General features: G+C 65.5%; 231 protein-coding genes, 2 tRNA genes and 1 pseudogene. 104 read left to right on the top strand and 130 right to left on the bottom strand.

The window, feature by feature from the left end; translation table 11 throughout:
* Positions 1-26: 26 nt before the first annotated feature.
* A complete protein-coding gene (locus tag ACX0GZ_RS11795) occupies positions 27-374 on the top strand; it encodes a hypothetical protein (RefSeq protein ID WP_458816639.1) in 348 nt (115 codons plus the stop codon).
* On the opposite strand, the gene ACX0GZ_RS11790 is transcribed toward ACX0GZ_RS11795, so the two are convergent.
* Both ACX0GZ_RS11790 and ACX0GZ_RS11785 read right to left on the bottom strand, forming a co-directional pair.
* Positions 351-617: a Txe/YoeB family addiction module toxin gene (locus ACX0GZ_RS11790; protein ID WP_458816637.1), complete on the bottom strand. Its 267-nt coding sequence runs from the start codon at positions 615-617 to the stop codon at positions 351-353. The two genes, ACX0GZ_RS11795 and ACX0GZ_RS11790, sit on opposite strands and share 24 nt — an antisense overlap.
* Complete coding sequence (locus ACX0GZ_RS11785; protein ID WP_458816635.1) at positions 614-868, bottom strand: type II toxin-antitoxin system Phd/YefM family antitoxin; 255 nt, start codon at positions 866-868, stop codon at positions 614-616. The genes ACX0GZ_RS11790 and ACX0GZ_RS11785 overlap by 4 nt, the downstream gene beginning before the upstream one ends.
* A 34-nt stretch (positions 869-902) precedes the next feature.
* On the opposite strand from ACX0GZ_RS11785, the gene ACX0GZ_RS11780 reads away from it, so the two are divergent.
* Positions 903-1649 carry an SOS response-associated peptidase family protein gene (locus tag ACX0GZ_RS11780; RefSeq protein ID WP_458816633.1) on the top strand — a complete coding sequence of 249 codons (747 nt, stop codon included), beginning with the start codon at positions 903-905 and terminating at the stop codon, positions 1647-1649.
* 37 nt (positions 1650-1686) lie between these two features.
* Here ACX0GZ_RS11780 and ACX0GZ_RS11775 read toward each other — a convergent pair whose 3' ends face one another.
* Positions 1687-1959, bottom strand: a complete 273-nt coding sequence (locus ACX0GZ_RS11775; protein WP_458816631.1) for a DUF3253 domain-containing protein — start codon at positions 1957-1959, stop codon at positions 1687-1689.
* A gap of 99 nt (positions 1960-2058) precedes the next feature.
* Here ACX0GZ_RS11775 and ACX0GZ_RS11770 point away from each other — a divergent pair, with 99 nt between their 5' ends.
* Entirely contained in the window at positions 2059-2856 is a 798-nt protein-coding gene (locus ACX0GZ_RS11770; RefSeq protein ID WP_458816629.1) for an exodeoxyribonuclease III, read from the top strand.
* Entirely contained in the window at positions 2853-3914 is a 1062-nt protein-coding gene (gene ribA / locus ACX0GZ_RS11765; protein ID WP_458816627.1) for a GTP cyclohydrolase II, read from the top strand. The genes ACX0GZ_RS11770 and ribA overlap by 4 nt, the downstream gene beginning before the upstream one ends.
* Positions 3915-3917: 3 nt before the next feature.
* Here ribA and ACX0GZ_RS11760 read toward each other — a convergent pair whose 3' ends face one another.
* Genes ACX0GZ_RS11760 through ACX0GZ_RS11750 form a run of 3 tightly spaced genes read right to left on the bottom strand, consistent with a single transcriptional unit; the run spans position 3918 to position 6544 of the window.
* On the bottom strand, positions 3918-5207 hold the full coding sequence (locus tag ACX0GZ_RS11760; RefSeq protein ID WP_458816625.1) for an Hsp70 family protein: 1290 nt from the start codon (positions 5205-5207) through the stop codon (positions 3918-3920).
* 3 nt (positions 5208-5210) lie between these two features.
* Positions 5211-5876 (bottom strand): HAD family hydrolase, encoded by a 666-nt coding sequence (locus tag ACX0GZ_RS11755; protein WP_458816623.1) that lies wholly within the window; start codon positions 5874-5876, stop codon positions 5211-5213.
* Positions 5873-6544 (bottom strand): YggS family pyridoxal phosphate-dependent enzyme, encoded by a 672-nt coding sequence (locus tag ACX0GZ_RS11750; protein ID WP_458816621.1) that lies wholly within the window; start codon positions 6542-6544, stop codon positions 5873-5875. Before ACX0GZ_RS11750 ends, ACX0GZ_RS11755 begins: the two co-directional genes overlap by 4 nt.
* A 58-nt stretch (positions 6545-6602) precedes the next feature.
* Between ACX0GZ_RS11750 and ACX0GZ_RS11745 the strand changes: the two genes are divergently transcribed.
* Positions 6603-7088 (top strand): thiamine phosphate synthase, encoded by a 486-nt coding sequence (locus tag ACX0GZ_RS11745; protein WP_458816619.1) that lies wholly within the window; start codon positions 6603-6605, stop codon positions 7086-7088.
* A gap of 190 nt (positions 7089-7278) precedes the next feature.
* Here ACX0GZ_RS11745 and ACX0GZ_RS11740 read toward each other — a convergent pair whose 3' ends face one another.
* Positions 7279-7986, bottom strand: coding sequence for a hypothetical protein (locus ACX0GZ_RS11740; protein ID WP_458816617.1), 708 nt, complete (start codon positions 7984-7986; stop codon positions 7279-7281).
* Between the two features lie 173 nt (positions 7987-8159).
* Here ACX0GZ_RS11740 and ACX0GZ_RS11735 point away from each other — a divergent pair, with 173 nt between their 5' ends.
* The 4 genes from ACX0GZ_RS11735 to holA all read left to right on the top strand — a co-directional run bounded on the left by ACX0GZ_RS11735 (position 8160) and on the right by holA (position 12791).
* Positions 8160-8594 (top strand): DUF3576 domain-containing protein, encoded by a 435-nt coding sequence (locus ACX0GZ_RS11735; RefSeq protein ID WP_458816615.1) that lies wholly within the window; start codon positions 8160-8162, stop codon positions 8592-8594.
* Between the two features lie 111 nt (positions 8595-8705).
* Positions 8706-11264 (top strand): leucine--tRNA ligase, encoded by a 2559-nt coding sequence (leuS, locus tag ACX0GZ_RS11730; protein ID WP_458816613.1) that lies wholly within the window; start codon positions 8706-8708, stop codon positions 11262-11264.
* The gene (gene lptE, locus ACX0GZ_RS11725; protein ID WP_458816611.1) at positions 11261-11764 is read left to right on the top strand and encodes an LPS assembly lipoprotein LptE; all 504 of its coding nucleotides are present in this window, start codon (positions 11261-11263) and stop codon (positions 11762-11764) included. The genes leuS and lptE overlap by 4 nt, the downstream gene beginning before the upstream one ends.
* A gap of 13 nt (positions 11765-11777) precedes the next feature.
* Positions 11778-12791, top strand: a complete 1014-nt coding sequence (holA, locus tag ACX0GZ_RS11720; RefSeq protein ID WP_458816609.1) for a DNA polymerase III subunit delta — start codon at positions 11778-11780, stop codon at positions 12789-12791.
* 225 nt (positions 12792-13016) lie between these two features.
* Here the strand turns inward: holA and ACX0GZ_RS11715 are convergent, their stop codons facing one another.
* From ACX0GZ_RS11715 to ACX0GZ_RS11690, 6 genes are read right to left on the bottom strand one after another with little or no spacing between them, the layout of a single operon-like run.
* Complete coding sequence (locus tag ACX0GZ_RS11715) at positions 13017-13934, bottom strand: ParB/RepB/Spo0J family partition protein (protein WP_458816607.1); 918 nt, start codon at positions 13932-13934, stop codon at positions 13017-13019.
* The gene (locus ACX0GZ_RS11710) at positions 13931-14710 is read right to left on the bottom strand and encodes a ParA family protein (RefSeq protein WP_458816605.1); all 780 of its coding nucleotides are present in this window, start codon (positions 14708-14710) and stop codon (positions 13931-13933) included. Before ACX0GZ_RS11710 ends, ACX0GZ_RS11715 begins: the two co-directional genes overlap by 4 nt.
* Positions 14707-15324, bottom strand: coding sequence for a 16S rRNA (guanine(527)-N(7))-methyltransferase RsmG (gene rsmG / locus ACX0GZ_RS11705; protein ID WP_458816603.1), 618 nt, complete (start codon positions 15322-15324; stop codon positions 14707-14709). Before rsmG ends, ACX0GZ_RS11710 begins: the two co-directional genes overlap by 4 nt.
* Entirely contained in the window at positions 15321-17156 is a 1836-nt protein-coding gene (gene mnmG, locus ACX0GZ_RS11700) for a tRNA uridine-5-carboxymethylaminomethyl(34) synthesis enzyme MnmG (protein WP_458816601.1), read from the bottom strand. The genes rsmG and mnmG overlap by 4 nt, the downstream gene beginning before the upstream one ends.
* A 57-nt stretch (positions 17157-17213) precedes the next feature.
* On the bottom strand, positions 17214-18509 hold the full coding sequence (gene mnmE / locus ACX0GZ_RS11695) for a tRNA uridine-5-carboxymethylaminomethyl(34) synthesis GTPase MnmE (RefSeq protein WP_458816599.1): 1296 nt from the start codon (positions 18507-18509) through the stop codon (positions 17214-17216).
* A gap of 7 nt (positions 18510-18516) precedes the next feature.
* Positions 18517-18756, bottom strand: a complete 240-nt coding sequence (locus ACX0GZ_RS11690; protein ID WP_458816597.1) for a DUF6489 family protein — start codon at positions 18754-18756, stop codon at positions 18517-18519.
* A gap of 119 nt (positions 18757-18875) precedes the next feature.
* On the opposite strand from ACX0GZ_RS11690, the gene ACX0GZ_RS11685 reads away from it, so the two are divergent.
* A complete protein-coding gene (locus tag ACX0GZ_RS11685) occupies positions 18876-19574 on the top strand; it encodes a dienelactone hydrolase family protein (RefSeq protein WP_458816595.1) in 699 nt (232 codons plus the stop codon).
* Between the two features lie 44 nt (positions 19575-19618).
* Positions 19619-20362, top strand: coding sequence for a carbonic anhydrase (locus ACX0GZ_RS11680; RefSeq protein ID WP_458816593.1), 744 nt, complete (start codon positions 19619-19621; stop codon positions 20360-20362).
* 65 nt (positions 20363-20427) lie between these two features.
* Here the strand turns inward: ACX0GZ_RS11680 and ACX0GZ_RS11675 are convergent, their stop codons facing one another.
* From ACX0GZ_RS11675 to hemE, 4 genes are all read right to left on the bottom strand, one after another.
* Positions 20428-21108 (bottom strand): YjbE family putative metal transport protein, encoded by a 681-nt coding sequence (locus ACX0GZ_RS11675; RefSeq protein WP_458816591.1) that lies wholly within the window; start codon positions 21106-21108, stop codon positions 20428-20430.
* Positions 21109-21317: 209 nt separating this feature from the next.
* Positions 21318-22574 (bottom strand): transcription termination factor Rho, encoded by a 1257-nt coding sequence (rho, locus tag ACX0GZ_RS11670; protein WP_458816589.1) that lies wholly within the window; start codon positions 22572-22574, stop codon positions 21318-21320.
* 176 nt (positions 22575-22750) lie between these two features.
* Positions 22751-23206, bottom strand: a complete 456-nt coding sequence (locus ACX0GZ_RS11665; protein WP_458816587.1) for a CopD family protein — start codon at positions 23204-23206, stop codon at positions 22751-22753.
* 4 nt (positions 23207-23210) lie between these two features.
* On the bottom strand, positions 23211-24290 hold the full coding sequence (hemE, locus tag ACX0GZ_RS11660) for a uroporphyrinogen decarboxylase (protein WP_458816585.1): 1080 nt from the start codon (positions 24288-24290) through the stop codon (positions 23211-23213).
* A 302-nt stretch (positions 24291-24592) separates the two neighbouring features.
* Here hemE and ACX0GZ_RS11655 point away from each other — a divergent pair, with 302 nt between their 5' ends.
* The 11 genes from ACX0GZ_RS11655 (at position 24593) to ACX0GZ_RS11605 (ending at position 31482) form a co-directional block, all read left to right on the top strand.
* Complete coding sequence (locus ACX0GZ_RS11655; RefSeq protein ID WP_458816584.1) at positions 24593-25408, top strand: pyruvate, water dikinase regulatory protein; 816 nt, start codon at positions 24593-24595, stop codon at positions 25406-25408.
* A complete protein-coding gene (locus tag ACX0GZ_RS11650) occupies positions 25405-26001 on the top strand; it encodes a Maf family protein (protein ID WP_458816582.1) in 597 nt (198 codons plus the stop codon). The genes ACX0GZ_RS11655 and ACX0GZ_RS11650 overlap by 4 nt, the downstream gene beginning before the upstream one ends.
* The gene (locus ACX0GZ_RS11645) at positions 25998-26816 is read left to right on the top strand and encodes a shikimate dehydrogenase family protein (protein ID WP_458816580.1); all 819 of its coding nucleotides are present in this window, start codon (positions 25998-26000) and stop codon (positions 26814-26816) included. The genes ACX0GZ_RS11650 and ACX0GZ_RS11645 overlap by 4 nt, the downstream gene beginning before the upstream one ends.
* Positions 26813-27406 carry a dephospho-CoA kinase gene (gene coaE, locus ACX0GZ_RS11640; protein WP_458816579.1) on the top strand — a complete coding sequence of 198 codons (594 nt, stop codon included), beginning with the start codon at positions 26813-26815 and terminating at the stop codon, positions 27404-27406. The genes ACX0GZ_RS11645 and coaE overlap by 4 nt, the downstream gene beginning before the upstream one ends.
* Before the next feature lie 8 nt (positions 27407-27414).
* Positions 27415-28104 (top strand): DNA polymerase III subunit epsilon, encoded by a 690-nt coding sequence (dnaQ, locus tag ACX0GZ_RS11635; RefSeq protein WP_458816577.1) that lies wholly within the window; start codon positions 27415-27417, stop codon positions 28102-28104.
* Between the two features lie 66 nt (positions 28105-28170).
* A complete protein-coding gene (gene hpf / locus ACX0GZ_RS11630; protein ID WP_458816575.1) occupies positions 28171-28746 on the top strand; it encodes a ribosome hibernation-promoting factor, HPF/YfiA family in 576 nt (191 codons plus the stop codon).
* 66 nt (positions 28747-28812) lie between these two features.
* On the top strand, positions 28813-29280 hold the full coding sequence (locus ACX0GZ_RS11625) for a PTS sugar transporter subunit IIA (RefSeq protein WP_458816573.1): 468 nt from the start codon (positions 28813-28815) through the stop codon (positions 29278-29280).
* Positions 29240-29755: a PaaI family thioesterase gene (locus tag ACX0GZ_RS11620; RefSeq protein WP_458816571.1), complete on the top strand. Its 516-nt coding sequence runs from the start codon at positions 29240-29242 to the stop codon at positions 29753-29755. Before ACX0GZ_RS11625 ends, ACX0GZ_RS11620 begins: the two co-directional genes overlap by 41 nt.
* Positions 29752-30093, top strand: a complete 342-nt coding sequence (locus ACX0GZ_RS11615) for a DUF1491 family protein (RefSeq protein ID WP_458816569.1) — start codon at positions 29752-29754, stop codon at positions 30091-30093. Before ACX0GZ_RS11620 ends, ACX0GZ_RS11615 begins: the two co-directional genes overlap by 4 nt.
* Positions 30094-30260: 167 nt before the next feature.
* Complete coding sequence (locus tag ACX0GZ_RS11610) at positions 30261-30929, top strand: cell wall hydrolase (protein WP_458816567.1); 669 nt, start codon at positions 30261-30263, stop codon at positions 30927-30929.
* A gap of 61 nt (positions 30930-30990) precedes the next feature.
* Positions 30991-31482 (top strand): MmcB family DNA repair protein, encoded by a 492-nt coding sequence (locus ACX0GZ_RS11605; protein ID WP_458816565.1) that lies wholly within the window; start codon positions 30991-30993, stop codon positions 31480-31482.
* 181 nt (positions 31483-31663) lie between these two features.
* On the opposite strand, the gene ACX0GZ_RS11600 is transcribed toward ACX0GZ_RS11605, so the two are convergent.
* Entirely contained in the window at positions 31664-32263 is a 600-nt protein-coding gene (locus tag ACX0GZ_RS11600) for an ankyrin repeat domain-containing protein (protein ID WP_458816563.1), read from the bottom strand.
* Positions 32264-32319: 56 nt separating this feature from the next.
* Here ACX0GZ_RS11600 and ACX0GZ_RS11595 point away from each other — a divergent pair, with 56 nt between their 5' ends.
* The 3 genes from ACX0GZ_RS11595 to ACX0GZ_RS11585 are packed head-to-tail and all read left to right on the top strand — an operon-like array spanning position 32320 to position 34048.
* Positions 32320-32940, top strand: a complete 621-nt coding sequence (locus ACX0GZ_RS11595; protein WP_458816561.1) for an SCO family protein — start codon at positions 32320-32322, stop codon at positions 32938-32940.
* Positions 32928-33374: a YcgN family cysteine cluster protein gene (locus tag ACX0GZ_RS11590; protein WP_458816697.1), complete on the top strand. Its 447-nt coding sequence runs from the start codon at positions 32928-32930 to the stop codon at positions 33372-33374. The genes ACX0GZ_RS11595 and ACX0GZ_RS11590 overlap by 13 nt, the downstream gene beginning before the upstream one ends.
* Positions 33371-34048 carry a M48 family metallopeptidase gene (locus ACX0GZ_RS11585; protein ID WP_458816559.1) on the top strand — a complete coding sequence of 226 codons (678 nt, stop codon included), beginning with the start codon at positions 33371-33373 and terminating at the stop codon, positions 34046-34048. Before ACX0GZ_RS11590 ends, ACX0GZ_RS11585 begins: the two co-directional genes overlap by 4 nt.
* Before the next feature lie 59 nt (positions 34049-34107).
* Here the strand turns inward: ACX0GZ_RS11585 and ACX0GZ_RS11580 are convergent, their stop codons facing one another.
* The 3 genes from ACX0GZ_RS11580 to ACX0GZ_RS11570 form a co-directional block, all read right to left on the bottom strand.
* Positions 34108-36219 carry a transglycosylase domain-containing protein gene (locus ACX0GZ_RS11580; RefSeq protein WP_458816557.1) on the bottom strand — a complete coding sequence of 704 codons (2112 nt, stop codon included), beginning with the start codon at positions 36217-36219 and terminating at the stop codon, positions 34108-34110.
* A gap of 179 nt (positions 36220-36398) precedes the next feature.
* Positions 36399-36818, bottom strand: coding sequence for a peptide-methionine (R)-S-oxide reductase MsrB (gene msrB, locus ACX0GZ_RS11575; RefSeq protein WP_458816555.1), 420 nt, complete (start codon positions 36816-36818; stop codon positions 36399-36401).
* A 63-nt stretch (positions 36819-36881) separates the two neighbouring features.
* Entirely contained in the window at positions 36882-37505 is a 624-nt protein-coding gene (locus tag ACX0GZ_RS11570; RefSeq protein ID WP_458816553.1) for a class I SAM-dependent methyltransferase, read from the bottom strand.
* A gap of 265 nt (positions 37506-37770) precedes the next feature.
* Between ACX0GZ_RS11570 and ACX0GZ_RS11565 the strand changes: the two genes are divergently transcribed.
* Positions 37771-38091 carry an antibiotic biosynthesis monooxygenase family protein gene (locus ACX0GZ_RS11565; RefSeq protein WP_458816551.1) on the top strand — a complete coding sequence of 107 codons (321 nt, stop codon included), beginning with the start codon at positions 37771-37773 and terminating at the stop codon, positions 38089-38091.
* Complete coding sequence (locus ACX0GZ_RS11560) at positions 38088-39386, top strand: MFS transporter (protein ID WP_458816549.1); 1299 nt, start codon at positions 38088-38090, stop codon at positions 39384-39386. Before ACX0GZ_RS11565 ends, ACX0GZ_RS11560 begins: the two co-directional genes overlap by 4 nt.
* Here the strand turns inward: ACX0GZ_RS11560 and ACX0GZ_RS11555 are convergent.
* Complete coding sequence (locus ACX0GZ_RS11555) at positions 39340-41625, bottom strand: CDC48 family AAA ATPase (RefSeq protein ID WP_458816548.1); 2286 nt, start codon at positions 41623-41625, stop codon at positions 39340-39342. The genes ACX0GZ_RS11560 and ACX0GZ_RS11555 overlap by 47 nt on opposite strands.
* Positions 41626-42031: 406 nt before the next feature.
* On the opposite strand from ACX0GZ_RS11555, the gene ACX0GZ_RS11550 reads away from it, so the two are divergent.
* Positions 42032-42940: a LysR substrate-binding domain-containing protein gene (locus tag ACX0GZ_RS11550; RefSeq protein ID WP_458816546.1), complete on the top strand. Its 909-nt coding sequence runs from the start codon at positions 42032-42034 to the stop codon at positions 42938-42940.
* Between the two features lie 61 nt (positions 42941-43001).
* On the opposite strand, the gene ACX0GZ_RS11545 is transcribed toward ACX0GZ_RS11550, so the two are convergent.
* A complete protein-coding gene (locus ACX0GZ_RS11545; RefSeq protein WP_458816544.1) occupies positions 43002-43448 on the bottom strand; it encodes a peptidylprolyl isomerase in 447 nt (148 codons plus the stop codon).
* 138 nt (positions 43449-43586) lie between these two features.
* Between ACX0GZ_RS11545 and mgtE the strand changes: the two genes are divergently transcribed.
* Both mgtE and ACX0GZ_RS11535 read left to right on the top strand, forming a co-directional pair.
* Positions 43587-44993, top strand: a complete 1407-nt coding sequence (mgtE, locus tag ACX0GZ_RS11540) for a magnesium transporter (protein WP_458816542.1) — start codon at positions 43587-43589, stop codon at positions 44991-44993.
* Between the two features lie 36 nt (positions 44994-45029).
* On the top strand, positions 45030-45431 hold the full coding sequence (locus tag ACX0GZ_RS11535; protein WP_458816540.1) for a DUF1489 family protein: 402 nt from the start codon (positions 45030-45032) through the stop codon (positions 45429-45431).
* A gap of 204 nt (positions 45432-45635) precedes the next feature.
* Here ACX0GZ_RS11535 and ACX0GZ_RS11530 read toward each other — a convergent pair whose 3' ends face one another.
* The 5 genes from ACX0GZ_RS11530 to recQ all read right to left on the bottom strand — a co-directional run bounded on the left by ACX0GZ_RS11530 (position 45636) and on the right by recQ (position 50783).
* Positions 45636-47219, bottom strand: a complete 1584-nt coding sequence (locus tag ACX0GZ_RS11530) for a GMC family oxidoreductase (protein ID WP_458816538.1) — start codon at positions 47217-47219, stop codon at positions 45636-45638.
* Positions 47153-48112: a sterol desaturase family protein gene (locus ACX0GZ_RS11525; protein ID WP_458816536.1), complete on the bottom strand. Its 960-nt coding sequence runs from the start codon at positions 48110-48112 to the stop codon at positions 47153-47155. The genes ACX0GZ_RS11530 and ACX0GZ_RS11525 overlap by 67 nt, the downstream gene beginning before the upstream one ends.
* 78 nt (positions 48113-48190) lie before the next feature.
* The gene (locus ACX0GZ_RS11520) at positions 48191-48571 is read right to left on the bottom strand and encodes a hypothetical protein (RefSeq protein WP_458816535.1); all 381 of its coding nucleotides are present in this window, start codon (positions 48569-48571) and stop codon (positions 48191-48193) included.
* Positions 48568-48999: a protein tyrosine phosphatase family protein gene (locus ACX0GZ_RS11515; protein WP_458816533.1), complete on the bottom strand. Its 432-nt coding sequence runs from the start codon at positions 48997-48999 to the stop codon at positions 48568-48570. The genes ACX0GZ_RS11520 and ACX0GZ_RS11515 overlap by 4 nt, the downstream gene beginning before the upstream one ends.
* 11 nt (positions 49000-49010) lie before the next feature.
* Positions 49011-50783, bottom strand: coding sequence for a DNA helicase RecQ (gene recQ / locus ACX0GZ_RS11510; RefSeq protein WP_458816531.1), 1773 nt, complete (start codon positions 50781-50783; stop codon positions 49011-49013).
* Positions 50784-50906: 123 nt separating this feature from the next.
* On the opposite strand from recQ, the gene ACX0GZ_RS11505 reads away from it, so the two are divergent.
* From ACX0GZ_RS11505 to ACX0GZ_RS11495, 3 genes are read left to right on the top strand one after another with little or no spacing between them, the layout of a single operon-like run.
* The gene (locus ACX0GZ_RS11505; protein ID WP_458816529.1) at positions 50907-51407 is read left to right on the top strand and encodes a DUF2975 domain-containing protein; all 501 of its coding nucleotides are present in this window, start codon (positions 50907-50909) and stop codon (positions 51405-51407) included.
* Positions 51407-51631, top strand: a complete 225-nt coding sequence (locus tag ACX0GZ_RS11500) for a helix-turn-helix domain-containing protein (protein ID WP_458816527.1) — start codon at positions 51407-51409, stop codon at positions 51629-51631. Before ACX0GZ_RS11505 ends, ACX0GZ_RS11500 begins: the two co-directional genes overlap by 1 nt.
* Entirely contained in the window at positions 51621-52406 is a 786-nt protein-coding gene (locus ACX0GZ_RS11495; RefSeq protein ID WP_458816525.1) for a hypothetical protein, read from the top strand. Before ACX0GZ_RS11500 ends, ACX0GZ_RS11495 begins: the two co-directional genes overlap by 11 nt.
* A gap of 64 nt (positions 52407-52470) precedes the next feature.
* On the opposite strand, the gene katG is transcribed toward ACX0GZ_RS11495, so the two are convergent.
* Both katG and ACX0GZ_RS11485 read right to left on the bottom strand, forming a co-directional pair.
* On the bottom strand, positions 52471-54666 hold the full coding sequence (gene katG / locus ACX0GZ_RS11490; protein ID WP_458816523.1) for a catalase/peroxidase HPI: 2196 nt from the start codon (positions 54664-54666) through the stop codon (positions 52471-52473).
* 202 nt (positions 54667-54868) lie between these two features.
* A complete protein-coding gene (locus tag ACX0GZ_RS11485) occupies positions 54869-56686 on the bottom strand; it encodes an ABCB family ABC transporter ATP-binding protein/permease (RefSeq protein ID WP_458816521.1) in 1818 nt (605 codons plus the stop codon).
* Positions 56687-56783: 97 nt separating this feature from the next.
* Between ACX0GZ_RS11485 and ACX0GZ_RS11480 the strand changes: the two genes are divergently transcribed.
* Together ACX0GZ_RS11480 and ACX0GZ_RS11475 are read left to right on the top strand one after the other, a co-directional pair.
* Positions 56784-57020, top strand: coding sequence for a hypothetical protein (locus ACX0GZ_RS11480; RefSeq protein WP_200532539.1), 237 nt, complete (start codon positions 56784-56786; stop codon positions 57018-57020).
* A gap of 69 nt (positions 57021-57089) precedes the next feature.
* Positions 57090-57494, top strand: coding sequence for a hypothetical protein (locus ACX0GZ_RS11475; RefSeq protein ID WP_458816519.1), 405 nt, complete (start codon positions 57090-57092; stop codon positions 57492-57494).
* Positions 57495-57514: 20 nt separating this feature from the next.
* Here the strand turns inward: ACX0GZ_RS11475 and ACX0GZ_RS11470 are convergent, their stop codons facing one another.
* The 15 genes from ACX0GZ_RS11470 to ACX0GZ_RS11400 all read right to left on the bottom strand — a co-directional run bounded on the left by ACX0GZ_RS11470 (position 57515) and on the right by ACX0GZ_RS11400 (position 74695).
* Positions 57515-58468 (bottom strand): phytoene/squalene synthase family protein, encoded by a 954-nt coding sequence (locus ACX0GZ_RS11470; RefSeq protein WP_458816517.1) that lies wholly within the window; start codon positions 58466-58468, stop codon positions 57515-57517.
* A gap of 105 nt (positions 58469-58573) precedes the next feature.
* Positions 58574-59155, bottom strand: a complete 582-nt coding sequence (locus ACX0GZ_RS11465; RefSeq protein ID WP_458816515.1) for an LOG family protein — start codon at positions 59153-59155, stop codon at positions 58574-58576.
* 139 nt (positions 59156-59294) lie between these two features.
* Entirely contained in the window at positions 59295-60773 is a 1479-nt protein-coding gene (locus ACX0GZ_RS11460) for a phytoene desaturase (protein ID WP_458816513.1), read from the bottom strand.
* Positions 60773-61933 (bottom strand): lycopene beta-cyclase CrtY, encoded by a 1161-nt coding sequence (gene crtY, locus ACX0GZ_RS11455; protein ID WP_458816511.1) that lies wholly within the window; start codon positions 61931-61933, stop codon positions 60773-60775. The genes ACX0GZ_RS11460 and crtY overlap by 1 nt, the downstream gene beginning before the upstream one ends.
* Positions 61934-62246: 313 nt before the next feature.
* Positions 62247-64763, bottom strand: a complete 2517-nt coding sequence (gyrB, locus tag ACX0GZ_RS11450) for a DNA topoisomerase (ATP-hydrolyzing) subunit B (RefSeq protein WP_458816509.1) — start codon at positions 64761-64763, stop codon at positions 62247-62249.
* Between the two features lie 49 nt (positions 64764-64812).
* Positions 64813-65160: a hypothetical protein gene (locus ACX0GZ_RS11445; protein WP_458816507.1), complete on the bottom strand. Its 348-nt coding sequence runs from the start codon at positions 65158-65160 to the stop codon at positions 64813-64815.
* A 16-nt stretch (positions 65161-65176) separates the two neighbouring features.
* A complete protein-coding gene (locus ACX0GZ_RS11440) occupies positions 65177-65785 on the bottom strand; it encodes a thymidine kinase (RefSeq protein ID WP_458816505.1) in 609 nt (202 codons plus the stop codon).
* Positions 65785-66174 carry a type II toxin-antitoxin system VapC family toxin gene (locus ACX0GZ_RS11435; RefSeq protein WP_458816503.1) on the bottom strand — a complete coding sequence of 130 codons (390 nt, stop codon included), beginning with the start codon at positions 66172-66174 and terminating at the stop codon, positions 65785-65787. The genes ACX0GZ_RS11440 and ACX0GZ_RS11435 overlap by 1 nt, the downstream gene beginning before the upstream one ends.
* Positions 66171-66452: an AbrB/MazE/SpoVT family DNA-binding domain-containing protein gene (locus ACX0GZ_RS11430; RefSeq protein WP_458816501.1), complete on the bottom strand. Its 282-nt coding sequence runs from the start codon at positions 66450-66452 to the stop codon at positions 66171-66173. The genes ACX0GZ_RS11435 and ACX0GZ_RS11430 overlap by 4 nt, the downstream gene beginning before the upstream one ends.
* A 31-nt stretch (positions 66453-66483) precedes the next feature.
* A complete protein-coding gene (gene rbfA / locus ACX0GZ_RS11425; protein WP_458816499.1) occupies positions 66484-66876 on the bottom strand; it encodes a 30S ribosome-binding factor RbfA in 393 nt (130 codons plus the stop codon).
* A gap of 119 nt (positions 66877-66995) precedes the next feature.
* Positions 66996-69695, bottom strand: a complete 2700-nt coding sequence (gene infB, locus ACX0GZ_RS11420; protein WP_458816497.1) for a translation initiation factor IF-2 — start codon at positions 69693-69695, stop codon at positions 66996-66998.
* A gap of 4 nt (positions 69696-69699) precedes the next feature.
* On the bottom strand, positions 69700-70407 hold the full coding sequence (locus ACX0GZ_RS11415) for a DUF448 domain-containing protein (protein WP_458816495.1): 708 nt from the start codon (positions 70405-70407) through the stop codon (positions 69700-69702).
* A gap of 213 nt (positions 70408-70620) precedes the next feature.
* Positions 70621-72270 carry a transcription termination factor NusA gene (gene nusA, locus ACX0GZ_RS11410; RefSeq protein ID WP_458816494.1) on the bottom strand — a complete coding sequence of 550 codons (1650 nt, stop codon included), beginning with the start codon at positions 72268-72270 and terminating at the stop codon, positions 70621-70623.
* 8 nt (positions 72271-72278) lie between these two features.
* Positions 72279-72821, bottom strand: coding sequence for a ribosome maturation protein RimP (gene rimP / locus ACX0GZ_RS11405; protein WP_458816492.1), 543 nt, complete (start codon positions 72819-72821; stop codon positions 72279-72281).
* 149 nt (positions 72822-72970) lie between these two features.
* On the bottom strand, positions 72971-74695 hold the full coding sequence (locus tag ACX0GZ_RS11400) for a sulfatase-like hydrolase/transferase (RefSeq protein ID WP_458816490.1): 1725 nt from the start codon (positions 74693-74695) through the stop codon (positions 72971-72973).
* 157 nt (positions 74696-74852) lie between these two features.
* Between ACX0GZ_RS11400 and ACX0GZ_RS11395 the strand changes: the two genes are divergently transcribed.
* Positions 74853-76019 (top strand): PQQ-dependent sugar dehydrogenase, encoded by a 1167-nt coding sequence (locus ACX0GZ_RS11395; protein ID WP_458816488.1) that lies wholly within the window; start codon positions 74853-74855, stop codon positions 76017-76019.
* A gap of 82 nt (positions 76020-76101) precedes the next feature.
* Here the strand turns inward: ACX0GZ_RS11395 and ACX0GZ_RS11390 are convergent, their stop codons facing one another.
* Both ACX0GZ_RS11390 and ACX0GZ_RS11385 read right to left on the bottom strand, forming a co-directional pair.
* On the bottom strand, positions 76102-76482 hold the full coding sequence (locus ACX0GZ_RS11390; protein WP_458816486.1) for a PaaI family thioesterase: 381 nt from the start codon (positions 76480-76482) through the stop codon (positions 76102-76104).
* On the bottom strand, positions 76479-76961 hold the full coding sequence (locus ACX0GZ_RS11385) for a PaaI family thioesterase (protein WP_458816484.1): 483 nt from the start codon (positions 76959-76961) through the stop codon (positions 76479-76481). The genes ACX0GZ_RS11390 and ACX0GZ_RS11385 overlap by 4 nt, the downstream gene beginning before the upstream one ends.
* A gap of 142 nt (positions 76962-77103) precedes the next feature.
* Here ACX0GZ_RS11385 and ACX0GZ_RS11380 point away from each other — a divergent pair, with 142 nt between their 5' ends.
* The 6 genes from ACX0GZ_RS11380 (at position 77104) to ACX0GZ_RS11355 (ending at position 81844) form a co-directional block, all read left to right on the top strand.
* The gene (locus ACX0GZ_RS11380) at positions 77104-77259 is read left to right on the top strand and encodes a hypothetical protein (RefSeq protein ID WP_458816482.1); all 156 of its coding nucleotides are present in this window, start codon (positions 77104-77106) and stop codon (positions 77257-77259) included.
* An 8-nt stretch (positions 77260-77267) separates the two neighbouring features.
* Positions 77268-78173 (top strand): hypothetical protein, encoded by a 906-nt coding sequence (locus ACX0GZ_RS11375; RefSeq protein ID WP_458816480.1) that lies wholly within the window; start codon positions 77268-77270, stop codon positions 78171-78173.
* Positions 78173-79105: a transposase gene (locus tag ACX0GZ_RS11370; protein ID WP_458816478.1), complete on the top strand. Its 933-nt coding sequence runs from the start codon at positions 78173-78175 to the stop codon at positions 79103-79105. The genes ACX0GZ_RS11375 and ACX0GZ_RS11370 overlap by 1 nt, the downstream gene beginning before the upstream one ends.
* A gap of 11 nt (positions 79106-79116) precedes the next feature.
* Positions 79117-79746 (top strand): winged helix-turn-helix transcriptional regulator, encoded by a 630-nt coding sequence (locus tag ACX0GZ_RS11365; protein WP_458816476.1) that lies wholly within the window; start codon positions 79117-79119, stop codon positions 79744-79746.
* 36 nt (positions 79747-79782) lie between these two features.
* Positions 79783-80568, top strand: coding sequence for a crotonase/enoyl-CoA hydratase family protein (locus tag ACX0GZ_RS11360; RefSeq protein WP_458816474.1), 786 nt, complete (start codon positions 79783-79785; stop codon positions 80566-80568).
* Positions 80569-80647: 79 nt separating this feature from the next.
* Complete coding sequence (locus tag ACX0GZ_RS11355; RefSeq protein WP_458816472.1) at positions 80648-81844, top strand: acetyl-CoA C-acyltransferase; 1197 nt, start codon at positions 80648-80650, stop codon at positions 81842-81844.
* 47 nt (positions 81845-81891) lie between these two features.
* On the opposite strand, the gene ACX0GZ_RS11350 is transcribed toward ACX0GZ_RS11355, so the two are convergent.
* Together ACX0GZ_RS11350 and ACX0GZ_RS11345 are read right to left on the bottom strand one after the other, a co-directional pair.
* Positions 81892-83181 carry an adenylosuccinate synthase gene (locus ACX0GZ_RS11350; protein WP_458816470.1) on the bottom strand — a complete coding sequence of 430 codons (1290 nt, stop codon included), beginning with the start codon at positions 83179-83181 and terminating at the stop codon, positions 81892-81894.
* Between the two features lie 200 nt (positions 83182-83381).
* Entirely contained in the window at positions 83382-86783 is a 3402-nt protein-coding gene (locus ACX0GZ_RS11345; RefSeq protein WP_458816468.1) for a PAS domain-containing protein, read from the bottom strand.
* 110 nt (positions 86784-86893) lie between these two features.
* Here ACX0GZ_RS11345 and ACX0GZ_RS11340 point away from each other — a divergent pair, with 110 nt between their 5' ends.
* Both ACX0GZ_RS11340 and era read left to right on the top strand, forming a co-directional pair.
* Positions 86894-87901, top strand: a complete 1008-nt coding sequence (locus ACX0GZ_RS11340; protein WP_458816466.1) for a fumarylacetoacetate hydrolase family protein — start codon at positions 86894-86896, stop codon at positions 87899-87901.
* Positions 87898-88803, top strand: a complete 906-nt coding sequence (gene era / locus ACX0GZ_RS11335; RefSeq protein WP_458816464.1) for a GTPase Era — start codon at positions 87898-87900, stop codon at positions 88801-88803. The genes ACX0GZ_RS11340 and era overlap by 4 nt, the downstream gene beginning before the upstream one ends.
* 125 nt (positions 88804-88928) lie before the next feature.
* Here the strand turns inward: era and ACX0GZ_RS11330 are convergent, their stop codons facing one another.
* The gene (locus ACX0GZ_RS11330) at positions 88929-89993 is read right to left on the bottom strand and encodes a mannose-1-phosphate guanylyltransferase/mannose-6-phosphate isomerase (RefSeq protein WP_458816462.1); all 1065 of its coding nucleotides are present in this window, start codon (positions 89991-89993) and stop codon (positions 88929-88931) included.
* Between the two features lie 159 nt (positions 89994-90152).
* Between ACX0GZ_RS11330 and ACX0GZ_RS11325 the strand changes: the two genes are divergently transcribed.
* The 6 genes from ACX0GZ_RS11325 to ACX0GZ_RS11300 all read left to right on the top strand — a co-directional run bounded on the left by ACX0GZ_RS11325 (position 90153) and on the right by ACX0GZ_RS11300 (position 98475).
* The gene (locus tag ACX0GZ_RS11325; protein WP_458816460.1) at positions 90153-91541 is read left to right on the top strand and encodes a TIGR03013 family XrtA/PEP-CTERM system glycosyltransferase; all 1389 of its coding nucleotides are present in this window, start codon (positions 90153-90155) and stop codon (positions 91539-91541) included.
* A 1-nt stretch (position 91542) separates the two neighbouring features.
* Positions 91543-93585, top strand: coding sequence for an XrtA/PEP-CTERM system histidine kinase PrsK (gene prsK / locus ACX0GZ_RS11320; protein ID WP_458816458.1), 2043 nt, complete (start codon positions 91543-91545; stop codon positions 93583-93585).
* Positions 93582-94940 carry a PEP-CTERM-box response regulator transcription factor gene (prsR, locus tag ACX0GZ_RS11315; protein ID WP_458816457.1) on the top strand — a complete coding sequence of 453 codons (1359 nt, stop codon included), beginning with the start codon at positions 93582-93584 and terminating at the stop codon, positions 94938-94940. Before prsK ends, prsR begins: the two co-directional genes overlap by 4 nt.
* On the top strand, positions 94924-96948 hold the full coding sequence (locus ACX0GZ_RS11310) for a tetratricopeptide repeat protein (RefSeq protein WP_458816455.1): 2025 nt from the start codon (positions 94924-94926) through the stop codon (positions 96946-96948). Before prsR ends, ACX0GZ_RS11310 begins: the two co-directional genes overlap by 17 nt.
* 68 nt (positions 96949-97016) lie before the next feature.
* Positions 97017-97829, top strand: a complete 813-nt coding sequence (locus tag ACX0GZ_RS11305) for a DUF815 domain-containing protein (protein ID WP_458816453.1) — start codon at positions 97017-97019, stop codon at positions 97827-97829.
* Positions 97830-97890: 61 nt separating this feature from the next.
* Positions 97891-98475, top strand: coding sequence for a glutathione binding-like protein (locus tag ACX0GZ_RS11300; RefSeq protein ID WP_458816451.1), 585 nt, complete (start codon positions 97891-97893; stop codon positions 98473-98475).
* Positions 98476-98576: 101 nt separating this feature from the next.
* Here ACX0GZ_RS11300 and ACX0GZ_RS11295 read toward each other — a convergent pair whose 3' ends face one another.
* Entirely contained in the window at positions 98577-100352 is a 1776-nt protein-coding gene (locus tag ACX0GZ_RS11295) for an ABC-F family ATP-binding cassette domain-containing protein (RefSeq protein WP_458816449.1), read from the bottom strand.
* 99 nt (positions 100353-100451) lie between these two features.
* Between ACX0GZ_RS11295 and ACX0GZ_RS11290 the strand changes: the two genes are divergently transcribed.
* The 7 genes from ACX0GZ_RS11290 (at position 100452) to ACX0GZ_RS11260 (ending at position 107038) form a co-directional block, all read left to right on the top strand.
* Positions 100452-100769, top strand: coding sequence for a hypothetical protein (locus ACX0GZ_RS11290; protein WP_458816447.1), 318 nt, complete (start codon positions 100452-100454; stop codon positions 100767-100769).
* Between the two features lie 37 nt (positions 100770-100806).
* Positions 100807-101487, top strand: a complete 681-nt coding sequence (locus tag ACX0GZ_RS11285; RefSeq protein WP_458816445.1) for a response regulator transcription factor — start codon at positions 100807-100809, stop codon at positions 101485-101487.
* Between the two features lie 88 nt (positions 101488-101575).
* The gene (locus tag ACX0GZ_RS11280; RefSeq protein WP_458816695.1) at positions 101576-102883 is read left to right on the top strand and encodes a sensor histidine kinase; all 1308 of its coding nucleotides are present in this window, start codon (positions 101576-101578) and stop codon (positions 102881-102883) included.
* Positions 102884-103113: 230 nt separating this feature from the next.
* Positions 103114-104460, top strand: a complete 1347-nt coding sequence (locus tag ACX0GZ_RS11275; RefSeq protein WP_458816443.1) for a M48 family metalloprotease — start codon at positions 103114-103116, stop codon at positions 104458-104460.
* A 17-nt stretch (positions 104461-104477) separates the two neighbouring features.
* A complete protein-coding gene (locus ACX0GZ_RS11270; protein WP_458816441.1) occupies positions 104478-105218 on the top strand; it encodes a DsbA family protein in 741 nt (246 codons plus the stop codon).
* A 111-nt stretch (positions 105219-105329) separates the two neighbouring features.
* A complete protein-coding gene (locus ACX0GZ_RS11265; protein WP_458816439.1) occupies positions 105330-106265 on the top strand; it encodes an ABC transporter ATP-binding protein in 936 nt (311 codons plus the stop codon).
* Positions 106262-107038: an ABC transporter permease gene (locus ACX0GZ_RS11260; protein WP_458816437.1), complete on the top strand. Its 777-nt coding sequence runs from the start codon at positions 106262-106264 to the stop codon at positions 107036-107038. Before ACX0GZ_RS11265 ends, ACX0GZ_RS11260 begins: the two co-directional genes overlap by 4 nt.
* Here the strand turns inward: ACX0GZ_RS11260 and ACX0GZ_RS11255 are convergent.
* Positions 107010-107735, bottom strand: coding sequence for a CPBP family intramembrane glutamic endopeptidase (locus ACX0GZ_RS11255; RefSeq protein WP_458816435.1), 726 nt, complete (start codon positions 107733-107735; stop codon positions 107010-107012). The genes ACX0GZ_RS11260 and ACX0GZ_RS11255 overlap by 29 nt on opposite strands.
* A gap of 133 nt (positions 107736-107868) precedes the next feature.
* Positions 107869-108840, bottom strand: a complete 972-nt coding sequence (glpX, locus tag ACX0GZ_RS11250) for a class II fructose-bisphosphatase (RefSeq protein WP_458816433.1) — start codon at positions 108838-108840, stop codon at positions 107869-107871.
* 132 nt (positions 108841-108972) lie between these two features.
* On the opposite strand from glpX, the gene ACX0GZ_RS11245 reads away from it, so the two are divergent.
* The gene (locus ACX0GZ_RS11245) at positions 108973-109332 is read left to right on the top strand and encodes a hypothetical protein (RefSeq protein ID WP_458816431.1); all 360 of its coding nucleotides are present in this window, start codon (positions 108973-108975) and stop codon (positions 109330-109332) included.
* Between the two features lie 90 nt (positions 109333-109422).
* On the opposite strand, the gene ACX0GZ_RS11240 is transcribed toward ACX0GZ_RS11245, so the two are convergent.
* From ACX0GZ_RS11240 to ACX0GZ_RS11225, 4 genes are all read right to left on the bottom strand, one after another.
* Positions 109423-110607, bottom strand: coding sequence for a BaiN/RdsA family NAD(P)/FAD-dependent oxidoreductase (locus ACX0GZ_RS11240; RefSeq protein WP_458816429.1), 1185 nt, complete (start codon positions 110605-110607; stop codon positions 109423-109425).
* A 167-nt stretch (positions 110608-110774) separates the two neighbouring features.
* Positions 110775-112064 (bottom strand): homoserine dehydrogenase, encoded by a 1290-nt coding sequence (locus ACX0GZ_RS11235; protein ID WP_458816427.1) that lies wholly within the window; start codon positions 112062-112064, stop codon positions 110775-110777.
* A gap of 133 nt (positions 112065-112197) precedes the next feature.
* Positions 112198-113151, bottom strand: a complete 954-nt coding sequence (locus tag ACX0GZ_RS11230; RefSeq protein WP_458816425.1) for an isopenicillin N synthase family dioxygenase — start codon at positions 113149-113151, stop codon at positions 112198-112200.
* Between the two features lie 168 nt (positions 113152-113319).
* Positions 113320-113802 carry a hypothetical protein gene (locus tag ACX0GZ_RS11225; protein WP_458816424.1) on the bottom strand — a complete coding sequence of 161 codons (483 nt, stop codon included), beginning with the start codon at positions 113800-113802 and terminating at the stop codon, positions 113320-113322.
* Positions 113803-113914: 112 nt separating this feature from the next.
* Between ACX0GZ_RS11225 and ACX0GZ_RS11220 the strand changes: the two genes are divergently transcribed.
* The 4 genes from ACX0GZ_RS11220 to ACX0GZ_RS11205 all read left to right on the top strand — a co-directional run bounded on the left by ACX0GZ_RS11220 (position 113915) and on the right by ACX0GZ_RS11205 (position 116829).
* The gene (locus tag ACX0GZ_RS11220) at positions 113915-115144 is read left to right on the top strand and encodes a multidrug effflux MFS transporter (RefSeq protein ID WP_458816422.1); all 1230 of its coding nucleotides are present in this window, start codon (positions 113915-113917) and stop codon (positions 115142-115144) included.
* 116 nt (positions 115145-115260) lie between these two features.
* Positions 115261-115488 carry a hypothetical protein gene (locus ACX0GZ_RS11215; protein WP_458816420.1) on the top strand — a complete coding sequence of 76 codons (228 nt, stop codon included), beginning with the start codon at positions 115261-115263 and terminating at the stop codon, positions 115486-115488.
* 4 nt (positions 115489-115492) lie between these two features.
* Positions 115493-116374 carry an MliC family protein gene (locus tag ACX0GZ_RS11210; protein ID WP_458816418.1) on the top strand — a complete coding sequence of 294 codons (882 nt, stop codon included), beginning with the start codon at positions 115493-115495 and terminating at the stop codon, positions 116372-116374.
* Positions 116375-116436: 62 nt separating this feature from the next.
* Positions 116437-116829, top strand: coding sequence for an acyl-CoA thioesterase (locus ACX0GZ_RS11205; protein ID WP_458816416.1), 393 nt, complete (start codon positions 116437-116439; stop codon positions 116827-116829).
* Positions 116830-116961: 132 nt separating this feature from the next.
* Here ACX0GZ_RS11205 and ppc read toward each other — a convergent pair whose 3' ends face one another.
* The 5 genes from ppc to ACX0GZ_RS11180 all read right to left on the bottom strand — a co-directional run bounded on the left by ppc (position 116962) and on the right by ACX0GZ_RS11180 (position 122106).
* A complete protein-coding gene (gene ppc, locus ACX0GZ_RS11200; protein ID WP_458816414.1) occupies positions 116962-119637 on the bottom strand; it encodes a phosphoenolpyruvate carboxylase in 2676 nt (891 codons plus the stop codon).
* A gap of 59 nt (positions 119638-119696) precedes the next feature.
* A complete protein-coding gene (locus ACX0GZ_RS11195; protein ID WP_458816412.1) occupies positions 119697-120107 on the bottom strand; it encodes a septal ring lytic transglycosylase RlpA family protein in 411 nt (136 codons plus the stop codon).
* A 136-nt stretch (positions 120108-120243) separates the two neighbouring features.
* Complete coding sequence (locus tag ACX0GZ_RS11190) at positions 120244-120618, bottom strand: PilZ domain-containing protein (protein WP_458816410.1); 375 nt, start codon at positions 120616-120618, stop codon at positions 120244-120246.
* 96 nt (positions 120619-120714) lie between these two features.
* Positions 120715-121215 carry a group I truncated hemoglobin gene (locus tag ACX0GZ_RS11185; RefSeq protein WP_458816408.1) on the bottom strand — a complete coding sequence of 167 codons (501 nt, stop codon included), beginning with the start codon at positions 121213-121215 and terminating at the stop codon, positions 120715-120717.
* Entirely contained in the window at positions 121216-122106 is an 891-nt protein-coding gene (locus tag ACX0GZ_RS11180) for a DUF3034 family protein (protein WP_458816406.1), read from the bottom strand.
* Positions 122107-122213: 107 nt separating this feature from the next.
* Between ACX0GZ_RS11180 and ACX0GZ_RS11175 the strand changes: the two genes are divergently transcribed.
* The 4 genes from ACX0GZ_RS11175 to ACX0GZ_RS11160 all read left to right on the top strand — a co-directional run bounded on the left by ACX0GZ_RS11175 (position 122214) and on the right by ACX0GZ_RS11160 (position 126029).
* Complete coding sequence (locus ACX0GZ_RS11175) at positions 122214-122816, top strand: cupredoxin domain-containing protein (protein WP_458816404.1); 603 nt, start codon at positions 122214-122216, stop codon at positions 122814-122816.
* 5 nt (positions 122817-122821) lie between these two features.
* Positions 122822-125131, top strand: a complete 2310-nt coding sequence (locus ACX0GZ_RS11170; protein WP_458816402.1) for a putative bifunctional diguanylate cyclase/phosphodiesterase — start codon at positions 122822-122824, stop codon at positions 125129-125131.
* Between the two features lie 109 nt (positions 125132-125240).
* Positions 125241-125546 (top strand): HU family DNA-binding protein, encoded by a 306-nt coding sequence (locus tag ACX0GZ_RS11165; RefSeq protein ID WP_458816693.1) that lies wholly within the window; start codon positions 125241-125243, stop codon positions 125544-125546.
* 9 nt (positions 125547-125555) lie between these two features.
* Positions 125556-126029, top strand: coding sequence for a YbaK/EbsC family protein (locus tag ACX0GZ_RS11160; RefSeq protein WP_458816400.1), 474 nt, complete (start codon positions 125556-125558; stop codon positions 126027-126029).
* Positions 126030-126154: 125 nt separating this feature from the next.
* Here the strand turns inward: ACX0GZ_RS11160 and ACX0GZ_RS11155 are convergent, their stop codons facing one another.
* From ACX0GZ_RS11155 to ACX0GZ_RS11100, 12 genes are all read right to left on the bottom strand, one after another.
* A complete protein-coding gene (locus ACX0GZ_RS11155; protein ID WP_458816398.1) occupies positions 126155-126637 on the bottom strand; it encodes a hemerythrin domain-containing protein in 483 nt (160 codons plus the stop codon).
* An 81-nt stretch (positions 126638-126718) separates the two neighbouring features.
* Positions 126719-127114 (bottom strand): hypothetical protein, encoded by a 396-nt coding sequence (locus ACX0GZ_RS11150; protein ID WP_458816396.1) that lies wholly within the window; start codon positions 127112-127114, stop codon positions 126719-126721.
* A 59-nt stretch (positions 127115-127173) separates the two neighbouring features.
* The gene (locus ACX0GZ_RS11145) at positions 127174-127719 is read right to left on the bottom strand and encodes a demethoxyubiquinone hydroxylase family protein (protein WP_458816394.1); all 546 of its coding nucleotides are present in this window, start codon (positions 127717-127719) and stop codon (positions 127174-127176) included.
* Positions 127716-128192, bottom strand: a complete 477-nt coding sequence (locus tag ACX0GZ_RS11140) for a disulfide bond formation protein B (protein ID WP_458816392.1) — start codon at positions 128190-128192, stop codon at positions 127716-127718. Before ACX0GZ_RS11140 ends, ACX0GZ_RS11145 begins: the two co-directional genes overlap by 4 nt.
* Positions 128193-128202: 10 nt before the next feature.
* Positions 128203-129546, bottom strand: a complete 1344-nt coding sequence (locus tag ACX0GZ_RS11135) for a S41 family peptidase (RefSeq protein WP_458816390.1) — start codon at positions 129544-129546, stop codon at positions 128203-128205.
* Between the two features lie 89 nt (positions 129547-129635).
* Positions 129636-130823, bottom strand: a complete 1188-nt coding sequence (locus ACX0GZ_RS11130; protein WP_458816388.1) for a murein hydrolase activator EnvC family protein — start codon at positions 130821-130823, stop codon at positions 129636-129638.
* Between the two features lie 4 nt (positions 130824-130827).
* Positions 130828-131250, bottom strand: a complete 423-nt coding sequence (locus tag ACX0GZ_RS11125; RefSeq protein ID WP_458816386.1) for a 23S rRNA (pseudouridine(1915)-N(3))-methyltransferase RlmH — start codon at positions 131248-131250, stop codon at positions 130828-130830.
* Positions 131251-131397: 147 nt separating this feature from the next.
* Positions 131398-131793, bottom strand: coding sequence for a ribosome silencing factor (gene rsfS / locus ACX0GZ_RS11120; RefSeq protein WP_458816384.1), 396 nt, complete (start codon positions 131791-131793; stop codon positions 131398-131400).
* 7 nt (positions 131794-131800) lie between these two features.
* Positions 131801-132412, bottom strand: coding sequence for a nicotinate-nucleotide adenylyltransferase (locus tag ACX0GZ_RS11115; RefSeq protein ID WP_458816382.1), 612 nt, complete (start codon positions 132410-132412; stop codon positions 131801-131803).
* On the bottom strand, positions 132409-132696 hold the full coding sequence (locus ACX0GZ_RS11110; RefSeq protein ID WP_458816380.1) for a type II toxin-antitoxin system RelE/ParE family toxin: 288 nt from the start codon (positions 132694-132696) through the stop codon (positions 132409-132411). The genes ACX0GZ_RS11115 and ACX0GZ_RS11110 overlap by 4 nt, the downstream gene beginning before the upstream one ends.
* Entirely contained in the window at positions 132684-132947 is a 264-nt protein-coding gene (locus ACX0GZ_RS11105; protein ID WP_458816378.1) for a CopG family ribbon-helix-helix protein, read from the bottom strand. Before ACX0GZ_RS11105 ends, ACX0GZ_RS11110 begins: the two co-directional genes overlap by 13 nt.
* 32 nt (positions 132948-132979) lie before the next feature.
* Positions 132980-134245, bottom strand: coding sequence for a glutamate-5-semialdehyde dehydrogenase (locus ACX0GZ_RS11100; protein WP_458816376.1), 1266 nt, complete (start codon positions 134243-134245; stop codon positions 132980-132982).
* Between the two features lie 92 nt (positions 134246-134337).
* On the opposite strand from ACX0GZ_RS11100, the gene ACX0GZ_RS11095 reads away from it, so the two are divergent.
* The 3 genes from ACX0GZ_RS11095 to ACX0GZ_RS11085 all read left to right on the top strand — a co-directional run bounded on the left by ACX0GZ_RS11095 (position 134338) and on the right by ACX0GZ_RS11085 (position 136031).
* Positions 134338-135396, top strand: a complete 1059-nt coding sequence (locus tag ACX0GZ_RS11095) for a DUF3667 domain-containing protein (protein ID WP_458816374.1) — start codon at positions 134338-134340, stop codon at positions 135394-135396.
* 162 nt (positions 135397-135558) lie between these two features.
* A complete protein-coding gene (locus ACX0GZ_RS11090) occupies positions 135559-135768 on the top strand; it encodes a cold-shock protein (protein ID WP_159709562.1) in 210 nt (69 codons plus the stop codon).
* A gap of 74 nt (positions 135769-135842) precedes the next feature.
* Positions 135843-136031, top strand: coding sequence for a hypothetical protein (locus ACX0GZ_RS11085; RefSeq protein ID WP_458816372.1), 189 nt, complete (start codon positions 135843-135845; stop codon positions 136029-136031).
* Between the two features lie 160 nt (positions 136032-136191).
* On the opposite strand, the gene ACX0GZ_RS11080 is transcribed toward ACX0GZ_RS11085, so the two are convergent.
* The 10 genes from ACX0GZ_RS11080 to ACX0GZ_RS11035 form a co-directional block, all read right to left on the bottom strand.
* A complete protein-coding gene (locus ACX0GZ_RS11080) occupies positions 136192-136566 on the bottom strand; it encodes a hypothetical protein (RefSeq protein ID WP_458816370.1) in 375 nt (124 codons plus the stop codon).
* A gap of 101 nt (positions 136567-136667) precedes the next feature.
* The gene (gene ftsH, locus ACX0GZ_RS11075; protein WP_458816368.1) at positions 136668-138635 is read right to left on the bottom strand and encodes an ATP-dependent zinc metalloprotease FtsH; all 1968 of its coding nucleotides are present in this window, start codon (positions 138633-138635) and stop codon (positions 136668-136670) included.
* 83 nt (positions 138636-138718) lie between these two features.
* Positions 138719-139705, bottom strand: coding sequence for a tRNA lysidine(34) synthetase TilS (gene tilS, locus ACX0GZ_RS11070; protein ID WP_458816366.1), 987 nt, complete (start codon positions 139703-139705; stop codon positions 138719-138721).
* A gap of 154 nt (positions 139706-139859) precedes the next feature.
* Positions 139860-140759 (bottom strand): tetratricopeptide repeat protein, encoded by a 900-nt coding sequence (locus ACX0GZ_RS11065; protein ID WP_458816364.1) that lies wholly within the window; start codon positions 140757-140759, stop codon positions 139860-139862.
* 105 nt (positions 140760-140864) lie between these two features.
* Positions 140865-141674 (bottom strand): helix-turn-helix domain-containing protein, encoded by an 810-nt coding sequence (locus ACX0GZ_RS11060; protein ID WP_458816362.1) that lies wholly within the window; start codon positions 141672-141674, stop codon positions 140865-140867.
* Between the two features lie 103 nt (positions 141675-141777).
* Positions 141778-144054 (bottom strand): phosphoenolpyruvate--protein phosphotransferase, encoded by a 2277-nt coding sequence (gene ptsP, locus ACX0GZ_RS11055; protein WP_458816360.1) that lies wholly within the window; start codon positions 144052-144054, stop codon positions 141778-141780.
* Between the two features lie 128 nt (positions 144055-144182).
* Positions 144183-144938 carry a hypothetical protein gene (locus ACX0GZ_RS11050; protein WP_458816358.1) on the bottom strand — a complete coding sequence of 252 codons (756 nt, stop codon included), beginning with the start codon at positions 144936-144938 and terminating at the stop codon, positions 144183-144185.
* Positions 144939-145008: 70 nt separating this feature from the next.
* Complete coding sequence (locus ACX0GZ_RS11045) at positions 145009-145494, bottom strand: hypothetical protein (RefSeq protein ID WP_458816356.1); 486 nt, start codon at positions 145492-145494, stop codon at positions 145009-145011.
* A gap of 121 nt (positions 145495-145615) precedes the next feature.
* On the bottom strand, positions 145616-146245 hold the full coding sequence (locus ACX0GZ_RS11040) for a DUF3011 domain-containing protein (RefSeq protein ID WP_458816354.1): 630 nt from the start codon (positions 146243-146245) through the stop codon (positions 145616-145618).
* A 119-nt stretch (positions 146246-146364) separates the two neighbouring features.
* Entirely contained in the window at positions 146365-147396 is a 1032-nt protein-coding gene (locus ACX0GZ_RS11035; RefSeq protein ID WP_458816352.1) for an NAD(P)H-dependent flavin oxidoreductase, read from the bottom strand.
* 106 nt (positions 147397-147502) lie between these two features.
* On the opposite strand from ACX0GZ_RS11035, the gene ACX0GZ_RS11030 reads away from it, so the two are divergent.
* The gene (locus ACX0GZ_RS11030) at positions 147503-148312 is read left to right on the top strand and encodes an endonuclease/exonuclease/phosphatase family protein (RefSeq protein WP_458816351.1); all 810 of its coding nucleotides are present in this window, start codon (positions 147503-147505) and stop codon (positions 148310-148312) included.
* A 102-nt stretch (positions 148313-148414) separates the two neighbouring features.
* On the opposite strand, the gene ACX0GZ_RS11025 is transcribed toward ACX0GZ_RS11030, so the two are convergent.
* A complete protein-coding gene (locus ACX0GZ_RS11025) occupies positions 148415-149671 on the bottom strand; it encodes an aspartate kinase (RefSeq protein WP_458816349.1) in 1257 nt (418 codons plus the stop codon).
* A 55-nt stretch (positions 149672-149726) separates the two neighbouring features.
* Between ACX0GZ_RS11025 and ubiG the strand changes: the two genes are divergently transcribed.
* Entirely contained in the window at positions 149727-150491 is a 765-nt protein-coding gene (gene ubiG, locus ACX0GZ_RS11020; RefSeq protein ID WP_458816347.1) for a bifunctional 2-polyprenyl-6-hydroxyphenol methylase/3-demethylubiquinol 3-O-methyltransferase UbiG, read from the top strand.
* Here the strand turns inward: ubiG and metW are convergent.
* Positions 150488-151075 (bottom strand): methionine biosynthesis protein MetW, encoded by a 588-nt coding sequence (metW, locus tag ACX0GZ_RS11015; RefSeq protein ID WP_458816345.1) that lies wholly within the window; start codon positions 151073-151075, stop codon positions 150488-150490. The genes ubiG and metW overlap by 4 nt on opposite strands.
* Positions 151076-151187: 112 nt before the next feature.
* Positions 151188-152315 (bottom strand): homoserine O-acetyltransferase MetX, encoded by a 1128-nt coding sequence (gene metX, locus ACX0GZ_RS11010; RefSeq protein WP_458816691.1) that lies wholly within the window; start codon positions 152313-152315, stop codon positions 151188-151190.
* 163 nt (positions 152316-152478) lie between these two features.
* Here metX and hisC point away from each other — a divergent pair, with 163 nt between their 5' ends.
* Both hisC and ACX0GZ_RS11000 read left to right on the top strand, forming a co-directional pair.
* Positions 152479-153573 (top strand): histidinol-phosphate transaminase, encoded by a 1095-nt coding sequence (gene hisC / locus ACX0GZ_RS11005; protein WP_458816343.1) that lies wholly within the window; start codon positions 152479-152481, stop codon positions 153571-153573.
* Entirely contained in the window at positions 153573-154481 is a 909-nt protein-coding gene (locus ACX0GZ_RS11000; RefSeq protein ID WP_458816341.1) for a prephenate/arogenate dehydrogenase family protein, read from the top strand. The genes hisC and ACX0GZ_RS11000 overlap by 1 nt, the downstream gene beginning before the upstream one ends.
* Before the next feature lie 9 nt (positions 154482-154490).
* On the opposite strand, the gene ACX0GZ_RS10995 is transcribed toward ACX0GZ_RS11000, so the two are convergent.
* Genes ACX0GZ_RS10995 through ftsE form a run of 4 tightly spaced genes read right to left on the bottom strand, consistent with a single transcriptional unit; the run spans position 154491 to position 157346 of the window.
* The gene (locus tag ACX0GZ_RS10995; RefSeq protein ID WP_458816339.1) at positions 154491-155222 is read right to left on the bottom strand and encodes a lysophospholipid acyltransferase family protein; all 732 of its coding nucleotides are present in this window, start codon (positions 155220-155222) and stop codon (positions 154491-154493) included.
* The gene (locus tag ACX0GZ_RS10990) at positions 155219-155755 is read right to left on the bottom strand and encodes a YdcF family protein (protein ID WP_458816337.1); all 537 of its coding nucleotides are present in this window, start codon (positions 155753-155755) and stop codon (positions 155219-155221) included. The genes ACX0GZ_RS10995 and ACX0GZ_RS10990 overlap by 4 nt, the downstream gene beginning before the upstream one ends.
* The gene (locus tag ACX0GZ_RS10985; protein WP_458816335.1) at positions 155752-156639 is read right to left on the bottom strand and encodes a cell division protein FtsX; all 888 of its coding nucleotides are present in this window, start codon (positions 156637-156639) and stop codon (positions 155752-155754) included. Before ACX0GZ_RS10985 ends, ACX0GZ_RS10990 begins: the two co-directional genes overlap by 4 nt.
* Positions 156639-157346: a cell division ATP-binding protein FtsE gene (gene ftsE / locus ACX0GZ_RS10980; RefSeq protein WP_458816333.1), complete on the bottom strand. Its 708-nt coding sequence runs from the start codon at positions 157344-157346 to the stop codon at positions 156639-156641. Before ftsE ends, ACX0GZ_RS10985 begins: the two co-directional genes overlap by 1 nt.
* A 186-nt stretch (positions 157347-157532) precedes the next feature.
* On the opposite strand from ftsE, the gene ACX0GZ_RS10975 reads away from it, so the two are divergent.
* Positions 157533-158318: an MJ0042-type zinc finger domain-containing protein gene (locus ACX0GZ_RS10975; protein WP_458816331.1), complete on the top strand. Its 786-nt coding sequence runs from the start codon at positions 157533-157535 to the stop codon at positions 158316-158318.
* Between the two features lie 44 nt (positions 158319-158362).
* On the opposite strand, the gene ACX0GZ_RS10970 is transcribed toward ACX0GZ_RS10975, so the two are convergent.
* The 8 genes from ACX0GZ_RS10970 to ACX0GZ_RS10935 all read right to left on the bottom strand — a co-directional run bounded on the left by ACX0GZ_RS10970 (position 158363) and on the right by ACX0GZ_RS10935 (position 163226).
* Positions 158363-158488 (bottom strand): hypothetical protein, encoded by a 126-nt coding sequence (locus tag ACX0GZ_RS10970; RefSeq protein ID WP_458816329.1) that lies wholly within the window; start codon positions 158486-158488, stop codon positions 158363-158365.
* 79 nt (positions 158489-158567) lie between these two features.
* The gene (locus tag ACX0GZ_RS10965; protein ID WP_458816327.1) at positions 158568-158870 is read right to left on the bottom strand and encodes an alkylphosphonate utilization protein; all 303 of its coding nucleotides are present in this window, start codon (positions 158868-158870) and stop codon (positions 158568-158570) included.
* Positions 158867-159457: a hypothetical protein gene (locus ACX0GZ_RS10960; protein WP_458816325.1), complete on the bottom strand. Its 591-nt coding sequence runs from the start codon at positions 159455-159457 to the stop codon at positions 158867-158869. Before ACX0GZ_RS10960 ends, ACX0GZ_RS10965 begins: the two co-directional genes overlap by 4 nt.
* A 48-nt stretch (positions 159458-159505) precedes the next feature.
* Positions 159506-160300, bottom strand: a complete 795-nt coding sequence (locus ACX0GZ_RS10955) for a DUF1206 domain-containing protein (RefSeq protein WP_458816323.1) — start codon at positions 160298-160300, stop codon at positions 159506-159508.
* A gap of 51 nt (positions 160301-160351) precedes the next feature.
* Positions 160352-160888: a single-stranded DNA-binding protein gene (gene ssb / locus ACX0GZ_RS10950; RefSeq protein ID WP_458816321.1), complete on the bottom strand. Its 537-nt coding sequence runs from the start codon at positions 160886-160888 to the stop codon at positions 160352-160354.
* Between the two features lie 13 nt (positions 160889-160901).
* Positions 160902-162746 (bottom strand): ferrous iron transporter B, encoded by a 1845-nt coding sequence (gene feoB / locus ACX0GZ_RS10945; RefSeq protein ID WP_458816319.1) that lies wholly within the window; start codon positions 162744-162746, stop codon positions 160902-160904.
* 3 nt (positions 162747-162749) lie between these two features.
* A complete protein-coding gene (locus tag ACX0GZ_RS10940) occupies positions 162750-163010 on the bottom strand; it encodes a FeoA family protein (protein WP_458816317.1) in 261 nt (86 codons plus the stop codon).
* Between the two features lie 140 nt (positions 163011-163150).
* Positions 163151-163226: transfer RNA gene (locus tag ACX0GZ_RS10935), tRNA-Ala, on the bottom strand.
* Positions 163227-163439: 213 nt separating this feature from the next.
* Here ACX0GZ_RS10935 and ACX0GZ_RS10930 point away from each other — a divergent pair.
* The 3 genes from ACX0GZ_RS10930 (at position 163440) to ACX0GZ_RS10920 (ending at position 166844) form a co-directional block, all read left to right on the top strand.
* Positions 163440-164396 (top strand): DUF2171 domain-containing protein, encoded by a 957-nt coding sequence (locus ACX0GZ_RS10930; RefSeq protein ID WP_458816315.1) that lies wholly within the window; start codon positions 163440-163442, stop codon positions 164394-164396.
* 194 nt (positions 164397-164590) lie between these two features.
* A complete protein-coding gene (locus ACX0GZ_RS10925; RefSeq protein WP_458816313.1) occupies positions 164591-165580 on the top strand; it encodes an NADP-dependent oxidoreductase in 990 nt (329 codons plus the stop codon).
* A 55-nt stretch (positions 165581-165635) separates the two neighbouring features.
* Positions 165636-166844: a GGDEF domain-containing protein gene (locus ACX0GZ_RS10920; RefSeq protein WP_458816311.1), complete on the top strand. Its 1209-nt coding sequence runs from the start codon at positions 165636-165638 to the stop codon at positions 166842-166844.
* 26 nt (positions 166845-166870) lie between these two features.
* Here ACX0GZ_RS10920 and ypfJ read toward each other — a convergent pair whose 3' ends face one another.
* Positions 166871-167755, bottom strand: a complete 885-nt coding sequence (gene ypfJ, locus ACX0GZ_RS10915; RefSeq protein WP_458816309.1) for a KPN_02809 family neutral zinc metallopeptidase — start codon at positions 167753-167755, stop codon at positions 166871-166873.
* Positions 167756-167876: 121 nt separating this feature from the next.
* Between ypfJ and ACX0GZ_RS10910 the strand changes: the two genes are divergently transcribed.
* The 4 genes from ACX0GZ_RS10910 to ACX0GZ_RS10895 all read left to right on the top strand — a co-directional run bounded on the left by ACX0GZ_RS10910 (position 167877) and on the right by ACX0GZ_RS10895 (position 172086).
* On the top strand, positions 167877-169025 hold the full coding sequence (locus ACX0GZ_RS10910) for a patatin-like phospholipase family protein (protein WP_458816307.1): 1149 nt from the start codon (positions 167877-167879) through the stop codon (positions 169023-169025).
* A gap of 74 nt (positions 169026-169099) precedes the next feature.
* On the top strand, positions 169100-169885 hold the full coding sequence (locus ACX0GZ_RS10905; protein ID WP_458816305.1) for a 3-hydroxybutyrate dehydrogenase: 786 nt from the start codon (positions 169100-169102) through the stop codon (positions 169883-169885).
* 199 nt (positions 169886-170084) lie between these two features.
* Positions 170085-170699, top strand: coding sequence for a DUF4893 domain-containing protein (locus tag ACX0GZ_RS10900; RefSeq protein ID WP_458816303.1), 615 nt, complete (start codon positions 170085-170087; stop codon positions 170697-170699).
* A gap of 73 nt (positions 170700-170772) precedes the next feature.
* The gene (locus tag ACX0GZ_RS10895) at positions 170773-172086 is read left to right on the top strand and encodes an amidohydrolase (RefSeq protein ID WP_458816301.1); all 1314 of its coding nucleotides are present in this window, start codon (positions 170773-170775) and stop codon (positions 172084-172086) included.
* A 29-nt stretch (positions 172087-172115) separates the two neighbouring features.
* Here ACX0GZ_RS10895 and ACX0GZ_RS10890 read toward each other — a convergent pair whose 3' ends face one another.
* From ACX0GZ_RS10890 to ACX0GZ_RS10880, 3 genes are all read right to left on the bottom strand, one after another.
* Entirely contained in the window at positions 172116-172748 is a 633-nt protein-coding gene (locus ACX0GZ_RS10890; RefSeq protein ID WP_458816299.1) for a hypothetical protein, read from the bottom strand.
* 88 nt (positions 172749-172836) lie between these two features.
* Positions 172837-173076, bottom strand: a complete 240-nt coding sequence (locus ACX0GZ_RS10885; RefSeq protein ID WP_458816297.1) for a hypothetical protein — start codon at positions 173074-173076, stop codon at positions 172837-172839.
* A 132-nt stretch (positions 173077-173208) separates the two neighbouring features.
* A complete protein-coding gene (locus ACX0GZ_RS10880) occupies positions 173209-173955 on the bottom strand; it encodes a Bax inhibitor-1/YccA family protein (protein WP_458816295.1) in 747 nt (248 codons plus the stop codon).
* 235 nt (positions 173956-174190) lie between these two features.
* On the opposite strand from ACX0GZ_RS10880, the gene thpR reads away from it, so the two are divergent.
* The 3 genes from thpR to ACX0GZ_RS10865 all read left to right on the top strand — a co-directional run bounded on the left by thpR (position 174191) and on the right by ACX0GZ_RS10865 (position 177104).
* The gene (thpR, locus tag ACX0GZ_RS10875) at positions 174191-174727 is read left to right on the top strand and encodes an RNA 2',3'-cyclic phosphodiesterase (RefSeq protein ID WP_458816293.1); all 537 of its coding nucleotides are present in this window, start codon (positions 174191-174193) and stop codon (positions 174725-174727) included.
* 286 nt (positions 174728-175013) lie between these two features.
* Positions 175014-175337, top strand: coding sequence for a hypothetical protein (locus ACX0GZ_RS10870; RefSeq protein WP_458816291.1), 324 nt, complete (start codon positions 175014-175016; stop codon positions 175335-175337).
* A 111-nt stretch (positions 175338-175448) separates the two neighbouring features.
* The gene (locus ACX0GZ_RS10865; RefSeq protein ID WP_458816289.1) at positions 175449-177104 is read left to right on the top strand and encodes a cation:proton antiporter domain-containing protein; all 1656 of its coding nucleotides are present in this window, start codon (positions 175449-175451) and stop codon (positions 177102-177104) included.
* A gap of 171 nt (positions 177105-177275) precedes the next feature.
* On the opposite strand, the gene ACX0GZ_RS10860 is transcribed toward ACX0GZ_RS10865, so the two are convergent.
* Both ACX0GZ_RS10860 and ACX0GZ_RS10855 read right to left on the bottom strand, forming a co-directional pair.
* Positions 177276-177902 (bottom strand): COQ9 family protein, encoded by a 627-nt coding sequence (locus ACX0GZ_RS10860; protein WP_458816689.1) that lies wholly within the window; start codon positions 177900-177902, stop codon positions 177276-177278.
* Between the two features lie 32 nt (positions 177903-177934).
* Positions 177935-178864: a DMT family transporter gene (locus ACX0GZ_RS10855; protein ID WP_458816287.1), complete on the bottom strand. Its 930-nt coding sequence runs from the start codon at positions 178862-178864 to the stop codon at positions 177935-177937.
* A 71-nt stretch (positions 178865-178935) separates the two neighbouring features.
* Here ACX0GZ_RS10855 and ACX0GZ_RS10850 point away from each other — a divergent pair, with 71 nt between their 5' ends.
* Positions 178936-180021: an alkene reductase gene (locus ACX0GZ_RS10850; RefSeq protein ID WP_458816285.1), complete on the top strand. Its 1086-nt coding sequence runs from the start codon at positions 178936-178938 to the stop codon at positions 180019-180021.
* Here the strand turns inward: ACX0GZ_RS10850 and ACX0GZ_RS10845 are convergent.
* From ACX0GZ_RS10845 to gltX, 9 genes are all read right to left on the bottom strand, one after another.
* Positions 180018-180530, bottom strand: coding sequence for a hypothetical protein (locus ACX0GZ_RS10845; protein ID WP_458816283.1), 513 nt, complete (start codon positions 180528-180530; stop codon positions 180018-180020). The genes ACX0GZ_RS10850 and ACX0GZ_RS10845 overlap by 4 nt on opposite strands.
* A gap of 82 nt (positions 180531-180612) precedes the next feature.
* A complete protein-coding gene (locus ACX0GZ_RS10840) occupies positions 180613-181158 on the bottom strand; it encodes a GNAT family N-acetyltransferase (protein ID WP_458816281.1) in 546 nt (181 codons plus the stop codon).
* The gene (gene ribH / locus ACX0GZ_RS10835; protein WP_458816279.1) at positions 181158-181577 is read right to left on the bottom strand and encodes a 6,7-dimethyl-8-ribityllumazine synthase; all 420 of its coding nucleotides are present in this window, start codon (positions 181575-181577) and stop codon (positions 181158-181160) included. Before ribH ends, ACX0GZ_RS10840 begins: the two co-directional genes overlap by 1 nt.
* 2 nt (positions 181578-181579) lie before the next feature.
* Positions 181580-182719, bottom strand: coding sequence for a 3,4-dihydroxy-2-butanone-4-phosphate synthase (ribB, locus tag ACX0GZ_RS10830; protein WP_458816277.1), 1140 nt, complete (start codon positions 182717-182719; stop codon positions 181580-181582).
* Positions 182706-183314: a riboflavin synthase gene (locus tag ACX0GZ_RS10825; RefSeq protein ID WP_458816275.1), complete on the bottom strand. Its 609-nt coding sequence runs from the start codon at positions 183312-183314 to the stop codon at positions 182706-182708. Before ACX0GZ_RS10825 ends, ribB begins: the two co-directional genes overlap by 14 nt.
* Before the next feature lie 10 nt (positions 183315-183324).
* The gene (gene ribD / locus ACX0GZ_RS10820) at positions 183325-184275 is read right to left on the bottom strand and encodes a bifunctional diaminohydroxyphosphoribosylaminopyrimidine deaminase/5-amino-6-(5-phosphoribosylamino)uracil reductase RibD (RefSeq protein ID WP_458816687.1); all 951 of its coding nucleotides are present in this window, start codon (positions 184273-184275) and stop codon (positions 183325-183327) included.
* A gap of 17 nt (positions 184276-184292) precedes the next feature.
* The gene (locus ACX0GZ_RS10815; protein ID WP_458816273.1) at positions 184293-184643 is read right to left on the bottom strand and encodes a hypothetical protein; all 351 of its coding nucleotides are present in this window, start codon (positions 184641-184643) and stop codon (positions 184293-184295) included.
* Positions 184644-184728: 85 nt separating this feature from the next.
* The gene (locus ACX0GZ_RS10810; protein WP_458816271.1) at positions 184729-185358 is read right to left on the bottom strand and encodes an energy transducer TonB; all 630 of its coding nucleotides are present in this window, start codon (positions 185356-185358) and stop codon (positions 184729-184731) included.
* A gap of 271 nt (positions 185359-185629) precedes the next feature.
* Complete coding sequence (gene gltX, locus ACX0GZ_RS10805) at positions 185630-186961, bottom strand: glutamate--tRNA ligase (protein WP_458816269.1); 1332 nt, start codon at positions 186959-186961, stop codon at positions 185630-185632.
* A gap of 124 nt (positions 186962-187085) precedes the next feature.
* Between gltX and ACX0GZ_RS10800 the strand changes: the two genes are divergently transcribed.
* Positions 187086-188021 (top strand): ribose-phosphate pyrophosphokinase, encoded by a 936-nt coding sequence (locus tag ACX0GZ_RS10800; protein WP_458816267.1) that lies wholly within the window; start codon positions 187086-187088, stop codon positions 188019-188021.
* 101 nt (positions 188022-188122) lie between these two features.
* On the opposite strand, the gene ACX0GZ_RS10795 is transcribed toward ACX0GZ_RS10800, so the two are convergent.
* Complete coding sequence (locus tag ACX0GZ_RS10795) at positions 188123-188869, bottom strand: sulfite exporter TauE/SafE family protein (RefSeq protein ID WP_458816685.1); 747 nt, start codon at positions 188867-188869, stop codon at positions 188123-188125.
* 87 nt (positions 188870-188956) lie between these two features.
* Here ACX0GZ_RS10795 and ACX0GZ_RS10790 point away from each other — a divergent pair, with 87 nt between their 5' ends.
* On the top strand, positions 188957-189268 hold the full coding sequence (locus tag ACX0GZ_RS10790) for a PilZ domain-containing protein (RefSeq protein WP_458816265.1): 312 nt from the start codon (positions 188957-188959) through the stop codon (positions 189266-189268).
* 27 nt (positions 189269-189295) lie between these two features.
* Here ACX0GZ_RS10790 and ACX0GZ_RS10785 read toward each other — a convergent pair whose 3' ends face one another.
* Positions 189296-189685 carry a hypothetical protein gene (locus ACX0GZ_RS10785; RefSeq protein WP_458816263.1) on the bottom strand — a complete coding sequence of 130 codons (390 nt, stop codon included), beginning with the start codon at positions 189683-189685 and terminating at the stop codon, positions 189296-189298.
* 2 nt (positions 189686-189687) lie between these two features.
* Complete coding sequence (locus tag ACX0GZ_RS10780) at positions 189688-190224, bottom strand: sterol desaturase family protein (protein WP_458816683.1); 537 nt, start codon at positions 190222-190224, stop codon at positions 189688-189690.
* 124 nt (positions 190225-190348) lie between these two features.
* On the opposite strand from ACX0GZ_RS10780, the gene ACX0GZ_RS10775 reads away from it, so the two are divergent.
* From ACX0GZ_RS10775 to ACX0GZ_RS10750, 6 genes are all read left to right on the top strand, one after another.
* Positions 190349-190678, top strand: coding sequence for a hypothetical protein (locus ACX0GZ_RS10775; protein ID WP_458816261.1), 330 nt, complete (start codon positions 190349-190351; stop codon positions 190676-190678).
* A 103-nt stretch (positions 190679-190781) separates the two neighbouring features.
* A complete protein-coding gene (gene sucC / locus ACX0GZ_RS10770; RefSeq protein ID WP_458816259.1) occupies positions 190782-191981 on the top strand; it encodes an ADP-forming succinate--CoA ligase subunit beta in 1200 nt (399 codons plus the stop codon).
* The gene (locus ACX0GZ_RS10765; RefSeq protein WP_458816257.1) at positions 191978-192289 is read left to right on the top strand and encodes a putative quinol monooxygenase; all 312 of its coding nucleotides are present in this window, start codon (positions 191978-191980) and stop codon (positions 192287-192289) included. Before sucC ends, ACX0GZ_RS10765 begins: the two co-directional genes overlap by 4 nt.
* Complete coding sequence (locus tag ACX0GZ_RS10760; RefSeq protein WP_458816255.1) at positions 192286-193035, top strand: electron transfer flavoprotein subunit beta/FixA family protein; 750 nt, start codon at positions 192286-192288, stop codon at positions 193033-193035. Before ACX0GZ_RS10765 ends, ACX0GZ_RS10760 begins: the two co-directional genes overlap by 4 nt.
* Complete coding sequence (locus ACX0GZ_RS10755) at positions 193032-193961, top strand: electron transfer flavoprotein subunit alpha/FixB family protein (protein ID WP_458816254.1); 930 nt, start codon at positions 193032-193034, stop codon at positions 193959-193961. The genes ACX0GZ_RS10760 and ACX0GZ_RS10755 overlap by 4 nt, the downstream gene beginning before the upstream one ends.
* A 182-nt stretch (positions 193962-194143) precedes the next feature.
* Positions 194144-195640, top strand: coding sequence for a DUF389 domain-containing protein (locus tag ACX0GZ_RS10750; protein ID WP_458816252.1), 1497 nt, complete (start codon positions 194144-194146; stop codon positions 195638-195640).
* Between the two features lie 137 nt (positions 195641-195777).
* Here ACX0GZ_RS10750 and ACX0GZ_RS10745 read toward each other — a convergent pair whose 3' ends face one another.
* From ACX0GZ_RS10745 to ACX0GZ_RS10735, 3 genes are all read right to left on the bottom strand, one after another.
* The gene (locus ACX0GZ_RS10745) at positions 195778-197370 is read right to left on the bottom strand and encodes a lysine--tRNA ligase (RefSeq protein WP_458816250.1); all 1593 of its coding nucleotides are present in this window, start codon (positions 197368-197370) and stop codon (positions 195778-195780) included.
* A gap of 69 nt (positions 197371-197439) precedes the next feature.
* Positions 197440-197670 carry a hypothetical protein gene (locus tag ACX0GZ_RS10740; RefSeq protein WP_458816248.1) on the bottom strand — a complete coding sequence of 77 codons (231 nt, stop codon included), beginning with the start codon at positions 197668-197670 and terminating at the stop codon, positions 197440-197442.
* A gap of 66 nt (positions 197671-197736) precedes the next feature.
* Positions 197737-198105 (bottom strand): DUF6481 family protein, encoded by a 369-nt coding sequence (locus ACX0GZ_RS10735; protein ID WP_458816246.1) that lies wholly within the window; start codon positions 198103-198105, stop codon positions 197737-197739.
* A 458-nt stretch (positions 198106-198563) separates the two neighbouring features.
* Here ACX0GZ_RS10735 and ACX0GZ_RS10730 point away from each other — a divergent pair, with 458 nt between their 5' ends.
* From ACX0GZ_RS10730 to ACX0GZ_RS10705, 6 genes are all read left to right on the top strand, one after another.
* Positions 198564-199235, top strand: a complete 672-nt coding sequence (locus ACX0GZ_RS10730; RefSeq protein WP_458816244.1) for a spermidine synthase — start codon at positions 198564-198566, stop codon at positions 199233-199235.
* Positions 199236-199462: 227 nt separating this feature from the next.
* Positions 199463-199642: a 50S ribosomal protein L32 gene (gene rpmF, locus ACX0GZ_RS10725; RefSeq protein ID WP_458816242.1), complete on the top strand. Its 180-nt coding sequence runs from the start codon at positions 199463-199465 to the stop codon at positions 199640-199642.
* Positions 199643-199680: 38 nt separating this feature from the next.
* Positions 199681-200739 (top strand): phosphate acyltransferase PlsX, encoded by a 1059-nt coding sequence (plsX, locus tag ACX0GZ_RS10720; protein ID WP_458816240.1) that lies wholly within the window; start codon positions 199681-199683, stop codon positions 200737-200739.
* Positions 200736-201707, top strand: coding sequence for a beta-ketoacyl-ACP synthase III (locus ACX0GZ_RS10715; RefSeq protein WP_458816238.1), 972 nt, complete (start codon positions 200736-200738; stop codon positions 201705-201707). Before plsX ends, ACX0GZ_RS10715 begins: the two co-directional genes overlap by 4 nt.
* 89 nt (positions 201708-201796) lie before the next feature.
* Positions 201797-202096 carry an integration host factor subunit alpha gene (locus ACX0GZ_RS10710; RefSeq protein WP_458816236.1) on the top strand — a complete coding sequence of 100 codons (300 nt, stop codon included), beginning with the start codon at positions 201797-201799 and terminating at the stop codon, positions 202094-202096.
* A gap of 8 nt (positions 202097-202104) precedes the next feature.
* Positions 202105-202437: a MerR family transcriptional regulator gene (locus tag ACX0GZ_RS10705; protein WP_458816234.1), complete on the top strand. Its 333-nt coding sequence runs from the start codon at positions 202105-202107 to the stop codon at positions 202435-202437.
* Positions 202438-202543: 106 nt separating this feature from the next.
* Here ACX0GZ_RS10705 and ACX0GZ_RS10700 read toward each other — a convergent pair whose 3' ends face one another.
* The 4 genes from ACX0GZ_RS10700 to nadB all read right to left on the bottom strand — a co-directional run bounded on the left by ACX0GZ_RS10700 (position 202544) and on the right by nadB (position 209999).
* The gene (locus ACX0GZ_RS10700) at positions 202544-204070 is read right to left on the bottom strand and encodes a lipopolysaccharide biosynthesis protein (RefSeq protein WP_458816232.1); all 1527 of its coding nucleotides are present in this window, start codon (positions 204068-204070) and stop codon (positions 202544-202546) included.
* Positions 204067-206838, bottom strand: a complete 2772-nt coding sequence (gene polA / locus ACX0GZ_RS10695; protein WP_458816230.1) for a DNA polymerase I — start codon at positions 206836-206838, stop codon at positions 204067-204069. The genes ACX0GZ_RS10700 and polA overlap by 4 nt, the downstream gene beginning before the upstream one ends.
* Positions 206839-207028: 190 nt before the next feature.
* Positions 207029-208249 (bottom strand): serine hydrolase, encoded by a 1221-nt coding sequence (locus ACX0GZ_RS10690; protein ID WP_458816228.1) that lies wholly within the window; start codon positions 208247-208249, stop codon positions 207029-207031.
* Positions 208250-208397: 148 nt separating this feature from the next.
* A complete protein-coding gene (gene nadB / locus ACX0GZ_RS10685; RefSeq protein ID WP_458816226.1) occupies positions 208398-209999 on the bottom strand; it encodes an L-aspartate oxidase in 1602 nt (533 codons plus the stop codon).
* A 251-nt stretch (positions 210000-210250) separates the two neighbouring features.
* Here nadB and ACX0GZ_RS10680 point away from each other — a divergent pair, with 251 nt between their 5' ends.
* Positions 210251-210826, top strand: coding sequence for a LolA family protein (locus ACX0GZ_RS10680; protein WP_458816681.1), 576 nt, complete (start codon positions 210251-210253; stop codon positions 210824-210826).
* A gap of 459 nt (positions 210827-211285) precedes the next feature.
* Positions 211286-211372 (top strand) — tRNA-Leu (locus ACX0GZ_RS10675).
* A 567-nt stretch (positions 211373-211939) separates the two neighbouring features.
* Here the strand turns inward: ACX0GZ_RS10675 and ACX0GZ_RS10670 are convergent.
* Together ACX0GZ_RS10670 and ACX0GZ_RS10665 are read right to left on the bottom strand one after the other, a co-directional pair.
* Positions 211940-212974: pseudogene (locus ACX0GZ_RS10670) on the bottom strand (recombinase family protein); the annotation flags it as partial.
* Positions 212955-213167: a hypothetical protein gene (locus ACX0GZ_RS10665; protein ID WP_458816225.1), complete on the bottom strand. Its 213-nt coding sequence runs from the start codon at positions 213165-213167 to the stop codon at positions 212955-212957. The pseudogene ACX0GZ_RS10670 and the gene ACX0GZ_RS10665, both read right to left, overlap by 20 nt.
* A 104-nt stretch (positions 213168-213271) precedes the next feature.
* On the opposite strand from ACX0GZ_RS10665, the gene ACX0GZ_RS10660 reads away from it, so the two are divergent.
* Entirely contained in the window at positions 213272-213595 is a 324-nt protein-coding gene (locus tag ACX0GZ_RS10660) for a hypothetical protein (RefSeq protein WP_458816223.1), read from the top strand.
* 361 nt (positions 213596-213956) lie between these two features.
* Positions 213957-214811: a hypothetical protein gene (locus ACX0GZ_RS10655; protein ID WP_458816221.1), complete on the top strand. Its 855-nt coding sequence runs from the start codon at positions 213957-213959 to the stop codon at positions 214809-214811.
* Between the two features lie 3 nt (positions 214812-214814).
* On the opposite strand, the gene ACX0GZ_RS10650 is transcribed toward ACX0GZ_RS10655, so the two are convergent.
* The 4 genes from ACX0GZ_RS10650 to ACX0GZ_RS10635 are packed head-to-tail and all read right to left on the bottom strand — an operon-like array spanning position 214815 to position 217418.
* The gene (locus tag ACX0GZ_RS10650) at positions 214815-215573 is read right to left on the bottom strand and encodes a ThiF family adenylyltransferase (protein ID WP_458816219.1); all 759 of its coding nucleotides are present in this window, start codon (positions 215571-215573) and stop codon (positions 214815-214817) included.
* A gap of 10 nt (positions 215574-215583) precedes the next feature.
* Entirely contained in the window at positions 215584-215958 is a 375-nt protein-coding gene (locus ACX0GZ_RS10645) for a hypothetical protein (RefSeq protein WP_458816217.1), read from the bottom strand.
* A complete protein-coding gene (locus tag ACX0GZ_RS10640; RefSeq protein ID WP_458816215.1) occupies positions 215959-216867 on the bottom strand; it encodes a hypothetical protein in 909 nt (302 codons plus the stop codon).
* A complete protein-coding gene (locus ACX0GZ_RS10635) occupies positions 216864-217418 on the bottom strand; it encodes a hypothetical protein (RefSeq protein ID WP_458816213.1) in 555 nt (184 codons plus the stop codon). Before ACX0GZ_RS10635 ends, ACX0GZ_RS10640 begins: the two co-directional genes overlap by 4 nt.
* Before the next feature lie 182 nt (positions 217419-217600).
* Between ACX0GZ_RS10635 and ACX0GZ_RS10630 the strand changes: the two genes are divergently transcribed.
* Positions 217601-218221, top strand: coding sequence for a hypothetical protein (locus tag ACX0GZ_RS10630; RefSeq protein WP_458816211.1), 621 nt, complete (start codon positions 217601-217603; stop codon positions 218219-218221).
* Positions 218222-218350: the final 129 nt, after the last annotated feature.

Here is a 218350-nt window from a genome sequence, read left to right as displayed (position 1 = left end):
CGGGCATCATACTTCTTCCAATGGCGATGATCTTCCCACGCCGTCGCCCAGAACGCGACCTCGCCGCCCTTCAATCACCCGCCGAACCCCGCTACCCTCCCGCCATGTGCAACGAAGCCTATCGCCGCAGCCAGATCGCCAAGCTGATCCGCGACTTCGGCGAAACCCGCGTCGCGCTCGACTTTCCTGAGGGCGTGCCCAATTTCGCGCCCCTCGATTCGATCCGCATCACCGACCGGCTGGAAATCGTCCGCACCCGCGCCGACCGCTCCGACAGCGCCCCCGCCGATCCCGCCGATCCCGCCGCGCCGCTGACTGCCGAAATGAGTTTCGGGGGCCTTATCCGCAATTCAATAATGATACCGACAGCTTAGCACCTCCAGCGCTTGTGCCCCGCCACTGCCGCTGACCCGATACACCAGCCGATGCTCGCTATTGATCCGGCGTGACCACCATCCGCTCAAATTCTGCTTCAATGGTTCCGGCTTACCCATCCCGCGAAACGGATCGCGCAGGCACTCGCCAATCAGCGCATTGATCCGCGCCACTACTTTGGCGTCCTCGGCTTGCCATGCGACATATTCGAGCCAGGCGTCGCGATCCCATACCAGCTTCACGGACGTACCAGCTCGTGCTCCTCGCCCTCACCGGCATCCAGGCGCGCGATCCCGTCCATCAGCCGCTTCGCGTTGGCGGGCGACCGCAGCAGGTATAGCGTCTCTTCGATCGACGCCCATTCGCTTGCGGAAATCAACACTGCCCCCTCACCACGCTGGCGCGTGATGGCCAAGGGCGCGCGGTCTGCGACCACCTTGTCGATCATCGACTTCAGATTTTCGCGGGCTTCGGAATAGCTGACGGTTTGCATGCAGCCAATGTGGACAACGACTTGTCCAATGTCAATGCGGCGTTCTTTCATCGCCGTGTCGATCCAGGGCATCCTTCAATCACGCACCCAACCCCGCTACCCTCCCGCCATGTGCAACGAAGCCTATCGCCGCACTCAGATCGCAAAGCTCATCCGCGACTTTAGCGAAACCCGCATAGCGCTCGACTTTCCCGAAGGCGTGCCCAATTTCGCGCCCCTCGATTCGATCCGCATCACCGACCGGCTGGAAATCGTCCGCACCCGCGCCGACCGATCCGACAGCGCCCCCGCCGATCCCGCCGCGCCGCTGACCGCCGAAATGGTCACGCGCCGCTGGAGCTGGCCCGCGCCCGCACGCGGCGGGGGCGGCGGGCGGCCCGTCTATAATTTCCGCTCCGATGGCCGCACCCTGACCAACAGTGCCACTGGCGGCCGCTGTCTGATCCCCGTCGATGGCTTTTTCGAATTCACCGATCCCCCCGCCCCTGCAGCGGACGCGCCCAAACCGGCGAAGAAGCCGCTCAAATCCAAATGGGCCTTCACGCTTGCGGGCCATGACTGGTTCTGCATCGCCGGGGTGTGGAAAGCGGACGCGACCGTGGGGGAGGCATGGGCGATGCTCACCTGCCCGCCCGGCCCCGACATCGCCCCCTACCATGATCGCCAGGTCGTCGTCCTGACCCCGCCCGATTATGCCCGCTGGCTCGACGGGTCGGCCCCCGCGTCCGAACTCTGCCGCCCGCTCCCCGCCGGATCGCTCACCGTCGAACAGGTCCGCTGACCCCTGGGCGGCGACGCGCTCGCCGCGTTCATCCCGCTCAGCCGTCCTCGTCCCGATTCCCGACACGCCCGATCCGGTACGGCCCACCCCGCGCCGCCATCGCAGCGCCTTTCCAGCTCAACCGCACCGCCCCCGCAGCGACCAGTCCATCGACCGCCGAATGGACCTCCCCCATCCGCGCGCGCCAGTCGCCGTCTTCCCCCGCCAGCGCCCGCGCGACTTCGCTGGGGCATAAAGTCGCGTCCGGCCGCCGCGCCGCTAGCATCTCCGCGATCATCGCCCCGATCTGCCGATCCTCACGCACGCTCATCGCTCGTCCCTTACCTGCACGTCCGCCTCGGCACTGGCGCCTCGACACTGGCGCCTCGCCACTGGCGCTTCCCCGCGCGTCTGGCTACATCGCCGGGCGATGAGCGAGAAGATCAGCATTGCGTCGTGGAACATCAATTCGGTGCGGTTCCGCATGGACATCGTCCAGCAATTCCTGCGCGAAGCCGCCCCCGACGTCCTGTGCCTTCAGGAAACAAAGGTCATCAACGGCGATTTCCCGCACGCGCCGCTTCGCGCGCTCGGCTATGAACACATCGCCATCCATGGCCAGAAAATGCATCACGGCGTCGCCATTCTCAGCCGCATTCCCTTTACCGAGGACGATCGGCTCGACTGGCAGGCCAATGGCGAAGCCCGCCATATCGGCGTCCGCCTCGCCAATGGCCTCCGCCTCGAGAACGTCTATGTCCCCGCGGGCGGCGACATTCCCGACCGCGAGGCGAACCCCAAATTCGGGCAGAAGCTCGATTTTCTGGAGCGCATGACCCGCTGGTCCGAAGGATTGGGCGACCTGCCCGTCATCCTCACCGGCGATTTCAACATCGCACCGCTCGAAAGCGACGTGTGGAGCCACAAGCAACTGCTCGACGTCGTTAGCCATACGCCCGTGGAGGTCGAGGCACTGGCGCAGTTGCAGGCCGCCAACGACTGGGTCGATCTCGGCCGCAAGTTCGTCCCCGCGCCCGAACGGCTCTACACCTGGTGGAGCTACCGCGCGAAGGATTGGGCCGCGTCCGACCGCGGCCGGCGGCTCGACCATATGTGGGCCTCACGCTCGGTCGCGGACAAGGCGGTGGCGCACCGCGTGTACGAGCCGTGCCGCAGCTGGCTCAAACCCTCCGACCACATCCCGATCCTGACCGAGTTCGTCCTGTGAGCGACCCGCGCGCCGTCGCCCGCGCCATCGACGCCGCCCGCCGCGGCTGGCCGATCGCAATCGCGGGCTCCAACGGCGTGCTCGAACTGCTAGCAATCGAAACCGCCGACACGAATCGGCTCGCAGCCTTCGATTCCACCGGCGAAGCGTTCATACTGCTGTCGGCCGGGCGCGCTACCACCCTCAAACTCGCCAACCAGCGCGACGCAGCCGATCCGGTCGCCCCCGTCGCCATCCAGCGCACACCCTGGCTCGATTTCGACGCCGCGACCGCGCTCGCCGATCCGCAGTTCGACCTGGCGACCCCGCTCAAGGGACCATTTCGCAGCGTACCGCTGACGGCACAGGAAGCCGCGCGCGCCGCGCTCGACCTGGCGCGGATCGCGGGCCTCCTTCCCGCCTGGTTCGCGCGGGTCCGCCTTGACACCAGCGACGCGATCACCCCCGCCGACATCGCCGCGCACGAGGATTCGGGCCGCCTCGAAATCGCGGCCCGCGCCCGCTTGCCCGTAGCGGGTGCCGAGGATGCAGAGATCGTCGCCTTCCGCACCCCCGACGCCGCCGGCGAGCACATCGCGTTGCTCATCGGCCAGCCGACAGGCGCGCCACCGCTCGTTCGCCTGCACAGCGAATGTCTGACCGGCGACGTGCTGGGCAGCCTGAAATGCGATTGCGGGCCGCAACTCCACGCCGCGATCCGCAAGATTGCGGCGAGCGGCTGGGGCATCCTCCTCTATCTGCGACAGGAAGGACGCGGGATCGGCCTCGTCAACAAGCTGCGCGCCTATGCGCTTCAGGATCAGGGGTTCGACACGGTGGACGCCAACACCCGGCTGGGCTTCGCGATCGACGCCCGCGATTTCGGGGTGGCCGCACGGATGCTGAAACTACTTGGGCAGGACCGGGTGCGGCTGCTGACCAACAATCCCGAAAAGGTCTACGGGCTGGAGCGTGCGGGCGTTACTGTGATCCAACGCGTGCCCCATCACCTGCCGCCCAATCCACACAACGAACATTATCTGGCGACCAAGCGCGACCGCACCGGGCATCAGCTGTAGCCGCTATGCCGCCCATTCGGTCAGGTCGTCCTGCTCGCCGATCAGCGCGAGGCCGTGGGCGATCGACGTCAGTTCATTGCCGCCAGCGATCCGTTCGCTCCCAAACCGCGCCTCGAAAATCCGGCGGATACGCGGGATCAGCGACGATCCGCCGGTCAGGAACACCCGATCGATGCCCGCAGCCTCAACCCCAGACCGTTCGAGCGCGCGGTCGACCGCCGCTTCGATGCGGACGATGTCGGACGCAATCCAGCGTTCGAAATCGGCGCGGGTCAGCGGGGCTTCGATGCTCAACCCCGCGCCGCTGAACGCGAACCTAGTCTCCTCTGCCGACGATAGCGCCCGCTTGGCCTGGCCCACCGCATCGTAAAGGCGAAACCCCAGTTCCTGCTCGATCACCGCGATCATCCGGGCGATGGAGTCGGGGTCGATCGCTGCGCGGCGCAATTTGTCGAGTTCGCCCAGCGTCCGTCGGTTGCGCATCAGCGCCAGCCGCGACCAGTCGCCGAAGTCGGCGAAATAGCCGCCGGGGATCTCCAGGATCTTGTCGAACGACCGATATTCCCCGCCTTTGCCCAAGAGCGGCAGCACGAGGTGGTCGACGATGCGGTAGTCGAACCGGTCGCCCGCGATGCCGACCCCCGCATGGCCCAGCGGGACGCAGCGCTTGGCCGCCCCCGGCGCCGCGATCCGCACGACGGAAAAATCGCTGGTCCCGCCGCCGAAATCGGCGACCAGGATCGTCGCTGCCGCGTCCAGACTCGACGCATAGCTGAACGCCGCGCCCAACGGTTCGAAGACATAATGCGCCTCAACCCCCAACCCGGCGAACATCGCATCATAGCGTTCGCGCGCCAGCGCTTCGTCGGGCGCATGACCGGCATATTCGACCGGACGGCCGACCACGATCCGCGATACGCCATCGAATGCGCCGCCTGCCCGATCGCGCATCTTGTCGAGCAACAATCGACCCAGTTCCTCGAACCGATACCGCCGCTGAAAGACGCTGGCATGTTCGAAACTGGCCGAGGCGGCGACCGATTTGAACGACTGGATGAACCGGCTGCCTTCGGGATATTCGAGATATTCGGCGATGGCCCACGGCCCGGCTTCCGACGCGATCCCGCCGCGCACGCCCTCATCCTCCCAGAAGCACAGCGCCGATCGGAACACCGCCTCGCGTCCCGCAGGCGATTCGAGCAGCACCATGTCCGACGTCCCGCCCGACGCCAGCGCGGCGACCGAATTGGTGGTCCCGAAATCGAGACCCAGCGATCGCGAAACCTCGGTCATCGGTTACAGCGACAGCAGCCGCGCGACCTCATCGAAATCATGCGCGATCGCCTGCACACCCAGATCGCGCAGCCGCCGGTCGTGCCCCGCCAGGCAATGCGATCCCGCGCACAGCCCGATGACATATGCGCCCGACGCGACCGCGCCCTTGGCGCCAACCGGTGAATCCTCGATCACTGCCAGCCGTTCGATCGGCACGCCGATGCGGTCGGCGGCGTAGAGATAGAGGTCCGGCGCGGGCTTGCCATGTTCGACATGTTCATGACCCGAATAGAGATGATCGCCGAACCAGTCGCGTAGCCCCAGATGACGCAGATGCGCGTCGATCCAATGGGTGCGGCTGGACGAGACGATCGCGCGCGGCAGCACGTCGGGCAGCGATTGGACGAAGGCGACGGCGCCCGCGACGCTGGGCAATCCTTCGGCGACCACGCGCGCATCTTCCGCGGCGCGCGCCTCGGCAAAGCCATCGGGCAGAGGGCCACCGATCCAGCGTTCGATCGCACCGGTGAACGCGCTGCCCGAGAGGCCCATGAAATGGTGCATCGATTCTTCGGGCGTGGTCGGATGGCCGTTATCGGTCAGCCACGCGGCGATTTGCGCGTTCCCGGCATATTCGCTTTCCAGCAGAACGCCGTCGAAATCGAAGAGGATGCCATCGAACCTCATGCCGTGCGCGCGCCGAACAGTGCGGAGCCGATGCGTACATGCGTCGCGCCGATCGTCACCGCGCTTTCGAAATCGTCGGACATGCCCATGCTGAGGCCGAGCAAACCGTGATCGCGCGCGAGCTTGGACAAGAGCGCGAAATAGGGCGCGGGTTCGACCGATACGGGTGGCAGGCACATCAGCCCGGCGACCGGCAAATCGGCAGCGCGCGCTTCGGTCAGCAAAGCGGGCAAGTCGGCGACCGCGCAGCCGCCCTTCTGGTCCTCATCGCCGATATTGACCTGAATGAAGCAGGCTGGGCGCCTGTCCGCCTTATCCATTGCCTTGGCGAGCGCCGCGACGAGCGAGGGGCGATCGACCGAGTGGATCGCGTCGAACAATGCGACGGCCTCGTCCGCCTTGTTCGATTGGAGCTGGCCGATCAGGTGGAGCAAGATTCTGGGTGTCGCTTCGCGCAAGCGCGGCCATTTGTCGGCAGCTTCTTGCACGCGATTCTCGCCGAACACGCGCTGGCCGGCGTCGATCAGCGGCTGGATGCGATCGGCGGAATGAGTCTTCGACACCGCGATCAGCGTGACATCCTCGCCCTTGCGCCGGGCAATGCGCGCGGCGGCGGCGATGCGATCTTGTATGGCGGTCAGGGCGGCGGTGGGGTCGTGCGGTTGCATGGGGCGCGCTATAGAAAGCGCAATGCGTCGCCGCCACCCCCTGCCCCGCATCTGGCTTATGACCGACGACCGCATGGGCGATCGGCTGTGGGACGCGCTGGATCGCCTGCCGCGTGGCGGCGGCGTGGTGTTCCGCCATTATTCGTTGCCGTTGAAGAAGCGGCGGGCGCTGTTGGAACGAGTCGCCCGTTACGCGCGAAGGCGCGGGTTACTGCTGGTGGTTGCGGGCAGCGATCGGCTGGGCCGCGCCGACGGCGTGCACAATCAGTCTCGGCGCGGAAATGGCATCGTCACCCGGTCGGTGCACTCGCCGCGCGAGCTGGTGGCTGCAACAAGACACGGCGCCGATCTGGTGTTCGCGTCTCCGGTCTTTGCCACCCGCTCGCATCCGAATGCGATCGCGCTGGGGCCTGTACGTCTGGGGCTTATGGTCCGGGGCAGCCGGATGCCTGTGGTAGCGTTGGGCGGGATGGATACGGACAGGTTTCGCCGCTTGCGCGGGCTGAGGCTCTACGGCTGGGCGGGGATCGATGCATTTCTCTGAGCCACAGGCTTCGACAAACTCAGCCTGAGCGCAGCTTGAGTCGCAAACGATTGGTTGAGCTTCGGTTCGGGCTGTGGCGAGAAGGATGGTTTTCGAGAACCGGCGCGCAGCGTGCTTCAGGCACGTAAGCCTAGGCAAGCGCAGAAAACCGTTCTTCGCAACCCAGCACGGGCCGAAGATCGGCCAATCGTCAGAAGCGGAAGGCGGTGCCTACGTAAACCGCCTGGCTGTCGCGGCGGTCGTCGGCGATGCGGGGCAGCCGCTCACGTTCGGATTTGTATCGGACGCCTGCGGTGACATCGAGATTGCGGGTCAGCGAATAGCTGCTGCCGACATCGATCGAATAGCTGGGATCGACCGCGACCAGTGCCGGAACGTCGCCGGTCGGGCGCTCGGTCCCCGCCTTGATCCGAGCGGAGGCGCGGTTGCCGGTATAGCTGATGCCGATATCGGCCATTTCGCGGCTGCCGGGTTGGCCGGCCATGTCGATCCTGGCAACGTCGCCGGAGACGGCAAACCGCTTCCACCCAACCGATACGCCGAGATTATAGGCAATGGGGGCGAGCGAGACCGATTCGGTCGCGCTGGCGACGCGATCATCACGCACCGCGCGATTCGAGCGGGCACGCACCGCGACGGTGATGTCGCGCGGCGATCGGCGAGTCGATTCGGACGGCGTGAAGCGGAAACCCGATCCGGTCATCCCCGCACGCGCCAGCACGGCGGCGAGTTTGGGATCGGCGGATGCGGGGGTGAAGGTGCCGATACCGCGCGCAATCGGCGTCGAAAGCCGCTCCGCACCGCGATTTTGCTGGGCGTTGAGCGCGGGCGCAAGCGTGAACGCGGCGGCGACGAGCGCCCCGAGCCCTGCTCCTGCGATCCAGCGTTTGACGTCCATCTATTCCCTCTGCCTTCGTGTTGAGCGTTACCACAGGCGCAGGCGATTGTTCCACAGGTGGAATCCATTTAGTGCGCGACTGTTGCAGCTTGTCCACAGCTGTGCCGACGCTTGCGGGTTATGCTCGACCTTCTATAGATGCGTCCCTGAATGGTATGTTTAAGGAATTGCCGATGATCCGCCGCTTGCGTTTCGCTGTTCTGGGGTCGCTCGCGCTCGGCCTTGCCGCTTGCGCCGGTGGAAACGACCGCCCGGCAGCCGACCTGGCCGCGTCGCAGGTGACGACGATCGGCGTGAATAGCTATCTGTGGCGCGCCAGCCTGGAGACGCTGAGCTTCATGCCGCTGCTCCAGACCGATTCGGCCGGCGGCGTGATCGTCACCGACTGGTACGTCAATCCGGCCACGCCGACCGAACGCATGAAGGTAACGGTGTCGATCCTCGACCAGGATCTGCGTGCCGATGCGCTGCGCGTCGCGACCAGCCGCCAGGTCAACCAGAACGGCCAATGGGTCGAAGCGCCCGTCCAGGCCGCGACCGTGCAGAAGCTGGAAGACATCATCCTGACGCGCGCCCGCGACATCCGCCGCTCGTCGATCCTGAACTGAGCCTAATTTCCGCGGTGCCAGCCCGCTTCTCCTCCTGACCTTCACATAAAATCTGGGAGGTCGGGAGGGGGAGCGGGCTGGCACCGCCTTCACCAACGGAGTTGGTCAAACATGTCGCGCTTCAACGCGCTGAAGGCCGATGCGGCATGGCAGGCGGTCTGGGAAGAACGCCGCACCTTTGCCGCGCGGGACGACAGCCCCAAGCCCAAATCCTATGTGCTCGAGATGTTTCCCTATCCATCGGGGCGCATCCATATGGGCCATGTCCGCAATTACACGATGGGCGACGTGCTCGCGCGATTCCGCCGGATGCGCGGCTTCGAAGTGCTCCATCCGATGGGATGGGATGCGTTTGGGATGCCTGCTGAAAATGCGGCGATGGAAAAGAAGGTCCATCCGGGCGCCTGGACCTATGAGAATATCGCTTCGATGCGCGCGCAGCTCAAGCGGCTGGGCTTTGCGCTCGACTGGACGCGTGAGTTTGCGACCTGCGACCCGGAATATTACGGCCAGGAACAGGCGCTGTTCCTCGACCTGATCGAGGCGGGTCTGGTCTATCGCAAGGAAAGCGCGGTCAACTGGGATCCGGTCGACATGACGGTGCTCGCCAACGAACAGGTGATCGACGGGCGCGGCTGGCGGTCGGGCGCGCTGGTCGAGCGGCGCAAGCTAAACCAGTGGTTTTTGAAGATCACCGATTTCGCCGATGAGTTGCTGGACGGGCTGACGACGCTCGACCAGTGGCCCGACAAGGTGAAGCTGATGCAGGAGAACTGGATCGGCAAATCGGTGGGCTTGCAGTTCAGCTTTGCACTGTCCGACGGTGGCAGCGTCGAAGTGTTCACCACGCGACCGGACACGATCTTTGGTGCAAGCTTCGTCGCGGTCGCGGCGGACCATCCGATCGCCCAAAGCTTAGCCGAAGGTGAGCCAAATGCGGCTTCCTTCATCGAGCGGTGCAAGGCGGGCGGGACCAGCGCGGCGGAGATCGAAACGCAGGAAAAGCTGGGATTCGATACCGGCATCACGGCGACGCATCCCTTTGATAAATCGATAGAATTGCCGGTTTACATCGCTAATTTCGTGTTGATGGAATATGGCACCGGCGCGGTGTTCGGGGTGCCCGCGCACGACCAGCGCGACCTGGACTTTGCGCGCAAATACGAGCTGCCGGTGCGCCGCGTGGTGTCCGAGGGCAGCGAGGATGCGCCGGAGTTTGAGGGCAACGAGGCGTGGACCGGGCCGGGAACGCTGTGCAACTCGCATTTCCTGGACGGCATGGACGTCGCCGATGCAAAGCGTACGGTGATCGAGCGTGCCGAAAGCGAAGGCTGGGGCAAGGGCACGACCGTCTGGCGGCTGCGCGACTGGGGCGTGTCGCGCCAGCGTTACTGGGGCACGCCGATCCCGATCATCCACTGCGAGGCGTGCGGCGTCGTGCCGGTGCCCAAGGACCAATTGCCGGTGGTGCTGCCGCAGGATGTGTCGTTCGACATCCCCGGCAACCCGCTCGACCGCCATCCGACCTGGGGCAAGGTCGATTGCCCGAAATGCGGCCAGCCCGCGCGGCGCGAGACCGACACGCTCGATACCTTCGTCGATTCGAGCTGGTATTTCATCCGCTTCGCCAGCCAGCCCGACGACCAGCCGTTCGATAAGGCGGTGGCCGAACAATGGTTGCCGGTCGGGCAGTATATCGGCGGGGTCGAGCATGCGATCCTCCACCTGCTCTACGCGCGGTTCTGGACGCGGGCATTGAAGCATATCGGACGGCTAGATGTGGCCGAGCCGTTCGCCGGGCTGTTCACGCAAGGGATGGTGACGCACGAAACTTACAGTGCTGAAAAGCCGTTTTCAGCCAGTGTAACCGACGATGGTGTGCGCCAGACTACGGTCCAGACTTATTGGGTAGGACCGGACGATATCGAACGCGTCGATGGACAGCTTCGCGAGCGGTCGACGGGGAACCCCGTCCGCGTTGGCCGCGTCGAGAAGATGTCGAAATCGAAGAAGAATACCGTCGATCCCGGCCCGATCGTCGATCAGTATGGCGCGGACGCGGTGCGGTGGTTCATGCTGTCGGATTCGCCGCCCGAGCGCGATCTGCCGTGGAGCGAAGCGGGGATTGAGGGGGCTTGGCGGTTCGTACAGCGCTTGTGGCGGCTGTTTGATGGGTTGTCTGCAGAGACGAGCGGCGACGACATCGCACTGCGCAAACTCGCGCATCGCACCACGCAGGGCGTTGCCGATGCGATTGAGGCGTTGCAGTTCAACAAGGCCGTGGCGCTGCTCTACACGCTCGCCAATGCGGTGGAAAAGGCGCAGCCCTCTGCCGACCGCAGCGACGCGATCCGTACGCTGCTGAAACTCGTCGCGCCGATGGCGCCGCACATTGCCGAGGAAGCCTGGGCGGCGGCGGGCAATGACGGCCTGATCGCCGATGCCGACTGGCCGATGGTGGACCCTGCCCTGCTGGTCGACGACGAGGTGACCGTCGCGGTGCAGGTCAACGGCAAGCTGCGCGACACGCTGACGCTGGCCAAGGGGCTGGACAAGGAGGCGGCGGAAGCGGCAGCACTGGCATCCGAAAAGATCGTCCGTGCGTTGGACGGCAAGACCCCGCGAAAGGTGATCGTCGTGCCCGACCGTCTGGTGAACATCGTCGCATGAAACGCGCCGCCCTGCTGATTGCGCTTGTCGCCCCTGCCCTTACCGCCTGCGGGCTTCAGCCGCTCTACGGCGGGCCGCAGGGGACAAGCGCGCGCGCGGTGCTGGGCAATGTCGATGTCGCGCCGATCCAGGGGCAATCGGGCTGGCTGGTGACGCAGGCGCTGCGCGACCGGCTGGGTGCGGTGCCGCAAGGATCGGGGCCGCGATACCGGCTGGATATCGTGCTCGACGACCAAATCACCGGGCTGGGCACCCGGCGCGACGACAGTATTTCGCGCGAACGGCGGACGCTTCGCGCACGCTATCAGCTGGTCGATGCGACGAGCGGCGTGGTGCTGATCGACGATACGGCAGGGTCCGACGCCGGGATCGACGTGGTCGATTCGGAATATGCGACGATCGCGGCGGAACGCACCGCGCTCGAACGGTTGTCGGGGATCGTCGCCGACCAGATCGTCGCCCGGCTCGCGCTCTATGCGCGGCGTGTAGAGGTCCAGTGAAAATGGCTGAGGCGTGAAAGCCAAAGCCCACGAAATCCGCGCCCGGCTGCAAAAGCCACCCGAGGATATCCGGCTGTATCTGCTTCACGGGCCTGACGAGGCGGCCGCGAACGAACTCGCCGATTTGCTGGGACGCGCGCTGGGCACCGAGGCGGAGCGCGTCGATCTGGACGGCGCCACGCTCAAGAGCCGCCCCGGCGTGCTGGCCGACGAGGCCGCGTCGATGTCGCTGTTCGGCGAACGCCGCTACATCCGCGTGAGCGCGGCGGGCGAGGAATCGCTGGAGGCGTTCACGCTGCTGCTGAACGCCGACCGCGCGGGCAATCCAGTGGTCGCGATCGCGCCCGCGGTGCGCAACACCGCCAAGATCGTGAAACTGGCGCAGGGCGCGCCGGGGGCGATGGCCGCGGCGCTCTATCTTCCCGAGGGACCGGATGCGGCGAAGCTGGCGGCGGGCATCGCACGTGACCACGGCATTCGCCTGACAACCGACGCCGCCGACGCGCTGGCACGTGGGTGCGGTGCCGATCGGACGATCATTACCCGCGAGGTCGAGAAGCTGGCACTGTATCTGGATGCCGGTCCCGATCGGCCGAAAGAAGCCGATGCGATGGTGCTCGGCGAGATCAGCGCGGTCATAGATGAAGGCGAGTTCGGCGGCGCGATCGAGGCGCTGGTGGCGGGCGATGCGGCGCAGCTGGGCGAGGAAATGCGGATGCTGATTGGTGCGGGCACGTCTCCGGTGCCGCTGCTGCGCCAGATGGGCAAGCGATTGATTTCGCTTGCGGATATGCGGGTTCAGATCGAGGGCGGCGCGTCCGCCGATCAGGTGCTGGCGCGGGTGTTCTGGAAAGAGAAAGAGGCGACCGCGCGGGCAATCCGGCGCTGGGATTCCGCACATCTGGCGCGCGGACTGGAACGGCTGCGCGAGGCCGAACGCGCGGTGATGGCGAGCGGCAATGCCGGGCCGGTGGTCGCCGAACAGGCCGTGGTGATGCTGGCGCGGGCGGTCGCGCGGTTGCGTTAGGGGGTTTGTTGCCCTTCCCCCGTTTTCCCGTTCGTTTCGAGCGAAGTCGAGAAACGTAGCCCGCACGCCACACTCACGTTTCTCGACTTCGCTCGAAACGAATGGAGCTTTTGGCCCGGCAGAGACCCTCGCGCTCAGGCTGAGCCTGTCGTAGCCAGGTTTCAGGGAGCAGCCTCCTAAACATGCTTCGACAGGCTCAGCCTGAGCGCAAGAATCTGGCGAGCCTCAGATAATCTCGCCGCTCAGCCGCTGGCAGACCATGTCGAGCTGGTCGAGCGTAGCGTAGTTCAAGGTCAGCGTGCCGCCCTTGTCGCCGTGCGCGATGCGGACTTTCAGGCCCAGCACGTCGCCCAGCTGCTGTTCGAGCGCGGCAATGTCGGCGTCGCGCGAGAAATCGGCGCGGCCGTGATCGAAACTGGGCTGGCGTTCGCGCCGGTTCGATTCGGGCTTGGCGTTGCGCGCGAGCTTTTCGGTGTCGCGGACGGACAGGCCCTCGTCGCGCACGCGGATCGCAAGGCGCTCGGCATCGGGCGCGCCGATCAGCGCACGCGCATGGCCCATCGAAAGGTCGCCCGTAATCACCATCTCCTGAACCGGGTCTGGAAGATCGAGCAATCTCAACAGGTTGGCGACATGGCTGCGCGATTTGTTGACGATCTTACCCAGCGCTTCCTGGCTGTGATCGAACTCGACGATCAGCTTTTTATAGGCCTGCGCCTCTTCGATCGCATTCAGATCCTGGCGCTGGATATTCTCTACCAGCGCGATTTCCAGCGTTTCGGTATCGGCGAGTTCGCGGACCACCACCGGGACTTCGTGAAGGCGCGCGCGCTGGGCGGCACGCCAGCGCCGCTCGCCCGCAATGATCTGATACCCCTTGCCGCGCGGGCGCACCACAATCGGCTGAATGATGCCGTGCGCGGCGATCGACGCGGCGAGTTCGTTCAGCGCCTCCTCGTCGAAATGGCGGCGCGGCTGTCCAGGGTGCGGAGCGAGCGCACTGACTGGCATGGTGCGGAGATTCTGCGTCGGTTCGTGCCCACGCTCGTTTTCCTCCACCACCCCGCCATCGCCGAGCAATGCGCTCAACCCGCGGCCCAGGCCGGGGCGAGTCTTGGTGCGGGTCTTGTCGGTGTCGCTCATGCCGCCTTCGCAGATTTGGGGAGTCGATGGATGAGTTCGCGGGCCAGCGCGATATAGGCTTCGGAGCCCGCACAACGATGGTCGTAGATCAGCGCGGGCATGCCGTGGCTGGGCGCCTCCGACAGCCGGACGTTGCGCGGGATGACGGTGTCGAACACCACCTTGCCGAGCACCGCGCGAACGTCGTCCGACACCTGATCGGTCAGGCGGTTGCGGCGATCGTACATGGTAAGCACGACGCCCAGGATCGACAGGCCGGGATTGAAGCGGGTGCGGATGCGATCGACGGTGCCGAGGAGTTGGCTCAGCCCCTCAAGCGCGAAAAATTCGCATTGCAGCGGCACGAGCAGCGAGTGCGAGGCGACCATCGCATTGACGGTAAGCAGGCCGAGCGACGGCGGACAGTCGATCAAGACGACATCCCAGCGATCCGCACCGCGCGAAAGCGCGCGATCGAGGCGGTGAGTCCGCGCCTCGAAATCGATCAGCTCGATTTCCGCACCCGAAAGATCGACGGTGGCGGGAACGATGTCGAGGCGGGGCACCTTGGTCGGGATGGCGGCTTCGTCGGCGGTCAAGTCGCTGATGAGCAGCTCGTAGGAGGATTTATCGCGATCCCCGCGAGCCACGCCGAGTCCGGTCGAGGCGTTCCCTTGCGGATCGAGGTCGATCAGCAGCACCCGCGATCCGGTGGCAGCGAGCGCAGTCGCGACGTTAATCGCCGTAGTGGTCTTGCCCACCCCTCCCTTTTGATTGGCGATCGTGACGACGATCATCGGCGGCGCACCCCTTGGGCGACCACGATTTTTGAATCGGGATGGGTGATGCTCTGTTCCACGTGGAACGAACCTTGCCACGCCTTGCGTGCCGCATCCACCTCCGATTGCGCGGTTTGCCCTTTTGGAAGCAACCAGACGGTGTCTTTATCGGACAGATGGTGGGCACTGGCGAACAGCGCCGGAAGCGCAGCGACCGCACGGGCGCTGATGAAGGCGCCTGCGCAAGGTTCGATCGCTTCGGCTTTGGCAAGCGATGTGGTGGCGTGGGTGAGGTGCAATTCTTCGATGCAGCGGTCGAGAAAATCAACGCGCTTTCGGCGCGGCTCGACCATCAGGACGGGGGCATCGCGCAGGATGGCGATGACGATGCCTGGCAAGCCTGCGCCCGTGCCGATGTCGATCCACAAGCCGTCCGATGCCGAATCGGCGAACGCCAGAAGTTGAGCCGAATCGACGATGTGTCGCGCCCAGATTTCGCCGATGCTGGATTTCGAGACGAGGTTCTGATGCTGCGATTCAGCGATCAGCAGGGCGACGAAGGCTGCAAGCTTCGCTTCCCGCGCGACGCCGAACCGATCGACGATCCACTGCCGGGCCTCGGCTTCGGTCATGCGGCGCGCTTGCGGCTGTGGAGCAGGATGGCTGACAGCGCCGCAGGCGTGACACCGCGGACGCGCGCCGCCGCGCCCAGCGTTTCGGGCCGGGCGAGGCCAAGCCGCTCGACCATCTCGCGCGATAGGCCGGGGATCGCCGACCAGTCGTCGATGGCGGCAAGCGAGACGGCATCGTTGGCGCGCAACGCATCGACTTCGCTGGCCTGGCGGTCGAGATAGGGGGCATAGCGCGCGTCCTCGACCACTTCGTCGAGCGCGACGCGGTCGTGGCGGTCGGGGTCGATCAGGTGAGCGGGCTCGACGCCCGGGAAGCGCAGCCAGTCCCAGCCGCTGCGAGTAGCACCGTCGGCGGACACCGATGCGCCTCGCGCGATCAGATCGGCGGCGCCGTGGCGAGTGGCGAAGTCGTCGCGAACCGAATCGAGCGCAGCGGCGTGGCGCTGCTGGTGGGCGCGCCGTGCATCGCCCAGTGCACCAGCGGCTGCAGCAATTTCGCCCAGTCGGGTCTCCGCATTGTTGGCACGCAGGCGAAGGCGGAACTCGGCGCGGGCAGTAAGCATGCGATAGGGTTCGGTGACGCCTTGCAGAATCAGGTCGTCGATCATCACGCCGAGATAGCTGCTGGCGCGGTCAAGGATCATCGGCGCGCGACCCAATGCATACGCGGCGGCGTTGATGCCCGCGATCAGTCCCTGCCCTGCCGCTTCCTCGTAACCGGTGGTGCCGTTGATCTGGCCCGCGCAGAACAGGCCAGGTGTCGCGCCATATTCGAGCGCTGCGGATAGCGCGCGCGGATCGACATGGTCATATTCGACCGCATAGCCGTGGGTGGCGATGACGGCCTGTTCCAGACCGGCAATCGAGCGGATCATCGCGTCCTGCACATCGTCGGGTAGCGACGTGGAAATGCCGTTGGGGTAGACGAGATGGGTGTCGAGCCCCTCGGGTTCGAGGAAGATCTGATGCCCGTCGCGATCGGCGAAGCGGTGAATCTTGTCCTCGATCGAAGGGCAATAGCGCGGCCCCTGTGCGCCGATCGCGCCAGAGAACAAAGGGGAGCGGTCGAGCGATGCACGAATGATGTCGTGCGTCGCCGGATTGGTGCGGGTGATCGCGCAGCGCAATTGCGGCAGGGGACGATGGGTCGTCATCGCCGACATGGTCCAGGGCTCGGTGTCCGAAGGCTGCTCCTCAAGCGCGGCCCAGTCGATCGTCCGGCCATCGATTCGCGGCGGCGTCCCGGTCTTCAATCGCGCGATCGGCAGGCCCAGGTCGCGGAGCTGGACCCCTAGCCGAGTGGCCGCGCGTTCGTTGACGCGCCCGCCCTCGGCCCGGAAGTCGCCACGGAATATGCGCCCCGACAGGAAGGTGCCGGTCGCAAGGATAACCGATGGCGCTTCCAGCGATGTGCCGTCAGAAAGATCGACTCCTGAAACCCGGTCAACCGACAAGCGAAGCGCCGCAGCCTCGCCCTCGACCACCGTCAATTCGGGTTGGGCCGCCAACATCGTCTGAATTGCCGCGGCATAGCGGGTGCGGTCCGCCTGAACGCGCGGACCTTGCACCGCACTACCCTTCGAGCGGTTGAGCATCCGATAATGAATGCCCGCCGCATCGGTAGCGCGTGCCATCAAGCCGTCGAACGCATCGACCTCGCGGACCAGATGCCCCTTGCCCAACCCGCCGATCGCCGGATTGCACGACATCGCGCCGATCTTGCTCGCATCGAAACTGACCAACGCCGTGCGCGCGCCGCACCGCGCCGCAGCCGCAGCCGCTTCGGTTCCAGCGTGGCCGCCGCCGATCACGATCACATCGAATGAGGTCATGGCCCTCGCGCTAATCGAAAGCCGTGCGATCGTCAAAACTGTTCCACGTGGAACGGGCTATTTGCCGATACAGAAGCGCGAAAAGAGCGAATCGAGCATCGCTTCGACATCGGCGCGACCGGTGATGCGGTCGAACGCGGCACGGACGGCGCGGAGCGATTCACCGATCAGGATGACATCGTGCTCGGCGATGCCTGCGTTGAGCCAGTCACGCGCGTCGCCCGCCAGGGCACGCTGGCGAGCGTTGAGGACGGGACGATCGAGCGTCGGCAAACGCGCCGCCGCGGCTTGTTCGATCGCGCGCCACAATGCATCCATCCCCGCACCGGTTTCAGCGGAGAGAACCAGTCTGTCGCCCCCTGCTCCCTTGCGTTCGGTAAGGTCGCTTCGCGCATGGACGGCAATCATCACCGGACCATCGACCGGCGGCGGATCGTCGTCGCCCAGCCACAATACGATGTCCGAAGCCTCGACCGCCTCGCGCGCGCGGTCCATGCCGATCGCCTCGATCGCGTCGTCCCCAGCTTCGCGCAAGCCCGCCGTGTCGGTAAAAAGATAAGCGATGCCATCGCGCGCGACCGGCGCCTCGATCCGGTCGCGCGTCGTGCCCGCAATTGGTGACACGATTGCCGCTTCGCGTCCGATCAGGCGATTCAGCAACGTCGATTTGCCGCTGTTGGGAGGGCCGGCCAGCACCACGCGGATGCCGTCGCGCAATCGTTCGACCGGAGGTTCGGCCAGCACCGCCGCGATCTCCGACGCCAGCGCCGCCATGTCGCGCCGGATCACGGGCAAGTCGACCGCGTCACCGACATCATCCTCGTCGCTATGGTCAATCTGGGCCTCGGTGCGCGCCGACAGCGCCAGCGTGCGCACCGCCCAGCCATCGACCAGTTTTCCGATCGCGCCGTCGGCGGCAGCGATCGCCGCGCGGCGCTGGCTTTCGGTCTCCGCCGCCAGCAGATCGCCCAGTCCTTCGGCTTCGGTCAGGTCGATCCGGCCATTGGCCAATGCCTGACGCGTGAACTCGCCTGGTTCGGCTTCGCGAAGACCGTCGATCTTCGCCAGCGCACCCAGCACTGCGGCGACCACCGCCCTGCCCCCGTGGAGGTGCAATTCGACCAGATCCTCGCCCGTGGCGGTCGCCGGCGCGTCAAACCTCAGAACCAGCGCACGGTCGAGCGTATCGCCTGTTTCTGCATCCGTCAGTCGCCGCAACGCGGGAACGCGTGGGTCTGGAACGCGAGTCATAAGCCCTTCGGCGGAATCGATCGCCTTGGGTCCACTGATGCGGACGACCGCGATCGCCGCCGGAGGTGCGCCACTCGACACCGCAAAGATGGTGGCGGTCACGCGCGCGTCAGCCTTTTTTCGACGACGTGCCCGCCAGGTCGAACAGCTGACGCCACATGCCCAGCCCCGCTTCGCCCATCGGCGCCCAACTCTTCATCATCTGTTCGAGCAACTCGGGGCTTGCGCCTTTTTCCAATGATTCCAGTAACATACCAATATAGTGATCGTGGACGGGGGTGAAGTCGGGCAGGCCCATCGCGCGCCGCGCTTCTTCCGGCGTGCATTCGACTTCGACGTTGATCTTCATGGGCTTCGTCTCCCCGCTTGAGCGCGGTGCGTACCCGCTGCTAGCCTTGATGCGACTTCTATGCACGCGAGCGCGTTTGCATGGCAACTTCGTTCGATCCGCAACCCACAGGAGATATCATGAGCGACACCATCCGCATCGACGCCATCGACGGCAGCGGCCGTTTCGACGCCTATGTGGCGCGGCCCGACGCCGAGCCGAAAGCCGCGATCGTCGTCATCCAGGAGATTTTCGGGGTCAATCCGGGCATCCGGCAGAAATGCGACGGACTGGCGGCGGACGGCTATCTGGCGATCGCGCCCGACCTGTTCTGGCGGCTGGAGCCGGGGGTTCAACTCGATCCCGACGTGAAGGCCGAGTTCGACGCCGCGCTCGCGCTGATGGGCAAGTTTGATCAGGACAAGGGCGTTGCCGATATCGAAGCGACGATCCGCACGGCGCGCGGCCTGGTTGGCGGCGGCAAGGTCGGCGCGGTCGGGTACTGTCTGGGCGGGCGTCTGGCCTATATGACCGCCGCGCGGACCGATGTGGATGCGACGGTCGGCTATTATGCGGTCGGCATCGACGGACTGCTGGGCGAGAAGAATGCCATCGCCCATCCGCTGATGCTCCACATCGCAGGCGACGACGGCTTCGTGCCGAGCGACGTTCAGGCCAAGATGCACGAAGGGCTGGACGACCATCCGCAGGTCACGCTGCACGACTATCCTGGCGAGGACCACGGCTTCGCGACCGAGACGGGCGAGCGGCGATCGGAAGCGGCCGCAACGCTGGCGGACCAGCGCACGATGGCGTTTTTCGCGGAACATCTGGGATAGTCCGTCCATTCCCTTTCCATCGACACGATGAATGGAGAGGTTTTATGGACGGATCGAGGCGTGGATTTCTGGCAGGGTCAGTAGCGGCGGGAGGTGCAGCGATGCTGCCCGCCTCCGCCTATGGACAGGTGGCGAATGCGCCATTGCAGTCACTCCCCCCGCCCCCGCCCGGCCAAAAAACCGCCCCAAAGATTACGCCCAATGAGGCGCTGAAGCGACTGATCGACGGCAACCGCGCATTCCTGGACGACCGGTCGGGTCCGGTGATGCAGAATACCGACCGCCGACTGGCGCTCACCACGTCGCAGGAGCCGTTCGTCGCCTATGTCAGCTGTTCAGACAGCCGGGTGCCGCCCGAATTGCTGTTCGGACGCGGGCTGGGTGAGATGTTCATCATCCGCAATGCGGGCAACACGGTCGATACCGTGGCGCTCGGCTCGATCGAATATGCGGTCGCGGTCTTGGGCGTGCCGCTAGTCGTCGTCATGGGCCACCAGAGTTGCGGCGCGGTCAAGGCGGCGCTGGACGTTGTCGATGACAACGCCGTGTTCCCCGGCGTGATCGGGCGCATGATCGAGCCGATCATTCCCGCCGTGCTGCAATCACGCGGCAAGTCGGGCGACAAGCTGGAGAATGCGGTGCGCGCCAATGTCAGCCGCGTTGTTCGCCTGCTGCGAACCGCGACCGATCCCATCATGCTGGCGCCGCAGGCTGAGGGAAGGCTGCGCGTGGTCGGTGCCTATTACTCGTTCGAAACGGGCGCGGTCGATTTCTTCGATCAGGGTTAAGGGGTACGAAAAAGGGGCGGTGCCGCATCGGAACCGCCCCAGATTTTCTCGACTATGCCCCCCGATCAGGGGATCAGCGTCATCAGCCCCACTTCCTGGTCGGTGATGCCGGTGTAGATCATCGATCCGGCGACGTAGAGGATCACCAAAAGGCCGATCCAAGCGATCCAGCGATAGCGTTCGATATATTTGGCGATGATGTTCGCCGCGACGCCCATCAGCGCGACCGCGATGATGAGCCCGATAATGAGGATGCCCGGATGGTCGCGCGCAGCACCGGCGACCGCCAGCACGTTGTCCAGGCTCATCGACACGTCGGCCACCGCGACGGCCCAGGCAGCGGCGGCGAAGCTCTTGGCAGGCTTGACCCCGGCATTTTCGTCGCCCGCAATTTCCGGCGAACCGTGGCTCATTCCACCCGCTGGGCGCAATTCTCGGTACATTTTCCACGCCACCCACAACAGCAGCAGACCGCCCGCGAAAATCAGTCCCACGATCGCCATCAACTGGGTCACGATCAGCGCAAAGCCGATGCGCAGCACCAATGCGGCGATGATACCGATCAGAATGACCTGTTTACGCTGATGCGGGGGCAGACCCGCGGCCAGCGCGCCGATGACGATGGCGTTATCGCCCGCCAGCACGATGTCGATCAGCAAGACCATCCCGAACGCCTTCCAGGCGCTCAAGTCGCCAGCAAACAGCGTCGCCATGTCGCTGACGATATGATTCCAGATTTCCTGCATGGTGGTTTCCTGTTGCAGACAATGGTTTCGCCCATGCCCGAACTATTGCCCGGGTCAAGAGGGGCTTTGATTTTCGGGATTCGTGAGGGGTGGGACTCCACCGATGATCGGCACAGGCGTTCGCCTGCGCCGTCGGTCGGGGTGGGGCTTTGCCCACCCCGCCGGCCGAACCGGTTTCGGGCGCGCGGGCGTCGCCGCGCTGAAACCGGTTACTGGTTCATGCTGTCGAAGAAATCCTCGTTGGTCTTCGAATTCTTCATCTTGTCGAGCAGGAATTCCATCGCGTCGACGGTGCCCATCTGCATCAGAATGCGGCGGAGCACCCATTGTTTGCTGAGCTTGTCCTTGTCGACCAGCAGCTCTTCTTTGCGCGTGCCCGACTTGCCGACATCGAGCGCGGGGAAGATGCGCTTGTCGGCGACCTTGCGGTCGAGGACGATTTCGGAGTTGCCGGTGCCCTTGAACTCTTCGAAGATCACTTCGTCCATGCGGCTGCCCGTATCGATCAGCGCGGTGGCGATGATCGACAGCGAGCCGCCTTCCTCGATGTTGCGCGCGGCGCCGAAGAAGCGCTTGGGACGCTGGAGTGCGTTGGCGTCGACGCCGCCGGTCAGCACCTTGCCCGATGACGGGACCACGGTGTTGTAGGCGCGGCCCAGACGCGTGATCGAATCGAGCAGGATGACGACATCCTTTTTATGCTCGACCAGCCGCTTGGCCTTTTCGATCACCATTTCGGCGACCTGGACGTGGCGCGTCGCGGGTTCGTCGAAGGTGGAGGAGACGACCTCGCCCTTCACCGAACGCTGCATGTCGGTGACTTCTTCGGGGCGCTCGTCGATCAGGAGGACGAGCAGGAACACTTCCGGGTGATTGTCGGTGATCGCCTTGGCAATGTTCTGCAGCATCACCGTCTTGCCGACGCGCGGGGGGGCGACGATCAGCGTGCGCTGGCCTTTGCCCTGCGGACTGACGATGTCGATGACCCGCGCCGACTTGTCCTTCTGCGTCGGATCTTCAGGGTCGAGCGTCAGCTTCTGTTCGGGATAGAGCGGCGTCAGATTGTCGAAATTGACGCGGTGGCGCACGGCGTCGGGATCGTCGAAATTGACCTTTACCAGCTTGGTCAGCGCGAAATAGCGCTCGCCATCCTTGGGCGCGCGGATTTCGCCTTCGACCGTGTCGCCGGTGCGCAGGCCGAATTTGCGAACCTGGTTGGGCGAGACATAGATGTCGTCGGGACCGGCGAGGTAATTGGCCTCGGGCGAGCGCAGGAAGCCGAAGCCGTCCGACAGCACTTCGATCGTGCCTTCGCCAGTGATCTGGTCGCCCTGTTCGGCCTGCGCCTTCAGGATCGCGAACAGGATGTCCTGCTTGCGCATCGTCGACGCGCCTTCGATGCCCAGCCCTTCGGCCATTTCGACGAGTTCGGCGGGCGCTTTTTTCTTGAGGTCTTTGAGGTGCATATCGGCTGATCCGATTGATGCGCCGGTCGGCGCGATGGGGAGTATGGCGTCGGTTTGCGGGTGTCGGGAAACACGCGAACGAGGCTGAGAGGAGGGAACCGTCCGGATGCGGATCCGCACGGCGTTGGTCCGCGAGTTAGGATTCGGCTTCGCTCAAGTCAAGCCGCGAGTATCGCCTAGAAGGGGCGGACCACCGCGAGGATGACGATCAGCGACACGCCGATCGCGGGGACTTCGTTGAGCATTCTGAGTTGGCGCGGTTGCAGTGTCGGCTTGCCGGCCTCGAGCTTCTTCGCATAGCCGATCATCCAGCCGTGATAGCCCGACAGCAGGATGACCAACAGCAGTTTGGCGTGCAGCCAGCCCAGCCCGGCTTGCCCGTCGAAAAGCCCGAGATTGGCGGACAATGCGAGGCCCAGCACCCACACCATCACCAGCGACGGGGTCAGGATGACGGCGCGCATCTTCTTCTCGCGCGCCAGCCAGCGCGGCGCCTCGGCGGGGTCGGTCAGCCCTTCCTGATGATGGACCAGATAGCGCGGGAACAGGAACAGCCCCGCCATCCAGAAGATGACGAAGATGATATGGGCGGCCTTCACCCACAGATAGGCATTGCCGAGGAACCCGGTCATGGCGTCAGCCCCTAGCGCCGCGCACCCGCGCGATCAACGCTTCGACATTGGGAATCGGCGTGTCCTGCTGGATGCCGTGGCCGAGGTTGAAAACGTGCGGACGGGTTGGGAACGCCGCGAGGATACGGTCGACCGCGGCGTTCAGCGTCTCGCCGCCTGCGATCAATGCAAGCGGATCGAGATTGCCCTGGACCGGCAGGTCGGCGGGCAGGTTGGCATTTGCCCAGACCGGATCGACGCTTTCGTCGAGTGCGATCGCATCCACGCGCGTTTCGCGGGCATAGGCGGCGAGCTTGCCGCCCGCGCCTTTCGGGAAACCGATGATCGGCGTGTTCGGACAGCGTTCGCGCAGTCGACCCACGATCGCGGCATTGGGGGCGATCACCCAGCGTTCGAACTGCGCAGGCGAGAGGCTCCCGGCCCAGCTGTCGAACAGCTGCACGGCCTCCACCCCGGCCTCGATCTGCTTGGCGAGATAATCGACGGTCGAGGCGACGATCTTGTCGATCAGCGCCTCCATCAGTCCGGGGTCGGCATAGGCGAGCCGCCGCGCCGCCGCCTGTTCGCGGCTCCCCTGCCCGGCGATCATATAGGTCGCAACCGTCCAGGGAGAGCCTGCAAAGCCCAGAAACGTCACCTTAGGTGGCAGGGCAGCGGCGACGCGACGAACCGTGCCGTACACCGCCTCCAGCGCCTCCGGGCGATAGATAAGGCCATCGACCGCTGCGGCATTGTCCATCAGCGGCGCGAGGCGCGGGCCTTCGCCGGTTTCGAACCACAAATCCTGTCCCAGCGCGCGCGGAATCATCAGGATGTCGGAAAACAGGATCGATCCGTCGAAGCCGAAGCGACGGATCGGCTGGAGCGTGACCTCGGCCGCGGCATCGCTGTCCTCGACCAGCGCGAGGAAGCCGCCCTTTTCCGCCCGGAGCGCGCGATATTCGGGAAGATAGCGCCCCGCCTGGCGCATCAGCCATAAGGGCGGTGTCGCCTGCCGCTCACCCCTCAAGGTGGCGAGCAGGGGCTTGGGCGAAACAGGCGTGTCGGGACGGTCGGTCAGCGGATCGGCTCCCCCCTTCTTCAATAGAAGATTCTATAAAAGAAGGATGTGGTGGTTGTTGGCGCGTGGATGCCGGGGCTTATGCGTTCATGCCCGAAATGCCAACAGCTTGACCCCGGCAGCGACCGATTCCGGTTGCGATTCGCGCATGTCGTTCCCGTTTTCCACAGGTTGTGGAGGAACCGCGTGGCTGTGCGCGGCGCTGTGGACGGATTGCGGGCTTTTCCACGACCATCGTCCGGCTTGGCGCAGGGACGGGGTTGCGCTAGCGGCTGTCCCGGACTTTTCCACAGACCTGTCCCGATCCCCGAACAAAGGGCGATGATGTGAAGCTGCACCTGCATTTGTTGTCGGATTCGACCGGCGAGACGCTGGAGAATATCGCCAAGGCGGCGCTGGCCCAGTTCGACGATGTGGAGACGGTGCGTCATTTCTGGCCGATGGTACGCTCGGAAACGCATCTCGAACGGATCTTGCAGGAAATCGGCCAGAATCCGGGGCTGGTGGTGTTCACGCTGGTCAACAGCCAGATCCGCGAGATGCTGGAGGGCCGGTGCGCGGCAATGGGCCTGCCCGCGATCGCGCCGCTCGACAGCGTGTCCAATGCGCTGTCGATGTTGTTGGGCCAGGAAGCCAAGGCGCGGCCCGGTCGCCAGCATGTTCTCGACGCCGCCTATTTCGCGCGGGTCGATGCGATCCAGTTCACCATCGCGCATGACGACGGGGTGAATTGGGAGAATTGGGAGGAAGCCGATATCGTGCTGGCGGGCGTATCGCGCACGTCGAAGACGCCGACCTCAATCTATCTCGCCAATCGCGGGTTCAAGACCGCCAACATCCCGATCGTCGTCGAAAGCCCGCCGCCGACCAAGCTCTATGAGCTGAAAAAACCGCTGGTCGTCGGGCTGACGACCAGCGCCGACCGGCTGATCCAGGTGCGCCGCAACCGGTTGCTGTCGCTGAACGAGGAAACCGAGACCAGCTATGTCGATCAGGACGCGGTCAAGGCCGAGGTCGCCTATGCCCGGCGCATGTTCGCCGACAATGACTGGCCCGTGATCGACGTGACGCGGCGCTCGATCGAGGAGACGGCGGCGGCGATCATCACCCTGTGCGGCGAGCGCAAGGCGGCGGGCGCATGAGGCTGATCCTGGCATCGAACAGCGCGTCGCGCAAGGCGATGCTCGGCGATGCCGGCGTGCCCTTCATTGCCGAGGCGAGCGGTGCGGACGAAGACGCCGCGAAGGCAGCACTGGCGGAAGTCGGGACGAGCCCGCGCGATACCGCCGATGCGCTGGCCGAATTGAAGGCGCTGAAAGTATCGATGCGCCATCCGGCCGATCTGGTGCTGGGCAGCGATTCGATCGTGGTGCTGGACGACGGCACCTTGCTCGACAAGCCCGAGACGCGCGAGGATGCCGAACGGCATTTGCGCGCAATGTCGGGGGGCACGCATCGCCTGATTTCGGCAGCGGTGATTGCCGAGGGCGGGCGGCCCGTGTGGCGGCATGTCGATATCGCCAAATTGCAGGTTCGCGCGCTGTCAGACGATTTCATCCGGACTTATCTTGATGCCGAATGGCCAGCCATAGCGGGTTGCGTCGGCTGCTTTCGGATCGAAGGACCGGGCGTGCAGTTGTTCGCTCGGACCGAGGGGAGCCATTTCACGATTTTGGGGATGCCATTGCTTCCCGTGCTCGATTTTCTGCGCGTTCGGGGCATATTGGCGTCATGACGAAGCCCTTTGCAGAAGTGATCGGCGATCCGATCGCCCAGTCCAAATCGCCGCTGATCCACGGATACTGGACCGAGCGGTTGGGGCTGGAAGCGGACTACCGCGCGACCCATGTCACCGCAGAAGGGCTGGTCGATTACATCGCCCGCCGCCGCGACGATGCCGACTGGCGCGGATGCAACGTGACCATGCCGCACAAACTGGCGGTGATGGATCTGGTCGACGATCCGGGCGACGTGCGCGGGTCGATCGGGGCGATGAACACCATTCTGCGCCAGCGCGACGGGTCGTTGATCGGGACCAATACCGATGCGGCCGGATTCTATGCGCCGCTCGCCGATTTCGATCTCGAAGGAGCGCCGGTCGCGCTTTACGGCACGGGCGGCGCGGCGCGTGCCGTCTTGTTTGCACTCAAACAGATGCGCGTCGGGCCGGTGACAATGTTCGCGCGCAATCCGTTGAAGGCGGCGGGGTTGCTCGCGACCTTCGGGTTGAAGGGCGACATTGTGTCGATCGACGCCCCCCTGCCCCCGGTCGCGTTATTCGTGAATGCCAGCGCGCTCGGAATGGCAGGGCAGCCTGCGCTGTCGCCCGATCTGTCGGCGCTGCCTGACGACGCCGTGATCTACGATATCGTCTATAGTCCGCTGGAGACGCCGTTGCTGGCGGCGGCGCGCGCGCGCGACCTTCCGACCATCGACGGCCTCGAAATGCTGATCGGTCAGGCGGCGACGGCGTTCGAGCTGTTCTTCGGCAAGGCTCCGCCGCGCGACGATGCGAGTGAATCCGAACTCCGCCGGAGACTGACGTCATGATCACCATCGGGCTGACCGGCTCCATCGGCATGGGCAAATCGACCGTCGCGCAGATGTTTCGCGACGAAGGCGTCCCCGTGTTCGACGCCGACGATGCGGTGCACGAATTGCAGGGTCCGGGCGGCGCGGTGGTCACGGAGATCGAGCGGCATTTTCCGGGCGCCACGGGGCCGGGTGGTGTCGATCGTCAGGCGCTGGGCGCGCGGGTGTTCGGCGACGATGCGGCGATGAAGAAGCTGGAGGCGATCGTCCACCCGGCGGTCGGCGAGGAACGCCGGCGTTTCATCGATTCGCATGGCAGCGCGCCGTTGGTGGTGCTCGACATCCCGCTGTTGTTCGAAACCGGCGGGAGCGCGCATGTCGATCGCGTCGTTGTGGTGTCGGCCGACGCGCAGACCCAGCGCGACCGGGTGCTGGCACGGCCGGGGATGACCGAGGCCAAGTTCCTGACGATCCTGGAAAAACAAACGCCCGATGCGGACAAGCGCGCGCGTGCCGATCACGTCATCGACACCGGCACCGACCTGGCGCAGACGCGCGATCAGGTTCGTGCGCTGATCGCTTGCCTGTTGAGCGAAGCAGGTCGATAATCCCACTCATGCGTGAAATCATCTTCGACACCGAAACCACGGGATTGAGCTTCTCGGGGGGCGACCGGCTGGTCGAGATCGGCTGTATCGAGATGATCAACCGGGTCGAGACCGGTCGCACCTTCCACGCCTATGTGAACCCCCAGCGGTCAATGCCGCCCGAGGCGCAGGCGGTGCACGGGCTGTCGGAGGCGTTCCTGTCGGACAAGCCGGTGTTCGCCGATATCTGCGAAGCGCTGATCGAATTTCTGGGCGACAGCAAGCTGATCGCGCACAATGCCAGTTTCGACATGGGATTTCTGAACGGCGAGCTGAAGCTGTGCGGCCGTCCGGTCGTGGCGATGGACCGGATGGTCGATACGCTGCTGATCGCGCGCAGCCGTCATCCGGGCGCCAAGCACACGCTGGATGCGCTGTGCAATCGCTACGGCATCGACCGCAGCCACCGCGTACTCCACGGCGCGCTGCTCGACGCGCAGCTGCTCGCGCAGGTCTATGTCGAGCTGATGGGCGGGCGCCAGATCGGACTGGGGCTGGCCGAGGCGGTGGTCGAGGAAATCGCCGCATCCACCCTCACCGTCCAGCGCGCGGTGCGGCCGCCGCGCGTGTTTGCGGTCAGCGAAGCCGAGCTTGCACGTCACGCCGCCTTTGTCGCGGGACTGAAAGATCCGTTGTGGGGGACCGCCGCATCCGGTTGATGCGTTGGACGTTCGGTGTTGGTCCTTCGGGACCGCATCACGACGTTCACATTAGGAGGTAAAAACATGGAAATCCGCGTCTCGGGACATCAGGTCGATACGGGCGAAGCGCTCAAGACTCACGTCCAGGACCGCCTCCAGGGGATTGCCGACAAATATTTTTCCCGCGCGATATCGGCGCACGCGATTTTCGGGAAAGGCCCGCACGACAGCTTCACCTGCGACATCGTCGCGCATGTGATGCAGGGGCTGGTGCTGAAGGCATCGGACAGCGCGCAGAACGCGCACGCCGCCTTCGACGGGGCCGCTGACAAGATCGAAAAACAGCTCCGCCGCTATATGCGCCGGTTGAAGGATCGCAAGTCGGGCGCACAGGCGCCGATCGAACCCGATGGATTCGACAATGCGGGATACACCGTCTTTGGTGGCGGCGCGGAAGAGGAAGAGGCGGACGACGCCCCCCTGATCATCGCCGAGACCCGCGTCGATGTGCCCGACGCCAGCGTGTCGGACGCGGTGATGATGCTCGATCTGCGCAACACCAACGCGCTGCTGTTCAAAAATAGCGGGACGGGCGCGTTCAATATGGTCTATCGGCGCCACGACGGAACCATAGGCTGGGTCGAGCCCAATCGCGGCTGACGACCGACCTCAAGATGAAGGACGGATGCGCGCGCGGCGTTCGGCGCGCGCATCCGGTATGTTGTGATGACCGACCTGACCGATCTGCTCAATCCCGATGCCGTGCTGGCCGATATGCCGGTGGCGGGAAAGAAGAAGCTGTTCGCGCATCTGGGCCAGGCGGCGCACCGTGCCTGGGGCCTCGACGCGCGACAGGTCGCCGACAGCATCGCCGAGCGCGAGCGGCTGGGCACCACCGGATTCGGATCGGGCATCGCGATCCCGCACGGCCGGATCGACGGGATCGAGCGGGTCCGCGGACTGTTCGCGCGACTGGCGCAGCCGGTCGATTTCGACGCCATCGACGATGCGCCGGTCGATCTGGTGTTCATGCTGCTGTCGCCTGCGGATGCGGGCGCGGAGCATCTGAAGGCGCTGGCGCGCGTTTCGCGGGCGATGCGCGACCGGGCCTTTGCCGACAAGCTGCGCGGCGCGGCGAACGGGGATGCGCTCTATGCGCTTCTGGCCGGGGTGGAAGCGCGTGACGCTGCCTGACGGGGGTTTGGGGCCTGAAAGTCCGGGCGCGGGCGCACGCCGCCATTACCGTGCGCTCGAATCGCTTTATGCCGCCGCGCCGATCAACCGCTTCTTCGAATCGCGGCTGGAGATCGTCGAGGGCGGGGTGTCGCGCATCCATTTCACCATCGACGAGCGTCATTTCCATGCAGGCGGCGCGGCGCACGGGACGAGCTATTTCAAGATGCTCGACGATGCGGCCTTTTATGCCGCGAACAGCCTGGTCAGCGACCGGTTCCTGCTGACGACCCAGTTCAACCTGTTGTTCACCCGGCCCCTTTCGGTCGGCCCGGTGATCGCCGAGGGTCGCTGGATTTCGGGCCAGCGCCGGGTATTCGTCGCCGATGCGCGGCTGATCGGGCCGGACGGCGAGGAAGCGGCGCGGGGAACCGGCACGTTCATGCGCTCGCAAATCGCGCTTGCCGACCTGCCGGGCTATCGTCAACCGGCATGAACGACCGGCTGCCGACGCATCTGCGGACCAGCGCGCTCATCCGCAGGGTCGATGCCGCGGGCGGGTCGGCGATGGTACTGAACAAGGGCGATTCGGACGCGGGAGGTGTCCTGATCCTCGCGCTCGAACGCGGGGGAAATGCGCGGTTTCTGGAACGCGGCATGGATCGAAACGGGACGCTTTCGATCCTCCGCACCGGGCCGGACGACGCCGCCGATTCGCTGGCGCAGACCGATTACTGGCAGCGACGGTGCCGAAACGACCCCGATTTATGGGTGATCGAGGTCGACGTCGCAGAGGCGGAACGATTCGTCGCTGAAACGATCCTCCAGGGTTGACTTTGCTGCACTGCGAAAAGATACGGCGCGTCTGTTTTGCGCGTTGTGCCGTTTTTCCGACATTGTGTCGGGCGGTTACGCAGTCGGGGGATCACCCGGACGTCGGCGATCGATAGCGATCCTTGTGCCCGGCGTTCCGCGGATCAACCGCATTCGAACGATTGTAGATGAAGTTGCCGTTTCGCGCCGCGTCCTTCGCGGCGATTGTCGTTGCTGCTGCCGGAACGCTTGCCGCCACGACTCCCACGATCGCCCAGGAGCAGACCTCCGCCGCGATCGCACAGGACGTAAATGGTCGAGCCGGTGTTTCGGTTCCCACCCCCGCCCCGCAGGCCGTCCCCACCGTGTGGATGCCCGGGGAAATTGTTCAGCCTCTTCCCGATGAAGCCGAAGAAGACGCAACCGACGCGGCGCGTGCCGAATTCGCATCGCTCGCCGCTGCGGTCGATGCGCATCACGGCACCGATGACATCGACGAAGAGCTTCGCTGCCTTGCCACCGGCGTCTATTTCGAATCGAAGGGCGAACCGCTGGCTGGTCAGCTCGCGGTCGCCGACGTGATCCTCAACCGCTCGCAATCGGGGCGTTTCCCCGGCTCGGTCTGCTCGGTGCTCACCCAGCGCGGCCAATTCTCGTTCGTGCGCGGCGGCAAGCTGCCGTCGGTCAACCAAGGCAGCAAGGCGTGGAAGACCGCGGTCGCCGTCGCTCGCGTGGCTCGGGCCGAGGCCTGGGAAAGCCCCACCGACGGCGCGCTTTTCTTCCATGCGCGCTATGTGTCGCCACGCTGGCGGCTGTCGAAGGTCGGATCGGTCGGGAACCACGTTTTCTATCGGTAAGACGACCGCGAAGGGTGGTCGCGCCCTTTCCAATGTTCCCTGCCTGTTCTAGAGTTGCGGCATGACCATGCCGTCGCCCGCGCTCACGTCCAGCCCCCCTCCCCCCCTCGTGGCGCTGGATGTGGCGCGCGGCGTTAGCCGGATGCTCCTGCGGCACGATTTCGTCACGATGACGGAAGTGCCGCTGGCGGGTGGCAGGCGCGCCGACCTGATGGCGGTCGACGGCAAGGGGCGGATCGTCATCGTCGAGATCAAGGTATCGCGCGCGGACCTGCTCGGCGACGTTAAATGGACCGACTATCTCGACCATTGCGACCGGTTTTTCTGGGCGGTGCCCGGCGGGTTCGACGCGTCGCCACTCGACAGCGAACTGTTCCAGCCGGAGCGATCGGGCGTGATCGTTGCCGACCGCTACGACGCGGCGATCCTGCGTGAAGCGGCGACGGTGGCGATGCCCGCGCATGTGCGAAAGGCATGCACGCTGGCGTTCGCCAGGCGAGCGGGACGGCGGTTGCTGGGGCTGATCGACCCCGATGCCGAACTGTCGATGTGACCGATGGGGTTCGTTGTGGGTCGAACCGTGCGTCTGAATTCCATTCGCTGGAACAGGATGGCGCAGATAACGCCGTCATTGCGAGCGCAGCGAAGCAATCCAGAGCGGCACGCAGGACGCTGGATTGCTTTTCTACGCTCGAAATGACGATCGATGCAATTCCCGCGACCGTCGCTTTGGTTCAGCGGACGCGCGGGCCGCTGATGTCGGTGATGGCGTTGGCCTTTGGCGCGTCCTCGATCAGTTTCAGGATCGGTTGCGAGCGTCCGTCGCGCGTCGCGTAGTCGCGGGCCGACATGCCGGCCATCACATCGGCCTGATCGGGATCCGCGCCCGCATCGAGCAAGGCGCGAACGGCGGCGAGGTTGCGGTTCTGGACCGCGCGGATCAGCGGGGTTTCGCCGCGCGAATTGGCGACGTTCATATTCGCCTTATAGGTCTTCAGGATCGGAATCGCGTCGATGAAACCGTTCTCGATCGCCAGCATCGCCGCCGTGTTGCCGTTCGAATCCTGCAAATTGGGGTTCGCCCCCTTTTGCAGCAGGAAGCGCAGATAGGTCGCATCGCTGCGCCGCGCGACGATGTGCAGGGCGCCCGCCCCGTCGGCGCCGCGCGCATTGACGATCGTCGATCCGGGCTGGTTGAGCGCGGCGGTGACCTTTTCACCCTCCGCCTTGCGAACCGATTCCAGGAACTGATAACCGGGCGAATAATTCTGGGCGGCGGCAATGCCGGGGGTCAGCGCCAGCGCAGCGGCGGCGATCGACAGGCGGAGATACATGAGCGATGGGTTCCCGATACTCTGACTCGAACTTGCGCTCGGGCACGTAACAGATCATGGCTGATTCCGCCATGAACCAGATTGTTTTTCGCAGCATGATCGCTGCCGCGCTCCTGACCCTTACGGCATGTGGCGAAGCGCCGCCGACCGAAAACGCCAGTGCCGAAACGCCGCTTGCCGGGGCGACGATCGGCGGTCCGTTCACGCTAACCAACCAGGATGGCGAGCGGGTCAGCGATACGCAGTTCGCGGGTAAATATCGCGTGATGTATTTCGGCTATACCTATTGCCCCGACATCTGCCCGGTCGATGCCCAGCGCATCGGCGCCGCCATCCGCCAGCTCGAACAGACCGATCCGGCGATCGCGGAGAGGATCGTGCCGATCTTCGTGACCGTCGATCCCCAGCGCGACGGACCGGAGGAAGTGAAGGCGTTCGTGTCGAACTTCCATCCGCGGATGGTCGGGCTGACCGGCAGCCCCGAGGAGATCGCCGCGGTCGCCAAGCAATTCGCGATTTACTACGCCGCGCAGCCGCCGAGCGAAGGTGGCGGCTATCTGGTCGATCACCAGCAGCTATCCTATCTGATGGGACCGAACGGAGAGCCGATCGCGCTGCTGCCGGTCGAGCAAAGCCCCGAGGCAATCGCGACCGAGATCAAACGCTGGGTGACGTGACGGACAAGCCGTTCTGGGAAACCACGCCGCTCGACAAGATGGACCGCGCGCAGTGGGAGGCCTTGTGCGACGGGTGCGGCAAATGCTGCCTCCACAAGCTGGAGGACGACGCCACCGGTGACGTGCATGCGACCAACGTGGCGTGTCGGTTGCTCGACAGCCATACGGCGCAATGCAAGGATTACCGCCACCGGCGCGCGCATGTGCCCGAATGCGTGCGCCTGACCCCGCGCTCGCTTGCGACGATCGCCTGGCTGCCGTCGACCTGTGCCTACCGGCTGCTGGCCGAGGGACAGACGCTTAGGCCCTGGCATCATCTGATCTCCGGGGACCGAGAGACGGTTCATACCGCCGGCATTTCGACGCGCGGATGGACGGTGTCGGAAGTCGATGCGGGCGACCTCGACCATCACCTGACCGATCGCGAATTGTGAGCGAGGCGCCCGAAATCGTCGTGGTTCGCAACGCGCGGTCGCGCGGGGCCAAGCTGTCGGTCGATCGGGTGACCGGAGAGGTTCGTCTGACTCTGCCGCCGCGCGCATCGGCGCGGTCGGCGCTCGCCTGGGCGCAAGGGCAGCGCGAATGGATCGCGGCGCAGCGCTCGAAGCTGCCGGTCGCGCAGCCGATCCGCGACGGCAGCCTGTTGACGGTGGACAGCGTGCCGCTGACCGCGCGGATGGTCGATGCTGGGCCGCGCAGTCCGCGCATTGAGGGTGGCACGCTGATCTGTGCCGGGCCGCCCGATCTGTTTCAGGCGCGCGTCCTGCGCTGGCTGCGACGCGAGGCGCTGCGGTTGCTGAGCGCCGACACCGCCGAGTTCGCTTGCCGCGCCGGGGTGAGCGTCAGCGGCGTTTCGGTGAGCGATCCGCGCGGGCGCTGGGGCAGCTGTTCGTCGTCGGGGGCGATCCGCTATTCGTGGCGTCTGGTGCTGAGCCCCGCCTGGGTCCGCCGGGCGATCGTCGCGCACGAAGTCGCGCACCGCGTCCACATGAACCACGGGCGCGCCTTTCGCGCGCTGGAGGCGGAACTGTCGGACGGCAAGGCGGTGCTGGCGCGCGCTTGGCTGCGCGGCAACGGCGTCGCGCTGCACTGGGTCGGGCGGGCCTGACTCCGCCTACGCGTCACCCCGAACCTGTTCCGGGCTGACGGCGGGGCGGTGGGTATCGCTCAATAAACGCCCTGAAACTCGTCGTCGCGCGATGCCGGCGGCGGAGCTTCGTTCGGACGGCGGCGGGGCGGCGGGGTTTCGTCACGCGATCCGCCGCGGCCGATGGCGCGGTCGATCCATTGCTGGTCGAGCCGTTCGGGCGGGGCGGCGGGTTCGCTGCCGCCGCCCGGGGCCAGCGATTCGGGCATCGGCAGGTCGCCATAGGGCTGGACCGGATTGCCGTCCTCGTCGACGAACAGACCATTGTCGGCCTCGCCGTAATAGCTCTCGTCATCGGGTTCGAGCTGCCACTCGGGCAGGGTCACCTGGGTATCGAACTGTTCGACCGGTCGGTTCGCGACCGCCTTCTGCATGAAATTGGCGAAGGCGCGGGCAGGGGCGGTGCCGCCCTGCAAGCCGCCGACCGCACGGGCATCGTCGCGGCCCATCCAGACGCCGGTGGTGATACCGCTGGAAAAACCGAGGAACCAGCCGTCCTTGTTTGAAGTCGTCGTGCCGGTCTTGCCCGCGACCGGACGCCCGATCTGTGCGGCGCGGCCGGTGCCGGTGTTAACCGCGGTCTGGAGCATGTCGGTCATCTCGGCGGCGACATAGGGGGCGATCAGGACGAGCGAGCGATTGACCTCATGCTCGTAGATCACCGATCCGTTGGCGGTGACGCGGGTGATGCCGTAAGGGACCACCGCCACGCCCTTGTTGGCGACGGTGGCAAAGGCCCGCGTCATGTCGATCAGCCGCACGTCCGACGTGCCGAGCACCGACGAGGGTTGGGTGTTGATCGGCGTCGTCACCCCGAAGCGCCGCGCCATGTCGGCGATCGTTCCGGTGCCGACTTCCTGGCCAAGCTGCGCTGCGACGGTGTTGATCGAATAGGCAAAGGCGTTGCGCAGCGTCATCGTGCCGCTGAACCGTCCCGACGAATTGCGTGGGCTCCAGCCGTTGATGGTGACGGGGCGGTCGACGACCTGGTCATCGGGCTTGATCCCGGCCTCGAGCGCGGCGAGATAGACGAACAGCTTCCACGCCGAACCCGGCTGGCGCGTCGCCTGGGTCGCGCGGTTGTAGATCGACGCGACATAATCCTTGCCACCGACCAGCGCGCGCACCGCACCGTCGCGGTCGAGCGCGACCAATGCCCCTTGCGCGCCCGATGGTGCGTTCGCCTGCACCGCCTGGGTCGCCGCGTTCTGCATGTTGAGATCGATCGTCGTCCACACGTCGAGCGGGGCCTGCGTCTCGTCGATCAGCACCTCGAGCTGGGGCAGCGCCCAGTCGGTGAAATAGCGCACGCTGTTCTGGCGCGGCGCGGGGGCGAGTTCGACCGTGTCGGGATCGGCGGCGGCGACCTCGGCCGCCGTGATCCGGCCCTGCTGACGCATCAATTCGAGCACGACGCCGGCGCGCCCGACCGCAGCCTCGGCATCGGCGGTCGGCGAATAGCGGGATGGGGCCTTGACCAGCCCGGCAATGACGGCGGCTTCGGACAGGCTCAGCGTCTTGGCGTCATGGTTGAAGAATTTACGCGACGCGGCATCGATTCCGTAGGCGCCGCCGCCGAAATAGACCTTGTTCAGATACAGCTCGAGGATCTGCTCCTTCGAAAATTTACGCTCCATCGCCAGCGCCAGGATCATCTCGCGGAATTTGCGGCCGACATCGTATTTGTTCGACAAGAAGATGGTGCGCGCGACCTGTTGCGTGATCGTCGATGCGCCCTGCAAGCGCCGGTCGGTGCCGTAATTGTCCCAGGCGAATTTGGCGATGCGCGCGAGAGCGACCGGATCGACCCCCCAATGTGATTCGAACCGACGATCCTCGACCGCAACCATCGCGTCGCGCATCACCGCCGGGATTTCGTCGTGGGGAATCCACTCGCCATAGCTGGGTCCGAGCGACACGATGACCGTGCCGTCGGCGGCGCGGACGCGAATCATCTGGCCGTTGGGCGAGGATTTCAGCGCTTCGTAGCTGGGGAGCGAGGCCCGCGCGCTGTAGACCGCGACGACCAGCGCGATCAGCGACGCCAGGCCGATCGCGGCGACGATGCCGACGGTCCAGGCGGCGATGCGACGCCAGTTGCGCGGTTTTTTCTTGGGGGATCGGGAGGCCATGAGCGTGGCTTGCGTGATTAAGCGTTAACGCACGCTGTCACAAGCAGTTCTCGCAAGGCGTATGGTTAGAAACCCGTTCGTTTCGAGCGGAGTCGATAAACGCGAACCGAGCGCCTAGCTCACGTTTCTCGACTTCGCTCGAAACGAACGGGGGGTAGGGGAATTGGGAGAATAACCCGCTAGGCCGCAGCACTTCCTTCCGCCGCATCGCGCGCGCGGAAATCGAGCGCGACCGAATTGATGCAGTATCGCATCCCTGTCGGCGGTGGGCCGTCGGGGAAGACATGACCCTGATGGCCGTCGCATACCGCGCAGCGCACCTCGACCCGGCGCATCCCGTGGCTGACATCCTCGTGATGAGTCAGCGCGTCCTCGGTGATCGGCTGGGTGAAGCTCGGCCAGCCCGAACCCGAGTCATATTTGTCGATCGAATCGAACAGCGGGTTGGCGCACCCCGCGCAGCGATAGATGCCGTCGGCCTTGTTGTCGGTGAAATGCCCGGCGAACGCGCGCTCGGTGCCCGCTTCGCGCAGCACATGATAGGCCTCCGGAGACAGCTTCTTGCGCCACTCCGCTTCGGAAAGATTCATCTGGTTCATGCAGGCAATGTGTGGTCGCGATCCGGCGGCGTCAATTCCCGGCAATTACGTAGAAGCCCGGACTCAGGCGGGCTTGTCGCTCCAGGCCCAGTAAAGCTGGGCGGGGGGCACGTTCCACCATTCCATGCCGTGATCGATGCGGGTGAAATGCGGGGCGATGAAGTCGCGAACCTTGGGCGAGAATTGATAGACGAGGAACGCGCCACCGGGCTGAATCACCTGTGCGGTCGCCGCACCGATCTTTTCGCCGACGCCCGCCGGAAGCGTCGAGAAGGGCAGGCCCGACAGGACGTAATCCGCGCCATCCAGCCCCAGCTCGCTCAGGATCGTCGCCACGTCCGCCGCCGATCCCTCCACCGCGGTGAAGCGAGAATCGAGGATCGTCGCGTCGAGATAGGCGATGAAATCGGGATTGGTGTCGATCGCGATCAGCCGCGCGTCGGGCGCCATTTTTTCGAGGATCGGGCGGCAGAAGGTGCCGACGCCGGGACCATATTCGACGAACACCTTGCACTTCGCCCAGTCGACGGGCGCGAGCATCTTTTCGATCAGCCGGTCCGATGACGGGATGATCGATCCGACCATCACCGGATGCTTCAGAAAACCGCGAAAGAACATGCCCCACGGGCTGGGGGGAGCGGCACGGCGGGTCCGCGTGGCATCGTCGCGCGTCGTGGATGTGTTCACTCGAGGTTCCTGGAAAATGGCCGGGCCGGTTGATGCACATAGCGAAGCCGAAAGGCGTCGCAAAGATGTAACGTGCGGCGCCGGGGGTGGTTGCGGAACGGCAAAGCCACGTCATCCCAGCGAAAGCAGGGATGTCCGCCCGCACACGCCATACCCTTCGTCGCCTGTCGCACGGTATCCCAGTTCCGCTGGAATGACGGATACGAGAAAAAGGACGGATCTTTGGAAGGGTTGCGGTTCGCAACCAATCACGTATCCCCGGCCCATGCCCGAACCCGGAGAGATCGTCGTCATGTTCGCCTCGAAGCGGAACGGCGCGGACGATGCTGGCTATCAGGCTGCGGCCGAGGCGATGGAGGCGCTGGCGCGTGTGCAGCCGGGCTATCGCGGGATCGTGTCGAGTCGCGGGGCCGACGGGTTCGGGATCACCATCAGCCATTGGGCGGACGAAGCGGCGGCGATCGCCTGGCGCGATCATCCCGATCACGCCGCGATCCGCGATATGGGCCGTGCGGTCTGGTATGACAGCTATCAGGTGACGGTGTGCGAGGTCACGCGCAGCTACGACTGGCAGCGCGGCGGATGACGCGCGACCGAACCTTCATCCTCCTGTTCCTCATCATGCTGGTGATCGCGGCGGGGAATACCGCGCTGCAATCCGTGCTGCCCGCGCTCGGGCGACTGTTGGGCGTGCCCGACAGCGCCGTCGCGGCGGCATTTTCGGTATCCGCGTTGCTCTGGGTGCTCGCCGCGCCCTTCTGGGCGAACCGGTCGGACAAGGCGGGGCGGCGGACGATGGTGCTGCTCGGCATCTGGGGATTCACCGTTTCGCTGTTCCTGTGCGGGCTGTTCCTGATGATGGGGATCAACGGCTGGGTCGCGCCGGTCACCGCCTTCCTGCTCTTCATCGGAGCGCGGCTGATCTACGGCGCGTTCGGCGCCGCCGCGCCCCCGGCGGTGCAGGCGATGGTGGCGGGCGCGACCACGCGCGAGGAACGCACCCGCGCGCTGACCCTGCTGGGATCGGCATTCGGGCTGGGGACGATCCTCGGCCCCGCCTTTGCGCCCTATCTGGTGCTCGGCAGCCTTGGCGAACTCGAGATCGGACTGGCGGGTCCGGCGTTCATCTTCGCCCTTGTCGGGATCGGCATCGCGGTCGCCACCACGCGGATGCTGGGCGAATCGCTGCCTTCGCCCGAATCGCGCGGCGCGGCGTCGGCCTATCCCTCGATCGGCGGCCAGTCGTCGGGGGCAAGCATTACCGCGGCGACCGCCGAACGCAGCGAACGCGTGGGGTTTTTCGATCCCCGCGTCCGGCTGTGGATGATTATCGGGCTGGTGATGGGCCATGCCCAGGCGATGACCGGTCAGGCGGTCGGATTCCTCATCATCGACCGGCTCGCGGTGCCGCCGATGGAGGCGCTGCAACCGACCGGCATCGTGCTGATGATGGGGGCGGGGGCGGCGCTGCTCGCGCAATGGGGGATCATCCCGATCCTGAACCTGAAACCGCGCCAGCTGGTGTTGTGGGGCATGGCTTTGGGGGCGGCGGGGTGCATCGCCACCGGCACGGCGCAGTCGCTTTATGGCATCGCCACCGGATTCGCGCTGGCGTCGCTGGGCTTTGGATTTCTGCGCCCCGGCTTCACCGCTGGGTCGTCGCTGGCGGTGGGGCCGGGCGGGCAGGGGTCGGTCGCGGGCAAGGTGACGTCGGTGAACGGCGCCGCGTTCGTACTCGGCCCTTCGATCGGGGTCGCCATGTACGAGGTGTGGCGCCCGCTGCCCTATCTGACCGCGGGCGCGCTCCTCATGCTGCTGTTCGTCTATGCGCTGGTCATGCTTCGGAAGGGGGCCGCGCCTTCAACTGACCCGGCGCGATGAAGCCGAGCGGCGTCATCGCCTCCTGCTTCAACTGCGCGGACATGCGGCGATATTCCTCCTCCATCTCGGGCGTGACCGACGCGCGCGATTCGCCCAGCGCCTTTTCGAAATGCGGCATCGCGACTTCGCGGGTGGACAGCGATTCGCGCAGTGCGAACATGCCTGCGCGCCGCACCACATCCTCCAGATCGGCGCCGGTGAAGCGTTCGGTGCGCGCCGCGATCTCGTCGAGGTCGACATCGCTTGCCAGCGGCATCTTCGCGGTCTGAATCGACAGGATGTGCCGACGCCCGGCCTGGTCGGGCACGCCGACATAGACCATTTCGTCGAACCGGCCGGGGCGCATCAGCGCGGGGTCGATCATGTTGGGGCGGTTGGTCGCGCCGATGACGACGATCGACTGCAATTCCTCCAACCCGTCCATCTCGGCGAGGATGGTGTTGACCACCCGTTCGGTCACCTGTGGCTCGCCCAGCCCGCCGCCGCGTGCCGGCACCAGTGAATCGAGTTCGTCGATGAACACGACGCAGGGCGCGACCTGACGCGCGCGGGCGAACAGTTTGGCGATCTGCTGCTCGCTTTCGCCATACCATTTGCTCAGCAGGTCGGACGATTTGGTGGCGATGAAATTGGCCTCGGCCTCGCGCGCGACGGCCTTGGCGAGCAGCGTCTTGCCGGTGCCGGGGGGGCCATAGAGCAGGAAGCCTTTGGCCGGGCGAATCCCCAATCGCAGGAACGCGTCGGGATCTTTCAGCGGCAGCTCGACCCCTTCCTTCAGCCGCGCCTGCGCGTCGTCGAGACCGCCGATATCCTCCCAGCGGATGTCGGGCTTCTGGACCATGACCTCGCGCATCGCGGACGGCTGGACGCGTTTCAGCGCTTCCAGAAAATCCTCGCGCGTGACCGACAGATTGTCGAGCACCTCGGGCGGGATGGTGCGTTCGGACAGGTTCAGTTGCGGCATGATCCGCCGCACCGCCTCGATCGCCGCTTCGCGCGTGAGCGCGGCGAGATCGGCGCCAACGAAGCCGAACGTGGTGCGCGCCAGTTCCTCCAGATCGACTCGCTCGCCCAGCGGCATCCCGCGGGTGTGGATGCCCAGGATTTCGCGCCGCCCGCGCTCGTCCGGGACCCCGACGACGATCTCGCGGTCGAAGCGGCCGGGGCGGCGCAGCGCCTCGTCGATCGCCTCGGGCCGGTTGGTGGCGGCGATGACGACCAGATTGGCGCGCGCCTCCAGCCCGTCCATCAGCGTCAGCAATTGCGCGACGAGGCGCTTTTCCGCCTCGCCCGACACCTGGCCGCGTTTGGGTGCGATCGAATCGATTTCGTCGATGAACACGATCGAGGGGGCGGACTTGGCGGCTTGCTCGAATACCTCGCGCAGCCGCTTCTCCGATTCGCCATAGGCCGATCCCATGATTTCGGGGCCGTTGATGAGGAAGAACTCGGCATCGGATTCGTTGGCGACCGCGCGCGCCAGCCGGGTCTTGCCGGTGCCGGGCGGACCGTGGAGCAGCACGCCCTTGGGCGGTTCGACCCCCAGCCGCTCGAACAATTCGGGGTAACGCAAGGGCAGCTCGACCATCTCGCGCAACTGGTCGATGGTCGCGGCCATGCCGCCGATATCGTCATAGGTGACATCGGCGCGGCGGCTGTCCTGCGCTTCCTGATAATCGGCGCGCAGTTCGATTTCGGTATTCTCGTCGATCTGGACCACGCCCTTGGGCACGGTTTGGACCACGGTCAGCCGGATCTCCTGAAGCGCATAGGCGGGCGCGCGAAGATACTGCGCGACATGCGGCGGAATGTCGCCAACCCGCTGCTGCCCGACCGTGGCGACGGTATCGCCCTGACACATCGGACGCCCGGCAAAGGTGCGCTGGAGCGCGGGGGACGAGCCTTCGAGGCGGAGATTCTTCTGCGCGGGGGCGAGCACGACGCGCGTCGCGGGCTTGGGATCGCTCTTTCGGATTTGGACGAAATCCCCCGATCCGACGCCCGCATTGGCGCGCTGGAGCCCGTCGATGCGAACGACCTGAATGGTCTCGTCCTCGGGATAGGGGAAAACGACTCGTGCCGGGGTGACGCGCTTGCCGATCAGCTCGACGACGTCGCCTTCGGTCACGCCCAGTTGCGCCATGATGGTCCGGGGCAACCGCGCAAGGCCTCGTCCCGAATCGTCGGGGCGCGAATTCGCCACCTGAAGCTTGATCGTCTCGCCTTCCTGATCGGCCACGCGCCCGTCTCCCGCAATCGTTTCGATGTCGAACGCCGGAGATAGGGTGGGGGTCCGCCGAGTGCCATTGTTTGATCGCCTCTCGGCGATAGTGCGGTTCCGGCCCGCTCCCCCCCGACCGCCCAAGACATTATGCTGATTGGGTGGTGGGGTGGGGGAGCGGGCCGGAACCGCGCGCGCGTGAGCGCGCCAAAAAACCAAAAAAAAGGCCGATCCCTGGGGACCGGCCGTGAAAGGTTTAGGAGAGGATGCCTGAAAGGCCCGTCCTTTTTGCGGCGATGCGGCATTTTGTGCAAGTGCGAAATAAACAGGGAAAGTTGCATTTCTTGCAACTAGTATTGGTGGCCATCCGGCATTCGCCGTCGTTCGGGTTGCAAAATGCAATGTCGCGACGCACAAATGTTGCATGCGCAGGCTGCCGCCCTTGTCCGCGATCGAAGCATTCGTGCATGTCGCGCGCGCCGGATCGATCAAGGCGGCGGCGGAGGAACTGGCCTTGTCCTCGCCCGCGCTCAGTCGCCGGATCCAGACGCTCGAACGCTTCATGGGCCGCAGCCTGTTCGACCGGCGGCGTCAGTCGATGGTGCTCAATGCCGATGGCGAGCGGCTGATCGCCCAGCTTGCCCCTGCACTCGACGCGATGTCCGACGCGATCGAGGCTACGACCAGCGGCGTCGGGGTGATGCGATTGCGCCTTTCCGTCCTCTCGCTGTTCGCGTCGCAACAATTGCTGCCGAAACTGCCCGATCTGCGCCGTCGCCACCCGGAACTCCACCTCGACGTCGATACCGCAGCGCATGGCGCGTCGCGGCTGGGGGAGGGAATCGATGCGGCGATCATCCTCAGCGAAAGCGTCGACCCGGCCTATTATTCGGTACGGCTCGACCGCAACCGCGTGTTCGCGATCGCCGGGCGCGCGCTGATCGAGGGGGATCAGCCGCTGACCGATCCGCGCGATCTGGCCAAGCACACGATCCTGATTCACCGCGACATGCCGACCACGTTCGAAATCTGGCGCGAGGCGATGGGCTATCCGCATCTGGAGCCCGCCGCGATTGATCATTTCGATTCGGGCAACCTGATGCTGGAGGCGGCGGCGCAGGGGCTGGGCATCGCCTTCATGCTCGAATCGCATTTCGAGGAAGCGCGCGATCCACGCATCGTCAACCTGTTCGGGCGCGCGGTCGATTCGGGTTACAGCTATTGGTTCGTCTGCCGCCCGCGCGCGTTGTCGCAGCGACCGGTGAAGCTGTTCCACGACTGGCTGGTCGAGGCATTCGGGGCTGGTCGACAGGCTTCGACAAGCTCAGCCTGAGCGCGGAAAAAGCTCTGCACCGCGCGCACCCTGAGCCTGCCGAAGGGTGTTTTTTCAATCGTTACGCCACGCTCGCCTTGACGATCTTGCCGGGATTGCGGGGCGGCTCGCCCTTGGGCAGCTTGTCGACATGCTCCATGCCGTCGGTCACTTCGCCCCACACGGTATATTGCCCGTCGAGGAAGGTCGCGTCGTCGAGGCAGATGAAAAACTGGCTGTTCGCCGAATTGGGGTCCATCGTGCGCGCCATCGAACACACGCCGCGCTTGTGCGGCTCCTTGGAGAATTCCTGGGGCAGGTCGGGCTTGTCCGACCCGCTGGTGCCGGTGCCGGTGGGATCACCGCCCTGCGCCATGAAGCCGTCGATCACGCGGTGGAACACCACGCCGTCGTAAAAGCCTTCGCTCGCCAGTTCGGTGATGCGCTCGACATGCTTGGGCGCCAGGTCGGGGCGAAGGCGGATAGTGACGTCGCCGGTGTCGAGCGTCAGGGTCAGGGTTTCGGCCATGTGGAAATCTCCGTCGGAGGAAAGGTTGCGACGCGCCTACGCCGCGCGGTGTCGCAGGTAAAGCGGTCCATTGGCAGTCGGGTTCCCAGCCGCTAGAGAAGCCGCGCATCCCTTTTCACCCCGCGCGGAGGTCGAACCATGAGCGAGACCGATTTTCCCCGCGAGGACGCAGAGACCCCGACCAGCGAACTCGACGAGGACGACCGGCTGAAACCCGAATTCGTCCGCGCGGTACTCGCCGCGGTCGAGGCGGGCGATGCCGAAGCGGCGCGCGAACGCGTCGAGCCGCTGCACCCTGCCGACATCGCCGACCTGATCGAACTGACGCCGGGCGACCAGCGCGCGGGCCTTGCCGCCGCCATCGCCGATCTGATCGACGGCGACGTGCTGGCGGAAATGAACGACTGGGTCCGCGAGGACCTGATCGACGCGCTGGAGCCTCATCAGGTCGCGCATCTGGCGTCCGATCTCGACACCGACGATGCGGTCGCGATCATCGAGGATATGGAGGCGGACGAGCAGCAGGCGGTTCTCCGCGCGCTCGATCCCGACGATCGTGCCGCGATCGAAGAAGCGCTCAGCTATCCGGAAGAATCGGCCGGCCGCCTGATGCAGCGCGAACTGATCGCGGTCCCCGAACACTGGACCGTCGGCGACGTCATCGATTTCCTGCGTGCGGACGAGCAATTGACTACCGATTTCTGGGAAGTGTTCGTGGTCGATCCCGCGCATCACCCGGTTGGCACCTGCAATCTGTCCTGGATACTCCGCACCCCGCGATCGGTCGCGATCGCCGATGTGATGCGGCGCGAGCAGACGTTGATCCCGGTCGACATGGACCAGGAAGAGGTCGCGCTGCGCTTCCAGAAATACGGCCTCATCTCGGCTGCGGTCACCGACTGGAGCGGACGACTGGTCGGCATGATCACGGTCGACGACATCGTGCACATCATCTCCGAGGAAGCCGGCGAAGACGCGCTGTTGCTGTCGGGGGCAGGTGAAGGCGACATCAACGAACCGATCCGCGACAGCTACAAAGCGCGCGTCCGCTGGCTGATCGCCAATCTGTTTACCGCGCTCGTGGCCTCGACCATCATCGCCCAGTTCGAGGACACGATCGCGGCAATGGTCGCGCTGGCCGTATTGATGCCCATCGTCGCGGGGGTGGGCGGCAATGCCGGAACCCAGACGCTGGCGGTGACCGTTCGGGCGCTCGCAACCAACCAGTTGACCGGGTCGAACACCCTGCGCGCGGTACGGCGCGAACTGACGATCGCGGTGCTGAACGGCGCCAGCATCGCAGCGATCATCGGGGTAGCGGTCGGATTGTTCTTCGGCAACCCGATGCTGGGGGCCGTGATCGGCTGCGCGATGCTGGCCAACATCATCATTGCCGGTTGCGCCGGCGTATTGGTGCCGTTGACCCTGGAAAAGATGAAGGCCGATCCGGCGATCGCATCCTCCATTTTCGTGACGATGATTACCGACTCGATGGGTTTTCTGGTGTTTCTGGGATTGGCGACGATCAGCGGGCTCGTCGGCTGACTTGATCCCCGCCCCGGCGTTGCCCAAATCCTGCCCGTGCCGCTTCACCTCACCAAAGTCGCTTACGGCCATGACAGCCTTGAGCATCTGCGCGACCGCATCGCGCTGCGCGAGGCCGAGGGCGGGCTGGTGCTGACCACGCGCTATCTTCCGAAGCGCGTGGCCGAGATCGACGGCGGATCGCTTTACTGGATCATCAAGCACCAGCTCGTCGCGCGCTCGCCGATCCTGCGCTTCGGCGAAGCGGAAGGGGGCAGGGTGGCGATCCACCTCGACCCCCGGCTGGTGCTGGTCAACCCCCGCCCCAAGCGCGCGCATCAGGGGTGGCGCTATCTCGAGGGTGCCGATGCGCCCGCGGATATGGGCGGCGATGGCGAGGGGGTAGCGGCGATGCCGCTGGCGCTGGTCGGGAAGCTAAACGCGCTGGCTTTGCTGTAGAGGTTTCGCTCCCCTCACCCGTTTGTCCTGAGTAGCCATCGAGTAGCGGCGCAGCCGCGTATCGAGAGGGCGTATCGAAGGAGGCCAGGCAGAGCGCCCGAAACCATACTTCGATAGGATTCCTCGATACGCTCCTTCGGAGCTACTCGGTCTCTACTCAGCACAAACGGGGTGGAGGAGCATAAGGTGGCTCATAGGGGCACCTCATCCCGCCGCCCGCACGAACTCCGCGCACCGCTCCCCGATCATGATCGACGGCGCATTGGTGTTGCCTCCAATCAGCTGCGGCATGATCGACGCGTCGCCGATCCACAGCCCGTCCACGCCGCGCACCTTCAGCCGCGGATCGCACACGGCATCGGCATCGCCTCCCATCCGCGCGGTACCGACCGGGTGATAGATGGTGTCCGCCCGCGACCGGATCAGCGCCTCCAGCGCGTCGTCATCGCCCAGATCGACCGGATAGCGGTCGCGCCCCTGATATTGCGTCATCTGCGGTTGCTCCAGGATGCGGTACATCGCCCGTACCCCTTTTATCAGCAGGTCGACGTCGCGGCGATCGGTCAGGAAGGCCGGATCGATCAGCGGCGCATCGCGGGCATCGGCGGATGCCAGCCGCACCGTGCCGCGGCTTTCGGGACGCAGCACGCAGGCGTGGCACGAAAAGCCATGCCCCGGCACCTTGGTCCGCCCGTGATCCTCGACGATCGCGATCAGGAAATGGAGTTGCAGGTCGGGCGCGGGCAGCCCCGGCCGCGACGACAGGAATGCCCCCGCCTCGGCATAGGGCGTCGTCATCGCGCCGGAACGCTTGCGGAACCACTCCCACATCTGACCCAGCGAGCGCAGCGACCCTTTGAGCGAGCGCCCGAGAAACGCGTCCCCCGGTGTCTCGAACGCGGCGGTGTAATCGAGGTGATCCTGAAGGTCCGATCCGACCGCCGCGCGATCGATCCGCACCTCGATCCCGTGCTCGCGAAGATGCGCGCCCGGCCCGATCCCCGACAGCATCAGCAGTTGCGGCGTCCCGAACACGCCGCCTGCCAGCACCACGCCGCGCCGCGCGCGAAGCGTCTGTGCCTCCCCACCGCGTGAATAGGTAACGCCGACCGCGCGGCCATCTTCGAACACCACGCGCTCTGCGGTCACATCGGTCAGGATATGCACATTGGCGGGCGGCTTGCCGTCGCCCAGATAGGCGCGCGCCGCCGACCAGCGTTCGCCGCGTCGCTGCGTTACCTGAAACAGCCCGACGCCTTCCTGACGCGCACCGTTGAAATCGGGGTTGAACGGGATTTGCAGGCTTTCCGCCGCCTCGATGAAGGCGCGGCTGCCGGGGTGCGCGTAATCCTGATCGCTGACATGCAGCGGCCCGCTGTCGCCGTGAAACTCATCGGCCCCGCGCACGTTGCACTCGGCGCGCTTGAACACCGGCAGCACCTCGTCCCAGCCCCAGCCGGTGCAACCCAGCGTTTCCCAATTGTCGTAATCCCACGGGTGCCCGCGAACATAGAGCATCGCGTTGATCGCGCTCGATCCGCCCAGCCCCCGCCCACGCGGCTGGTATCCCCGCCTGCCATTCAATCCGACCTGCGGCACGGTCTCGAACCGCCAGTTGGTGCCTTCCTTCTGGAACGGCATCATGCCGGGCATCACCGTCTTCCACCCGTCGTTACGCCCGCCCGCCTCCAGCACGGCGACGGTGGTGCGCGCGTCTTCGGCTAGGCGGCCTGCGACGGCGCTTCCGCCCGATCCGCCCCCGACGACGATATAATCGACTTCCTCCATGCGCCCTCTTCCTCTCGCGCCCGCCATTTTTGGCGGATCGTATCGCTGGTGTCGCGGCTGCCGTCGTGGCTCCAGCCGGGTGGTCCGAAGATATAGCCCGCGCGGGCACGCCATGTCGGCGCGGCCTTCACGTCGCGTGCGATGCCGATCCATTCATGGAATGCCGCCCACAATATGTTGAAGCTGCCCAGGTTACGGACAATGCCATAGCGCGGTCGATCCTCGTCGCGTTCGGCCACGAACGTCCCTAACATCCGGTCCCAGACAATGAAGACACCCGCATAATTGCTGTCGAGATAGCGCGGATTGGTCGCGTGATGGACGCGGTGGTGCGACGGGGTGTTCATCACCGCCTCGAACCAGCGCGGCATCCGCCCAATCGTCTCGGTATGGATCCAGAACTGATAGACCAGGTTGAGTGCTGCGACGAAGAACACCATCGCCGGCGGAAAGCCGATCAGGAACAGCGGCAGGCGAAAGATGAAGGTGGCGGAGAAAAAGCCGGTCCAGGTCTGACGCAGCGCGGTCGACAGATTATAATGCTGGCTTGAATGGTGGATGACATGGCTCGCCCAGAACCACCGCACCCGGTGCGCCGATCGGTGAAACACATAGTAAGCCAGATCGTCGAGCACGAAAGCGATGACGAACCAGTACCAGGCCCATGAAATCTCGAAGAGCGCGAACTGGTGGACCCAGACCGCGAGCGCGAACACCAGTCCGCCCGAGAGGACGCCAGCGACGGTGCTGCCAAGGCCCAGGCCAAGCGAGGTGAGCGTATCCTTCGGACAATAACGCCGCCGGTCCCGAAACCGCGCCGCGATCATCTCGGCCAGCACCAGCGCCACGAACGCGGGGATAGCAAGATCGACGGGATCGGGCAGGTTGGGCATTTGCAGGCGAGCTTACATCGCTGTCAGCAAGCGCGCCAGCGGGATTGTGGAACGCGGGCCGACACGGCATGGAGGATTTCAGGCGTCGCGAACGAACCCTTCGACCTCGGCCAACCCCCGCCCGTGCAAGACGACATCGCCAAACATCCGATCGCCCGACGGCACGATGGTGCCGTCGCCCGCCGTTGCCAGCCCGACCGGTCGCGTCAATTCCCGCACCGCCGGTTGCGCGCCATGCACCTTCACCACCGCCACGCGCCCCTCGCGCCCGCGCACCAACGCCGCGGCGCCATCGCTTGCCAGCAGCACCGCTTCCGGCACGAACCCCGGCAGCATGTCGCCTGCCGCGTCGATCGCGGCGCGCTCGTCCAGCGGATCGCCGCCCAGCTTCAGCCACGCCGCGATTCCTGCCAGTGCGAGTATGGCGACCAGCGATCCGCCGAGCAGCGTCCAGTTCATTCCTTTCCGGAAAGCGCGTCGAGCATCGGCTTCAGGCCGATCAGGTCATAGCCTGCACCCGCGCCCGCCTCGACGATCTCTCCCGGCGCGCCGCCGCTTTTGGCTTCCGCAAGCGCCCACAAATTGCAGCTCCGCGTGCCCGACCGGCAATAGGCCAGCACCGGACCACCCGCCCCCTCGATCGCGGCGGTCATCGCGTCGATCTGGGGATGGCTGAACCCGGCTTGGGTCACGGGAATGGCGGTATAGGTCAGCCCCAACGTCTCGGCCACCGCGCGGATCGCGTCGCCCTCGGGCTGTCCCGCTTCCTCACCGTCGGGGCGGTTGTTGACGATGCCCTTGAACCCCAACCGCGCCAGTTCGGTGACATCGGCGGGGTCGATCTGCGGACTGACCGAAACCCGGTCGTTGATGCGGCGGATATCCATCGAACCCCTCGTCAATTGTCGCGGATCACCCGCAGGAAGTCGTCACCATAAGCCTCCAGCTTCTTCGCGCCAACGCCGGGCACTTGCCCCAGCGCGGACAGGCTTTCGGGCCGCGCCATCGCCATGTCGCGCAGCGTCGAATCGTGAAAGATGACATAGGGCGGCAGCCCGGTTTCGGCCGCGATCTCGCGACGTTTGGCGCGCAGTGCCTCGAACAGCGGATTGCCGACCGGATTGGCCTCGCCCCCACCGCGCGTGCTGCCCTTGCGCCGCCGTTCGCGTTTGGGCGGCACGACCAGCGACACCGCTTCCTGACCCTTCAAAATCAGCCGCGCGCCAGGGCCGAATTCCAGGCCCCCATGCGCATTGGCACGCAGCGCGTCGCGGACCTGAAGCGCGCGTGCGACGGGCTTCAGCAGTGCCTGTTCGGCGGGCTCCAATATGCCCCACACCGACAGCTTTTCGTGCCCGTTCATCAGGCTGCGCTCGCTCGACTGACCGGTCAGCACGCTCTCGACATAGCCGGTCCCGAACATCTGACCCGTGCGAAACACCGCCGACAAATATTTTTGCGCGACGACGCTCGCATCGACGGCTTCGGGCGGGGCGAGGCAATTGTCGCAATTGCCGCAGTCGCGCTCGAGCGTCTCCCCGAAATGCTGGAGCAGGATACGCCGCCTGCACGTCGCGGTCTCGACCAACGCGCCCAGTGCGTTCAACCGCGTGCGCTCGCCTGCCACCCGGCTCTCGCCGACTTCGCCCATCCGCTGCCGCGCGCGCGCGAAATCGTCCGCGCCCCAGAACAAATGCGCCTCGGCCGGATCGCCGTCGCGCCCCGCACGCCCGGTTTCCTGATAATAGCTCTCGATCGACTTGGGCAACGCGGCGTGCGCGACGAAACGGACATCGGGCTTGTCGATCCCCATCCCGAAGGCGACGGTCGCGACCATCACCATGTCCTCGGAGGCGACGAACGCCGCCTGGTTGCGCTGGCGTACCGACGAATCCAACCCGGCATGATAGGGCAGCACCCGCCGCCCGCCCGACCCCAATTTCTCCGCCAGCCGCTCGACCGCCGCACGCGTCGGCGCATAGACGATGCCGGGTCCGGGCTGTTCGGCCATCAGGTCGCCGACCTGCCGCGCCACCGCATCGCGCGGGGTGATGGTGTAGCGGATATTGGGCCGGTCGAACCCCGCAACGATCAGGCCATCGGCGGGAATGCCCAGCTGTTCGAGGATATCGGCACGCGTATGCGCGTCGGCGGTCGCGGTCAGCGCCAGGCGCGGGACTTCCGGAAACGTATCGAGCAACGGTCTGAGCAACCGGTAATCGGGGCGGAAATCATGCCCCCATTCGGATACGCAGTGGGCCTCGTCGATCGCGAACAGGCTGAGCGGTGCGCTCGCCAGCAAGTCGCGAAAATGCCCCGATGATGCGCGTTCGGGCGCGACATAAAGCAGGTCGAGTTCGCCGTCGCGAAACCGCTGGATCGTCTCGGCGCGATTGTCGTCGGCGGAGGTGAGCGTCGCCGCGCGGATGCCCACACTGGTCGCGGCGCGCAACTGGTCGTGCATCAACGCGATCAGCGGAGAGACGACGACGCACGTCCCCGCCATCATCACTGCCGGCAATTGATAGGTCAGCGACTTGCCCGCCCCCGTCGGCATCACCGCCAGCGTGCGGTCGCCCGCCAGCACCCGGTCGACGACATCGGCCTGCACCCCGCGAAAGGCTGGAAAACCAAAGGTCGATTGCAGGATGGGCAAGGGATCGGGACGCATCGCGCCCTCTATAGCGCAACACCGCAATGCGTCACCCCCAGGCGAATATCGCTAAACGATAAAATAGCTTGTTGTTTTACGATATGCATATTATCGATAATCGATCTTTGAGGGAGTGAGTCGATGCTGAACGTCGTTCGACGGCTGTTGCAAATCCTGCTGGTGCTCAACTGGGTGGCGGTCGCTGGATTCATTGCCTTTGCGGGATTTCTTGCCTTGGCGCCTGAATATATGGCGGGGCAGTTCACGGAGGATTTCGGTGCCAATGCCGATGCTGCGCGTGACGCGCTGATCGGAATGATGGCGGTCGGCATCGTTGCGGCATTTCCCGTCCACCTCATCTTCACCCGGTTGATCGCGATGATCGATACGGTGCGCGTCGGACAGCCGTTCACCGCCGCCAATGCCGACCGGCTGCGCCTCATCGCCTGGGGCATGCTCGCCCTCCAGTTCATCGACATCGCATTCGGTTGGTTCGCGTGGCGGCTGGGCGAGGCAACGGGCGAGCTGATCGGCTGGCAATTCTCGGTCACCGGATGGCTTGCGGTATTGCTGTTGTTCGTCCTGGCCCGCGTCTTCCAGCAGGGGGCGGCGATGCAGGACGAGCTTGAGGCGACGGTCTGATGGCGGTCCGCGTAACGCTGGATGCGATCCTGCACGATCGCCGCATGACGCTGACCGAACTGGCGGAGCGGGTCGATATCACGCTCGCCAATCTGTCGATCCTGAAGACCGGCAAGGCCAAGGCGATCCGTTTTTCGACGCTGAACGCAATCTGCCGCGAACTCGGCTGCCAGCCGGGCGACCTATTGAGTTTCGAAGAGGGGGAGGATGACGATGTGGAATGATTTGAAGGAAATCTTCGGTCGATCGGGCCGTTACGCGCTGCTGTGCCCCATCCTGTTCCTGATCCCCGTCGCGCTGGAAATGGTCCAGCACGCGGTCGAGATCGGCGGCGGGATGTATATCGACGCGGACGGCATGCGCGCGGCGGGCAATGATCCCGTGCGGCTGGCAATGGGCCATCTGAAGGTCGTGGCGCTGTTCCTGGTCGGATACTGGGCGGCGCGCTTCCTGGTATTCGGCGACGATCCCGCCGCGGCACGCCGGATCGATCCGCGCGCGGTGCGGCTGTTTCTACCGGTCATGGCATGGGGATTGTTCTGGCTGCTGGCGATTCAGGACGGACCGCTGATCGCCGGCGCGCTCGGCATATCGTCCGCGATGTCCAGCATCGTCCTGCTATCGGTCATGGTCGCCAGCCTGTTCTTCGAACCGTTGCTCAGCGCGTGGAAGACTTCGGCCGCCGCGGCCAACCCGGCCATCGGCTTTGTCGGCTCGATCCGGCTGACCCGTCCGGTCTATTTCCGCGCTCTTGGCTTGTCGCTGATCGCGATGCTGCCGCTGATGGTCGCCCATTATGCGCTCGCCTATTTCGCGGTGGGTCAGTCGTCCGCACTGGTCTGGGCGCTGATGGCGGTCGATTCCCTGCTGGTCGGCTATATGGGCGTGACGATGATCGCGACCAGCTATGTCATTGCGCGCCGGGTGGCGGAGCGTGCGGGCATCGATCTGGCATCGGCGGGGGCGGGATACGCGCACCCCAGCATCGTTCCGGCCTGAGCGGATATTGAAAAGGGCGCCGGCCTGCTGGCCGACGCCCTTCTTCGCGACCCCGAAGCGGGGATCAGTTCAGATCGAATCGGTCGGCGTTCATCACCTTGGTCCACGCCTTCACGAAGTCCTTCACGAACTTCTCCTCATGGCCGTTTTCGGCATAGACCTCGGCCACCGCGCGCAATTCCGAATTCGATCCGAAGATCAGATCCGCGCGGGTGGCGCGCCAGGTTTCGTGGCCGCCCTTGCGGTCGGTCGCGATATACTCCTGATCGTCGGACCCTTCGACCGCCTTCCAGACATTGGTCATGCCCAGCAGGTTGACGAAGAAGTCGTTGGTCAACTGCCCCGACCGCTTGGTGAAATGGCCATGTCCGCGCTCGCCATGATTGGCACCCAGCACGCGAAGACCACCGATCAGCACCACCATTTCGGGCACCGACAGGCCGAGCAGCGACGCGCGGTCGAGCATCATTTCCTCGACCTTCACGGCCAGCTTCTTCTTGCCGACATAATTGCGGAACGCGTCGGCCTCGGGTTCCATCACCGCGAAGCTGTCGGCGTCGGTCTGATCCTGGCTGGCATCGCCACGACCGCCGGTGAAGGGAACCGGGACGTTGAAGCCAGCGTCTCGGATCGCCTTTTCGAGCCCGACCACACCGCCCAGCACGATTGCATCGGCCATCGACATCGAACCGCGCAGACCGTCGAGCGTATCCAGCACCTTGGCCAGCATTTCCGGCTCGTTGACCTCCCAGTCCTTTTGCGGTGCCAGGCGGACACGCGCGCCGTTCGCGCCGCCGCGATAATCCGACTTGCGATAGGTGCTGGCCGATGCCCAGGCGGTCTTGATAAGCTGGCTGACGGTCAGCCCGCTGTCGGCGATCTTTGCCTTCACTGCCGCGACATCCGCGTCCGACGACATCGTGCCTGCGGGCACCGGATCCTGCCAGATCAGGTCTTCGGCGGGCACTTCCGGGCCGAGGTAACGGACCTTCGGTCCCATGTCGCGGTGGGTGAGTTTGAACCAGGCGCGGGCGAAGGCGTCCTTGAACGCTTCGTGATCGGTGCGGAATTTCTCGCTGATCGCGCGCAATTCCGGGTCCATCTTCAGCGCCATGTCGGCGGTGGTCATCATCGTCGGGACTTTCTTCGACGAATCCCAGGCCGCCGGGGCCATATCCTCCTCGCGTTGGTCGATCGGCTGCCATTGCTGCGCGCCCGCGGGCGACTTCACCAGCTCGTATTCGTAATCGAGCAGCAGGCGGAAATAATTCTCGCTCCACTCGGTCGGCGTGTTGACCCACGACCCCTCAATGCCGCTGGTGACGGTATGTTCGCCGATCCCGCCGCTTTCATGGCCGCTGACCCAGCCGAAACCTTGCGCGACCAAATCGCCGCCCGATGGCGCGGCACCCAGCAGCGATGCGTCGCCATTGCCGTGCGCCTTGCCAAAGGTGTGGCCGCCTGCGGTCAGCGCGACGGTTTCCTCATGGTTCATTGCCATGCGTTCGAACGTCGCCTTGATGTCGCGCGCAGATTGCAACGGGTCGGGATTGCCGCCCGGTCCCTCGGGATTGACGTAGATGAGGCCCATCTGGATCGCGGCCAGCGGGCCTTCCAGTTCGTGCATGCCATGTTCGGGCGAAATACGGGTCTGAACGCCTTCGTTCACCCATTTGTCTTCCGAACCCCAATAGATATCGCGCTCGGGCTCGAACACGTCGGCGCGGCCGCCGCCGAAGCCGAATACGGGTCCGCCCATGCTTTCGATCGCGACATTGCCGGTCAGGATGAACAGGTCGGCCCAGCTGATCTTGTTGCCGTATTTCTGCTTGATCGGCCACAACAGGCGTCGCGCCTTGTCGAGATTGCCGTTGTCCGGCCAGGAATCGAGCGGGGCGAAGCGCTGCTGCCCGCTATTGGCACCACCGCGCCCGTCGGCGGTGCGATAGGTGCCCGCCGCGTGCCAGGCCATGCGGATGAAGAACGGCCCGTAATGCCCGTAATCGGCCGGCCACCAATCCTGGCTGTCGGTCATCAGCGCGGTCAGATCGGCCTTCAGCGCATCGTAATCGAGCGACTTGAACGCCTCGGCATAGTCGAAATCGTCGCCCATCGGGTTGGACGGGCCATTGGGATTGAGGATCTCGGTCGCCAGCATTTCCGGCCACCAATCCTTGTTGGTGCGGCCCAGCAGCGCGCGGACGCCACCATCGCCCTTCATCGGGCAGCCTCCGTCGATCGATCCAGTCTTGGCGTCCATACGAAGCTCTCCGTTTTTCTATGATTGATGTGCGTAGAGGCTATCGAAGGACTGCGCGCAGTTGAAGCGAGATAAACAGGTCAGCGATAGTGGAATAATCGATCAGCCGGGTCTGTCCCTATTCGTCCTTGCGTGCGGAGCGCCCCAATCCCGAAGCCCCGCATGGACCTGGATTGCTTCGCTCCGCTCGCAATGACGGGCGCTACACCGCCGCCAGGGCTTCCTCGCGCTGCTGCGCCTGGGCGCGCCACATCGCGGCATAGAGCCCGTCCGTGCGCATCAGTTCGGCATGGGTGCCCTGTTCGGCGACGCGGCCCGCCTCCAGCACCACGATCCGGTCGGCGTTGACGACGGTCGATAACCGGTGGGCGATGACAATCGTGGTGCGCCCGCGCTCGATCGCCTCAAGCGTGGTCTGGATCGCCGCTTCGGTGCGGCTGTCGAGCGCGCTGGTCGCCTCATCCAGGATCAGCAGCGGCGGGTTTTTGAGCAGGGTGCGGGCGATCGCCACGCGCTGTTTCTCGCCGCCCGACAATTTCAGTCCGCGTTCGCCGACGCGCGTGTCGTATCCTTCGGGCAGCGCCTCGATAAACGGCGCGATCGCCGCCCCGCGCGCGGCGTCGCGAATGTCGTCCTCGCCCGCACCTTCGCGGCCATAGGCGATGTTGTAGCCGATGGTGTCGTTGAACAGCACCGTATCCTGGGGCACGATGCCGATCGAAGCGCGCAGGCTCGACTGCTGGACCTCGGCGATATTCTGCCCGTCGATGGTGATCGCGCCGCCCTGAATGTCGTAGAATCGGAACAGCAGCCGCGCGAGCGTGGACTTGCCCGCGCCCGACGGGCCGACGACCGCGACCGTATGACCGGCGGGCACCTCGAGGGTCAGACCATTGAGGATCGTGCGATCGGGATCGTAACCGAACACGACATTGTCGAATTTTACTGCCGCCCCGCGCACCGCCAGCGGCTTGGCATCGGCGGCATCCTTCACCTCCGCATCGGTATCGACCAGGTCGAACATCGCGCCCATGTCGATCACGCCTTGCCGCACCGTGCGATAGACGAAGCCCAGCATGTCGAGCGGACGGAACAGCTGCACCAGCAATGTCGATACCAGCACCACGTCGCCGCTGGTGAACTCGCCCGTCGACCAGCCCCAGGCGATCATCGCCATGCCGAAGGCGAGCATGACGTTGGTGATGACCGCCTGGCCGACGTTCAGCCATGCCAGGCTGTTCTCGCTCTTTACCGCCGCGTTCGAATAGGCGTGGATGGCGTTGTCGTAGCGCGCCGCCTCGCGACTTTCCGCGTTGAAATATTTCACGGTTTCGAAATTGAGCAGTGAATCGACCGCGTGCGCGACCGCGCCGGTGTCGAGGTCGTTCATCTCCGCGCGCAGCTTGGCCCGCCAGTCGGTTACGAAACGGGTGAAACCGATGTAGACGACCACCATCCCCAGCGTGCCCGCGACCAGCCAGCTGCCGAACTGCGTGCCGAAAATGTGCAGCACCAGCGCCAGTTCGAGGATCGTCGGCGCGATGTTGAACAGCAGGAAATAGAGCATGGTGTCGATGCTCTTGGTCCCGCGCTCGACGACCTTGGTCACCGCACCGGTGCGGCGTTCGAGGTGGAAACGCAGCGACAGGTTGTGAAGGTGGCGGAACACCGTCGCCGCCAGCCGCCGGGTGGCATCCTGCCCCACCCGCTCGAACACCGCATTGCGCAGATTGTCGAACAACACGGTGCCCAGCCTGGCCACCGCATAGCCGATCACCAGCAGCACCACGAGCGTCGCCAGCGACCGATCGCCGGTCGCCATGTTGTCGACCGCGCCTTTCAGCGCGAACGGCGCGCCGTAAACCTGCACCAGTTTGGACAGGATCACGAAGCCCATCGCGACGACGATCCGCGCCTTCAGCCCCGGCATGTTCGCGGGCCACAAATAGGGCAGGAATCGCCGCACGGTCGCGAAGACGGGGCGATCGGCGTCGGTGGAGGCTGGGGGAAGCGGCGGCATTGTCGAGGGGCTATTTGGGGGTTCCGTCGCAGGTTCGCAACGCATCGGCGTGGAACCACCGCCACAGCCAACCGTTTAAGATGCGATTGGAGGGAATATGGAACCGCTCGTTTACGTCATGGCCATCCTCGGATGCGGCGACCCCGGCGCCCAGTGCCAGGAAGCGCGGCTGGAGCCCGTGACCTATGCCAGCGCGGCGCAATGCCGCTCCGAAATTCCCGGCGCGCTGATGCGCAGCACCGACCTCGATTATCCGACGATCGCTGCGGCCTGCCAGTCGAACCGCGAGCGCGCGGCACAGAACAAGCCGATGCCCGACGCCAATCGCGGCTGATCCCACCTGCCTTTTTGATACCCCCCTGAACTGATACCCTCCCTCCGGGCAACCGGGGGGAGTTTTTTTATGGTGCGAGTCGTCCTTGGCATCATCGTCGGCATTGCCGTGTCGATGGGGAGCATCTTCGTGGTCGAATGGCTGGGCCACCAGATCTACCCGCCACCCACAGGCGTCTCGATGAACAGCCCCGAAATCGTCGCCGACTATATCGCGAACGCGCCAACAACGGCCCTCATATTCCCGCCGATCGGCTGGTTCGCCGGCGCCGCGATCGGCGGCTGGGCAGCACGGTCCATCACGCGCAGGCATTGGGCGGGATGGGCGATCGCCGGGCTGGTGCTGGTGGGCGGGGTCATCAACCTGTTCCTGATCCCGGCACCGCTATGGATGCAGGTCGCGGCGGTCGCGGCACCGCTGTTGGGGGGGTGGGTCGCCACCAAACTCCCGACGGACGGCCACGCAACGGCCTGAGGCACTCTATTCCGCTCTCGCTATCGAGGGCGCATCCACAAGTCGGGCGATCGTGGCGTATCGGGCAACGATCCGCGCCCGCCTGCCTTAGCAAGAGCGCTGAGGATGAAGCCTGCCTTCTCCGCCTTCGACGTTGTGACGCGGTGGTCCCAGGCATGATCGCCGCGCTTGGCGACCTTGCGCGCGATATCGCCGTAAATGCCCGCTGCCGAAAGCACCGCCCAGGCCGGGCGAAAGGCGAGCCTTTTGGTGCCGATGCGGGCGCTGTCCTCATGCGCCGCCGCCCGTTCCGCCAGCCGCCTCGCGAGCACCGTCAGCCGTGACCGGAACGGCGGCTTCATGTGCTGGCCCGGCGGCATGTCCATTTCGACCAGCCATTCGACGGGCAGGTAACAACGACCCGCGCGGTCGTCCTCCTCGATATCGCGCGCGATGTTGGCGAGCTGGAAGGCGAGGCCCAGGTCGCACGCGCGGTCGAGCGTCGCGTCATCTTGCGGATCAACCCCCATCACCACTGCCATCATGCAGCCCACGGCACCGGCGACGTGATAGCAATATTGCATCAGATCATGGGTCGATCGCGGCCGCCAGTCGTCGGCGTCGAGCGCGAATCCCGCGATCACGTCGTCCACGAACCGCCGCGGCATGTGCGTTTCCTCGCAGACGATGCGCAGCGCGTCGAAGGCGGGGACGCCAACCCATTCGCCCACCAGCGCCCGGTCGGTGAGCGTGCGGATCAGCGCCAGCCGCTCGGGTGCGTCCTCGACCCGCGCCATACCGTGGCCGTGGTCCTGCCCGTCGGCCAGGTCGTCGCACGCGCGGCACCAGGCATAGAGCAACCACGCACGTTCGCGGGTCTGGCGATCAAACAACCGGCTGGCGGCGGAAAAACTCTTCGATCCGCGCGCGATCGATTCCTGAGCGCTGGCGACGATGGCAGCACGGCTTGGATCGGGCATGGTGTCGATGCCCATTACCCGTTCGTTTCGAGCGAAGTCGAGAAACGCCCGCGAGCGCTTGGCGCGCGTTTCTCGACTTCGCTCGAAACGAACGGGGGATGGGCTGCAATCATCGCGGGGTCACAGATCCTTCGCGCCGATCTGGCCGACGGTCTGGGCGGGGACGTGCGCCGCCATCTTGGTGAGCAATCCGTCCAGCCCATCGTCGATCAGCAACAAGCCGCGATGCTGGGCGCGCAGGAAACCCACCTCGCCCATCTTGCCGACGAATTCGATCAACCCGTCATAGAAACCCGCGACGTTCAGCAGCCCCACGGGCTTCGCGTGATAGCCGATCTGCGCCCAGCTCATCGCTTCCCACAATTCGTCCATCGTGCCGGTGCCGCCCGGCAGCGTCACAAAGCCGTCGGACAGGTCGGTGAACGCCTGTTTGCGCTCGTGCATGGTCCGCACGATGTGAAGTTCGGAAAGCCCACGATGCGCGACTTCGGCATCGACCAGCGCTTGCGGGATGACGCCGATGACTTCGCCGCCCGCCTCCAGCGCCGCGTCGGCGACCGCGCCCATCAGACCAAGGCGCCCGCCGCCATAGACGACGCCGATGCCGCGTTCCGCGAGCGCGCGACCGACGGCGCGGGCGCTTTCGACATAGACGGGATCGGAAGGCGTTGCGGAGCCGCAGTAAATGGCCAGGCGCTTCATAACTCCTCCCCTGCAAGGGGAGGGGGACCGCTGCAGGCGGTGGAGGGGGCGGGCCTCGACGCGCAGCATTGGTGGAGAACCCCCTCCACCAGCCTGCGGCTGGTCCCCCTCCCCGTGCCGGGGAGGAAGTTGGGGTTGCTCACCGCAAATCCTCCAGCATCAATTTCGCGGTCGCCTTGGCGCTGCCAACGACGCCGGGAATGCCGGCGCCCGGATGCGTTCCGGCACCGACCAGATACATATTGGGAATATGGTCGTCGCGATTATGCCCGCGGAAATAGGCGCTCTGCGTCAGCAGCGGCTCCAGGCTGAAGGCGCTGCCCAGATGCGCGTTCAGGTCGGTCGCGAAATCGGTCGGCATATAGCTGAACTTGGTGGTGATCCGCTCGTGAATGTCGGGGATCAGGCGGCGTCCGATCTCGTCCAGAATGCGCTTTTCGAACACCGGCCCAATCTGGTCCCAGTCGGCGGGGAATTTGCCCATGTGCGGCACGGGTGCCAGCGCATAAAAGGTCGAATGCCCCGGCGGTGCCATCGACGGATCGGTGATCGTCGGATGGTGGAGATAGAGCGAGAAATCCTTGGGCAGAACGCCATGATCGTAAATGTCGGCGAGCAGACCCTGATAACGCGGGCCGAACAGGATCATGTGGTGCGGAATGCCCGGCCACGTCCCCTTGATCCCGAAATGCACGACGAACAACGACGGCGAGAATTTCTTTTTTTCCAGCGAATTGGCGGTTCGCTGCGCGCTGCGCGATGTCTTGAGCAGCGTGCGATAGCTGTGGACGATATCGGCATTGGATGCCGCCGCATCGACGTCGATGTGATAACCGCTTTGCGTCGTCACCCCGGTCACACGGTCGCCCAGCGTGTCGATCGAGGTGACCGGGTCGCCCAGCCGGATCGTGCCGCCCAGCCGCTCGAAATGCTTGACCATGCCTGCGACCAGCCGGTTGGTCCCGCCGCGTGCGAACCAGACGCCGCCGTCGCGTTCGAGCTTGTGGATCAGCGCATAGATCGAACTGGTATTCATCGGATTGCCGCCGACCAGCAGCGTGTGGAACGACAGCGCCTGGCGCAGTTTCTCGTTTTTCACGAAGCTCGACACCATCGAATAGACCGACCGCCATGCCTGATGCTTCATCAGCGCAGGCGCCGCCTTGATCATCGATGCGAAGTCGAGGAACGGCACATGGCCCAGCTTGACATACCCCTCCTGATAGACGCCGGCGGAGTAATCGAGAAACTTGCGATACCCCTCGATATCGCGCGGATCGAGCTTGCCGATCTCCGCCTTCAGCGACACGTCGTCGTTCGAATAATCGAAATTGGTGCCGTCGGGCCAGTTCAACCGGTAGAACGGGCTGACCGGATCGAGGGTCACGTCCTGTGCCATGTCATGGCCGGTGATCGACCAGAGTTCGGTCAGCGATTCGGGCGCGGTGATGACGGTCGGCCCGGCATCGAACACATGGCCGTCGCGTTCCCAATAATAAGCGCGACCGCCCGGTTTGTCCCGCGATTCCAGGATGGTGGTCGAAATTCCGGCGGCTTGCAGACGGATGGCAAGTGCCAGTCCGCCAAAGCCCGATCCGATGACCGCTGCGGTCTTCATCAACGCATTCCCCTGATCGCACCGATGGCCCGGGAGATGGGCACAGGTGGCTTGCCGCTCAACACGCGGGCGCGGTCGAGCCATGACGATTGCCCGGCATAGAAGCGCGCGACAAGCCCCGCGTCCAGCCGATAGAAACGCTCAAGGATGCGGTAACGCTCTTCCGGGTCCGCCGCCTTGAACAACATGGCGGTCAGCATCCGGTAAAACCCGCGCGATTTCCACGTCTTGCGCGCAAAGTCATGGGTCAGCGCGTGGAGCGCCGTCCCCGAGAAATCCGATTGCTTCGAAATCAGGCTGGCCAGCCGCACCGCATCGGGCAGCGAATATCCGGTCAGCGGATGGAACAGCCCGGCGCGCATCCCGGCCTTTGCCACCTGCGCCCCACCGCTCGCCCAATAGCCTTCGAAATCGCCGCCCATCGCCACCGGCAGCACCCCGGTTTCGGTGCGTGCCACCCGCTCGATCGGCCAGCCCTGCGCATCGGCATAGGCATAGATGCGCTTCTTGTACGCGCGCAGGTCGATGTCGGGCGTGCCGCTGTAATAGGTGTCCTCGACGAACATCCGGGTCGCGGCGAAGGGGAGCGAATAGACGAAGCGATAGCCGTCGATCTGCTCCACGGTCGCATCCATGATGATCGGGCGCGTCAGCTCGTGCGGCTCGGCCAGTTCGAGTTCCTGCCCGACGAATTTCTGCCAGCCGAGCTGAAGATGGTCGAGATTGGCGGGACCGCGACAGTCGATCACCCCGCGCGCGTCGATGCGGGTGCCGTCGGCCAGTTGCACGCGTCGCCCGCTGACCCCCAGCACCTGGCGGCGGAGCATCACCGATCGGTTGGGCATGGCCTCGCGCAGCACCCGGTCCAACCGTTCGGATTCGATCGAATAATAGCCGGATTTCAGCGTCCGCTCATGCGCCGGAAAGCGCACGTCATAACCCGTCCAGCCATAGGAGACGAGCGGTGCGACCAGCCAGCGATCGGCGTCGGCGATGTCGCTGGGGAAGAAGGACCACAGGTGATTGCCGCCGATCGCCCGCCCGCCCTCGATCACGCGAACGTCGAGATCGGGGTGCGATTTGTTCAGCGCCAGCGCAATCAGCGCACCGGCAAGGCCGCCGCCGACGATGGCGACGTCACAGCTAAGCGTGGACGACATGCGCGCCCGCCTAGCCGATGTGTGCAGGGGGGGAAAGGGCGAGGCGACCAATCGAGGGTGAGTGAGTCTGGGTTGGCTTCGTTTGCCACACCCAGATCGTCACCCCGGACTTGTTCCGGGGTCCACCGGGCGGCAGGCACCTCGAGAGATGCTTCCGAGTGCGCGCAAGCGACGTGGTGGACCCCGGAACAAGTCCGGGGTGACGGGGTGGGTTCAATCGGCTGACCCGCTCACCCCTGTCATTCCCGCCTGCGCGGGAAGGCGACTGGGCGCTTTGATATTTTTCGCCCCCAACCATCCGTGCCGGACAATCTCAAACGTCGAGATTGGCGACCGACAGCGCATTTTCCTGGATGAACTCGCGGCGCGGCTCCACCACATCGCCCATCAGCCGCGTGAAGATCTCGTCCGCGACGTCGGCCTGATCGATCGCGACGCGCAGCATCGACCGGTTGGTCGGGTCGAGCGTGGTTTCCCACAATTGCTCGGCGTTCATTTCGCCCAGGCCCTTGTAGCGCTGGATCGACAGGCCCTTGCGGCCCGCGGCCAGGATCGCGTCGAGCAGCTGGCTGGGGCGCGAAATGCCGATCTCGCCCTTGCCCAGCACCGGCGCTTCGTCCTCGTCGCTCTCGGCCTGTTCGGTCGCGGTCGTTGCGGATTTGACCGGCACCAGCTTGGCCGCGCCGTCATAACTGAGCGTTTCTTCTGCTGCCAGACCGTGGAGCTTGCGTGCCTCGGCAGAGGCCAGGAATGCCGCCTCGATCACATGATGATCGGTGACGCCGCGCCAGATGCGTTTGAAATGGATGCCACCTTCCTCGGACAGCGATGCCGTCCAGCGCGCATCGGCATCGGTCTGGTCGAGCCGCAGGGCCGTGGTCGCCAGCCGCTCGGCGCGTTCGTCGCGCGACGCCTCTGGATCGAATACGCCCGCCAGTGCCAGCGCTTCGATGATGTTCGCCGAATAGCGCCGGGGCACATAGCGCATCAGCGTGCGCATCCGCCGCGCATGGTCGGCCAGCGCGCGCAGGTCGGCGCCGGTGCGCACCTCGCCCTCGCGCTCGAACCGCACCGCCGCGACGCCGTTTTCGACGAGATATTCGTCCATCGCCGCGTCGTCCTTGAGGTAGACCTCGGACCTTCCGCGCGTTGCCTTGTAGAGCGGCGGCTGGGCGATGTAGAGATAACCGCCCTCGATGATCTGCGGCATCTGGCGATAGAAGAAGGTCAAGAGCAGCGTGCGGATATGCGCGCCGTCGACATCGGCGTCGGTCATGATGACGATCTTGTGGTAGCGCAGTTTCTCGATGTTGAAATCGTCGCGGCCGATGCCGGTGCCCATCGCTTGAATGAGTGTGCCGATTTCGCGGCTGCCGAGCATCCGGTCGAAGCGTGCGCGTTCGACGTTCAGGATCTTGCCGCGCAGGGGCAGGATCGCCTGGAAATGACGGTCGCGACCCTGCTTGGCCGAACCGCCTGCGGAGTCGCCTTCGACCAGGAACAGTTCGGATTTGGCCGGATCGCGTTCCTGACAGTCGGCGAGCTTGCCGGGGAGGCTGGCGATGTCCATCGCACCCTTGCGCCGCGTCAGTTCGCGCGCGCGCTTGGCGGCTTCGCGCGCGGCGGCGGCGTCGATCACCTTCTGGATCACCTGGCGCGCGGGTGCGGGATTTTCCTCAAGCCATTCCGCCAGCTTGTCGGCCATCAGGCTTTCGAGGGGCTGGCGCACTTCGGAGGACACCAACTTGTCCTTGGTCTGCGACGAGAATTTGGGATCGGGCAGCTTGACCGAGACGATCGCGGTGAGCCCCTCGCGCATGTCGTCTCCGGTCAGGCTGACCTTTTCCTTCTTTAGCATCCCCGACTTGTCGGCGTAGTTATTCAGCGTGCGGGTCAGCGCCGCGCGGAATGCCGCGAGATGCGTGCCGCCGTCGCGCTGCGGGATGTTGTTGGTGAAACACAGCACATTTTCGTAATAGCTGTCGTTCCATTCGAGCGCGACGTCGATGCCGACATCGTCGCGGTCGCCGACGATCGCGATCGGCTCGGGGATCAGTGCCGCCTTGTTGCGATCGAGATACTTCACGAACGCCGCGATCCCGCCTTCGTAATAGAGTTCGACTTCCTTCAATTCCTCATGCCGCGCGTCGCGCAGGAACAGGCGCACGCCCGAATTGAGGAAGGCGAGTTCGCGGTAGCGATGTTCGAGCTTTTCGAAATCGAACTCGGTGATCTTGAAGGTGGAGGGCGACGGCAGGAAGGTGACCTTGGTGCCCTTGCGCCCATTCGATGGCCCCAGCACCTTGAGCGGTGCCACCGCGTCGCCATAGGCGAAGCGCATGTAGTTTTCCTCGCCGTCGCGCCAGATCGTCAGGTCCAGCCATTCGGAAAGCGCATTGACCACCGACACGCCGACTCCGTGCAGACCACCCGACACCTTGTAGGCATTGTCGTCCGAGGTGTTTTCGAACTTACCGCCCGCGTGAAGCTGGGTCATGATGACCTCGGCGGCCGACACGCCTTCTTCGGGGTGGATGCCGGTCGGGATGCCGCGGCCGTTATCCTCGACCGTGACCGATCCGTCGGCGTTCAGCTGGATGACGATGCGGTCGCAATGCCCGGCCAGCGCCTCGTCGATCGCATTGTCCGAAACTTCGAACACCATGTGGTGGAGGCCTGAGCCGTCGTCGGTGTCGCCGATGTACATGCCGGGACGTTTGCGAACCGCGTCCAGGCCCTTGAGGACCTTGATCGAGGAAGCGCCATATTCGTTCTGGTTGCTGGTCGGGGCGCCCGTATTCGCGCCTCCGGTTTCCGTGGGTTCTGCCATGCCCATGCTATAGGCATGCGCGTCCAATAGGGGAAGCGAAATGGGGGTTTCAGCCGCCCCGCGAACGGCGCGGGTTGCCGCTCTCGTGGATCATCTCGACGCCGCACGTCCGATGCGGTTGATTGGCGACCGCGATCGCCGAGAACCGGTCGAACGATCCGTCGGAATGGGTGCGGAAGAGCAGCCGGGGAGAGGTCGAGAAGTCGATGCACGGACCCGACAGGGTGACGCGATACCAGCGTCCCGTACTGCGCAGATAGACGGTGCTGCCGTCCTCGCCGCGCTCCCAGTCGCTGATCCCTCCGCTCGCGGCAGACGGAATCCGCTTCACCTCGCGCCCGATTAGAGGCGCGACGTCCTGCACGGGGGCGGCAAGCGCGGCGAAAAGCAGGAGCATCGACATATCGGCGATGCTAAACCTTGCGATCTGAACCCATGCTGAGCGAGCCTTCCAGCGCTTCGCTGAAATGTCGCCTGCACATCGCGACATAGCGGTCGTTGCCGCCGATTTCGGTCTGCGCGCCGACCGCGACCGCCCTGCCGTCGTCATCGACGCGCAGGTTCATCGTCGCCTTGCGACCGCACGCGCACACCGATTTGAGTTCGACCAGCGCATCGGCGATCGCGAGCAGCTGCGCGGAGCCGGGGAACAACTGCCCCTGGAAATCGGTGCGCAGGCCGTAGGCGAGCACCGGAATATGCAACCGGTCGGCCACCGCGGCGAGCGCATCGACCTGTGCAGGCGTCAGGAATTGCGCCTCGTCCACCAGCACGCAGCCGACGGTGCGTTCGCCATGCTCCGCAGCGATGTCGGCGAACAGATCGGTCATCGCATCGAACAACCGCCCTTTCGCGGCCAGACCGATCCGCGACCCGATGATCCCCGCCTCCACCCGGTCATCGATCGCGGCGGTGTAGAGCATCGTATGCATCCCCCGCTCGCGGTAATTGAAATCGGCCTGCAACAAGGTGGTCGATTTCCCCGCATTCATCGAGGAATAGTAGAAATAGAGCTTGGCCATCAGACGAGCGTTTCGATGGAAACGGGCGGATTGGCACCGACTACGCGCGAGATGCGCTGGTCGAAGGTAACGAACGCCTGTGCCTCGCGCGCGGCAGCGACATGGAGCAAATCGGCGATGTCGCCGCCCCGTTCGTATCGATCGATCGCCCACAACGCCGCCCGACGCCCTTCGATTTCCACGGAGTCGCAAGCGTCCAGTTCGCGAAGGACCGCAGCAATCTCAGTCCGCTCCATGTGATATCGGGACCCGAGCACCCATGCCACTTCGAGCAACACGGTAAGGCTGATCCAACAAGGGGAGCGGACCAGATTTTCGACGAACGGCGTCTGCGCCGGATCATCGTCAAACAAGAGGCGGAGGACGATGTTCGAATCCAGAGCCTTCACGAGCGCCGCAATGCTCGCTTCGCATATTCAGCGTCGATCGTCTCGTTCATTTCCTCGACCGAGACGGGTGGCCCCCTATACTTGCTTGTAATCGCGCGAATCGACGCCAGTATCTCTTCGTTGCTACGCCCTGATTTTGCACGCTGGGGCTTGAGCAGAACGCCGCCGCCCGTTGGAACGACATCCAGCGTCTGGCCGGGTTTCAACCCCAGCGCATCGCGGACATCCTTCGGGATCACGACCTGGCCCTTTGCCGACAATTTGGTCTTGGCGTTCATACTGGTAAGATGCGTCTTACCGGTGAGGGTGTCAATCCTCGCCTAGATCGCGGGCGACCTTCGGCGCGCGGAGCAATTGGTCGATGCGGCTGCCTTCGTCGAAGCTTTCGTCGGGCAGGAATTTCAGGCGCGCGGCATATTTCATCTTCACGCGGGCGGCGACCTCGCGCTGGAGATAGGCGGTGTTGGTCCTGAGCGCCTTCAAGACCTTTTCCTCGTCCTCGCCCAGCAGCGGCTTCACGAAGACGGTGGCGTGGCGCAGGTCGGGGGACATGCGAACCTCGGTGACGCTGACCATGTGGCTGGCGAGCACATCGTCATGCACGTCGCCGCGCTGAAGGATTTCGGACAGGATATGACGCACCTGTTCGCCCACGCGGAGCAGGCGGACGGAGCGGGTTTCGGTGGTGTCGTTGGGTTTCATCAGGCGGTCTCCACCTTCCACCGTCACCCCAGCGAATGCTGGGGCATCAGGCCACAGGAAACACGCTACGGCGTTCCTGTGGCCTGAGATGCCAGCGTTCGCCGGCATGACGGATGGGATTACAACGTCCGTTCGCGCATTTCGACTTCGAAGGTTTCGAGGAAGTCCCCGGCCTTGATGTCGGTGAAGTTCTGGCTGAACGTCACACCGCATTCGAGGCCTGCGCGGACTTCGGCGACATCGTCCTTGAAGCGGCGCAGCGACGCGATTTCGCCTTGATAGATGATGACATCCTCGCGGGTGATGCGTGCCTTGAGTGCCTTGCGGATGACGCCTTCGGTGACCAGCAGACCGGCGGCCTTGCCATGCTTGCCTGCCGAGAAGACCTCGCGGATTTCGGCGCGGCCGACGACCGTTTCGAACGCTTCGGGGCCAAGCTGGCCTGCCATGCCGGCGCGGATTTCGTCGGTCAGCGCATAGATGACGTCGTAATATTTGAACGCCACCTTGTGCTTGTCGGCGATTTCGCGCGCCTTGGCGTTCGGGCGCACGTTGAACCCGATGATCGGCGCGCCGCTGGCCGCGGCCACGTTCACGTCGCTTTCGGTGATGCCGCCGACGCCCGAATGCAGGATGCGGACCTTGATATCGTCGGTCGAGATCTTGTGCAGCGATCCGATGATCGCCTCGACCGTACCCTGGGTGTCGGCCTTGACCACCAGCGGATATTCCATCGCCTGCTTGTCCTTGAGCGCCGAGAACATGCTTTCGAGGCTGGCGGGCGCCGAGGTCGTGCGCTTCTGCTGGATGACGCCGGCGCGATACTCCGCGACTTCGCGCGCGCGCGCTTCGCTGTCGACCACTTGTAAGGTGTCGCCCGCCATCGGCACGCCCGACAGGCCGAGCACCTCGACCGGCATGGACGGTCCGGCTTCCTTGACCTGGCGGCCCTTGTCGTCGACCAGCGCGCGAACCTTGCCGCTTTCGGCCCCGACGACGAAGATGTCGCCGACCTTCAGCGTGCCGCGCGTGACCAGCACCGTCGCGACCGCGCCGCGACCCTTGTCGAGCTTCGCCTCGACCACGGTGCCTTCGCCCGCGCGATCGGGATTGGCGCGCAGCTCGAGCAGTTCGGCCTGAAGCTGAATCTTCTCGATCAGCTCGTCCAGCCCGGTCTTCTTGAGGGCGGACACCTCCACGTCCTGGGTTTCGCCGCCCATCGCCTCGACCTGAACATCATGTTCGAGCAGGCGTTCGCGAACACGCTGGGCATTGGCTTCGTGCTTGTCGATCTTGTTGATCGCCACGATCATCGGCACGCCCGCCGCCTTGGTGTGGTTGATCGCCTCGATCGTCTGCGGCATCAGCCCGTCGTCGGCGGCGACCACCAGCACGACGATGTCGGTGACGTTGGCGCCGCGCGCGCGCATTTCGGTAAAGGCTTCATGGCCCGGCGTGTCGAGGAACGTGACCTTCGACTTGTCCTTCATCGTGACCTGATAGGCGCCGATATGCTGGGTGATGCCACCCGCTTCGCCGCGCACCACATCGGTCCCGCGCAGCGCGTCGAGCAGCGAGGTCTTGCCGTGATCGACATGGCCCATGATGGTGACGACCGGCGGGCGCGCCTGCATCGCGTCCTCGGTATCCTCGGCGGTGTCGAGCACCAGGTCGATGTCGCTGTCCGACACGCGCACGATGTTGTGGCCGAATTCGGTCACCAGCAGTTCGGCGGTATCCTGATCGATCGTCTGCGTCAGCGTGACGGGCGACCCCATCTTGAACAGCGTCTTGACCAGGTCGGCGCCCTTTTCCGCCATGCGGTTGGCGAGTTCCTGGACGGTGATCGCCTCTGGCACCTTCACGTCGCGGACCTGTTTGGCCTGCGGTTCGCGCGAGCCCGACATATGGCTGCGCTTTTCCTTGTCGCGCGCACGCTTCAGCGCGGCGAGGCTGCGCGCACGCGCGCCGTCGTCGCCACCCAGCGCACGGTTGACGGTCAGCTTGCCCGACTGGCGGCGATCGTCGCCGCGTGCACCGCGGGTGGGCCGCTGCGGCGGGTCCTGACGCTTGGCGGCAGGCGCGGCGTTCGGACCCGACGGACCGGAGCGCGCAGGCTGCGATGCCGATGCGGGCGCTGCGGCGGGCGCAGGCGCGGGCTTGGGCGCCGGTTTGGGGATTTCGGGACGCTGGACCGGCGTGAACCGGCGCGGCGCGGGCATCGACGGATCGAGCTGGAGCGTGACCGGCTCCGCCGGAGCCGGGGCAGGCGCGGGTTCAGGCGTCGGCGCGGGCGCAGGCGCTGCTTCCTCGGCCCTGGGCGCGAGTCCGGCCTTTGCCGATTCCTTGGCAGGAGCGGGCGCAGCCGCCTCGACCGGTTTCGCGGCGGCTTCGGCTTCGGCCTTCGCCTTTTCCTCGGCGCGGCGGCGTTCGTCCTCGGCCGCTTCGATCTTGGCGCGCTCGTCGCGGCGGCGCGCGTCTTCGAGCGCGTTCATCCGCGCTTCCTCGGCCTCGCGCAGCAGCTTCGCCTGAAGCTCCTGGCGCGACAACAGGCTGTCGCCCGCATTGTCGCGCGGCGGTGCGGCGGGGGCAGGGGCAGCCGGGGCAGCGGCGGGCGCGGGTGCCGGGGCGGGTGCCGCCTGTGCCGGCTGTTCCTCGCCCGGACGGCCAATGACGCGACGCCGCTTGACCTCAACCACCACGGTGTTCGAACGGCCGTGGCTGAAGCTCTGCTTCACCTTGCCTGTTTCGACCGTGCGCTTGATGCCCAGCGGTGCGCGTGCGCCGAGTTTCGGCTTTTCGTTGTCCGTATCGCTCATCCGGTTACTCAAATTCCCTAGCGTCGTTCGTCGGTTCGTCCGACGCGCCTGCCGCGCCGTCCGATGGCCCCTGCGAAAGCGTTTCGCAAGGCTTGGTCGCACCGTCAGGTCCGATAAAATACAACCAGCGGGCCAGGCTTTCGCCCACCCGCTTTGCCGCTCTCGCGTCGATCAGCCCGGCATGTACCACATTTTCGCGGCCAAGGGCCAAAGACAATATGGTGCGCGAAACCGGCAAATCCAAGCCTGTTGCGCCCGAACCCTCTTCGTCGCGCCCGACTCGCCATGCCTGATCGAGCTTGCGCGTGCCGTCGGCGCCCGCGTCATTGGCGTGGACCAGCAGGTGCAGCTTGCCCGCACGACCGGCCTTTTCGATCTTCTCGTGACCGATCACGACATGACCCGCCTTCGACTCCAGGCCGAAGCGGTTGAGCGCGTCGCGTTCGAGCGCATCGGCGATGCGCTGCGGCAGGTCGGCGGGAATGGAAAGCGTCGCGCCCTTGAATGCGCGGGCCAGCGCGCCTTTCAGCTTGCCCTTGGCGATCGCGGTTTCCAGTTCGCCGCGGGTTACGCCGATCCACGCGCCGCGGCCCGGCGCCTTGGCGCGGACATCGGGCAGCACCTCGCCGTCCGGGGACAAAGCGAGCCGGATCAGGTGATCGCGCGTGTCGGATTCGCGCGACAGGATGCAGGTGCGGATGGGGTCGCTCATGCGCGCGCCTCCATCCACACTTCACCCCGGACCTGTTCCGGGGCCCACCAAGCCACAGGCGCAAACCAGCGGGGCCGGGCGGCACGCTTCCGCGCACCAACCCGGTTCCAGACTCGCGGCACCGTGGACCCCGGCACAAGGGTTCCCAGCAAAGTAATACTTTGCTGGGTTCCCGGTCCGGGGTGACGGGTAGCTTGGGTCAGCCCAGCATTATCATTGCTCGGAGTCCGCAACAGCGTCCTCCGCACCGGACGAACCGGCTTCCTGATCGGCTTCGGCTTTCGCCGCGTCCTCGTCCTCGAACCAGTGGGCGCGGGCGGCCATGATGATCTCATTGCCCTGTTCGTCGCTCAGGCCATAGGACGCCAGGATTCCGCCCTTGTCTTCGGTGCGCTTGGGCGCATCCTCGTTGCGGCGGCGCGGCTCGATGCGCTTCTTCTGGACCAGTTCGTCGGTCGCCAGATCGGCCAGATCGTCGAGCGTCTTGATCCCCGCCTTGCCAAGCGTGACGAGCATCGCTTCGGTCAGATAGGGCATCCCGGCCAGATCGTCCTCGACGCCCAGCGCCTTGCGCTCGGTGCGATTGGCTTCTTCGCGGCGCTCCAATGCTTCGGCGGCGCGATTCTGCAACTCGCCTGCCAGATCTTCGTCAAAGCCCTCGATGCCCGCCAGTTCGTCGATTTCGACATAGGCGACTTCTTCGAGTTCGCCGAAGCCCTCGGCGACCAGCAGTTGTGCCAGCGTTTCGTCGACGTCGAGTTCGTTCTGGAACATTTCCGAACGCTCGACGAATTCCTTCTGGCGCTTTTCGCTCGAATCGGCCTCGGTCATGATGTCGATCGCCTTGCCGGTCAGCTGGCTGGCGAGGCGGACATTCTGGCCGCGGCGACCGATGGCGAGCGAAAGCTGATCGTCGGGGACCACGACTTCGATGCGGTCATCCTCTTCGTCGATCAACACGCGGCTGACGCTGGCGGGCTGGAGCGCGTTGACGACGAAGGTCGCGGTGTCCTCGCTCCAGGGGATGATGTCGATCTTTTCACCCTGCATTTCCTGGACCACCGCCTGAACGCGGCTGCCCTTCATGCCGACGCACGCGCCGACCGGATCGATCGAGCTGTCATGCGAAATCACGCCGATCTTGGCGCGCGACCCCGGATCGCGGGCCGCGGCCTTGATCTCGATGATGCCGTCATAGATTTCGGGCACTTCCTGCGCGAACAGCTTCTTCATGAAGTCGGGATGCGCGCGGCTCAGAAAAATCTGAGGCCCGCGATTTTCGCGGCGGACGTTGAGGATGATCGAGCGGATACGGTCGTTGACGCGCACCACTTCGCGCGGGATCTGAGCATCGCGGCGGATGACGCCTTCGGCGCGGCCCAGATCGACGACGACATGGCCGAATTCGACGCGCTTGACGACGCCGGTGATAATCTCACCCACGCGGTCCTTGAACTCGTCGAACTGCCGGTCGCGCTCGGCGTCGCGGACCTTTTGAAAGATGACCTGCTTGGCGGCCTGCGCGGCAATGCGGCCGAATTCGATCGGGGGCAGCGGATCGACGATATAGTCGCCGACGACCGCGCCCTTTTGAAGCTTTTCGGCTTCTTTCAGGTTCACCTGCTTGAAATAATCGTCGACCGCCTCGACCACTTCGACGACGCGCCACAGGCGAAGATCGCCGGTATTGGGGTCGAGTTTCGCGCGAATGTCGTTTTCGGCGCCATAGCGGGCGCGGGCGGCGCGCTGGATCGCGTCTTCCATCGCCTCGATCACGATTGCCTTGTCGATCAGCTTTTCGCGCGCGACGGCGTCGGCGATCGCGATCAGTTCGGCACGGTTGGCGGTAACTGCGGTGGCCATCGTCTGAATCAACCTTCCACTTCGATGATGTCGTCGGCGCCCTCGGTGGAGAGCGGTCTGGTAGCGGCGATCAGCCTGTCGGTGATCGTCAATTTTGCGTCTGCAATGTCGGCGAATGCGACGGTCATGGGCTGATGCTTGCGGACATCGACCGTGACCTGATCGCCCTCGACCCCCATCAGGATGCCGGTCAGCTGCTTGCGATTGTCGATCTTCTCTGTGAGGGTCACGCGGGCTTCATGCCCCTTCCAGTCCTCAAAATCGGCGAGCCGCGTCAGCGGGCGGTCGATGCCGGGCGAGGATACTTCGAGGCGATAGGCATGATCGATCGGATCGCGGCCCGCTTCTTCGAGCGCATCGAGCTTTTCGGAGATGGCGCGCGACAGCGTCGCGCAATCGTCGATGGTCAGCTGGCGGGTGTCGGGCCGCTCGGCCATCACCTGCAAGGTCGGGTCGCTTTCGCCGCCGAACATCTTCACGCGCACCAGCGCCAGCCCCAAAGCCTGAGCCTCGGGTTCGATCAACGCGGTCAGTGCGGCGATGTCCGCCATGCGTGTGCCTATCCTCAAAATCGCTCGTGTCTCGCGCAGATGCACCCGGTCGTTGCCGGTCCCGGTGGGGCCAGCCTCGTCAAGGTTTCCGATGTCGAGAACGAGGGGCGATATAGGTCGAATCGCATCCGCTGGCAAGCGATAGCGGTTCAGCGTGCTCCGGCGTCGCTGGCGGGCGGGCGCGGCAGCGCGTACGGATCGATCGCCAGCCATTCGGGCATGCGGCCCAGCCGGGCGTTGAACCGCTTGTTGAAGCGCAATTCGTCGGCAAGCGGCATCGTCAGGTTCGCGCCATAATCGCCCGACGGATAGCCCATCAGCGCGAGCAGGGTCGGGAAGAACTGGTAATGGCTCGCGCGATTCGCGTTGGTCGCCGCCGCCGCTGCCCAATCGGGTCCGCCAGCCCCTTCGCCCGCCAGCACGACGACCGGCACCGCGCCCTCGGCCGGCGTCGGATTGCTTGAGCAATGGGTGCTTGCGCCGGGACGCCCGATTTCGTTCAGATCCTGGCCGTGATCGGCGGTGTAGAGGATCGTCGCGGTGCCGATCCCGGCGGTAAACAGCCGGTCGAAAAATCCGCCGACATTCCATTCGACCGTATTGCGATAGGCGTTACGATAGCGTCGCCAGCCCTCCCCCGAATCGTCGAACCCCTCGCGGCTGGCAGTATCGACGATGCCCGCAAAGCGGGCGCGCGACGGGACCGGAGCATAGCGGCTCGCGTGTTCGGGATATTTGGCCTGGACCGGGAAATGCGCGCCGATCTTGTTGACGACGATGACGTCGCGGACGTCGTCCCGCAGATATTCGGACAATCGCTCGGCCAGCGCATGGTCGCGGTCGATGACGTCGACATCGCCGAACTGGACGAACCGGTCGATCGCCGCTGCCTCGGCGGCGTCCATGCCGTTCTGAAACGCGCCGCCGGTGCGCTGCGCGTCGAGATAGACGGTGCGATAGCCCGCTCGCTTGGCATATTGCCAGATCGTCGGCCCCGTCGCGTTGCGGAGTTGATAGTCGTCGCGCGTGCCGCCGTGCCGCAGCGTCAGGTTCGATCCCAGGATGCAATGCGTCACCGCCGCGCCGATCCCGAAATTGTGGATGACGATGCCCGGGCGCGCCTCTGCAAGTCCCGAGCGGACCCCTGCGGGATCGTTGATGTCGAGATAGGTCGGCGCAATGCTTTCGTCGATCAGCAGCACGATGTCGCCTGCCGCGCGCGGGCGTCCGGGGATCAGTTCGACGTCGTGCGGTTCGATCGACGGGCGCGTCGCGCGCTCGCTCCCCAGCAGCAGGGCATAGGCGATGGGCGGCCACGTCCCCGGCAGCCCGCGCGCGCCGTCGCCGCCGCGCATGAACAGCATCGAGGTAAAGCCGATCAATACGGCGACCGGCACGGCGACGCCCGCTGTCCACCCGAACGTCTTCCCCCACAACTGGGAACCAGCGCGCGGGCGCACCCCGATGCCAAGCAGCAACGGCAGCGCGGTCAGCGCCGCAAGGGCCATCCGGTTGCCATGCTGCGCCAGCGCGTCGCCAAAAAAGCCCGCCGCATCAAGCATGTTGAGGAAGCTTTCATAGGTGAAATGCTGGCCGGTGATCTGTTCGTTTGCAGCCATGAATGCGGCCGAAACGAACAGCAGGACGGCAAGCGTCCAGCGCAAAGCGTCTTGCGCGATCCGCGACACCAGCAACAGCGCCAGCACCAGCGCGCCCAACAGGGCGAGATAGATCGGCAAGGCGATCGACAGGCCCAGCGACAGCACCCGTTCGACGATCCCACCCCAGCCCAGCGCCAGATAGGCCAGCAGCAGCATTTCCTTGATCGGCCAGTCGATTCGACGGCGAACAGGCGAAAGGGCGGCGTGCGGCATGGCGAGCGACCCTAATCGCCAGCGCTTTTCATCGGGTTAACCCTCTGCGCCCGGACGCGCTCGACGAAGACGCGCCGGGATGGGATGAACCAAGTCGAGAGATCGTGCGTTCGCTTTGCCGATATCCACGTCCATGAAATTTCAAAGGGGAAGATGCATGATCAATCTTCGTTACGGCGCGGCGGCGTTCGTTCTGCTCGCCGCGTGCAATCAGGGCGGCAACGCCAATGCGGGCAATGTCAGCGACAATGCGACGCAAGCGACCGCGCCCGCAGGCGAGCGGCCGTTCACCGTCGCCAATGTCGCGACGCTCGATTCGCCCTGGGCGATGACCTTCCTGGCCGACGGGCGGATGCTGATTACCGAAAAGGGCGGACGGATGCTGCTCGCCTCGGCCGATGGCCAACAGCGCATCCCGATCTCCGGCATTCCCGCCGTCGACAGCGCCGGGCAGGGCGGGCTGATGGATGTCGCGCTGCACCCGCAGTTCGCGCAGAACGGCCTCGTCTATTTCAGCTATTCCGAAGCCGGACAGGGCGGCAAGGGCGTGGTGCTCGCACGCGGGCGACTGGTCGAGGGCGATGGCCAGGCGCGGCTGGAACAGGTGTCGACGCTGTATCGCGCCACCCCCTATGTCGAAGGCAACGGCCATTATTCGGGCCAGATCGCGTTCGCGCCCGACGGCCAGCATGTCTTCTTCGCGATGGGCGAGCGCCAGAAATTCGATCCCGCACAGGACAAGTCGGGCACGTTGGGCAAGATCGCGCGGCTGACGCTCGACGGCCAGCCCGCGCCCGGCAATCCACTGGCGGCGCAGGGCTTCCGCCCAGAAATCTGGTCTTATGGCCATCGCAACATTCTGGGGATGGCATTCGATGCGTCGGGCAATTTCTGGCAGCAGGAAATGGGACCGAAGGCGGGCGACGAGCTGAACCTGGTGCTGCCGGGCCGCAATTACGGTTATCCCATCGTGTCTGATGGCGATCATTATGACGGGCGACCCATCCCCGATCATTCGACACGCCCCGATCTGGAAGCGCCAAAGGTGTCGTGGCCGGGCACCGCGATTTCGCCCGCCGGCCTGATGATCTATTCGGGCAAGCTGTGGCCGCAGTGGCGCGGCGACATCTTCATCGGCGCACTGTCGGGCCAGGCGCTGGTGCGCGTCGATGTGAACGGCACCAACGCGACCAAGGGCGATCAGTGGGACATGGGAACGCGCATCCGCGATGTGGCCGAAGCGCCCGACGGGTCGATCTGGCTGCTCGAGGATGGCGGTCGCGGTGCAGGCGGCAAGCTGATGAAGCTGTCGCCGACGGGGTAACGTCCCCACCAACCCGGTCGTTTCGAGCGAAGTCGAGAACCGCTTCTCAACCACGCTCGAAACGAACGGAAGGTCGGTCAGCTCATTCCCGCTTGAGCAGGTAATTCATCCGTGCCGACGCGATCGGTTTGGCGGGATCGTCCTGCCAGGCCAATGCCTCGACATTGGCGATCCGGCTGCCGAGCCGCGTCACCGTCCCTTGCGCGCGGGTCGGCAATTCGCGTCCGCCGCGCATGTAATCGACGGTGACGCCGATCGGCTTGCCGCGCGCATCCTCGTCGCCCAACGCATGCCACAGCGCGACGATGGCGGCCATTTCGAGCAGCCCGCCGATCGCGCCGCCATGCAGGAAACCGGGGCGTCCCAGCACATCGCCCGAAAAGGGCATGACCAGCACCGGCGCGCCCGCACCGCTGCGATCGACCGTGATCCCCAGAAATTCGGCATAGGGCGGCAGGCTCATGTCCGCGGCCCGGTGAACATGAAGGTCGCGGCGACCTGTGCCAGCGGATCGGCGGGGTCGCCGTCATGCGCAAGCCCGCGGACGAACGCGATGCTGCGCGTCAGACGATAGCATTCGCCGCGTCCCGTCACCGTCTTTCCGGGCGTGGCGGGGCGGAGATAATCGATCCGCAGATCGAGCGTCGCCTGGGGCACGAAAGCGTTCTTGGCGATCCAGATCGACATGCCGCACGCCATGTCCATCAGCGCGAGGATCGCGCCCGACGCCATCACCCCCGACGCCGGATCGCCGACCAGTTTGTCGGCATAGGGCAGGTCGAGTTCGATCCAGTCGCTGCCATGCGCGCGATACTGGATCGCCAGCGCACCGACGTGCCCGCCCAGCCGCGCCTTCAACAGCCGTTCGGGATCGAACGTGCCGACAAAGGCGACGCCGGGTGCCGGAGCGGGCGCGGGTGCAGAGGAAGGCGATGAGGTCATGCGGCTAGTGCGCCTACACGAAGCGCGGCGTCGGGAGCAATCCGGCGCGAAGGTTACAGCGTTGTAACTGAGCGTCGGCGGTGCGTGCGCTTAGGCTTCCGCGACGACGCCCATGCGGGCGCGAACGAGGGGAGCTTCGCTTATGCCGTTCAGCATTGACCTGTCCCAGATCGTCGAATTGCCGACCCAGATCGCCACCAGCGGCGCGCTGCGCGTGGCCGAGATCGCGAGCGACGACATCTTCGAATATGTCATCGCGATTGCCACCATCATCTACGAGCTACAGCCGAATAGCTGAGCGCCGCCATGCCCGCGGCGATCGGCGATGAATTGCGATGCGAACTGATCGCCGCGCGACAGCGGGCGGCGGCGGACTGGCATGATTGGCGATGCTCGCCACCGGTGCGCCCTATGCGAAAGGGCTGGGCGAACGTGTGGTGCGTGGAGGATGCCGCGGCGCATGCGGAGGCACTCCTGTCCGATCCCGCATGGATCGACGCGATGTTCGCGACGATGATCGGGGCGCTCGCCCGGCATCCGCTCGCCGATCCGCCGGTGAAGGTCAGCCGCGACGCCTTGCGGACCAGCATGCTGATCCACGACTGCCCGGTCGCATCGCTGACCGCGACGATCCTGTCGGCGCAGGCGCTAGGCGATGCGCCGCCCCCGGCGAGCATCGTGGTTGCCGGGCGATTGTCGGTGATGCGCGTGCATCGGGGCGGCGGGGCGGTGCTGCGCCGCTGGCGTGCGGCGCCGGTTCGGGACGATTTCACGCTTGAGGGGGCCGGTTGCGGTTGCTGTAACGCGCTGCCGCCGGCCGCGCTGGAGGATGGCGCGATCATTCGTCTGGACGGCCGCACCGATGCGATGCTCATCACTGACGCCACCAGCGATGTGGTGACGCTGACCGCGACGATCCGGCTGGGTGCAGCGCCGGTGATGCGCGAATATGCGCGCGACGATGGCCGACCGTTACGCGCCGCCACGCTCGACGAGGGCGCGGCGCGGAGCCAGATGCTGCTGACGCTGCTGCGCGCCTCGGGCCGCCGCGATGCGCGCGCGGCATTCGATGCGGCGACTCGCGATCCGGCCTTCTTCGTCCGGTGGGATGCGATGCGGCAATGGCTGGCGATCGACGCCGATGCCGCCGGGCCGCGGCTGGCGGAAATGGCGTTAGACGACCCCAATGCCGATATCCGTGCCGCCGCCTGATGCCCCGCATCCTCGACCCCGGCGATGGCGGCGCGATTGGCCTCGGCGATCTGTTCGCGATCCTCGACGATACCCATATCGACGTCCGCGACGAGGACGCGTTCGCCACGCTTGGCCCGGCGCTCGCCCGGCTGGGGCGCAATCCCTCTTTCCTTGCCGATCTGGCGATCCGCGAGTTGGCCGACCGGTGCGACGCGCAGGCCCGTGACAATGGCTATGGCGCGCAGGTCTTTCTGCTCCGCCCGCCCGACGGCCGCTTCGTCGTGCGCGCCAATTTCTGGCCGAGCGCTGCCGACCCCGGTTTCGGCGCAAGCGGGGCGGCGGCATTCTTCTACGGCCTGCCGCACGACCATAATTTCCCGTTCCTGACCTATGGCTATCTCGGGCCGGGCTATTGGAGCGGCTATTACGAGGTCGATCCCGACCGGCTGGAGGGGCGGATCCGCGAGCATGCGGGGCTGCGCTTCGTCGGGCGCAGCCGGTTGGAGCCGGGCAAGCTGATGCTCTACCGGATGCGCCGCGACGTGCATTCGCAGGCCCCGCCCGATGCGTTTTCGGTGTCGCTCAACATCTTGGGGCACGATCCGGCGCAGCCCTGGACCGACCAATATCGCTACGACCTGACGTCGGGGACGATCGACGGCATATTGACGACCACGCCGGGCGAGGCGCTGATGGCGATCGGCACGCGGTTCGGCGGCGGCAACGGGATCGACCTTGCCGCGCGTTTTGCCGAGCGGCATCCATGCGAGCGGATGCGGGTGACCGCGATCGACGCGCTGCACCGCGCCGATCCGGGCCTGGCGAGACCGATGCTGGAGCGGATCGCCGATGATCCGTCGCGCCGCATCGCCGCCGCCGCGCGCGATCGGCTGGTGCAACCCGATCCGAACCGGACCGATCGGTCGGCAAGCCTTTACCGAGCGCGCTAAAGATCGCGCGGGTGGGGAAGATCGTCGCAACCAATGTGCAGCTAGTCGGGCTCGACGCCGCCGCATCGGCGCGTGGGCTTCGGCTGGCGCCGTTCGACGCCGCCGACTGGCGCGGGCTGACGGCTTTGTTCGTCGATTGGCGGATGCAGATCGGTCCGGCGCGCGACCTGGTCGACACGATCCGGGGGCGCGGCTGGCGCGGGCCGCTGGTGCTGCGCGCGATGGGCGGCAGCGCGATGGTGGCGCTGGCGCTCGACGCGGGCGCCGACGACGCGGTCGATGGTCGCGCCGGGCCGGAAGAGATCGCCGCGCGCCTCGCCGCGCTCACCCGCACCCCCGCCAGCCGGATCGGCGTCGGCGATCTGGTGATCGACCGCATCCAGCGCAGCGCCCAGCGCGCCGGGCGGCCGATCGACTTGCTGCCGCGCGAATATGAGTTGCTGGTCCATCTGGCCGAGCGCGCCGACCAGGTGGTCAGCCGACGCGCGCTGCTTGATGCGGTATGGGGCCTGCGCAACGACCCCGGCACCAATGTCGTGCAGGTCCATGTCTCCCGCCTGCGCGCCAAGCTCGATCGCGGCCAGCCGCAGCCGATGCTGCTGAGCGAGCGCGGAAAGGGCTATCGCCTCGCCCCCGGATGACGTTAGGCTCGCTCGAAATATCCAGGAGAGCGGCAAGTGAGCGAAGAGCGGGTCACAATTGAGATTAGCGATGGTGTCGCCGATGTGCGCCTCAACCGTCCCGACAAGCTCAATGCGCTCGACCGGCCAATGTTCGACGGCATCGTTGCCGCGATCGAACGGCTGGCGGAGACACCGGGGCTGCGCTGCGTCGTGCTGTCGGGCGAGGGTCGCGCCTTTTGCGCCGGACTCGACATGGCGGCGATGGCGAGCGGCGGGTCGGGCATCGACCTCGACGACCGCCCCTGGGGAGACGCCAACATCGTCCAGCAGGTTGGCTGGGGGTGGCGCACGCTGCCCGTACCGGTGATCGCGGCGGTCAAGGGCATCGCGTTCGGCGGCGGGTTTCAGATCATGTCGGGGGCCGATATCCGCATCGCCGCGCCCGACACGCGCTTTGCGATCATGGAGATGAAATGGGGGCTGGTCCCCGACATGGCGGGCTTTGCGCTGTGGCGCGGGCTGGTGCGCGACGATGTGTTGCGCGAACTCACCTATACCGCACGCGAATTCGATACGTCGGACGCGGCCGAATATGGTTTCGTCACCCATGTGAACGACGATCCGCATAGCCATGCGATGAGCCTGGCGCGCGAGATCGCCGAGCGGTCCCCCGACGCGATCCGGGCGGCGAAGCGGCTCGCCAATCTGGTCGCCGACAATGACGCGAAATCGATCCTGCTCGCCGAAAGCAGGGAACAGGCTGGCGTCATCCGCCAGCCCAATCAGGTCGAGGCGGTGATGGCCGGGTTGGCGAAGCGCAAGGCGGTATTCGCCGACTGACCCGATCTTCGAAACTTGCGTGTAGCGCTTAATTCTATAGTGGTTCGGGCAATACCCGATGCCGCAAAAGGATCGACCCATGCGTGAAGCCGCCATCGTCGCCACTGCCCGCACCGCCATCGGCAAGGCGTATCGCGGCGCGTTCAACGCGACCGAAGCGCCGGTGCTGGGCGGGCATGTGATGAACGCGGTGGTCGAGCGTGCGGGGATCGATCCCGCGCGCATCGACGACGTGTTCTGGGGGGTCGGCAACCAATGGGGCGCGACGGGGGCCAATGCCGGGCGGATGGCGATCTTCGCCGCCGGGCTGCCGCAGTCGATCCCGGCCTTCACGCTCGATCGCAAATGCGGATCAGGGCTGAACGCGGTCGCGCTTGCCGCGCGCTCGATCATCTGCGACGAAATCGACGTGGCGCTTGCCGGGGGGCAGGAATCGATCAGCCTGACGGTGACCAGGGATGCGCCGCGTGCGCCTTCGTCAGCGGTGCTGGCGAAGGAACCCGCCGCCTATATCCCGATGATCGAAACCGCCGAAATCGTCGCGGAACGCTATGGCATCAGCCGCGAGGCACAGGACGCGTTCGGCGCGATGAGCCAGCAGCGCGCCGAAGCGGGCCTCGCGAACGGTGCGTTCGCCGAGGAAATCGTGCCGATCACGGTCGAGAAGGCGCTGTTCGACAAGGCGGGCAACCGCACCGGCAGCGAGACGGTGACCGTCACTCAGGACGAAGGCATTCGCGCGGGCACCACGCTCGAGGCGCTGGCGGCGCTCAAACCCGTCTGGAAGGACGGCCAGTTCGTGGCCGAGGGTCGCCACGTTACCGCGGGCAATGCCAGCCAGTTGTCGGACGGCGCGTCCGCCCAATTGCTGATGGACCGCAAGACCGCCGAGGCCGAGGGCAAGGATATTCTGGGGCTCTATCGCGGGTTTCAGGTCGCAGGGTGCGCGCCCGATGAGATGGGCATCGGCCCGGTCTTCGCCGTCCCGAAATTGTTGGCGCGCGCCGGGCTTTCGGTCGGTGACATCGGGCTTTGGGAGATCAACGAAGCCTTTGCCAGCCAGTGCCTCTATTGCCGTGACACGCTCGGAATCGACCCGGAGAAGCTGAACGTCAACGGCGGCGCGATCGCGGTCGGGCATCCGTTCGGGATGACCGGCACGCGGCTGGTCGGCCATGCGCTGATCGAAGGGCGCAAGCGCGGCGTGCGCTGGGTGGTGGTGTCGATGTGCACGGCCGGCGGCATGGGCGCAGCCGGGTTGTTCGAGATCGTTTGAGCCCACCTTCCATGACCCGGAACAGGTCCGGGTGATGGCGTTCAGGATCAATCGGCAAACGGATCGCGGACCAGGATCGTGTCCTCGCGCTCGGGGCTGGTCGATACCAGCGCCACCGGGCACTGGATCAGTTCCTCGATGCGGCGGATATATTTGATCGCCTGTGCGGGCAGGTCGGCCCAGCTGCGCGCGCCCGCGGTCGATTCGGACCAGCCGGGCATCGATTCGTACACCGGCTCGACCTCGGCCTGATCGGCGGCGTGTGCGGGGAAATAGTCGAGCGTTTCGCCGCGCAGGCGATAACCGGTGCAGATCTTTACCTCGTCAAATCCGTCGAGCACGTCGATCTTGGTCAGTGCGATGCCGGTGATCCCGCCGACCGCCGCCGACTGGCGCACCAGCACCGAATCGAACCAGCCGCAGCGGCGCTTGCGCCCCGTGACCGTGCCGAATTCATGGCCGCGCACGCCCAGCCGTTCGCCCGTCTCGTCGTCGAGTTCGGTCGGGAACGGCCCCGATCCGACGCGGGTGGTATAGGCCTTGGCGATGCCCAGCACGAAGCCGACCGCGCCCGGTCCCAGCCCCGATCCGCCCGCCGCGGTGCCCGCGATGGTGTTTGACGAGGTGACGAAGGGATAGGTGCCGTGATCGATGTCGAGCAGCACGCCCTGCGCGCCTTCGAACAGGATGCGCCGTCCGCGCGCGCGCTGGTCGTTCAGCATCTTCCACACCGGCGATGCGAATTGCAGGACGAACTCGGCGATCTCGTTCAAATCGGCGACCAGCCGCGCGCGGTCGATCGGCGGCTCGCCGAACCCGGCGCGCAGCGCGTCGTGATGCGCGGTCAGGCGATCGAGCTGCGCGTCGAGCTTGTCGAGATGCGCCAGATCGCACACCCGGATCGCGCGCCTGCCGACCTTGTCCTCATAGGCCGGCCCGATGCCGCGCCGCGTCGTCCCGATCTTGCCCGCGCCCGACGCGTCCTCGCGCAGCGCGTCGAGATCGCGGTGAAACGGCAGGATGAGCGTGCAATTGTCGGCGATGTGCAGCGTATCGGGCGTGATCGTCACCCCCTGCGCCGACAGCTTCTCGACCTCGGCCTTCAGCGCCCAGGGATCGAGCACGACGCCGTTGCCGATGACGCTGGGGGTGCCGCGGACGATGCCGGACGGCAGCAGCGACAATTTGTACACCGCTTCGCCGACGACCAGCGTGTGCCCCGCATTATGACCGCCCTGGAAGCGGACCACGACATCGGCGCGCTCGGCGAGCCAGTCGACGATCTTTCCCTTGCCCTCGTCGCCCCATTGGGCGCCGATCACTGCGACATTGGCCAATGCTTGCGTCCTTCGATCGAGTGCGCGCCGCTGCCCTTCGAAGCGGCGCGATTGAGGAGACCCTTAGAGACCCGTTCGTTTCGAGCGCAGTCGAGAAACGTGACCACGGCGGCTCGCCAGCGTTTCTCGACTGGGCTCGAAACGAACGGGTGGCGGGGCCAGGCCGTCCCCCTAGGGTTCAAACCCGATCAGGGCAAGGATCAGGCGCGGACGATCGTCGAATCGAGCGCATCGCGCACGCGATGCGCCAGGGCATCGACGCCGAATGGCTTGGCGAGCACGTCGCGTTCGGTCAACGTCGCATCGCCGTCGCGCCGGGCGATCGCGTCGCGGGTATAGCCGCTGGTGTAGAGCACGCGCAGGCCATCGATCCGTTCCGCCGCATGGTCGGCGAGTTCGCGGCCCGTCATTCCCGGCATGATGACGTCGGTGAACAACAGGTCGATGGACGCGCCGCGATCGATCAGCGACAGGGCCTCCGCCCCGTCGGCCGCCTCGATCACCCGATAGCCCAGATCGCGCAACGCTTCGGCGGAAAAGGTGCGGACGCGTTCCTCGTCCTCGACCAGCAGGATCGTTTCGCCGCCGCCGTGCGGAGCCGCGCGACGATCCTCGCTGGCGTCGCCGACCGCCTCTGTCGGGTCGCGCGGCAGGATCAGGCGCACGGTGGTGCCCTGTCCTTGTGTGGTGTCGATCGACACATGGCCGCCGGACTGGCGGACAAAGCCGAACACCTGGCTCAGCCCCAGGCCGGTGCCCTTGCCGACATCCTTGGTGGTGAAGAAGGGTTCGAACGCGCGCTGGGCGACGTCTTCGGCCATGCCCTCGCCGGTGTCGCTGACCGACAGCTCGACATAATCGCCCGGCGGCAGGCCCATGATCTGGGCGTCGTCGCGTTCGATGCTGCGATTGGCGGTGCGGATCGTCAGCAGGCCGCCGCGCGGCATCGCATCGCGCGCATTAACCGACAGGTTGATGATGCAGTTTTCAAGCTGGCTGGGGTCGGCGCGCGCGCGCCAGCAATCGGGATCGAGCGCGGTCTCCACCCGCACCCCTTCGCCCAGCGTGCGGGTCAACAGGTCGGTCATCCCGCGCAGCATGTGATTGGGGTCGATGCTCACGGGGGCAAGCGGCTGCTGCCGCGCGAACGACAGCAGGCGCTGGGTCAGCGCAGCGGCGCGCTGCGCCCCGTCGCGCGCGGCGTCGACATAGCGCGACAGATCGGTCTCGCCGCGCGCCAACCGTCGTTCGAGCAGGTCGAGCGCGCCCAGAACCACCGCAAGCATATTGTTGAAATCATGCGCGATCCCGCCGGTCAGCTGGCCGACCGCTTCCATCTTCTGCGCCTGCCGCAATTGTTCTTCGGCGGCCATCAGCTGATGCGTGCGTTCCTCGACCGCCGCCTCCAGCTGCGCGCGCGATCGATTCAGAACCTCGCGGGCGTCGACGATTTCCTGAATGTCGGTGCAGGTGCCGAACCAGCGGGTGATGCGTCCGCGATCGTCGCGCACCGGATGCGCGCGGCCCATCACCCAGCGATATTCGCCGCTGCGATGTCGAAGCCGATATTCGATCTGATACGGCTCGCCGGTCGCCAGCGAATGCGACCAGCGCGCCCAGGCGCGATCCTGATCCTCTGGATGGAACATGCCGTTCCACCCTTCGCCATCGGTCGATCCGTGCGGCGTACCGGTATATTCGTACCAGCGGTCGTTGTAATAATCGTGATAGCCGTCGGGCCGGGTCGACCAGATCATCTGTTCGATCGAATTGACGATGCCGCGGAACTTGGCTTCGCTGTCGACCAGCGCACCGACCGCCTCGACGCGTTCGACCGCATCCCAGCTGATTTCGGCGATCCCTTCGATGAAGGCGATTTCCTCGTTGGTCCAGTCGCGCGGCTCTGCCTGGCTGACATAGAGGCTGGCGACCCAGCGTCCGTTGCGTAGCAGCGGAACGCCGATGCCGGCGGGCGATAGCCGCGCGAGCGGCGTGTCGCCGTGCAGCGGATCGTTGGCTGCGTCGCGAATGATGACCGTTTTGCCCAGCGCATATTGGTCGCGCACTGCCGTGCCCATTTCGCCTGCGGGGATGGTGCCGGTGATCGGCGGCAGCCGGTCGCTGCTCCAGCTCGGCCCGAACTCCAGCGCGCGATCCTCGCCCACGCGAAAGAATCCGACGCGGTCGAGGCCCAGCCGCTCGCCCAGCGCGCGGGAGGTCGATTCCATGATGGCGTCGGCATTGTCGGCAACGCGTTGCTGTTCGGCGAGCGCATAGACGAACGCCTGCGTGTCGGTCGCGGCACGCAGCTCCTCGGCGACCTCGCGCGCCATTTCCTCGGCCCGCACCCGTTCGGTGATGTCGAAGGCGACGCCCAGGAACCGGGTCGGCTGGCCCCTGTCGTCACGCGCGCATTGCCCGTGAGTCGATACCCACCGGACCGCGCCATCCGGCTGGACGATGCGATATTCGTGCGTGTAGGGCGCGCCGGTTTCGACCGCCTGATCGATCGCCGCACCCAGCGCCTCGACATCGGACGGGTGGATCGACGACAGAAATTCCCCGATCGGCACGCCGCGCGCCGCCCGTTCGGGATCGACCCCGTACAATGTCGCAAAGCGCCGGTCCGCCACCACCCGGTCGCGCTGCACGTCCCAGTCCCAGATGCCGATCCCGATCGAGCTGTGAAGCGCCAGTTCGAGCCGTTCTTCGGTCGCGCGCAACCGCTGTTCGGCAAGCGCGCGATCGGTAACGTCGGTCGCCTCGACGAAGATGTCGGTGACGTTGCCGTTCGGATCCTTGATCGGCTGATAGACGAAATCGATCAGCCGTTCCTCGATCACGCCGTCGTCGCCGCGTGCGATCGCAACCGGAACGGCCCAGCCGCGATGCGCCTCTCCGCGCTCGAACACCTCGTCCAGCAACGCGACGAAACCCTGGTTCACGACCTCGGGAAGCGCATCGGCGACCGACAGGCCCAGCACGTCGCGACGCCCGACCAGATCGAGATAGGCGTCGTTGGCGATTTCGAACACATGGTCTCGCCCGTGCAGCAACGCGACCGCGCCGGGCGCCTGTTCGAACAGGTCGCGCAGCCGCTCCACCTCGGCCAGCCGCGCCCGCTCCGCCATTACCGCGCGGGTGGTTTCATTGCCCTGGTTGAGGATGCCGACCACCGCGCCATATTCGTCGCGGATCGGCGTGAAACTGTAGTTCCAATAGGTTTCCTGCGTGCGCCCGTCACGAAACATGTCGAGCCGCTGGTCATAGGCGGCAAAGCCTTCCCCGGTCCGCATCACGCGTTCGAATTGCGGACCGAGGATGTCCCAGATTTCGGGGAAGACGTCCGTACCCCGCTGGCCCAGCGCCCAGGGATGGCGCTCGGCCGGGATGTGCGCCCAGGCATCGTTATAGAACAGGCGGAGTTCCGGCCCCCAGTAGATCGCCGTGGGGAAGCTCGATCCCATGCAGATGTTGAGCGCGAAGCGAAGCGGTTGCGGCCAGTCGCGCGGCATACCGGCCGGGTTCCCCGACCAGTCATGGTCGCGGATCCGTCGACCCATCTCGCCACCGGAATCCAGAAAATTGAGCGCCGAGAACATATTGGCGTTCGTTGCCCCGTGTTACGTCCGTGTCAATCACCCGGATAACCGCCACCGGCTCGACAAGTTGCGTTGTCCCACTATGTCTGGGGTCAATCAAGGGAGACTCCATGAAACTCGCCAGCCTAAAGCACGGACGCGACGGCACGCTCGTCGTCGTATCGACCGACCTCGCCTGGTATGCCGATGCCAGCCATATCGCCCCGACGCTGCAAGCCGCGCTCGACAATTGGGACGCGGTCGAGGCCGATCTGCGCAACCTCGCCACCGACCTCGACCATGAGGCGATTCCACGCGAACGCTTCCACGAACGCGACGCGGCGGCCCCACTGCCGCGCGCCTATCAATGGGCGGACGGTTCGGCCTATGTGAACCATGTCGCACTGGTGCGACAGGCGCGCGGCGCGGAAATGCCCGATACCTTCTGGCACGATCCGCTGATGTATCAGGGCGGCAGCGACGGTTTTCTGGGGCCGCGCGACGACATCCCGCTCAAGGACGAGGCCTGGGGCTGCGATCTCGAAGCCGAGGTCGTCGTCGTCACCGGCGATGTCCCGCTGGGCGCAAGTCGCGACGAGGCACTGGCCGCGGTCCGTTTGGTGGGTCTGACCAACGACGTTTCGCTACGCAACCTGATCCCCGGCGAACTCGCCAAGGGATTCGGTTTTTTCCAGTCGAAGCCCGCGAGTGCCTTTTCGCCGGTGTTCGTGACCCCCGATGCGCTGGGCGACTGGTGGCAGGACGGCAAGCTGCACCGGAAGCTGATGGTCGAACTGAACGGCCAACCCTTCGGCAAGGCGGACGCGGCCGAGGACATGACCTTCGACTTCGGCACCCTGGTTGCCCACGCGGCAAAGACGCGCGCGCTGGGGGCGGGGACCATCGTCGGATCGGGCACGGTGTCGAACCGCGACGCGGATGGCGGTCCGGGCAAGCCGGTGGCGGACGGCGGTGTCGGCTATAGCTGCATTGCGGAGATTCGTACGATCGAGACGATCAGGGACGGCAAGCCATCGACGCCCTTCTTGAAGGCAGGCGACACCGTCCGCATCTGGGCCGAGGACGACAAGCACCATCCGATCTTCGGCGTCATCGAACAGAGCGTGGTCGCCGCTTGACCCCGTCCGGCACTCAACGTTGCGGTCTGGTCGCCGTCGTCGGCGCGCCCAATGCGGGCAAGTCGACCCTGGTGAATGCGCTGGTCGGGCAAAAGGTCGCGATCGTCAGCCCCAAGGCGCAGACGACGCGCACCCGGCTGATGGGTATCGCGATCGAAGGCGATACCCAGTTGCTGCTGGTCGATACGCCGGGGATTTTCGAACCCAATCGGCGGCTCGACCGGGCAATGGTCGCCGCCGCCTGGGAAGGCGCGCGCGGTTCGGATGCCATCGCATTGGTGGTCGACGCCAAGGGCGGACTGCCCGAGAAAGTCCGCACCATCGCCGAGCATATCGCCGAGCGAAAGGAGCCGCGGTTCCTGATCCTCAACAAGGTCGATATCGCCGACAAGCCGCGCCTGCTGCGTCATGCCGAGCAACTGAACGCGCATGTGCCGTTCGATGAAATCTTTTTCGTATCGGCGACGACAGGCGATGGCATCCCCGAGCTGAAAGCGGCGCTGGCGGCGCGGATGCCCGAGGGGCCGTGGCATTTTCCCGAAGATCAGGTGTCGGATGCGACCGACCGGATGCTCGCGGCCGAGGTTACGCGCGAGCAGCTATACCATCAGCTCCATGCCGAACTCCCCTATTCGGCTGCTGTCACGACCGAACAGTATAAGGAACGCGAGGACGGATCGGTCGAGATTCACCAGCAGATCCTGGTCGAACGCGACACCCAGCGCGCGATCGTGCTGGGCAAGGGCGGCCAGCGTCTGAAGGAGATCGGCAGCAAGGCGCGCGCCGATCTCGCCGCGATTATGGGCGTGCGTGTCCACCTGTATTTGCACGTCAAGGTTTCGCCGAAATGGCAGGAGGACAAAAGCCTATACCGCGATATCGGGCTGGATTGGGTGGAGTAGGGCGACGCCGACGGGCAGCGGTTTGTTGTATCCGTCATTGCGAGCGTAGCGAAGCAATCCAGGGTGGCAAAAGCGGCTCGTTGGATTGCTTCGCTACGCTCGCAAGGACGAACGCACCGGTTCGCTCAGCCGCCGCCATTGTCCAGTTCGGCGATGATCCGCTTCACGTCCTGGCTGCGGCCGCGGGGCAGGATCAGGATGTCGTTGCCGCTGGCCACCACGATCAGGTCGCTGACCCCGACCATCGCGATCCGTGCGCCGTTGCTCCGGACCAGACAATTGCTGGTATCGATCGCAATCACGTCGCCGGAATGGCTGTTGTCGGCGGCGTCTCGGGCGGCGATGGCGTGGAGCGCGTCCCAGCTTCCGACGTCGCTCCACCCCATCGACACCGGCGCGACCGCAACCCGGTCGGCCTTTTCCATCACGGCATAATCGATTGAATCGGACGGGCAGTCGGCAAAGGCGTCCGCATCGGGGAGAATGCGGCTGCCGTCACGCTTCGCACCCGCCATTGCCGACTCTGCGGCGTCGAGCATGGCGGGGGCATGGCTGCGAAGGGCGGCCAGATACGCATCGGCGCGAAACAGAAAGATGCCGCCGTTCCAGACATGATCGCCGCCAGCCACCATCGCCTCGGCGACATCGGCGTGTGGCTTCTCCACGAAACGTGCGACGCGGTGGATGCCGGTGCCGATCGGCTCGCCGACCTGGATATAGCCGTATCCTGTCTCTGGCGCGTCGGGATTGATTCCGAAGGTCGCCAACCACCCATCGCGCACCAGTGGCAGAGACGCGTCGATGGCCGCGCGAAACGCGTCCAGATCGGTGATGACATGGTCCGACGGCATGACGAGTAGCGGCGTGTCGCCGCCACCGGCGGCGAGCGCGGCAAGTGCGATCGCGGGCGCGGTGTTGCGCGCGGCGGGTTCCAGGATCAGCGTCGCGTCATCGATCCCGACGGCGGACAGTTGCTGCTCGATCATCCCCGCATGGCGCGCATTGCCGACGACGATCGGCGCGCCATAGCGTTCGGCCCCGCGCGTGCGGGCGACCGTCAATTGCAGCATCGTCTGCTCACCGGTCAGCGCCAGCATCTGTTTGGGCCTTTCGGGACGCGACATCGGCCATAACCGGGTGCCCGATCCGCCCGACAGGATCACCGGTATGATCAACGGGTTGCCGCTCATGCATCACTCCCTTGCGCCGTGCCTATGCCGCGCTTGCGCCAGCGTCAAACGATGTCCGGGCGCGAACGGTCGCGCGCATCTTCAGAAAATCTTTGTCAATTATTGCGACACCGCGACCTGTCGGCGGGATTTACACCCGCATGTGGACAAGCGCGCACGATGATCAGGCTGTTCAAACATTATATCCCCAATGCCGTGCTGCTGCTCGGCCTGCTGGATTTCATCCTGCTGCTGCTCGCGGCGGAAGCCGGGTGGCTGATTCGCGCCGACCAGATCGGGATGCTGGTCGAACCCGTCCACACCCGCCTTCCCCAGATGCTGAGCTTCGCTGCCAGCCTGATGCTGGCGATGATCGCGGTCGGCGTTTACGGCGCACAGGCGACGCAATCGATCCGCTTCGCCGCCGCGCGGCTGATCGTCGCGATCTCGCTGGGCGTGATCTTTCTGGCGCTCATCTTCTTCCTGGTGCCCGCGCTCACCTTCTGGCGGTCGAACCTGTTCTACGCGATGCTGGTGGCGATGGGGCTGCTGGTCGGCCTGCGAATCCTGCTCGGCAAGACGTTGGGCGGCCAGGCGTTCAAGCGGCGCATCGTCGTGCTGGGCGCAGGCGCGCGCGCGCAGCGGCTGAAGGCGCTGGCGCAGCGTCCCGGTGCGGGGTTCGTCGTCGTCGGCTATGTCTCGATGAGCGAGGCGAATCGCGTCATCCCCGAGGCGATTGCGCGCGACGCGATCTACAACCTCGCCGATCACGTCGTCCTCCTCAACGCGTCCGAAGTCGTGCTCGCGCTCGAAGAACGCCGCAACGCATTGCCGCTCAAGGACCTGCTGCGGATCAAGACCACCGGCGTCCATGTCAACGAGATCTCCACCTTCCTGGAACGCGAGACGGGGCGCGTCGATCTCGACAGCGTCAACCCCAGTTGGCTGATCTTTTCCGACGGTTTCTCGTCGGGCCGGATGTTTTCGAGTGCGTTCAAGCGGCTGTTCGACATTGCCGCCAGCCTGATCCTGCTGATCCTGACGCTGCCGCTCATCGGAATCGCCGCAATCGCGGTCAAACTCGACAGCAAGGGACCGGCTTTCTATCGCCAGCGCCGCGTCGGCCTCTACAATCAGGGGTTCGACATCATCAAATTGCGCTCGATGCGCAGCGATGCCGAGGTCGCCGGGACGGCGGTCTGGGCGGAGAAGAACGACCCGCGCGTGACGCGCATCGGCCGCATCATCCGCAAGATCCGCGTCGACGAACTGCCGCAATGCTGGAGCGTGCTGAAAGGCGAGATGAGCTTCGTCGGCCCGCGCCCCGAACGCCCGCAATTCGTCGAGGATCTGGAGGGCCAGCTTCCCTATTATGCCGAGCGCCACATGGTTAAGCCGGGGATCACCGGCTGGGCGCAGATCAACTATCCCTATGGCGCGTCGATCGAGGACAGCCGCCAGAAGCTCGAATACGACCTGTATTACGCCAAGAATTATTCGCCCTTTCTCGACCTGTTGATTCTGCTCCAGACGATTCGCGTTGTGCTCTGGCCCGAAGGCGCGCGTTGAGGTGAGCGCTTCGGCGGGAATCGTCATTTGGGGCCATGCGCTCACCGCCTTGCTGTTCGGCGCGCTCGGCGTGTGGACGCTTCGGCTCGATGCCAAGCGGATGCCGCGCATCCCGTTCGCCATCGCACTGATCGCGACGGCGCTGTGGGCGCTGTCGGTGGCGGGAATCGGCGAGGCGGCACCCGGCGTCGATCTGGCGCAGGGCGTGCGCGACCTGGCGTGGCTGGGCGTGCTGTTGCTGCTCCACCGGACGCTTCGCCCCGAAAACGGCTTTGCGCCGATCGGCAGCGTTTATGCGGTGGTGGCGCTGGTCCATATTACGACGATGGTGCTGCGGCTGCTGGCGCGCGTCTCCGAACAGGCGGCGGTGGCCGATGCGATCGGTCAGGCGGCGCTGATGCTGGCGATGATGACCGCCATCGCCGGGCTGTGGCTAGTCCAGGGATTGATGAACGGCGCGGGCGGGCGGACGCGCTGGGCGATCGCGCTGGCCCCGGCGGCGCTGTGGACGCTCGATCTGATTGCGCTGGTTGCCAGCTATGCGGCCAGCGATTCGGCCTGGGTCTATGGATTGCGGGGCATGGCGCTGGGGCTGGTCGGCGCGCTGCTCGCGATCGGGCTGCACCGGGCGGACCAGTGGAATCTGCGCGTGTCGCGGATGGTGGCGCTGCAATCGCTGTCGTTTGTCGCCGCCGGGCTCTACCTCGTCTTCGTCGCGGGCGGCGCGTCCGCCATCGCGCATCTGGGCGGCAGCCGCGCGGTGCAGACCGTTTTCATCTTCGCCGCGACGACCACGGCGCTCGCCGCACTGTCCAGCCCGCATCTGCGTGCATGGCTTCGGGTCAAGCTCGCCAAGCATTTCTATCGGCACCGCTATGATTATCGCGCCGAATGGATCCGCTTCACCGACACGCTCGGCAGCAGCGACGCCAGCCTGCAAGGCCGCATCGTCAAGGCAGTTGCCGACCTGACCGAATCGCCCGGCGGGCTGTTGATGGTGCCGGGCGGCGCGGGGCTGGAAATCGCCGCCGCGTGGCGCTGGGAAGGCGCGGCGCTGCATCCCGGCGACGGCGCCGACGCGCTGCTCGCGCATCTGGCGGTGACGCGCCGGGTGATCGAACTCGATGCGGTGCGCGCGGGCAAGGCCGATGCCGTCGATGCGGCGGCGGTGCCCGACTGGCTGCTGGGCGCGGACGATGGCTGGGTGATCGTGCCGCTGCCGCATGGCGAGCGGCTGGCGGGGATCGTTCTGCTGGCCCGTCCGCCGATTGAACGCCCGCTCGACTGGGAGGATTTCGACCTGCTCAAGATTGCGGGGCGCCAGGTCGCCTCGCATCTGGCGGAGAACCGCGCGCAGGAAGCCTTGGCCGAGGCGCAGCGCTTCGACGAATTCAACCGCCGCTTCGCCTTCATCCTCCACGACATCAAGAATCTGGTCAGCCAGTTGAGCCTGGTCGCGCGCAATGCCGAACGCCATGCCGACAACCCCGAATTTCGCGCCGACATGGTGGCGACGCTGAACGAATCGGCGGGACGGATGAACGCGCTGCTCGCCAAATTGTCGCAGCACCATCAGGCCAAGGGCGAACCGATGGTGGCCGTCGCCCTCTATCCGCTTGCCGAGCGGATTGCCGCGCAGCGCAGGGTCCAGCGTCCGGTGACGCTGTCGGGCGATGCCAGCGCGACCGCGACCGGCGACCCGGCGCGGATCGAACAGATCCTGTCGCACCTCATCCAGAACGCGATCGACGCCAGCCCGGCGAACGAGGCGATCCTGTTGCGCGTCGGCGACGACGGCGCAGCGGTGACCATAGACGTCGTCGATCGCGGCGCGGGCATGTCGGCGAGCTTCGTACGGGACCGCCTGTTCAAACCGTTCGATTCAACCAAGCCCGGCGGGTTCGGGATCGGCGCGTTCGAGGCACGCCAGCTCGCGGCCCAGATGCAAGGCCGCCTCGACGTGCATAGCCGCGAAGGCGAAGGGACGCGCTTTCGCCTGACTCTGCCGCGGGCCCACACCGATCGAATGGAAGATGCCGCATGATCGCGCCGCGCCCCAAATTGCTGGTCGTCGAGGATGACGCCGGGCTCCAGCGCCAGTTGCGCTGGGCGTATGAGGATTACGAGATCATCGCCGCGACCGACCGCGAGCAGGCGATTGCCGCGTTGCGCGCGGAGGAGCCGCCGGTGGTCACGCTCGACCTGGGCCTGCCCCCCGATCCCGACGGCACGACCGAAGGATTTGCGACGCTGGAGGCGATCCTGTCGCTCGCGCCCGCGACCAAGGTGATCGTCGCGTCGGGGCATGGCGAGGCGCAGAGCCCGGTGCGCGCGATCGCGGCGGGCGCGTGGGACTTCTATCAGAAGCCGATCGATATCGACGCGCTGGGCGGGATCGTCGCGCGCGCCTTCCACGTCCATGCGCTGGAGGCGGAAAACCGGCGGCTGGTCGAGCGGGGCGGCGACGTCGCGCTGGGCGGCCTGATTACCGCTGCGCCGGAAATGCTGAAGGTCACCCGCACCATCGAACGCGTGGCGCAGGCCGATGTCAGCGTGCTGCTGCTCGGCGCCAGCGGCACCGGCAAGGAAGTGCTGGCGCGTGGGCTCCACGACATTTCCCCGCGCAAATCGGGGCAGTTCGTCGCCATCAACTGCGCCGCCATCCCCGAGACGCTGCTCGAAAGCGAGCTGTTCGGGCACGAAAAGGGCGCGTTCACGGGCGCGGTGAAGACCACGCCGGGCAAGATCGAACAGGCGCAGGGGGGCACCTTGTTCCTCGACGAAATCGGCGACGTGCCGCTGGCGCTTCAGGTCAAGCTGCTGCGGTTCCTGCAGGAACGCGTGATCGAGCGCATCGGCGGGCGCAGCGCGATTGCGGTCGACACGCGAATCGTCTGCGCCACGCATCAGGATCTGGAGGCGATGGTCGCCGACGGGAGATTCCGCGAAGACCTGTATTACCGGATCGCCGAGATCGTCGTGCGCATTCCGTCGCTCGCCGAACGCACCGGCGACGCGGCGCTGCTCGCGCGGCATTTCCTGCGCATCCATGCCAAGGCAATGAATCCGGCGGTGAAGGGCTTCGCCCCCGATGCGCTGGCCGCGATCGACGGCTGGGGTTGGCCCGGCAATGTCCGCGAACTTGAAAACCGGGTGAAGCGCGCCGTCATCATGGCCGATGCGAAGCGGGTCGGCGCGGCCGATCTCGATCTGCCCGAACCGGGCGATGCCGAGCCGCTGCCGATCAATCTGAAGGCCGCGCGCGAAGCCACCGACCGCCGCGTCATCGCCCGCGCGCTGGCGCGATCCGAAGGCAATATCTCCGGCACCGCGCGGTTGCTGGGGATCAGTCGCCCGACCCTCTATGATTTGATGAAAAGCTATGATCTTCAGCCGTAAATGCGTCGGCCTGGCGCTCGTTGCGGCCATCGGCGCCGTCGCAATCACCCCCGTTCGTGCCGACGACCAGCCGGGCAAGGCCGAGGTCGCGCGGGCGCTGGCGCTGCTTGATGCGGGCAATGCCACCGCGGCGCGCGACGCGGCGGTGGCGGCAGTGCGGGCCGCGCCGCGCTGGGGACTGGCGCATGCCGTCCATGCCCGCACGCTGGTCGCGCTGGAGGATGGCGTCGGAGCCGAAGCCGCACTTGGCCGCGCGTTCGAGACGGGGTTCGAACAACCGCGCGCGCAGGTGTTGTTGGGCGAGGCGCAATTGCTGCGCGGCGCGCCCGACCGTGCCGTCGCGACGCTGGCGAGCACGCCGCTTGCCCATGCCGCCTATGCCGCGCGGATTCGCGGGCGCGCCTATGCGGCGATGGGGCGGGGCGGCGATGCCGCGGCAGCCTTTGCCGAATCGCGACGGCTGAACCCCGCCAATGCGCGGTTGTGGAGCGACATTGCGCGGCACAATCATGCCAATGGCGACATCGGCAACGCGATCCGCGCGGCGGAACGCGCGGTCGAGCTTGACGCGCGCCAGCCCGACACGCTGCGCATCCGCGCGCTGCTGGTGCGCGAGCAATTCGGGCTGGTCGCGGCGCTGCCCTGGTTCGAACGCGCCCTGGCGCGCGATCCGCAGCATCATGATACGCTGATCGATTATGCGGCGACGCTGGGCGATGCCGGGCGCACGGTCGAGATGCTCGATGCCGTCCGCCGCGCGATGCGCGTGCGCGGCAACAGTCCGCAGGGCTATTATTTGCAAGCCGTGCTCGCCGCGCGCGCGGGCGATGCCGCCACCGCGCGGAGCATTCTGGCCAGGGTTGGGCCCGGCATCGATTCGGTGCCCGCGGCGCGGATGCTGGCGGGCACGCTCGACATCGAAGCCGGGGGCTATGGCCAGGCGATCGAAAAGCTTCGCCCGCTCGTCGCGCGCCAGCCGAACAATGCCGCCGCACGCCGCCTGCTCGCCACCGCCTATCTGCGGGCCGATGCCTCGCGCAATGCGATTCAGGTGTTGGCGCCGATCGTCGATCGCGCCGATGCCGACAGCGAATCGCTGTTGCTTGCCGCGCGCGGCTACGAACGCATCGGCGATCGGCTGCGCGCGGCGCAATTGAGCGACCGGGCCGCCGCGCCGTTTCGCGCGCCGACGACCGGCTATGGCGAGGGCGGCATGGTATCGGTGTTGATGGCTCGGGCGAATGCGCGGCCCGACAATCCCGGTGCGACCGTGGCGCTGGTGCGCGGGCTGGTCGCCGGCGGCGACCGCGCGGGGGCGCTGGCGCGCGCGCAATCGCTGGCCACGCGCAATCCCGGCGTGCCCGAGGCGCATCTGGTCGTCGGCGACGTGCAGATGCTGGGCGGCAATGTCGAGGGTGCGCGCGCCGCCTATGCCACCGCCGCCTCGCTCCGCTTCGACGAGCCGACCATGCTGCGGCTGGTCGAGGCGCAGGAGCGATCGGGCCGCGCCGCCGAGGCGGCGCAGACGCTCGCGCTGTTCCTGTCGCAGAACCCGGTCAATGTCGCCGCGCTTCGCTTGGGTGCGAAATGGCAATTGGCGAGCGGCGAATATGACGCGGCGATCGACGCGCTGGAGGAAGTCCGCTTCCGCACCGGCAATCGTGATGCCGCGTTGCTCGCCGAACTGGCGATGGCCTATACCGGCGCGGAGGATATCGACACCGCGGGCGTCTATGCCCGCGCGGCCTATGCCCTTGCGCCGGGCAATCCGGCGGTGGCCGACGTCTATGGCTGGACGCTGTCGAAGGCGGGCGAACCGCGTGCGGCGCTCGCATTGCTGGCGAAGGCAGCGGCAATCGCCCCCGATCATGCCGTGATCCGCTGGCATCTGGCACAAGCCTATGCCGCGACCGGCAACGCCCGCGCGGCAAGCCTCCACGCCCGCGCGGCGCTGCGAGATCCCAGCTTCACCGAACGCCAGGAGGCCGAGGCGCTGGCGAGGGGGTAATCGGCCAGCGGCCCTCACCTGTTCGTTTCTCGACTTCGCTCGAAACGAACGGGGGCTATAAGTCCTTCATGACCGACGCGCTCGATCGTATCGCCGCTGCCCTCGAACGGCTCAGCCCGCCCCGGCCGCAATCCGCCGATCCGTGCGCGCACGTTGCCTATCTGTGGGACGGCGATGGCCTGACCGCGCTCACCCGGATTGCCGCGCGGCCATTGGATGCGCTGATCGGCATCGACGCGCAGAAATCTGTGTTCGTCGCCAATCTCGAGCGCCTGTCGGACGGCCATGCCGCGCAGGACGTGCTGCTGTGGGGCGCACGCGGCACGGGAAAGTCGGCGCTGGTCGCGGCCGCCGTCGCGCATGTGCAAGCCGCAGGCGGCGCGATCGGCCTGATCGAGGTGGCGAGCGACCGGCTGAACAGCCTGCCGCGGCTGTTCGACATCATCGCTGCGACCGAGCGCCCCTTCGCGATCTTCATCGACGATCTGGGCTTCGACGCGCCGGGCGATGCGCGGTTACTGCGCTCATTGCTCGAAGGCGGCGCACAGGCACGGCCCGCCAATGCGCGGCTGATCGTCACCGCCAATCGTCGCCATCTGGTGCCGCGCGAGTTCGCGGACGACCCGCAGGCGGTCAATCCGCGCGACGCGCAGGACGATGCGCTGGCGCTCGCCGACCGGTTCGGACTGAGCCTGGGCTTCCACGCGATCGACCAGGACCATTATCTGAGCATCGTGCGCGGCTATGCGGAGGCGCACGGTTTGGACTTCGATCCGGCAGAGGCGATCAACTGGGCGACCCGACGCGGCAGCCGGTCGGGGCGGATCGCCTGGCACTATGTCGTCGATCTGGCGGGGCGAGCGGGCAAGTCGGTCGGCTAGGGCGCAACTCTCGACCGGGATGCGCGTTCGCCTGACGAACGTCCAACCCGGAGAGCCAGTCATGAAACTCTATTATTCGCCCGGCGCCTGCAGCCTTGCCGACCATATCGCGCTGCACGAAGCGGGCCTGACGTTCGACCATGAAAAGGTCGACCTGAAGGCCAAAACCACCGAGAGCGGCGGCGATTTTACCGAGATCAACCCCAAGGGCTATGTCCCCGCACTCGAAGTCGCCGACGGCGTCGTCCTGACCGAAAATATCGCGATCCTCGACTGGATCGCCGACCAGAAAGCGAGCCTCGCACCCGCAGGCGACATGGGGCGCTACTGGCTGCTCGAAATGCTCGCCTTCATCTCGACCGAGATCCACAAGAGCTTCAAGCCGTTCTTCGCAGGCGGCAGCGACGACGACAAGGCTAAGGCCAAGGCGGCGATCGAAGGCCGGTTCGAGCTGGTCGTCGACATTATGGAAGGCGATTATCTGTTCGGCGATTCGGTGTCGGTCGCCGACGCCTATCTGTTCGTGATGCTGCTCTGGGCAGGAAAGATGGGCGTCGGCGTGCCCGACGAGCTTGCGGCGTTCCGCGACCGGATGATGGCGCGCGATGCGGTCAAGACCGCGATGAAGCATGAGGGGCTAAATTGAAACCGTCATTCCCGCGAAGGCGGGAATCCATAACCCATGTCGGCGCTTATGGATTCCCGCCTTCGCGGGAATGACGAAAATTCGTCCGACCGGGTTTCCCGCTACCCTAACCCCTCGACCTGCTCCGCCAATTCCAGCCAGCGCATTTCGGCTGCGTCCTTTTCCTCGCGGGCCTTTTCGATTTCGCGGGTCAGCGTCTGGAACCGGCCCGGATCGCGCGTGTAAAGGTCGGGATCGGCGAGCGCCGCCTCGTCGCGCGCGATGTTCGCCTCGATCTCCTCGATGCGTTTGGGCAGCAGGTCGTAGTCGCGCTGGTCCTTGTAGCTGAGCTTGGCGGCTTTCGGTTTCGCCGTCTCCGCGACGGGCGCGGCCTTTTCGACCTTCTTCGCCGATTTGGGCCTCCGCTTGGCCTCCCAGTCGGCATAGCCGCCGATGATGACGTCCACCGTGCCGCTGCCGTCGAGGCCCAGCGTCATCGTCACCGTGCGGTCGAGAAAGTCGCGGTCGTGGCTGACGATCAGCACCGTGCCGTCATAGTCCGAGATCACTTCCTGCAACAGGTCGAGCGTCTCTAGATCGAGGTCGTTGGTCGGCTCGTCGAGCACCAGCAGATTGGATGGCCGCGCAAATTCGCGCGCCAATAACAGCCGCGACCGCTCGCCGCCCGACAAGGTCCCGACCTTGGCGTCGATCAGCTTGGGTTCGAACAGAAACTCTTTCAGATAACCGTGGACATGCTTGCGGACGCCGAGCACGTCGATCCACTCGCCGCCATCGGCCAGCACGTCGCGCACCGTCTTTTCCGGCTCCATCCGGCTGCGCTGCTGGTCGATGACGACCGCATCGAGCGTCTTGGCGAGCCGGATATGCCCCGAATCGGGCTCGATCTCGCCGGTCAGCAGCTTGAGCAGCGTCGATTTGCCCGCGCCGTTCGCGCCGACGATGCCGATCCGGTCGCCGCGCGCGACGCGGAACGTCAGGTCGCGGATGATCGTGCGGTCGCCATAGCCTTTGCTGACCCCCTTTACGTCCACCACGATCTTGGTCTTGGCGTCGTCGCTGGCGGTGGCGAGGTTCGCGGTCCCCTGCGGGCCCTGCATCGCGGCGCGTTCGGCGCGCATTTCGACGAGCTTGTTCAGGCGGCCCATATTGCGCTTGCGCCGCCCGGTGACGCCGCGCAGCAGCCAATGCTCCTCCAGCTTCAACCGTGCGTCGAGTCGCTGGGCGGAGCGTTCCTCGTCGGCCGCGACCTGATCGGCCCAGGCCTCGAACCCGCCGAACCCGATTTCGGCGCGCCGCATCGACCCGCGGTCCAGCCACAAGGTCTGGCGCGTCAGCCGCGTCAGGAAGGTGCGGTCATGGCTGATGACGACGAACGCACCGCGAAACCGGTTCAGCCATTCCTCAAGCCATTCGATGGCGTGGATGTCGAGGTGATTGGTCGGCTCGTCGAGCAGCAGCACGTTCGGGTCCTGAGCCAGCGCGCGGGCGATGGCGGCGCGGCGCCGCTCGCCGCCGCTCGCGGTCGCGGCCTCGCGGCTCAGGTCGATGCCCAGCTGATCGGCGATCGCTTCCGCTTCGTGCGCGACGGGCGCATCGTCGCCGCTCATCACATAATCGCGCAGCGTCGAGCAGCCGATCATGCGCGGTTCCTGTTCGAGGATGATGACCCGCGTGCCGGGCACGATCGACCGGCGGCCCTCATCAGCCTCGATCACGCCGGCGAGCAGTTTCAGAAAGGTCGTCTTGCCCGCGCCATTGCGCCCGATCAGCGCCAGCCGATCGCGCGCACCGACATGGACGTCCAGCCCGCGGAACAACCAGCCCGAACCCTGGACAAGCCCAAGGCCCTCAAAACTCAATATCGGTGCAGCCATGCGGCATCGCGTAGGTTGCGCGCGGCACCGGCGCAAGTTGCCATTGGCTGACACGGCCATTCACAGGCTGTTCAACGCGGTAAGCCTATGCCAAATCGCATGAAGATGTTGGTTTCCTCGTTTCTGGCCGCAGGTCTGATCGCTTCCTCGGCTGCGCTGCCCGCGCAGGCCGATGTTCAGTCGCGCCCGCGTTCGGACCAGGATGCCGCACTCGAAGCGCGGATGCAGGGGCGAATCCTGCCCGTGCGCGAAATCGAACGCCGCGTCGTGCCCCAGATGCGCGGCAGCCAGTATCTGGGCTTCGACTTCGACGCGGGAACCCGCATATACACGCTGAAGTTCATGCGCGACGGCAACGTCGTCTGGGTCCATGTCGATGGCGCCAGCGGTCGCGTCGTCGGACGCAGCGGCAACTGAGCCCGAGCGTTCGCACGGCAAACAAGGGGAAGATTTCATGCGCGTTCTGATCGTCGAGGACGAACCCAATCTCCGCCAGCAATTGCAGGCGACGCTGGAGGGCGCTGGCTATGCCGTGGATACCGCGTCGGACGGCGAAGAAGGGCATTTTCTGGGATCGACCGAAACCTATGACGCGATCGTGCTCGATCTCGGCTTGCCGGAGATCGACGGACTGACCGTGCTCGACCGCTGGCGCAAGGAAGGGCGCACGGCCCCGGTGCTGGTGCTGACCGCGCGCGACAGCTGGTCGGACAAGGTGGCGGGGCTCGATGCCGGTGCCGACGATTACGTCGCCAAGCCGTTCCAGACCGAGGAGCTGATCGCCCGCCTGCGTGCGCTGATCCGCCGCGCCTCCGGCAATGCGTCTGCGGAGCTGACGGCGGGTGACATCCGGCTCGACACCCGCTCGGGCACCGTCACGCGCGACGGCACGCCGATCAAGCTGACCGCGCAGGAATACAAGCTGCTCAGCTATCTGCTCCATCACAAGGGCAAGGTGGTCAGCCGCACCGAGTTGATCGAACATATCTACGACCAGGATTTCGACCGCGATTCGAACACGATCGAAGTGTTCGTGACCCGTATCCGCAAGAAGCTGGGATCCGACGTCATCACCACGATTCGCGGGCTCGGCTACAGCCTCGACGATCCCGACGAACCCCGTCCGACCGAATGACCGGTCGCCCGTGACGGAGGCCGCCACGACCGCGACCGACGCCCTCCCGCGCCCCTATGTCCGGGTGACGGGATCGCTCGGTCGCCGGATGAGCTTCATCGCGGCGGCGTGGATCATGATCCTGCTCGCCGGTGGCGGCTTCGCGCTCGACCGGGTGCTGGCGAGCGCGGTGACGCGCAGTTTCGACGACAGCCTCGATTATCTGCTGACCTCGCTGATCGTCTCGGCCGAAATCGGACCCGAAGGCGAAGTGATGTTCAGCCGCGAACTCACCGATCAGCGCGCGGTCGAGCCCTATTCGGGGCTGTACTGGCAGGTATCGGGCCAGGGATTCGACACCTTCCCGTCCCGTTCGCTGTGGGACCGGCGGCTGCGGACCGACCGCCAGCATCAGGACCGCGAACTCCACACCTATGACAGCGACCAGTTTCCCGACCAGACGCTGCGCATCGTCGAACGCGATCTGACGCTGCCGGGGTCGGACGTGGTCTGGCGGTTCCAGGTCGCGCAGAGCCGCGAATATCTCGACGCGCAGATTCAGGCGCTGCGCTCGACCCTGATCTACAGTTTTCTGCTGCTCGGGCTCGGGCTGCTGGTCATGGCGGCGCTTCAGACCTGGTACGGGCTGCTGCCGCTTCGCAAACTCCGCAATTCGATCGCGGAGCTGCGCGCGGGCCATGCGACGCGGATCGAAGGCGACATGCCCGACGAGATCGCGCCCTTGGTCGAGGAACTGAACGCGCTGGTCCAGCACAACGACCGTCAGGCGGAGGAAGCGCGGCGCCACGCGGGCAACCTTGCGCACGCGCTCAAGACGCCGCTGACCGTCATCATGAATGCCGCGAGCGCGCAGTCCGGCGAATTGTCCGAAACCGTGGTGCGCGAAGCCAGGACGATGCGACGGCAGGTCGATCACCATCTGGCGCGCGCGCGCGCGGTCGGGCGGCGCGGATCGGCACACAGCCGCGCCGATGTCTGGCCCTCGGTCGAGGCGGTCGAGCGCGCGGTCGGGCGGCTCTATCCGCACGTCCGCATCGACGTGGACGGCCCGCGCGATCTGGTCGCGCACATCGAGCGGCAGGACCTGGAGGAAATCCTCGGCAATCTGGTCGAGAATGCCGCAAAATATGGCGGCGGCAGCGTGTTCATCACCGTCCGCGCCGACGCAGGGTTCGTAGAGATCATGGTCGAGGATGACGGGATGGGCATTCCCGAGGCCGATCGCGTGCGGATTTTCGACCGTGGCGTGCGGCTGGACAGCGGCAAGCCCGGCACCGGGCTGGGCCTCGCCATCGTCCGCGACGTGGCGGAAATTTACGAGGGCACCGCGAGTCTCGAGGAAAGCGAGGATCTGGGCGGGCTGCTCGTCCGGTTGCGGCTGCCCGCGGCGGGGTAACGCTCAATTCCTCCCCCACTGGGGGAGGTGGCAGCACGCAGTGCTGACGGAGGCGGCGCCAAGCAACGAATCGCTCGCGGCCAACCCCCTCCATCATCCTGCGGATGGTCCCCCTCCCCCGATGGGGGAGGAATTGGTTGTGCTCTTCACGCCAAGTTCACCTCGCCCGCGCGATCACCCCACCGCACCCCGCATTGCGCCATCGCGAGAATTCCGCTCAAACCATGTCCATGCACCGCATCCTCGCCCTGCTGTCGCTGATCGTCCTGTTCGTGGCCCAGCCTGCGGTCGCGCAATCGATCCTGCGCGACGCCGAAAGCGAGGCGCTGTTCAACGACATGTCGGCGGACATCATCCGCGCGGCCGGGCTGGAGCCGGGCAACGTCCGAATCGTCCTGATCAGCGACCCGTCGGTCAACGCCTTCGTCGCGGGCGGGCAGATCGTCTATCTTCATTCGGGCCTGATCGACGAGGCGGATACCGCCAACGAAGTCCAGGGCGTGATCGCCCACGAACTCGGTCACATCGTCGGCGGGCATGTGCCGCTGATGGACCGGGGGTTTCAGCCGGCGATGGGCGTGTCGATCGTCAGCCTGCTGCTGGGCGTCGCCGCGATCGCGGCGGGCGCGGGCGAGGCGGGGGCGGGGATCATGGCGATGGGCCAGCGCGCCGCGCTCGGCACCGTGCTCGCCTTCACCCGGACGCAGGAATCGGCGGCGGATGCGGCCGGCGCGCGCTTTCTGAACGGCGCGGGCGTCAGCGGCAAGGGGATGATCGGCTTCTTCCAGAAGCTTCAGAACACCGAATATCGCCTCGCCGTGCCGCAGGACAATGCCTATGAGCGCACCCATCCAATGTCGGGCCAGCGTATTTCGAACCTGCGCAACGACCTGCAAAGCGCGGCGGCCTGGGAAAAGCCGAGCGATGCGGACATCGAAGCGCGGTTCAAACGGGTTCAGGCCAAGCTGCGCGGCTATGTCAACGACCCCACGCGCACGCTGCAACGTTATCCGGTCAGCGATACCAGTGCGCCCGCACGCTATGCCCGCGCCTATGCCTATCACAAATCGGGCTATCCGCAGCAGGCCGCGGCGGAGACGGCGGCACTGGTCGCGAGCGACCCCGACGATCCCTATTTCCTGGAATTGCAGGGTCAGATCCTGCTCGAATCGGGCAAGCCCGACGCGGCGCTGGTGGCACTGCGCGAGGCCAATGAACGCACCCGGTCCGCGCCGCTGATCGCCAGCACGCTCGGCCACGCGCTGCTCGCGACCGAAAGCGCCGCCAATCTCGACGAGGCGGAGCGGGTGCTGAAACAGTCGGTTGCCCGCGATCGGCAGAATCCATTCGCCTGGGTGCAACTGGGGACGGTGTACGAGCGCAAGGGCGACGGCCCGCGCGCCGCGCTCGCCACCGCAGAGCGCGCCAACCTGATGCGCGATACCCAGATCGCCTTGGTCAGCGCCGAACGCGCGATGGCGGGCTTGCCCCAGGGCAGCGCCGAGTGGATACGCGCACAGGACATCCAGATGGTGTCGAAAACCGCGCTCGAGGACGAAAAGCGTCGACGGCGCTGACGGGGGATTTGCGAGACATGTCCGAACGAGTGATGCGCAGCCCGGTGCTGCTCGCCGCGTTGCTGGTGGCGAGCGCCGCGATCGGCGCCGCGCTCCATGCGCTGGTCGCGCCGATCTTCGGGGGCGGCAACGATGCCCGCGTCGAGCAACTGGTCAAGGACACGATCCTCGAAAACCCCGAATTGCTGCCCCAGGCGATGGACAATCTGCGCAATCGCGAAGTCGGAAAGGCCGTGGAAAGCAACCGCGCGGCGATCGTCGAACCGTTCGGCAATGCGTGGGAAGGCAACCCGCAAGGCGACGTGACGCTGGTCGCCTATATGGACTATGCCTGCGGTTATTGCCGCACCAGCCTGCCGGTGATTGAACGGCTGGTGGCGAGCGACCCCAATCTGCGCGTCGTCTATCGCGAATTGCCGGTGCTCTCCGAGCAGAGCCGCATCGCCGCGCAGTGGAGCCTGGCGGCGGCCGAACAGGGCAAGTTCATGGAATATCACGACGCGCTTTATGCCGCGGGGCAATTGTCCGAAGCGACGATCGACGCAGCGATCGACCGCGCGGGGCTGGACCGCACGCGCGGCAGCGAAGTCGCGGGATCGAGCCGTGCGTCCGAGGAAATCGACCGCAATCTGGGCGTGGCAGGACAGCTCGGCATGTCGGGCACGCCCAGCTGGGTGATCGGCGACCGGATGCTGTCGGGGGCGCTGCCGTTCGAAGCGCTGGAACAAGCGGTGCGCGCGGCGCGGGCGGCGAAATAGCCCTGTTTGTGCTCCCGCCTGGCGGTAGCACGGCTTACTTGTCGTGACCGCCTTGTCCCGACCCGCTCGCCACCCTAACTCCGCCTGCAACGGCGAAGGGGAATCGCGAACATGTCGGCCATCCTGTCGCTCCGGGGCGTGGGCAAGACCTACAAATCGGGGCATCGCGCGCTGGGCGCGGTCGATCTTGATATCCGCAAAGGCGAGATTTTCGCGCTGCTTGGCCCGAACGGCGCGGGCAAGACCACGCTGATCTCGATCGTCTGCGGCATCGTCTCCCCGTCGTCGGGGACGATCCGGGTCGATGGCCATGACGCGATCCGCGAGTACAAGGCGGCGCGATCGATGATCGGGCTGGTGCCGCAGGAACTGTCCACCGACGCGTTCGAAACCGTGCGCGCGACGGTGCGCTTCAGCCGCGGCCTGTTCGGCAAGCCGCCGAACGAGGCGTTCATCGAGCAACTGCTCCGCGACCTGACCCTGTGGGACAAGCGCGATACCAAGATCATGGAGCTGTCGGGCGGCATGAAGCGCCGGGTGCTGATCGCCAAGGCGCTGGCGCACGAACCCGACATCCTGTTCCTCGACGAACCGACCGCAGGCGTGGACGTCAATCTGCGCCGCGACATGTGGAATCTGGTCAAGGCGCTGCGGACGCGCGGCGTCACCATCATCCTGACCACCCATTATATCGAGGAAGCCGAGGAAATGGCCGACCGCGTCGGCGTGATCGACCGCGGCGAACTGCTGCTGGTCGAGGAAAAGCGCGCGCTGATGGCCAAGCTAGGCAAGCGGCGCATGGACCTGACGCTCGCCGAACCGATGGCGACGATCCCGGCGGATCTGAGCGAGTGGGATCTCGAACTCGCCGACGAAGGCCACCGGCTGAGCTACACCTTCGATGCCAAGGCCGAGCGCACCGGCATCCCGTCGCTGCTCAGGAAGCTCGCCGATCTGGGCATCGGCTTCAGCGATCTGGAAACGACCAAATCCTCGCTCGAGGATATTTTCGTCGATCTGGTCGAACAGAAGGAGCGCGCGGCGTGAGCGTCACCGGCTTCAACCCGCGTGGGGTGTGGGCGATCTATCGCTTCGAAATGGCGCGTGCGCTCAGGACGCTGTGGCAATCGGTGGCGACGCCGGTCATCACCACCAGCCTCTATTTCATCGTCTTCGGCGGCGCGATCGGCAGCCGGATGCAGCAGGTCGGCGGCGTCGATTACGGCAGCTTCATCGTCCCCGGTCTCATCATGCTGATGCTGCTGACGCAGAGCATCGGCAATGCGTCGATCGGCATCTATTTCCCCAAATTCACCGGCACCGTGTACGAATTGCTGTCGGCGCCGATTTCGGCGTTCGAGATGACGATCGGCTATGTCGGCGCGGCGGCGACCAAATCGATCATTCTCGGCCTCATCATTCTGGTGACGGCGACGTTCTTCGTCGATCTGACGATCCTGCACCCGCTGGCGATGGTCGCGTTTCTGGTGCTGACCGCGCTGACGTTCAGCATGTTCGGCTTCATCATCGGCATCTGGGCCAAGGGGTTCGAGCAACTGAACTTCGTGCCCGCGCTGCTGGTCACGCCGCTCACCTTCTTGGGCGGCGCCTTCTATTCGATCGACATGCTGCCCGAACCGTGGCGGACGGTCAGCCTGTTCAACCCGGTCGTCTATCTGGTCAGCGGGTTCCGCTGGTCGTTCTTCGGCCAGGGCGATGTCGATCCGGCGATCAGCCTGGGCGTGACCGCGTTGTTCCTGTTCGCCTGCATGGGCGTGATCTGGTGGATTTTCAGGACCGGCTACCGGCTGAAGAACTGATCCGGCGCGCCAGCCACGGGCGAATGACCAGACCGTTGAGGTTGATCGCCGCGTGCGCCGCGATCGGCAGCCACAGCGTGCCGGTGCGCAGATAGAGCAGCGTCAGGAACGCGCCACCGATCGCGGTGCCGACGACGCCCGCCAAGCGCTGATACCGGTGAGCAAAGGCGAACAGCAGCAGCGCTGCACCGAACCCTATCCACGCATTTCCAGCCACCTTCGCGATCAGCAGCGGTAGCACGAGGCGAAAGAACAATTCCTCGGTCGCGGCGGCAACGACCGACAGCAGCGCGGCCCAGCCGAACGCCCCCGGCTCGCGCGGTTGCAGATGCGCGATCTCGCCGATCGACCAGTCGCGCTTTCCGCGGCGCAATCGGCGCCACGCGACCAGACCGCCGACCACCACGCCGCCCGCAAAGCCCAGCATGACGGCAAGCGCGATGCCGCTGTCCTTCGTCGGTCCGAACCAGCGATCGAGCGTGACCGAGGCGCTAGCAAATTCCGGTGGTAGCGATGTGAGTGCGCTCAAATCGCCGCCGATCGCGAGCAACGCCACCCCGCCGAGCCCGAATGCCAGTGCCGAACGCAGGATCGCCGATCGATAGCGTTCGATCTGGGTAATGCCGGACGGGCGAAACCGCAGCCGCGCGGCGTAAAGTGCCAGCGTCGCGACCAGCAGAAGGACATCGACAATCATTGACGCCCCCGCCCCGCTCCCCGTTCGTTTCGAGCGAAGTCGAGAAACGTATGGCAAGCGCAATGAATGCGTTTCTCGACTTCGCTCGAAACCAACCGAGGTTCGGTGAAATCGCGAAGGATCGCCAACCCGATCAATCCAGCCGGTGTTCGCCCTTCACCCAGCGAACGGTGCCCGACGATGCGCGCATCACCACGCTTTCGGTGGTCATCTTGGTCCGGTGGCGCTTGACGCCGGCCAGCAGCGATCCGTCGGTCACTCCGGTCGCGGCAAAGATGCAGTCGCCCTTGGCGAGTTCGGACAGGTCATATTGCTTGTCGAGGTCCGCGATCCCCCATTTGCGGGCGCGGGCGCGTTCGTCCTCGTTACGGAACGTCAGCCGCCCCTTGAACTGGCCGCCGACACAGGCGAGTGCCGCGCAGGCGAGCACGCCCTCGGGGGCACCGCCCGATCCCATATACAGGTCGATCGTGGTTTCCGGGTCGGTGGTCGCAATCACGCCGGCCACGTCGCCGTCTCCGATCAGCACCACGCCGCAGCCGATCTTGCGCAGCTCGGCGATCAAAGCCTCGTGACGGGGGCGATCGAGCACGCAGACGATGATGTCGGACGGCTTCACGCCCTTGGCCGCTGCAACCGCTTCGACATTCTCGGTCGGGCTGCGGTCGAGGTCGATGACGCCCTTGGGATAGCCGGGACCGACCGCCAGCTTGTCCATATAGACGTCGGGCGCGTTCAGCAGGCAGCCTTCTTCGGCGATCGCCAGTACGGCCATCGCGTCGGGTCCCGCCTTGGCCGTTATGGTGGTGCCCTCCAGCGGATCGAGCGCGATGTCGATCTTCGGCCCCTTGCCGATCGCCGAGCCGACCTTTTCGCCGATGTAGAGCATGGGTGCCTCGTCGCGTTCGCCTTCGCCGATGACGACGGTGCCGTCCATGTAGAGCGAATTGAGCGCCTCGCGCATCGCTTCGACCGCGGCGGCATCGGCGGCCTTTTCGTCGCCGCGTCCGACCAGCTTCGACGCGGCGATGGCGGCGGCTTCGGTCACGCGGACCATTTCGAGGACGAGGACGCGGTCGAGCGTCTGGCTGGGCGACTGATCCATGTCGGCGAAAAATCCCTCTCAAACCCTTGTTTACCGGGGGCGATAGGGGAGCGGGAGAGGCTTGTCGAGCGGAACGGCTTGTGCCCGCGCCATTCGGTGCTAGCCTGTTGGCGGGTCAGTCGGGAGGCGAACATGCTTGCCATGATGTTGTTGCTGTCGGCGGGACAGGAAGTCGATCTGAACCGCGAAATGACGGTGTACCGCGAACAGACGCGGGTTCGGGTTGCCTGCGACCGCGATGTCGATGAAATCGTCGTGTGCGCCCGCCGCGAAACCGATGCCCATCGCGCACCCCTGCGTGCCCCCGATACCGGCGAACGCGACAATCTGGGCGCGTTCGCGGCGCGGCAGGCGTTGCTTCGGCAGCCGAATGTCTGCGAGACCAAGGTCGGCAACATGCCCTATGGTTGCGGTTTCGCCGGGGTAACGATGACCAGCAGCGCCAGCGGCACCCGCTTCGTCGAGCGCCATCGAGAACCGCTCGATTTCTGACGTCTGTCCGTCATTGCGAGCGTAGCGAAGCAATCCGGCTTGCCGCGTGTCGCTCTGGCTTGCGTCGCTACGCTCGCAATGACGCGCCGGCTAAACGGCCTGTCCCGCGGCCCAGCCGCTCGACCAGGCCCATTGGAAATTATAGCCGCCCAGCCAGCCGGTAACGTCAACCGCCTCGCCGATCGCATAGAGGCCCGGCACGCTGCGCGCTTCCATCGTCTGGGATGACAGACCTGCGGTGGCGATGCCGCCCACCGTCACTTCCGCCTTGGCGAACCCCTCGGTCCCGTCGGGGCGGAATTGCCAATCGCGGAGCCGCGCCTCCGCCGCGCGCAGGTTCGCGTCGCGCAGATCGGCGAGGCTGCCGGTCAGCGCCAGTTGATCGACCAGCGCCTCCGCCAGCCGGTCGGGCAGATGCTCCCCTAGGACCGATCGCAGCCCCGCTTTCGGCCGCGCCGCCTTGGCCGCGACCAGCCAGTCGGCAGGCGCGCCGGGGATCAGGTCGATGCCGATGGCCTCGCCATGACGCCAATAGCTCGACACCTGAAGGATGGCGGGGCCGGACAAGCCGCGATGGGTGAACAATGCCGCTTCGGCAAAGCGGGTCTTGCCCGCGCGGGCGACGACCGGGGTGGCGACGCCCGACAGCGACCGGAACAGCGCTTCGCCCGCAGGCAGCGTCAGTGGCACGAGTGCGGGGCGCGGCTCGACGACCTTCAACCCGAACCGCCGCGCAAGGTCATAGGCGAAGCCGGTCGCACCCAGCTTCGGGATCGACGGACCGCCGGTCGCAATCACCAGCGATGGCGCGTGGGCGATGCGAGTGCCGTGCGCGACGCTGAACTGGCCATCGGCATGGCCGACCTCGCCGATCGACGCACCCAGCCGCAACGTCACATTGCCCGCCGCGCATTCGTCGATCAGCATCGCCACGATTTGCTTCGCCGAACCGTCGCAGAAGAGTTGCCCGAGCGTCTTTTCGTGCCAGGCGATGCCGTGGCGATCGACCATCGCGACGAAGTCATGCTGAGTGTAGCGGCTGAGCGCGGACTTGGCGAAATGCGGATTGGCCGACAGATAACGGTCGGGGGCGGTATGCAGGTTGGTGAAATTGCACCGTCCACCGCCCGAGATCAGAATCTTCTTTCCGGGTTCGGGCGCGTGGTCGATCACCAGCACCCGCCGCCCGCGCTGTCCGGCGGTGAGCGCGCAGAACAGCCCCGCGCCGCCTGCGCCAAGGATGATCGCGTCGAAAGTGTCGGGAGAATGGGTCACGCAGCGCGCAGTGTCATGGAAAGCGACATCCGCCAACACTCCCTCGTCACCCCGGACTTGTTCCGGGGTCCACCAAGCCGCTTGCGCCACGTTGCAAAACGTCGCGAAACGCTCGCCGCCCGGTGGACCCCGGAACGAGCCCGGGGTGACGAATGGGGGGTCGCGGATCAATCCCCCAGCAAATGCATCCACATCGGCTGGCCCACCAGGCTCGACGACCCACGCAGTTTCTCCAGCGCCTGTGCGACCGAGCGTTCCGGCCCCTCGTGCGTCACGATCGCCACCAACACGCTGCCATCGGCCATCTGCCCGCGCTGCCTCAGGCTTTCGATCGACACGCCCGCATCGCGCATCGCCGCGGCGATTTCGGCGAGCACGCCGACCTTGTCCTGGACGGTAAAGCGCAGATAGGCGCGGCCACGGCGGTCGCCGGTTTCGGCCTTTGCGAGGTGCGTCAGCGACGCGACCGGCATCGCATAGGCCGGGCCGTATTCGCCGCGCGCGATGTCGATCAGGTCGGCGACGACGGCGCTCGCGGTCGGCCCGTCGCCTGCGCCTGCCCCCTGAAAGAACAGCCGCCCGACGAAATTGCCCTCGGCGACGACGGCGTTGAGCGATCCCGAGACATGCGCCAGCGGATGGTCGATCGGCACCAGATGCGGGTGGACGCGCTGGAACAGCCCCGCCTCGCTCGCCTCCGCCATGCCGACCAGCCGGATGCGATAGCCGAGCGCCGCCGCCTCGGCGATGTCGGCGGCGATGACGTGGCGCACGCCGGTCACGCGCACATCGCCGAACGCCGGTTGGGTGCCGAAGCAGATCGACGACAGGATCGACAGCTTGTGCGCGGCATCGACGCCGTCGATGTCGAAGCCCGGATCGGCCTCGGCATAGCCGAGACGCTGCGCTTCGCCGAGCACATCGTCGAAATCGCGCCCCTCTGCTTCCATCTTCGACAGGATGAAATTGCAGGTGCCGTTGAGGATGCCATACACCCGCGAAATCTCGTTGGCGGCGGCCCCTTCGCGCAGGCCCTTGATGACCGGGATGCCGCCCGCGACCGCCGCTTCGAATTTGAGCGGGACGCTCGCCTGCTCCGCCAGTTCGGCGAGTTCGAGGCCGTGATGCGCCATCATCGCCTTGTTGGCGGTGACGAACCCCTTGCCCGCGCCCAGCGTCTTGCGGGCAAGCGCCAGCGCCGGGCCGTCCGATCCGCCGACCAGTTCGACCACCACCTCCGCGCCGCTGGTGCTCAATTCGGTCGGATCGTCGATCCAGTCGAAGCGCGCGATATCGACGCCGCGATCCTTGGCGCGGTCGCGAGCGGAGACGGCGACGATCTCGATCGGGCGTCCGGCGCGCCGCGCGATCAGCGCGCCATTGGCGTCGATCAGGCGGATGACGCCCGCGCCCACGGTGCCGAGGCCAGCGATTGCGACGCGCAACGGTTCGGTCATGCCCTACCTTCTATTCGTCATGCCGGACTTGTTCCGGCATCCAACGTGCCTTCTGAAAGGCGCGCGTTTGCTTTTGCGGCACGGTGGACCCCGTAAGCAAGTCCGGGGTGACGAAGGATTTTTTGGGCAGCCGTTACTTCTTGATCAATCCGATCTCGACCAGCCGCTCTTGCAGATAATCATGCGCGGTGATCGGGGTATCGTAACGGTTCGGGTTTTCCGCCGAGATGCACGACGGCAGCGTCTCGATCAGGAAATCGGGAGCGGGGTGGAGGAAGAAGGGCATCGAATAACGCGAATGGCCCCGGCGTTCGGGCGGCGGGTTGACGACGCGGTGCGTGGTCGACGGCAGCACATGGTTGGTCAGCCGCTGGAGCATGTCGCCGACATTGACGACCATCGCATTTTTGGGCGGTTTGACCGGCAACCAGCGGCCATCCTTGTCGAGCAACTCCAGCCCCGCTTCCTCGGCACCCAGGAGCAGCGTGATGAGGTTGATGTCCTCATGCGCGCCCGCGCGGACATTGGGCGCATCCTCGGTGACGGGGGGATAATGCAGCAGGCGGAGGACCGAATTGCCGTCCTTCACTGCGGGATCGAACCAGTCGGGCGCAAGCTTCAGGTAGCGCGCGATCGCCGACAGCAACTTGTCGCCCGCGGCATCGAAGGCGGCGAACAGGTCGAGAAAGGTTTCGCGAAACCCCTCGGGACGGTCGGGCCAGATGTTGGGCGACATCTGCGCCTCGAACCGGTGTCCGGCGGCGAGTTGTCGGCCGATATGCCAGAATTCCTTGAGGTCGACATGAGTCGCGCCCTTGGCGATTTCGGTCTTGAACGGGGTATAGCCGCGCGCACCGCCGCCGCCTTCGACGAAATAGCCGCGCTTTTCGTTCTCCGGCAGCGCGAAAAACGCTTCGGTCATCGCCCAGGCGCGGTCGATCAGGCCTTGGTCGATGCCATGATCGGTGACCATCGCGAAGCCGAAGCGTTCGAACGAACGTCCGAATTCGCGGGCGAATCCTTCGGGATCGGCGGCCTGATCGGCCAGGCTGACGACGGGCATTTCGGCCATCGGGGTATCAAGCATAGCTGTTCTCTCGGATGAGTCGATTGCGGGACGCGATAGGCGATCCCGCTGCCCGCGAACAGGCTTGTTCTGAACGGTCGGCGGGGAATCCTGCTACCCAGACAAGAACTCCTCCTGCGTCATTCCCGCTTTCGCGCCAATGACGGAGTGTGGGTGGAGAGGGTCTTATCAATTTCCGATCGTTATGGTCCCCTGGCTCGCCTCGCCGCCATTCTCACCCAGCGAAATGCGGAACGGCTTGCCGCCGTCGGTCTGGCCCGACATGCCGTCGCCGGTCACGCGAATGCCCGCATCGGCCAGCGCATTCCGATACCATTGGCGCACGACATCGGCGGGGGCGGGGCTGTCGAATGCGATCTCGACGCCGCCCTGACCGCCGCGCGCATTGACCTTCACGTCGCGGACCTTCGATCCCGGATAGAGGTCGAGCCCGTCGAGTTGCAGGTTCGCGCCGTCGATGGTGAAGGCGGGCAGTTTCAGGTCGCCCTTGAACACCGGCGTGTCGATCTTCACCGCGCCGTCGCTGGACGTCGACAGCACCGTCTTTTCCGTGCCGCCGTCTTCGGATTTGATCGAGATGCTGGTGCCGTCGCCATCGCCGCACCCGGCGAGCAGCACCGCGCCGGCACTCGCGAGCAAGATCGTCCGCATCGTCTGCACTCCATACTGTGTCACTGGATCAATACAGTGGGCATGGAAACGATCGGTTTCAAGCAGATTGGGGCGTGACGAATGGATGCCACAGGTTCATGGAACCGCTGCGATGCAACAAGCGACTCCCCGTATCAGCGAGAATCAGGCGCCGATTCCCTTTGGCGAATTCGTGGCACTCGCCGCGGCGCTGATGGCGCTGACCGCGCTCGGCATCGATTCGATGCTCCCCGCGCTGCCCGCGATCGGCGAGTCGCTGGGCGTGCTGCGCGACAATGACCGGCAGTTCGTCATCACCGCGTTCCTCGTGGGGTTTGCCGTCGCGCAACTGGCGCACGGGCCGCTGGCCGACCGGTTCGGGCGGCGTCCGGTGCTGGCGGTCGCGCTGCTCGCGGCGGTCGCGACCAATTTGCTGGCGGCGATTGCGGGCAGTTTCGAACTGTTGCTCGCCGCGCGCTTCGCCTCCGGCATGGCGGTTGCGGGCGCGCGCGTCGTGACGATCGCGCTGGTGCGCGATTGCTTTTCGGGCCGGGCGATGGCGCGCGTCATGAGCCTGGTGTTCGTGGTGTTCATGGCGGCGCCGGTGCTTGCGCCTGCCTTCGGCCAGATCGTGCTGCTGTTCGCGCCGTGGCGCTGGATTTTCGTCGGCATCGCCGTGGTCGCGGCCATGATCCTTGCCTGGTTCTGGCTGCGGATGCCCGAGACGCTGAAGCCCGAGGACCGCCACGAATTGAGTGTTACGCGCATCACGCAAGGCTATGCGTTCGTCGCGCGCGACCGGATGGCGGTCAGCTATACGCTTGCCGCCGCGCTGATTTCGGGCGGATTGTTCGGGTTCATCAATTCGATCCAGCAGATCATGTCCGACATTTTCGGACGCCCAGAATTGCTGACCGTGATCTTCGCGTGCGTCGCAGGCACGATGGCGGTCGCCAATTTCATGAATTCGCGGATCGTCATGCGGTTCGGCACACGGCTCTTGTCGCATTCGGCGCTGACCGGGCTGATCGTGATCGCGGGCGTCCATCTGATCGTGTCATGGATCGGGGGCGAACATCTGGTGGTGTTCGCGATCCTCCAGGCGGCGATGATGGCGTGTTTCGGGCTGGCGGCGTCCAATTTCTCGGCGATGGCGATGGAGAATATGGGCCATATCGCCGGCACCGCGTCGAGCGCGCAGGGCTTTGTCGCGACGCTGGGCGGCGCGGTGATCGGCGCGCTGATCGGCCAGGCATTCGACGGGACGACGGTGCCGCTCTACGGAGGATTCCTGATCTGCGGGCTGATCGCGATGGTCATCGTCTTCATCGGCGAACGCGGCAAGCTGTTCCGTTCGCACTGATCCCGCACGCGACGTCCAACCGTTCGTCGCAAGCGTCGGGAACGGAGTCGGCCCGCTCTCCGTTCGATCGTGACCGAGCGCGGCATTCCGCTGCGCCAACAGGATGGATGAAGCCGATGGGTGGACATCAGGTGACCGATCAGAATCCCGGCGATGACGGCTATGACGAGGATGGCTATGACGAAAGCCAGCGCGCCGAAATCCTCGAAGTGACACGCGATGGCCGCAGTGATGGCACGATTCTGGTCGATCTCGACCCCGATCTTGGGGGCGAAATCGATGACGAGAATGACGAAGACGCGGTCGACGCCCTTGACGAAGAGGACGAAGACGACGACCGCTGACGCCATGATGCGAACCGGGGTTGTCGGCCTCGCGCTGCTGCTGGCGGCGTGCGGCGCGGGAGAGGATGGGAACGAGGCCGCGGACGCCGCCGCCCGGATCGAACAGGGCGAGCGAATCGATGCTCGACTCGAAGACCCGTTGCCGCCCGAAAACCCGGCGCTCGCCGACGCCGCGCCCGACGCGACGATCGGTAACGACGCCGCGCCCGATTCCGATCCGATCGCCGAGCCCGACGCTGAACAGGATGTCGCCGATGCGGTGGCGGTCGCCGAGACCTATTTCCGCCTGATCGGCGAGCGCGATTACCGTGCCGCCTATAATCTTTGGCGCGACGAAGGTCAGGCGACGGGCATGAGCGCGCGCCAGTTCGCCGACAGTTTCGACCGCTATGCGCGCTATTCGGGCGAGATCGGCGAGCCCGGCCGCGTCGATGCGGGCGCGGGCCAGCGGCACATCGAACTCCCGGTCACGGTCACCGCTCGCCTGCGCGACGGCGGCAAGCCGCTGCGGATGGAGGGCGCGATCACCCTCCAGCGAACCGCCGCGATCGAGGGGACGCTTCAGGTCGATCGCCGCTGGCGCATCCGCGACACCGATGTCGATCCGCGCCCCCCGGAGGTCGCCGACCCCGCCCCCGCCCAGCCCAACCGCATCCGCGCCGAATATCGCTGCGACGACGACAGCCGCTACAACGCCAATTTCGACAATGACGCGAACACGGTCGAACTCGCGACCGGCAGGCGGCGGCTGGCGGTGCTCGACCAGCGGCGCTCGGGCTCGGGCATCGCCTATGAAGGCGGCGGCTATGCCCTGCGCGGCCAGGGGACCGAGGCGTATATCACTTTCCCCACCGGCAACCGGAAGCGCTGCACGACCGATCCCTGAGAACTGGCTCGAAACGAACGGATGAGGGAGTGCAACGTCAAAGGTTGTGATAATCCGTCTGTATGAGCCGCTATACCCGCACCATCACCGCCACCCCGGAGGACATCGACGAACTCGGCCACGTCAACAATGCGGTGTGGGTGAAATGGATACAGGACGTCGCGGTCGGCCACTGGATGGCGGTCGCGCCGCCCGAACATGCCGATGCCTATATCTGGGTCGTGACCCGGCACGAGATCGACTATCGCGGTAATGTCTCGGCAGGCGAGACGGTGACGGCGGAAACCTGGGTTCAGGACCCTCCGCGCGGCGCGCGGTTCGACCGGCACATGCGCTTCACCGGCGAAGACGGGCGGGTGAAGGTGGAAGCAAAGACCACTTGGGCGATCATCGACCGCGCGACGGGGCGAATCTTGCGCGTCCCGAAAGAGGTGGCGGAGACATTCCTGCCCTAAAATCCTCCCCATTCATGGGGAGGGGGACCGCTCGAAGAGCGGTGGAGGGGGCGTGCCACGCGCGTTGCGCTTCGAGGCGCTCCCCCTCCGTCAGCGCTGCGCGCTGCCACCTCCCCACGTGGGGAAGAATGATTACCCGCTATTCCTCAGCGCGGTCGCGATCGCGTTGATCGACAGCTGGATGCCCTCGCCGATGCGGGAATCATCCTCGCCGCTCCGGTGGCGTTTGAGCAATTCGATCTGGAGCAGGTTGAGCGGCTCGATATAGGGAAGCCGCAGCCGGATCGAGGTTTCAAGCCCCGGATTGGCCTCCAGCAGCCGCTCCTGGCCGGTGACCGCCAGCAGGCAGTCATGCGTCTGGTGCCAGCCGCCCCGGACCCGATCGAAGATGCGCGCGCGCAAGGCCGCATCCTCGACCAGTTCGGCGTAGCGCGCGGCGATGCCGATGTCGGATTTCGCCAGCACCATTTCCATGTTAGCGAGCGTCGACTGGAACAGCGGCCAGCCCTGCGCCATCTCCTTGAGCAGGCCCTTGTCCTCGAACCCGGCAATCGCCTGGCCGACGCCGTACCAGCCGGGGAGCATCACCCGCGCCTGTGCCCAGCTGAACACCCAGGGGATGGCGCGCAGATCCTCGATCGCGTCCGATTTCTTGCGGCTGGCCGGGCGGCTGCCGATCTTGAGCGTCGAGATTTCCGCGATCGGCGTCATCTGGCGAAAGAACTGGCGGAAGCCGTCGGTGTCGTACACCAGCGCGCGATAGGCGCGGAACGCGGCGTCCGACAGCCTATCCATTGCCGCCGAAAACCGGTCGTAATCGGGCTGGCTCAGCCGCTGCGGCTCCAGGCTGGCGAGCAGGGTCGCCGACGCCATCGCTTCCAGATTGGTCTTGGCGCTGGCGACCGTGCCGTATTTCGCGGCGATCACCTCGCCCTGTTCGGTGATGCGGATGCGGCCCTGGACGGTGCCGGGCGGTTGCGCCTGGATCGCGGCATAGGCCGAACCGCCGCCGCGCCCAACCGCGCCCCCGCGCCCGTGGAACAGCTGCATGCCCACGCCTGCGTCGGCGAACACCGGGAGCAGTGCGGTCGATCCCCGGCTCAATTGCCAGGTGGAGGTCAGGTAACCGCCATCCTTGTTCGAATCGGAATAGCCGATCATCACTTCCTGAAACCCGCGCGGCTTGGCGATCGCGGCGATTTCGGGGAGCGCGAACCAGGCGCGCATGATGTCCGGCGCGGCTTCCAGATCGGCGACCGTCTCGAACAACGGCACCGCCATGATGTGCGCCTGGGGCGGTTCCCCGGGGACGTACAGCCCGGCCTCTTTCAGCATCAGATGGACTTCGAGCAGGTCGGACACCGACTGCGCCATCGACACGACATATTGGGTGATCGCCGCCCGTCCGAAGCGCGCATGCGCTTCGGCGGCGGCGTGCATGATCGCGATCTCGCCCTTCGTCTCGTCCGAATAATCGGCATAGGGGCTGGTCAGCGGGCGCGGGCTGGCGAGTTCGCGGCGGAGCAGCGCGATGCGGGCCTCCTCGTCCAGCGCGGCGTAATCGGCCTCCACCCCGGCGACCTTGAGCAGTTCGGCGACGACGCGTTCGTGGACCGCCGAGTTCTGGCGCATGTCGAGCGTCGCGAGGTGGAAGCCGAACGTCTCGACGCTGCGGATCAGCCGCCCCAGCGCGCCGCCCGACGCCAGCGCACCGCTGCCGCCCGCGCCAAGCCCGCGGGCCAGCGCGATCAGGTCGTCGCGCAGCCGGTTCGGGCACGCATAGGGTTCGGCCTCGATCGGCGCGGGGCGCGGCGCGCGCTTGCCGGTCAGCAATTTGTGGGTCGCGCACAGCCGCGCATAGATGCCCGACAGCGCGCGGCGATAGGGTTCGTCGGCACGGCTGGCGGCGGTGTCGCCCGATCCGTCAGCGAGCGCGTTCACCGCGTCGCCGACATCGCTGTGCTCGGTCGAGATCGACAGCTCGGCGCCCAGCGCATGAACGCCGTCGAGATAATGGCCCAGCGCAACCTCGGCGGCGCGCGACAAGGCCAGCCGCATCGACTCGGCGGTGACGAACGGATTGCCGTCGCGGTCGCCGCCGATCCAGCTTCCGGGTTTCAGGAAGCTCGGCACGCGTTCGCCGACCGCGCGGTCCCAGCGGGCATATAGCGCGGGAAGCGCGGGCACGAACACGTCGCGCATGTAGGACAGCGCGGTCTCCACCTCGTCGGCGACGTGCAGCCGTTCGCGGCGCAGCACGCGCGTCTGCCACAACAGCGCGATCTGACGCAGGATCGCCTCGTCCACCCGGTCGCCATCGGGGGTTTCCTCGATCCCGCGATCGCGCAGGGCCATCAGTTCGGCGATGCGGTTGCGGTGGTCGATCATCGACTTGCGCCGCACTTCGGTCGGGTGCGCGGTCAGCACCGGCGCGATCAGCGCGTGTTCGAGCAGCTCGAGCACGCGCTTGCGGTCGATGCCGTCGGCGGCCAGGCGTTCGAGCGCCGATTCGACGTCGGCGTCAGGGTCGACCGCGATCCCCTGGCGATCCTCGGCCAGATTGGCGAGCATCGAAAACAGCATGAAGCCGCGCACGAAATCGAGCGTCTCGTCGAGGCTCAGCCGCCCCAGGCCGGGATCGGTCTCCTCTGCGCCTTCCAGCCCGCGATGCCGATCGACCGACGAACGGCGGATATATTCGATCCGCTCGAACAACCGGTCGCCGCCATAGGCGCGGATGACGTCGCCCAGCTTCTGGCCGAGATATTGGATGTCGGGGTTGTTTGCGATCGCGGGGAGGCTAGCCATGCCCGCCATTGCTGCATTGCAATAGGGCGGGGGTCAACCGCCGCGCGGCTTGGCCGCGCTCAACCCTCGCTATCGGCCTCGTTATCGAGCCGGTGGAGTTCGACGCGCCCGTGGCCGCGCTGGACCAGTCCGATCTCCGCGGCGGCGGCTTTCGACAGGTCGATGACGCGTCCGCGCGCAAAGGGGCCGCGATCGTTGATGCGCACGATCACGCTCTTGCCATTGGCCGGATTGGTGACGCGCAATTTGGTCCCGAACGGCAATGTCCGGTGCGCGGCGGTCAGCGTGGCGGGATCGCAGGTTTCGCCATTGGCGGTGCGCCGCCCGGCCATTTCGGCGGCGAAGAAGCTGGCCATACCCAGTTCGAACGGCGCGGCGGCGACGCCTGCGGCGGCGGTCTGCGCCGTCGCGGGCGCGGCGGAAACACCCGCCGCGCACAGGGCGGCGGCGGCGATCAGAAACCGGTTCATTGGCATGAGCCCCCTCATGGCGAGGCTCGATGCATGGTCCGGGGGGTGTCGAAAAGAGCGCGCGCGCGAATCTGCGCCGTACGGTGCGAGGGTGACGACGAAGAGTCGTTTCGCAAGGCGATTCAGGCGCGGCGGGTTACCCGCGAGAAGGCGCGAACCGCGCCGCGAGTCGCTCGAATGCCACGCGTGCGGGCGACCCGTTCGCGGCGGACGGTGCGGTCAGGACGTCGAGTTCGGCATCGGTCAGCGGGACCAGGAACTGCACGCCGCATCGATCCGCCTGGCACCACACCACGCGCCCCCGGCGCTCGGCGATGCCCAGATCGAAAATCGCGGTGGTGCCGGTCGAAGGCGGCGCGTCGCTCCTCAGCATCAGGCCGGAGGTGGACAGGTTGACCACATGAACCTTCACCCGCGCGTCGAGCACGCGCATTTCGGCGACGTGAAACATCTTGAACCGCCGCGCGCGGGGCGGCGATGTCGTCGTCAGCGATGAAGCAGGTTCGGTCACAGGAAATACGCCCCCTTGGTCCGAACAGAACATCAGGGGTGGTTGCCGCGTTCCCGCGAATCGAGGTTAATCGAGGCCTAACCGCGTTTGTGGCGCTCAGCGCTCGACCACGTGCCCCCGCATCGGCGCGAGTTTGGACAGGAAGCGGTTCTGCGCGGCGAAGGGCACGCGTTCGGCGGCCATCGCGGCCTGCAGGTTTTCGACCAGCCGGTTCATGTCGCCCTGCTGGATGCCCATGTCCTTGTGGCTCGACCGCATGTCGCGGCCGGTATAGGTGCAACCCGCGTTCAGGATGTAGCAGAACTGTTCGAACAAGGTGCGTTTCAGCCGCACCTGATCGTGATTGGCAAAAATCTCGCCGATCCGGTCGTCCGCAAAGTTCAGAACGACGAACCGGTCGACGATCCGGCGGATGCCGTCCTGTCCGCCGAACGCGCGCGCCATGCCGTCGCCGGAGAAAGGCGCGGCCCCGGCATTGGCGGGATCGACGGTATAGGGATCGACCGCTTCCTCGCCCGGCATCGCATGCGCGGGCGGCGCGGACTGGTGCTGCGGCGCGAGCAGCAGCGCAAGCGCGATCATCGACGACTGGAGCATCTAGAAACTTCCCTGAAGCTGGAACAATACCCCGCGCTGGTCCTCGATCGTCGCGATCGAACCCAGGTCGGTATAGGCGACCGTCGCGGTGACGTGACGGTTGACGGCATAGGCGGCAAAGGCGTCCCACCAGTCGTCCTCGCGCGCGATGCCCAGATTGTCGGGCTTGGTGCGATATTCCGCGCCGACCACGAATCTGCGCGAGAATTGATAGGCCATCGATCCTTCGACCTGAACGCTGTGGCGGTCGCGCAGGTCGCCGCCATAGCCGAGCAGCCCGGTCTGGTTCGCCTTGGTCGCGCGCAGCGTAACATTACCCAGCAGCGACCAGTTCAGGAACAGCTTGGTGGCAGAGACATAATAATCGACGCCCTCGTCGTGCGCCGCGCCGACCGCGCGCACGACGGGGGCATCCAGACTTTTCTTGTACTGCACGCCGGCCGCGACCGCAGGCATCCATTCGGGGCCATAAACGACGTCGCCCGCCAGCTTGACCTTCAGCCCCCAGACATCCTGGTCGAACTTGTAGTCATTGCCGATGCCCAGCGCGCCGCCGACCCAGTTGGTGTCGAACATCTGGCGCGCATAGCTGACCTCTACCCGGTCCCACGCGCCGATCGCGATCCCTGCGCTGCGGAAATCGTAATCGGCCAGTTCGGCGACCGTCACATTCGCCTGGGCGCCGATCCCGTCGCGCGTCGCATTGCCCGCGATGACTGCCCAGGGGGTGAGGCCGCCGCCCGATGCGCCTTCGATCGTCGAGACACCATTGGTCAGCAACAGCTTGCCGGGCTCGGCGACCTGTTGTGCGGATGCGGGCAATGCCGCGAGCGAAAGCGCAGCGGCGGAGGCGAGCCACGCCGCTCGTGCGGATGAAACGAAACAATCCATTGCCGCCGGATAGCGAGGCGATGGTTAAAAACCGGTTCACTGTCTTCGATCAACCCTGCCGCATCCGCGTTTACCGGAGTTTGACGATTTCCTCCGATACGGATGCGATGAAGATCACCCTAGCCATCGTCGCAGCCAGCCTTGCCGCGCTGCCCGCCCAGGCCGGAAATGTCCGGATTCGTGTCGTCGATGCGACCGGTGCGCCGGTTGCCGATGCGGTCGTGACCATCCATCCCGCCGCCGGGGTGCCCGCCGGTCCGATCCGTTTTCCCTGGGCGAACCAGGTGATACAGAAGAATATCGCCTTCAATCCGGGCACGCTGATCGTGCCGGTGGGGGCGACGGTGACCTTTCCCAACCAGGACAAGGTCCGCCACCACGTCTACAGCTTTTCCAAACCGGCGCGGTTCGAACTGAAGCTGTTCGGGCGCGACGAAAGCCGCGGCTATACCTTCAAAACCGCAGGAGCGGTCGCGCTGGGCTGCAACATCCACGATTCGATGTCGGGTTTCATCAAGGTCGTCGACACGCCGTTCGCGGCCAAGACCAATGCGGCTGGCGGGACGCTGGTCGAAGGCGTCACCGGCGGCAAGGCGAAGCTGACGGTCTGGCACCCGCGCCTGCGTGCCAAGGACAATGAAGCGGTATTCGATCTCGACGTGCCTGCCTCCGGCGAGATCGCCAAGCGCATCCAGATCGTGTTGCGCTGATCGACATGGCGGGGGGCATTTCCGGTCTTGGGCGAGTCGCGGAGCGGCTGGGGGCTTCGCTCTCGGCAAAGATGACGCTCTTTTATGCCGGGCTGTTCGCGCTGGCCGCCGCGCTCATCCTGCTCGGAGCACAGACCGGGATCAGCGCCTATGCCGAACGCATGGTCGCCAGCGAAATGGCAGCCGGCGCCAAGGTGTTCGATCGCGTCACCACCATGCGCTATGCCCAATTGGGCGATGCCGGACGTGTGCTGGCGTCCGATTTCGGCTTCCGCGAAGCCGCCGCCACCGGAGACGCGCCGACCATCGCCTCGGCGCTCGATTCGCTCAAAGGACGGCTCGATCTCGACCAGGCGTTCTTCGTCGATATCGACGGCAACGTGACCGGCTTTTCAGGTGCCTTGCCCGCGGGCGAAGCGGAGACGTTGCGCGCGGCGCTGGAGGACGGTGCGGATCGCGGCGTTCTTCGCATCGGCGACCTGCGGTTCAACGCGGCGGCCGCGCCGGTCCAGGCGCCGGTGACGATCGGCTGGGTGGTGTTCGCCAATGCGCTCGACGGCGGGGAAATGGCCGCGCTTTCCAAATTGTCTGCGATCGATCTGGCACCGCGCATCGTCCCCGTGTCCGAACTTCCCGATGGCAAGGCGATGGGCACGACGACCGAACGACTGACGGGTCAGGGGCGTGTCTTGCTTCAGGCATCCCCGATCGCCTCGTTCCGCTCGAACGACCCCCAGGCGCTCTTGCTCGAATACAGCCTGACTCACGCTTTGTCCGCCTATGCGCCGATGCTGTGGTCGCTGCTGATCTGCGGCATCATCGGCGTGATGATGGCGGCAGCGGGAAGCTGGCTGCTCGCCAAGCGCATCACCCGCCCGATTCGCGCACTCGACGCCGCGGCAAGGCGCGTCGCGCAGGGCGACTATGCTCAGGTCGTTGTGGAGACACGCGACGAACTCGGCACGCTGGCCGACAGTTTCAACCGCATGGTCGATGATATCGGCGAACGCGAACGCCAGATCACCCACATGGCGCTGCACGATGCGCTGACCGGGCTCGCCAACCGCACCTTGCTGCGCGAGCATCTGGCAATGACGGTCGCGCGTCCGGCGACCGATCGCAAACAGGCGCTGTTCTGTCTCGACCTCGACAATTTCAAGGTCGTCAACGACACGCTCGGCCATCCCACTGGCGACGCGCTGCTGTGCGAAATCGCACGGCGGCTGTCCGACTTTGCGGGCGACGGCTTCGTCGCGCGGCTGGGCGGCGACGAATTTGCGCTGGTGATCGACGATCATCACCGTCCGCTCGACCGCATCGCCCACGCCCTGATCCAGACGGTGGCAAAGCCGTGCATCGTCAACGGCCACCGCATCGTGCCGGGGACCAGCGTCGGCATTTCGATTCTCGGTGCCGACGGCGTCGACTCGGTCACGCTGGTCAAACATGCCGACCTCGCGCTCTACCGCGCCAAGCATGCCGGGCGCGGCGGCTATCGCTTTTTCGAGGCCGAAATGGACGCAGAGGCGCAGAGGCGCCGCCAGATGGAACTCGACCTGCACGATGCGATTGCCGAGGGGCAATTGTCGCTGATGTTCCAGCCTTTGTTCGACCTCAACCAGGGGCGGGTGTCGGCGTTCGAAGCGCTGCTGCGCTGGCATCACCCGACTCGCGGCCTGGTGTCGCCGGTCGATTTCATTCCGCTGGCGGAGGATACCGGCCTCATCATCCCGATCGGCGAGTGGGTGATCCGCGAAGCCTGCCGCGTCGCGCGCGGCTGGCCCGACCATGTCCGCGTCGCGGTCAACGTGTCGCCGGTGCAATTCCGCAATCCGGGATTGAATACGGTGATCCTTCAGGCGCTGTCGGAAACCGGGCTGCCGCCCAACCGGCTCGAACTGGAAATCACCGAGAGCCTGTTCATCGACAATCCCGACACCACGCTCGCCTCGCTCCACTCGTTGCGCGCGCTGGGCGTGCGCGTCGCGCTCGACGATTTCGGCACCGGCTATTCGTCGCTCAGCTATCTGCGCAGCTTTCCCTTCGACAAGATCAAGATCGACCGCAGCTTCATCATCGACCTGCTCGGCTCCGACGGGGCGACCGCGATCATCAAATCGATCACATCGCTCGCCGATGCGCTGGGGATGGAGACGACGGCGGAAGGGGTGGAGAGTGCCGGCCAACTCGACATCCTTCGCGAACAAGGGTGCAGCCATATCCAGGGCTATTATTTCAGTCGCCCCGTGACCGAAGACGCCGTTGCCGCCATGCTCGACAAACCGATCGACAATCGCCGCGCTGCAAACGGTTAGCCCCATTTTAGCGACGAATTGAGTGGTTGCGGGTGCCAAATCGCCTGGTTTCGGGCGATCTGGCGCATTCCCCCGCTAGACCGGGGGCGTTACCGTCGTTAATCCCCGCATTTCCGCTTCTCTACAGGAGGATGTCCAAGTGAATAATGCCGATCTCGCCGACGCCATTGCCAACGATCACGGCCTGACCAAGGCCGACGCCCGCAAGGTCGTCGACGCCGTCTTCACCGCGATCACCAACGCCGCCTCGAAGGGCGAAGAAGTGTCGCTGAACGGCTTCGGCAAGTTCAAGGTCAAGGACAGCCCGGCTCGCGAAGGCCGCAACCCCTCGACCGGTGCGACCATCCAGATCGCAGCGTCGAAGAAGCTGGGCTTCAGTCCCGCCAAGGCGGTCAAGGACAAGCTGAACGGCTAAGTCCTTCGCATGAGTATCGACAGCGTCCGGGCGTTCTTGGCGACAAGAGCCCCGGACGCTGTTCTCATCGACCAGGGCGCCAGCACCGCGACCGTCGCCGAAGCCGCCCGGACGCTGGGCGTGGAACCCGCGCGCATCGCCAAGACGATCGCGCTTAGCAGCGGCAATGCGCAGCTGCTGATCGTCGCCAGTGGCGATGCCCGCATCGACAACCGTAAATTCAAATCCCGTTTCGGCCAGCGCCCTCGGATGCTGGATACCGGGACTACGGAACGCATCACCGGCCATCCGGTCGGTGGCATATGCCCGTTCGGATTGGCGACGGCGCTGCCGGTCTATTGCGACGTGTCGCTCAAGGCGTTTGCGAGCGTGTTCCCGGCGGCTGGGTCGCGCACGGCATCGGTGGAGCTGAGCCCGGCAAGGCTGGCGAAGATTACCGGCGCCGAGTGGGTGGATGTTTGCGTGGTGCCGACGATCGACTGAACCGCCATTCGCGCGGACGAACTATATCCCTCCGTCATTCCCGCCTTCGCGGGAATGACGGTTGGGTATCGGATCGATTCAGCCCTGTCCGTCAGGCCTTGGCGGAGCCGCTCGGTATCCTCGCCTCACTCCCGCTCGTCTCCCGGTGGATTGGCGATCGCGGCTTCCTTTTCCTTCGGCTTGTTTGCCTCGAAGGTGGCGGCCAGCTTCTTTTCGGTCGCGGCCGACAGTTCCTCCGCTGCGGCGGGGAACATCTCTTCCTCTTCCTCGTCGATATGATGTTCGTAACGGTGGCGCATGTCGTCGAACTTGCGCTTCCACGCGGACGAGCTCATGTCGATATCGGACAATTCGGCCAGAAAATCGTCGATTTCCTTGTGCTCCGACACCGAATGCCGCGCTTCGTCGCGAAGCTCGGGATTGCCGAGCATCTCGGCGTAAAGCGATTCTTCCTCCGCCGCGGCATGAGCGGTCACCTCGACGCGGAACGCCTCGAACAGCGTCCGGCGCTCCTCGCTGTCGCCCTGGGTTTCGCCCAGCTTGGCGAGCATGTCGCGGTGGCGGTCGTGATCGGCTTTCAGATCGGCATAGATTTTGGCTTCGGCCATGACATTTGCTCCTGAGGTTCAGGACGCTCAACCACCGCCGACGCCGCTTGTTTCACCCGCGAATCGTTCGCAGGGCGAGCATCAGTCGAGCGGAGAGGCGGCGCGTTCGCGGTTCTGGCGTTCGGCCTTGGCAGCCGCGGCGGCCTGGCCGAAGCATCCCGATGCGCCGCCCGGGCCGACCGTCGAGCAACTGCCGATGCCGGTCTTGCCGACGTTCAACGCATCCTGTTGCCGGACCGCCCAGCTGCGGTTTTCGGGCGTGACTTCAAGTCCGCGCAGTTCTTGGGGAATCCGAAAACGCTCGGCCTCGGGACGGCGGGCGCACACGACGATTTCGTTGCCTTCGGCGTTGGTCGGGCAGGGATCGTCGCCATAGATGACCAGCACGCCGTTTTCGGTTGCGCGCTGCGCCTGGGCGGGGGTGGCGGCGAGCATGCCGGTCAAACCTGCTACTGCGATCAGGGCCAATTTACGCATCGTCATTCTCCTGGACCCATCAACGCACGAAGCGTGCGCTCGGGTCAAATCCGTTTCGTCTAAATTCGTTTCGACAGCCCGATCGCGGCGCGGCACCCCGCGCGGATCACCGCCGACAGCAGGGGATAGGCCGGCGCCTCCTCCGCGCCCGCCGCCAGCGCGGCGTCCTTGTGCTCCAGCTCTTCCTCGCGAAACTGCCGAACCGCATCGGCGAGTTCGGGGTCGTCATCGCCCAGCTCGTCGACTTGATGCTGGTAATGCCGGTCGATCTCGGTTTCCACCGCCACCGTGCAGGCCATCGCCGCGCGCGGCCCCATCGCGGCGGTCGCCGCGCCGAGCGCAAAGCCCGCGACCTTCCAGACCGGCTGGAGCAGCGTCGGGCGGACCCCGCGCCGTGCGATCATCGCGTCGAAAAAGGCGCGGTGTCGTTCTTCCTGCAACGCCATGCCCGCGATCGAGCGACCCGCTTCGCTGCGGTCGCCCATCACTGCCAATTGCCCGGCATAGATGCGCGTCGCGCCATATTCGCCCGCCTGGTCGACGCGGATCATCGTTTCGGTCGCCTCGCGGCGGTCGCCGGGTCGCCAGCGTCTGGAAGCAGTCATGCGCGCCTCGCCTTCAACAGCCACAAAATGGCGCCCGCCGCGCCGAGGGAAATGACCGCGTTGAACCCGGCAAGCGAAATGCCGAATAAGCTCCACGGCGCACGGTCGCAGCGAATAACCGGCGCAGCCATGATCGCTTCAAGGAAATTATCCCCGGTGGGCAAATTAGCAGTGCAGGCGGTGACGCCTTCCCACCAGCCATATTCGACGCCTGCGTGAAACGCGCCGATCGCACCGCTGACCGCGATGAGGATCGCGGCAAGCGCCACCAGCGTCACCCGCGATCCCATTCGCGACACCGCCAGAAACGACGCACCCGCAGCCGCGATCGCGGCATAGTGCGGCCAGCGCTGCCAATGGCACATCTCGCACGGCGGATAGCCCGCGATCTGGAACATCCATGCCCCGGCAATCAGCACGCCCGGCACGCACAGCGCGATCCAGCGCGCCAGGATCACCGGATGGTTGCCCATGCGGCGTCGCTCAGCGCTTGGTGGCGGGGGCGGTCGCCGGACGCGCAGCCAGCGCCTGGCCGGGCTTTACCCGCCCGATCGTCTGGAGCGCATAGTGGAGCTGGAAATCCTCGATCCCCTTCGCCTTGACCTGCTCGGCGGTCATGTCGAAGCGCGGATCGGCTTTCACATCCTCTTCCAGCGTGCGGTCGTCGGCGGCGGATTCGTTGATGAGGTGACGGCGCAGATCGGCCTCGCGGAACACGGGCCGCGACTTGTAATCGGGGTCGGAAAGCTGCGGCACCATCAGGTCGGGCTCGATCCCGCCTTCCTGAACCGACTTGCCCGACGGCGTATAGTAACGCGCGGTGGTCAGGCGCAGCGCGGTGTTGGACGACAGCGGCAGCAGCGTCTGGACCGATCCCTTGCCGAAGCTGCGCTCGCCCATCACCAGTGCGCGGTGATGATCCTGAAGCGCACCCGCAACGATTTCGGAGGCCGAGGCGGACCCTGCGTCGATCAGCACGACGATCGGCAGGCCGCCGGTCGCGTCGCCCTTCTTGGCGTAGAAACGCTCGATATCGCGCTTGTCGCGCCCGCGCTGCGACACGATTTCGCCCTGGTCGAGAAACACGTCGGTCACCTCGATCGCCTGGGTCAGCAACCCGCCGCCATTGTTTCGAAGGTCGATGACGTAACCGGCGGGCTTGCGGCCCAGCGATTTGTCGATCGCGGCGATCGCGGCACGCGTGTCGGCGCCCGTCGCCTGGGAAAAGGTGTTGATCGCGATATAGCCGATCCCGTCCTTCACTTCCCATTTGACCGGCTTTTGCACGATCACTTCGCGCTTCAACGCCACCTCGATCGGGCGGTCGCGGCCGGGGCGGACGATGGTGATGGTGATGCTCGATCCCGGAGGACCGCGCATTTCCGCCACCGCCTCGTCGAGCGTCCCGCCAAAGATCAGCTTGCCGTTGATATGGGTGATGTAATCCCCCGCCTTGATCCCCGCGCGGTCGGCAGGCGTATCGGCGGTCGGCGCAATCACCTTGACCGTCCGGTCCTCCATCGAAACCGTCAGGCCCAGCCCGCCATAATTGCCCTCGGTCGCAATGCGGAGATTTTCGAAATCCTTGGCGCTGACATAGCCCGAATGCGGGTCGAGCGCGGCGAGCATCCCCTGAACCGCGCCTTCGACCAGTGTCTTGTCGTCGACCTGATCGACATAATCGGCGCGCACCGTGTTGAACACGTCCATGAACAGGTCGAGCTCGCGATAGGTGCCGCTGTCAACCTGCGCCATCGCGCCGGTAGTGACGGGAACCAGTGCGAGCGCACCGGCGATGGCGGTTGCCTGAAGGAAGGGACGGATCATGGACGCGACTTTCGACATGTGTGGCAAGCAGGATAGCCGGTTTCGACAGCGGGATCAAAGCGAAGCATGGATGAACCGCGACTGACCGGTCAGCCGATCAGCGCCGCCAGATCGACCGGTCGGCCGTGGCGGCGAAGCTCGACCGTGATCGGCAGCGCGTCGCCGCCGCCCGCACGGCCCAGGGGTGCGCCCTGCGCGACCTGGGTGCCCGGTTCGACGCCGAGCGCCGCGAGTCCAGTGACGAGCGTCGACCAGCCGTCGCCGTGGTCGATGATGACGATCCGTCCATAGCGGCGAAAGCTGCGCGCGAAGACCACCCGGCCCGCCGCCGGGGCTGTAACCGTGGCGTTCGGTGCGGCGTCGAGACTTATCCCGCGCGCACGGACGCCATTTTCGGACAGTTCGCCGAATCCGGTCGCGACGCTGCCCGCGACGGGCAGGCGATAGGGGCCTTCGCCTGACGGAATCGCCGCCGGGCCTTCGCCCTCGGGCCGCGGCAACGGACCTGCGATCGTCATCAGCCGGGCCTCGGTCGCGCTCGCGTCTTCGGCCATGTCGATATCGGCGATCAGATCGCGGGCCTGTTCGCCCAAAGCGATGGCGCGGTCCGATTCGACCAGCGCGCCGCGCCCAAGCTCGCCCGCGCGCAGGCGCTGGCGAGCCTCGGTTTCGATCAGGCGCATGCGCTCGGCATCGACCCGCTCGACGCCGCGCTTCAGCGAGGTGACGGCGACCCCCGCCTGACCGCGCAGGTCGCGCGACCGGTCGATTTCGGCGCGGACCGAACGGCTGCGCGCCTCGATCACCGGCCCGACCGATCCGAGCAAGGCACGGACATGCACCGCGTCGCGCAGCGATCCCGGCTGGGCGACCACGAGGATTTCGGGTCGCCGCGCCAGTGACTGGATCGCCGCGATCAGCCGCACCATCGGTCCCTGGCGTTCGGCCAGCCGCTCGCGCTGCTCGGCGATCCGCCGGTCGATGATCGTAATGCGCGCGATGGCGGCGGCGATATCGGCTTGCGCTGCGACGATGCGCGCTTCGGCGGCGGCGCGCTCGGCGCTTGCCCGGCCTGCGGCGTCGCGCGCGCGGGCGGCCTGCATCTCCAGCGCCTGCGATCGCCTCAGCGCAGCGGTGCTGTCGGCGCGCGCGGCGCGCAGCCGATCCTGCTGCGACTGGATGGCGGGCGGGACGCGCGCATCCTGCGCCGCCAGGCTCGCCGCCGTCAGCCCCGCGCCCATTGGCACCAGTATGGCAAGGGCAAGCGCGCGCTTCATCTCCCTATCCTTCGCGGTGATAGGGATGGTTGGCAAGGATGGAGGATGCGCGCCAGATCTGTTCGGCAAGCATTGCGCGCGCCAGCATGTGCGGCCATGTCATCCGTCCGAAGCTGAGCAGCATGTCGGCGCTCGCACGGTCGGCATCGTCGAATCCGTCGGCAGCGCCGATCATGAAACGCAGTTCGCGCACTCCCTCGTCGCGCCATCGCCCGATCCGCTCGGCCAGTTTTATCGAACCGGACGACTCGCCGGTTTCGTCGAGCATGACGATGCGGGTGCCGGGTTCGATCGGGGGCAGCTTGCCGCCGGTGTCGGGGAGTTCGGTGATCTTGGTGGGCCAGGCGACGCGTTTCAGATAGCGCGCCACCAGTTCGGCTTCGGGCGAGCGCCCGATCTTGCCGCGCGCCACGATGTGGATCAGCATGAGCCAGTAGTCCCCATCGCCATGAATCCCTGATCCCCGTTCGTTTCGAGCGAAGTCGAGAAACGTTTGCTCGCGCTAAGTTCGCGTTTCTCGACTACGCTCGAAACGAACGGGAGTGAGCGCCCCATGCCGTTGGCTGGCGCCGTCTCACCCCTCGGGCTGGACCGGGGGCGGGGGCGCATCGCCGAACGACCACATGCGCTCCAGATTGTAGAAGCTGCGCACCTCTGGCCGGAACAGGTGGACGATCACGTCGCCCGCGTCGATCAGCACCCAATCGGCATTGGGCAGTCCCTCAACGCGCGCGGTGCGGCGGAATTCGCCCTTGATCTTTTCGGCCAGCTTCTGCGCCATCGACGCGACCTGACGCGTCGATTTGCCCGATGCGACGACCATGTAATCGGCGATGCTCGATTTGCCCGCGAGCGGGATCGACACGACCTCGACCGCCTGGTCGTCGTCGAGCGAGGAAAGGACGAGCGCGTGCAGCGCCTCCACCTGGTCGGTGTCGGCAGAGCGCTGGGCATTGGGGGTTGCGGGCATCGGGTTCCTAGGAATGGGGTTCGGGCGCGGGCGGGGCGATGGCGTGCCAGTCGGGATCGGCGGCACGAATTGCCGTTGCGGAAGTTGGATCGGGGCGAAAGGTCAGAAACACCAGTGCCGGCAAACTCCAGCTCGTCCAGTTGAGCGCCTGGCGTGCGGGCCGCCTGTGACGCCGCAGCCAGCCCATCGCGACACTCGCGCGGGCGCGTCTGTCATAACCTGGACGCGCGATCACCGCAATCGGAACCGTCCGCGCGATGCCGCGCCAGTCGCGCCACTGGTCGAACTGCGCCAGATTGTCCGCCCCCATCAGCCAGACGAAGCGCTTGTCGGGATAGAGCCGGACGAGTTTCCGGAGCGTATCGACGGTGTAGCGCGTGCCCAGCTTCGTCTCGATCGCGGTCGCGCGGATGCGGCTGCCGCGCGCCATGCGGGTGGCCGACGCCAGCCGCGCTGCAAAGGGCGCCATATCGCGAGCCCCGTCCTTCAGCGGATTGCCCGGCGACACCAGCCACCACACCTCGTCCAGCCCCAGCGCGCGCATCGCCTGAAGCGAAATGGCGCGATGGCCCTTATGCGCCGGGTTGAACGATCCGCCGAGCAGGCCGATGCGGGTCATGGTTCCACGAACCAGTCCTCGCGCTCGTGACGAATGCGGAGGAGTTGAACCGCCTCACCTTCAATGCGGTAGATGATAAGATACGGCGTACCGATCACGCGGAGAACGCGGAGGCCCTCGCCGATTGGCCGTCCGCCATGCGGGAAGTTTTCCAGGAAATATGCGCGCAATTTGATGGCCGACAGCATGTCGATCGCGATTTCGCCCCGCACATTTGCCGTCAGCCACCGATCGATTGCATCGAGATCATCGAATGCGGGACGCGTCCAGACTAGGGTCGGCATCGCGCGCGATGCGCTTCGATACGCTCGGCAAGCCCGGCCATCACTTCCTCATGCGAGACGACGTCCCCGCGATCGATGGCATCGATGCCCACTTGGATGAACGCCATGAAATCCGCTTCGCTTTCGGCGATCCGGCGGATCGCTTCGGCCGCGAAGTCCGCCCGGCTTCGCCCTTGCGCGGCTGCCAGCCGATCGACCAGGTCGAATGTTTCGGGATCAAGGCGCGTCGTAATGACTGCTGTCTTTGCCATAGCTCGTGATGTATTCTTTTGTATTCATCCGATCAAGCGCGGGTCCGTCCGCCGCCATCGACCAGCCATTTATAGGTCGTCAGCCCTTCGAGCGCGACTGGACCGCGCGCGTGCAGGCGACCGGTCGAAATGCCGATTTCCGCGCCCAGCCCGAACTCGCCGCCATCGGCGAACTGGGTGGAGGCGTTCCACATCACGATCGCCGAATCGACGCGCGCCTGAAATTCGGCGGCGCGGCTTTCGTCGTCGGTGATGATCGCATCGGTATGGTGCGAACTGTGGCGCGCGATATGGGCAATCGCATCTTCCAGGCCGTCGACCATCCGCGCCGACAGCACGGGTTCGAGATATTCGGTATCCCAATCCGCTTCGTTCACCGCCTTTGCGCGCGGCTCGACCGCGCGCACGTCAGCATCGCCGCGGATTTCGCATCCCGCATCGGCCAGCGCCGCCAGCACCGGGGCGGGATCGGCGAACGCCTTGTCGATCAGCAGCGTTTCGGTCGCGCCGCAGACGCCGGTGCGGCGCATCTTGGCATTGACCGCGATGTCGCGCGCCATGTCGGCGTCGGCAGCGCCGTCGATATAGGTGTGGCAGATGCCGTCCAGATGCGCGAGCACCGGTACGCGCGCCTCTTCCTGAACGCGCGCGACCAGGCTTTTGCCGCCGCGCGGCACGATGATGTCGATCAGCCCGTCGGCCTTGAGCATCGCGCCCACCGCCGCGCGGTCCTGCGTCGGCACCAGTTGCACCGCATCGGCAGGAAGCCCTGCGCTTTCCAGTCCACGCACCAGCGCCGCGTGGATCGCGCGGTTCGAATGTACCGCCTCGGTCCCGCCGCGCAGGATTGCGGCATTGCCCGCCATCATCGCCAGCGCGCCCGCATCGGCGGTGACGTTGGGGCGGCTTTCATAGATGATGCCGACGACGCCCAGCGGCACGCGCACGCGTTTGAGCTTCAGCCCGTTGGCGGGCGCGCTTTCGTCGATCACGTCGCCGACCGGATCGGGCAGTCCCGCAACGGCTTCGAGCGCCGACGCGATCCCCTCCAGCCGCCCGTCATCGAGCGCCAGCCTGTCGAGCATCGCATTCGCCAATCCCTTGTCGCGCCCGGCGGTCAAATCCTTGGCATTGGCATCGAGGATTGCGGCTGCATCCTCGCGCAGCGCCGCGGCGGCTGTGCGCAACACTTCGGCCTTTGTCGATGTCGGGGTGCGGGCGAGGATGGCGGCGGCTTCGCGCGCGCGCTTGCCCATATCGGTGATCAGGTCGGTCGGATTGTTGGTCTTATCGAGCATGTTGCAGATGCTAACATATCGGCGCGCAAATTGACACCGTGGGGCGGGATTTCGGCTCGCAAGCATCGTCTCCACGCGCTAGAAATCGCCTCATGAGCGGCGAAATCGAAGGGGTCGGCCATCTCGCGACCGGGGCGCTGCTGGCGCGTGCAGTCGAAGGCGACGCGCGCGACGGCGGCGGTGCCGGGGGGCTGTGCCTCAACTGCGGGACGCGGCGGATCGGGCCGCATTGCCACCACTGCGGGCAGGGCGGCCACATTCACCGTTCGATCGGTGCGATCTGGCATGAGATCCTGCACGGTGTCGTTCATTTCGAAGGCAAGTTGTGGCGCACCCTGCCGTTGCTCGCCTTTCGCCCCGGCGAACTGACCCGGCGTTACATCGACGGCGAGCGCGCGCGGTTCGTGTCGCCGATGGCGATGTTCCTGTTTTCGGTGTTTACCCTGTTCGCGGTGTTGTCGATCCTGGGGATCGCGCCGCCCAGCGAAGTCAGCGGCAATACCGCGCAGGTTCAGGCGGGAATCGCTGACCAGCGCAATCGCCTGGTCGTGCGCCGCGACCGCGCGGTCGCGACGCGCGATGCGACGGGCACGAGCGAAGCGGATCGCGCCGAAGCGGAGCGCGACATTGCGGAATATGACGCCGAAATCGCCGCGATTGACCAGGTTCAGCCGGTGTTTGGCACGCAGGGCAGTGGGGAATCGTTCAAGACCGGCTGGGCGCGGCTGGACGCCGGGATCGAAAAGGCCGACAAGAATCCGGGCCTGATGCTCTACAAGCTCCAGGCAAACAGCTATAAGTTCAGCTGGCTGCTGATCCCGATCTCGATCCCCTTCATCTGGGCGATGTTCGCGTGGCGGCGGCAATTCCGCGCCTATGATCACGCCGTATTCGCCACCTATTCGATCGCGTTCATGTCGATCCTGTTCATCGTGCTGATGCTGGCCCATGCGCTGGGCGCCCCGACCGCGCTGGTGGCGACGGTCGCAAGCCTGGTCCCGCCTCTCCACATCTATCGCCAGTTGCGCGGCGGCTATTCGCTCCGCCGGTCCAGGGCCGCAATTCGGATGTTCGTGCTGATCGCGATCTCGATTCCGATCATCATCAGCCTGTTTCTGATCGCCGTGGTCGGGCTTGGTTTCGTGGGTTGAGAGCCGTGCATTTGTAGAATCGGTCGATTGATGCCATATAGGGGGTGCTTCAGTCGCAAATCGACGGTTCCTGGCGCTTTGCGGCACCTCTTTCCTTCTTTCCCTGCCTTGTTGCACCGGCGGCCCGACACACGGGCCGCTTGAAACGAAGGAATGTTTGACATGATCACCGGAACCGTAAAGTTCTTCAATGCCGACAAGGGCTTTGGCTTCATCAAGCCCGACGGCGAAGGCGATGACGCGTTCGTCCACATCTCGGCTGTCGAGCGCGCGGGCATGCCTACGCTGCGCGAAAATCAGCGCGTGAGCTACGAGCTTGAGCCCGATCGTCGCGGCAAGATGGCGGCCTGCAACCTGCAGCCGGCAGAATAATCGAGACGGGGCCGGGACGCAGAACTGCTCCCGGCCCTTTCTTTTTACCCTCCATCCCAGCGAAAGGCCGATCCATGTCCAGCCCCTCTCTCGCCTATCGCGATCGCGCCGCTCAGGCCCATCAGGAAGCCGAAGCCGCGACCCTCGACAATGTCCGCGACCGTGCGCTGCGGGCCGAGGCCGCCTGGACCCAGATGGCCGAACGCGCCGAACGCGTCGATGCCGCCCGCGCCGAACGCGAAGCGCCGAAGGCGGCGGAATAGGGACGCTACTCCAGGACGAAACTGTCCCGATCCGTTCGTTTCGAGCGCAGACGAGAATCGTGGGCCAGGCGCTCAGATCGCGTTTCTCGACTTCGCTCGAAACGAACGGTGGGGCGTCATGGGTTTGGTTTTGCGGTAAGGTTGGGCGCGGTCAGCCCGCTTACCCGCAGGGATAGCGGCGCTTCATCATATCGTAGAAGGCGGTCTTGGTGCTGACGTTGCGCCGGGCAGGCGGAATCTTTTCGAATTCGGCGAGCAGTTCGTTGCTTCCCAGCCTGGTCTTGCCATTGGGGGGCGGGCAGCTGTGGGGTGACTTTCCGCTGGCGCGCGCGGCTTCGATGTCGCGGCGATAATCTTCGGCCACCGCCACCATGTGATTTCGCAGCACCTTTAGGTCGGACGAGCCCAGCGCCATCACGCCTTTGGGCTTCAGTGCATTCGCCCTGGTCAGAAACTGATCCACGGTCATCGACTGGGCCGATGCGGCGACGGGCGAAAGGGCGATCAACGTCGCTGCGAGCAGGGCCGATTTCATGGTGCGATGGTTGCCGCAAAAACACCGCGGATCAAGCCCATATGAACAGCGCCGCCCCGCGGGCAGCGGGACGGCGCCATCTGCGCTGATAGCGCTTGCGATCAGGCCGGTTGCGGGTTGCCGAACGGTCCCTTGGGTCGGCGCGTCTTCGGGATCGACGTGCCTGCCGCCGCGACCGGAGCGGACTTCGCACCCGGATCGTCGCGACCGATGTCCTCGCCCGCGATCAGCCGCTTGATCTCGTCGCCGGTCAGCGTTTCATATTCGAGCAACGCACCCGCCAGCGCGTGAAGCTGGTCGATATGTTCGGTCAACAGGTCGCGCGCGCGCTTCAGCCCGCCTTCGACCGTTTCGCGGATTTCCTGGTCGATCAGCTTTTGCGTTTCGTTCGACATGCTGCGCGGCTGCGACGACGAATAACCCAGATAGGTCTCACCCTCGGGCTGGGCATATTCGACGGGTCCGACCTTGTCCGACATGCCCCATTTGGTGATCATGTCGCGCGCCAGGCCGGTCGCATACTGGATGTCTCCGCTCGCGCCCGACGATACCTTGTCATAGCCGAAGATGATTTCCTCGGCGACGCGACCGCCCATCGCGACCGCCAGGTTCGCGTACATCTTGTCGCGGTGATAGCTGTAGCTGTCCCGCTCGGGCAGGCGCATCACCATGCCCAGCGCGCGACCGCGCGGGATGATCGTCGCCTTGTGGATCGGATCGGAGGCGGGCTCGTGCACCGAAACGATCGCGTGGCCCGCCTCGTGATAGGCGGTCATCCGCTTTTCGTCCTCGGTCATCACCATCGAACGCCGCTCGGCGCCCATCATGACCTTGTCCTTGGCCTCTTCGAACTCGCTCATCGCGACCAGGCGCTTGCCCTTGCGCGCCGCCATCAGCGCCGCTTCGTTGACGAGATTGGCGAGGTCCGCGCCGGAGAAGCCCGGCGTGCCGCGCGCGATCACTCGCGCATCGACATCGGGGGCAAGCGGCGTCTTCTTCATATGGACTTCGAGGATCTTGATCCGGCCCTCGATATCGGGGCGCGGCACCACGACCTGGCGGTCGAAGCGGCCCGGACGCAGCAAGGCGGGGTCGAGCACGTCGGGGCGGTTGGTCGCGGCGATGATGATGATGCCTTCGTTCGCCTCGAACCCGTCCATTTCGACCAGAAGCTGGTTCAGCGTCTGCTCGCGCTCGTCATTGCCGTTGCCGAGCCCTGCGCCGCGATGGCGACCCACCGCGTCGATTTCGTCGATGAAGACGATGCAGGGCGCCGATTTCTTGGCCTGTTCGAACATGTCGCGGACGCGGCTGGCGCCGACGCCGACGAACATTTCGACGAAATCCGAACCCGAAATGGTGAAGAACGGCACGCCGGCTTCGCCCGCGATCGCGCGCGCCAGCAGCGTCTTGCCGGTGCCGGGCGAGCCGACCAGCAGCGCGCCCTTGGGAATCTTGCCGCCCAGTCGCGCGAATTTGGTCGGGTCTTTCAGGAATTCGACGATTTCCTCAAGCTCTTCGCGCGCCTCGTCGATGCCCGCCACGTCGGCAAAGGTGACCTTGCCTTCCTTCTGGGTCAGCATCTTGGCCTTGGACTTGCCGAAGCCCATCGCGCCGCCGCCCGAATTCTTCTGCATCTGGCGCAGCACGAAGATCGCGATGCCGATGAACAGCAGGAACGGCAGCGACTGGACGAGCAGATACTGCCAGATCGACGGGCCTTCCTCGGGCCGCGCGTTGATCGTCACGCCCTTTTCGCGGAGATTCTGGATCAGGTTCGGATCGGACAGCGTGTTGGTGGTGAATTGCTGATCGTTCGCCAGCGTGCCGGTGATCCGGTCCTTCGTGACGTTGACCTCGCGAACCTCACCCGCCTCGACCCGATCGAGGAACTGCGAATAGGCGATCGAATTGCCCGAAGCGGCCGAATTGCGACCGTCGAACATCGACACGAACAGTGCGAGCGCCAGCAGAATGCCGACCCAGATGAGCAGGCTCTTCATCCAGGGATTGCCGCCGCCGCCATTGTCGCCGCCAGAAGGCTGCTGCTGCTTGTCGTTGTCGTTCATCGAATCCGGATACCTTTTCGTACGGCCTTCAAGATAGGCGAGCGCAGGTTAATGGCAATGGAACAGCCGATGATTTCGGGCGATCAGTGCGATCGGCGGGGCGGTGCCACCGAAAAGCGCCAGATCGCCCCCGTCGGCGTGACCATGATTCCCCCCTGGGTGGCGGGTTTTCCGTTCTCCAGCGCGTCGAGCAGGCCCTCGATATTGGTCGCAGGCGTGTAGGCGGGCGAGGCGATCGCGTTCTCGTCCCGCAGGCGCTGGATCGCGCGGCGGGCGATCAGGCGGCGCACGCCGCGCGGCAAATCGGCGATGTCGAAGTCGCGCGGCGCAACTTCGCGAATCTCGAACAGCCAGTCGGCGATGGCGTTCAGGTCGCGCTCCGCCTCGGCCAGATGCGCTGCCGATCGTGCGAGTGCGGCGGCGGGCAGTTCGGGCGTGGCCGACAACAGGGTGCGGACATGCGCGCGGTCGAACCGGGGGTCGAGATTGGAGGGATCGTCGACATGCGGGATGCCGCCCGCCTCGACCACCGCGAGCAGTTCGGCGCGGCGCCAGAACAGCAGCGGGCGGATCACCGGCACGCGGTTCGGCACCGCATTGCGCGCGCGCACGCCCGCCAGTCCCGCCAGCCCCGATCCGCGCGCGGCGCGCATCAGAAAGGTTTCGGCCTGATCGTCGGCATGGTGTCCGGTGGCGATGGCACTGGCCTTTGCGGCGCGCGCCCATTGGTCGAGCAGGGCGTAGCGCTGGCCGCGCGCCCAGTCGTGCAGGTTGCTGGCGGACGGGCAGTCCCCGGCCACGGTCAATGTCTGGTGCGAGATGCCTGCGGTCGCGCACCAGCCGGTGACCATCGCCGCCTCGTCGGCGGCCTCGGCGCGCAAGCCGTGATCGACGGTCGCCGCGATCACCGCGCCGGGAAAGGCATCGGTGGCCAGCGCGAGCATCGCCATGCTGTCGGGGCCGCCCGAAACCGCCAGGGCGAGCGGCGCGACGGGGGAGGGGGCATCATCCAGCAGCGCCCGGCAATCGTCGCGGAAGCGGGCGATGGTTCCGTCGGGAATTACGCGCACGTCTCCCTCCTCCCTTGCGGGGGAGAGACGGGGAGACGGGTGTGGCGGCGCGGCAACCATGCGGTTGCGCGCGACCGCATTCCCCATCCGGCGCTCTGCGCCACCTTCCCCCGCAAGGGGGGAAGGGATAGACCATTTTCGCGAAGACCCGCGCTTAGCTGCACCGCGCCGCGGTGCGGCCGCGCGCGATGTCCGCCTTCATGCTGGCGGAGATTCGCGTCGGATAAACCTCCTCGAGTTCGGCATAGACGTCGCAGGCTTCGGACGGTTTCTTCAACTGCTGGAGCGCCTGCGCCAGATAGAACAGGCTGTCTGCCGCGCGTTCGCCGTCGGGCATCTTCTTGTAATTGTCGTAAAACGCGATCGACGCGAGGCTGGGCTTGCCGTCGTCGAGATAGGAGCGCCCGATCAGATTCTGGGCATAGCTGGCGCGGCGGTGGGTCGGATTCTTGTCGACCACCTGCTTCAACGCCGCCTGGGCTTCGGGATAGAGCTTCGCCTGCCACAGGCGGAAGCCATAGGTATATTGATCCTCGATCGCATCGCCGGTGTCGGGTTTCTGCACCGCGGCGACCGCTTCGCGGCGGGCGGGGCTGGCGGCAGTGGTGGCGGTCGATGCCGATACGCGTGGCGGCGCGCCCGCCGCCGGACCGCCGGTGCCGCCGGTCGGCGCGGAGGCGGCGGGTGCGCTGCCCATGCCCGACAGCTTCGCGTCGGTCGCACGCCGATACGCCTCGAACTGCTGTTCAAGCTGGCGGATGCGGTATTCGCCCTGTTCGATCTGGCCGGTGATCGTCTGGAACTGGCTTTCGATCGCGCTGACGCGGTTTTCAAGATTGGTGATCGCGCCGGTTGCGGGAACGCCGGGAATCGTCGTCTGCTGCTGCGGCGCGGTGATGTCGGGCGTGACGATCTGGCCCGATCCGCCGGGGAATACCTTGCGCTGGACGGCGCGCATTTCGCGCTCCAGCCGATCGACCCGGCCCTCGATCGCGCTTTGGGCCAGCACGGGCGCGCTCCAGGCCGTGCCCGCGCCAAGAATTGCAAGAGCCATGAAAATACGCATCGACACCCCCCAGGTGCTGGTTGTTCTTGAAAGCGGCTATAACTGACAGAAGCCAGCTTTCGCCAGCATTAAGCAGCCGATGACGCCGCGGCGTCAGCCGGGATTGGCGGCGGTTGCCGGTGCAGGGGTCGTCGACGACGCGCCGCGCGCCTGAAGCGCTTCGGCGCCAACGCCGACATTCTGGATCGACCGCCGTCCATCGCCGAGCGGTGCGACGATCGATCCGTTGACGCGGACCTCGATCTGGTCGGCGCGACCGGTGTTGATCATCGGATTGCTGGCGGTCGGCGGCACGTCATATTGCTCGCCCGCCTGCATCGTCTTCATCAGCAGCGTCGTGCCTGCCGAGTCATAGACCCGCACCCATACCTCGTCGGTCGCGGTCAGCGTTACCTGACCGCCGCTTGCGGGCGCGGCCGGGGTGGCGACCGGCGCGGGCGTCGGTTCGGCCTCCGCCACGGTAGGCGCGGGCGGGGCGTCGCTGGTACGGAACAGGTCGGTGCCATAGAAGAGGCCGACCGCGATCAGCAGCAGCACCGCGACGACGACGCCGCCGACCACGACACCGGGACCGGGCATCCGGCGCGGATCGCTCGCTTCGTAGATTTCGCGCACCGGCCGCGAATAGGTCTGGCTGAGTTCGCCGCGCAGGTCGCGGCCCAATTCGGCGGTATCGACGCCGACGGTGCGGGCATAGGCCTTGGCAAAGCCCATCGCATAGGTGGTTGCGGGCAGCGCGTTGTAATCGCCGCGTTCGATCGCCTCCAGATGGCGCTGCGGCACGCGGGTGCGCTGTGCGACTTCGCCCAGGTCCAGTCCCTGCGCCTCGCGCGCCTGGCGCAGGCGGTCACCAACGCTGCGCGGACCCTGAGGCGCGGTGTCGGCGAGTTCGCCCTGATCCATGAATTTCTCCCACTCGGGGCGTTGCGACCAGTTGCCCCGATTGTGCGATCTCTCTTAGCAGCCGGATACTGTCAACGCGAGGGGGCGTCGCCTCGTCGTCCGATCAAGCCAGTTCGACGCCATTCGCCTCCGCCCACGCCGTCAGCGCCGCGCGCATGTCGGCAGGCGGGGTGTCGAGCAACGCATGAAGGGCAGGTTTCAACGCCGCCCGGTCGAGGCTGCGGACCATCGCCTTGATCGGGCCGATCGCCGCAGGCGTGATCGACAGCCGGTCGATGCCGAGCGCGATCAGCGCCATCGCCTCCAGCGGACGTCCGCCCATTTCGCCGCATACCGCGATCGGCACGCCCGCTTCGTGGCATTCACGCGACACGCGGCGCAGGAAGCGCAGGATCGACGGGCTCAGCCAGTCGTAGCGCAACGCGAGCTTGGGATGCGCGCGGTCGGCAGCGAACAGGAACTGGGTCAGGTCGTTGGTGCCTACCGACAGAAAATCGATCTTGGGCAGCAGGATGTCGAGCACTTCGGCAAGGGCTGGCACTTCCAGCATCGCGCCGAAGCGGATGTCGTTCGGCACTTTCTTGCCGCGCGCGACCAGCCATTTGCGCTGGGCGTCGAAAATCGCCCTGGCCTCGTCGAATTCCCAGGGTTCGGAGACCATCGGGAACATGACGTTGAGCGTGCGACCCGCCGCCGCCTCGAGCAGTGCGCGCGCCTGTGCCTTCATCAGCCCGCCGCGATCGAGCGCGAGACGCAGCGCGCGCCAGCCCATCGCCGGGTTCTCTTCATCGCCGCCCTCGTCATGGTCGAGATAGGGCAGCGCCTTGTCCCCGCCGATATCGACGGTGCGGAAAATGACGGGGCGGTCGCCCGCAGCGTCCAGCACATCCTTGTACAGCCGCTGCTGACGCTCGCGCTGGGGGAGGGTGGCCGAGACGAGGAACTGGAATTCGGTGCGGAACAGGCCGATGCCATCGGCGCCGGTCAGGTCGAGCGCGGCGACGTCGTCGCGAAGCCCCGCATTGACCATCAGCGTGACGCGGTGGCCGTCCCGGGTGACCGGCGGCTCGCCCTTCAGTGCCGCGAATGCCGCGCGGCGCTTTTGGCTGATCGCCAGCTTCGCCTCGAACGCCTCGTCCATCGCGGGCGTCGGGCGCACCACGACATTCTCGCCGTTCACGTCGAGCAGCAACCGGTCGCCCTCGGCGATCAGGCGGCGTACATCGCGTACCCGCCCCAGCACCGGGACGCCCATTGCGCGCGCGACGATGGTGACGTGCGCGGTCAGCGACCCTTCCTCCAGCACCACGCCCTTCAGGCGGCGGCGATCATATTCGAGCAGTTCGGCCGGCCCCAGATTGCGCGCGATCAGGATCGTGTCCTGGCGCAATCCCATCTGCGCGGCGGTGCCCATCTGGCCCGACACGGTGCGCAGCAACCGGTTGGAGAGATCCTCCAGATCGTGCATCCGGTCGGCGAGCAGCGGATCTGCGATTTCGCGCATCCGCATCCGCGTGCGCTGCTGGACGCGCTCGATCGCAGCCTCGGCCGTCAAACCGCTGTCGATCGCCTCGTTGATCCGCCGCGCCCAGCCTTCGTCATAGGCGAACATCTTGTAGGTCGCGATGACCTCTTCATGCTCGCCGCCCACGCCGAATTCGGCCTGGCTGGTCATGCGGTCGATCTGTTCGCGCATCTTGTCGAACGCGGCATAGACGCGGTGTCGCTCGGCCTCGATATCCTCGGCGACGGTGTGTTCGATGGTGATGCGCGGCTGGTGGAACACGGCGAAGCCCGCCGCCATGCCGTCAACCAGCTTGAACCCCGCTATGCGCACCGGTGCGGTCGACTGCGGTCGGGCGCTGGCGGCGTCATGCCCGTCGATCAGCCCGGCATTGGCGATCAGTTCGCTCAGCACCATGGCGACGGTCTGAAGCGCCTCGATCTCGACATCGTCATATTTGCGCGCAACGGCGTGCTGGACCGCCAGCACGCCGACGGCGCGTTCGCGGCGGATGATCGGCACGCCGGCAAAGCTGTGATAGCGTTCCTCGCCCGTCTCGGGACGGTAGGCGAAATCGGGATGGGCGGCGGCCTCGTCGAGGTTCAGCGTCTCGATATTGCCCGCGATCGTGCCGACCAGTCCCTCACCGACCGCCAGCTTGGTCACATGCACCGCCGCCTCGTCCAGCCCGCGCGTCGCGAACAGTTCCAGCACGCCTTCGCGCAGCAGATAGATGGAACAGACTTCGCTGTTCAGCGCCTCGCCGATGATGTTCACCACACCGTTCAGCTTGGTCTGCGCATTGGTCCGCGCCGCCATCACATCGTGCAGGCGGGTCAGGATTTCGCGTGCGGAGGCAACGGCGGTCGTCGGCATGCCAACGGGCTAACAGGAAAGCGCGCCGAGCGGCAAGCGACACGGCGCTGTGGGGCCAGCAATTATTGCTTTGCCCCAGGCCATTGTGGCGCATCGAATTCGCCCTTTCGCGAATTTCCAAAGGCCCCTCAGGGTTCGGGCGTGCCGGGCATTTGCTGGACGATGGGGGTGGACGGAGCGAATCGTACCGTTCCGGTCGCGGCGGGCGCGACCGTGCCGACCGCGACCGCTGGCGCGCCACCGGGCTGTTTTGCCTGCCACGCGGCCAGATCGACGCGGTAGCGGTGATATTCGCCCCAGAAATCGGCGAAGGGCTGATCGATCCGCGCAATCGCGGTGCGGGCAAAGGCTTCGAACGCGTCGGGCGTCACGTTGGCGGCCTCCGCCAGCACGGGAATGGCGGCGTCGCAGAATGCGCGCTGGGCAGGCGGCTGGGCGAAATAATTGTAGAGCCGGGTCATGGTGTCGTCGAACCGGTCCTGCCAGTCGCCGCCGCCGCTGCGATATTCGCCCTCCAGCGTCTTGAACGCGGTGGCGAGCGCAGTCTTATGCACGCGCAGCATCGCATTATACTGGTCCGACGACGCGGTGCCGCACTGGAGCGCGGCGACGTTGAGGCCGGAGCGCAAATGCCAGATGCTGGCCGCACCCGACAGGTTGCGATTGGGCGTGGCGAAGCTGCCATCGGGAAGCGGTGCCGGAATGGCGAGCCGGGCTGCGGCACCGCGCGGTGGCTTCGGCATGACGGCAGGCGCGGGCGGCGGGGGCGGTGTTACCGCGATGATCTCGACGGGTTTCTTCGCGCACGCGCCGAGCAATCCCAGCCCGACCAGCATCGCGAAGATGGAAGCGCGCCCTGCACGCCGATCGCCAACCTGTACCATAATCCCCCATACGCTAACCAATTTCGATCCGGCCGGTGCCGAACCCCATCGCGTCATGACGTCAACCGGGTCAACGGCCCAGCCGATGGTCGAGTGTCGCGAGCGAACGTGCCGCATAACGCGTCAGCGCGCGACGTTCTACCGTTTGAATTTCATCGAGAATCGGCAATGCCGCTGCGCAAAAGGCGCGTTCGCCGCGCGGATTGGCCAGATGATTGTAAAGCCGGGTCTGGTGCTGGTCGAACCGACGCTGCCAATCGCCGCCGCCGCGCCGATATTCGCGCTGCAATCGTGCCTGCGCCCGCGCGAACGCACGCGCATGAAGCCTTAGCATCGCATTGTAACGATCGGCGGCGTTACCCCCGCATTTGAGCGCCGCGACGTTCAGCGCGCCGCGCAAATGCCACAGCGTTCCTGCCGCCGTGAGGCCTGCATTGGGGCCGCCGTCGATCACCTCGTCCGGGGATTGCGCGAGCGGTCGCTCCCGCCCGGACCCGCAGGCGGCGAGGCCGAGCAGGGCGGCAGAGGCAGCCAACAGGATCCTGGCCCGACGCATGAACGGGTGATGCGTCATGGCTCCCGATCAGGCGAGCGGCTCCGCGTCGAAATGCCCCGGCGATGCGCCCAGACGGGCTGGCCGGGGCTGCGCGGGCCGCGCTTTGACCCGAGACTGAGCGTCAGTCGCCTTCAGGATTGTCGACCAGACAACCTGCACCGTGACAGCCTTGCCAATTTCCCTTCGTGTCGAAATTGGGATTGCCGTCGCGATCGAAGCTGGGCCGGGTGTCGATGGTTTCGCGACCGCGGTCGGGATTGTCCACCCGGCAACCGACACCGTGACAGCCGGTATAACGGTGGTCGGCGTCGTGGTTCACGTTGCTCGTCATATGCTTGCGATTGTCGTGGCTGACCGCTCCGGCAATAAGCGCGCCCAGGACCGCGCCGGCAACCACTGCCCCGGTATCGTGGCCGCGTTCACCATAGGCGCGCGCGCCCGGATCATAGGTGTCGCCGCGCCCGTGATGATAGCCACCGACATCGGCGAACACGCCCGAACAACCGTTGGCGACCCAGATATAGCCGCTGTTGCGGTTATAGCCCCAGCTGCGGTTGACGATACACGCGCTGCTGGAGATCTGATGCACCAGTTGCGGCGAGCGCAGCGATCCGGCCCAGCATTCCTCGTATTTGTAGCTGCGCGACTGGCATTCCACCGTGCTTTGCATCGGCTGCGCCACCGGTGCGGGCGATGCAGCACCCAGCATCATCGCAAGGGTCTGGCCACCCGTCAGAAACAGAATCGGCATGATTGGATCCTCCCTGTTCACTCGTCCGACTGAACGAGGCGAGCAAACAGGGTCTCAAATCACACTGAACGAAGCCTTTCCGATTGCACCATATCGGCGCGTTAACCAGCGATGCCGGATCAGCTTGCGCGCTTCTCCAGCGCATGGGCGGCTTCCGCCATCAGCGTGGCAAGGATATCGGCCAGCGGTTCTTCCTTCGTCACCATGCCGACCGACTGGCCGGCCATCACCGATCCGTGCTCGACATCGCCGTCGATCACCGCACGCCGCAGCGCACCGGCCCAATAATGTTCGATCTGGAGTTGCGCCTCCATCATCTCGACCTTGCCGTCGTCGAGCAGGGCGGCGACTTCGCGCTGTTTGGCGGTGAAGAGCTCACCTGCCGCATTCTTCAACGCGCGCACCGGGATGACGGGGAGGCGCGGGTCGATCTGCACCGATGCGGTGGCGTCGCGCGCCGATGCGCGGATGAACGCCTTCTTGAAATTGGGGTGGGCGATGCTTTCGGTCGCGCAGACGAAGCGCGTGCCGAGCTGCACGCCCGATGCGCCCTGATCGAGATAGCCCGCAATCGCCTCGCCGCGCCCGATGCCGCCTGCGACGAACACCGGCACCTGTTCGGCGACCTCGGGAAGGATTTCCTGCGCGAGCACGCTGGTCGAAACCGGGCCGATATGGCCGCCCGCTTCCATCCCCTCCACCACCAGCGCATCGACGCCCGAGCGGATCAACTTCTTCGCGAGCGCGAGGGCAGGCGCGAAGCAGATGACCTTGGCCCCTGTCGCCTTGATCGCCTCGAGCGCCCCCTTGGGCGGCAATCCGCCTGCCAGCACGACATGGCCGACCTTGTGCTTGCCGCACACCTCGATCAGCGCGAACAGATCGGGGTGCATGGTGATGAGATTCACGCCGAAGGGCTTTGACGTCATCGCCCTGGTCGCGGCGATTTCGGCATCGAGAAGCTGGGCGGTCATCGCGCCGCACGCGATCACGCCGAACCCGCCCGCGTTCGACATCGCCGATACCAGATTGCGTTCGCTGACCCAGGACATGGCGCCCGCCATGATCGCGACCTGCGACCCCAAAAAGTCACAACCGCGTGCCATTCGGCGCTGGAGGCGCTGGGCGCCGACTGATTCTGCTTGGTTCATGCCTTCGCCTAGCCGCGAAACTGGAGACGCGGCAAGCGCCAAGGGGTTCGCATCCGCGTCCGGCGGGGTTAGAGGGGCAGCGCCTGTGAAGGGGAGTATACCCACGATGTTCGACCGCCGCACGCTTCTGACCGCCGCCGCCGCGCTGCCGCTCGCGGCCTGCGCCACGCGTTATGGCGCGGGTCCGCGACGGACGCTCAAGGTCGTCACCTTCAACATCTGGCACGATGCGGGCGACTGGCAGACGCGGCTGCGGCTGATTGCCGATGTGCTGCGCCAATCGGACGCCGACGTGATCGGCTTGCAGGAAATCCTGGAGGACCAGGGCAAGAACCTCCCCAACCAGGCCGATACGATCGCCGCGCTGCTCGACGGCTATAGCGTGAATTTCACCGCGGTCGATCCGGCAGGGTCGCCCAAACGCTATGGCAATGCGATCCTGTCGCGACTGCCGGTGATCGAGACGGCGTCGAGAAAGCTCGAACCGCTCGACGATTTCCGCACCGCGATCCGCGTTCGCGTCGATCTCGCCGGGCAGGCGGTCGATATCGTCAATACCCATCTGGCGCATCAGCCCGACGCCGGGCCGGTCCGGGCGCAGCAGATCGCCGACCTGCTCGGCTGGCTGCCGACCGACGGGACGCCGCTCGTCGCGATGGGCGATTTCAACGCGCCGCTGGAGGATTCGGGATTGGCGGGGTTGGCGGGTCGCGGGCTGGAAACGGCGCTCCCGCCCGGCGCGGCTCAGACGACGCTGGTCACGTCGCGCGGGCACAGCGCGCGGGTGATCGACCACATCTTCGTCGAGCGCGACCGCTTTACGGTTGCCGATGCACGGACGATCGCCGACCAGCCAGTGGGCGGCGAATATCCGTCCGACCATTATGGGGTCGCGGCGACGCTGGCCTTGCGTTGATCTGAAAACACCCCACCCGTTCGTTTCGAGCGAAGTCGAGAAACGCCCGCGCGCGTTCTCGTCACGTTTCTCGACTTCGCTCGAAACGAACGGGGATACGGCTCAGCCTTCCTGATCGGGCGCATCCAGCCCGTAGGCCGTGTGCAGCACCCGCACCGCGAGTTCGGTGTAATCCTCCTCGATCAGCACGCTCACCTTGATCTCGCTGGTGGTGATGGCGAGGATGTTGATGCCGCGCTCGCCCAGCGTCGCGAACATCGTCGCGGCGACGCCTGCATGGCTGCGCATGCCCACGCCGACGATCGAGATCTTGGCGACGCGGGTGTCGTGGACCAGCTTGGAATAGCCGATCTGGGCGCGTTCCTTGTCGAGCACGTCCAGCGCGCGGGCCAGTTCGGCTTGAGGCACGGTAAAGGTGACGTCGGTCGACCCGCTGGAATGCGCGATGTTCTGGACGATCATGTCGACGTTGATGTTCGCGTCCGCCAGGGGCGTGAAGATCGACGCCACCGCGCCGGGCCGGTCGGGAACGTCGGCCAGCGTGATCTTCGCTTCGTTCTTGTCGTGCGCGATGCCGGTGATGAGCTGGCGTTCCATATCGTCGATTTCCTCTTCGCCCACGATCAGCGTGCCGGGTTCGGGGTTGGTATCGTCGGCATCGACGAAGGAGGAGAGCACCTGCACGCGCACGCCTTCCTTCATCGCCAGGCCGACCGAGCGGGTCTGGAGCACTTTCGCCCCCACGCTCGCGAGTTCGAGCATTTCCTCGTACGTCACGCGCTTCAGCTTGCGCGCGCGCGGGACGATGCGGGGGTCGGTGGTATAGACGCCGTCGACATCGGTGTAGATGTCGCAGCGATCGGCCTTCATTGCCGCCGCCATCGCGACCGCCGACGTATCCGATCCGCCGCGGCCCAGGGTGCTGACGCGCTCACCCACCGCGACGCCCTGAAAACCGGGGATTACCGCGACCTCGCGGTTCGCGAGGCTCTTGTTCAGCGCGGTCGTGTCGATATCGCCGATCCGTGCGGAGGCGTGGCCGTCCGAGGTGCGGATCGGCAATTGCCACCCCAGCCAGCTGCGCGCGGGCACGCCGATCGCCTGCAATGCGATGGCGAGCAGGCCCGAGGTGATCTGCTCGCCCGCCGAGACGACGACGTCATATTCCTTGGGATCGTAGAGCGAGGATGCTTCGCGGCAGAAATTGACCAGCCGGTCGGTCTCGCCCGCCATTGCCGAGACGACGACCGCGACTTCGTTGCCCATGTCCCATTCGCGCTTCACGCGGGCCGCGACCACGCGGATGCGTTCGATCCCGGCCATCGACGTGCCGCCGAACTTCATCACGATACGGGCCATGCGCGGCTGTCCTTCCCCCTTTGGAAATGGGTGCCGGGCCTGATAGGAGGGGGGCATGACCGTTGCAAGCATCACCCCCGGCACGCTGGCCGCCGCTACAGCCACGATCGACGCACGCGAAGCGGCGCATTTCGGCACGCTCGCCGCCGATTGGTGGAATCCGAAGGGTTCGTCGGCGATGCTCCACAAGCTTAACCCACCGCGCCTGCGTTACCTGCGCGAGGCCATCGACGAGCATTGGGGCAGCGATTCCAACGACTTCACCCCGCTAGACGGCAAGACGGCGATCGATGTCGGCTGCGGCGCGGGGCTGCTCGCCGAACCGCTCGCCCGATTGGGCGCGGCGGTAACCGGGCTTGACGCCGCCCAAGAAAATATCGGCGCGGCGCGGGCGCATGCGGCCAGCGTCGGGCTCGACATCGATTACCGGCATGGCGGGGTCGAGGGACTGGCGGGCGAGACGTTCGATCTCGTGACGTCGATGGAGGTGATCGAGCATGTGTCGGATGTCGATGCGTTCATCGCCGGTCTGGTGCGCGCGCTGGCACCCGGCGGCCTGATGATTCTGTCCACCCCCAACCGCACGCCGCTGTCGCGGCTGGCGATGATCACGATCGGCGAGGGCGCGGGGATCATCCCCAGGGGCACGCACGACTGGGAACGCTTCCTGACGCCGGAGGAACTGACCGAACGGCTGGCGGCGGCGGGGCTGCGCGTCGCCAATTTGCGCGGGCTGTCCTTTTCGCCGATGCTCGGCTTTCACATCAGCGACGACACCAGCCTCGATTATCTGCTGACCGCCACGCGAATGGCCGCTTAGCGTTTCCTCAGCGCAAACACCGCATGTTCGGCGCGGAAATTGGCGGCGGCGGCGCTGGTCGGTCGACCGTGGTTCAGGAACCAGGCTTGTTCGATCGTCACGCCGCGTTCGGCCATCAGCGCGCGGAAATCGTCGATCGTGACGTGGTGGATGTTGGGCGTGTCGTACCAGCGTTCGGGCAGCAGCGTGGTCACCGGCATCCGTCCGCCCCACAGCAGTGACGCGCGCACCCGCCAGTGCGCGAAATTGGGGAAGGAGACAAATGCGCGCTGGCCGATGCGGAGAAGATGGTCGAGCACCTTGTCGGGCGCGCGGGTCGTCTGAAGCGTCTGGCTGAGCAGCGCAACGTCGAAACTGGCGTCGGGATAGTCGGCCAGATCGGTATCGGCGTCGCCCTGGACCACCGACAGCCCGCGCGCGACGGCGGTCGCGACCTTGGCCGCGTCGATCTCCAGCCCGCGCGCGTCGCACCCCTTGGCGGTCAGCGCCGCCATCAGCGCACCGTCACCGCAGCCGATGTCGAGCACCCGCGCACCCGGCGCGACATGATCGGCGATGATCGCAAGGTCGGGGCGCAGGGTCATGGCGCGCGCCCTATCTCTCCGTCCGTTTCGAGCGAAGTCGAGAAACGTGAGCTTGGCGTTTGAGAGCGTTTCTCGACTTCGCTCGAAACGAACGGGAGTAGGATGGCGGTCTTCACTCGCCCGCCCTCAGAAACCCGTTCACCACCCGGTTCATCTCGGGCGCGTCGAGCAGGAAGGCGTCGTGGCCGAACGGGCTCGACAGCTCAACAAAGCTGACGCGCGCGCCCGCGGCGTTCAGCGCATGGACGATCGCGCGCGATTCGGAGGTGGGATAGAGCCAGTCGGTGTCGAAGCTGACGACGCAGAAGCGGGTGTCGGCGCCGCGAAACGCATCGGCCAGCCGCCCGCCATGCTCCTCGGCCAGGTCGAAATAGTCCATCGCGCGGGTGATATAGAGATAGGCGTTGGCGTCGAACCGATCGACGAAGCTCAATCCCTGATGCCGCAAATAGCTTTCGATCTGAAAATCGGCGTCGAAGCCGAAGGTCTTGGCCCCCGCGGTGCCGTCGGCGCGCGCCTGCAACTTGCGCCCGAACTTCGCGGTCAGCCCGGCCTCCGAGAGATAGGTGATGTGCGCCGCCATCCGCGCGACGGCCAGCCCCGCGGCGGGGGTGTCGCCGCCATAATAATCGCCGCCCGCCCAGTTGGGGTCGGCCATGATCGCCTGACGCCCGACTTCATGAAAGGCGATGTTCTGCGCCGAATGCCGCGCGGTCGATGCGATGACGACGGCGGAGCGGACCCGTTCGGGATAGGTCGCGGCCCAGCTCAATACCTGCATCCCGCCCATCGATCCGCCGACCGCGGCCTTGAGCACGCGCACGCCGAGATGATCGAGCAGCATCGCCTGCGCGCGCACCATGTCGCGGATGGTGATGACCGGGAACGCCATGCCCCAGGGCGCACCGGTGTCGGGATTGACGTTCGACGGTCCCGAAGACCCCATGCAACTGCCCAGCACGTTCGCGCAAACGATGAAGTCGCGTGCGGGATCGACCGGCTTGCCCGGCCCGATCATCCGTTCCCACCAGCCCGGCTTGCCGGTGACGGGATGGCGCGAGGCGACATGCTGGTCGCCGGTCAGCGCATGGCAGATCAGGATCGCGTTGGATGCGTCGGCGTTCAGCGTGCCATAGGTTTCATAGGCGATATCGACCGACGCGAGCGCACCGCCGCCGTCGAGCGCAAGCGGTTGGGCAAGCGTGATCTGACGCTGAAGGCCGAAGCGCTGGTCGGTGATGGTCAAGGATATAACAGTCCCAAAAACGCCGTCCGTTTCTCGACTTCGCTCGAAACGAACGGGTGGGGCGGTTTAGGGGGACGAAACGCGACGTTCAAGCGGATGCGCTGGCATTGCCCACAAACCTTGCCATCGCCACCGCTTTCCGCCATCCCGCGCGGCCATGACTGGACCCATTCCCAAGCCGTGGATCATGGATATCGCCCCTTATGTGCCGGGGCGTTCCAAGACCGATGACGGGCGCGTCGTCGCCAAGCTGTCATCCAACGAAAACCCGCTCGGCACGTCCGAAAAGGCGAGGGCTGCGTTCCGCGCCGCCGAAAAGACGCTCGAACGCTATCCCGATGCGGGTGCGAGCGAGCTGCGCGAGGCGATCGCCGCCGCCCACGGCCTCGACCCCGCGCGCGTCATCTACGGCACCGGCTCGGACGAAGTGCTGCACCTGGCCGCAGGCGCGTTCGCCGGACCGGGCGACGAGGTGATCTTCGTCAAATACGGCTTCGCGGTGTACGAAATCGCCACCCGCCGCGTCGGCGCATTGCCGGTGATTGCGCCGGACAAGGACTATGCGACCGATGTCGATGCGATCCTGGCGTGCGTCACGCCCGCGACGCGGATCGTGTTCGTCGCCAACCCGAACAACCCCACCGGCACCTTCGCCCCGCGTGAGGAAATCGCGCGGCTGCACGATGCGCTGCCGAAGGACGTTCTGCTCGTCATCGACCAGGCCTATGCCGAATATCTGGAAGAGGATGAGGACGATCACGGGCTGCAACTGGCGATGGAGACCGACAATGTGCTCGTCACGCGGACCTTTTCGAAGATTCACGGCCTTGCCGCCGAGCGGATCGGCTGGGGTTACGGTGCGCCTGCGCTGATCGACGCGATGCACCGCATCCGCGCGCCGTTCAACGTGACGACCGCGGGGCAACAGGCGGCCATCGCCGCGCTGGCCGACAAGGAATTCGTCGCCGCCAGCCGTGCGCACAACCAGCAATGGCTCGCCTGGTTCGAGGATGAGATCGCCTCGCTCGGCAATGCGGGCCTGCGCGCGGTACCGTCCAAGGCGAATTTCTCGCTGGTCCTGTTCGAAGGACCGGTGACGGCCGAGGATGCCTATAAGGGGCTGATGGACCGTGGTTACATCACCCGCTGGCTGCCCGGTCAGGGGCTGGCGCAGGGCCTGCGCATCACGATCGGCACCGAAGCGGAAATCCGCGGCGTGGCGGCGGCAATCCGCGAGATCGTCAGCCGCTGATGCTGCCGTTCGCGCGCGTCTCGATCATCGGGCTGGGGCTGATCGGTTCGTCGCTGGCGCACGCGATCCGCGCGCAGATGCCGACGGTGCGGGTGACCGGTCACGACGCCGATCCAGTGGTGCGCGAGAGGGCCTCCGAACTCGATCTGGCCGACGACATTACCGACAGCGCGGGTGCGGCCGTCACCGACGCCGATTTCGTGATCCTGTGCGTGCCGGTCGGCGCGATCGGCGAGGTGGCGAACGAAATCGCCGGGGATCTGCCCGCCGATGCGGTGGTCAGCGATGTCGGATCGTGCAAGGAAAGCGTGGTGCTGGCGTTGCGCGATGCGTTCCCGAACAACCAGATCGTGCCTGCGCACCCGGTGGCGGGCACCGAACGCAGTGGGCCGGACGCGGGCTTCGCCACGCTGTTCAAGGGCCGCTGGTGCATCCTGACTCCGCCCGACGGCACCTCGCCCGTCGCGATCGAACGCGTCGCCAGCTTCTGGCGGCTGCTCGGTTCGCAGGTCGAGATCATGGACGCCGCGCATCACGACCGTGTGCTTGCGGTGACCAGCCATTTGCCGCACCTGATCGCCTATACCATCGTCGGCACCGCGTCCGACCTGGAAGAAGTGACCGCGTCCGAGGTCATCAAATATTCGGCCGGTGGCTTTCGCGATTTCACGCGCATCGCCGCGTCCGACCCGACGATGTGGCGCGACGTGTTCCTGTCCAACCGGGACGCCGTGCTCGACATGCTCCAGCGATTTTCGGAGGATTTGTCGGCGCTGCAACGCGCAATCCGCTGGGGCAACGGCGACGAATTGTTCGATCTGTTCACCCGCACGCGGGCGGTGCGGCGATCGATCGTCGATTCGGGCCAGGACGACGCGGCGGAAGATTTCGGGCGCAAGCACGATTGACGGGCCCGCTCAGGGCCGATCGGGCTTGCTCAACGCCCGCCGATCGGTCAGGCCGCGTTCCAGCTCCAGTGCGTTGATCCCGGCGAATACCCGTGCCTCAATCTCCTCGCGGGGCAGGCCCGGCGGGATCGGATCGCCGAAGCGAAAGGTTACCACACCGGGCCGCGCCGGGCCGCTGCGCGAGCACACCACGCCCGAATCCATCGCGATCGGCACCACCGGCAGGCCCAGCATCCGATACAGCCCCGCCATGCCGGGTTTGAGCGGGGGGGTGGTGCCGGGCTCCACCCGCGTTCCTTCGGGAAAGATCAGGATCGATCGCCCTTCGGCAACTGCGGCCTTGCCCGCCTTCATCATCGACCGCATCGCCTGCGCCGATGCCTCGCGGTTGACGATGATCGCGCCGTAACCGCGTGCGGCGGCACCCCAAAGCGGGATGTCGGCCAGTTCCTGCTTCAGCACCACCGCGGGGCCATCGAGCATCGCGGTCAGTTCCAGCGTTTCGTACATCGACTGGTGTTTCGACGCGTAAAGGACCGGATATCCGACCACGCCGTCACCTTCGATGTTGTTACGAATGCCGAGTATGCCGACCAGCGCCCGCTGCAATCGCATCCAGAGGACGGCATAACGTTGGATTGTCACCCGCCCGAACAAGGTCGCGATCGGCGCGCCCAGCACGATCGGGACCGACACGCCGTAGAACAGCAGATTGTAGAGCCAGCGGCGCAGCGTCGTCACTGGCCGATGCCGAAAGTGATCGCGACCAGCCGGATCAGATATTTGTTGTATTCGAGAAACAGGAACCCCAGCCGCGGGCTTTCGGTCACGCCGTCGCCGACCACCTCGACATCGTCGCCAAGCGAATTGCGCAGTTCGAGCGCGGCGCGGGCCATGTGCCAGTCCGACGTCACCAGCCGCACGCTGCGCACCCCGCGCGAGTTCACCCACGCGGCCGTCTCGTTGGCGTTGGAGCGGGTATCGACCGCCTCGAACCCCAGATCGATGCAGCAATCGAACAGCGCGGGCGGCGCATCATATTGCGCGGCGAGTTCCTGCGGACGCACGTCGCGCGCCACGCCCGTCACCAGCATCCGCTTTGCCGCCCCCGCCTCGATCAGGGTGATCCCGCGGTCGATCCGGCCCGCCGATCCGGTGGGCACGACGATCGCATCGGTGCTGACGCCCTCCAGCGGCTTGCCCAGCGACAGCATGAACGCCGCAAAGCCCAACAGCCAGACGATCAACAGCGTCGACAGCGCGCGGACGATCACAGCGTCTTCCTCAGCTGTCCGCCGACAGCGACGCGCGCGGCGACCATCGCGACGATCGCATAGCCGACCGGAATCGCCGCCAGCAGAATCCAGTCGGTCGTCGCCAGGCTCGCGCCCTGCGTGACGCCCGAACCGAGCGTCGCCACCTGCCCCTGAAGCAACCCCACCACCGCGATCCCCGCGGTCGCGCCGATCGCGCCGCCCAGCAGCGTGTCGGCACCGATGCGCCGTTGGAACAGGCGCGACAATTGGGGATCGGTGGAGCCGAGCATGTGCAGCACGTCGATCGTATCGCGGTGCGTGTCCAGCCCCGATTTCGCCGACAGCAGCACGACCGCTCCGGTCGCGACCAGCATCAGCAGCACCAGCCCGCCGGCCAGCCAGCCCAGCAGCGCCAGAAAATCGCGCACCGGGGCCAGCCACGCAACATGGCGATCGACTCGCGCGCCGGGCGCGATCCCGCGCACGACCAGTTCGATCGCCGCCACCCGGCTGTCCGCGCCATCGGCCAGATCGACGTCGATCATCGCCGGCATCGGCAATTCGGGGTCGAGCCCCGCATCGCCCAGCCACGGGCGGACGAGTTCGGCGAGTTGCGCGCGATCGACCTCACTTGCCGACTCGACGCCCGGCACGCGGCGGACGCTCGACAGGATGCGCGCAACCTGATCGTCGCGGCGGCTCGCATTGCCCTCGACCACCTGCACCGTCAGCCGCCCGGCGAGATCGCGATCGAGCGTCTGGGTCGCCCGCGTGGTGGACAGGCCGAGTGCGGCAGCGAGCACGGTCAGGAACACCATGATCGCCATGATCCAGATCATCGCGCGCGTCGCCTTGCCCTGGTCGAGCATCGCCGCGATCCGCTTTGGCCGGGTGCGCGCCATCACTGGTCGGCCCGCTTGGGCGGGTGACGCAGCGCGCCCGACGGATCGTCCAGCCGTCCGGCTTCGATCCGCATGATGTGGGCGCTCGGCACGCTGTTGATGAGCGCGATGTCGTGGGTGGCGACGACCAATGTCGTGCCCAGCCGGTGCAGCGCCTCGAACAGATGGAGCAGGCGTTCGGCCATCACCGGATCGACGTTGCCGGTGGGTTCGTCGGCAACCAGCATGTCCGGGCGGTTGATGACCGCGCGCGCGATCGCCACGCGCTGCTGCTCGCCGCCTGACAGCGTCGCGGGCAGCGCGTCGGCGCGGTCCATCAGCCCGACCCAGGCGAGCATCTCGCGCACCGGCTCGTCTATATCGACCTCGGGCATGCCCGCGACGCGCAACGGCAGCGCGACATTGTCATAGGCCGACAGATGCGGAACCAGCCGGAAATCCTGAAACACCACGCCGATGCGGCGACGAAACCCCGGCAGCCGCTTGCGGGGTAGCGTCACCACATCCTCGTCGAACATGCGGATCAGCCCCCGCGTCGGACGCTGGGCGAGGTAAAGGAGGCGCAAGAGCGAGGTCTTGCCCGCGCCCGAATTGCCGGTGACGAAATAGAATCCGCTGGAGGCGAGCGTGAAGCTGACGTCCGACAGCGTCTCCGCGCCCGTCCCGTAACGCAGGCCAACATTTTCGAACTGCACGATATTCGCCATGCGCGCCCGCGCCGCTCCGATTTGTGTCCGCGCGGCACCCACCCGCTTGAAAGGGCTCACATCGCATGTCCCGCGCTGGCCCTCAAGCGTCCGCCTTCAACGCTTGCATGGCGCGAATCGGGGATGCATAGATTCGTCAGGCGAAACGTCGTCGATCCGCTGCCAATACAAAGACCGATTGCCGCCATGATCCTCGAATGTACCGAGTGCCACACCCGTTATCTGGTCCCCGACACCGCGGTCGGGGCCGAAGGACGCACGGTGCGCTGCGCCAATTGCAAGCATAGCTGGTTCCAGCCGCCCGCGCCGCTCGACCTGTCGGCGGGCGCCGAAACCCAGGCGCCGCCGAACGCGCCCGATCCCCAGCCGATTGCCGAGGTCCCGCCGACCCCGCACGCCACCACAGCGCCCATGACCTCAGCGCGCGCGACCGCCCAGCCGTCCAGTGCGGCACGCACCTTCGTCGATCCGCTCGTCGACCCCTCGGTCGAACCCCGCCGTCGGCGCGATTACGACGCCTTCGCCCACCGCGCGCCGTTCAAGCCGCGCCGCAACCCGGCGCGCCGCTGGACCGCCGCCGCAATCGTCGCGGGCGTGTCGATGCTCGTCGGCACCGGCGCGATCCTCTACACCGGCGCGCCGGGCATCGCGGCCCAGATCGGGCTGCCGATCGGCGCCAGCGAAAGTCCGCTGACTCTGGTCCACAACCCGATCGACCGGCGCGTGCTGTCGAGCGGGAACGAATTGTTCTCGATTTCCGGCGCGGTGCGCAATCCGACGTCGGAAAGCCAGCGCGTCCCCAACATACGCGCCGAACTGCGCGACGCCCAGGGCCGCCGCGTCTATGACTGGACGATCGAACCGCCCAACCGCGTCATCGCGCCGGGCGGATCGGTCGAATTCAATTCGGCGCGGCTGGACATCCCGCCCAATTCGAACATGCTCGAACTGACCTTCGCCTCGGGGATTTAGCGGTCCGACTCCTATGGAGTGGCGACCTTACCCCTGGCCAAGGCTCAATTCGTCAGCGTGACCATCCCGACCGGGCGGTCCTTTGTCGATGGCTGGGCGGCATTGGTCTTGACCTTTTCCGCCTTGGGCTTGCGGACTTCCTTGTTCGATTTCTTCTGACTTTTGGCCATGACGATTTCCTGAAGGGGCGGGTCGCCCCGCAACCTTGCTAGGCGCTTTGGCGATCAGACCCCGCACGAAATCGGCAAGTCACCGCTTCCGCACGAACTCCGCGCGCAGCACCAGTCCCTTGATCCCGTCGAACTTGCAGTCGATTTCCTGCGCGTCGCCGGTCAACCGGATCGATTTGATCAGTGTGCCGCGCTTGAGCAACTGGTTCGCGCCCTTTACCTTCAAATCCTTTATCAGCGTCACCTGGTCGCCATCGGCAAGCGGGTTGCCGACGGCATCGCGCACCTCGACACTCGCCGCGTCGGCGGGGGCGGGCGTTGCATCGGTCGCCTGCACCCACTCTCCACTGGCTTCGTCATAGATATACTCGTCAGCGCTCACTCGAAACCCCAGGGCGCGGGCGGCGGTGTCACCGGGCGATTGAGGTCGAACTCGACGCGCAGATGCCGGTTCGGGCGGCGCAGGACATAGGCGTACACATCGTCATTCACCTCGACATGCCAGACATTGGTCACCGACACGCCCAGATCGTTCGACCTGAACAGCGCGATCGACTCCTGATCGACGGGAAAGGCCTGCGCGGTCGCGGTGCCCGGCGCTGCCGTGTCGCCACCATACATGGTCACGGGATCGTCACTGCCATTTTCCAGTCGGTGGTCGTGCTTCAACCGGATGCCGTCTGCGGTGCGGGTGAAGATCCAGGTCCGCGAGCGGTTCTCGCCGACATGGAACGGCACCTTTACCTCGCGCGGCGAACATTCGCGGACATGCATCACCAGGCGGCTTGACGCGAAATCCTTGTCGGCGGGATCGGTGGTGACGACGCGACCTTCATAGGCGTTGCCGCACAGCGCGTTCAGCCGCGCCATGAACTGGTCCTGCGGATTGTCGCTGGCCGATATCGGCGCGGTATTCGTGGTGGCGCAGCCCGCAAGGGCAAGCGCGGCGAGCGCGATCATGGTCTTCATGGCCAATGGTCATAGCAACGCCGCCGCCGATCGGGGGAAAAATCGGTGTCAGTTCCCCGCGCGCGCCATCAACCGCTTCACCATCGGCGAATCGCAGACGTCGCGGTAACGCGCCATCACCAGGCTGAACACGCCGAACATCGCCAGGCCTGCGGCGATCGTGCGGTATAATTCATCCTCGTCGCGATACGCGGCGAGCGCGTCCTGAAACCCGATCTCTCCGGGATTGCCGCTCAACCCCGCTTCGAGGATCGCCCAGGCCAGTGCCGCGAACACCGCCGCGCGCGCGGCATAACCGATCCGCCCGACGATCTCTGCCCAGCGCGGCGTAGCGCGCGACATCAGCGCCATGAACTTGCCCGACCATGCGCGCGACGCCTGACTGACGGCGGCGAGTGCAAAGCCTGCCGCGACGATCACGATCAGCAACCAGCCCCCGGGCAGGCTGATTACCTGTTCGGCGGCGGCCTCGCCCGCGGCACCGTCGTTGGGGCCAGGGCCGCCGAAGCCCAGCTTCAATGCACCCCAGCCAAGGACCAGATGCGCGCAACCGCTGAGCACATGCCCGAACCGCTTGCCGCGCCCTTTCCAGTCGTCGCCGTCATTTTCGAGATCGACCCACGCCCCATAGAGGCGGAACAGACCGTAGGCCGCCAGCCCGATCGCCAGCAGGACCATTAGCGCATTGCCGCCCGGCACATCGGCCAGCGGGTCGAGCACGCTCGCGGTTCCCTCGGCCTCGCCCGTCGCCAGCGTCAGATAACCGAGCGCAAAATAGACGATGGCGCGCGCCAGATACCCGGCGCGCGCCAACATCGCGATATGCTCGACCTTTGGATTCACCCGAAACTCCCCTTCGTTTCAGCGCCGTAACGCACGGGGACGGAAAAAGAATCAGAACGGAACGTCATCGTCGAGATCGTCGGGGAAGCTCGATCCACCAGAGCGCGCGCCGCTGCCCGATCCGCCACCGAAACCGCCGCCACTGCGCGACGAGGACTGGCCGGCGAAGCTGTCGCCACTGCCTGCGCCCCAATCGTCACCGCCGCCGCGGCTTGCTGCGCCGCCGCCACCGCCGGGGGCACCGTCGAGCATGGTCAGGACGCTGTTGAACCCCTGAAGCACGATTTCGGTCGAATATTTGTCCTGGCCCTGCTGGTCCTGCCATTTGCGTGTCTGGAGCTGGCCTTCGATATAGACCTTGCTGCCCTTGCGCAGAAACCGCTCGGCGACGTTCGCCAGCCCTTCGTTGAAGATCGCGACCGAATGCCATTCGGTCTTTTCCTTGCGCTCGCCGGTGTTGCGGTCCTTCCAGCTTTCCGATGTGGCGATGCGCAGGTTCACCACCTTGCCGCCATTCTGGAACGACCGGCTTTCGGGGTCGCGTCCCAGATTGCCGACCAGAATCACCTTGTTCACGCTGCCGGCCATCTGTTTCCTCTTTCTACAATCCGAATGCTGATGCGATCCAATACGTCGCGCCTGCTGCGATGTAAGCCAGCACGAACAGATAGCCAAGCATGACGAGCGGCCATTTCCAGCCATTGGTCTCGCGCTTGGCGACCGCGATCGTCGACAGGCATTGCGGCGCGAACACGAACCACGCCAGAAACGCGAGCGCGGTGGGCAGCGGCCAGGCATCGCCGATCCGCGCGCCAAGTTCCTGCGCGCCTGCATCCTCATCCTCGGCATCGATCGCATAGACGGTCTGGAGCGCCGACACCGCGACTTCGCGTGCGGCCATTGCCGGGATGACGGCAAGGCTCATTTCGCGATTGAAGCCGATCGGCTCCAGCACGACGTGCAGCCCCGACGCGATGCGTCCGGCGACCGAATATTCGCTTTGCTTCACGCCCTCGGGCGCGACCGGATAGCTGGCGAGCAGCCACAGTGCGACCGTGGCGGCCATGATGATCGTTCCTGCCCGCCGCAGAAAAATCCACGCCCGCTGCCACAGGCCGAGCAGCACGTCGCGAACGATCGGCAATTGATAGCGTGGCAATTCCATCATGAAGCTGCCGTTCGCGGTGCCGCGCGCGGAAAAGCGCCGGATGACGAGTGCGGCGACTACCGCCCCGACCACCCCGGCCAGATAGAGGATGAACAGCACCAGGCCTTGCAGGCCGACGCCGGGAGCCAGATTGCGCGCCGGAATGAACGCGCCGATGATGACGGCATAGACCGGCAGTCGCGCCGAACAGGTCATCAGCGGCGCGATCAGGATCGTCGTCAGCCGCTCGCGCGGATCGGAAATCGACCGCGTCGCCATGATGCCGGGGATCGCGCAGGCGAAGCTCGACAACAGCGGAATGAACGCACGGCCCGACAGGCCGACGCTGGCCATCAACCGGTCCATCAGGAATGCGGCGCGCACCATGTAGCCGCTGCCCTCCAGCAGCAGGATGAACAGGAACAGGATGACGATCTGGGGCAGGAAGACGACGACCGACCCGACACCGTTGATGATCCCTTCGATCAGCAGGTCGCGCAGGAATCCTTGCGGAAGGTTCAGCGCGCTGTCGGCGAGAAAGCCCTGAAATCCCTCAATCCAGCCGATCGGCGCTTCGGACCAGGAAAACACCGCCTGGAACATGACGAACAGCAGGCCGAGCAGGAGGATCGGTCCCGCCACCGGATGCAGCACCACGCGGTCGAGCGATCTGGAGACCGCGCGCGATCGGGGCTGTTCGACGGTCGCCGCTTTGGCCAGCGCGCGTGCCGGGCGCTGATAGGCGCGGATGTCGGGATCGACTTCGTGCGGCTCGCCCGGATTGATGCCCAATACGCGCGACAGCGCGTCGCGGATTTCGTCGAGACCGCGCTTGCGCACCGCGACTGTGGGAATCACCGGCATGCCAAGTTCGGCTTCGAGCACGCGCGTATCGATCGTCAGCCCGTCGCGAGTCGCCATGTCGATCATGTTGAGCCCGACCACCATCGGTCGCCCCAGCGCCCTCAATTGCAGGACGAAGCGCAGGTGATTTTCGAGATTGGTGGCATCGACGACGACCAGCAGCGCGTCGGGCAGGCATTCGAGCCCGCCCTTGCCGGTGACGACATCGCGCGTCACTTCCTCGTCGGGGCTTGAGGGATCGAGGCTGTAGCTGCCGGGCAGATCGAGCAATTCGACCGGGCGACCGTCGGTCAGGCTCATCCGCCCCGAATGGCGTTCGACGGTGACGCCGGGATAGTTGCCGACCTTTTGCCGCGCGCCGGTCAGCGCATTGAACAGCGCGCTCTTGCCCGCATTGGGGTTGCCGACCAGCGCGATCAGGGGAGCGGGATGCATCGCCTAGGCTCCCTTGGCGTCGACATGGATGGCGCGCGCGACATGCGCCCGGATCGCGATCGTCATCCGCCCGATGCGGCAGGCAAGCGGCCCGCGTCCGAACATCGAGCGGTGAAGAATCTCGACCTCCACCCCCTCGTCCAGCCCGAACTCGCGCAAGCGGCGGGATTCGCCATCGCTGAGCGCCGCCCAATCGACGGTTCGAACGGCAGCGGGATGGCGAATCGGGGCGTCGGACAGCGGCGCGGAGGCGGCAATGCTCATATTGCGAGCCATTATCAACACTTGTTGACCGGCGAAACCCGCAAAGTTGCGCCGCACGACTTTTTGGAGAGGAGCCCGGATGCCGCCGGTGGCGTCTGCCTACGCTCTTGGTCCTCGACCGGTGAGTCTAATCAGGAGGGTGGTGGAGCCGAGGGGAATCGAACCCCTGACCTCTGCAGTGCGATTGCAGCGCTCTCCCATCTGAGCTACGGCCCCGCGCCCTGCCGAGCCGACAGTGCGAATGGAGTTTAGCGTCGGCGAATTTGCGGCGCAATTCGTCATGCTGGCCCGTCCGCGCCAGTCCGTCGCCGACTTGCGACCAAATGTCGGAACCAAATTTCGGCTGATCCGCTGTCCGCACCAGATGAGGGACGCGACGTAAAAGTCGTTACGCCCCAGCATCTTAATATGGATCAAGAGGAGGCCGAAATGGGTTACGATCGTTATCCGCGCAGCACCGATCCCCGCCGCGATCATTATGGACGTCGCGAGCGTTCGACATATGGAACCGATTATGGATCGGGTGGCGATTACAGCTATTCGTCAGCACGTGACTATAGCGCGACCGGTTATGGGCGCGACGACCGTGGATCGGATCGCGACGATTATGGGCGCGGTGGCTATCGCAGCGACGATTACGGGCGCAGCGACAATTACGGGCGCGAAAGCTATGGTGCGCGCGACAATTATGGCGGAGCGCGTCGCACGACCAACGACCGCGGCGGCAACTGGCAGGGCAGCTATGCCCATGACGGTCACCGCTTCGCCGATTACGGGCGCAACCGTTCGGCAGGCGACCGCCCGCGCGGCGAGCCCGGCTATGATTACGACGATCGCGGCTTTTTCGCCCGTGCGGGTGACGAGGTTCGCAGCTGGTTCGGCGACGACGAAGCCGAACGCCGCCGCGAACTCGACCAGCGTTACGACGACCGCTACGACAGCGACCCGCATTATTCGTCCTGGCGGCGCGAGCGGATCGGCGAACTCGACCGCGATTACGACGAATATCGGCGTGAAAACTCGCAGAAATTCCGCAACGAATTTGCGAATTTCCGCACCGAGCGCCAGGGACAGCGCGACAGCCTGAAAAAGGTCGACGAGCATATGGAAGTCGTCGGTTCCGACGGCACCCATGTCGGCACCGTCGACAAGGTCCGCGGCGACCGCATCATCCTGACCAAATCGGACAAGGATGCCGGTGGCCATCACCATTCGATCCCGTCGCGCTGGATTCAGAGCGTCGATGACAAGGTGACGATCCGCAAGACCGCGGATGAGGCGAAACGCGAATGGCGCGACGAGGAAAATAACCGCGCGATGTTCGGCGACCGCGATGACACGGACGGTACGCGCAACCTCAACCGCAGCTTTTCGGGGACTTACTGAGCGAAGTCCATGCGGCACCCGCGCTTACGCACCTGCGCGGGCGTCGATCTGGGGTCGGGCGGTAACGCCCGGCCCCTTTTTCACGTGCCGATCCCGTCATCCGGCATGGGATGGAAAGCCAGCCGCCCCATAGGTTGCAAAGTGCAACTAGGTTCGCCATCCTGCGACCACACCGTCCTAACAGGAGAATGAACATGGCTCGCGCCTGGCATCTGATGCGCCGCCCCGCCGGCACGCCCGTAGCGGAGGACTTCGCGCTCAAGGAAATCGCCCTGCCTCCACTCGAGGATGGCCAGGTGCGCATCGCGAATTCATGGCTCTCGGTCGATCCGTACATGCGCGGCCGCATGAACGACGTGAAAAGCTATGCCGCCCCGTTCGGCCTCGACGAGCCGATGACCGGCGGCGCTGTCGGCGAGGTAGTCGAAAGCAGGGCCGACGGCATCGCCGTCGGCGACAAGGTGCTTCACATGGGCGGCTGGCGCGACGAGGCCGTGCTGTCGGCGAGGGAAGTTCAGAAACTGCCCGCCCTCGGCCTGCCCGATCAGGCGTTTCTCGGCCAGTTCGGGATGCCGGGCATGACCGCCTATTTCGGGCTGCTCGATGTTGCCGAAGCCAAGGAAGGCGAGACGGTGTTCGTTTCCGCCGCGGCAGGCGCGGTCGGGTCGACCGTGGTTCAGATCGCCAAGGCCAAGGGCATGACCGTCCTCGGCTCGGCGGGCGGCGCCGACAAATGCGAGTGGGTCCGGTCGCTGGGCGCGGATCACGTCATCGATTACAAGGCGGAAGGGTCGCTGGTCCGCGCGTTGTCGGGTGCCGCCCCGGATGGCATCGACGTCTATTTCGACAATGTCGGCGGCGATCATCTCGACGCCGCGTTCGCCACCGCGCGCGAAAATGCGCGGTTCGCGATCTGCGGGATGATCGACATCTATAACGACGGCAAGCCGACCAGCCTGCGTTATATCGCGCGGACCATCGCGGCGCGCATCCGCATCCAGGGGTTCCTGGTCAGCGACCATATGTCGAAGGCCAGCGAATTTTATCGCGACATGGCCGCATGGCAGGCCGCGGGCAGATTGCAGCGTCAGGAAACCGTGTTCGAAGGGATCGACGCCGCACCCGATGCGTTTCTGGGCCTGTTCACCGGCGGCAATACCGGAAAAATGCTCGTCAAACTCTGACCGGCTAACACGCTGTTTACTCCTGCCCTCTAAATTTGGAGGGCAGGAGTCAGCATTGCCGAATACCGCCCCTCACGATTTCGAGCGAAACGAAGCGCGCGATCGCAGGCGTCGCCAGTGGATCGGATTCGGTGCGCTGGTGCTGCTGGTGTTGGTGCTGGCGGCGCTTGTTGGATCGACGATGCAGCAGGCACGCCTTCGCAATGCGGCCGAAGCACAGCATGTCGTGACGCAGGACGTGCTGCTGGCCTCCAGCAAATTGCAGTTGTCGATTCACGCCGCCGGGCGGGCGGTGCGCGGCTACATGATTACCGACGATGTTCGCAGTCTGATCCCGTTCATGCGCGAACGAACCGCTGGGCGCGCCCTCGTCGCGGAATTGCAAACGCTCACGCAAGGCAATGCCGAGCGACAGGCCCAGGTCGCCCTGGTGTCGCGCGAACTGGAATCCATGTATGTGATGGGTGACCGCCTTGTCGAAATGCAGCAGGGCGGCGGTCGCGAACAAGCCGTTAATCGGCTGAGGTCAGGCCATACCGAGCACCGCATGGCGGCCTTGCTGGGCCGGATCGATACGCTCGCCCAGGCCGAGATCGACGAGCAGCGTCATCACGCCGAGGCTGCACACGCAGCCGATCGGCGTCAGGAATTGCTGACCTATTCGCTTGCGGGTCTCGCGCTGGTGTTCCTCGGGATCGCCGCGATGATCGGAATGGGCGCGGCGCGCGCGCATGTCCGGGCGGTCAAGCTGTCGTCTCAACTCCATTATCTGGCGACGCACGACGAACTGACCGGGCTGCTCAACCGCCGCAGCTATTTCCAGGCGCTTCAACGCGAGCGCGAAGCCGCGTTCCGTACCGGGTCGCCGTTGTCGGTGGCGATCGTCGATGTCGATTTCTTCAAACGCATCAACGACACGCATGGGCATCGCGCAGGCGACATCGTGCTTGGCCATGTCGCGGCCGCACTGACCGCCAGCACCCGACTTGGCGATCGGGTCGCGCGCATCGGTGGCGAAGAATTTGCCGTGCTGATGCCGCGAACCGACATCGCCGCCGCCCGCACACTTTGCGAACGCCTGCGTCGCATGATCGACAAGGCGGCAGTTCCCCTGCCCTCAGGCGTTGAGGTGTCGCTGACGGTCAGCACCGGCATCGCCTTGCTCGAAGGTGACGAAGATCGAGACAGCCTGATGGGCCGCGCCGATCATGCGCTTTATGCGGCGAAATCGGGAGGCCGCAATCAGGTGCGACTGGCGGCCTGACGTCCCAATTCCATCCCTCGGCAGCCTTAGCCGAACGTATTGCACACCGCCGGATCGCCGCCGCTTTCCAGCCCGCGCCGCAACCACGTCATGCGTTGTTCGGACGTGCCGTGGGTGAAGCTGTCGGGGACCACCGTGCCCTGCGATTGCCGCTGCAGCGTGTCGTCGCCGATTGCGTTCGCGGCGGTCATTCCTTCCTCGATATCGCCGGGTTCCAGCCGCTCACGATTGCGCGCCGCCCAGACGCCCGCATAGCAATCCGCCTGGAGTTCGAGCTGGACCGACAGCTGATTGCCCTCGGTCCGCGAGGCGCGCGCCTGAAGCTGCCTGACCTGATCCATCTGGCCGGTCAGATTCTGGACATGGTGGCCGACTTCGTGTGCGATCACATAGGCCTCGGCGAAATCGCCCGCCGCGCCGAAGCGGTTGGCGAGTTCGTCGAAGAAGGTGGAATCGAGATAGATGCCGGTATCGCTAGGGCAATAGAACGGCCCCATCGCCGATTGCGCCGCGCCGCAGCCCGATTGCGCACCGCCCTGAAAGAAATTCAGGCTGGCCGATTGATAGCGCCTCCCCTGTTCCTGAAAAATCTGCGCCCAGGTCGTCTCGGCCAGCGCGTGCGCCGCGCACGCCGTCCGGCGCGCCTCGATCGAACAGACCTGTTGCGGCGTCTGGCCCGCAGTCTGGCCCGGTTGCACGCTGCTGGTCGGCCCCAGCAACCCGCCCCCGCCCGACAGGAACAGATAGGCCGCACCGACGATCAGCAGCAGCGCGATCCCGCCGCATCCCATCCGCCGCCCGAGCAGCATCGGCAGCAGCCCGAGCAGCATGCCGGCACTGCCGCCACCCCCACCGCCGCCGCGTCCCAGATCGCGGACATTGTCGCTGGGGCCGATATCGTCGAGGCGCATGAGGATCAGCCCTTGCTGGTTTCGTTACGCGGTCAGAATGCGCCGCGCGGCCAAGGGTTGCAATCACCATGGTCCAAACGGGCGGTTGATGCACTGCACCAAAAGGTCCATCTGTGAGCGCATGGCCGATGCCGAACCGATCCGACGCCGCAAGCGCAGCCGCTGCCAGGCACTGCCCCTGCCCGATTGCGTGGCGCTGGTGTTGCAGGGCGGTGGCGCTCTCGGCAGCTATCAGGCGGGCGTGATCGAGGCGCTGGAGGCGCACGGCGTCGAGATCGACTGGGTCGCAGGCATCTCGATCGGCGCGGTCAACGCCGCCATCGTCGCGGGCAATCCGCCCGAACGCCGGGTCGATGCATTGCGCGAATTCTGGAGCCTGTCGGCGAGCATCTTGCCCGATCTGCCGCTGCCCGACAGCGATATCTTTCGCGAATGGGCGCATGAAATGTCGGCCGCGATGGTGCTGGCAACCGGCGTCCCCGGCTTTTTCCGCCCGCGTCCGATGCCGCCGCAATGGGCGGTGCCGGGAAGCGAAGGCGCGCTCAGCTATTACGACACCGAACCCTTGCGCGAAACGCTCGACCGGCTGGTGGACTGGGATTTGCTCAACCGCGGCGAGGTCCGGCTTTCGGTGGGGGCCGTCGAGATTGAAAGCGGCAATTTCCGCTATTTCGATACGACGCACGACCGCATCGACGCCCGCCACATCATGGCATCGGGCGCGCTGCCCCCCGGCCTGCCCCCGGTGGAGATCGACGGCAAGCTCTATTGGGACGGCGGCCTCGTCTCCAACACCCCGCTGATCCACGTCCTCGACCATCAGGATCAGGCGATGCTGGTGTTTCAGTGCGACCTGTTCTCCGCCAAGGCAGAGCGTCCGCGCACCTTGTCCGACGTGATGGGACGGCTGACCGAAATCCGCTATTCCAGCCGAACCCGCCAAGTGACCAGCGAACGCGTGCAGTTGCGTCAGGAACGCGAGGAAATCCGACGCGTCCTGGCCAAGCTGCCCAAGCAGTTGTGCGATGATCCCGATATCAAAGCGCTGGCCGCGCGCGCCGACGAGCTGCCGGTGAACATCGTCCACCTGATTCACCGCCCGCGCAGCTGGGAGGGCGCCAATCGCGACTTCGAATTCTCGCAGCGCACGGTGCGCGAACTCTGGCAATCGGGGCACGTCGACGTGACCGAGACGATCGCCAATTCGGCGGTGCTGGCGAAAAACATTGCGGACGGCAAGACCGCCGCGTTCGATCTCACCCGCAAATGATCTCCCCCTCTCCCACACCGTTCGTTTCGAGCGAATACGGGAAACGAACGGGTTTCTGTTTGAAAGGTTGTTGAATGTTCCTCAAAGGCAAGACCGCGCTCATCACCGGCTCCACCTCGGGCATCGGCCTCGCTTACGCCAAGGCGTTCGCCGCCGAGGGCGCGAACGTGATGATCAACGGCTTCGGCGACGCGGACGCGATCGAGACGGAACGCGTCGCTCTTGAGGCCACCAGCGGCGGCAAGGCGCTCTACGACGGCGCCGACATGACCAAGCCCGATCAGATCGCGGCGATGGTCGAACGCTGCCACGCCGAACTCGGCGGCCCCGATATTCTCGTCAACAATGCCGGCATCCAGCATGTCGCGTGCATCGAGGAATTTCCGGTCGAGAAATTCGACGCGATCATCGCGATCAACCTTTCCTCCGCCTGGCACGCGATCCGTGCCGCCGTCCCGCACATGAAGGCCGCGGGCTGGGGCCGGATCATTTCCACCGCGTCGGCCCACAGCTTGGTCGCGAGCCCCAACAAATCGGCCTATGTCATGGCGAAGCACGGCATCCTCGGGCTGACCAAGACGATCGCGCTCGAAGTCGCGACGCATGGCGTGACCGTCAATGCGATCTCGCCGGGCTATGTCTGGACGCCGCTCGTCGAAAACCAGATCCCTGATACCATGAAAGCGCGTGGGCTGACCCGCGATCAGGTGATGAACGATGTGCTGTTGTCCGCGCAGCCGACCAAGGAATTCGTCCTGCCCGAACAGGTCGCGGCGATGGCACTGTTCCTGTGCGGCGATGCGGCAAAGGCGATCACCGGCGCGAACATGGTCGTGGATGGCGGTTGGACCGCGGCTTGACGGCTACCGCCGCAGCCCTTCCACCGTTTGTTTCGAGCGAAGTCGAGAAACGCGACACCAGCGCTTGACCCACGTTTCTCGGCTTCGCTCGAAACGAACGGATGGGGGGGGTGGTAACGCCCCGCCCCCCATTGCCTAATCCCCCACGCGCGCTAGGCTCGTGAACGGGGACAGGTGAGGTCGCGTAATGATGAAGGCAATGGCTTGTATCGCGGCCGTCGCTGCGCTGTGCGGTTGTTCGCAAGGGCAGCGGATCGCTGCCGGGCCGGTCGCCGCGCCCTCGGCCGCCGACTGGCGCAGCATGGCCACCCCGGCAGACCGCGCGCGGTTGCGCGGATGGCGCGATGCGTGGATGTCGGCGCTCCCCGCCGCGACCGCTGCCGAGGGTGCAAAGGTCCGTGCGCAGGGCGCGTTGTTCAACCCCGATTTCGCGCTCGCGGGATCCATGCCGCCTGCGGGCGACTATCGCTGCCGCGTGTTCAAGCTCGGCGCGAAATCGAGCGGACTGCTCGATTATGTCGAATATCCCTATTTCGCCTGCCGCATCGACGATGAAGGTGAGGTCCGCAGCTTCTACAAACAGACCGGCAGCCAGCGTCCGGTCGGCCTGCTGTTTACCGATAGCGACGCGCGCGCGATCTTTCTCGGCACGCTGCTGCTCGGCGACGAGCGCGCGCCGCTGCAATATGGTCAGGACGCGCAGCGCGACATGATCGGTTATGTCCAGCGGGTGGGCGACCGGCGATGGCGGCTGGTGCTGCCGAGCCCGGCGTTCGAATCGCAACTGGATGTGATCGAACTGATTCCGGCCTGATCCTCCCCGTGCCGGGGAGGATTTACTTTGCCGTCTCCCCGCGCGACACTTCCTCCACACAAAGGGGATCATCATGAACTTCGCCGCGCTTACGCTCGCCTCGATCCTGGCGCTCTCGGCGCCCGCCTCCGCCGACCCGGTGCGCGACGCGGTGACCAAGGCGATGCCGCAACTGATGGAACATTACCGCGACTTTCACGCCAATCCCGAACTCTCGGGCAAGGAAGTGAAGACCGCTGCCAAGCTCGCCGCCGCCGCGCGCAAGGCCGGGTACAAGGTCACCGAAAAGGTCGGCGGCACCGGCGTTGTCGCGGTGCTGGAAAACGGCCCCGGCCCGGTGGTGCTGATCCGCGCCGATATGGACGGCCTGCCCGTGACCGAAGCGACCGGCCTGCCCTTCGCCTCCAAGGTGCGTGCGACCACGCCCGAGGGCGTCGAGACCGGCGTGATGCACGCCTGCGGCCATGACACGCACATGGCGAGCTGGATCGGCACGCTCAACAACCTTGCCGCGATGAAGGATCAATGGTCGGGCACCGTCGTCATGATCGGCCAGCCCGCCGAGGAAATCGGCCAGGGCGCGCGCGACATGCTCGCCGACGGACTTTACACGCGCTTCCCCAAACCTGCGCATGCGCTGGCGTTTCACGACAGTGCGGGGTTGCCCGCCGGGGTGATCGGCCTGCGATCGGGCTATGTGCTGGCGAACGTCGATTCGGTCGACATCAACGTGAAGGGCGTCGGCGGGCACGGTGCCTATCCGCATACCACGAAAGACCCGATCGTGCTCGGCGCGCGGATCGTCGGCTCGCTCCAGACTTTGGTGTCGCGGGAACTCGATCCCCAGGATCCGGCGGTCGTCACCGTGGGGTCGTTCCAGGCGGGCAGCAAGCACAACATCATCGGCGACGACGCGAAACTGCTGCTGACCGTGCGCAGCTATTCGGAGGAAACGCGCAAGAAGCTGCTCGACGGCATCGCCCGAATCGCGCGTGGCGAGGCGATCGCGGCTGGCATACCCGAAGACCGAATGCCAGAGGTCGAGGTGAAGGACGAATTTACCCCCGCCACCTTCAACACCGATCCCCAAACCGAGCGTTTCCGGGCATTGTGGACCAGCCGCTTCGGCAAGGAGCGCGTGCAGGAAGTCCCCGCCGTGATGGGCGGCGAGGATTTCGGACGCTTCTACCTCGCCGACAAGTCGATTCAATCGACCATCTTCTGGGTCGGCGGCGTGCCGCAGGCGCAATGGGACGAAGCCCAGGCCGGCAAGCGTTCGCTGCCCTCGCTGCACAATGCGGGCTGGGCGCCGGATGCGGAAAAGGTGATCGCGACCGCGACCGAGGCGATGACGTCGGCGGCGCTGGATCTGCTGAAAAAGGGGTGATCCTGCCCCACCCCCGAAGGGTTGGAAGTTTACCGCGCCGGCGCCAGCGCTGCCCCCACACCCGCCGGAACCGGCGTCGCGCCCAGTGGCGGCAGTCCGGCGAGATATTCCCGCGCGCCCTGTTCGATCACCGCGACCCGCCCGCCATTCATCGCCGCGACCGACTGGGTAAAGCTGCGCGGCTTCTTCATGAGTTTGCGGTCCTCGACCACCTCCAGACCGGTGCGTCGCATCGCCTCCGCGATGAAATGCACGCAGTTGCGACGATTGAGGTTGTAGTCGCCATTGCCCAGCTTGTCGTCCCACTCGCGGACGAGCGCGAGGAGCGCGTTATACTGGGCATCGCTGATCGTCAGCGAGAAATGCGCGTTCGATTTCTGGACATAGGACGGCGTGGGTCGGTCGATCCGCCCCGCCACCGTGCCCCACAGGATCGCGGGCGTAATCGCCTTCGCCGTAAAGCCGAAATAGGCGTCCACCGGCTCGCCGCCCGCCTCGGGCACGCCGCGCACCTGGAAAAAGGCGTGCGGGAAATTCTGGCCGAATTCCTGCGACCAGAAAGTCACCGTCACCTGCGCGCTGGCAGGGAGCGCGGCGAACACGCCGCTGGCGATGAGCAGCGAAAGGCAGAAACGGCGGACGATACGCGACAGGTCGGTCATGGGTGGGCAAGATACGCAAAAGGGGCCGGAGCGCAACGCCCCGGCCCCTCTCAGCAAAACATACCAGGCTAGATAACAGCGTCGGGTGTCAGGCGTCCTGCTGACGTCCCGCTTCCAGGGCCTTTTCCGCTTCCTCGTCATAGCCGGAGGATTTGGCGGGGCTTTGATTGTGGACCGGCTGGGTGCCCGAGGGCGGATCCGACGCATCCATCGATTCGTCGAGCGCGCGGTCGAGCCGAGCCTGCTTGCTTTCGGGGTTCTTTTCCAACCGCTGCGAGATCGATTCGTCCGATCCCGCGTCGCCCTTGTTGCTCTTGTCGTCGGTCATTCATCATCTCCTTACGCGAGTGAAACAACGTGCCGGAGGCAAAGCGGTTGCGCGGGAATCGACCGACGGACACGAAAAAAGGCCCGGCGGTTTCCCGCCGAGCCCTTCGTTCAACCAACTGTTTTACCAGCCTTATTCGCGGCTGCCGAGGAACGACAGCAGGAACTGGAACATGTTGACGAAGTCGAGATAGAGCGACAGTGCGCCCATGATCACGGCCTTGCCCATCATGTCGGTGCCCGCAACCTGATCGTACATCAGCTTGATGCGCTGGGTGTCGTAGGCGGTAAGCCCTGCGAACAGCAGCACGCCGATCGCGCTGATTACCAGGCTCATCGTGCCCGACTGGAACCACAGGTTCAGCAGCATCGCGACGATCAGGCCGACCAGACCCATGATCAGGAAGGTTCCGAACGCCTGAAGATTGCGCTTGGTGGTGTAGCCATAGATCGACAGCGACAAGAACGCGACGGCGGTCGCGAAGAAGGTGATCGCGATCGACGAGCCGGTATAGACCAGGAAGATCGTCGACATCGACAGGCCCATCACGCCCGCAAACGCCCAGAAGACCAGCTGCGCAGCACCCGTCGACAGACGATTGATGCCGAAGCTCAGCACCAGGATGAAGGCCAGCGGCGACAGCATGATCGCGTATTTCAGGATGCCCGGCGCCATGAATACGGCGGCGGCGGGCGATTCGGCGCCGCCCCACGAAAACAGCAGCGCGACGATGCCGGTCAGCAGGACGCCCGACGCCATATAGTTGTAAACCGAAAGCATATAGGACCGCAGCCCCGCATCGTGCGCGGCGGTGCGCGCACCTGCGCCCGTCGTCGCATAAGGCGCGGCGGCCGTCCGGGGATCAGACCAATTAGCCATTGAAAACTCCTTTGCCCGGCCAACTCAACGACCGGATGTGACTGAATATCGTCGGAGCGCGGCGGTTTTTCAAGCGAAACCGGTTCGCAACCGCTTTGAGACGGTGTTGAGTATGATCGCCGATCCGCCATTGCGAGCGCAGCGCAGCATTCCAGAGCCACAGGCAACGCTGGATTGCTGCGCTACGCTTGCAAAGACGATGTTCCGAGGCTCCGTCCCGCGCTAGGCTGGCCCCATGCACCGCCTGTTCGTCGGCATCCGCCCGCCCGCCTCTGTTCGCGCGCCGCTTCTCGGCACGATGTCGGGAGTGGAAGGGGTGCGCTGGCAGGACGACGAACAACTCCACATCACGCTGCGCTATATCGGCGACGTCGAACGGCCCGTGGCGGAGGATATCGCCGCAATGCTGGGGCAGGTGCGCGGGGCGTCGTTCGATCTGTCGATCGACGGCGTCGGACGGTTCGATCGCGGCAGCCGCCATCCCACCGCCTTATGGGCAGGCGTGCGCCCGCACGACGCGATTCGCGACCTCCACCAGAAAATCGATCGCGCGATCGTGCGCGTCGGGCTGGAGCCGGAGCGCCGCGCCTACCTCCCCCACATTACCCTGGCCCGAACCGGCGGTCGCGGCGCCGTAGTCGAACCCTGGCTGGCCACGCATGCCGGGTTGGTGAGTGAGGCGTTCGAAGTCGCTCATTTTCTGTTGTTCGAAAGCCATTTGGGCCGCGAAGGCGCGCGATACGAGGCGATTGCGCGCTATGCGCTGGATTGAGCAGTAACGACCGTCGCTCAGCCATTCACCGCCGGACACTGTGGTTTCAGGACTGGGATATCTAGGGCTGGAAAGCGACCCAAAGCGTCATTCCCGCGAAGGCGGGAATCCATAACCCATGTCAGTGCGTATGGATTCCCGCCTTCGCGGGAATGACGAAAGGGTAGGTCAGTCGACCCTCGCCCCCGCCAACAAATCACCCGATCCCCAACCACCGGGGATGACAACCAACCCGCCCATGCATTAGATTTGCATCATGACCGGCGCGTCGTCCCTGGCCCTTCTCATGCGGTTGATCGCGGCATTGATGCTCGCGACGATCGGCGTGCATGCCGCAGCGCCCGCGTCGCAACCGCTGGAACGCGGGCATGGATCGGCATTCAGCGCCGCCACCTATAATGTCTCGCTCAAAAGCGACCGCCAGACCGACGCGCTTGAAACGCTCGCCATCGAGCCCGTCGGCAACGGCGTAGCCGATGCCCTGATCCCCCAGCCCGCCGCCCGCGCGGACGACCGGCATCCCCGCCCCGCCTATGGGGCGCTGGTGCCGCCGCCCGCACCCGACCTGATCCGTCCGTCGCCCCGAGGACCGCCGAGCCCCCGCCGCTGATCGTCGCCCTACGCCCGAATCGCGCAGGGTTGCCTCCAATCAGTTCACGGGTTCGTTCATGGTCCTCCTCGCTTCCCACCCTAACAGGCCCCTTGGCGGAGGGCGCGCCTGATGCCGCATCATACGCCGCTGATCGGGACGGTCGTTGCAGGGCTGGTCATCGCCTTCTTCATGGGGGCGCTCGCGCATCGCCTCAGGATTTCGCCGATCGCGGGTTATCTGCTTGCCGGCGTGATGGTCGGGCCGTTCACGCCGGGCTTCGTCGCCGACGCCAGTCTGGCGGGCGAACTGGCTGAGATCGGCGTCATCCTGCTGATGTTCGGGGTGGGGCTGCATTTCTCGCTGAAGGATTTGCTGTCGGTCAAGAATATCGCGCTGCCCGGCGCGGTGATCCAGATCGCGGTGGCCACCGCATTGGGCGCGGGGCTGGGCTGGGTGATGGGCTGGACGATGCTCGCCAGCATCATCTTCGGCCTCGCGCTCTCGGTCGCATCGACCGTCGTGCTGCTCCGCGCATTGCAGGCGCGCGACCTGGTCCAGACCGAACGCGGGCGGATCGCGGTCGGCTGGCTGATCGTCGAGGATCTGGCGATGGTCCTCGCCCTCGTCCTGCTGCCCGCGATCGTCGCCATTCAGAACAACCCGGACGGGTCGGGCGGCGCCGACATCGCGCGCTCGGCGGGCGCGGTCGCGCTGAAGGTCACCGGGTTCTTCGTCCTGATGCTGGTGTTCGCGCGCCGTATCCTGCCCAGCGCCTTGCACTGGGTGGTCCACACCGGGTCGCGCGAGTTGTTCCGGCTCGCGGTGCTCGCCATCGCGCTGGGCGTCGCATTCGGCGCGGCGTTCGTGTTCGACGTGTCGTTTGCGCTGGGGGCGTTCTTCGCGGGCATGATCCTGGGCGAGACCCAGCTCAGCCGCCGCGCGGCGGAGGAAACGCTGCCGCTTCGCGACGCGTTTGCGGTGCTGTTCTTCGTCTCCGTCGGCATGTTGTTCGACCCCAGCGTGCTGGTCGAACAGCCGCTACCGCTGCTCGCCACCGTCGCGATCATCGTCATCGGCAAATCGATCGCCGCTTTTGCGCTGGTTCGCGCGTTCGGTCACCCGACCCAGACGGCGCTGACCGTCTCCGCCAGCCTGGCGCAGATCGGGGAATTCTCGTTCATTCTGGCAGGGCTGGGCGTGGCGCTGGGGGCGCTGCCGGCCGAGGCGCGCGACCTGATCCTGGCGGGCGCGATCCTGTCGATCCTCGCCAACCCGTTCCTGTTCACGCTGGTCGTCAAGCGTGGGCGGTCGATCGCCAAGGTCGTCGGCGGACAGGAGCCGGACGTCCCTCCGCCGCCGCCGTCGCGCACCGTGCTGGTCGGCTATGGCCGCGTCGGCCAGCTGATCGCGACGCGGGTGCGCGACCGGGGCGAAGGCCTGCTTATCGTCGAGGATCAGCCGGACATCGCGCGATTGGCGCAGGAAGCGGGATTCGCGGTGGTGATGGGTGACGCGACCAGCGCGACGGTGCTCGAACAGGCGCAGATCGACACCGCATCGACGCTGCTAATCGCCATCCCCGAAGGCATCGAAGGCGGCGCGATCGCCGCCCGCGCCCGCGACATGAACCCCGCGCTGCGCATCATCGCCCGCGCGCATTCGGACGAGGAGGTGCTCAACCTCGAACGGCGCGGCGCCGACCTGGTGGTGATGGGCGAACGCGAAACCGCGCTCAAAATGGCGGCGCTGGCGGCCGAAAAGGTCGCGACGAAGGCACCCGCATAACGAGCCACGCTGGCGAGCGTCCGCCGGGGCGGTTTGGCATCATCGTCGCGGTCGCCGGACTAGGCGTGGGGTTGTAGGGATCAAAGGCCGCGTTTCGACATCGTGTCGGGCGCCTGCTCCACGCATCACCCGGACGTCTTCCGGGGTGACGGTTAATACCGAAGCGCCCCCTCAAACCGCTGGATAGCGCAACCGCCCGATGAAGCGCGACAGGCTGGGCCGGTGCTTTCCGCGGCCCAGCAATTGCGCCTTGGTCTTTTCGAAGCGCATGATCCCGTCGATCCGACGCGCCAGGAACGCACGGGTGTCGGCCAGGCCTTCGCTGTCGTCGTCGAGCATCACGGTCACGGTCGCGCCGTACACCGAGCCCAGGATCGCGCGCTTGGTATAATGGTTGTAATCGGTCGCGGTATCGCCCGCCAGCCGCCACATATGATCCGCCGCGCGCCAGCCGAGCCGCGCGCCTTTGGCAACATTCTGCGGCATGGCGAGGATCGCAAGCGCGCGGCGCAGCGCTTCGCGGTGCGGGGCGACAGTGTCGAGCCGTGCCTCGACCAGCGCGGTGATCCGCTCGCGGATTTTCAGGGGTTGAAGGGCTTCGGGCGGCAGCTTCGCTTCGACGGCCAGATCGACGCTGTGGAACCAGGCATCGATCATCTCCACCGCGCCACCGGGAAAGGCCGCGCGCGCAATGTCGGGATCGACGCCCAATTGCGTCGCGGTCGCCTCCAGCGCCGCCCTGTTCCAGCCATCGAATGCGGCGTTCGCGGGGAGTTCGGATGCGATCGCCGAGCGCACCTCGTCCAGCGTCGGATCGTCGGGAAGGGCAGTCACGATATCGTCTCCTTCTGCCCCGACTTAATGTCTTGGGCGTCGGTGGCAAGTTCCACCGGACTAGATCGCTGGCTCCGCACCAACACGAGTGCAGCCGCGACCAATGCCGCGCCGATGAAATCGAGCGTGCCCAGCCGCTCGTCATAGACGATCCACCCGACGGTCCCGGCCACGATCGGCTGGGTCAACAGCGCCAGGCCGAGCAGCAGCGGGGTGACATGCCCCAGCGCATAGATCATCAACCCCTGGCCCAGCACCTGGCTGGCGAGCGCAAGGCCGACCAGCACCGTCCAGTTCCCCCCGAACAGCGATTCGCCCATCGCGAACACCAGCACCAGCAGCGGCAGGATCGACGCGACCGACGACACCGCGAGCGTCGACAGCGGCGCCATTTTCTCGCGAGCGCGGGCCATGAAGATGAAATAGACGGCATACAGCACACCCGCGAGCAGGCAGAGCAGGTCGCCGATCAGATTGGCGCGCGACAGTTCGGCCGATCGCCCCATCAGCATCGCCGCGCCGATCGCCGCCAGCAGCAACGCCGCCGCCTGTGGCCGGTTGGGCCACATCCGCGCGGCGATGAAGCCGTAGATCGGATAGATCAGCGTCGCCGAATTGCCGAACAGGGTGGCGTTGGCCAGGCTGGTATAGTGGATGCCGACATGCCAGCTCGCCAGATCGGCGGCGAAGGCGACACCTGCAATCAGCAGCACCGGCCACAATCCGCGCGCATCGCGCACCGGGCGCTCGCCCATCATATAGGCCAGCGCGATCAGGATCGGCGCGGCGAGCGTGATCCGCCAGAACCCTGCCGCCACCGGCCCGATTTCGGCTGCGCGGACGAACCAGGGGCCGAACGCGAGCGCGACATTGCCCACCAGCAGCGCGGCCAGCGCGGTTGGCGCAGGATTAGTTTTTCTTTGCAACGCGCTTTGATGCATATCGCCCCATAGCGCCCTATCTCCCGTCCTTCGCAATGCTAAAATTTGGAGGCACGATGCCCAGCCTGTTCGACCCGATCCAGCTTGGCGCGATCGCCGCGCCCAACCGCATCCTGATGGCGCCACTGACGCGCGGCCGTTCGGGACGCGACGGCGTGCCGGACGCGCTGGTCGCCGAATATTATACCCAACGGGCAGGCGCGGGGCTCATCATCTCGGAGGCTACCGGCATCAGCCGAGAAGGGCTGGGCTGGCCGAACGCGCCGGGATTGTGGACCGACGCGCAGGTCGAAGGCTGGAAGCGCGTGACCGAAAGCGTTCACGCGGCGGGCGGGCGGATCGTCGCGCAGCTGTGGCATATGGGCCGCGTCGTCCATTCGTCGCTGGGCGGTGGTCAGCCGGTTTCGTCCTCGGCGACCACGGCCCCTGGCCAGGCACACACCTATGAGGGCAAGCAGGACTATGAGGAGGCCCGCCCCCTCGGCCTCGACGAGATTTCGCGGGTGCTCGACGATTATGCGCTGGCGGCGGAAAATGCCAAGCGCGCCGGGTTCGACGGGGTGCAGTTGCACGCCGCCAATGGCTATCTGATCGACCAGTTTCTGCGCGACAACGCCAATTTCCGCGACGATGAGTATGGCGGCAGCCCCGAAAACCGCATCCGCCTGCTGGTTCAGGCGACCGAGCGGCTGGCCAGCGTCTGGGGTGCCGATCGCGTGTCGGTGCGCCTGTCGCCCAACGGCAATTCGCAAGGGGTGAAGGACAGCGATCCCGAAAGCGTCTTCGTCCCCGCCGCCGCCGAGTTGGAACGCATCGGCGTCGGCTTCCTCGAACTGCGCGAACCCGGTCCCGACGGCACCTTCGGCAAGTCGACCCAGCCCAAGCAATCGCCCGCGATCCGCAAGGTGTTCAACCGCCCGCTGGTGCTCAACAGCGATTACAATCTCGAACGCGCGCAGGCCGATCTAGACTCCGGACTGGCGGACGCGATCAGCTTCGGGCGGCCGTTCCTGGCCAATCCCGACCTGCCGGTGCGGCTGGAACGCGGCGCGCCGCTCAACCCCGACGATATGGCGACGTGGTACAGCGCCGGGCCGGAAGGCTATGTCGACTATCCCACGCTTGAGGATGCGACCGCCTAACGCGGTTCGGTCGTGCCCAGTCCGTCGATCCAGCGCGTGATCCGCGCGCGGATCGACGTGCGGGTCTTGCCGCTGAGCAAGCCGAGCCCGGCAAGCAGGATCAGTGGCGACGCGAAGATGGAGGCGGCGGCCCCGGCGCCCAGTCCGCCCAACAGCGTGAGCAGCGCGATGTTCAGCTGCTCGCGTCCCGCCGCTGACAGCTTCACCCGGCGTGGCCCCTTTTCGTCGAACCAGCGATGCGTATCGAAATATTCGGCCTCACCGCTCGGTGCCTTGCGCACCAGCGCATCGCCCATGCTGCCGCCCGCCTGCGCCAGCAAACCCATGCCGGAGCGATCGTCGGACACGGGTGCGCGACTTGGCTCGACCGTCCTGGGGATCGCCGGGTTCAGCGCATCGCCGGGTGGCACGCTTTCGATGCGGACCTCGGCCACGTCCGCATCCGGGCGCGTGTCGATCACCACCAACTGGCGACCCCGTTCGACGATGCGGTAGCGGGAAGGCGGCATGTCCATCGCGGATCAGGCTAGCGTGGAGGCGCGCTCGCAGCAAATATTGGCCGTTTCCCGCTTCACCTGGACCCGTTCGGGTTTAGTGCCTGGTAATCCGAAGCGCCCGCCATTGGTCGGCGCTCTGGCCCCAGGCATCGACGACCGATTCCTGATAGGGCTGGGGAAGGGTCACGCGCCCGCCATTGGTCGATCCCAGCCGCTTGGCCAGCGCGATCGAGCGGATGTTTTCGGGGTCGATGCTGTGGATAATGTGCGTCCATCCCAGCACATCGACGGCATAATCCATGCAGGCGACCGCGGCTTCATGGGCATAGCCCTTGCCGGCAAAGTCGTTCGACACGCCCCAGCCGACTTCCTTGCCCGGCCAGCCCTCCGGCTCCCACGGGCCGATGCGGCCGACCCAGCGCCCGGTGTCGCGCTCGATGACCGAGAACATCGCAAAGCCGCGAATGTCCCATGCCCCACGCATCGCGCACAGGTCGCGCCAGCATTCGGCGCGGCTCTTGGCCCCGCCGATAAAGCGCATCGCCTCCGCATCCGCCGCCATCGCTGCCCAGCCGTCGAGGTCGCTGGCCTCGGGGAGGCGCAGCACCAGACGATCGGTGAACAGGATGGGCTCGGCCATCAGCCGAACCGGGATCTGAGGTCGAGCATCGCGATCGCGGCGCGCGCGGCGTCGCCGCCCTTGTCCTTGTCGTCCGGGCGGGCGCGGACCAGCGCCTGTTGCTCGTCCTCGGTGGTCAGGATGCCATTGCCGATGGGCGTCCCGTCCAGCGTCAGCGCCATAATCGCGCGCGCGCTTTCGCCCGCGACGATTTCGAAATGATAGGTCTCTCCGCGGATCACCACGCCAAGCGCGACATAGGCGTCGTAACGGTCGCTTTCCGAGGCCATCGCGATCGCACCGGGCACTTCGAGGGCACCCGGGACGGTCACCGTCTCGTGGCTATGCCCGGCAGCTTCGATCGCGGCACGCGCGCCTTCGAGCAGGAGGTCGTTGAGATGCGCGTAGAAGCGCGCTTCGACGATCAGGATATGGGCCATGTTCAGTCCGCCTTCAAATCGATGGGCCGTTCGCCGACGATCGACAGGCCGTATCCGTCCAGCCCGACCAGCGTGTGATGGGTGTTGGTCAGCAGCACCATTTCCTCGACGCCAAGCTCGGTCAGGATCATCGCGCCGACGCCGTAGTCGCGTAGCTCGTCCATGTCCTTGGACGGCAGCGTGCCGGTCTTGGCTTGCAACGCGACGGTGAATTGGTCGGGGCGCGGGCGATTGATGACGACGATGATACCGGCGCCTTCCTCGGCGATGATTTCCATCGATCGCTGGAGCAAGGCCGACCGCTCGCCGCTTTCGCCAAACAGGTCGGTGAAGGTGTTGAGCGCGTGCATCCGAACGAGCGTCGGCTTGTCGGGATCGACGCGGCCCTTGACCAGCGCGATCTGTTCGCTGCCGGTCGCCTTGTTCCAGAAGGTCATCGCCGTCCAGTCGCCACCCCAGCGGCTGTGGAATTTCGCCTCGGCGCGCTTTTCGACAAGGTGATCGTGGCGGAAGCGATAGGCGATCAGGTCGCGGATCGTGCCGATCTTCAGTCCGTGAAGCTGCGCGAACGACACCAGATCGTCCATCCGCGCCATCGTGCCGTCGTCCTTCATGATCTCGCAGATCACGCCCGCCGGTGTCAGCCCAGCGAGCCGCGACACGTCGACCGCCGCCTCGGTATGGCCCGCGCGCACCAGCACGCCGCCATCGCGCGCGACCAGCGGAAAGACATGGCCCGGCGTCACGATCTCGTCCGCGCCCTTCGACGCGTCGATCGCGACCGCGATGGTGCGCGCGCGGTCGGCGGCGGAAATGCCGGTGGTGACCCCGTCGCGCGCCTCGATCGAGACGGTGAAGGCGGTTTCGTGCCGCGTGCCGTTCTTGCGGCTCATCAGGTCGAGGCCGAGCTGTTCGACCCGCCCCTTCGACATCGCCAGGCAGATCAGCCCGCGGCCATGCTTGGCCATGAAGTTGATCGCGTCGGGGGTCGCCATCTGCGCCGGGATGATGAGGTCGCCTTCATTCTCGCGATCCTCGTCGTCGACCAGGATATACATGCGGCCGTTGCGCGCCTCATCGATGATCTCTTCCGGGGACGAGAGAAAGGCGTGCGGAAGGCGGGCGAGTTCAGGCTTTGCCACGGAGTTGCTCCATGCGTTGGAGATAGCGTGCGAGCACGTCGATCTCGATATTGACGGTCTGGCCGGGGGCGAGGGCGCCGAGCGTGGTGACCGATTGCGTGTGGGGGATCAGGTTGATCGCGAATTGCGCGGTGCCGTCGGCTTGGTCGGTTACCTCGTTGACGGTCAGCGACACGCCGTCGATCGTTACCGATCCCTTGGGCGCGATGAAGGGGGCAAGCGCAGCGGGAACGGAAAAGATGATCTTCTTCGAATCGCCCTCGGGAGAGATGCCAACGATGGTGCCAATGCCATCGACATGGCCGGTGACGATATGCCCACCCAATTCGTCGCCCAGCTTCAACGCGCGTTCGAGATTGAGGGCACGGCCCACGCCCCATTGATCGGCGGTGCGCGATACGGTCTCGCCGGATACATCGACTGCGAACCAGCCCGGCCCCTTGTCGACAACGGTCAGGCATACGCCCGAGCAGGCGATGGATGCGCCGAGATCGACGGTCGCGGTGTCATAGGCGGTCGCGATCCGCACGCGCAGGTCGCCGCGATCCTCGACGGATTCGATCTTGCCGATGTCGGTGACGATGCCGGTAAACATGCGCGTTCCTTCAGTCTCGCACGCGCTCGTAGACTTCGAGGGTGTCGCTGCCAAGCATTCGCGTATCCACCGCCCGCCAGCGGCCATGCGCGTCGGCAAGCGAGGTCAGCCCGATATCGCCGAGCGCGGCGCGGCCTTCGCCGATCAGGATCGGGGCGCGGTACAGCAGCAGGCGATCGATCAGATCGGCGCTCAGAAATGCCGACGCCGCGCCCGCCCCGCCCTCGACCATCAGGTGATCGACCAGCGGTTGCGCGACCGCAGCTTCTGGCGACGCAACCACCGTCCAGCCTTCGGGTGCAGGCCCGCGGGTCAGCAGCAGCCGCGTCGGGGCGCGATCCTCCAGCCCCGGCAACCGCACGTCGAGCCGCGGTGCATCGGCGTCGAACGTGCCGCGTCCGACCAATATGGCGTCATGACGCGCACGTTCGGCATGGCCATGCGCGCGCGCCGCCTGACCGGTGATCCACTGGCTCTCCCCGTCGGCGCGCGCGACCCGCCCGTCGAGCGAGGTCGCGAGTTTCAGCGTCACATGCGCCCGGCCAAACCGCTGGCGAGTCAGAAATCCCTTCATCGCGCGCTCGGCGTCGTCCGCGCCGACGCCGACGCTTACCTCAATGCCCGCCGCCTGAAGCGCAGCGATGCCTTTGCCATCGGTGCGCGGATCGGGATCTCGCAGTCCGATCACCACCCGCGCTACGCCGCTCGCGAGGATGCTCGCGGTGCAGGTCGGCCCGCGCGGCGACACATGCGCGCAGGGTTCGAGACTGGTGTAGAGCGTGCCGCCGCATGCGTCCTCTCCCGCCTGATCGAGCGCCATCGCCTCGGCATGCGGACGCCCGCCGGGCCGGGTCCAGCCCCGCCCGACCACCCGGCCATCGCGAATCAGGATCGCGCCCACACACGGGTTGGGCGCCGTTCGTCCGCGACCGCGCAGCGACAAGGCGACCGCCGCGCTCATCCAGCGCGCGTCGTCGTTCAGATGCCCCATGAATTGAGCTTGTCGTCCAGCCGCTTGAATTCGGCCTGACGCTTTTCCTGGCGCGCCTTCAGCTCGGCGAGGATCTTGTCGCGTTCGGCCTTCATCACCGCCTGGCGCGCGATGATCTCCTCGTCGGTGCGGTCCAGCCGCCAATCCTCGACATATTGAATATCGCGCTTGTAGGCGCGCTCGAAGAAGCTGTCCTTTACGAACCCGGCGATCAGCAGCGACGTGATCCCGACCGAAATGATCAGGAACAGCAACCGGTGCGGCTGTTCGCGCTTGGTCACATAATCGCGCAGGTCGCGGTAGGCATTGGCGGGCGAGAGGAATCGGAACAGAGACATGGTGCGCTCAAAGATAGGGGCTGATCGCCGATGCGACCAGCCCCTTCCCCCGGAAAGCCCCGTGGGGATAGGCCGAGGATGCCAATCAGTTCAGAACGAAGGTCACCGACATCCGATACCAGCTTTCGACGCCCACGCCGTCGCGCGTCGCCGGGCGGAACCGCCACTGCGACAATGCCTGTCTGCGCGTCGCGGCGAAGAAGGCGTCGCTGGTCGCCGATACCCGCTCGATCGCCTTCACCCGACCATCGGTGCCGACCAGCACCCGCACCACCACCTGCCCGTCGCGGCCTTCGCGCTGTTCGGACGGGGGATAGGCGGGCTGGAACCGGTCGGCGAAGCGCGGATCGACCGACACCCCGACCATCACCGGCGCGGGCGCCTCCACCGGCCGCGTCCCGGTGCCCGTCCCGCCGGGGCCGACCGGGGGAAGCGGGGTGGGCAGCGGACCGATGTCGAACACCGGCCCGGTGCTCGGCACATCGGCAAGTGGCGTTGGCATATCGGGCCGCGGTAGCGGTGCGGGCGCAGGTTGCAGCAACGGGGTCGAGTCGGTCGTCGGCTGCGGATCGGGCGGAATCGGGATGGGCTCGGGCGGCAGCGGAATGTTGCGCGTCGTCAGCGCAGGGCGCTCGACATGGCCCGGCACCCATTCGGGCGCGGCCAGGAACAGAGCGGCCAGCACGCCACCGTTGATCGCGAGCGCGACGGCCATGCTGGTGGGGTTTATGTGAAAGCGGCGATCCGAACGGTCAGCGTACATCGCAGTCGCACTCCTGATTGTTGCCAGGACGTGCAAGAATAGATCATTTCATTGGCGGTACCTAAGCGTTTCGTTTCGCAACGAATGACGTGGGGGACAGAATGTGTTTCCGCCCACTCCCGTCTGTTCGTTTCGAGCGAAGTCGAGAAACGTGAACCAACCGTACCGGGCGCGTTTCTCGACTTCGCTCGAAACGAACGGCGGGAGGGTGAAACGAGATAACTTACCGATGCTTCAATCGCTCGATCGTCGCCTCGCGCCCGATCAGCGGGAGCAACGCCGCCATGTCCGGCCCGGCGTCGCGACCGGTCAGCGCCAGGCGCAGCGGCAGGAACAGCGCCTTGCCCTTGCGCCCGGTCAGTTCCTTCAGATTGTTCGTGATCTGATGCCAGGGATCGCCCAGCCAGTCGGCGACCGCCGCCTCCAGCGCGGCGGCGTCGAGCAGCGCGTGGTCGTCCGCGCTTGCCACCGGCGGGGTGAACGGCCCGGTGATGATCGCCCACCAGTCGGCGGCCTCGTTCAGCGTCGACAGGTTCGCCTTGACCGTATTCCACGCCATACCGTTCATGCCCTTGGGCAGACGGCGGACGACGCGGGTATAGGGAAGCTGGTGGACGATCCGCGCATTGACCTGCGCCAGCTCGCCCTCGTCGAACCGCGCGGGCGCGCGACCGAAATGCGAAAAATCGAACGCGTCGATCAGCGGCTGGGGATCGACCACCGGCTCGACCGGCTGGCTGGTGCCGATTCGCGCGAGCAGCGAGATCAGCGCCTGCGGCTCGATGCCGATGTCGCGGAAATGATCCACGCCCAGCGACCCCAGCCGCTTCGACAATTTGCCCTCGCTACCGGTCAACAACGCGGCATGCGCGAACACCGGCGACGGTGCGCCGAGCGCTTCGAACATCTGAACCTGCGCGGCGGTATTCGACACATGGTCCTCGCCGCGCACGACATGGGTGATGTTCATGTCGATATCGTCGATGACGCTGGGGAGCAGATACAGCCACGATCCGTCGCCGCGCCGGATTACCGGATCGGACATGGTCTTGGGGTCGAAATGCTGGTGCCCACGCACCTGATCGTCCCATTCGATCGGCGCATCGTGGGACAGCCGGAACCGCCAGTGCGGGCGGATGCCCTGACGCTCGAACGCCGCGCGGTCGTCATCGGTCAGCTTCAGCGCCGCGCGGTCGTACACCGGCGGCAGCCCGCGCCCGAGTTGCACCTTGCGCTTGAGGTCGAGTTCCTCGGGCGTTTCGTAACAGGGATAGACCCGCCCGCTCGCCACCAGTTCGGCAAAGCGCGCGTCATAGCGATCGAACCGCGCCGATTGCCGCGCTTCGCCGTCGGGGGTCATCCCCAGCCAGTCGAGATCGGCGCGAATCGCATCGACGAAGCGTTCCTCCGATCGCGCCGCGTCGGTGTCGTCGATCCGCAGCAGGAATTTGCCGCCCTTCGAGCGCGCGAACATCCAGTTGTGGAGCGCGGTGCGCAGGTTTCCGACGTGAAGCCGGCCGGTCGGGCTGGGCGCGAAACGAGTGATGACGGTCATGGAGCGCGCCCTAACCGAAATTCCGACGCGCGGAAACGCCTTCGCCCTTTGCCTTCGCGCAAGCTGCGGATAAGGGGTGCGCGGTCACGTTTTCCATGACAGTTCGGTGAAAAGGGTCCCTGCCATGAAACTCCTTGCGGGCAATTCCAATCTTCCGCTCGCGCAGGCCGTGGCCAGCTATCTCGAATCGCCGTTGACCAAGGCCAATGTCCGGCGCTTCGCCGACGAGGAAATCTTCGTCGAAATCCTCGAAAACGTCCGTGGCGAGGATGTGTTCGTGCTCCAGTCGACCTCGTTCCCGGCGAACGACAATCTGATGGAGTTGCTGATCATGATCGACGCGCTGCGCCGCGCGTCGGCACGGCGCATCACCGCCGTCCTCCCCTATTTCGGCTATGCCCGCCAGGACCGAAAGCCCGGTCCGCGCACGCCGATCTCGGCCAAGCTGGTCGCCAACCTCATCACCACGGCGGGCGCCGACCGGGTGCTGTCGGTCGACCTCCATGCCGGGCAGATCCAGGGCTTTTTCGACATCCCGACCGACAATCTCTACGGCGCGCCGGTAATGTCGGAGGATATCAAGGCGCGTTTTTCCGACAAGAATCTGATGGTGGTGTCGCCCGATGTCGGCGGCGTGGTCCGCGCACGGGCACTCGCCAAGCGGCTCGACAACGCGCCGCTCGCGATCGTCGACAAACGCCGCGAACGTGCGGGCGAATCGGAAGTGATGAACATCATCGGCGATGTGGAAGGACGTTTCTGTATCCTGATCGACGACATCGTCGATTCGGCGGGGACCCTGTGCAATGCCGGTGCGGCGCTGAAGGCGGCAGGCGCGGAGGGCGTGGTCGCGTACTGTACGCACGGCGTGCTGTCGGGCGGCGCGGTCGCGCGCGTCGATGCGTCGGAACTGCATGAGCTGGTCATCACCGATTCGATCGGCAACCATGACGTCATCGCCCCTTCGACCAAGGTCCGCCATCTGACCATCGCGCCGCTCATTGCCGAGGCGATCCGCCGCATCGCGGACGAAAGCTCGGTGTCCAGCCTGTTCGATTGAGCTGTTTTTCAAATCGTCATGCCAGCGTCCCGAAGGGCGGCCGAAGGTCAACGCTGGCATCTCATGCTGCTTGATACCCCGGCTTTCGCTCGGGTGACGGTCTAAAATATCCCATCCCAGACCAGCTTCACGCCCACTGCGATCATCAACACATAGATCGCGGTATAGAAGCGCGCCGCGCTCACCCGTCGCACCAGCCACACCCCCGCAAAGGTCGAGGCGATCGCCACCGGCATCAGCGCGGCTGCGGTCAGCATGTTCTCACGCGTGAACTGACCCAGCGCGGCATAGGCGGGCACTTTCAGCCAGTTGACCGCGAAAAAGAAGAAGGCGCTGGTGCCGACCAGCAGGTCGCGCGCCAGTTGGCGGGGCAGCACCCAGAACTGGAAGGGCGGCGCGCCCGCATGCGCGATCTGGCTGGTGAAGCCCGATGCGATCCCGAACAGCTGCCCGCTCCACCCCGGCAAGTGGCGCGGGGCGGGCGGATCGTCACGCTCGACCCACAACCGGTACGCGCCGAACAGGATCGAGATCGCCCCCACCGCCGCCATCACCGCTTCGGGCGACACGCTCGCGGCGTAGAGATAGCCGAGCAGAATGCCGATCCCCGCCCCCGGCAGCATCGCCGCGATTACGCCCCAGTCGATGGTGCGGCGAAACGCCCAGACGCTGACCACATCCTGCACCATCAGGATCGGCAGCAGGATTGCGGCGGCCTGGACCGGATCGACCGCGAACAGCAGCATCGGCAGCGACAGCGCGCCCATGCCCGAAAATCCGCCCTTGGCCAGTCCCAGCAGAATCACCGCTGGCACTGCGAGCAGATAAAAAAGCGGGTCGGCGAGCATCGCTTTTTCGCCTAGCATGTTCGAAGGCGATTGCGAGCGGTTCGAAACCGGGCTTGATCGCCGTGGGTCGTGTGTAACGGAGTAACAATGAGCCATCCTTCCGACGGCGCGCTGGGCGACAATCGCCGCGCGCTGCGCCAGCCGATCGCGATCACCGCGCAAATTCGGGACGGTCGCGGGCCGAAATTCGCGTGCCGCCTGCTCGATCTGTCGACCACCGGTTTCCGGGCGGAGGCAGTGCATCCGCTCAGCATCGGCGACACCGTCTGGGTGACGCTACCGGGGATGAGCGGGATGGAGGCCGAAATTGCCTGGCGCGACGATTTCACCATCGGCTGCCGCTTCAAACAGCCGCTCTACGGCCCGATCTTCGACAATCTGATCCGCGCGAACGGTTGATTCGGGTGGCGCAAAAGCGGCTGCGCCCTAGCGCCGCTCGGCGATCCGGGCGAGAAGCGCGGTGATGCGCAGCAGGACAAGCAGGGCTGCGGCCATGAACCCGGCCAGCGCCAGCACCGCATAGGTCAGCGATTCGAGCCAGCGGGCGATCTCGCCATCCTGCGCGTCGGCGGCGGACATGGCAGCGAGCACGCCCTCGGCTTCGCGCTCACCGACCGGCGCGTCGCTCGATACGCGTTCGCTCGGTTCGACCGGCGGCGTCTCGGGCATGTCGAACCGCTCGGCGACGGTTTCTTCACCCGGTCGCGACGGTGTGGAGCCGTGAATGTTCGATACCGACGCCACCGAGGCGATGATCGACAGCGTCGCCAGTCCCGCCATCACCAGCAAGAGGGTGCGGCCAAGCCAGTCGAACACCCTCACGCCGCCAGGTCGTCCAGCGCTTCGGGTGCCAGGTTGCGCCCCACCGGCGCGCGCACGCCCGCATGGCCCCGACGCTTCAGTTCCGCCTTCAGCGCCTCGGGCTTGGGTGCCCACAGGAATCCGAAGCTGACCGTGCCGTGCTTGGTTTCGACCACATGATGCAGCCGGTGCGCCTGAATGATCCGCTTCATATAGTCGGATTTTGGCAGATAGCGGTGACTGAGCCTTTTGTGGACGATCACGTCGTGAAAGCCGAAATAGATCGCGCCATAGGCCGCGATCCCCGCGCCGATCCACGCATAGCCCGGCCACCAGCCCAGCTGAACTCCGCCCAGCAGCAGCACGATGCTGGGGATCGCAAAGATCACGGCGTAGAGGTCGTTCAATTCCCAATTGCCGGAGCGTGGTTCGTGATGGCTCTTGTGCAGGAACCAGCCGGGGCCGTGCATCACCCAGCGATGCATGACGTATGCGAAGGCCTCCATCGCGAGGACGGTGCCGAGAAGCAGGAGGATGCCGAGCGACCAGTGCATGGCACTGATATAGGCGCGCGGTCGGCCCGCGTCACCCGCTTGCGCCGATTGCGTCACATCGCGTCGGAACCCCATGCCGGTTCATGCGCTCGGCGTGTTCCGTTCCGTCTTGGAGAGTCTCGCCATGAAGTCACCGATCGTTCTCGCCGCACTGGTCTGCGGCCTTGGGTTGGCAGGGTGCGCGGAAACCATTGCCGAATCGCGGGTGCGTTCTGCCCTGGTGTCGGGCGGGCTTTCCGATCGCGACGCCGATTGCATGGCCGGGCGGATGGTGGACCGGCTGACCATCGCGCAGCTGCGCCGTTTGGAGGCCTTGTCGGGTCAGTCGCGCGAAACCTTGGGCCAGTTGAGCCTGCCGCAATATATCGACCTGGTGCGTCGCATCGGCGATGCGGAGGTCATTGCGGTTACGACGACCTCGGCGGCGTTGTGCACCACGGGACTGGCATCCTAAGGGTCCTGACCCTAGCGGTTCCGAATGCCGGGGTGGATTCGCGCCCGCCGATATGCTTTAGGCAGCGGCAAACCCGCTTTTCGAAAAGGTCAGGCGCACCCCCATGAACATTCACGAATATCAGGCCAAGGAATTGCTGGCGAAGTTCGGCGTCCCCGTCCCCGCAGGCCATGCCGCGCTGACCGTCGAGGAAGCCGTCGAAGCGTCGAAGAAGCTGCCCGGACCGCTTTATGTCGTGAAGGCGCAGATCCACGCGGGCGGCCGCGGCAAGGGCAAGTTCAAGGAACTCGGCCCCGACGCCAAGGGCGGCGTCCGCCTCGCCAAGACCGAGGATGAGGTTCGCGCCGCGGCAACCGACATGCTCGGCAACACGCTGGTCACCATCCAGACCGGCGACGCGGGCAAGCAGGTCAACCGCCTGTACGTGACCGACGGCGTCGACATCGCCAGGGAATTCTACCTGGCGCTGGTGGTCGATCGCGCCTCGGGGCGGATCGGCTTCGTCGTATCGACCGAAGGCGGGATGGACATCGAAACCGTCGCGCACGACACGCCGGAAAAGATCCACAGCTTCTCGGTCGATCCCGCGACCGGCTTCCAGCCGCACCACGGTCGCGCGGTCGCCAGCGCGCTCGGCCTGTCGGGCGACCTCGCCAAGCAGGCCGCGAACGTCGCATCGAAGCTGTACGACGCGTTTCTCGGCACCGATGCCGAGCAGATCGAAATCAATCCGCTCGCGGTCACCGACGACGACAAGCTGATGGTGCTCGATGCGAAGGTCGGCTTCGACGGCAATGCCATGTTCCGCCACAAGGACCTGATGGAACTGCGCGACGAGACCGAGGAAGACCCGGCCGAACTCGAAGCGTCGAAATACGACCTCGCCTATATCAAGCTCGACGGCGACATCGGCTGCATGGTCAATGGCGCAGGGCTGGCGATGGCGACGATGGACATCATCAAGCTCAACGGCATGTTCCCGGCCAACTTCCTCGACGTGGGCGGCGGCGCGAACAAGGAAAAGGTGACCGCGGCGTTCAAGATCATCCTGAGCGACCCGGCGGTGAAGGGCATCCTCGTCAACATCTTTGGCGGGATCATGCGCTGCGACATCATCGCCGAAGGGATCGTCGCGGCAGCGAAGGAAGTGAACCTTTCGGTGCCGCTGGTCGTTCGCCTGGAAGGCACCAATGTCGAAAAGGGCAAGGACATACTGGCCAATTCGGGCCTCGCCATCGTTCCCGCGAACGATCTGGGCGACGCCGCGAAGAAGATCGTCGCCGAGGTGCAGAAGGCGGCATGACCGCGATCGCTCTCTTCATCACGCACCGCACCGCTCCTGGACAGCGCGACGCGGTTCGTGCGGTCTGGGAGCGGCACATGGCGCCTGCGGTAGAGAGCAATGCCGGGCATCTTGCCTATTATTATTGTTTCGACACGGAAGACCCAGATGTGTTGCGGGTCTTTCAGCTTTATCGTGACCGTGGTGCGTCGGCAGCGTTTCTGAAGCATCCGAATTACGCGGCCTATCTTGGTGAAGTGGAGCCTTTGCTCCAGGGTCCTCCCCAGGTCCATGAAGCTGAACCAAAGTGGCAGAAGGGAAAGCAATGAAGGTTCTGGTCCCGGTCAAGCGTGTGCTTGACTATAACGTAAAGCCCCGCGTGAAGGGGGACGGGTCGGGCGTCGATCTGGCGAACGTCAAGATGTCGATGAACCCGTTCGACGAGATCGCGGTCGAGGAAGCCATCCGCCTGAAGGAAAAGGGCGCGGTGACCGAAATCGTCGCGGTGTCGATCGGCGAGGCCAAGGCGCAGGAAACGCTGCGCACCGCGCTGGCAATGGGTGCGGATCGGGCGATCCTGATCACGGCGGAAGAACGCGTCGAGCCGCTGGGCGTCGCCAAATTGCTCGCCAAGGTGGTCGAGGAAGAGGCGCCGCAACTGGTCATCCTCGGCAAGCAGGCGATCGACGACGACAACAATCAGACCGGCCAGATGCTTGCAGCACTGCTTGGCTGGGGCCAGGGCACCTTCGCGTCGAAGGTCGAGATCGAGGGCGAGGCCGCCACGGTCACGCGCGAGGTCGATGGCGGGTTGGAGACGGTTTCCTTGAAGCTGCCCGCGATCGTCACCACCGACCTGCGCCTGAACGAGCCACGCTATGCGTCGCTGCCCAACATCATGAAGGCCAAGTCCAAGCCGCTCGCGAACAAGACGCCCGCCGATTACGGCGTGGACGTGTCGGCACGACTGACGACGCTCAAGGTCGTCGAGCCCGCCAAGCGCAGCGCGGGTGTCAAGGTCGCGGACGTGGACGAACTGGTCGCCAAGCTCAAGTCGATGGGAGTTGCCAAGTGAAGACGCTCGTCTGGGTCGAACACGACAACGCGTCCGTCAAGGACGCGACGCTCGCCGCGGTCACCGCCGCTTCGCAACTGGGTGAAGTGCATTTGCTGGTCGCCGGCCAGGGTTGCGGCGCGGTTGCCGAGCAGGCTGCCAAAATCGCGGGCGTGGGCAAGGTCCATGTCGCCGACGACGCGGCTTACGGCCATGCGCTCGCGGAAAACATCGCGCCGCTGGTCGTCGAACTGATGGGCCATCACGACGCGTTCGTGGTGCCCGCCACCACCACCGGCAAGAACATCGCGCCGCGCGTCGCCGCCTTGCTCGACGTGATGCAGATCAGCGACATCCTGTCGGTCGAAAGCGAAGACACGTTCACGCGGCCGATCTATGCGGGCAACGCCATCGCGACCGTGCAGTCCAAGGATGCCAAGAAGGTCATTACCGTGCGCGGCACCGCGTTCGACAAGGCCGCGACCGAAGGTGGCTCGGGCACGGTCGAATCGGTTTCCGCCACCGGCGACAAAGGCCTGTCGAGCTTCGTCTCGCAGGAAATCGCCAAGTCCGAACGCCCCGAGCTGACCAGCGCAAAGGTCATCGTATCGGGCGGCCGTGCGTTGCAGAATGGCGAGAACTTCACAAGCATCATCGAACCGCTTGCCGACAAACTGGGCGCAGCGGTCGGCGCGAGCCGCGCTGCCGTCGATGCGGGCTATGTCCCCAACGATTATCAGGTCGGCCAGACCGGCAAGATCGTCGCACCCGAAGTCTATATCGCGGTCGGCATTTCGGGCGCGATCCAGCATCTGGCGGGGATGAAGGATTCGAAGACCATCATCGCCATCAACAAGGACGAAGACGCGCCGATCTTCCAGGTCGCGGATTACGGCCTGGTCGGCGACCTGTTCAAAGTCGTGCCGGAGCTGACGGAAAAACTGTAATTTCGGCTGGTTCGTCAGCCGCAGCCAAATCGACAGGGCGGTCCCTTGCGGGGCCGCCCCTTTTGCTGGGGATGCCGGACTGGCAGGCCCTGACAAGCAAAGCCGATTTGACGTCGCTTTCTTCGCGGATAACCCGACGCTGGCGACTGGCATCGTCGCACCAAATCACTTAGGCCTCCGGCATGGCCAGCCCTTCAATCGAAGCGAACGATCCGCATCCCATCCTGCACTGGTGGCGCAATCACGTCGTCGCGACCGTCGATCACATGAAGGTGGTCGAAAAGGTTGAGGACGAAGGCGGCTTCGACGGACGTTATGTGTTCATGACGCTGATGTCGGCGGGGATCGCGGTGCTGGGGCTGCTGTTGTCGTCGCCGGCGGTGGTGATCGGCGCGATGTTGATCTCTCCCTTGATGGGGCCGATCATCGGGCTGGGCTTCGGCGTCACGCTGTTCGATTCGCGCGAGATCAAGCGCACGCTGATGGCGCTGGCGCTGGGGACCGTGCTTGCCATTCTGTTCACTGCGGCCATCGTGCTCATGTCGCCGCTCCAGACGCTGACCAGCGAACTGGCCGCGCGCACCCGGCCAAATCTGTTCGACATGCTGGTCGCGCTGTTTTCGGGGCTGGCGGGTGCCTACGCCATGATCCGCGGGCGCGAGGGCGCAGTCGTCGGCGTGGCGATCGCAACCGCACTGATGCCGCCGCTTGCCACCGTCGGCTACGGGCTGGCCACCTGGAACGGCACGGTATTCTTCGGCGCGCTGTTGCTCTATTTCACCAACTTCATGGTCATCGCGGCATCGGCGGCGATCATGGCGAGGCTCTATGGATTCGGGCCGAGGCTCTCGCCCCGGCAAACGATGTTCCAGACGCTGGGGATGCTTGCCATCTTTGCCGTGCTCGCGGTGCCCCTGTTCTTCACGCTGCGTCAGATTGCCTGGGAAGCGACCGCCCAGCGTCAGGCGCGCGACGTGGTCTCCGCCGAGTTCGGCAACAATTCGCGCGTCAGCCAGCTCGAGATCGATTACGGCGCCGAACCGCTGCGGGTGACCGCAACCGTCCTGACCCCGACTTACATCGCGCGGGCCGAACAGGAAGTGTCGGGCATGCTGGCAAAGGCGTTCAACCGCCCGGTCGATGTCCAGATCGAACAGTTCCGCGTCGGCGTCGGCGATGCCGAGGCGACGCAGGTTGCCCGCGCGCAGGCCAACGAACAGGCGACGCGAGAGGCGCGCACCGTAACGCGACTGGCCGAACAACTCGCGCTGGTCGCGGGCGTGCCGAGCGAGGCGGTGCTGCTCGATCGCGGCAACCGGCGCGCGTTGGTCACCGCCAGCGCGTTGCCGGGGGCGAGCCTGGCATCCTATCGCGCGCTCGAACAGCGCGTCGGCGCGGCGGCGCAGGGCTGGTCGGTCGAACTGGTGCCGCCTGCGGTCGCGCCCGCGACGATCACCTTCGGCGACGACGGACCCGACACGGACGGCCAACGCAATCTTCAGACCGCGATCTGGGCCGGACAACGCCTGCGCCTGCCGCTGGGGGTCAGCGGTGCGGCGGACAATGCCGATGCGGTGGTCGCGGCGCTGACCGAAGCCGGGATCGCGGCGGAGAGGCTGCCGGGCGGCGGACCGGTGACGCTGCGCTGGCTCGCGCCGAGCGTGGAAACCCAGCCCTGAACTCTACCGCCGTTCGTTTCGAGCGTGGTCGAGAAACGCGAACTCGGCGTGAGCGAAGCGTTGCTCGACTACGCTCGAAACGAACGGTGGTGAGGTAACGCGTAACTCAATACTCCGGCTTTCGCCTGAGCACCGGGTTACGCTACCTTCGCCAGCGCATCCGCAATCAGCTTGCGGCTGTTCTCCACGCCATAAAGCGCGATGAAGCTGCCCATGCGCGGTCCCTGGCTCGACCCCAGCAGCGTTTCGTAGAGCGCCTTGAACCAGTCGCGCAGCGCTTCCTTGCCGAAATGCGTCTTGCCGATTTCATAGACATGGTTCTGGATGTCCTCGGCGCTGGCACCCGCTCCCCCTTCCGCGAGCGCGGCGTCGAGATCGCGCAGCGCCGTCACCTCGACTCCTTCGGGCGCGCGGCGGTTTAGAGTCGGCGCGACGAAATCGCGGCCATAGGCGAGCGCATAGCCGATCAGATGATCGAGCGCCGGATTCGCCTCGGGCGAGGCATCGGGGACGTAGTTCTTCAGATAAGCCCAGACCTGTTCCTTGGTCGCGTCGCCCATCACGCCGACCAGATTGAGGAGCAGGCCGAAAGTCACCGGCAGCGCCTCCTCGGGCGGTGGTCCGCTATGGATGTGATGCACCGGATTGCCGAGCCGCTGTTCGACCGCCTGACCACCGTAATTGGCGCGGAACTGCCAGTAATCGTCCACCGCGCGCGGGATCACGCCCATGTGCAGCGCCTTGGCCTTTTTGGGTTCGCGATAGATGTAGAAGGCCAGGCTCTCGTCCGGGCCATAGGTCAGCCATTGTTCGAGGCTGAGGCCGTTGCCCTTCGACTTCGAAATCTTCTCGCCCTTTTCGTCAAGGAACATTTCGTAGTTGAAGCCTTCGGGCGGACGGGCGCCGAGCACGCGCGCGATCTTCGACGACTGGATCACCGAATCGATCAGGTCCTTGCCCGACATTTCGTAATCGACGCCCAGCGCGACCCAGCGCATCGCCCAGTCGACTTTCCATTGCAGCTTGGCACCGCCCGACAGGATCGACTGTTCGATGCGTTCACCTTCGTCCTCGAACGCGACGATCCCCGCCTCGGCATCGATCACCTCGACCGGCACCTGGAGGACGACGCCCGATTTGGGGCTGATCGGCAGGACGGGCGAATAGGTGGCCTGACGCTCGGCGCGCAGCGTCGGCAGCATCACGCCCATGATCGCGTCGTAATTGCGCAGCACGCCACGCAGCGCGTCGTCGAACCGGCCCGACCGGTAATAATCGGTGGCCGAGACGAATTCGTAATCGAAGCCGAACTGGTCGAGAAACGCGCACAGCCGGGCATTGTTATGCGCGGCGAAGCTGTCATGCGTGCCGAACGGATCGGGCACTTTGGTCAGCGGATGGCCGATATAGTCGCCCAGCATCTCGCGGTTCGGCACATTGTCGGGCACCTTGCGCAGCCCGTCCATATCGTCCGAAAACGCGATCAGCCGGGTCGGGATGTCCGACATTTCCTCAAAGGCGCGGCGGACCATCGTCGTACGCAGCACTTCGTTGAACGTGCCGATGTGCGGCAACCCCGACGGGCCGTAGCCGGTTTCGAACAGCACATGGGCTTTCGCGGGCGGCGCATCCTTGTAGCGCGCGAGGATCTTGCGCGCTTCCTCATAGGGCCATGCCTTGGAGGCGAGCGCGGCGGCGCGGATGTCAGCTTTGGTGGGTTGATCGGTCATGCTGGGCATCTGGCGTGTGCGCCGCAAAATCGCAATCGCGTTTCTGCCGGGCGCCGGTTGGCGTCGGTGTCAGTCGGCGCGAACGATCGGATGCGACAGCCGGACATGGTCGAGCAACGATTCGATCGCCGCGACTTCCTGCGCGCTGCCCTCTGGCCGCACCGTCCAGTTGCAATGCGGATAAAGGTCGGCGGGCAGCATCCGCACCGGTCCCAGCGCCAGCCGCCACTGACGCTGGGTGCCGCCCGAGCGGCGCGCCAGCGTCGCGACCAGCATGTGCTGAAGTTCCGATGCGGTCATGAAAGAGGCCCGGCGGCTGTTCCGTATCGCCGCCGCGCGTCGAAGCGAACGCGGCGGCGCGTGGCGTTATTTCTTGCCGACGCGCGCCTTGCGGGCGGCGTAGCGGGCGTCGCGTGCGGCCTTCAGCTCGGCAGCGGTCGGCAGCTTGGGGCGGGCCTTCTCGGCGGCTTCGGCGGCGGCGATGCGCTCGGCCTCGGCGGCAGCTTCGGCGGCTTCGGCGGCGGCCTTCTTCTCGGCGGCGATGCGGTCGCGTTCGGCCTGCTTTTCGGCGCGCTTGGCCGCCTGCGCGGCTTCCTTGCGCTCGGCGGCGGCGCGGCGCTCGGCAAGCACGGTTTCGTCCACCGGCGGCTTGTTGCGGAGCTTTTCGAGTGCGGCCTGCTTGGCCTTGGCGGAGCGCTCTGCGCGTTCCTGAAACGTCTGGTTGAACGAAGGCATAAGGGAGTGCGGGTTCCTGATGTTGTCGAAAGACTCGGGCACGCTCGCCCATCGAGCGCGGTCCATTGCTGTCCCGATAGGGCAAAACGCCGCATTTCGCAAAACTAGGGTCAGGACCCATTAACGGCGCGGATCGTGATGTCGCCCTGCAGGTTTGTGGCAAGGAAAAGCGCCGAAGGCGGGGCATCGCCCCGTCGAGGGGGTTTGACGCGGCCACGGGCCTGCAGGGCGACACCCCGAAGGGGCGGGGCGGGAAAGCGGCCTGACGGCGTTGCGCGATTGCCAGATAGCGTTGCTATCTGCCGCACGCGCGCCTTGCCAGCCCACTTTCCCGCCACCGTCACGACCGCGCCGTTAATGGGTCCTGACCCTAGCGGCGTCCGGGCGGCGCGCAGGCTCGCCTTGGCGGGGCGGTGCGGCTATCGGCAGGGCGATCCGCCCGATGCGAAAGTGATGCGATGACCCCCCGAGAATTGCTCGGCACCGCGCAGGTGCCCGGCGGCCAGTTGCTGAGCCTGTACCGGCGAGGGCGCGATTTCATGATCGTGCTCGACCGCAACGAATTGATGAGCAGCCGGATGAGCGGATCGGAAGAGGCGCTCGCCAAGCTGACGATCGACCGGCTGGGCGGGCACGCCGCGCCGCATCTGCTGATCGGCGGCTATGGCATGGGCTTCACCCTTCGCGCGGCGCTCGCGCGGCTGGGCGTGGATGCACGGGTGACGGTCGCCGAACTGGTGCCTGAGATCATCGACTGGGCGCGCGGGCCGATGGCCGAACTGATGGCCGGGTGCCTGGACGACCCCCGCGTGACGCTGGCGATGGGTGATGTGGCCGACGCGATTGCCGATAGCGCGGGGCGCTATGACGCGATCCTGCTCGACGTGGACAACGGCCCCGACGGGCTGGTCCGCGACGCCAACGACCGGCTCTATTCGGCGCGCGGGCTTCAGGTGGCGAAGGCGGCGCTCAGGCCCGGCGGGGTGCTGGCGGTGTGGTCGGCGGGCGCGGACGCCGCCTTTACCCGGCGGTTGCACGAAGCGGGTTTCGCGGTGGACGAGGTAAAGGTCCGCGCGCGCAGCAACGGCAAGGGACCGCAGCATGTCATCTGGTTCGCGCGGCGGGGGTAAGGGGTTTCCTGTCGAGCGTCCGGAGGATTGTGGTGCCTCATCGGCATCCCACGCATGGGCAGTGCTTGCAACGGCGCGGAAATTCGGTATAGGCACCCGCTCGCCTCGCGACCTCGCTATCCCGCTGGTCCGGCGGGTGGCCGGAGACGGTCGCTTGTCCGGAAAAGCGCGGTCGGCGTATCGCGACACCCGATTCGTTTCTGCTCGATTTCGTAGAGGTTGCCGAGATGGCCGTTCCAAAAAGAAAGACTTCGCCTTCGCGGCGTGGCATGCGTCGTTCGCACGATGCGCTCAGCGTTCAGGCATTCCAGGAATGCTCGAACTGCGGCGAGTTGAAGCGCCCGCACACATTGTGTTCGGCATGTGGCCATTATAACGGCCGCGAAGTCATTTCGGTCGAAGGCTGATCCGCCTCCCACCCCGTTAGTTGAGGTTGGACCCGCGCATGTCTGCAAGCTCCAGGATCGCCGTCGATGCGATGGGCGGTGACGAGGGGCTTGCGGTGATGCTCGCCGGTGTTGCACGTGCGCGACGCCGGTTCGACGGTCTGCGCTTCCTGCTGGTGGGGGACGAAACGGCGATTCGCGCCGGGCTCGAATCGCACCCCAACCTGACGGCCGCCTCCGAAATCGTCCACGCGCCCGATCAGGTCGGCGCGAACGACAAGCCGAGCCAGGCGATCCGGCGCGCGAAGACCACGTCGATGGGCATCGCCATCGATCTGGTGAAGCGCGGGCAAGCCGCCGCCGCCGTATCCTCCGGCAATACCGGCGCGCTGATGGCGATGGCCAAGCTGTCGCTCAGGACGATGAAGGACATCGACCGGCCGGCGCTTGCCGCGTTGCTGCCGAGCCTGGGCAAGACCGATACGGTGATGCTCGATCTGGGCGCCAACACCGAGGTCGATGCCCGCAACCTGATCGAATTCGCCGTCATGGGCGCGGCCTATGCGCGGACCGCGCTCGACCTCGATCGCCCGCGCGTGGCGTTGCTCAACATCGGCACCGAAGAAGGCAAGGGCACCGACGAGATTCGCGATGCCGCCGCGGCATTGCGTCTGGCGGTCCATCTGCCGATGGAATTTACCGGCTTCATCGAGGGCAACCGGCTGTCGCGCGGCGAAGTCGATGTGATCGTGTGCGACGGCTTTTCCGGCAATATCGCGCTGAAGACGATGGAAGGCACGGCGCGGTTCGTGGCGGACCTTTTGAAGCGCGCCTTTTCGAGTTCGGTACGCTCGAAGCTCGGCTTCCTGATCTCGCTGCCCGCGACGCGGTTGTTGCGCGATCACCTTGACCCCAACAACCATAATGGCGCGGTGTTTCTCGGTTTGAACGGGCTGGTCGTCAAAAGCCATGGCGGCGCGAACGAGATGGGCGTCGAGAACGCGATCGCCGTCGCGGCCAAGATGGTGCGCGACGATCTGACCGCGCGCATCCACGAAGACCTTCGCCATTTCGAGGAAGACGCACGCGCCGCGCAAGCGGGAGTGCCCACCAAGTGACACGCCGCGCGGTCCTGAAGGGCACCGGCTCCGCCTTGCCGCGCAACCGCGTGTCAAACGCGCAACTCGCGGAGCGTGTCGATACCAGCGACGAATGGATCGTCGAGCGCACCGGTATCCGCTTCCGTCACATCGCCGAGCCCGACGAGACGACGGGGACGCTCGCGACCGAAGCCGCGCGCAAGGCGATCGAGGCGTCGGGACTCGCCCCGACCGACATCGACCTGATCGTGCTGGCCACCGCTACCCCCGACCAGACGTTCCCGGCGACCGCGACCAAGGTGCAGGCCGCGCTCGGCATCGACGATTGCGTCGCGTTCGACGTGGCGGCGGTGTGTTCGGGGTTCCTCTATGCCGTGCAGGTCGCCGATGCGATGATCCGCTCCGGCGTTCACACCCGAGCGCTGGTGATCGGATCGGAGACGTTCAGCCGCATCCTCGACTGGGAAGACCGCACCACCTGCGTCCTGTTCGGCGACGGCGCGGGGGCGATCGTGCTGGCGGCCGAGGATGTGGACGACGCCGCCCCGCGCGGCATCCTATCGACCAAATTGCACGCCGACGGGCGGCACAACGAACTCCTCTATGTCGATGGCGGGCCATCGACCACCGGCACCGTCGGCAAGGTGCGGATGAAGGGGCGCGAGGTGTTCCGCCACGCGGTCGTCAATCTGGCGAGCGTGATGAACGAGGCGCTCGAAGGATCGGGCTTCACCGCCGAGGACGTCGATTGGGTGGTGCCACACCAGGCCAATGCCCGCATCCTCGACGCCACCGCGCGCAAGCTCAACCTGCCGCCCGAAAAGGTCGTGGTAACCGTCGATCAGCACGCCAACACCTCCGCCGCATCGGTGCCGCTCGCGCTCGATACGGCGGTGCGCGACGGGCGGATCAAGCCGGGCCATCTGGTGGTGCTGGAGGCGATGGGCGGCGGCTTCACCTGGGGCGCTGCGGTTCTGCGAGTCTAAAACGGGACGGAAGCGCGATTCGCTTCGCTTCCGCTCTTGCTAAACCCATGCTATCATGGGTGATCACGGCAATTGGGGGTCGAACACCTATGGCTGCGGGCGAAACTCTGACACGGGCCGATCTGGCCGAGGCGCTCAATCGGGAAATCGGACTGTCGCGCGCCGACAGCGCGGACATGGTTGAAAAGATCCTGTCTCATATGTGCGAATCGCTTTCGCGCGGTGAGAATGTGAAGATTTCCGGCTTCGGCACCTTCGTCCTGCGCGACAAGGGCGAGCGGGTGGGCCGCAATCCCAAGACCGGCGTCGAAGTGCCGATCGCCCCGCGCCGCGTGCTGACGTTCCGCGCCAGCCAGATGATGCGCGACCGCATCGTCGCGGCGGGCTGAGCACGGGGTTGGCGACCGGCGACAAGGCCGAGGGTGCGTGGCGCACCATTGGCGAATTGTCGCAGGAAATCGGCTTGCCGCAGCATCGGCTGCGCTATTGGGAAACGCGCTTTCCCCAGCTGAAGCCGCTCCAGCGCGGTGGCCAGCGCCGTTATTACCGGCCCGAAGATGTCGAACTGGTGCGCCGGATCGATCGGCTGCTCAACCATGAAGGCTACACCATCGCGGGCGTGCAGAAGCTGCTCGCGGGCGAGCGCCGCGCGCCGCGGAGCGAAGTGGTCGATCAGCGCGCGCAGTTGCGCCTGATCCGCGACCGGTTGCGGCGGGCGCTCGGGGGCTAGCCCTAACGATTGCGCTCCTGCGAAAGCAGGAGCGTTGGCAATCGGTCGCTGCCGGGTTGTGTCAATCTCCAGCGCTCCTGCTTTCGCAGGAGCACAAGGTGGAGGCTCATCCCACCTTCGCCCCCGGATCGAGCGGCGCTTCGGGGCGGGGCAATTTCTTGAACAGGGCGCGGTCCTCGGGTTCCAGCGCCCATTTGCCCAGCACGAAGAAATAGACCGCCAGGATCATCGGGATGCCGATGATGAGCTCCGCCCATTCCGGCAGTTGCGTGACGAAATAACCGGTGACCAGCGCCGCGAGGATCGCCCAGACGAACGGCCAGCGCAGGCCCGACACCGGATGCTGGAGGATGCGTTTCAGGAACCAGCTTTTGACGAACGACCCGATCGCGAGCGACGCCGCCAGCGCCACCGCCGGACCCGCCGCCTGCCAGGTTTCGGGCCAGCCAAGGTCGCGCATCACGAAGACGAGCAGGAAGCTCAGTGCGATCTGAAAGCTCAACAGGATCGCCGACAGCATCAGGTTGCGGTGCCGCGCGACATAGACCAGCCCGGCTTCCGCCACCGCGCCCTGTGCGGCAAGCACTTCGGCGGCGAGGAGGAAACACAGCGCACCGGCACCCACCACGAACTCCGGGCCGATCACCCCCATCACGCCTTCGGCCGGGATACCGCCCGCCAGCGCCAACGCGGCTTGAGCGGCCATGATCCAGAAGCCGACCTGACGGATCTGGCGCGCGACCGCCGCCTTGTCGTTTTCCGCGAGACTCCGGGTGATGACCGGGCCGAGCACGGGGTCGAAGCTGGTCTTCAGCTTCTGCGGCAGCGACGCGACCTGCTGCGCCATGTAATAGATGCCGACCACAGCGGGCGAAAAGAGCAGGCCGAGGATGAAGCGATCGACGTTGCGGGTGCCCCATTCGATCGCGTCGGCCCCCGCGAGCGGCCCGTTCCGGCGGGCAAGTGCGAACATCTGGGAAAAGCGCGGGTTCCATCCGCGCGGCAGGCCATAGCTTTTGATGAACGGAATCATCGAGGCGATCAGCGCCGCCGCCATCGACAGGACATAGGCGATGATGAGCCCGTCGCGCGACGACACATAGGACAACGCCCAGGCCGCGATCGAGATCGTCCAAGGCTCGACCACCGCGCGCGCCGTCACGGTGGCTTTCACGTTGTGGCGATAGGCAAGCGCCGCCAGGCTGACGTCCGACCAGGCGAGCGCGAAGATGACGCAAGGCAACAGCCATTCGAGCCCGATCACCTCGGAATTGGGGTACATCGCCTGCGGAAACACGAACAGTACGGCGCTGGCGATCATCGACAGGACCAAGGCGACGACAAGGGCATCCCAGACGACATGCGCGTGCGGGCGATCGGTACTCGACAGCGCCTGCGCCAGCCCGCGTTTGAGGCCCAGCGTCGCAAGCAATGCCGCGAGTTCGACCACGACGACCGCAAGCGCGAACCGCCCGACGATCTCCGGGCCATAGATGCGCCCCGCGATGAACAGGAACGGCAGGCGCGCCAGCAACCGCAGCGCGAACCCGAACACATTGGTCCGCCCGCCGCGTGCCAGCGCGTTGATATCGTCCGATGGCGGCTTTGCGCCTTCGGTCGGGGACTGGCTCAATGCGCGGCGCCCCAGCTGGGGCCGACGCCGATGTCGACGCCGAGCGGGACGGTCAGCGTGATCGCCGGTTCCGCCGCCGTCGCCATGACGCGTTCGATGATCGGCTTGGCGGCTTCGACATCGCCTTCGGGCAATTCGAACACCAGTTCGTCATGCACCTGCATCAGCATCCGCACGTTCGGCAGCCCCGCCTCCGCAAGCGCAGGCCCCATGCGAACCATCGCGCGTTTGATGATGTCGGCGCTGGTGCCCTGGATCGGCGCATTGATCGCGGCGCGCTCCGCCCCTTGGCGTTCGTGCTGGAGCTTGGATTTGATCCGCGAAAAATGCGTCTTGCGCCCGAACAAGGTGCGGGTGAAGCCGTGTTCGCGCACGAATTCCAGCGTTTCGGCGATGTAGCGGTTGATGCCGGGGAAGCGTTCGAAATAGCGGTCGATCATCGCCTGCGCCTCGTCGGCCGAGACGTCGAGCCGCCCGGCCAGTCCCCAGCGCGAAATGCCGTAGAGGATGGCGAAGTTGATCGTCTTGGCGCGGCCGCGCGTCTCGCGGTTGACCTCGCCGAACAATTCCTGCGCGGTCATGTTGTGGATGTCGTCGCCGCGCGCGAAGGCGTCGCGCAGCGCGGGCACTTCGGCGATGTGCGCGGCTAGCCGCAATTCGATCTGCGAATAGTCGGCGGCGAGGATGACGTTGCCGGGCTCCGCCACGAAGGCGTCGCGGATCTGCCGCCCGATTTCGGTGCGAATCGGGATGTTCTGGAGGTTCGGGTCGGTCGATGACAGTCGCCCGGTCTGCGCGCCGGTCAGGCTGTAGCTGGTGTGGACGCGGCCCGTCCTGCCGTCGATCTGTTGCTGGAGCGCGTCGGTATAGGTGGATTTGAGTTTCGACAATTGCCGCCAGTCGAGCACCTTGCGCGCGATCTCCACGCCCTCGGCGGCCAGCCGCTCCATCTCGTTGACGTCGGTCGAATAGACGCCCGACTTGCCCTTGCGACCGCCCTTCAGCCCCATCTGTTCGAACAGCACGTCGCCCAATTGCTTGGGGCTGCCGATGGTGAATTTGGTGCCCGCGATGCCGTGGATTTCGGTCTCAAGGCTCGCCATCTGCGCCGCAAATTCCTCCGACAGACGGGACAAGACCTTCGCATCGACCTTTACGCCTGCCATTTCCATGTCGGCGATGACCGAGACGAGCGGGCGATCGACGCGTTCATAGACACGCGTCACTTCCTCGCGTGTCAGCCGCGGTTTGAACCGCCGCCACAGGCGCAGCGTCACATCGGCGTCTTCGGCGGCGTAGCGGGTCGCGGCTTTCAGATCGACTTCGTGGAAACCAATTGCTTTTTTGCCCGTGCCGGTCACGTCCTTATACGCGATGCAGCTGTGCGACAGGTGGGTGGCGGCGAGTTCGTCCATGCCGTGGCCGTGCAGCCCGGCGTCGAGATCGAAGCTCATGACGATGGTGTCGTCATAGGGCGCGACGTTTATCCCCAGCTTTCGGAGGATGATGAGGTCGTATTTGAGGTTGTGCCCGATCTTGAGCACGGCGGCATCCTCGAACAATGCCTTCAGTTTCGGCAGCGCGATGTCCGGCGACAGCTGAACCGGCTTCTCCGCGAACATGTCGCTGCTGCCATGCGCCAGCGGGACATAGCAGGCGAGATTGGGGTGGAGCGCCATCGATACGCCGACCAGTTCGGCCGACATCGGGTCTTTCGCCGTCGTCTCGGTATCGATCGCAATCCAGCCCTGATGCCGCGCGACCTGCATCCAGCGGTCGAGCGCGGCTTCGTCGGTGACGGTTTCGTAATTGTCGTGGTCGCATGGCGGGTCGTCGGGCAGGTCGGGCGCAGCCGCGGTGGTCGGCTCGGTGCTGGCGGGCGCATCGACCCCGGCGGGCGCGTCGCCGGGCAATTTGGCAAGCAGCGACCGGAATCCGTGATGCTCCAGAAACGCCCGCAAGGGCGGTTCGGGAATGCCCTTCAATTCCAGCGAATCGAGCGGGTCCGGCAGCGGCACGTCGCACGCCAGTTCGACCAGCTTGCGCGACAGCCGCGCAGCCTCGGCATGTTCGATCAGGTTGTCGCGCATCTTCGACGGCTTCATCGACGGCGCGGCGGCGAGCACCGCTTCGACATCGCCATGTTCGAGGATCAGCTTGGCCGCGGTCTTGGGGCCGATGCCGGGGACGCCGGGAACATTGTCGACGCTGTCGCCCATCAGCGCGAGCACTTCGCCCAGCTTGTCGGGGCCGACGCCGAATTTCTCGACCACCTCGGGCGGGCCGAAGCGCTTGTCCTTCATCGTGTCGAGCATGTCGATGTTCGGCTCGGTGAGGAGCTGCATCAGATCCTTGTCCGAACTGACGATGGTCACCGACCAGCCCTGTGCCAGTGCCGCCTTCGAATAGCTGGCGATCAAATCGTCGGCTTCCCAGCCCAGTTCCTCGATGCACGGCAGGCTGAACGCGCGCGTCGCGTCGCGGATCATCGGGAATTGGGGTTTCAGGTCCTCGGGCGCGGGCGGGCGATGCGCCTTATACTGGTCGTAAAGTTCGTTGCGGAACGTGTGCTCGGACTTGTCGAGGATGACCGCCAGATGGGTCGGGCCGTCGGCCTTGTGCAGCTCGTTGACGAGCTTCCACAACATGGTCGTATAGCCATAGACCGCGCCCGCCGGCTCGCCGTGCTGGTTAGTCAGTTTTGGCAGCACGTGATAGGCGCGGAAGATGAAACTCGATCCATCGACCAGGTAGAGATGATTGGCCATCGCCGGGGCTTAGCAAGCCCCACGCGCGCGCGCGAGATGCGATTAGGTCACATGGCGCGAGGGAATGCCTCCCTCCCACCGTTCGTTTCGAGCGAAGTCGAGAAACGTGACCTTGCAGCTTGCTAAGCGGTTCTCGACTTCGCTTGAAACGAACGGGGTAGGGGAATGGTCAAGCAAACGATGCGATTGCTCACATTCCGGATCGCGTTTGGCCCGATTGCGGCGACCCCGACGATGCCATGCGGTCCGGGCGGTGGTTCGCGATCACCGTGCGCGTGACGGCGTGCATCAGTTCCTGACGCCGGGGCACCGGGCGGCTGGTCTCCCCGATCAGGATCGCGATCGCATAGCTCTTGCCGTCGGGGGCGGTCAGGATGCCGATGTCGTTGAAGCCCGCGGTGCGCGGCGGAAGGTCTTGCCCGGTGCCGGTCTTGTGCCCCCACAGCCAGCCTGCGGGCACCGCGTGGCGCACGCGCGAGCGACCGGTGCGGGTCTCCTGCATGGTGGAGATCAGCCAGGTGGTCGACGCCGCCGACAGCAGATTGCCCTGTTTCAGACGCGCCAGCGCATCGACCATCGCGTGCGCGCTCGCGCCATCTACCGGGTTGGCGACATAGGCGTTGAACGCACGTTGGCGCACATCCATCGGTAGCGCGGCGCGGGCGGTGTAGAAATTGCGGCCGATGCTGTAGGACTGGTTCCAGGTCAGCCCGGCGGTTCCCGCCTGGAGCAGCCGTTCGCCGGGGCCGAACTTGATGCTGCCCAGCGCCTTTCGCCGGATGAATTCGTTGACCGCGTCCGACCCACCGGCAAGCGTCCGCAGCCGGTCGTTGGCCGTATTGTCGCTGGCCGTAATCGCGCGGCGCAGCAGGTTTTCGACCGTCGTCGTGTGGCTGCCGTCGCGCAGCACCAGTGATGCGATCGGCTGATGAAACAGCGTCAGATCCTGGCGCGTGAGCGTCACCGGGTCGGACAGGTTCAACAGGCCGCGATCACGCTGGTCGAGGATGGTCATCACCACCCACATCTTGCTGACGCTCTGCTGCGGCAGCGGCGTGTCGCCGCCCGCGCTGACCGTCCAGCCATCGTCGATCGATTTGATCGCGATGCCGACGCGACCACCGAAATCGCGGTGCATCGCCTCGATACTCGACACCAGCACCGCCGGCGGCGCGGCAGGGCGAGGGGCGGGCGGGGGGACGGGAATGGCGACGCGGTTGCTGGGCGGTGCGACGAACGGGCGCGGGGCGGGGGTGGCGGCGGCCGTTCGGGCGGCGGGGACCGGTTCGGCACGCGCCGCGCCCGCAGGGATGATCCCTTCGTGCAGCGCGCATCCCAGAAGCACGACGGGTGCCAGCCCGGTGATGGTCAGTGCCCGCTGCCGCGCGGTGAATGCTTCGAAAAAACCCAACGCTTCTACTCGCCCCTTGCCCGTGTGCGATCATGCGCCCTGAGGGCTGTGCCCGGCAAGCCGGGTTCCAAGCCCATGCGACGAACAATGCCACCTTAACGACGAAAAGTGAATCCCCCTGAAATATGGGGATTCTGTGGCATACGGATTATGGGACCAGGATCGTGTCCTCGGCGCGTTCGGCCTGTTCGGGATAATCGAGCGTGTAATGCAGTCCGCGGCTTTCCTTGCGGTGCAGCGCGGACTTCACGATCAATTCGGCCGATTGGAGCAGGTTGCGCAGTTCGATCAGGTCGGGCGTCACGCGGAAATGGCCGTAATAATCGGCGATTTCCTCCTGAAGCAGCTTGATCCGGCTGGCGGCGCGCTGGAGTCGTTTGGTGGTCCGGACGATGCCGACATAATTCCACATGAAGCGGCGGATTTCGGTCCAGTTCTGTTTGATGACGACTTCCTCGTCGCTGTCGGTGACGCGGCTTTCGTCCCAGCCGCGGATGGCGGGAACCGGCGACAGGTCGTCCCAGCTTGCGGCGATGTGCCTGGCCGCGCTCTCGCCGAACACGAAACATTCGAGCAGCGAGTTGGACGCGAGCCGATTGGCACCGTGTAGCCCCGACTGGGTGCATTCGCCCGCCGCGTAGAGGCCGGGCAGGTCGGTGCGCCCGTCCCGGTCGATGACGATCCCGCCGCACGTATAATGCTGGGCGGGCACCACCGGGATCGGCTGCGTCGTCATGTCGATGCCCAGCCCCAGCAGCTTGGCATGAATCGTCGGAAAATGCTCGCGGACGAATTCGGGCGGCTGATGGCTGATGTCGAGATGGACGTAATCAAGGCCCAGCCGCTTGATCTCATGATCGATCGCGCGCGCCACCACATCGCGCGGCGCGAGTTCGGCGCGGGGGTCGAACTCGGGCATGAAGCGATTGCCGGGCTCCCCCTTTTCATTTGGGGGGATCTTTAGCTGCCCGCCTTCGCCGCGCACCGCCTCGGTTATCAGGAAATTCTTGACCTCCAGATTGAACAGGCAGGTCGGGTGGAATTGCATGAATTCCATGTTCGACACGCGACAGCCCGCGCGCCACGCCATCGCGATGCCGTCGCCGGTCGCGCCGCGCGGCGCGGTCGAGAATTGATAGGTCCGCCCCGCGCCGCCCGTCGCCAGGATCGTCGCGCGCGCGGTGAACAGGCTGACATGGCCGGAAACCTTGTCGACCGCATAGGCCCCCCAGACGCGGCCCGCGCCCGAATAGCGTTCCTCGTGTCGGCTGGTCGCCAGATCGATCGCCACCTGATGGGGGACGAGGGTGATGTTGGGATGCGCTTCGGCGGCACGGATCAGGGCCTCCTGAACGGCCCAGCCGGTGGCGTCGTCGACATGGACGATGCGGCGATGCGAATGCCCGCCTTCGCGCGTCAAATGCAGCGCCCCGCCGTGGCTGTTGAACGGCACGCCCAGTTCGACGAGGCGGGCAATAGCGGCGGGGGCACCCTCGACGACGAATTCGACGATGTCGCGGTCGTTCAGGCCCGCGCCTGCGATCATCGTATCCTCGACATGATTGTCGAACGTGTCGCCCGGTTCGAGCACCGCGGCGATCCCGCCCTGCGCCCAAGCGGTCGATCCTTCGTTGAGCGCACCCTTGGCGAGCACCGTTACACGAAATCGATCGGCCAGATTCAAAGCCGCGGTCAGCCCCGCCGCGCCCGAGCCGACGATCAGGATATCGCTTTGCCGCGTCTCGCCCAAATCCGTGCCTTCCGATCTTTCGCATGTCGAAACCCGCGCGGTCTAGCGCCAGTTGCAACCGGGTTGAAACAAATCTTGATCGCGCGCCGATAAAGTTGCGGGAACGCAATGAAGGGTGAAGGGGTTGGGCGGGTTCACTATAGGTTCAAGCCCGCCCCCCTAGGCCGCCGGGCATGATGTGGAGAAAGAACAACGTGAAACTGCGCGTTTCCCTGACCCTCGCGGCGGCTGCGGTCGCGGCGCCTGCCTTCATGACGTCGGCCCCGGTGGCGGTGGCGCAATCGGGTGATCTGGCCGCGGTCCAGCGTCATCTGCAACAGACCGAAAGCATGACCGCCGCCTTCACCCAGACCGACCGCGCCGGAAAGGTGCTGACGGGCACGATGACGCTGAAAAAGCCGGGCAAGATCCGGTTCCAGTATCAGCAGGGCATCCCCTATCTGATCGTCGCCGACGGTCGGAACCTCTATTTCCTCGATTATCAGGTGCGCCAGCAGCAGCGCTGGCCGATCGGCGATTCGCCGCTGGGCGTGCTGATCGATCCGCGCCAGGACATCACGCGTTATGCCAAGGTCGTGCCGGGCAGCGACCCCCGCGTGCTGACGGTCGAGGCGCATGATCCCAAGCGCCCGCAATACGGCCGGATCACGATGATCTTCGCGCGGGACAATGCCGCCCCCGGCGGGTTGCGCCTGCAGGGCTGGGTTGCGCTCGACAGCCAGAACAACCGCACGACGATCCGGCTGAGCGATCAGAAATTCAACGTCGCGGTCAACGATCGCACCTTCCGTTGGAACGACCCGCGGCGCGGCGGGCGTCCGGGTTAGAATTTAGCGCTTCCACGCTCCGTTCGTGCCCGCTGCCGCCACAAATCTTTCAGCCCGTTCATCCCGGCGACAGCTTCGCGCTGCTAGTTATGAAGGTGCGGAGAGTGGGGTTCCGGGATTTCCCCCTGTTGACCGGACCAAGTCCCTCTCCCGCCTGCGTGACGAACGCTAGGTTGGCCCTCGTTCCATGCCCCCGGAGCGAGGGCCTTTCTATTGGTGGGTCGAGATTTAGCCGAGGACGGGCCGCGAAGCACGCTCGGCTGCGCTTCCGGTGCTCACGTGCTTGAGTACGCTGCGCGCCGGTTCTCGCTGAGCATCCTTCTCGCCTCGTCCTCGGCCAAATCTCGACCCACCAATCCACCGGGATAGAAAAGCATGGGTGCGGCATTGCCAGCCGTGGCACCCTTTGCTAGGGGCTCGCGCCTGCCAGCGGCCGGAGCGATCCGGCGGCGTTTCCGTGCGGCCATGGCGGAATTGGTAGACGCGCAACGTTGAGGTCGTTGTGGGCGAAAGCCCGTGGAAGTTCGAGTCTTCTTGGCCGCACCACTCCCGAGCAGAAGAGGGCACCACAGGTGCGATCTGCTCGGGGTCCCTGCACGAGGCCATTTCGAGCGATTTGATGGGACCGGTAATCGTGATGAGTTTTGGCTCTACGACAACTTTCGCAATGAACCGGCGTGCGTACCCCTGACGAAGGACGGGGTCTTTCGAGCGTAATTTCTGCGAGATAACCTCACCCAAACGAGACACCGCTTCGGGCGTGACTCGCCGCTCAGCCGAAGATAGCTGCTGTTCGACCAGAACAATCTCGGACTCGATATCAGCGCGACGACTGCGCTGCGCGGCAAGGCGCGAGGCAAAATCAGCGTCGCGAGGGGTCACAACTCCCTGCTCGATAAAATCAAACATATTTTGGATGGCACCATCTACGCGCGTGCGCTCAGTTCGAAGTGCCTTGAGATGCGCCTGGCGGTCCCGAACCGCAGACGAACTATTGTCAAGCAAATTGGCAAGCAACGCTTTCAACCGATCGGGCTGGAGCAAGCGTTTTTCCAGCGCATCGATTACGATGCTTTCCAGCCTCTCATCGCGGATGCTTGTGCCCTGACACGCTGTCTCGCCCCGACGCAGCCGCCGCGAACAGCGATAGTAGCGATATCGCCCACCTTTGCCTGTGGCGATGGTGAGAGCATTGCCACACTCGGCGTGCCCGCATTTAGCGATACCGGCAAGCATTGTCGGTCCGGAAACGATTCGAGCCGGGGTGATGTGGCTGGCATTTCGCGCGATACCAGCTTGCACATCCAGCCATTCGGGCTCTGGAATGATGACTGGTGCAGCTACCACCAGCCAATCCTCCTCAGGCCGCTTGATATCGTTGCGCGTATCATGAACGCCGTAGAGATGCTTACCGCAATAGGTCGAGCGCGTGAGAATGTCGCGCACATTGGAGACATGCCATTTGCGGCCTCGAAGCGTCGATCCAGTTGCATTCAGGTGACAGACGATTTTCTTGTAGCCCATCGGTCCGTGCCCGATGCCGATCCGCTTCATGCGGAATATCTGTTGCACTTGGAGCGCTTCGGAAGGTTCGATCGCCAAACGCTTCTTCGCTTTTGGCCCCCGCATCTCGGCGATTTCGGTCGTATAGCCGAAGGGTGGCACTGAGCCGTTCCAAAACCCCGCTTCGGCGTTGCGCCGCATGGTGTCGAGCGTGAACTTGGCAGTTTGCCTGGATTGATATTCGTCGAAATTGGAAAGCACCGAGCGGACGAGATCGCCTTCTGCGTCGTGTCCGACCTCTTGGGTGATCGCGACCAGCCTGATGCCTGCTCGCTTCAGCTTCCGGCGATAATGCTCAAGCAGGTAATGATCGCGAAATAGCCTCGAGAAGCTGTAGACGCCAATTTCCGTAATGCCGCTCCCTGGTCGCATCGCATGCTCGAACAGGGCCTGGAGGCCTGGTCGATTGTCTGTCGTTCCTGACAGACCACCGTCCCGGTAAATGCCGACCAACTCGATCCCCCGCTGACTGTAATGCTTTGTGAGCCGCTGCTCCTGATTTTCGAGACTGATGCCGCCATCCGCCTGGCGCTGCGTAGACACACGGATATAACCAAGCGCGTGTTCAGTCTTTATCTTCAACATGATCAGGGCCTTCGAAAATGTAGCGCAGTTCGTCCGCGCTCAGCAGGGTCGAGAGCCATTCAGACTCAGATCGATCGAGACAAAACGTGGTCGCAAGTTCATCACGGATCTGACGTTCGTCTGAGTTCGACGAAGTGAGGGTGACGCACCCAGCAGTTTTCACGCGCTTGTTGGAAGATTTCGGGCCGCTCATGGCCCCGGCTTGTCACGCCAAAGGAATCGTCATCTTGGGACATTCTAAAAGAGATTTTAAAGAAAGAGGTAGGGAATGGATCTGATTGTGGTCTGGAAAATAGAATGGAAGATTTAATGGAACTTACTGTTATTGGTGTCGCCGCCGGCCTTTGGCTGATGCCATTCGGGCTTCGACTGTTGATCGAAATTATTGCCACGGTTATGATGTTTGCTTTGGAGCTACGGGCACGCGGCAATGCGCGTACGATGTGCGAGATGGGTAACAGATATGTGGACACGCTAAATTTCGATCGAAAATCCAGCCGCGCCGAGCGACGGGCGATGGCGACCGGCTTGCGGCTTGCTCTCCGGCAGACGAGCGCCACGAGCCTGTTTCCCACGATTGGCGATCGGGCGCGGCATCTTGCATCCTCCTGCAATCGCTGACGGCGCGACGCCACAGTTCAGCCCTCGGGTTCGACAGACGCCATCAATGCGGCTTCCCGACCATCGCATTGGAGGATGGGATCCTGCTCTCCCTGCTCCCAGGTTATAAGGCGAATTTCACGACAGAAGGCGCGTAGATGCTTCGATGTGCGATACCACATCGCTTTGGGGCAAGTCCCGCAAGCAGGCATTTGACCGGATAACTGCAGCGAATCACTATCGCTGAGGGTCGGGCCGACAAGGCCTGGCAATGTTGCTTTCGTAGCGCCTGTCATAGATGGATCCCGGGTGGTTTTCTGGCGGTGTGATCGACAGTGATCGAACCCAAAGCAACTAGCCCTGAGGATGAGCGTCGACGGACATGCAACGACTGAAAAACATCGTTGAACAGATGCTCGGCATGCTTGAGCCCGAGCACTATCACATCCTTACCAAAGACCGGTTCGCGGTTGAGGTCGGGAACGCAACGATCACCTTCGATGCATCTGCCGCCGCGATCGAAACATCGCTCGAGCAACTTGCAACGGCGATCGAGGCGGCAGTCGCCCACACGCGCGTTCAGGCCATGCTCGCGGCCGTGGAGGCGGTCGCGAAGCCATTGCCACTGTGGCTTATAACCGGCTCCAGCGTCCTTGCTTCCTGGCTCGATTGGTCGGGAACCACCGCCGCTTTTCGGAAACGGCTCAGCCTTTGCGATCACACTGATGCCGGCCCCATCATTGGCAGCTTTGATCGTCGCACACGCCGAAGCCTTGGCCAGACGGCTGCAAAAATCCGGGTCCGAAACAGCTTGGCGATTGCCGAGCGAGTGGAACTCCCCGGATCGGTTAGATGCATTGCAACCCTCGGACAGCAAGCGCGGTTTAGAATTGAGGGCATGCAATTGCCCGAGACACTGGTGACGAGCATGGGGCAATCCCGATCTGCCTCGAGGGTCCGGTTCGTTGCCGAAGTTTGTGAACACCCGTTTTTTAGCGCGAACGGACTGAAGCTCGCTGGCTGCCGCAATGATCGCAACGCTGTGATAATCGAAGCTGAAAACCATTGGCGGCCACTCAGACCGATACCTGGTGCTGCCAGGGCGGCGATTCCAAACGATGCCGACGAGACATACCCTTGGCGTGCGACCGATCGGGAGATTGCCGAACTATACCAACTGGTCGATCACGGGCGAGCGAACATCGAGATCTCTCGATTAGACAGATGCACCATTTGACCATCAGCGCCGGTCTTCGTTGACGATATTGTTGCCATCGGTCGAATACACAGCGTGATATTCCGCCTCGGTGTCGAGGTAGAAACCGCGAAGCTGCTTGTACTGGATCACCGCCAACGTACCGGCAAGCATGTTGAGATCGGCCACCTGGATGTTGCTTCGGTAAAGATCATCATCATCGCGACCGGTTACAGGAATGCGATGTTTTTGATGGACATGGTCGCGCATCGCCGGCGTGCTGCTGGTAACCCGAACTAAACCCGTCAATTGATCGTCGATCAGCGATAGCCCCAGTCCGCAGTCGATGAACGGCAACGCCATCGCTTCCAGTTCCGGGATGAGGAACGCGCGCGCCTCGACACTATCCACGCAGATGAAAACGAAATCGACGTCTGCCAGAAGTTGGAGGTTGTCGGGCCCAATATGGACTGCGTGCGCTTTGATGCCCTGATGCATGCGACCATAAACCGCCGCGAAATGAGCAACTTTCGGTGGGGCAGCGACAATGTCCGAGTAGGCTAAGGCACCTGGCCAGCGGAATGCGTTATGCTGTTCCACCGTGTCGCCATCGATTAGCACAATTTCATCAACCGGCGTTTTGCTGATCAGATCAAGCACGACCGACCCGGTGCCTCCCAGGCCGACTATTGCAATCCTGCCGCCGGAGAGGCGCTGGGATATCGCCTCAATGCCGGCCCGGCTCGAAGCTGTATCTGCATAAACAAAGGGTGCGTCGGCCTCATCGACGCGCGCGAGATTCAAAGAGGGTGGATCAGCTCGCAAAGGTCGATACCGCGCTTACGAGCAGTCCTTCGGTCAACGGGACCGTGTCGCCAGGCGTTAACAGACCTTCTGAAGCTGGGGCGACGCCCTGACGATAGCTGACCGTTGCACCTTCAGGCGTCCGGAGTTGTCGATTGGGAAAGGCAATGCGCAGCAATTGCTCGAATGTTGCAACCCTTCCACGCAGCGAATGCCACCGGCCGTTGATCGAAATCGATGTGCGACCGGCGGTGACACTGGCAATGCTACGACTGGCGCGCCTTGTTTCCTCGACGAGATAAAGGCGAGTGCCGCGCGCGGGCGCAGCACTCGCGCCAATGATGGGTCGTTCGGGCGACACGACTGGGTGTTTGTTAGACAGCATTTATCTTCTCCGCGAAAATTGAAACAAGGGCGAATCGATATCCTCGACAACATCTTCTCGGTGTGGGGATTGAATCGACTTCAGGGCATCGATCATGCTGGCGTAAAGCTGCTTCGCTTTCGGACCGCCGTGCGGAAGATGCCCACAGATCCGTGCCCAAGTGTATGCGGGATTGGTTGGATCAATCCCTAAATCGCCCATTGCCTCGAGCATGATCGACAATGCCAACAAGGAATCGATGTTGGCAGGCGGAGCCTCGAAAGTGACATGCCTGAAGCATCGGCGAAGCGCTGTCGGAGGCGGGCGTGTCGGGTCGCACTGCAGGATCCAGGTGACCTCGCTGAGATCTACCGTCGTTTTGAGCTGATCCTCGCTCCAGTCGAGGCCAGAATCGGGGTCGACCATCGTCATGAAACCAGCCAATACATCGTCGCTGACATGTTCGGTCCCCACTACCGTGACGATCGGATTAGCGCAGCGCGCAGCCGCCATCGCAATCGTGATCGGGAGTGCCCAAACCGCCTCTGTCACGCTTCTCGAAGCCGCGATGTTACTCGCGATAAGGGGATCGGATAGATTGAGGATTACATGCTGCACACCGACGACGCGCGAGAGCCAACGGGCAGCATGAGTGCGTCCGGCGCCGGGCGGACCAACAAGCATGATCGGACTTCCGCGGAACCAGGGACGTTCTTCGGCGATTGCTTCTTTGCAACTTTCCGCAATCCATTGCCGGAACGCAGGTTGGTGGTCGTGCATGATCCGGATCGGAATACCGTCCGGCCCGAGTTGATGACCGCCTAGAAGCGCAAAAGGTTCGCCCAGCCCAAGAGGCGCGGTCGAACCATCGAATGATCGACCCACGATCATCGCCGGCGTCGCTAGTTCAAACGGGACCATCTCTATCATGGCTCGCCTCGCCACATGCGAAGCGGGCGCACCCCGCCAGCGCTACGGCCCTGCTTCTTCACAAGACGCTCGGTTTCGAACATCTCATCGGTGAGCAGGCGAGTCAGAGCCTCATCGCCGTGCTCTGCCGCAAATTCGAGAAATTGAAGAAATCGAGCGCGTTGCCACCGAAGCCAGTCGCACAGCCGATCGCGCTCTGCGGCGCGATCATATACCACTTCCCAGTCAGCGACGGTTTCACTCTTGCGGCATAGCTTAAGGGAGAAACCGCGCCTTTTTTGCGCTGTCAGAAGCTCCACGGTTTCGTGGTCACGAGCGTATTCTGCTGCTTCTTCCGCTTGGGCCCGACGCTCGTCCCGAGCATCCGTGATGATGCTATCTACAATTCCGTCGAGGTCTGCGGTGCCCAATACTAGCGTAAGGTGACCGAAAAACATGAGATCCACGCTGTCCGAACTGACGGCATCCAAAACAGCCTGGACGTCTGCGTCGCTTTCGAACTGGCGTGTCCAAAGTGTCTTGGCCGCTCGGTGGTCGGGCAACGCAAACATCAGGTGAAGGATAGTTGCCTTACGAGCATCCGCTGTCAGGGCGAACGGGACGTCTGACGCGCGGTCCGCGGCGGGCAACAGGGAGGATGGAAGCCACCTCATCCAATTGTCTATAAGATCGTATGCGATGCCGTGTAAAGCTTTTTCTTGCGCCGGATGTGGGAGGCGGCGATGCCCCGCCAATGCGAAACCCTCACCAACGCGCGATCAATCTGTCCTTCGCCGATGCGATCACCGTCCTGCTGGAGGCGTGCATGCTGCCGCCTTCCGCACGCACGGCGTTGGATGCCCGTATTCGACATTTGCAAAGACTCGGCGTCCCCGCCCGATCGCCTGATCAGCGGATGAGTCGTCTTGCCTATGGCATTCCAGAACTGGCCGCACTCGCAACGGCGATACGGCTGATGACAGCTTTTATGGTTCCCACGCTCGCTGCCCGATATGTAACAGAACGCTGGGAAAAATTAGCGGCGTTCAACCTTGCGGGCGCGCGCGAAGTGTTACCTGCTGACTATTTGATGCGCCGATCAATAACTTGTGGAACGATCGCGATCATCGAGGGGAATGCTCTTGCCGACCTAGGTCAAAAAGGGCGCCATGACGAACGCTATGTTGGAAAGCTGGGGAGCATTGCGATCGTCAACGATGATGCAATTGGTCTTGCGGCAATCAAGCATGGTAGTGGTCTGTTTCTGGACAGCCGCGCCTATATGCCCGTCATCGTCACTCGCTCAATCGAGCTAGGCCTAGCGACGGAAGCTGATTTGGCCAGCGAACTCGATCGCCTTAGATTTGTAGGTTGAGGGGTTGTTGCGGAGCGCTGGTTCACAATACCGAAGATCGCGGTCGGCAATTTCGCTAAGTTCTATCGCGAAAGCCCGCCTGTTCATCCGACTGGGGCGACGATTCGAAGTGACCGTTATTGGGCCGGA

This window comes from Sphingomonas aestuarii, from assembly GCF_054457155.1.
This window is presented reverse-complemented; position numbering and strand designations above follow the sequence as displayed.

What these genes read in the sequence shown, in the direction of transcription:
- ACX0GZ_RS11395 (WP_458816488.1), top strand. Translation starts at nt 74,853, where the DNA reads ATGATCAATCTTCGTTACGGCGCGGCGGCGTTCGTTCTGCTCGCCGCG.
- ACX0GZ_RS11265 (WP_458816439.1), top strand. Translation starts at nt 105,330, where the DNA reads ATGTCGGCCATCCTGTCGCTCCGGGGCGTGGGCAAGACCTACAAATCG.
- gyrB (WP_458816509.1), bottom strand. Translation starts at nt 64,763, where the DNA reads ATGGCAGAACCCACGGAAACCGGAGGCGCGAATACGGGCGCCCCGACC.
- ACX0GZ_RS10885 (WP_458816297.1), bottom strand. Translation starts at nt 173,076, where the DNA reads ATGACCGACGACAAGAGCAACAAGGGCGACGCGGGATCGGACGAATCG.
- ACX0GZ_RS11275 (WP_458816443.1), top strand. Translation starts at nt 103,114, where the DNA reads ATGCACCGCATCCTCGCCCTGCTGTCGCTGATCGTCCTGTTCGTGGCC.
- ACX0GZ_RS11545 (WP_458816544.1), bottom strand. Translation starts at nt 43,448, where the DNA reads ATGGCCGAAACCCTGACCCTGACGCTCGACACCGGCGACGTCACTATC.
- ACX0GZ_RS11770 (WP_458816629.1), top strand. Translation starts at nt 2,059, where the DNA reads ATGAGCGAGAAGATCAGCATTGCGTCGTGGAACATCAATTCGGTGCGG.
- ACX0GZ_RS10780 (WP_458816683.1), bottom strand. Translation starts at nt 190,224, where the DNA reads ATGCACTGGTCGCTCGGCATCCTCCTGCTTCTCGGCACCGTCCTCGCG.
- ACX0GZ_RS10740 (WP_458816248.1), bottom strand. Translation starts at nt 197,670, where the DNA reads ATGACCGCATCGGAACTTCAGCACATGCTGGTCGCGACGCTGGCGCGC.
- ACX0GZ_RS10655 (WP_458816221.1), top strand. Translation starts at nt 213,957, where the DNA reads ATGCAACGACTGAAAAACATCGTTGAACAGATGCTCGGCATGCTTGAG.
- ACX0GZ_RS11110 (WP_458816380.1), bottom strand. Translation starts at nt 132,696, where the DNA reads ATGCCGACCCTAGTCTGGACGCGTCCCGCATTCGATGATCTCGATGCA.
- crtY (WP_458816511.1), bottom strand. Translation starts at nt 61,933, where the DNA reads ATGTCGTCCACGCTTAGCTGTGACGTCGCCATCGTCGGCGGCGGCCTT.
- ACX0GZ_RS11560 (WP_458816549.1), top strand. Translation starts at nt 38,088, where the DNA reads ATGACGCGCGACCGAACCTTCATCCTCCTGTTCCTCATCATGCTGGTG.
- ACX0GZ_RS11355 (WP_458816472.1), top strand. Translation starts at nt 80,648, where the DNA reads ATGCGTGAAGCCGCCATCGTCGCCACTGCCCGCACCGCCATCGGCAAG.
- ACX0GZ_RS11625 (WP_458816573.1), top strand. Translation starts at nt 28,813, where the DNA reads ATGACCGACCTGACCGATCTGCTCAATCCCGATGCCGTGCTGGCCGAT.
- ACX0GZ_RS11440 (WP_458816505.1), bottom strand. Translation starts at nt 65,785, where the DNA reads ATGGCCAAGCTCTATTTCTACTATTCCTCGATGAATGCGGGGAAATCG.
- ACX0GZ_RS11050 (WP_458816358.1), bottom strand. Translation starts at nt 144,938, where the DNA reads ATGGTACAGGTTGGCGATCGGCGTGCAGGGCGCGCTTCCATCTTCGCG.
- ACX0GZ_RS11710 (WP_458816605.1), bottom strand. Translation starts at nt 14,710, where the DNA reads ATGATCGTCGTCACGATCGCCAATCAAAAGGGAGGGGTGGGCAAGACC.
- ACX0GZ_RS10745 (WP_458816250.1), bottom strand. Translation starts at nt 197,370, where the DNA reads ATGACCGATCAACCCACCAAAGCTGACATCCGCGCCGCCGCGCTCGCC.
- ACX0GZ_RS11040 (WP_458816354.1), bottom strand. Translation starts at nt 146,245, where the DNA reads ATGCCGATTCTGTTTCTGACGGGTGGCCAGACCCTTGCGATGATGCTG.
- ACX0GZ_RS11565 (WP_458816551.1), top strand. Translation starts at nt 37,771, where the DNA reads ATGCCCGAACCCGGAGAGATCGTCGTCATGTTCGCCTCGAAGCGGAAC.
- ACX0GZ_RS10850 (WP_458816285.1), top strand. Translation starts at nt 178,936, where the DNA reads ATGCCCAGCCTGTTCGACCCGATCCAGCTTGGCGCGATCGCCGCGCCC.
- ACX0GZ_RS11665 (WP_458816587.1), bottom strand. Translation starts at nt 23,206, where the DNA reads ATGACCGGGTTCCTCGGCAATGCCTATCTGTGGGTGAAGGCCGCCCAT.
- ACX0GZ_RS11675 (WP_458816591.1), bottom strand. Translation starts at nt 21,108, where the DNA reads ATGCAGGAAATCTGGAATCATATCGTCAGCGACATGGCGACGCTGTTT.
- ACX0GZ_RS11000 (WP_458816341.1), top strand. Translation starts at nt 153,573, where the DNA reads ATGCTGCCGTTCGCGCGCGTCTCGATCATCGGGCTGGGGCTGATCGGT.
- ACX0GZ_RS10825 (WP_458816275.1), bottom strand. Translation starts at nt 183,314, where the DNA reads ATGTTTACCGGCATCGTCACCGACATCGGCAAGATCGAATCCGTCGAG.
- ACX0GZ_RS10910 (WP_458816307.1), top strand. Translation starts at nt 167,877, where the DNA reads ATGGCCGATGCCGAACCGATCCGACGCCGCAAGCGCAGCCGCTGCCAG.
- ACX0GZ_RS11160 (WP_458816400.1), top strand. Translation starts at nt 125,556, where the DNA reads ATGAGTATCGACAGCGTCCGGGCGTTCTTGGCGACAAGAGCCCCGGAC.
- ppc (WP_458816414.1), bottom strand. Translation starts at nt 119,637, where the DNA reads ATGGCTAGCCTCCCCGCGATCGCAAACAACCCCGACATCCAATATCTC.
- thpR (WP_458816293.1), top strand. Translation starts at nt 174,191, where the DNA reads ATGCACCGCCTGTTCGTCGGCATCCGCCCGCCCGCCTCTGTTCGCGCG.
- ACX0GZ_RS11205 (WP_458816416.1), top strand. Translation starts at nt 116,437, where the DNA reads ATGAGCCGCTATACCCGCACCATCACCGCCACCCCGGAGGACATCGAC.
- ACX0GZ_RS11045 (WP_458816356.1), bottom strand. Translation starts at nt 145,494, where the DNA reads ATGCGTCGGGCCAGGATCCTGTTGGCTGCCTCTGCCGCCCTGCTCGGC.
- ACX0GZ_RS11180 (WP_458816406.1), bottom strand. Translation starts at nt 122,106, where the DNA reads ATGGATTGTTTCGTTTCATCCGCACGAGCGGCGTGGCTCGCCTCCGCC.
- ACX0GZ_RS10895 (WP_458816301.1), top strand. Translation starts at nt 170,773, where the DNA reads ATGAACTTCGCCGCGCTTACGCTCGCCTCGATCCTGGCGCTCTCGGCG.
- ACX0GZ_RS11215 (WP_458816420.1), top strand. Translation starts at nt 115,261, where the DNA reads ATGGGTGGACATCAGGTGACCGATCAGAATCCCGGCGATGACGGCTAT.
- ACX0GZ_RS10865 (WP_458816289.1), top strand. Translation starts at nt 175,449, where the DNA reads ATGCCGCATCATACGCCGCTGATCGGGACGGTCGTTGCAGGGCTGGTC.
- ACX0GZ_RS11645 (WP_458816580.1), top strand. Translation starts at nt 25,998, where the DNA reads ATGACGAAGCCCTTTGCAGAAGTGATCGGCGATCCGATCGCCCAGTCC.
- ACX0GZ_RS11125 (WP_458816386.1), bottom strand. Translation starts at nt 131,250, where the DNA reads ATGCTGATCCACATCGTGGCGCGCGGCAAGATCGGGCGCTCGCCCGAA.
- ACX0GZ_RS10660 (WP_458816223.1), top strand. Translation starts at nt 213,272, where the DNA reads ATGGAAGATTTAATGGAACTTACTGTTATTGGTGTCGCCGCCGGCCTT.
- ACX0GZ_RS10630 (WP_458816211.1), top strand. Translation starts at nt 217,601, where the DNA reads ATGCGAAACCCTCACCAACGCGCGATCAATCTGTCCTTCGCCGATGCG.
- ACX0GZ_RS11385 (WP_458816484.1), bottom strand. Translation starts at nt 76,961, where the DNA reads ATGACCTCATCGCCTTCCTCTGCACCCGCGCCCGCTCCGGCACCCGGC.
- ACX0GZ_RS10880 (WP_458816295.1), bottom strand. Translation starts at nt 173,955, where the DNA reads ATGGCTAATTGGTCTGATCCCCGGACGGCCGCCGCGCCTTATGCGACG.
- mnmG (WP_458816601.1), bottom strand. Translation starts at nt 17,156, where the DNA reads ATGACCTCATTCGATGTGATCGTGATCGGCGGCGGCCACGCTGGAACC.
- ACX0GZ_RS11595 (WP_458816561.1), top strand. Translation starts at nt 32,320, where the DNA reads ATGGCTGATTCCGCCATGAACCAGATTGTTTTTCGCAGCATGATCGCT.
- rsmG (WP_458816603.1), bottom strand. Translation starts at nt 15,324, where the DNA reads ATGACCGAAGCCGAGGCCCGGCAGTGGATCGTCGATCGGTTCGGCGTC.
- ACX0GZ_RS11100 (WP_458816376.1), bottom strand. Translation starts at nt 134,245, where the DNA reads ATGCTCGATAAGACCAACAATCCGACCGACCTGATCACCGATATGGGC.
- ACX0GZ_RS11615 (WP_458816569.1), top strand. Translation starts at nt 29,752, where the DNA reads ATGAACGACCGGCTGCCGACGCATCTGCGGACCAGCGCGCTCATCCGC.
- nusA (WP_458816494.1), bottom strand. Translation starts at nt 72,270, where the DNA reads ATGGCCACCGCAGTTACCGCCAACCGTGCCGAACTGATCGCGATCGCC.
- ACX0GZ_RS11715 (WP_458816607.1), bottom strand. Translation starts at nt 13,934, where the DNA reads ATGAGCGACACCGACAAGACCCGCACCAAGACTCGCCCCGGCCTGGGC.
- ACX0GZ_RS11685 (WP_458816595.1), top strand. Translation starts at nt 18,876, where the DNA reads ATGAGCGACACCATCCGCATCGACGCCATCGACGGCAGCGGCCGTTTC.
- ACX0GZ_RS11485 (WP_458816521.1), bottom strand. Translation starts at nt 56,686, where the DNA reads ATGCCGCCGCTTCCCCCAGCCTCCACCGACGCCGATCGCCCCGTCTTC.
- ACX0GZ_RS10750 (WP_458816252.1), top strand. Translation starts at nt 194,144, where the DNA reads ATGGCCAGCCCTTCAATCGAAGCGAACGATCCGCATCCCATCCTGCAC.
- ACX0GZ_RS11325 (WP_458816460.1), top strand. Translation starts at nt 90,153, where the DNA reads ATGATCAGGCTGTTCAAACATTATATCCCCAATGCCGTGCTGCTGCTC.
- ACX0GZ_RS11285 (WP_458816445.1), top strand. Translation starts at nt 100,807, where the DNA reads ATGCGCGTTCTGATCGTCGAGGACGAACCCAATCTCCGCCAGCAATTG.
- ACX0GZ_RS11210 (WP_458816418.1), top strand. Translation starts at nt 115,493, where the DNA reads ATGATGCGAACCGGGGTTGTCGGCCTCGCGCTGCTGCTGGCGGCGTGC.
- ACX0GZ_RS11060 (WP_458816362.1), bottom strand. Translation starts at nt 141,674, where the DNA reads ATGGATCAGGGCGAACTCGCCGACACCGCGCCTCAGGGTCCGCGCAGC.
- plsX (WP_458816240.1), top strand. Translation starts at nt 199,681, where the DNA reads ATGTCTGCAAGCTCCAGGATCGCCGTCGATGCGATGGGCGGTGACGAG.
- mgtE (WP_458816542.1), top strand. Translation starts at nt 43,587, where the DNA reads ATGAGCGAGACCGATTTTCCCCGCGAGGACGCAGAGACCCCGACCAGC.
- ACX0GZ_RS10970 (WP_458816329.1), bottom strand. Translation starts at nt 158,488, where the DNA reads ATGGCCAAAAGTCAGAAGAAATCGAACAAGGAAGTCCGCAAGCCCAAG.
- ACX0GZ_RS11095 (WP_458816374.1), top strand. Translation starts at nt 134,338, where the DNA reads ATGAGCGGCGAAATCGAAGGGGTCGGCCATCTCGCGACCGGGGCGCTG.
- ACX0GZ_RS11175 (WP_458816404.1), top strand. Translation starts at nt 122,214, where the DNA reads ATGAAGATCACCCTAGCCATCGTCGCAGCCAGCCTTGCCGCGCTGCCC.
- ACX0GZ_RS11735 (WP_458816615.1), top strand. Translation starts at nt 8,160, where the DNA reads ATGATCCGCCGCTTGCGTTTCGCTGTTCTGGGGTCGCTCGCGCTCGGC.
- ACX0GZ_RS11580 (WP_458816557.1), bottom strand. Translation starts at nt 36,219, where the DNA reads ATGGCCTCCCGATCCCCCAAGAAAAAACCGCGCAACTGGCGTCGCATC.
- ACX0GZ_RS11375 (WP_458816480.1), top strand. Translation starts at nt 77,268, where the DNA reads ATGCCCGCGGCGATCGGCGATGAATTGCGATGCGAACTGATCGCCGCG.
- ACX0GZ_RS11755 (WP_458816623.1), bottom strand. Translation starts at nt 5,876, where the DNA reads ATGAGGTTCGATGGCATCCTCTTCGATTTCGACGGCGTTCTGCTGGAA.
- ACX0GZ_RS11745 (WP_458816619.1), top strand. Translation starts at nt 6,603, where the DNA reads ATGACCGACGACCGCATGGGCGATCGGCTGTGGGACGCGCTGGATCGC.
- ACX0GZ_RS11295 (WP_458816449.1), bottom strand. Translation starts at nt 100,352, where the DNA reads ATGGCTGCACCGATATTGAGTTTTGAGGGCCTTGGGCTTGTCCAGGGT.
- ACX0GZ_RS11065 (WP_458816364.1), bottom strand. Translation starts at nt 140,759, where the DNA reads ATGGCTCTTGCAATTCTTGGCGCGGGCACGGCCTGGAGCGCGCCCGTG.
- ACX0GZ_RS11135 (WP_458816390.1), bottom strand. Translation starts at nt 129,546, where the DNA reads ATGATCCGTCCCTTCCTTCAGGCAACCGCCATCGCCGGTGCGCTCGCA.
- metW (WP_458816345.1), bottom strand. Translation starts at nt 151,075, where the DNA reads ATGACCCTGCGCCCCGACCTTGCGATCATCGCCGATCATGTCGCGCCG.
- ribH (WP_458816279.1), bottom strand. Translation starts at nt 181,577, where the DNA reads ATGGCCCATATCCTGATCGTCGAAGCGCGCTTCTACGCGCATCTCAAC.
- ACX0GZ_RS11170 (WP_458816402.1), top strand. Translation starts at nt 122,822, where the DNA reads ATGGCGGGGGGCATTTCCGGTCTTGGGCGAGTCGCGGAGCGGCTGGGG.
- feoB (WP_458816319.1), bottom strand. Translation starts at nt 162,746, where the DNA reads ATGCATCCCGCTCCCCTGATCGCGCTGGTCGGCAACCCCAATGCGGGC.
- rho (WP_458816589.1), bottom strand. Translation starts at nt 22,574, where the DNA reads ATGCACCTCAAAGACCTCAAGAAAAAAGCGCCCGCCGAACTCGTCGAA.
- coaE (WP_458816579.1), top strand. Translation starts at nt 26,813, where the DNA reads ATGATCACCATCGGGCTGACCGGCTCCATCGGCATGGGCAAATCGACC.
- ACX0GZ_RS10840 (WP_458816281.1), bottom strand. Translation starts at nt 181,158, where the DNA reads ATGGCCGAGCCCATCCTGTTCACCGATCGTCTGGTGCTGCGCCTCCCC.
- ACX0GZ_RS11445 (WP_458816507.1), bottom strand. Translation starts at nt 65,160, where the DNA reads ATGCTCCTGCTTTTCGCCGCGCTTGCCGCCCCCGTGCAGGACGTCGCG.
- rbfA (WP_458816499.1), bottom strand. Translation starts at nt 66,876, where the DNA reads ATGAAACCCAACGACACCACCGAAACCCGCTCCGTCCGCCTGCTCCGC.
- ACX0GZ_RS11145 (WP_458816394.1), bottom strand. Translation starts at nt 127,719, where the DNA reads ATGACTGCTTCCAGACGCTGGCGACCCGGCGACCGCCGCGAGGCGACC.
- rsfS (WP_458816384.1), bottom strand. Translation starts at nt 131,793, where the DNA reads ATGCCCGCAACCCCCAATGCCCAGCGCTCTGCCGACACCGACCAGGTG.
- ACX0GZ_RS10635 (WP_458816213.1), bottom strand. Translation starts at nt 217,418, where the DNA reads ATGTTTGCGTTGCCCGACCACCGAGCGGCCAAGACACTTTGGACACGC.
- ACX0GZ_RS11220 (WP_458816422.1), top strand. Translation starts at nt 113,915, where the DNA reads ATGCAACAAGCGACTCCCCGTATCAGCGAGAATCAGGCGCCGATTCCC.
- ACX0GZ_RS11030 (WP_458816351.1), top strand. Translation starts at nt 147,503, where the DNA reads ATGTTCGACCGCCGCACGCTTCTGACCGCCGCCGCCGCGCTGCCGCTC.
- ACX0GZ_RS11495 (WP_458816525.1), top strand. Translation starts at nt 51,621, where the DNA reads ATGTGGAATGATTTGAAGGAAATCTTCGGTCGATCGGGCCGTTACGCG.
- ACX0GZ_RS10985 (WP_458816335.1), bottom strand. Translation starts at nt 156,639, where the DNA reads ATGGCGCGCACCCGGCCAAAGCGGATCGCGGCGATGCTCGACCAGGGC.
- ACX0GZ_RS10645 (WP_458816217.1), bottom strand. Translation starts at nt 215,958, where the DNA reads ATGCTGTCTAACAAACACCCAGTCGTGTCGCCCGAACGACCCATCATT.
- ACX0GZ_RS10815 (WP_458816273.1), bottom strand. Translation starts at nt 184,643, where the DNA reads ATGTCTCTGTTCCGATTCCTCTCGCCCGCCAATGCCTACCGCGACCTG.
- ACX0GZ_RS10900 (WP_458816303.1), top strand. Translation starts at nt 170,085, where the DNA reads ATGGCTTGTATCGCGGCCGTCGCTGCGCTGTGCGGTTGTTCGCAAGGG.
- sucC (WP_458816259.1), top strand. Translation starts at nt 190,782, where the DNA reads ATGAACATTCACGAATATCAGGCCAAGGAATTGCTGGCGAAGTTCGGC.
- ACX0GZ_RS11130 (WP_458816388.1), bottom strand. Translation starts at nt 130,823, where the DNA reads ATGAAGCGCGCGCTTGCCCTTGCCATACTGGTGCCAATGGGCGCGGGG.
- ACX0GZ_RS11480 (WP_200532539.1), top strand. Translation starts at nt 56,784, where the DNA reads ATGGAACCGCTCGTTTACGTCATGGCCATCCTCGGATGCGGCGACCCC.
- ACX0GZ_RS11225 (WP_458816424.1), bottom strand. Translation starts at nt 113,802, where the DNA reads ATGCGGACGATCTTGCTCGCGAGTGCCGGCGCGGTGCTGCTCGCCGGG.
- ACX0GZ_RS11245 (WP_458816431.1), top strand. Translation starts at nt 108,973, where the DNA reads ATGCTTGCCATGATGTTGTTGCTGTCGGCGGGACAGGAAGTCGATCTG.
- ypfJ (WP_458816309.1), bottom strand. Translation starts at nt 167,755, where the DNA reads ATGCGCCTCGACGATATCGGCCCCAGCGACAATGTCCGCGATCTGGGA.
- katG (WP_458816523.1), bottom strand. Translation starts at nt 54,666, where the DNA reads ATGGACGCCAAGACTGGATCGATCGACGGAGGCTGCCCGATGAAGGGC.
- ACX0GZ_RS11795 (WP_458816639.1), top strand. Translation starts at nt 27, where the DNA reads ATGATCTTCCCACGCCGTCGCCCAGAACGCGACCTCGCCGCCCTTCAA.
- ACX0GZ_RS11550 (WP_458816546.1), top strand. Translation starts at nt 42,032, where the DNA reads ATGCGCAGGCTGCCGCCCTTGTCCGCGATCGAAGCATTCGTGCATGTC.
- ACX0GZ_RS10710 (WP_458816236.1), top strand. Translation starts at nt 201,797, where the DNA reads ATGGCTGCGGGCGAAACTCTGACACGGGCCGATCTGGCCGAGGCGCTC.
- ACX0GZ_RS11090 (WP_159709562.1), top strand. Translation starts at nt 135,559, where the DNA reads ATGATCACCGGAACCGTAAAGTTCTTCAATGCCGACAAGGGCTTTGGC.
- ACX0GZ_RS10940 (WP_458816317.1), bottom strand. Translation starts at nt 163,010, where the DNA reads ATGAGCATTGCCGCCTCCGCGCCGCTGTCCGACGCCCCGATTCGCCAT.
- rimP (WP_458816492.1), bottom strand. Translation starts at nt 72,821, where the DNA reads ATGGCGGACATCGCCGCACTGACCGCGTTGATCGAACCCGAGGCTCAG.
- lptE (WP_458816611.1), top strand. Translation starts at nt 11,261, where the DNA reads ATGAAACGCGCCGCCCTGCTGATTGCGCTTGTCGCCCCTGCCCTTACC.
- hisC (WP_458816343.1), top strand. Translation starts at nt 152,479, where the DNA reads ATGACTGGACCCATTCCCAAGCCGTGGATCATGGATATCGCCCCTTAT.
- ACX0GZ_RS11255 (WP_458816435.1), bottom strand. Translation starts at nt 107,735, where the DNA reads ATGATTGTCGATGTCCTTCTGCTGGTCGCGACGCTGGCACTTTACGCC.
- ACX0GZ_RS10795 (WP_458816685.1), bottom strand. Translation starts at nt 188,869, where the DNA reads ATGCTCGCCGACCCGCTTTTTTATCTGCTCGCAGTGCCAGCGGTGATT.
- ACX0GZ_RS10925 (WP_458816313.1), top strand. Translation starts at nt 164,591, where the DNA reads ATGGCTCGCGCCTGGCATCTGATGCGCCGCCCCGCCGGCACGCCCGTA.
- recQ (WP_458816531.1), bottom strand. Translation starts at nt 50,783, where the DNA reads ATGCGTCCCGATCCCTTGCCCATCCTGCAATCGACCTTTGGTTTTCCA.
- ACX0GZ_RS10730 (WP_458816244.1), top strand. Translation starts at nt 198,564, where the DNA reads ATGACCCCCCGAGAATTGCTCGGCACCGCGCAGGTGCCCGGCGGCCAG.
- ACX0GZ_RS11780 (WP_458816633.1), top strand. Translation starts at nt 903, where the DNA reads ATGCGGCGTTCTTTCATCGCCGTGTCGATCCAGGGCATCCTTCAATCA.
- ACX0GZ_RS11775 (WP_458816631.1), bottom strand. Translation starts at nt 1,959, where the DNA reads ATGAGCGTGCGTGAGGATCGGCAGATCGGGGCGATGATCGCGGAGATG.
- ACX0GZ_RS11390 (WP_458816486.1), bottom strand. Translation starts at nt 76,482, where the DNA reads ATGAGCCTGCCGCCCTATGCCGAATTTCTGGGGATCACGGTCGATCGC.
- ribD (WP_458816687.1), bottom strand. Translation starts at nt 184,275, where the DNA reads ATGAGCGCGGCGGTCGCCTTGTCGCTGCGCGGTCGCGGACGAACGGCG.
- ACX0GZ_RS10665 (WP_458816225.1), bottom strand. Translation starts at nt 213,167, where the DNA reads ATGAGCGGCCCGAAATCTTCCAACAAGCGCGTGAAAACTGCTGGGTGC.
- ACX0GZ_RS11035 (WP_458816352.1), bottom strand. Translation starts at nt 147,396, where the DNA reads ATGAACCAAGCAGAATCAGTCGGCGCCCAGCGCCTCCAGCGCCGAATG.
- ACX0GZ_RS11690 (WP_458816597.1), bottom strand. Translation starts at nt 18,756, where the DNA reads ATGAAGATCAACGTCGAAGTCGAATGCACGCCGGAAGAAGCGCGGCGC.
- ACX0GZ_RS11610 (WP_458816567.1), top strand. Translation starts at nt 30,261, where the DNA reads ATGAAGTTGCCGTTTCGCGCCGCGTCCTTCGCGGCGATTGTCGTTGCT.
- ACX0GZ_RS11525 (WP_458816536.1), bottom strand. Translation starts at nt 48,112, where the DNA reads ATGCCCAACCTGCCCGATCCCGTCGATCTTGCTATCCCCGCGTTCGTG.
- ACX0GZ_RS11080 (WP_458816370.1), bottom strand. Translation starts at nt 136,566, where the DNA reads ATGAAATCGGCCCTGCTCGCAGCGACGTTGATCGCCCTTTCGCCCGTC.
- ACX0GZ_RS11185 (WP_458816408.1), bottom strand. Translation starts at nt 121,215, where the DNA reads ATGCTCCAGTCGTCGATGATCGCGCTTGCGCTGCTGCTCGCGCCGCAG.
- ACX0GZ_RS11400 (WP_458816490.1), bottom strand. Translation starts at nt 74,695, where the DNA reads ATGCCGCACGCCGCCCTTTCGCCTGTTCGCCGTCGAATCGACTGGCCG.
- ACX0GZ_RS11740 (WP_458816617.1), bottom strand. Translation starts at nt 7,986, where the DNA reads ATGGACGTCAAACGCTGGATCGCAGGAGCAGGGCTCGGGGCGCTCGTC.
- ACX0GZ_RS11155 (WP_458816398.1), bottom strand. Translation starts at nt 126,637, where the DNA reads ATGGCCGAAGCCAAAATCTATGCCGATCTGAAAGCCGATCACGACCGC.
- polA (WP_458816230.1), bottom strand. Translation starts at nt 206,838, where the DNA reads ATGGCCAATCATCTCTACCTGGTCGATGGATCGAGTTTCATCTTCCGC.
- ACX0GZ_RS11515 (WP_458816533.1), bottom strand. Translation starts at nt 48,999, where the DNA reads ATGGATATCCGCCGCATCAACGACCGGGTTTCGGTCAGTCCGCAGATC.
- ACX0GZ_RS11305 (WP_458816453.1), top strand. Translation starts at nt 97,017, where the DNA reads ATGACCGACGCGCTCGATCGTATCGCCGCTGCCCTCGAACGGCTCAGC.
- ACX0GZ_RS11650 (WP_458816582.1), top strand. Translation starts at nt 25,405, where the DNA reads ATGAGGCTGATCCTGGCATCGAACAGCGCGTCGCGCAAGGCGATGCTC.
- ACX0GZ_RS11025 (WP_458816349.1), bottom strand. Translation starts at nt 149,671, where the DNA reads ATGGCCCGTATCGTGATGAAGTTCGGCGGCACGTCGATGGCCGGGATC.
- ftsE (WP_458816333.1), bottom strand. Translation starts at nt 157,346, where the DNA reads ATGGCGAATATCGTGCAGTTCGAAAATGTTGGCCTGCGTTACGGGACG.
- ACX0GZ_RS11105 (WP_458816378.1), bottom strand. Translation starts at nt 132,947, where the DNA reads ATGGCAAAGACAGCAGTCATTACGACGCGCCTTGATCCCGAAACATTC.
- ACX0GZ_RS11345 (WP_458816468.1), bottom strand. Translation starts at nt 86,783, where the DNA reads ATGTTCTCGGCGCTCAATTTTCTGGATTCCGGTGGCGAGATGGGTCGA.
- ACX0GZ_RS11230 (WP_458816425.1), bottom strand. Translation starts at nt 113,151, where the DNA reads ATGCTTGATACCCCGATGGCCGAAATGCCCGTCGTCAGCCTGGCCGAT.
- ACX0GZ_RS10870 (WP_458816291.1), top strand. Translation starts at nt 175,014, where the DNA reads ATGCGGTTGATCGCGGCATTGATGCTCGCGACGATCGGCGTGCATGCC.
- ACX0GZ_RS11140 (WP_458816392.1), bottom strand. Translation starts at nt 128,192, where the DNA reads ATGGGCAACCATCCGGTGATCCTGGCGCGCTGGATCGCGCTGTGCGTG.
- infB (WP_458816497.1), bottom strand. Translation starts at nt 69,695, where the DNA reads ATGAGCGATACGGACAACGAAAAGCCGAAACTCGGCGCACGCGCACCG.
- ACX0GZ_RS10760 (WP_458816255.1), top strand. Translation starts at nt 192,286, where the DNA reads ATGAAGGTTCTGGTCCCGGTCAAGCGTGTGCTTGACTATAACGTAAAG.
- ACX0GZ_RS11500 (WP_458816527.1), top strand. Translation starts at nt 51,407, where the DNA reads ATGGCGGTCCGCGTAACGCTGGATGCGATCCTGCACGATCGCCGCATG.
- ACX0GZ_RS10890 (WP_458816299.1), bottom strand. Translation starts at nt 172,748, where the DNA reads ATGACCGACCTGTCGCGTATCGTCCGCCGTTTCTGCCTTTCGCTGCTC.
- ACX0GZ_RS11760 (WP_458816625.1), bottom strand. Translation starts at nt 5,207, where the DNA reads ATGACCGAGGTTTCGCGATCGCTGGGTCTCGATTTCGGGACCACCAAT.
- ACX0GZ_RS11415 (WP_458816495.1), bottom strand. Translation starts at nt 70,407, where the DNA reads ATGAGCGACCCCATCCGCACCTGCATCCTGTCGCGCGAATCCGACACG.
- ACX0GZ_RS11270 (WP_458816441.1), top strand. Translation starts at nt 104,478, where the DNA reads ATGTCCGAACGAGTGATGCGCAGCCCGGTGCTGCTCGCCGCGTTGCTG.
- glpX (WP_458816433.1), bottom strand. Translation starts at nt 108,840, where the DNA reads ATGGATCAGTCGCCCAGCCAGACGCTCGACCGCGTCCTCGTCCTCGAA.
- ACX0GZ_RS11150 (WP_458816396.1), bottom strand. Translation starts at nt 127,114, where the DNA reads ATGCGTAAATTGGCCCTGATCGCAGTAGCAGGTTTGACCGGCATGCTC.
- ACX0GZ_RS11380 (WP_458816482.1), top strand. Translation starts at nt 77,104, where the DNA reads ATGCCGTTCAGCATTGACCTGTCCCAGATCGTCGAATTGCCGACCCAG.
- hpf (WP_458816575.1), top strand. Translation starts at nt 28,171, where the DNA reads ATGGAAATCCGCGTCTCGGGACATCAGGTCGATACGGGCGAAGCGCTC.
- ACX0GZ_RS10775 (WP_458816261.1), top strand. Translation starts at nt 190,349, where the DNA reads ATGAAGTCACCGATCGTTCTCGCCGCACTGGTCTGCGGCCTTGGGTTG.
- ACX0GZ_RS11680 (WP_458816593.1), top strand. Translation starts at nt 19,619, where the DNA reads ATGGACGGATCGAGGCGTGGATTTCTGGCAGGGTCAGTAGCGGCGGGA.
- ACX0GZ_RS11750 (WP_458816621.1), bottom strand. Translation starts at nt 6,544, where the DNA reads ATGCAACCGCACGACCCCACCGCCGCCCTGACCGCCATACAAGATCGC.
- ACX0GZ_RS11600 (WP_458816563.1), bottom strand. Translation starts at nt 32,263, where the DNA reads ATGTATCTCCGCCTGTCGATCGCCGCCGCTGCGCTGGCGCTGACCCCC.
- ACX0GZ_RS11300 (WP_458816451.1), top strand. Translation starts at nt 97,891, where the DNA reads ATGAAACTCTATTATTCGCCCGGCGCCTGCAGCCTTGCCGACCATATC.
- ACX0GZ_RS10735 (WP_458816246.1), bottom strand. Translation starts at nt 198,105, where the DNA reads ATGCCTTCGTTCAACCAGACGTTTCAGGAACGCGCAGAGCGCTCCGCC.
- ACX0GZ_RS10790 (WP_458816265.1), top strand. Translation starts at nt 188,957, where the DNA reads ATGAGCCATCCTTCCGACGGCGCGCTGGGCGACAATCGCCGCGCGCTG.
- prsR (WP_458816457.1), top strand. Translation starts at nt 93,582, where the DNA reads ATGATCGCGCCGCGCCCCAAATTGCTGGTCGTCGAGGATGACGCCGGG.
- gltX (WP_458816269.1), bottom strand. Translation starts at nt 186,961, where the DNA reads ATGACCGTCATCACTCGTTTCGCGCCCAGCCCGACCGGCCGGCTTCAC.
- ACX0GZ_RS11520 (WP_458816535.1), bottom strand. Translation starts at nt 48,571, where the DNA reads ATGAACTGGACGCTGCTCGGCGGATCGCTGGTCGCCATACTCGCACTG.
- rpmF (WP_458816242.1), top strand. Translation starts at nt 199,463, where the DNA reads ATGGCCGTTCCAAAAAGAAAGACTTCGCCTTCGCGGCGTGGCATGCGT.
- ACX0GZ_RS10765 (WP_458816257.1), top strand. Translation starts at nt 191,978, where the DNA reads ATGACCGCGATCGCTCTCTTCATCACGCACCGCACCGCTCCTGGACAG.
- ACX0GZ_RS11195 (WP_458816412.1), bottom strand. Translation starts at nt 120,107, where the DNA reads ATGAACCGGTTTCTGATCGCCGCCGCCGCCCTGTGCGCGGCGGGTGTT.
- ACX0GZ_RS11475 (WP_458816519.1), top strand. Translation starts at nt 57,090, where the DNA reads ATGGTGCGAGTCGTCCTTGGCATCATCGTCGGCATTGCCGTGTCGATG.
- ACX0GZ_RS11460 (WP_458816513.1), bottom strand. Translation starts at nt 60,773, where the DNA reads ATGAAGACCGCAGCGGTCATCGGATCGGGCTTTGGCGGACTGGCACTT.
- dnaQ (WP_458816577.1), top strand. Translation starts at nt 27,415, where the DNA reads ATGCGTGAAATCATCTTCGACACCGAAACCACGGGATTGAGCTTCTCG.
- ACX0GZ_RS11085 (WP_458816372.1), top strand. Translation starts at nt 135,843, where the DNA reads ATGTCCAGCCCCTCTCTCGCCTATCGCGATCGCGCCGCTCAGGCCCAT.
- ftsH (WP_458816368.1), bottom strand. Translation starts at nt 138,635, where the DNA reads ATGAACGACAACGACAAGCAGCAGCAGCCTTCTGGCGGCGACAATGGC.
- ACX0GZ_RS10680 (WP_458816681.1), top strand. Translation starts at nt 210,251, where the DNA reads ATGACGTCGGCCCCGGTGGCGGTGGCGCAATCGGGTGATCTGGCCGCG.
- ACX0GZ_RS11620 (WP_458816571.1), top strand. Translation starts at nt 29,240, where the DNA reads ATGCGCTTCTGGCCGGGGTGGAAGCGCGTGACGCTGCCTGACGGGGGT.
- ACX0GZ_RS11430 (WP_458816501.1), bottom strand. Translation starts at nt 66,452, where the DNA reads ATGAACGCCAAGACCAAATTGTCGGCAAAGGGCCAGGTCGTGATCCCG.
- ACX0GZ_RS10640 (WP_458816215.1), bottom strand. Translation starts at nt 216,867, where the DNA reads ATGATAGAGATGGTCCCGTTTGAACTAGCGACGCCGGCGATGATCGTG.
- leuS (WP_458816613.1), top strand. Translation starts at nt 8,706, where the DNA reads ATGTCGCGCTTCAACGCGCTGAAGGCCGATGCGGCATGGCAGGCGGTC.
- ACX0GZ_RS11280 (WP_458816695.1), top strand. Translation starts at nt 101,576, where the DNA reads ATGAGCTTCATCGCGGCGGCGTGGATCATGATCCTGCTCGCCGGTGGC.
- ACX0GZ_RS10810 (WP_458816271.1), bottom strand. Translation starts at nt 185,358, where the DNA reads ATGGCCGTCGCGCTCGCGATCAACGGTGGCGTGCTGGCCGCTCTGTTC.
- ACX0GZ_RS11370 (WP_458816478.1), top strand. Translation starts at nt 78,173, where the DNA reads ATGCCCCGCATCCTCGACCCCGGCGATGGCGGCGCGATTGGCCTCGGC.
- ptsP (WP_458816360.1), bottom strand. Translation starts at nt 144,054, where the DNA reads ATGCCGACGACCGCCGTTGCCTCCGCACGCGAAATCCTGACCCGCCTG.
- ACX0GZ_RS11465 (WP_458816515.1), bottom strand. Translation starts at nt 59,155, where the DNA reads ATGAAGCGCCTGGCCATTTACTGCGGCTCCGCAACGCCTTCCGATCCC.
- ACX0GZ_RS11290 (WP_458816447.1), top strand. Translation starts at nt 100,452, where the DNA reads ATGAAGATGTTGGTTTCCTCGTTTCTGGCCGCAGGTCTGATCGCTTCC.
- ACX0GZ_RS11115 (WP_458816382.1), bottom strand. Translation starts at nt 132,412, where the DNA reads ATGACCCGCATCGGCCTGCTCGGCGGATCGTTCAACCCGGCGCATAAG.
- ACX0GZ_RS10960 (WP_458816325.1), bottom strand. Translation starts at nt 159,457, where the DNA reads ATGAAGACCATGATCGCGCTCGCCGCGCTTGCCCTTGCGGGCTGCGCC.
- ACX0GZ_RS10800 (WP_458816267.1), top strand. Translation starts at nt 187,086, where the DNA reads ATGAAACTCCTTGCGGGCAATTCCAATCTTCCGCTCGCGCAGGCCGTG.
- ACX0GZ_RS10975 (WP_458816331.1), top strand. Translation starts at nt 157,533, where the DNA reads ATGATCCTCGAATGTACCGAGTGCCACACCCGTTATCTGGTCCCCGAC.
- ssb (WP_458816321.1), bottom strand. Translation starts at nt 160,888, where the DNA reads ATGGCCGGCAGCGTGAACAAGGTGATTCTGGTCGGCAATCTGGGACGC.
- ACX0GZ_RS11310 (WP_458816455.1), top strand. Translation starts at nt 94,924, where the DNA reads ATGATCTTCAGCCGTAAATGCGTCGGCCTGGCGCTCGTTGCGGCCATC.
- msrB (WP_458816555.1), bottom strand. Translation starts at nt 36,818, where the DNA reads ATGAACCAGATGAATCTTTCCGAAGCGGAGTGGCGCAAGAAGCTGTCT.
- ACX0GZ_RS11505 (WP_458816529.1), top strand. Translation starts at nt 50,907, where the DNA reads ATGCTGAACGTCGTTCGACGGCTGTTGCAAATCCTGCTGGTGCTCAAC.
- ACX0GZ_RS11235 (WP_458816427.1), bottom strand. Translation starts at nt 112,064, where the DNA reads ATGACCGAACCGTTGCGCGTCGCAATCGCTGGCCTCGGCACCGTGGGC.
- ACX0GZ_RS11785 (WP_458816635.1), bottom strand. Translation starts at nt 868, where the DNA reads ATGCAAACCGTCAGCTATTCCGAAGCCCGCGAAAATCTGAAGTCGATG.
- ACX0GZ_RS10845 (WP_458816283.1), bottom strand. Translation starts at nt 180,530, where the DNA reads ATGCCGCCTTCCCGCTACCGCATCGTCGAACGGGGTCGCCAGTTGGTG.
- ACX0GZ_RS11605 (WP_458816565.1), top strand. Translation starts at nt 30,991, where the DNA reads ATGACCATGCCGTCGCCCGCGCTCACGTCCAGCCCCCCTCCCCCCCTC.
- ubiG (WP_458816347.1), top strand. Translation starts at nt 149,727, where the DNA reads ATGACCGTTGCAAGCATCACCCCCGGCACGCTGGCCGCCGCTACAGCC.
- ACX0GZ_RS10930 (WP_458816315.1), top strand. Translation starts at nt 163,440, where the DNA reads ATGGGTTACGATCGTTATCCGCGCAGCACCGATCCCCGCCGCGATCAT.
- ACX0GZ_RS10905 (WP_458816305.1), top strand. Translation starts at nt 169,100, where the DNA reads ATGTTCCTCAAAGGCAAGACCGCGCTCATCACCGGCTCCACCTCGGGC.
- ACX0GZ_RS11530 (WP_458816538.1), bottom strand. Translation starts at nt 47,219, where the DNA reads ATGGAGGAAGTCGATTATATCGTCGTCGGGGGCGGATCGGGCGGAAGC.
- ACX0GZ_RS11340 (WP_458816466.1), top strand. Translation starts at nt 86,894, where the DNA reads ATGAAACTCGCCAGCCTAAAGCACGGACGCGACGGCACGCTCGTCGTC.
- ACX0GZ_RS11330 (WP_458816462.1), bottom strand. Translation starts at nt 89,993, where the DNA reads ATGAGCGGCAACCCGTTGATCATACCGGTGATCCTGTCGGGCGGATCG.
- ACX0GZ_RS11470 (WP_458816517.1), bottom strand. Translation starts at nt 58,468, where the DNA reads ATGGGCATCGACACCATGCCCGATCCAAGCCGTGCTGCCATCGTCGCC.